Here is a 230,686-nt window from a genome sequence, read left to right as displayed (position 1 = left end):
TGTCCAGCAGAACAGTGTCGATGTCGCGCCACGGCAGCAGTGACATAAAAAACTTCTCCAACGGTAAAAAAATATCCGAGGTCAACAATCAGGATAGGCCGGGTATAGTAACGCGTTCACGCCTAGGAGCTTTTCATGCGCCAGAAACCCACCATCCTCGCCCGCGAGATTGTCGCCACCAGCCGTTTGTTCTGCGTCGAAGAGCTGAAATTGCGCTTTTCCAATGGCGTGGAGCGCACTTATGAGCGACTGGTCGGCAAAGGCGCCGGGTATGGCGCGGTGATGATCGTGGCGATGCTCGATGCGGACCACGCGGTGCTGGTCGAGGAATACTGCGGCGGCACCGATGAATATGAGCTGTCGCTGCCCAAGGGCTTGATCGAACCGGGTGAAGACGTGCTGGCAGCGGCGGGGCGCGAGCTCAAGGAAGAAGCCGGGTATGGCGCGCGACAATTGGAGCATCTGACCGAGTTGTCCTTGTCGCCCGGTTACATGAGTCAGAAGATTCAGATAGTGCTGGCCACCGACCTGTATGAAGAAAGTCTTGAAGGCGACGAGCCCGAGCCAATGGGCGTGGACAAGATCAATCTGCGAGAGTTGTCGGCCCTGGCGCAGAACCCGAAATTCACCGAGGGGCGTGCCTTGGCGGCGTTGTACCTGGCCCGTGATCTGTTGACTCAGCGTGGGGTGTTCCTGCCATGAATTTTCCGCATCCATTGATGGCGCCGGTGGTTGAACTGGCGTTGAAGGCTGGCGACGCGATTCTGCCGTTCTGGCGCACCGGCACTGAAGTAACCGCCAAGGCTGACGATTCACCCGTCACCGCAGCCGACCTGGCGGCTCATCATCTGATTCTGGCCGGGCTGACCGCGCTGGACCCGAGCATTCCGGTGTTGTCCGAGGAAGACGCCAACATCCCGCAGAGCGTGCGTGCCGGCTGGCAGCGTTGGTGGCTGGTCGATCCGCTGGATGGCACCAAGGAGTTCATCTCCGGCAGCGAAGAGTTCACCGTCAACATTGCGTTGATCGAGCAGGGACGAGTGGTGTTTGGCGTGGTGTCGATGCCGACCAACGGGCGTTTCTATGTGGGTGGCGCCGGCTTGGGCGCGTGGCGTGGTGATAAAGACGTCGAGCCGTCGCCGATTCAGGTTCGCACCGTGCCCGCCCCGGGCGAGGCCTTCACGGTCGTCGCCAGTCGTCGGCATTCGAGCCCGGAGCAGGAACGCTTGCTGGCCGGACTGAGTGACAGCCTCGGTGAGCTGCAACTGGCCAATATCGGCAGTTCGCTGAAGTTTTGCCTGCTGGCGGAAGGCGCGGCGGATTGTTATCCGCGTCTGGCGCCGACTTCTCAGTGGGATACGGCTGCTGCGCAAGGTGTGCTGGAAGGGGCGGGCGGTGAAGTGCTGGATCTGAGCGGTGCGCCGTTTTGTTATCCGGCGCGGGAGTCTTTGCTGAACGAGTTTTTCCTGGCGCTGCCGGCTAAGGCTGCGTGGCGTGAAAAGTTGCTGGAACTGGCGCGCTCCTGAGTTTCACACAAATTTGTGGCGAGGGAGCTTGCTCCCGCTGGGTCGCGAAGCGGCCCCAAACCCAGGCACTGCGCAGTACCAGTTAAACCTTGTTGCCTGACTTGCGACTGCTGCGCAGCCGAGCGGGAGCAAGCTCCCTCGCCACAGGTGTTGTGTCGTTACCGATGCAGGACGTACTGCCCGGTAAACGTCACCGCATCCTCTTCACTCCCCACATTCACAATCCGCGAATGCAGCGTCAACCGTGCCCGTCCATAGCGCTGATACATCGCCACAAACCTCTTCCACACCGCCGCACTCGGTGCCTGGCAAATCGCTGTCGCGTCCATGGTCACTGGCAGCGGATAGCTGATCTGCCCTTCGTGAATCACGATATGCCCGTCTTCAATCCCTTCTTCACGCAAACGCAAATGCAGCCAGCCCCAACCTGCCAGCACCGCGCCGCAATACAGGCTGCCGCCGAACATGGTGCTCTTGTGGTTGACGTTGGCCTCCAGCGGCAAGTGCAGGCGCAGTTGCTGGTCGTGCCAGTCGAGCACTTTGACGCCCATGGCCTGCGTCAGGGGAATGTCGCGATGGAGGACTGATTCCAGGTGACGACTGTCGCGGTTCATGCTGGGCCTCTTGTTTGAAGTGATGACTCAATCGAGTTCGTCAGTGTGGCTGCTGGCGCCGCTGTCGGCGAAGTTCAGCCCGTGCTTGCGCAGTTTGTCGTGCAAGGTCTTGCGTGGAATGCCGAGGGCTTCAGCGAGGCTGCGCACCGAGCTGTGAGAGCGCGCCAGTTCGGCGGCAATCAGCGACTTCTCAAAGTTTTCCACCTGCTCGCTCAACCCGCCGCTGACCACTTCAACCATTGTGCTCGCCCCACTCTCCGGCGCGCTATTGTCCAGCGCCAGTTCCAGGCCCAGGGCAAAACGTTCGGCGACGTTCTGCAATTCCCGCACGTTGCCCGGCCAGGTGTGACGCAGCAGCAAGGCCCGTTGTCCCGGTTGCAGTTCGTGGGGCGGCAAGCCATGGCGAGCACTGGCTTCATCGGCGAAATACTGGAATAGCATCAGCGTATCTTCACCCCGTTCGCGCAACGGTGGAATGCGTAGCGGCGCGACGTTGAGACGGTAATACAAGTCGGCGCGGAAGCGCCCCTGATCGGCGGACTGGCGCAGGTCTTCCTTGGTTGCAGCGATGATGCGGATGTCCAGCGGGATCAGCTGATTGCCGCCCAGGCGCTCGACCACCCGCTCTTGCAGCAAACGCAGCAACTTCACCTGCACGTCCAGGCTCATGCTTTCGATTTCATCGAGGAAGACCGTGCCGCCGCTGGCGAATTCGAACTTGCCGATGCGACGCTTTTGCGCGCCGGTAAAGGCGCCCGGCTCGTGACCGAACAATTCGCTTTCCACCACCGATTCCGCCAGCGCCCCGGCGTTGATCGCCACGAACGGGCCGTTACGTCGGCTCGACAGATCATGCAGCGCCCGGGCTACGACCTCTTTACCGGCACCGGTTTCGCCGAGGATCAGCACGTCGGCCTTGGTCGCCGCCAGTGCGCCGATCTGCTCACGCAGGCGCAGCATCGGTGCCGATTGTCCGACCAGTCTTGTGCTCAGTTCATTGCGATCGCTCAGGGCCAGACGCAGGCTGCGGTTGTCCAGCACCAGCCGGCGCAAGGCCAATGCGCGGCGCACGCTGTCGAGCAGGGCGTCGCTGGCGAAGGGTTTTTCCAGAAAGTCATAAGCGCCGGTGCGCATCGCTTGCACCGCCAGCGGCACGTCGCCGTGACCGGTGATCAGCAGCACTGGCAGCTCCGGGTCTTGCGCGTGCAGTTCAGTCAGCAACTCAAGACCGTCCATGCCCGGCATGCGGATGTCGCTGACCACCACTCCCGGCCAGTCGCGCTCCAGTTGCCCGGCCACGCCCTTGGCTTCGGCAAGCGGCAGGATTTTCAGGCCCGCCAGGTCCAGCGTCTGGCTCAGGGCCTGACGCAGATGGGGATCGTCGTCGATCAGCACGACCTGGATGCGGTTGTCGATGGTCATGCACTTCGGTCCTCGGACGGTTGCAGGCTCACGCCCGGTGCGCCTGCGCGCAGTTTCAGGGTAATCAGGGCGCCGCCTTCCTTGTGGTTGGCGAATGACAGTTCACCCCCGAAAGCGCGCATCAGCGTCTCGCAAATCGCCAGCCCCAGACCCAGCCCCTGCGTGCGGGTCTTGGTGGTGTAGAAGGGCTCGCTGGCGCGGCCAAGGGCTTCCATGCAAAAGCCCGGGCCGTTGTCGCGAATGTACAGATTGACGCCATCGGCAGTGGATTGGGCACTCAACCAGAGTTTACGCGGCGGACCTTTTTCCGTCAGCGCGTCCAGCGCGTTGGCCAGCAGGTTGCCGAGCACCTGGCGCAAACGGGTTTCCCCGGCCTCGACCCACAACGTGGCGGCCGGCAAGTCGCGGATCAGCTCGACTTCCATGCTCCGTCGACGCTTGGCCAGCAGCGCCAGTGCGTCATCGAGTGCCGGTTGCAGCGCGACGCTTTCCGGGGCGTGGCGATCACGCCGGGCAAAGGCGCGCAGGTGGGCGATGATCGAGGCCATGCGCCCGGTCAGTTCGCTGATCAGCTTGAGGTTGCCGCGCGCATCGTCGGTGCGCTGATGATCGAGCAGCACTTCGGCGTTTTCCGCGTAGCTGCGGATCGCCGCCAGCGGTTGATTGAGTTCGTGGCTGATGCTCGCCGACATGGTCCCGAGCGCCGACAGCTTGCCGGCCTGCACCAGGTCATCCTGGGCGCGCACCAGTTCCTGCTGCGCGTGTTCGCGTTCCAGCACTTCCTGTTTCAGTCGGCGGTTGAGGCCTTCCAGATCGCTGGTGCGCTCGGCGACGCGGCCTTCCAGTTCCCGGCGGGCCTTGGCTTCGAAAGCGATGCGTTCCAGGTAGTGACGGCGGCGTTGCATCATCAGCCCGAGCAACAGCATCAACACCAGCAGCGTCGCGCCGCCGATGGCAACCACCGTGCGCACCGGGCGGTCGATCAGGGTGCGCGGCGCAAGAATGCTGACGCTCCAGCCGGTTTCGTCGATCTGCCGGGTCTGGGTCAACCACGCGTCCGGATTGAGGGTCAACGGCTTGGGGTCGCGGGTCGGGTAGGGTTGAATCGCGGTGATCGCCTCGCGCTCGGCGTCGCTCAACGGACGGGTCGCACGAAACCGCCATTCAGGCCGCGAGGTGAGAATGACCACGCCGTTGTGGTCGGTCACCAGCAGTTGTTCCGGGGTTTTACCCCAAAGGCTCTCGGTGTGGTCCAAGTCAACTTTGACCACCAGCACACCGATGATTTTTTCGCGATCACGCACCGCTGCCGCGAAGAAGTACCCGCGCTTGCCCGACGTGGTGCCCAGGCCGAAGAAGCGCCCCAGACGCCCGGCCATGGCTTCACTGAAATACGGCCGAAAGGCGAAATTGCGCCCGACGAAACTGTCGTGTTTGTCCCAGTTGGAGGCGGCGAGCGTCTTGCCCGTGGTGTCCATCAGGTACATGACTTCGGCGCCGGTCTGGGCGCTGATGTTCTTCAGCAACCGGTTGGCGTTGCCTTGCGTTACGCCGTCGTCCGGTGCCGACAGGTCTGCGCGCAGGGCCGGCAGGTCGCCAAGAATCTGCGGCAATACTTCATAGCGATGCAGCGTGCCCAGCAGGTTGGCGACGTACAGGTCGAGGGTCTGACGGTTCTGCCCGGCCAGTTCGCTGCGGTAATAGCGCTCGGCCAGATGCTCCAGCGGCCACAGCAAGGGCGCCAGGCACAGCGCGAGCAGGGCCAGGCTGCGCCAGCGGGGTCGGCGGGGGAGGGTCGGGTTCATGAGCATCAGGCGCCTGTGGGTACAGGCGCATTATGCCTAGGCTTGTCCGGCAAGACACTCGCGCAGCGCGGTTTGCCAGTCCGGCTGACGGACGCCCCATTCGCGCAGCAGGCGACTGCAATCCAGTCGTGAGTTCAGCGGTCGAGTGGCGGGTGTCGGGTAGTCGCTGGTGGTAATCGGCAGCAGGTTTGCGCAAGGCTTTCCCTGTTCCCGCAGCGCTTCGCCGATGGCCTGGGCGAAACCGAACCACGAGGTTTCACCCTGCGCGGTCAGGTGATAGGTGCCCCAGGCACCGGTCTCGCCGGCCTGCCAGCGTTCGATCAGGGCGAGTGTGCTGTTGGCAATCGTGCCGGCCCAGGTGGGCGCTCCGAACTGGTCGGCGACGATGCGCAGCTCCGGTTTTTCTTGCAGCAGACGTTGCATGGTCAGCAGGAAATTGTGGCCATGGGTCGAGTAAACCCAACTGGTCCGCAAAATCAGATGCTTGCCCTGTACTGCCGTGATTGCTTGTTCGCCGGCCAGTTTGCTCTGGCCGTAGACGCCCAGCGGATGAGGCGCGTCGGCTTCGTTGTAAGGCTCCGTCTTGCTGCCGTCGAACACATAATCGGTGGAGTAATGGATCAGCGGAATGCCAAGCGCCAAGGCTTCTTCGGCGAGAATGCCGGGGGCCTCCGCGTTGACGGCGAAGGCTGCTGCCGCATCGCCTTCAGCCTTGTCGACCGCGGTATAAGCCGCGGCGTTGATGATCAGATCGGGACGAACGCGCCGGACTTGCTGACGAATCTGCTCCGGTTGAGCCAGGTCTAGCTGATCGCGACCTGGAACCACCAACTCACCGAGTACACCCAGGCGCTTCTGTAACTCACTTGAAACCTGTCCATGCTGACCGCTGATAAGAATTCTCATGGAAACAGATCAATCTCTTGCAAGGTTTTACCTAGTAGGTCTTTGGCCGAAAGCTGGGGGGCTTCATCCAGTTGCCAATCGATGGCGAGCGTCGGATCGTCCCAACGGATGCAACGTTCGGCGGACGGGTTGTAATAGTCCGTGGTCTTGTAGAGGAACTCGGCGAACTCGCTCAAGACAACAAACCCATGGGCGAAACCTTCGGGAACCCAAAGTTGGCGACGGTTTTCTGCGGACAAGCGCACCGCCACCCATTTGCCGAAATTCGCTGAGCTGCGACGAACATCGACGGCGACATCGAGCACTTCACCGACTGTCACCCGCACCAGTTTCCCCTGGGTGTTTTCCAGCTGGTAATGCAGACCACGCAGCACGCCTTTTTGTGAGCGCGAATGGTTGTCCTGAACGAACTGCCTGTTCAGGCCGGTCGCCTCTTCGAATGCCTTGGCATTGAAGCTTTCGTAGAAAAAGCCGCGCTCGTCGCCGAAGACCTTGGGCTCAAGGATCAACACTTCAGGCAGCGCGGTTTCAATCACATTCATTGTCCACCCTCCGCCAGTTTGTAAAGGTACTGACCATAACCGGTCTTGCCAAAATACTTGGCGCGCTCGAGCAAATGCTCGCGGTCGATCCAGCCTTTTTCGTAAGCGATTTCTTCGAGGCAGGCCACTTTCAGCCCTTGGCGATGCTCGATGGTCTGCACGTACTGGGACGCTTCAAGCAGGCTGTCGTGAGTGCCGGTATCCAGCCAGGCGAAGCCGCGACCGAAGCGCTCGACCTGCAGATCGCCACGCTTGAGGTAGGCATTGTTCACGTCGGTGATCTCCAGTTCACCGCGAGGCGAGGGCTTCACGGCTTTGGCGATCTCGATCACGTCGTTGTCGTAGAAGTACAGGCCGGTCACTGCGTAGCTGGATTTCGGTACTTTCGGCTTTTCTTCGATCGACAGGGCGCGGCCTTCGTCGTCGAAATCGATCACGCCGAAGCGCTCCGGGTCCTTGACCCAGTAACCGAACACGGTGGCGCCAGACGAGCGATCAACGGCGTTATTCAACTGTTCGCTGAAGCGCTGACCGTGGAAGATGTTGTCGCCGAGGATCAGGCACACCGGATCCTTGCCAATGAACTCTTCACCAATCAGGAAGGCCTGGGCCAGGCCATCCGGCGACGGCTGTTCGGCGTAGCTGAAATGCACGCCGAACTGACTGCCATCACCCAGCAGGTTGCGGTACTGCGGCAGGTCCTGCGGAGTGGAGATCACCAGGATTTCCTTGATGCCGGCCAGCATCAGGACCGAGATCGGGTAGTAGATCATCGGTTTGTCGTAGATCGGCAACAGCTGTTTGGACACGCCCAGCGTGATCGGGTGCAGACGTGTGCCCGAACCACCGGCCAGAACAATTCCTTTCATCATGCGATCAACTCCTTGGTATTGATGGCGCCCAGTCGTTCACCCTGATAGCTGCCGTCCTGAACCCGGCGGCACCACTCGAGGTTTTCCAGATACCACTGGACGGTTTTGCGCAGGCCGGTCTCGAAGGTTTCTTCGGGCTTCCAGCCGAGTTCGCGCTCAATTTTGCTGGCATCGATCGCGTAGCGCAGGTCATGGCCAGGACGGTCCTGGACGAAAGTAATCAGGTCGGCGAAATGTGCGACGCCTTCAGGCTTGTTCGGCGCCAGATCTTCAAGCAGTGCGCAGATGCCACGTACCACGTCGATGTTCTTCTGCTCGTTGTGACCGCCGATGTTGTAGGTCTCGCCGACGACCCCTTCGGTGACCACTTTGAACAACGCCCGGGCGTGATCCTCGACAAACAGCCAGTCGCGAACCTGCAGGCCGTTACCGTAAACAGGCAGCGGCTTGCCGGCCAGGGCGTTGAGAATCACCAGCGGGATCAGTTTTTCGGGGAAGTGGAACGGTCCGTAATTGTTCGAGCAGTTGGTCAGCAATACCGGCAGGCCGTAAGTGCGTTGCCAGGCACGGACCAGGTGGTCGGAAGCCGCCTTGCTGGCGGAATACGGCGAGCTTGGTGCGTACGGAGTCGTTTCCGTAAACAGATCATCGACGCCATGCAGGTCGCCGTAGACCTCATCGGTGGAGATGTGGTGAAAGCGGAAAGCGCTTTTCTCCGGTTCGGCCAGGGTTTGCCAGTAGGCGCGGGTCGCCTCCAGGAGGCTGTAGGTGCCGACGATATTGGTTTGAATGAAATCCGACGGACCGTCGATGGAACGGTCGACGTGGGATTCTGCCGCCAAGTGCATGATTGCATGAGGCTGGAAACGTGCCAGCACGGCGCTGACGGCGGCCTGATCAACGATATCGGCCTGCACGAATTCGTAGCGTGTGTCGTTGGCAATGCTGGTCAGCGATTCGAGATTGCCGGCGTAGGTCAGTTTGTCCAGATTGAGCACTTCATGCCCGGTGTGCCGAATCAGATGGCGAACCAGGGCAGAGCCAATGAAACCGGCACCGCCGGTGATGAGAATACGCATATTGGCCAGCCTTTATCTGTAAGACGATTGAAGCAAATGAGCATAGCTTGTCGGCACGAGAGGGGTGGCGCAATAGGGTTGTGACGTCTATTTGGGTTTTGACCCGTTAACAGGGGTTGATTATCGACCGATGCGGTGGCGATATAAGCGCCTAATAACATTTCAGGGGTCGTTGTATGCCGCTCGCCACGTTGATTCATCGCGCCAGTTTGCCCAGCCCGCAAGTATCTGCGGAGCAAGCGCTAGAGCTGCTCGAAGGGCATTACGGGCTGAGCGGACGGTTGCAGGCCCTTGGCAGCCAGCAGGATCTCAACTTCCGCGTCGAGAGCACGCAGGGGCGTTTCGTCCTTAAAATCTGCCGGGGCGACTATTCGGCGCTGGAGCTGCAAGCCCAGCACGCGGGGCTCAAGCATCTGGCCGAGCACTCCGGCGTGCCGGTGCCGCGAGTGATTGCGGCGCAAAACGGCGCCGATCTGCTTTCACTTGAAGTCGGCGGACAAGCGGTGCACGTGCGCCTGCTCGAATACATCGAGGGCCAGTCGCTCACGCACCTGGACCATCTGCCCGGTCCAGTGGTGGCCGGTTTCGGTCGGCTCTGCGGTGAAATGGACCAGGCGCTGGCCGATTTCAACCATGCGGGTCTTGAACGCACCCTTCAGTGGGATGCGCGCCACGCCAACACCTTGATCGCGCATTTGCTGCCGGTCATTGAAGAGGACGCGCAACGAGCGTTGATCGCGCAAGTGGCCGAACAGGCCGAGCGGCATTTGCAGCCGCTGGTGGACAAGTTGCCGGTGCAGGCCATCCACATGGACATCACCGATGACAATGTGGTCTGGCAGCGCGATGCGCAACGCCAGTGGCAACTGCAGGGCGTAATCGATTTCGGTGACCTGGTCCGCACTTGGCGCATCACCGACCTCTCGGTGACCTGCGCGGCGCTGCTGCACCATGCCGGTGGCGATCCGTTCTATATCTTGCCGGCGGTTCAGGCCTATCACGCAGTCAATCCGTTGCAACACGAAGAGTTGCTGGCGCTGTGGCCACTGATTGTCGCGCGGGCGGCGGTATTGGTGCTCAGCGGTGAACAGCAGGTCAGCATTGATCCGGGTAACCAATACAGTCGCGACAACCTGACCCACGAATGGGAGATTTTCCGCGTTGCCACCTCGGTGCCGCTGGCGTTGATGGAAGCGGCGATCCTCACCGCTGTCGGCCAGAGCCTGCCAGACATCGGCAGCGAAGGCTTCGTCCCGCTGCTGCCGAGCCTGGTCGGGCGTGAATTCGCCTTGATCGACCTTGGCGTACTGAGCCCGCATTTCGAGGCTGGTAACTGGGAGCAGGAAGGGATCGATCAGCGGTTGTTGAGCGAAGCGGCTGCAGGTCACGGCCTGGCGGCGAGCCGTTATGGACAATACCGTTTGTCCCGCACCCGCCCCGACAGTGCCGGCGAACCGGACACGTGCCCGCTGCATGTCGAGTTGCGGGTGCCCCACGGCACGGCGGTAGAATCGCCATTTGCCGGGGTGGTCCATCAACCGGCGCCGGGTGTGTTGCAACTCGACGGCCCGCAATTGAGCGTGCGGCTGTGGGGCGTGACGCCGTCGCTGCACACCGGTGCGGCACTGGTCAAAGGCCAGGTTTTGGGCGCGGTCAGCGGTCCGTTGCGGGTGCAGTTGTGCCGAGGCGCTTCGTTCGATGCGCCGTTGTTTTGCACGCCGTCTCGTGCGGCGGCCTGGCAAGCGTTGTGTCCGTCGCCGGCGGCGCTGCTGGGGCTGGCGTGCGATGCTGAAGCGGAGCTTGATTCACAGACCTTGCTGGCGCGCCGCGACGCCAGTTTCGCCCGGACCCAGAAACACTATTACGTCGACCCGCCACGCATCGAACGCGGCTGGCGCAACCACTTGATCGACATGCAGGGCCGTTCCTACCTCGACATGCTCAACAACGTCGCGGTGCTCGGTCACGGTCATCCGCGCATGGCCGCGGTGGCCAGCCGTCAGTGGTCGCTGCTCAACACCAACTCGCGATTCAACTACGCGGCGGTCGCCGAGTTTTCCGAGCGGTTGCTGAAGTTGTCGCCGGATGGCATGGACCGGGTGTTCCTGGTCAACAGCGGCAGCGAGGCCAACGACCTGGCGATCCGCCTGGCGTGGGCCTACAGCGGCGGTCGCGACATCGTCAGCGTGCTGGAGGCGTATCACGGCTGGACGGTGGGCGCGGACGCGGTCTCGACGTCGATTGCCGACAATCCCAAGGCCTTGAGCAGCCGCCCGGACTGGGTGCACCCGGTGACGGCACCGAACACTTATCGCGGTGAATTCCGTGGTCCGGACAGTGCGCCGGATTATGTGCGCAGCGTCGAACACAACCTGGCGAAAATCGCCGCGCAAGGGCGCCCGCTGGCCGGTTTCATTTGCGAGCCGGTGTACGGCAATGCCGGCGGCATCTCGCTGCCGCCGGGGTATTTGAAACAGGTCTACGGCTTGGTTCGCGCCCAGGGCGGCGTGTGCATCGCCGACGAAGTGCAGGTGGGATACGGGCGCATGGGCCATTTCTTCTGGGGCTTCGAAGAGCAGGGCGTGGTGCCGGACATCATCACCATGGCCAAAGGCATGGGCAACGGCCAGCCGCTGGGCGCGGTGATCACCCGCCGGGAAATCGCCGAAGCGCTGGAGGCAGAAGGTTATTTCTTCTCGTCGGCGGGTGGTAGCCCGGTCAGTTGCCAGATCGGCATGGCCGTCCTGGATGTGATGGAAGAGGAAAAACTCTGGGAAAACGCCCAGGTCGTGGGCGGGTATTTCAAGGAGCGCCTGGAAGCGCTCGTCGACAGTCATCCGCTGGTGGGCGCGGTGCACGGCTCCGGGTTTTATCTGGGCGTCGAATTGATCCGCAACCGCGAAACCCTGGAACCGGCGACCGAAGAAACCACGGCGCTGTGTGATCGCCTGCGGGAGTTGGGGATTTTCATGCAGCCGACGGGGGATTATCTGAACGTCCTCAAGATCAAACCGCCGATGGTGACCTCGCGCCGGAGTGTGGATTTCTTTGTCGACATGCTGGCGAAGGTGTTCGCCGAGGGTTTGTAAACACATCCCCCCTGTGGGAGCGGGCTTGCTCGCGAATGCGGTGGATCAGCCGACATTTATGTTGATTGACACACCGCATTCGCGAGCAAGCCCGCTCCCACAAGGGATGTGTTTTAGTCGATTCTTATCGGGTTTAAGTGCTGCTGTTTTCGACGGAAGGAAGATTAATCGCTTTTAAAGCCGATTTTTATCGGCTATAAAGTCGCCATTGCCGCGACGTGCCTCATCACGCCCGGCGCTTCCTTTTCTGTCATCGGTCGATGCCAAACTCGACCCACAGCACTTGCCCGGAGATGATTCATGAGCCGTATCGTTACCGTCGCCGCCACCCAGATGGCCTGTTCCTGGGACCTTGAAGCCAACCTCGAAACAGCTGAAAGGCTGGTCCGTGAGGCCGCAGCCAAAGGCGCACAGATCATCCTGATCCAGGAACTGTTCGAGGCGCCGTACTTCTGCCAGAAGCCAAATCCGGATTACCTGCAACTGGCCACGACGGTTGAAGACAACGTCGCCATCAAGCATTTCCAGAAAGTCGCCAAAGAACTGCAAGTGGTGCTGCCGATCAGCTTCTACGAACTGGCTGGCCGCGCGCGTTTCAACAGCATCGCGATCATCGATGCCGACGGCAGCAACCTCGGGATTTATCGTAAAAGCCACATCCCGGACGGCCCTGGCTACCACGAGAAGTACTACTTCAACCCGGGCGACACCGGCTTCAAAGTGTGGAACACCCGTTACGCGAAAATCGGCGTGGGCATCTGCTGGGATCAGTGGTTCCCTGAGTGTGCCCGCAGCATGGCGTTGCTGGGTGCGGAAATCCTGTTCTACCCGACCGCCATCGGCAGCGAGCCGCACGACAAGACCATTTCGTCCCGCGACCACTGGCAGCGTGTACAACAGGGCCATGCCGGCGCCAACCTGATGCCGCTGATCGCCAGCAACCGTATCGGCAATGAAGAGCAGGACGGCTACGACATTACCTTCTACGGCTCGTCGTTCATCGCCAATCAGTTCGGCGAGAAAGTCCAGGAGCTCGATAAAATCGAAGAAGGCGTGCTGGTTCACAGCTTCGACCTCGACGAGCTGGAGCACATTCGCAGCGCATGGGGCTCGTTCCGTGATCGCCGCCCAAACCTATACAATGCGATTAAAACCCTCGACGGTTCTCTGGAGTCCTGACTGCATGACCACTTTAAACAGCACCCCGCGCGCCGACGGCTTCTACATGCCCGCCGAGTGGGCGCCGCAAACCCAAACCTGGATGATCTGGCCCGAGCGTCCGGACAACTGGCGCCTGGGTGGCAAACCGGCGCAAGCCGCACACGTGGCAGTGGCCAAGGCCATCGCACGTTTCGAACCGGTGACGGTGGCCGTGTCCTCCGGCCAATATGAAAACGCTCGCGCCCGTCTCGATGGGCCGAATATTCGTGTGGTCGAAATGTCCAGTGACGACGCCTGGGTCCGTGACACGGGGCCGACGTTCGTCATCAATAACAGCGGCGAAGTCCGCGGTGTGAACTGGGATTTCAACTCGTGGGGCGGCTTTGACGGTGGCCTGTATTCGCCGTGGAACCGTGATTCGCAGGTCGGCGGCAAAATCCTCGAGATCGAACGCAGCCAGCGTTATCGCACCGAGGGCTTCGTGCTTGAAGGCGGTTCGATTCACGTTGATGGCGAAGGCACGCTGATCACCACCGAAGAATGCCTGCTCAACCGCAATCGCAACCCGCACATGAACCGTGCAGAAATCGAAGCGGTGCTCAGCGCCCATCTGGCTGTAGATAAAATCATCTGGCTGCCGGACGGTTTGTTCAACGACGAAACCGACGGCCATGTGGATAACTTCTGCTGTTATGTGCGTCCGGGTGAAGTATTGCTGGCCTGGACCGATGACCCGCAAGACCCGAACTACCCGCGCTGCCAGGCGGCAATGAAAGTGCTGGAAAGCAGCACCGACGCCAAAGGTCGCCCTTTCACGGTGCACAAGATGCCGATTCCGGGGCCGCTGTATGCGACCGAAGAAGAGTGCGCCGGTGTGGACCCGGTAGACGGAACTCAGGAACGAAATCCGACCGTTCGTCTGGCCGGTTCCTACGTGAACTTCCTCATCGTTAACGGCGGCATCATCGCGCCGAGCTTCGACGACCCGATGGATGTTCCCGCCAAAGAGATTTTGCAGAGCCTGTTCCCGCAGCACGAAGTCGTCATGGTGCCGGGCCGGGAACTGTTACTGGGCGGCGGTAACATCCACTGCCTTACCCAACAGCAGCCTGCGCCGCACAAGGAGTGAGTGCCGTTGTAACATCCTGAGTTGATTGGAAAATCCCTCTCAGACAAGAGTTTTCCTTCGACACCTTGCAAAAAGCCCGCAGCCCATCAGGACCGCGGGCTTTTTTGCATCCGCTGGTCGACCGCCGCGACATATTGGCACAGCTCTTGTATCTCTCCAGACTTGAAACAGGGAGGGGGAGAGCTTCGATGTTCTGTCATAAACCTTGGATAAGTTAGCCGCTCAGAAACCAGGAGAGAGCGCGGAAATGAACGCCGAAATGAACGTAGTGAGCGAGCGGGCACTACATCCCCTGGCAGTAAACAGCGAATCGCTCCAGATCCTGGCGCACTGGTTGAAGTCCAATGGAACGCGTCAGATCAGGGAACCTGATCCGCGCCGGATGATGATCGAGCGCTACCCCGCTGGTTTATTCAGCGAAGCGGAGCTGGATGCGTTGTGGGATGTGATGGAAGGATAAAGAAGAACAACAACGGATTGATAAAAGCGCTGCCGGGAAGGCGGCGCTTTTTTTATGGGCGATTGGAAAGAGCTGCGCCAGTTATGACGTCCGGGTCAAAAGATCGCAGCCTGCGGCAGCTCCTACAGGGGCCGGTGTAGGAGCTGCCGCAGGCTGCGATCTTTTGATCTTGCCCTTAAAAACTATAAGTCCCGGTGACTACAAGGCTACGCGGCTCACCCGGTTGAATCTGCGCCGCGCTGGTGGCCGACGAGTAATAGGTTTTATCGCTGATGTTGTTCAGCGCCGCGCGCAAGGTTCCTGGCAGCGGTGGTCTGCGTAAGGTTCGTTGGTCCCGTAGCGGGATGGGCAAACGAGGTGGTACACGTGTCATTTACTACAACACGCTTTCAGAAGGCTCTATCTGGTTGCTGATCGCCTACACCAAGGCGAAATTCGACAATTTACCCGCAGCCTTCCTCAAGCAACTGAAGGAGGAAATCAGCAATGGTCAATGAACTGGAGCAATTCCAGCAGGACTTGCTGGAATCTGTGCGTCAAATGAAAGCCGGCAAAGCGGCTCGCGTGACGGAGGTGCCGCTGTCAGCGGCTGCTGAAGCGCGTGCCAAAGTGGGCATTTCTCAAAGTGCGTTCGCCAAGCTGATAGGAGTCAGTTTGCGGACGTTGCAGGACTGGGAGCAAGGGCGCCGACAACCGACGGGAGCGGCGCAGACGTTGCTGCGTGTTGCGAGTCAACATCCTGAGGCTTTGCGGGACTTACAAGCGGTTTGAGATTAGAAAGGCGCCGATTTGCTCCTACGAAAAGCGATTCCACGATCGTGTAGCCAAAACCCTCTTTCGGTAGCCACGTGTCTCCAACATGTCGTCCGCGGCGACATGTTCTCAAGACGTGTCGCAAAAGGTGAAAATTTGCGACACGTAGGCCTTCGAGGGAAGGTTTTTATTCCTACGGATTAGTCATCGACAGAGGGGGCATCAGCGCTTTTACGCCGGCTAAACCCATTACACCACGTAACTAATGATGTTCCCGCCCCCACCTTTATCCCCTCCAGCCAACCTCATACATTGAGCTCCAACACCTACCCATCATCCCGATGAGCAGGTCACTGGAGATCTTCCTCATGCCTTTCGTAAGCGTACGCATCACCCGCGATGGCGTTACCTCTGAGCAGAAAGCTCAGGTGATCGCTGAAATCACTGAAACCCTGCAACGCGTCCTCAAAAAGGACCCGCACCTGACCCACATCGTGATCGAAGAAGTCGACACCGATAACTGGGGCTACGCCGGCATCACCACCACCCAGTACCGCAAGCGACTGGCTGAAGAGAAGGGCAAGTCGTGACGCCGTCGGTTTCCATCGATTTCATCTCCGACGTGGTCTGCCCGTGGTGCGCCTTGGGCGCGACGGCACTGGAGCAGGCGATAGAGAACGTGGCGGGTGAAGTTTCTGTCGAGCTGACCTACAAGCCGTTTGAGTTGAACCCGAACATGCCGCCGGAAGGCGAGAAAGCCGTCGAGCACTTGATGCGCAAATACGGTCGCACCGCCGAAGACGTCGCCGCCGGTAAGGCGATGCAGATCGCTCGCGGCGAGGCCATCGGTTTCACCTTCGATCTGGAAAAGCGCAGCCACTTCTACAACACGTTTGATGCTCACCGGTTGCTGTTATGGGCGTTGCAAGAAGGGCGGCAGGTCGCACTGAAGAAGATCCTGCTACGCGGTTACTTCACTGACGGCCAGAACCCGAGTGATCGCGAGACGCTGGTTCGACTCGCGGCCGAAGCAGGGCTGGATGCGGCAGCGGCTCAAGAAGTGTTGGCGTCCGCAGCGTTCGCCGAGGAAGTGCGTGAACTTGAGGCGTTTTACCAACAGCGCGGCATCAACTCAGTCCCGGCCATGATCCTCAACGGTCGTCACCTGGTGTCCGGTTCGCAGTCTGTCGAGTACTACGAAGAGATGTTGAGGCAAATGGCGAAGGCTCCTGCCGAAGCCTGATTACTTACTTTTTAAACCATCATTTATTAGTCGAGGTTCATCATGAGCAATTCGAAAAAAGTCATCGTTATCACTGGCGCCTCTCAAGGTCTCGGCGCAGGCATGGTTAAAGCATTCCGTGATCTGGATTACAAAGTCGTCGCCACTTCGCGTTCGATCAAACCGTCCACCGACCCGGACATCCTCACCGTGGCGGGCGACATCGGCAACCCGGAGGTCGCTCAGCAAGTCATCCGTGAAGCCATCACACGTTTCGGCCGCATCGACACCCTGGTCAACAACGCCGGGATCTTCGTCGCCAAACCGTTTACCGCCTACACCGCTGAAGACTACGCCAATGTGCTGTCGGTGAACCTGAACGGCTTCTTCTACATCACCCAACTCGCGATCGCCGAGATGGAAAAACAAGGCAGCGGCCACGTCGTCAACATCACCACCAGTTTGGTAGATCACGCTATCGACGGTGTGCCTTCGGTACTGGCTTCGTTGACTAAAGGTGGTTTGAACGCGGCGACTAAATCGCTGGCTATCGAGTACGCCAAGCGTGGGATTCGGGTGAATGCGGTTTCGCCTGGGATCATCAAGACGCCGATGCATGGCGAGGAAACTCACGCAGCACTGGGCGCTCTGCACCCGGTTGGGCATATGGGCGAGATCAGCGACATTGCGCAGGCGGTTGTGTATCTGGATAGCGCGAACTTTGTTACTGGCGAAATCCTGCATGTGGATGGTGGGCAGAGCGCGGGTCACTAAGACCGGTTTTTCCAAACTGCGGAAACAACAAAGCCCTCGTGCGAGGGCTTTGTCTTGAATAGTCGAACATGAATCCGACGCCGTTCTGTGGTTCTGTTCTGTGCCGCGTTCTACTCAATTGGGTCGAGGCGGTCTAGTGCACGGTTCACCGAGATTTCTATCGAGGACATTATCAGGTGGAAACCTAGCAGGGTGTTGCGACTTGTCCCCGTCTCTCGGTCTGCATGATCCATGATCATCACGCAGGCAGATGCCAGCGCCTCGCTTGAAAAACCCAGCAGTTCTTGAACATCGAGTTCAGGGTTGACGATGAACCTCGTGGAAGGCGTGCGCGGGGTGGCTTTGATGTCGGCGATGGAGGCGCCGTATTCATCCCCGTTGTGGTGGATGTAGTCGGGCTTTTTTGTTTCGGGGTTTTCGTGGGCGGATGTGTTGTTGTCTGCGCCCGGGGGATTAGGAGTTATTTTAGGCATATCAAAGTTCCACATTGGGTGCCAACCCTTTCCACCGCTAAGAGAAAAGGGTGGCAGCTGCACGCAGGTTAGCGGACCGGGGAACTTCGCAAAGCCGGTGCGCCCGAAGGCGCCCTGCGTACAGCCACCATCGAACCGCAGGTCTGGAGAACACCTATGGGATGGATGCACGTGCAAACGAAATACCGCGAGCCGCTAAGCCCGACCACTGATGAGCAGTGGCAGGTCAACGATAGAGTCCAGGCATTAGCCGCACAAGCCGGCGGATTCTGGGGTACCCGTAGGCAATGCCGCAAGGTTTTGTAGCTTTCAGGAAGTGACGCGTAACGCTTTTAAACAAGCATCGCTAGCAAGCCATACATCCGACATACAAGACTTTCAAGGGAGCATTTCTACCGAACAACGAGGAAGTTTCCGACGATATTTAGGTTTGTCGGTCGGATGTTCGGGGTTTCGCTTAGCTGCGCAGACGCGTTATTCGGAATGACGCAAACAGTACCGTCAGGTAAGGGATTGTCCAGATTGGTCGCGCGATCAGAAAATGAAGTGTGGACAGTGTGTGGACGCAGCGACGCGTGCTCTTTTCAAAACCCAGAAACAACAAAGCCCTCGTATTTCTACGAGGGCTTTGTTTTGTATGGTGCCGGCACCAGGAGTCGAACCCGGGACCTACTGATTACAAGTCAGTTGCTCTACCAACTGAGCTATACCGGCGTGTTAGGGCGACGATTATAGCGATTGGATAGCTTCTGTAAACCCCTGAATTCAGACTATTTTTACGCAGCCGTCAGACCAGCCCCGCAGACGCTTCTGCGGAGCTGGCCAGAGAAGCATTACACGCCGTTTTTAACCGCGTTGATCAGGTCCTGACTCAGCACCTGCGCAGGCGCTACTTGCACGCTTTGCGTATAGAACGGCGGCAGGTTCTGGGCCAGTTCCGACAGGGTTTGTGCGGTGGTATTTCCCGGCAGCAATACGTATTGCAGGTTGGACGGATAGCTCTGCGGTACGGGGCCTTCCATGGTTGAACCGTAGGCACCGAAGGTCATCACGGCCTGCGGCGTTGTTGGGTCCGGGGCGTAGAGGAAGACGAAGGTGCCGTACTTCGGATGTGTCAGGTATTGCTCGGCCTGGGCGCGAACCGCCGGATCGGGGTCGTTCATCAGGGTCCAGCGCATGACGGCGTAGCTGCGTGTGGTTTCCATGAACGCTGTACGAATCGGCGACTGGCTCTCAGCGCCGCCCAGGCAAACCAGCAGGTTGCCGAACGGGTCAATGAGCGCCACTGAGTTGAATACCGAGGTGTTTGGGTTGGGTTGTGCAGTTTTCAACAGCGGCGGGGCGAGCTCTGCGCCGGGATCGCGCGGGTTCGCCGATTGCACGGTCAGCGCAAACGGGCTGAGCGCCGTCAGTGCCTGGCGCACTTTGCTGTTGGCCGGCAGGGTGGCCGGGTTTTGTAGTTGATCCGGTGGTAGGCCGCTGTTGTTGCTGGCCTCGCGCACGGTGTTGACGCTGGCGGAGAAGATCGAGCTGCAGAGGAAGTACGCCGCCGAATCGATGGTTTGTCCACCGAACACCGGACTGTTCGAACCCTGATAGGCGCGGCTGACCGGCGCTGCAATCGCGTAATAACCCCACGTATCCTGCGCCTGCTGGCGGATTTTCGGCGGCAGCGACGGAAAGGTGAACTGGCTGTTGTAGTTGATGCCTGCGTAGTCGTCGATCGCACTGACGGCGACGTTGAATCCTGCGGTCAGCAGCGAACCGGCGCACATGGCGCACGGGTCGAGCGTGGTGACGACGGTCAGTTGGCTGGGCGGTGGCAGGTTCAGTGGCGCGACGTTTTCGTAGTACCAGTCCACCAGTTGTCGCTCACCGTGGGCGGTCGGGTCATGGGGTAGAAAGTAGGTCGTGCCGCTGCCAGGGAAAGGCATCAGCACGTTGTTGTGCAATGCGGCGATGATCTCGCCCGTTGCGTTGTTGATGATGGCGCCGCCCACCGCGAAGGTTTGCTGCAACGCAGCGTAAATGGCTTCGTTGGCGACGGTATCGACGGCTTCCTGTGCACTGTTCAATGTGCTCATGTTTTCCCAGCTCCTTGCTGTCCCTCACGTCAGAGAATTCTGACGCTTGGCAAAGATAGTTGAGGATTCCCAGGCCGTTTATGTTCTTTTGGCTTAACGCTTATGCACAACGGGGAGTCCGACGCACGTGATTAAAATCGAAAATGTGGATCCATTCTCACTTTCTCGCAAATGCCTGTTTTTCCGGTTTTTTATTTGGGTGTACGAAAATTGAACAGTTTAGTTTCAGCCCTGAAACAGGCATGGATATTGGATCCACGATATTTCATCAACAGAGTTATCCACAGGCTGCGGCGGTTTAGGCGCGTTCCGCCAGCAGCAGGAAATTACGTGGCGTGAGTGGGGCTTCACAGAAAGTGCCGAGGCGGACGGTATAACCCTGCTCGGCCAGGAAAAGTGCTCGATCAAGTACCAGCCAAAGCTCTAGCGGGCGTCGGAAAAGTCCGCGCAGCAGCTCCAGGTTGCGCACTTCAGCCAGTCGCTGCCAACCGGCGGCTTCGATGGCTGACCAGTCTTGCGACCCGATTGTGGATAACTCTTTAAGTGCGGCCAAATGATGGCAGTAGTCGGCGAAGGACCTGTCCAGCCAGGCGCTGGGCAGGGAAGGCGTGGGCAGGTATTCATCAACGCCGCGCAGTTGCCGTTGCAGCATGTCGAACGCCAGGCGCCGGGCCATGGAGGTGTCGCGCTGACGTCGGACGCGGGCGCCGGCGGTGACGGTTTCGCTCATCGGGAGTGAGAGATCATCGAGTGATAGTTGTAGGTCGGAGCGCATACCGATAGAGGAAACTGGCTGGTACGCAGGAAGACTGATCCGGTTATAGCAACACGGCGCCACAGCCATTTGTTCGCACCCTGCGGCGCTGGCGAGCTGGATCAGTCGCACATGCAGATCGCCACAGGCGTGCAGCGCGACAGGCGTGTGATCGGCGTTCAACAAAGAGACGACGCCAGACGCCAGCACGTCCTGCTCGACATGCAGCGCATGCAGTTGATGACGTTGGCTGAGCGCCTGACCGCTGAGGACCAGTGCCGGATCGTATTCAATACACGTGAGCTGCTGACCGGTTTGCAGCAACCGTCGCCCCAGGTGACCCTTGCCAGAACACCAATCCAGCCAATGTTTCGGAGGCACGGCAAACGACAACCGACTGGCAAACTCCTCGATCTGCTGCCACTTGCGCCCCGGCACATCGACATCCAAGCGATGCCCAGCCGTCTCCAGCGCATGAGCGGGTAGCTCGCCCACAGATCCCAAGTCGAGGGATAACGCCGCCAACGAAGCAAACGGCTCCGGCGCATCCAGCAGACAAGGTTGGTTATGACTGTTTTCCGCGTCCTCCAGCGACCGCCCGCGTAGCCATGCAGCCAACTCCGGGTAGGACGCTTCCCAAGGAAGCCGCAGATGAGTAAACGGTCGAGGCTTCCAAAGCGCCTGATGCTCGATCAGAAAAGCATCCAGCGCCATGAAACGGGCGAGTAAGTCCTCGCCCGTCAGCACGTGGGAAGAATCAACGCCCTTGGCAGGCATCGACGCGCAACCAGCGTTCCAGCAGCTTGAAGCCGCGTACCAGCACATAAGCCATCAGCAGATAGAACATGCCCGCGGCGAAGAAGATCTCCACCGGCAGATAAGTCCGGGCAATGATGGTGCGGGCCATGCCGGTCAGTTCCAGCAGGGTCACGGTACTGGCCAGCGCGCTGGCCTTGAGCATCAGGATCACTTCGTTGCTGTACGCCGGCAGACCGATGCGCGCCGCTCGCGGCAGGATAATGTAGAACAGCGCTTTCGGCCGGGACATGCCCAAGGCGCGCGCCGCTTCGATCTCGCCCGGTGGAATCGCCTGAATCGCGCCACGCAGGATCTCGGCGATATAGGCCGCGGTGTGCAAAGTCATGGTGGCGGTGGCGCACCAGAACGGATCGCGCAAGTACGGCCACATCGAGCTGTTACGGACCGCGTCGAACTGCGCCAGGCCGTAGTAGACCAAAAACAGCTGAACCAGCAACGGCGTGCCACGGAAAAAGAAGATGTAGCCGTAGGGGAATGCCCGAACCCACCACAGGCGTGATGAGCGAGCGATGCCCAGCGGAATTGCCAGCAACAGACCGGCAATCACGGCGATGGCCACCAGCTCCAGGGTCAGTGTTGCGCCCTGCGCCAGTTTCGGTAGCCACTTGATGATGATTTCCCAGTTCATTGGGTGCTCCTCGCGAAGCCGCGAGCGGCGCGTTTTTCCATGAAGTGCATGCCGGTCATGGCAAGAACCGTCAGACCCAGGTACATGAACGCGGCGACCATATAGAAGGTGAATGGCTGCTTGGACACAGTCACGCCGATTTGCGCGTGACGCATGATTTCTTCCAGGCCAATCACCGACACTAGCGCGGTGTCTTTCATCAGGATCATGAACAGGTTGCCCAGACCGGGCAGGGCGATGCGCCACATCTGCGGCATGATCAGTCGGGTGAAGATGCGCAATTTCGACAAGCCCAACGCCACGCCCGCTTCACGGTGACCTTTGGGAATGGCGAGGATCGCACCCCGAAACACTTCCGTGGCGTAGGCGCCAAAGCACAGGCCCAGCGCGATCACGCCAGCGGCGAAGGCATTGAGTTCGAGGTCGGGATTGCCAAAAAACTCGCCGAGGGCACGCATCAGGTTGACCGTGCCGAAGTAGATCAACAGCACCCAGAGCAATTCCGGGATGCCGCGAACCAATGTCGAATACGTGCCGCCAAGCCATTGCAACGGCTTGTACGGGGAAGTCTTGGCCAAGGCGCCGAGCAATCCGAGCACCAGCCCGAGACACAGGGCCGAGAGTGCCAGTTTCACAGTCATCAGCGCGCCAGCGGCGAGCGCCGGGCCGAATCCGTAGAGGTCGATATTCATGGATTTCTTTTCAAATCGCGGCAGGCAACGCCAAAGACTGGCGCCGTCAGCGAACGGCGCCAGTCAGGCAGGTCAGAATCAATAGATGCTGAACGGGAAGTACTTGTCGTTGATCTTTTTATAAGTGCCGTCAGCGACGATTTCTTTCAGCGCGACGTTCAGCTTCTCGCGGATCGGGTCGCCTTTACGCACAGCGATACCGATCTTGTCGCTTTCTTCCACCGGGTCGCCTTTGAATTCGTAAGATTTGCCGGCGTCGCTTTTCAGCCACTCGTAGTTGACGTACTTGTCCGCCAGGATGCCGTCCAGGCGACCGGCAGTCAGGTCGAGGTAGGCGTTTTCCTGGGTGTCATAGAGGCTGGTTTTGACGTCAGGCATGTTGTCTTCAAGCCAGGTGCCGGCCAGTGTCGCGCGTTGGGCGCCGATCACTTTGCCTTGCAGCGCATCCTTGTCGGTCTTGAAGTCGACGTCTTTCTTGGCGATGAACTGCAGCTTGTTTGAGTAGTACGGGTCGGTGAAGTCGACGGCTTGCTTGCGCTCGTCGGTGATCGACATCGAGGAGATCAGGAAGTCGAACTTCTTGGCGTTCAGGGCCGGGATGATGCCGTCCCAGTCGGAGGTGACTACGGTGCATTCGACTTTCATCTTGGCGCACAGGGCGTCGCCGATTTCCTTGTCGAAGCCGACGACATTGCCACTGGCATCTTTGTTGTTGAACGGCGGGTAGGCCGCTTCGATGCCCATCTTCAGGGTTTCGGCCATGGCGCCGGCGCTGAAGGCCAGGGTGACGGCGGCTGCCAGGAAGACCTTTTTGTAGTTCTGCATGCGGGTAGCTCCGTTAGCGGTTGCTGGACATGAATTGTTTGCAGCGCGCCGAAAGCGGGTTTTCGAATACCTGCTGTGGCGATCCTTGCTCTTCTACCAGCCCCTGGTGGAGGAACACCACTTCGCTGGACACCTGACGGGCGAAACCCATTTCGTGGGTGACCAGCAGCATGGTGCGGCCTTCTTCGGCCAAGGCGCGGATGACATTAAGTACTTCCTGGACCATTTCCGGGTCAAGCGCGGAAGTCGGTTCGTCGAACAGGATCACCTTGGGCTGCATCGCCAGCGTGCGGGCGATGGCCGCGCGTTGTTGCTGACCGCCGGACAGTTGCGCGGGGTACGCATGACGCTTGTCGGCGATGCCGACCTTGGCCAGCAGGGCTTCGGCGACTTCGATGGCTTCGGCCTTGCTCTGGCCGAGCACGCGGCGCGGGGCTTCGATGATGTTGTCGAGCACGCTCATGTGCGGCCACAGATTAAAGTTTTGAAACACAAAACCAATCTCGCTGCGCAGGCGGTTGATCTGTTTGCCGTCGGCCGCGACCAGTTCGCCGTTCTTGGCGGCTTTGAGTTTGAGTTCTTCGCCGGCCACCAGTATCTGGCCTTGATGCGGGTTTTCCAGCAGGTTGATGCAACGCAGGAACGTGGACTTGCCGGAACCGGAGGAACCCAGGATCGAGATCACATCGCCGTCGCGGGCGGTCAGCGAGATGCCTTTGAGCACCTCAAGCTGTCCGTAGCGTTTGTGCAAGTTGCGGATTTCAAGCGCGGGCGTGGCCTCAGCCATGTGCGTTCCTCATATATGTTGCGCTCCTGCTATTGGCGGGCCTTCCTGGCGAGGCGGCCAACCTAGCATAGCGTCTGAATGGCAGCCAACAGCGCTACGGGCGGTAAACGGGTGGCATGTGGCAGGTTGTCGCATTGGTACAGCAGACTGTCGCGCTGCTATCAACCGAACAGCCGTTTGAACCAGTTTGGTGCGGCTGTCCCGTAAAAAAGGGCGCGATGTTGCCAGCTTTGACGGGGTGTTGGAAGCGCTAACCGGCCAAACGTTCCTTGTGCGCACCGTTATTGTGCATTGAGCGTTTTTGAGGTGTGTTTCCGGTGCGTAGATTCGTTCCTTAAGTGAGTCGCAGGGTAACGCTCTGGCAAAGTGCCATTGCTTTCAATGACTTGCGATGACTGTCCGGTCAGGTCGAGATCGCCGGACTAGAGGGTTTTGAAACATTTTGGCGCACTTATTGCGTGCAGATTCCGGAACGCCCCGTTGGTTTCTTTTTACAGAAGAGAATTCACGGCGGGATGCACGCATTCGCTTTTCCTTACAAAGGTAGTTTCAATGAGCAATACCCAAAGCTCTAACGGCCTCGAACAGGGGCTCAAACCGCGTCATGTGACCATGCTGTCGATCGCCGGGGTTATCGGCGCCGGCCTGTTCGTTGGCTCGGGTCACGCTATCGCTTCAGCAGGCCCGGCCGTGCTGTTGGCCTACGCCGCCGCCGGTATGCTGGTGGTGTTGGTGATGCGCATGCTGGGTGAAATGGCGGTGGCCTCGCCGGACACCGGCTCCTTCTCGACATACGCCGATCGTGCGATCGGTCACTGGGCCGGTTTTACCATCGGCTGGTTGTACTGGTGGTTCTGGGTGTTGGTAATCCCGTTGGAAGCCAACGCTGCTGCCACCATTCTGCACGCCTGGTTCCCTGGCGTGGACATCTGGGCTTTCGCCCTGGTCATCACGATGCTGCTGACCGTCACTAACCTGTTCAGCGTGAAGAACTACGGCGAGTTCGAGTTCTGGTTCGCTCTGCTCAAGGTTGTGGCGATCATCGGGTTCATCGGCCTTGGCCTTCTGGCAATTTTCGGTTTCCTGCCGAACAGCCAGGTCAGCGGCGTTTCGCACCTGTTCGACACTCAGGGCTTCCTGCCAAACGGCATGGGCGCCGTGTTGGGTGCCATCCTGACCACCATGTTTTCCTTCATGGGCACCGAGATCGTGACCATCGCGGCCGCGGAATCGAAAAACCCTGGCAAGCAAATCTCCAAGGCCACCAACTCGGTGATCTGGCGGATCGGTTTGTTCTACCTCGTTTCGATCTTCATCGTCGTGGCCCTGGTGCCATGGAACGACCCGGTACTGGCCAGCGTCGGCTCCTACCAGACCGTGCTTGAACGCATGGGCATCCCGAACGCCAAGATGATCGTCGACATCGTGGTACTGGTTGCCGTGACCAGCTGCCTGAACTCGGCGCTGTACACCTCGTCGCGCATGATGTTCTCCCTGGGCAAACGCGGTGATGCGCCGGCCGTGTCCACGCGCACCAACAAGAGCGGCACGCCATACTGGGCGGTAATGTTGTCCACGGGCGCAGCGTTCCTGGCAACATTCGCCAACTATGTGGCTCCGACTGCGGTGTTCGAATTCTTGCTGGCCAGCTCCGGCGCCATCGCGTTGCTGGTGTACTTGGTGATCGCGATCTCGCAACTGCGCATGCGCAAACAGCGCGTGGCCCGCGGTGAAAAAATTGCCTTCAGCATGTGGTTGTTCCCGGGCCTGACCTACGCGGTGATCGTATTCATCGTCGCGGCCCTGACCATCATGCTGTTCCAGGACGCCCACCGCGTGGAAATCCTCGCGACCGGTTTGCTCAGCGCTCTGGTGGTTGCTGCCGGCTTGCTGGTTGCCCGCCGTCGTCGCAACGAGAAGGTAGTCGCGGCAGTCGCGCGCTGAGTCTTCTGGCTCAAGCCAACGCGTTGTTGAAGTAAAAAAATGGCCGCTGTCAGTGATGACAAGCGGCCGTTTTTGTTTTCGTGGTCGTCAGAACGTTTCTCGTTGCTGATCGGTGGGCTGCTCTCGGTCGGTCATGAAGTCGGCGCTGACGTTGTCGTCATCGATTTGCGTATCCGGCGACTGACGATAGCTGTCCAGCGCATTGCCGAAGTCGGTGATGAATTGCGGGTCGGTCAGCCATGCCTGGGCGGTGTCGCGATCCATGCCGTCGGCCCACATGCGGTAGTCGATCAACATGTCGGCGGCCAGGTGAGTGGCGGCCATGCCTTCGTCGTCGGCGTTTTCCATGTCCAGCAGTTCTGGATGGTCAATGATGATAAAGGCGAGGTTCGTCAGCAGCACGGAGAGCATTTCACTGCGGCCGACAGCTTCCGCGTCGCGCATCTTGCTGAACATCGCCAAGGTGTATTCCGGGATCGGCTCGCCGATGTCGCCCAGGTCATCGTCCTGCGCGGCGGGTTTCCTGCCGTGGATGTTGATCTGTCTGGCTTTGATCTTGGCGCGTTTGGCGCGTTTCTGTTGCTTGTTCAGGGATGCCATGGGAACTCAGTTCGGTTTCTGTTGGTTTTGGGCTGCGATAGCTTCGGAAGCCGCCACGTAATCAACCTGGAAGGCCGGGGATTCGATCCAGGCCAGGGCGCCGGCTTCGTCGACTTCGGTGGACCATTGGCGATACTCGATCAGCGCGGCAATGATGAAGTCTGTGGCTGTTTCTTCGCCTTCCTGCTCCAGCACCAGCGCGAGCAGCGGGTGTTCAAGAAAGGCTGCGCACATGGCTTGTTGGCTGATCTTTTCGGCGTCGATCATTTCTTTGAACAGTTCGGTGAGGTCAACCGATTCAAAGTCGATGCGATCATCGTTCGGATCCAGCTCGACCGGCGCGGCAGCCCGTTGGGTGCGGTTCTGCTTGGCCTTGGTTTTGGCGCGGGTGGCGCGTTTTTGCTGCTTGTTGGCAGAGGCCATGGGTTTTGATCCGTCGTGCGTTAAAAGGACTCGCTGCGCGGTACTGTCCGCCCGGGGGTATCGGGGGCCAATTCGCCGTTTTGCAGCCAGGACAATGCAATGGGCCATAGTGTGGCTTGGTATGCGCTACGAAAAAAGGCGAAATGTCCGACTTCTGCTTCGCCGATGTCTTCGGGGGCGATTCGCAGGTGAGTTTTCGTGCCGCCGCTGAAGTAGCCCAGCAGGCGTTCGATGGCCGGGATGGTGCCGTAAGGATCGTCGGTGATGCTGATGGCCAGGGTTTTGGCTGTCATCGTTGCGAAGGGTAGCGAGCCGGTTTTTGCAATGCCAATGCGACCGCTGGGGCGCGTTTCGTACCGGGCGGTGGGCGTGCTCCAGTCGCGGACTACACCGGCGGGTGTGTCTTCCAGCCAGCCAAGGCGCTTTCCGGGGAAAAATCCGCAGATCATCGTGATCAGCGGCATCACCACATGCCATTTGCCAAACATCCGCCAGCGGTGAGCAGGCGCATAGTCGCGCCAGTAAGCGAATTGCGCACCGACGGTCACCAGGCGCCGGATCAGATGCCCTGAAGCTCCCAGGCCCGCCGCACAGCCTCCAAAGCTGTGGCCGACGACATCGATGGGGTGACCGGGGAATTCACGCTGAGCGCGCTTGAGCATCGCTTCGAAGTCCATCGCGCCCCAGTCGGACCATGACGCCTCGAATTTTTTCAGCGATTCGGGGCGCGACTCGCCGATGCCGCGGTAGTCATAGGTGATGACGTTGAAGCCGTTGGCGAACAGGTAGTCGGCGAAGCGCGAGTAGTGGCGGCAACGGACTGAGGTGGCGGCGTTGATGATGACGACCGGGCGCGCGATGTCCGGAGAGGCGTGCCGCCAAGTGAAACCGCCGAGGCTGAAGCCGTCTGCGGCGGGCTCCCTGAACGGGGTGCCTTGCAGTGGCGTGGCAGATGAGCCTGTCTCGGGCGCTGACGGTACGCTTTGTAGGTTCATGGGGGCGGAGCCCTAAAGATGACGAGACCAAGAATGAACTTCAAAGGGAAGCTCGTGCAACGTTCTGAATGCAGTGCTGGACTCAGAGCTGATTGGGTTGTCTCGAAATTATTTAATCTGGAACCCGCTGCGTTCCACATTGAAGGTGGATAGAGCTGCTCGCCGATTCGTGACGCAGTGCGTCACATATGTTCATCGCGTAGTCCATTTCGCAGTGAGCCCAAGATCGAATCAATCTAAAACCGGCTTCACCCAGGGAAATCAAAAATAAGGTAACGAATGGGTTCTGCGGAACCCGGGAGTGCCCATCATGAAACACGTCCATGCTTTCATTCTGTCGCTCGCTGCCGTGGGGCTGTTGATGTTTCCCGTGATGTTGCAGGCGGCCAGTCTGGAGCCAATCGACAGTTCAGGCGTGCAAGTTCAGCGGCAAGAGCAAAACGGGATTAGCTATCTTTCCGGTGGTGTCGGCGAGGATGAGGCGAAGGCTATCCAGCAGACCACGGGCTACAACTTGCACATGACCTTCGCCATAGGGCCGGAAAATAAATACGTTCCCGATGTAGAGGTGGCCATTCAGAAGGCCCAAGGGCAAACCGTGCTCACCCTGAGTGAGGCTGGCCCGCTGGTGTACGTTCAATTGCCTCCCGGCAAGTACACCGTTGTCGCAACGCGCAATGGCGAGGAACGACGTGACACGGCTGATGTGGGAAGCGGTGCGGCTCGCAATCTGGTCTTTCATTGGAACAGCGCCGAATAGTGGCGAATGAAAGAGGCAAAAGCATCGCGCGCCTGGTGATGAAAGCCGAGTTCATCAAATCCCAGGCATAAAAAAACCCTGAATCTTGCGATTCAGGGTTTTCGGTATTTGGTGCCCAGAGACGGAATCGAACCGCCGACACGGGGATTTTCAATCCCCTGCTCTACCGACTGAGCTATCTGGGCAACGGGGCGCATTAAACTGGTTTTTCAGGGGGTCGTCAAGCAAGTTTTCAAAAAATATTTAATTATTACCGTCGCTTACGTTCCGACCCTCGAAAATGCGGGATTACTCAGCCGGCGGAACGTAGCCGTCAGCCTTGGCGTATTCCTCGCCGGAGAAGTACTTGTCCATCTCGCCCTGAAGGTATTTGCGGTCTTCGGCGTTCATCATGTTCAGGCGTTTTTCGTTGATCAGCAGGGTCTGGTGTTTCTGCCAGTCAGTCCAGGCCTTGGCCGAGACGTGGTCAAAAATGTCCTGACCTTTGGCGCCCGGGAATGGAGCGCGCTCCAGGGCGGGCAGTTCTTCTTTGTACTTGCGGCACATGATGGTGCGGGTCATGACGACTCTCCTGCGTTCAATACGGCGGCCGCGCGTTCGAGCAAGGTTTTGACCGGGGCGGCAAGGCCCAGGCGCGGCGGGGTGGCGAGGTTATACCAGAGCCAGTCGGCCTCGGCCACGTGATGGCCGGCCTCCTGGACCTGAACCAGCCAGGGTTCGATGGATAACTGAAAATGGCTGAAGGTGTGCACCAGGCTCGGCAGCGCTTGTTGGCTGCCCAGTTCCAGCGAGTGCTGCGAGGCCAGATGTTGCAGATCGTCGAGGTCGTCGAGTTCCGGCAGGCTCCACAGACCGCCCCACAAGCCCGTGGAAGGGCGACGGTAAAGCAGAATCGCGCCTTCGCCGTTGGCGAGCATCGGCATCAGCGTGCGCTTCTGTGGCACGGCTTTGCGCGGTTTGGGAATCGGGTAGCGGGTTTCCAGGCCGAGCATGTGCGCTTCGCAACCCTTTTCCAGCGGGCAGAGCAGGCAGCTCGGTTTGCTGCGGGTGCAGAGCGTGGCGCCCAGGTCCATCATCGCCTGGGTGTAGGCGTTGACCCGATCATGCGGCGTGAAGCGCTCTGCGTTGGCCCACAGCTGTTTGGCGACCTTCGGTTCACCCGGATAACCCTCCTGAGCCGTAAAGCGCGCCAGGACGCGTTTGACGTTGCCATCGAGGATCGGCGCTCGCAGGCCCATGCTAAGGCTGGCGATGGCGCCAGCGGTGGACAGGCCGATCCCCGGCAGCTCAACCAGCTTTTCCACATCCCGCGGAAATTCGCCACCGTACTCGGCGACGACGATCTTCGCGGTCTTCTGCAGATTGCGCGCGCGGGTGTAGTAGCCGAGGCCGGTCCAAAGGTGCAGCACTTCGTCTTCCGGCGCAGCGGCCAACGCTTCGACTGTCGGCAACGAGGCCATGAAGCGGTCGAAGTAATTCAGCACGGTGCTGACCTGGGTCTGCTGCAACATGATTTCCGAGACCCACACCCGATACGGTGTGATGCCTTGTTGCCAAGGCAAATCGTGGCGGCCGTGGTGGTCGTACCAATCCAGTACCGCCGATGAAAACTGCTCGGCTCTCATTGCTTGAACAGCCCCTTCAATGCGTTTTTCAGTTCGGGGCTGACCTTGTCGCCAAGCTTCTCGTCGATCTTTTCGCTGATCTTGTCGCCGGCCAGCTTGGTGGCGACCTGGCCCATGCGTTCGTTGTCGAGGCGGCAAGCCTTGGCGCCGAGTTCCAGCGGGCCGCGGCAGCGCAGCGGCCACTCGATGCCGACGAACTTGTCACCGACCTGACAGGCCGGATCCGGCATGGCACTCGTATCGCCTTCGACGAGGATGCCGACGCGGTAATCCATGCCCAACACACGCAGATCGACGTCGCCGTCACCATTAACGGTCATGCCCGGAATACGAACTTTCAGGTCCGGGTTGCTGGCTACGCCATTGCGGAAAGTCAGGTTGCCCTTGAGTTCCTGGAACGGTGTGTCCTTGCCCCGCGGCTCGCCGCTGAGGGTTTTGCGGTTGAGCGTGGCGATGCCTTTGCACAGTTGCTGTTCGAGGTTGGCATTGAGCAACACGCCGTTGTTGATGATGAAACTGGCATTACCGTTGAGCGTTTCGATCAGCGCTTTCTCGCTGTTGCCATTGCCGGTCAGGTTGCTGTCGAGCGTGACCAGGCCTTTGACCGGCGGATTTTTACCCTGGCTTTCGAGGATTTTTTCCACAGGCACTTTGCTGATGCGCGTCTGCATGTTCAGCGCCGGTGTCTGTTGACGCACGTCGAGGGTGCCCTTGGATTCGAAGGTGCCGTCGTACAGGTTGCCGCGCAGGCTCTCAAGCGTCAGCAGACCTTCCTTGCCATTGGCCTTGAGTGCCGCGTTCTGGATCGGCAGTTTGTCGAGGGTCAACTGGCCAAAAGTCAGGTCAGCGTCCACATCCAGTTTGCTCAGACGTTCCACCGGCAACAGGCGCTCGCTGCTCCACGCGCCTTTTGTGGGTTTGTCCGGCAGCGGCGTGCTACCCGCGCCGGCCATGGCATCGGCTTCGGTGCTGGCCACTTCAGCCTGACGTACTTGTTTCGCGCTGTTGGCTTCAGCGGATTTTGGCGGCAGGTAACGGTCGACATCGAAAGTGTCAGCCTTGAGGACCGCCCGCAGCGATTGCTTGGCGAAGTCCTCGACGGCGATGCGGCCGCTGAAGGTGCTGTCGTCGACTTTCAGGTTGATGCTGTCGAACACTACGCTGGTCGGCGTACCGGCAACGCGGCTGACCAGTTCGACTTTGCTCAGGCTGCCTTCGGCCATGGCCGGGAGTTTCTGGCCGATGCTGTCGACGAACTTCGCCAGGTCGAACTGGGCAATCGAAATGCCGCCGTTGATTTGGGGCGTCTTGTCGAGGTCGTTGACCTTCAGCTCACCCAGTGCGCGCAATTGGTTGGCAGAGATCTTGATGCCGGTCCATTCGGCGACGTTCGCTGCTTTATCCAGCAGCAACTGGCCTTGGGCGGCGAAGGTCACGGTCTTGCCTTGCAGCGGATCGCCGGCGACTTCGCCGGACAGTTTCAGGTCTTCGAACTTGTAGCGTTGCAATGCGCGTTCGAAACGCAGCTCGCCATTGAGCTCGGTGCGCACCCGCAGAACCGGCTGATTGGTGCCGAGGAACGCGGTAAGTTTGACCGGGATGTTGGTTGAATCGTGGACCGGCCCGGTGCTCAGCTGGATGCTTTCTGCGCTGAAATGCTTGCCGGTCTTCTCGTCGCTGTATTCAACGCGGGCGTTGTTGACGGTCAGGCTGTCGATGTCCAGGCGGACCGGCTGCGCCGGTTTTTCCACCTGAACGGTGGTTTCCGGCGCAGGTTCGCCAGGCGTGACGGCAGGTGCGGTCGAGTTGGCAGCCGCCGGCACCTTGCCGATGTCTTCCCAGTTGCCGTGGCCGTCCTTGTCGCGGTTCAGGCGCAGGTTCAGGCCTTCGACACGCACGTCGCTCATCTGTACTTCGCGGCGCAGCAGCGGCAGCACACGCACCGACAGACCCAGCATCTGCAAGTCGGCGAACGGCTCGGTGGGCTTGGCCAGGGTCGCGACGCTGGCTTCGTGCAATTCCAGGCCCAGCCACGGGAACAGGCTCCAGCCAATGTCGCCATTGAGCGTCAGCTCGATGTGGGCCTTGTCGCGGGCAATCTGGCGGATCTCGTCTTTATAGTCGTTGGGATCGAAGAGGTGGGTCAGGGCAAAGCCCAGCGCCACAATGATCAGCAACAGCCCTAGAAGTACCAGACCCAGGATTTTGCCGAACGCTTTCATGGGCGAGTCCTTGTAGTTAGTCGAATTCGAATTTGCCGGGGAGTATAGCGCTCCGAAGTGGACGACCGGTCAGCGATCAGCCCGACAATATATCCAGCGGCACTTTCAGTTTGGCCGCCAGTGCTTGTGCTTCAAGGTGCCCGGCAGGCGCCAGCAGGCGTAATGTCGCGCCCGATTGCGACGCCATTGCCTGGGCTTCGTTCACCAGCCGTTCAGCAACCCCGCGACGTCGGGTGATTTTTCGCACACATAGTTGGGACAAATGCCAGACGTCCTGGTGCCGTTGCAGGCGTGCGGCGCCCAACAGGCGATCGTTGAAACGCCCGCCGATCAGCGAACCTTCCCGCAGACAGTCTTCGATCAACTGCACATCACCGGCAAACGGGGCGAACAGCCAGTCCGGCGCGTCGCGGTAGATTTTTTGCAGATCCTGCTGATCCTGATAGGTGGCTTCGTTCAGCAGCTCGACGATGATGGGCATGGCAATTTCCTTGAGCTTTGAGGAGCTGCCGAAGGCTACGATCTTTTGATCTTCTGACACCTCAATAAAGATCAAAAGATCGCAGCCTTCGGCAGCTCCTACGCTTGGACAGATCGGTTGACAGGGAAAGGGTGATATCAGTTTGGTTTTTCTGTCACCTGCAAATGGTAACCTCTGCCCGTTCGTCCGTCCTTCTGCGACGTGATGTCCTATCAAAATGAAGCTCCACCTCAAAAAAACAGTCATGCGTGCGCATAAGGATGGGGTGGGAAGTGGCTGCATGGCTTACGGCTTCTCGGTGTTCTGGCTGCCGCTGTCCAAAGCTCTGGGCGTGACCAAAGCAGTGGCCTGCGCGCCGGAGATGAGCTTCATCTCGCAAGTTTTCTCGTCTCAATGCGACTGGCCGATTTCGATGCTCGGCGGGATCTGGCTGGTGGTGGGGATTCCGTTGGCGTGGGGTGTTTGGGTGACTCTGCAGAAGACTGCAGTGCTCTTCCACTAAGAAGTTGATGGGTCTGGCCTTACATCTTCAGGCTAATACCAAACCCTGTGGGAGCGGGCTTGCTCGCGAAGGCGGTGTATCAGGCAGCATTTATGTAGCTGACCCACCCTCTTCGCGAGCAAGCCCGCTCCCACATTTGTTTTGTGCTCCATCCAAATGGCTTGTATGGACATGTCTATCCTCGACGCCACGGGTTTCACTCCGTCAGTCATATCACCTCCCGTGTTTCTGTTTCCCGCCCGCGCCCCTATAATGGCTGCCTTTTTCGCCCAATGATTTTGCGGAGCTGGTGATGGCCGAACGTAAGGCGTCAGTCGAGCGCGACACTCTGGAAACCCAGATCAAAGCCTCGATCAACCTGGATGGCACCGGAAAGGCCCGATTCGATATCGGTGTTCCTTTTCTTGAGCACATGCTGGACCAGATCGCCCGTCACGGGCTGATCGACCTGGATATTGTCAGCAAGGGCGACCTGCATATCGACGACCACCACACCGTGGAAGACGTCGGTATCACTTTGGGTCAGGCCTTCGCCAAAGCCATCGGCGACAAGAAAGGCATCCGTCGCTACGGTCACGCCTACGTGCCGCTCGATGAAGCGCTGTCGCGCGTGGTGATCGACTTCTCCGGCCGTCCGGGCCTGCAGATGCATGTTCCCTATACCCGCGCCACCGTTGGCGGCTTCGACGTTGACCTGTTCCAGGAGTTCTTCCAGGGCTTCGTCAACCATGCCCTCGTCAGCCTGCACATCGACAACCTGCGTGGCACCAACACCCACCACCAGATCGAAACCGTGTTCAAGGCGTTCGGTCGCGCGCTGCGCATGGCCGTAGAGCTCGATGACCGCATGGCCGGTCAGATGCCATCGACCAAAGGCGTTCTGTAATGCAGACGGTCGCGGTTATCGATTACGGCATGGGCAACCTGCACTCGGTGGCCAAGGCCCTCGAGCACGTCGGTGCCGGCAAGGTCTTGATCACCAGCGATGCCGACGTGATTCGTGAAGCCGACCGGGTGGTTTTTCCCGGCGTCGGCGCGATTCGCGATTGCATGGCGGAGATCCGTCGCCTGGGCTTCGACTCGCTGGTACGTGAAGTCAGCCAGGACCGTCCGTTCCTCGGCATTTGCGTCGGCATGCAAGCCTTGCTCGACAGCAGCGAAGAGAACGATGGCGTCGACTGCATCGGCCTGTTCCCGGGCGCGGTGAAGTTCTTCGGCAAAGACCTGCATGAAGACGGCGAACACCTGAAAGTCCCGCACATGGGCTGGAACGAAGTGAAGCAGACGGTGAGTCACCCGCTGTGGCACAACATTCCGGACCTGGCGCGTTTCTACTTCGTGCACAGCTACTACATCGCTGCCGGCAACGCGCGGCAGGTGGTGGGTGGCGGTCACTACGGTGTCGATTTCGCCGCGGCGCTGGCCGAGGGCTCGCGTTTCGCCGTGCAGTTCCACCCGGAGAAGAGCCATACCCATGGCCTGCAATTGCTGCAGAACTTCGCTGCGTGGGATGGTCGCTGGTAAATGGCCGTCAAGAAGAAGCCGCCGATCCTGACCCTCACTCCTGAACAGGAGAACGAGGCCAATCACAAGATCAAACGCTTCATGGAAGATCGCTTCGAACTGGACCTGGGTTCGTTCGAAGCGGCCGAAATCCTTGAGCTGTTTACCCGTGAAATTGCGCCGCACTATTACAACAGGGCGATTTTCGATGTGCAGACGCACCTCAAAGAGAGGTTCGAAAGCATTGAAAGCGACTTGTGGGCGCTCGAGAAAAACTGATTTCCGAGCGAAGCTGAACACTCGAATTTGAAGGTTTGCCAGATGCTGATTATTCCCGCTATCGATCTCAAAGACGGTGCCTGTGTTCGTTTGCGCCAGGGCCGCATGGAAGATTCCACGGTGTTCTCCGATGACCCGGTGAGCATGGCTGCCAAGTGGGTGGAAGGCGGTTGCCGTCGTCTGCATCTGGTCGACCTGAACGGCGCCTTCGAAGGCCAGCCGGTCAACGGCGAAGTGGTCACCGCCATCGCCAAGCGCTACCCGAACCTGCCGATCCAGATCGGCGGCGGTATCCGCTCCCTGGAAACCATCGAGCACTATGTGAAAGCGGGCGTGAGCTACGTGATCATCGGCACCAAAGCCGTGAAAGATCCGGCCTTCGTTGCCGAAGCCTGCCGCGCGTTCCCGGGCAAAGTGATTGTCGGCCTCGACGCCAAAGACGGTTTCGTCGCCACCGATGGCTGGGCTGAAATCAGCACCGTTCAGGTCATCGACCTGGCCAAGCAATTCGAAGCCGATGGCGTGTCCGCGATCGTTTATACCGACATCGCCAAAGACGGCATGATGCAGGGCTGCAACGTGCCGTTCACCGCTGCGTTGGCGGCTGCCACGCGCATTCCGGTCATCGCTTCCGGCGGCATTCACAACCTGGGTGACATCAAGTCGCTGCTCGACGCCAAGGCGCCAGGCATCATCGGCGCGATCACCGGCCGGGCGATCTACGAAGGCACCCTCGACGTTGCTGAAGCGCAAGCTTTCTGCGATTCGTACAAAGGCTGAGGACTGACCATGGCGCTGGCCAAACGCATCATCCCTTGCCTGGACGTGGACAACGGCCGGGTGGTCAAGGGCGTCAAGTTCGAGAACATCCGTGATGCCGGCGACCCGGTGGAAATCGCCCGTCGCTACGACGAGCAGGGTGCAGACGAGATTACCTTTCTCGACATCACCGCCAGCGTCGATGGTCGCGACACTACGTTGCACACCGTTGAACGCATGGCCAGCCAGGTATTCATTCCACTGACCGTGGGCGGCGGTGTGCGCACCGTGCAGGACATTCGCAACCTGCTGAATGCCGGCGCGGACAAGGTCTCGATCAACACCGCCGCCGTGTTCAACCCGGAATTCGTGGGCGAAGCGGCGCAGCATTTCGGTTCGCAATGCATCGTTGTTGCCATCGACGCGAAGAAGGTCTCCGGTCCGGGCGAAACCCCGCGCTGGGAAATCTTCACTCACGGCGGTCGCAAACCCACCGGCCTCGACGCCGTTGAGTGGGCGAAGAAAATGGAAGGCCTCGGTGCCGGTGAAATCCTGCTGACCAGCATGGATCAGGACGGCATGAAAAACGGCTTCGACCTGGGCGTCACCCGCGCCATCAGCGATGCGTTGGGCATTCCGGTGATCGCTTCCGGCGGCGTAGGCAACCTGCAGCACTTGGCTGACGGGATTATCGAAGGTCACGCCAGTGCGGTGTTGGCGGCGAGTATTTTCCACTTCGGCGAATACACCGTGCAGGAAGCCAAGGCCTACATGGCGCATCGCGGCATCGTGATGCGTTAAACAAACCGATACAGGCCAGTGGACATCATGGCGGGCTCAAGGCACTCTTGGGTACGCCATGGATCTTGGTAGCCAGACATGCTCAAACGCCTTCTTCTTGTCCTCGCCAGCGCTTCTCTATTGCTCATCAATGGAGTCCACGCTGAAGAAAGTCCCGACGCCGACCTCGTGTTGCTGACGGAAAACTTCCCGCCTTACAACATGGCCAAAAACGGCAAGAACTTCGCTCAGGATGAGAACATCAACGGCATCGCCGTGGACATCGTCCGCGAGATGTTCAAGCGCGCCAACATTACCTACAGCCTGACCCTGCGTTTCCCTTGGGAGCGTATCTACAAGCTCGCCCTCGAGAAACCCGGTTACGGCGTATTCGTGATGGCGCGGCTGCCGGACCGCGAGAAACTCTTCAAGTGGGTCGGCCCGATTGGCCCGGATGACTGGATCATGCTGGCCAAGGCTGACAGCAAGATCAGCCTTGAAACTCTGGATCAGGCGCGCCAGTACAAGATCGGTGCATACAAGGGAGATGCGATTGCCGAGACCCTGACAAAGCAGGGTCTTAAGCCGATCGTCGTACTGCGGGATCAGGACAACGCGAAGAAGCTGGTCAACGGTCAGATCGACCTGTGGGCTACCGGCGACCCCGCCGGGCGCTATCTGGCGCGCCAGGACGGGGTAACCGGGCTCAAGACCGTGCTGCGCTTCAACAGCGCCGAGCTTTATCTGGCACTGAACAAGGACGTGCCGGACGAAACCGTTGCCAAGCTCCAGGCTGCGCTGGATCAGTTGCGCAAGGAAGGCGTGGTCGACGAGATCATGGGGCGGTATCTGTAGGCCCCGGCAAGTCTTCCATCGACTGCGGCGTGACGTTGAGATCACTTGCCTGCTCCGAAGTGCCTTCGCCCGTTGTTGAGTCTGTCGCCAGTGGTGGCGAGAGGGTGACGGCGCAGTTTTCTTCTGATGGATATTCGGTCAGGTGCAGGCTTTCGTCATCGGAATACTCAATGCTGATTGCCACTGGAGTGTTGTCTTCGCGCAGCAACTCATAACTGCTTTGCATTTGATACACCGCCACGGCCTTGTTTTTTGCGGCCATGGCGATGACTTCCTGATTGCGCGTGTTCCACCATCCGTTGGATGAGGTTTCGGTGTGAGTGAATTGTTTGTTCAGGTTTGCCGAAAAACTCAATGCCTGGACATTGCCGGGAGAATTGAATGGCCATGCGGTATCCACTTCGACAGAGGTGAGGCGGTTGAATGTCTGTAATGTCGTCGTGTTTTGCGCCCGCACTGCTGTCCATTTGATAGGTCGAGCCTTGTCGCTGGTGTTGTGGCCATGTCCAATGAGCACGTATTGGTCGGTTCTTTCCAGGCGGTAGACCGGGGACGTACGTAATTGATCAATGGGGGGCATGTTGTCTTTAACGGCGAACCACGGAAGTTTGGCTATCTGAGTGACCTTGGCTGCTTCGACCGCTGAAGGCGCTTCGTATCCGGAGAGTGCCGGAGCCTCTGGCGCTGAGGTTACTTCGAGAGGGATCTGCATCCGTAATGCGTAGACCAGGGGGGATGCCGGTTTCGTATGGCTTTGGACGCCAAAAAAGGTGCCTGGTGCAAAGTAGATCTCGCCCGATTCTGCGGCCGGCGGAGCAATATTCCAGGCGCTGAAATTCTGGTTTGCACCACTGCCCTTGTCGTTCCAGATCAAATCGCCGATGTTTGAAGCGATGACCAGATCTGCTCGCACACAACGTATAGCGTTAAGTGACGGTTTTTCGTGGTCGCTGGAACACACCAGCCCCATTGCGACATAGCCTGCAGGAGGAATCGGGCGCCATATCGACGCGTCTGTTGAGGCGCCAGAGCCTTGATCTGTCCAGACTCGTTCGAAGTCGTCAGGCCGTCTGAGTGCATTTCCTCTGGTGCTATCGACGCTTGGTGAGCCGCTTTCGCAGACAACTGCCGCTACCCTCGCGCCGTTGATGTTGCCCTCTTCTGAAACTGCCAGATCGCCTAGTGGAAAGAAACCCGGTAGTAAATCAGGGTTAGGTGAGGGGCGCCAAAAACCGGCGGCGGCCGAGCTGAGACTTTTAGTGTCCCAAACCCGATTGAGCTCCGTCGTAAAATTGATCAGCAGGTTATCGAGCTTTATGGATTCCATTTGCCTGGTGGGCAATGCGCCATTTTCATTGGTAGTCATAGTCAGTCCTGATAGAAAAAGGCGACTCGGGAGAGTCGCGACCTGTCGGAGGTCTCACTATCGGGAAACGGGCGAGGCGCCTGGTGGTAACTATGTATAGGTCGTTGCGGGGTATTACCGATACACGCCGTTTTGGCCATGCGCGGCTGTTGCGCGATTGCCGCGTACGCTGATCATCTGGCGGATATCGATCCACTCAATCCCTTGAGCCTTAAGCTTCGGCAATTCCCGCTCAAGCACCGCCAATGTTTGAGGGTACGGATGGCCGATCATGACCGCTGAACCCTGGTTACGGGCCAGGCTGATCGCAGTCTGCAACTGAGCAAAAATCGCCGCCTCGGTGCGTTCGTCATCGAGAAACACATCCCGCGAAACACTCGCCAGATCAATCTTTTGCGCCTGCTGAGCCGCAACGGTTTGCGCGCTGGTGCGACTGTCGACGAAGAATTTGTGGCGGCGTTGCAACTCGGCCATCAACCACGCCATCGCCACTGGCTGGGCGGTCATGCGGCTGCCCATGTGGTTATTGATACCAGCGGTGTACGGCACCCTTTTGAATGCTGCGTTCAGCCGTTTTTCAAGTTCTTCGATGGGCAGGTCGGGGTGCCAGGCGAACGGCCCGGTGGCCGGGTCCATCGGCATGTGCAGGATGACGATCTTGCCGGCGCGATGAGCTTCGCGGGCGAATTCGGTGGCGTGGGGCGTGTCGGGCATGATCGCCGTGGTCACCGGACCGGGCAGGGCCAGCACGCGGCGATCCCGGGGCAGGTTCTGCCCCAGGTCATCGATGATCAGAGTGATGTAGGCCTTTTGAGAGGCGGGCGCTGCGTGAGCAACACCCGCCAGACAGCACAACAGAGCGAGGACTAACCGTAGGCGCATCTCAGCGGCCGGAGGTGATGCTCAACCCTTTGAGCAGGCTCAGGGCCTGGGCTAGCTGGTAATCATCATCCTGCGGCATTGCCTTGGCCTTGCCGCTGGAGCCGGTCGGTTTGTCGGCGCCGCCGTTGCCATTGCCCAGGTGACCTTGCAGATCGGCTTCCTTGAAGTACTCGCCGTCCTGCTCGCTGGTGATCTTGGCCTTGCGCACTTCGATGTCCGGAACGATGCCTTGCGCCTGGATCGAGCGGCCGTTCGGCGTGTAATACAGCGCCGTGGTGATCTTCAGTGCGCGATCGTTGTTCAGCGGCAGCACGGTTTGTACCGAGCCTTTGCCGAAACTGGTGGTGCCCATGACCACTGCGCGTTTCTGGTCTTGCAAGGCGCCGGCAACAATTTCCGAAGCCGAGGCGCTGCCACCGTTAATCAGTGCAACCAGTGGCACGGCTTCGCTTTCGTCCTTGCCGGTGGCGGAGAAGCGCAGCTCGGAGTTGGCGATGCGACCCTTGGTGTAAACGATCAGGCCCTTGGTGATGAAGTGGTCAACCACTTCCACCGCAGCCTGCAGCACGCCGCCCGGGTTGTTACGCAGGTCGAGGATGATGCCGTTGAGCTTCTTGCCGTTGTCCTTGCGCAGCTTGGCCAGTGCCTTCGACACTTCTTCGCCGGTCTTGACCTGGAATTGAGTGATGCGGATGTAGCCGTAGCCGGACTCCAGCAACTGGCTTTTCACGCTCTTCACCTGAATGATGGCGCGGGCCAGGGTCACGTCGAACGGCGTACCGCCGTCGCGCACCAGGGTCAGGGTGATTTTCTGGCCGATCTTGCCGCGCATCTTGTCCACGGCTTCGGTCATGCTCTGGCCGCGAGTCGGCTGGCCGTTGATCTTGACGATGAAGTCGCCCGCCTGAATGCCAGCCTTGGAGGCCGGGGTGTCATCAATGGGCGAAACCACTTTGATGAAACCATCTTCGGCACCGACTTCGATGCCCAGGCCGCCGAATTCGCCGCTGGTGCTTTCCTGCAATTCAGCGAAGTCTTCCGGGCCCAGGTAGGCGGAGTGCGGGTCGAGGTTGCTGAGCATGCCCTTGATGGCGTTTTCCAGCAGAGTCTTGTCGTCCACAGGTTCGACATAAGCTGCCTTGATCCGGTCCATGACCTCGGCAAAGGTGCGCAACTCTTCCAGCGGCAATGGCGCCTTGGTAGTCGCAGCAGTGCCCGCAGGCGCGACTGCCGGCGCTGGTTGAGCAGCGAACGCCAGAGGCGCGCCGATCACCAGGGCGATCGTCAAGGCCAGCGAGGTAAGACGGGACAAATGCAGCATGTCGAACGAACTCCTAATGTAGGTGACTCAACGCCTATCCTTGCGCGCGGCACCATTGCGCCGGATCACTCGGGTGACCCTGCTGACGAATAGCGAAATACAGCGCTGGCGTGTCCTGCCCGCCACTGTTGCCGACAGTGGAGATGGACTCACCGGCTTTTACCACGTCACCCGCAGACTTGAGCAGCGTCTGGTTGTGACCGTAAAGACTCAAAAAACCGTTGCCATGGTCGAGAATCACTAGCAGCCCGGCACCGCGCAACCAGTCGGCAAACACCACGCGACCGCCATGCACGGCATGCACCTGGCTGCCGGCGGAGGCACTGATCATCACGCCGTCCCACTTGGTCCGGGCGTCGTCGCCACGGGTTTCGCCAAAGCGTGCCAGCAGTCGACCATCAATCGGCCACGGAAGTTTGCCGCGAGTTGAAGCAAAAGGGCCGCCGAAGGTTTCGCCTGAACTGGAAACCAGCGCGCCAGGTGTCGATTTAACGGGGTTGCGTGGGGCGTCGGAGGCATTTGCCTGAGCCTCGGCCTCACGTAAACGCTTTTTTTCGGCTTCCTGCTGGGCGATCAGCGCTTTTTGCCGCGCTTCTTCTGCCTCACGAGCCTGGCGGGCCAGGGTTTCTTCGATGGTTTTAAGGACTTTAGACAGGTCTGCCTGATCCTGCTCGCGGGCGGCCAGCTTCTGATCGCGCGCCTTTACGTCGTCGCTGAGCTTGGCGAGGACTTGCTGGCGCTCCTGACGGACTTTATCGAGTTCATCGCGCTGGCTGTCGAGGCTGCTCTTCTGCACCAGCAATTGCGCTTGTTGCAGGGCGATGTCTTTTTCGACGTTGGCCAGTTGGCGCAGGGTTTCGTTGAAATTCTTCAGCTGCTCCAGGCGGGCCTGGCTCAGGTAATCGTAATAGGTGAGGGTGCGGGCGAATTTTTCCGGGTTCTGCTGGTTGAGCAACAGCTTCAAGTACTCCTGACGGCCGTTCTGATAGGCCGCGCGGGCCTGGATGGCAATCAGTCGTTGCTGTTCAATGCGCGCGCTCTGGAGTTTTTTTTTCTCACCATCGAGACGCTGCAGCTCGGATTCGCTTTTCTTCAGCTCTTTTTGCAGGGCATCGACCTGCTTTTCGAGCTTGCCCATCTCGGTCTCGGTGCCCTTGAGGTCTTTCTGCACACCGGATTTTTCTTCCTGGAGCTTGCCCAGCAGTTTTTTCAGCTCGGCAATGTCCTGACGCGTGGCGTCCAACTGTTGTTGGGTTTGCGCGCGCTCGTCAGCAAAGGCCGGTTGGAGCAGGCAAGTCAGAGCAAGGGCTATCAGGACGCGGAGCATAGAGGCGGGCGACACCAGGGAAAGGGACGGCCTAGTATGCCCGCCATGCGCCGCAAAAAAAACGCCCAATTGGGGCTGTGTGATAACCGGCCTGTAAAACACCGCAAAACCACTGTGGAATCGTCGCACCGCCGCTCCCACAGTGGTTTTACGGCGTTTGTAATACTGATTACACCAGAATCGAAGTCCCGGTCATTTCAGCCGGTTTTTCCAGGCCCAACAGCTTCAGCATGGTCGGCGCCACATCCGCCAGCACACCGCCCTCACGCACCTTGAGGTCACGCTTGCCGACATAGATGAACGGCACCGGCTCGGTCGTGTGAGCGGTGTGAGCCTGGCCGGTGGACTCGTCGGACATTTGCTCGACGTTGCCATGGTCGGCCGTGATCAGCGCTTCGCCGCCGACTTTTTCCAGCGCATCGACGATACGTCCGACGCACTGGTCCAGGCATTCCACGGCTTTCACCGCAGCTTCGAACACGCCGCTGTGACCAACCATGTCGCCGTTGGCGTAGTTGACCACGATCACGTCGTAACGCTGGTTTTCGATGGCATCGACAATGCGGTCGGTGACTTCCGGCGCGCTCATCTCCGGCTGCAAGTCATAGGTCGCGACTTTCGGCGACGGGATCAGAATGCGTTCTTCGCCCGGGAACGGTTCTTCGCGACCGCCGGAGAAGAAGAATGTCACGTGGGCGTATTTTTCGGTTTCAGCGATACGCAGCTGGGTCTTGCCGTTTTTCGCCAGGTAGTCACCCAGCACGTTGTCCAGGCTGCTGGCGGCAAAGGCCGATGGTGCAGGGATGCTGGCGGCGTATTGGGTCAGCATGACGAAGCCGGCCAGTTTTTGCTGGCGGGCACGTTCGAATTCCTTGAAATCGTCTTCGACGAACACGCGGGTCAGTTCGCGGGCGCGGTCGGCGCGGAAGTTCATGAACACCACGGCGTCGCCGTCTTCGACTTTCACCGGCTCGCCGATGGAAGTGGCTTTGACGAATTCGTCGCTCTCGCCACGGTCGTACGCGGCTTGCAGGCCTTCTTGGGCGGTGGCGGCGTTGAATTCGCCCTTGCCGTCGACGATCAGGTTGTAGGCCTGGGACACGCGGTCCCAACGGTTGTCACGGTCCATGGCGAAGTAACGGCCAATGATGCTGGCGATCCGGCCTTTGCCCAGGGCCTTAAAAGACGCGTCGAGCAATTCGATGGACGACTGTGCGCTTTTCGGCGGTGTATCGCGGCCGTCGAGGAAGGCGTGCAGGTAGATTTTTTCGGCGCCGCGCTTGGCAGCCAGTTCCGCCATGGCAACCAGGTGATCCTGGTGGCTGTGAACGCCGCCATCGGACAGCAGGCCCATGAAGTGCACGGCTTTGCCGGCGGCAACGGCTTTATCCACCGCGGCGCAGATGGTCGGGTTCTCGAAAAACTCACCGTCGCGGATCGATTTGGTCACGCGCGTAAAGTCCTGATACACAACGCGGCCGGCACCGAGGTTCATGTGGCCGACTTCGGAATTGCCCATCTGGCCATCCGGCAGACCGACGTCCATGCCGCTGCCCGAGATCAGACCATTCGGCACAGTGGCCCACAGGCGGTCCAGAACGGGCTTCTTCGCCGCATAGATGGCGTTGGATTCAGGGCTCTCACTGTGACCGAAGCCGTCGAGAATAATCAGGACCAAAGGTTTAGGCGTGGTAGTCATGGATTCCGCTCGTGGCTGAATGAAAAGAGGGGCAATGAAAAAGGGAGTGGCAGTTTAATGCGAAGTTCCGACGGCGTCACCGCCGGACGGGGTTTGGCCCACCATAGTGGCTGTGTATACTGGCCGACATTTTAACGCCCTGGAACCTCCTTCGATGGTTGCTAACCTGATTCAATTCGCCACTAACCACTATCTGCTCGTCGGTATCTTCGTCGTACTGCTGGCGTTGCTGATCGCTTATCAGATGCAAGGCGGCGGCCGCAGCCTGAGCACCGGTGAACTGACCGGGCTGGTCAACAAGGACGCGGGCGTTGTGATCGACATCCGTTCGAACAAGGATTTCGCCGCCGGTCACATTGTTGGTGCGTTGAACATTCCTCACGACAAACTGGCTGCGCGCGTCGCCGAGCTGGAAAAGCACAAGGCCAAGACCATCATTCTGGTCGACGCCATGGGCCAGACCGCCGGCACGCATGCCCGCGAGTTGATGAAGTCCGGCTTCACCGCCGCCAAGCTGTCTGGCGGTATTTCCAGCTGGAAAGGCGACAACCTGCCGCTGGTGAAGTGATATGAGCAACGTCGTCGTCTACTCCAGCGATTACTGCGGTTATTGTTCCCGGGCCAAGCAACTGCTCGAGAACAAAGGCGTGGCCTTCGAAGAGATCAAGGTCGATGGCAAGCCGCAGGTGCGTGCCGCCATGGCTCAGAAGGCCGGGCGCACGTCCGTGCCGCAGATCTGGATCGGTGAGCGCCACGTTGGCGGTTGTGATGATTTGTTTGCCCTTGAGCGCGCCGGCAAGCTCGACGCCATGCTCAAGGCCTGAATGCTTTCCCTATAAGACCCCAAGATCAGAAAGGATCTGAGATGACTGACCAACAGAACACTGCAGCCAGCGAAGAAGAAACCGCACCGCAATTCTCCTTGCAGCGCATCTACGTACGTGACTTGTCCTTCGAAGCCCCGAAAAGCCCGGCGATCTTCCGCCAGCAGTGGGAGCCGAGCGTCGGTCTGGATCTGAACACCCGTCAGAAGGCGCTGGAAGGCGACTTCCACGAAGTCGTGCTGACCCTGTCCGTAACCGTGAAAAACGGTGACGAAGTGGCGTTCATCGCTGAAGTGCAACAGGCCGGGATCTTCCTGATCAAGAACCTGGACGACGCTTCGATGAGCCACACCCTCGGCGCGTTCTGCCCGAACATCCTGTTCCCGTACGCTCGCGAAACCCTGGACAGCCTGGTGACCCGCGGTTCGTTCCCGGCCCTGATGCTGGCTCCGGTGAACTTTGACGCGCTGTACGCACAAGAACTGCAACGCATGCAGGCGGCTGGCGAGACTCCAACCGTTCAATAAAAGCTTCGTTTGCTCCATGAAAAAAGCGCCTTCAAAGGCGCTTTTTTCATGGAGCAAACGAAGCCTTCGGGTAGGAGCTGCCGAAGGCTGCGATCTTTTGATCTTGAAACACAAAGTCAAAAGATCGCAGCCTTCGGCAGCTCCTACATTGGAGTGTGGTGTTACTTGAACCCGAGCTGACGCCAGCCTTCGTAGACGGCAACCGCCACGGTGTTCGACAGGTTCAGGCTGCGACAGCCTTCGCGCATCGGCAAGCGCAGGCGTTGTTCACCAGGCAGGGCATCCAGCACTTCCGCTGGCAAGCCACGGCTTTCCGGACCAAACAGGAACGCGTCGCCCTCGGCGAAACTGGCATCGTGGAACGGCCGCGAACCTTTGGTGGTGAAGGCGAACAACCGCGGATGACCAAGGCTTTCCAGACAGCTGGCGAGGTCTGCATGGCGTTGCAGGGTGGCATACTCGTGGTAATCGAGGCCGGCCCGGCGCAGTCGCTTGTCGTCCATCTCGAAGCCCAGCGGCTCGATCAAATGCAGGTGGCAGCCACTGTTGGCGCACAGCCTGATAACGTTGCCGGTATTCGGCGGAATTTCTGGTTGGAAAAGGATGACGTGAAACATGCACGGCTCCGAAGGTAAAGATGACGGGCATTCTACGCCGCAAGCGGACCCGCGTTCGAAACTATTCCCACGGGTGATGGGTTCGCTGGCGATTGTCGGGGTCATGGTGGGGCTGATGATCGGTCGCCTGACCACGCCCGACCCCAGTGAACTGCAGCAAGTCGACGTGACGAACGACGGGTTGGTGGTGTGGTTCAACAACGCACCCAAGACCCACGGCGAGTTTGTCGACGGTAGCCTTGCGTTGCTGTTCGAAGCTGAAGGCAAGGCGCAGAAAGGTCAGCTCAAGCTCAACGACAAGAGCGTGAACTGGCGGGTGCGTCTGAGTGATGGGGGGTTGTTGCTGTCGGTGGTGGCGGCCCGGCCACTGCAGGGTGAGTGGGCCGGTAGCGAGGTCGATGACCGCTGGCGGCTGGAGATCCATCTCCGAGAGCAATAAAAGAGGGAATCCCCGGCCTGCCTGTACCAAGGTTCCCAAAACGGCAGGGCTCGCGCATTGCGTCGTGAGCCCGGTGTAAAGAAGGAACCCCTGACCTGCCTGTATCAAGGGCCCCAAAACTGTTTGGGCTCGTCGCTTGTGCGGTGTGAGCCCGATGTAAAGAGGGGAATCCCCGGCCTGCCTGTACCAAGGTCCCCGAAACCGGGTAGTGAACTGAATCACTGAATGGACTATTGCAGGGGGCGTGCCAGGTTTTAATAAGTTGAAACAGAAACCCTCTTTGAAACGCTGAAGGCCCCGTAATCCGGGGCTTTCGTGTTTTTTCGATAGGAGTTCGATTGCGAACGCAGGCGGGCTTTCGAAGGGGGGTTCGTGCGCGATTGCGGTTCACGGTGCATTCAGTCGGTGCACAAAGCTCTAAATGTGGGAAGGGCCGGGCGACCTTTGCTTGCTCGCGAAGGCGGTGTGTCAGGCAACAATGATGTTGGATGTGCTGGCCCCTTCGCGAGCAAGCGAACGTCGCCCGGCCCTTCCCACATTGGTTCGGTGTTGACCACAAAATGAGGGTCTTGCACAAAACCTGTGGGAGCGGGCTTGCTCCGGGCGGCGTTCCGACGAATGGATGTAACTGTCAGCGAAGAGTTAGAGGCTACTTAACCCTCTTCCCCCTCATCATCATCCCCACCATCAACCTTCATCCCCAATTCCTTGATCTTGCGCGTCAGGGTATTACGCCCCCAACCCAGCAAAACCGCGGCATCACGACGACGGCCGGCGGTGTGTTTGAGGGCGGTTTCGATCATGATCCGCTCAAACGCCGGCACCGCGGCGTCGAGCAGGCTCGACTGACCGCGAGCCAACGCCTGATCAGCCCACTGGCGCAGCGCTTGCTCCCAATTGGTCACCGGCGCCGAATCCTGCGGCAAGCTCAGCAGCTCTGGCGGCAGGTCGCTGATGTGCACTTCGCGACCCGAAGCCATCACCGTGATCCAGCGGCAGGTGTTCTCCAGCTGACGCACGTTGCCGCCCCACGGCAGGTTCTTCAGGTATTCCTCGGTTTCGCTTTTCAGCAGCTTCGGCTCCACCGCCAATTCTTGCGCGGCGCGACTGAGGAAGTGCTTGGCGAGGGTCGGGATGTCTTCGCGACGGTCCGACAGCCGCGGTATATGAATGCGGATGACGTTGAGGCGGTGGAACAAGTCCTCACGGAATTTCCCGGCGTGCACCAGGGTTTCCAGATTCTGGTGGGTCGCGGCGATGATTCGCACATCAACCTTCACTGGCACATGACCGCCGACGCGGTAGAACTCGCCGTCGGCCAGCACGCGCAGCAAACGGGTTTGCGTGTCCGCCGGCATGTCGCCGATTTCATCTAGGAACAGCGTACCGCCGTCCGCCTGCTCGAAACGTCCGCGACGCAGATTGGCCGCGCCGGTGAACGCACCTTTTTCATGGCCGAACAGTTCGGACTCCATCAGATCCTTCGGAATCGCCGCCATGTTCAGCGCAATGAACGGCGAAGTCGCCCGTGGGCTGTGACGGTGCAGGGCGTGAGCCACCAGCTCTTTACCGGTCCCGGATTCGCCGTTGATCAACACGGTGATGTTGGAGTGGCTCAAGCGCCCGATGGCGCGAAACACTTCCTGCATCGCCGGCGCTTCACCGATGATTTCCGGGGTGCGGGTCAGGGTTGGAGCGACTTCCAGACCTTGCTGTTCTTGAGCGTGCTGGTTCGCGCGCTTGACCAGCGACACGGCTTCGTCAACGTCGAACGGCTTTGGCAGGTATTCAAACGCACCGCCCTGATAGGACGCGACAGCGCTGTCCAGATCGGAGTGCGCGGTCATGATGATCACTGGCAGCCGTGGGTGTTGCTCGCGAATCCGCGCCAGAAGGTCCAGACCGCTGGCGCCCGGCATGCGGATGTCGGAGATGATCACGTCCGGCTGCTGGCGCGCCAGTCGGCTCATGACGCCATCGGCGCTGTCGAAGCTTTGCGTGGTCATGCCTTCTTGCTGCAAGGCTTTTTCCAGGACCCAACGGATAGAACGGTCGTCATCGACGATCCACACAGTTTCACTACGGCTCATGTCGATGTGGCTCCTTGTTCCAGTGGCAGAAAGATCGAGAAGGTGGTGTGGCCTGGATGGCTGTCACATTCGATCAGGCCCTGGTGCTGGCTGATAATGTTCTGGGTAATGGCCAGGCCGAGCCCGGTACCGTCCGGGCGTCCGCTGACCATGGGAAAGAAGATGGTTTCCTGAAGCTCCGCAGGAATGCCGGGACCGTTGTCGATGATTTCGATCTTGGTCACCAGGCGATGGCGCACGTGGCCGATGGTGAACTGGCGCATGGCGCGGGTGCGCAGGCTGATGCGGCCCAGGCGCAGTTCGTTCTGGCTGCTGATGGCCTGCATCGCGTTGCGCACGATGTTCAGGACCGCTTGAATCATTTGTTCGCGGTCGATCAACACATCGGGAATGCTCGGGTCGTAATCGCGCACCAACGTGATACAGCCTTGGCTTTCGGCTTCGACCAGATGAGAGACGCGCTCCAGCACTTCGTGGATGTTGCACATGGCCAGCGACGGCAGCTTATTGGAGCCGAGCATGCGGTCCACCAGGTTTCGCAGGCGGTCGGCTTCTTCAATGATGACGTTGGTGTAATCGCGCAGGCTCTCTTCCGGCAGTTCGCGGGCAAGCAACTGGGCCGCACCGCGAATCCCGCCCAGCGGATTCTTGATCTCGTGAGCGAGGCCGCGCACCAGCATCTTGCTGGTTTCCTGTTTCGACAGCTGCGCCTCTTCCTTGGTGATCCGCAGCAAGCGGTCACGCGGGTGGACTTCCAGCAGCAGCAGGGTGGCGCCGTTCGCCAGGATCGGTGTTACCGCGTAGTCGACGGTCAGCGACTGGCCGGTGAGGGCGGTGAGCATTGCTTCGCGCTTGGTGAACGGATGCGCCTGCTCGACCGCCTGACGCAGGGAATTCAGCGCTTCGGAGGATTCGGTGAACAGCTCACTGATGAACTGCCCATGGCTGCGCTGGCCACTGATGGCCAAAAGCATCTCCGCCGCCGGGTTCATGTACTCGAGGCGCAGTTCGGCATCGAGCAGGATGGTGGCGGTGGTCAGGTTGTCGAGCAGCAAACGATGCAGTGCGTCGCTAATGGTCATCGGGACCTCTTTTGGAGCAGGGCGCGCGCATGAATAAAGCGCTGATGCGGGGGAAAATGCAAAAACCAAACCAAGGCTCCGAAAAGAAGCGTGAAAGGCCTGAAACGGGCGTTTGACACTCGCTTGCGTGGCGTTCTGCCAGCTTTTGCGGGTACTTTCGAACCAAAATGGGGTGGTATGTGGGGGCGGTGCAACCTATCGCACCAATATAGTGCACAAAGCTGAGCGAGGTTAGAAGAAGCGCAGGAAGAGGTTTTTTTCTTCTTCAGGTTTGTCTTTGAGCGGGCATTCCGGCCGCTGGCCGTAGTCGGCGAGGGTGCAGGGTTTGACCTGGCGTTTCTGCGCGAGGGAGATGCGCAGCATGTGGAAGGGTTGATTGGCCGTGCGCTCAACGGTGCGACCGTGCTCATCGAGAATTTCGACGGACAGATTGTGGCTGCCGCGGTCAATGTTGCTCAAAGCGAACACCGGGCTCGGACCGGGTTCAGCGGTGGGCTGCCCGTCCAGCAACAAACGGTAGCGATGACCCCGCTGCAGTCCGGGTTCGCTGGTGATGCTGACGATCAGTTCGCCGGCGCTGCTGCGGACCGTGGCGTCGGGCTCGGGCACCAGCACTCTGAGCATGTCGTAGTGGAACAGGGGTTTGGTTTCGGTTTTTTTCTCGGCAATCACCGGCGCTGCGCCGGTCGGGTTGGCGGACATGCGGTTACTCGTCGCCAGCGGCACGCGCTTGGCGTTGCCGGAGCCGGGCTGGTCGGTGAAGACCCGATTGCCTTGGGCGTCGATGTAGGTGAAGACTTCGGCCGACACGGGCAGCACGAACAGGCAGGTGATCAGCAGCCACAACCTCACGGCTTATGCACCCGCTGGAGGGTGAAGGTCACGGACGGACTCTGCTGGACGATGTCTTGCCCATCGATCACCTGGACCGCGAGGCTGTGGGTGCCGCGATCAATGTTGACCAGTTGCAGGATCGGCACGTTGCTCGGCTGGCCGTAAGGCTGATCGTCCAGCAACAACCTGAATAAATGCGGACCTTGCAGGCGGGGTTTGATCAGCACGTTCACGGTGAAGGTGCCGTTGTTGGCCCGCAGCGCCTCGGTGGTGGGCAAGTTGGTCAGCTCCAATACTTCGTAGGCGCTGCGCGACTGTTCGCGACGGGTGGCTTCGGCAGGTGGGGCGGGAGGTGCCTGGCGCTCGACGCTATTGAGCGGCGGCAACTCGACCGGCTGCGCCTTCACGCCGTCGGGCGGCTGATTGCTGTAGGCGGTGTTGCCGGCGGCGTCGGTGTACTTATAGATCTGCGCTGCGGCGGGCAGGGCGATCAGCAGCAACAGCAATGGAAAACCACGACCCATAAAATCGACCAGAAACGAAAGCGTTGGATTGCAGCATAGGTCAGTGGCGGCGGTTGGCCCAGGTTGTAAACATTTGGGAATGGTTTTCCGGGATCGCCTAAACGCAACAAATCCCTGTGGGAGCGGGCTTGCTCGCGAATGCGGTGTGTCAGTCAACATCATTGCTGAATGACACACCGCATTCGCGAGCAAGCCCGCTCCCACAGGGGATTTTTATCAGTCATAAAATTGCGGGCATAAAAAAGACCTCCCGAAGGAGGCCTCTTTTTGTCACGCCGCTTGCGCAGGCGCTACCGGATCAGCAGCTGTAGTACAGCTCGTATTCCAGTGGGTGTACGAAGGTGCGAACCTTGATTTCTTCTTCGCTTTTCAGAGCGATGTAAGCGTCGATGAAGTCATCGGAGAACACGCCGCCTTTGGTCAGGAACGCGCGACCTTTGTCCAGCTCTTCCAGGGCTTCTTTCAGGCTGCCGCAAACTTGTGGGATCTCTTTCGCCTCTTCAGGCGGCAGGTCGTACAGGTTTTTGTCAGCAGCGTCGCCTGGGTGGATCTTGTTCTGGATGCCGTCCAGGCCAGCCATCAACAGTGCAGCGAAGCCCAGGTACGGGTTGGCTGCCGGATCCGGGAAGCGGGCTTCGATACGGCGAGCGCGAGGGCTGGACACGTAAGGAATACGGATCGAAGCGGAACGGTTGCGAGCCGAGTAGGCCAGCATTACTGGAGCTTCGAAGCCCGGGACCAGACGCTTGTAGGAGTTGGTCGACGGGTTGGTGAAGCCGTTCAGGGCCTTACCGTGCTTGATGATGCCGCCGATGAAGTACAGAGCGGTGTCGGACAGGCCGGCATAGCCTTCGCCAGCGAAGGTGTTCTTGCCATCTTTGGCGATGGACAGGTGAACGTGCATACCCGAACCGTTGTCGCCGTACAGAGGCTTAGGCATGAAGGTCGCGGTGCGGCCGTATGCGTCGGCAACGTTGTGTACGCAGTACTTCAGGGTCTGAACTTCGTCAGCCTTGGCCACCAGGGTGTTGAACTTCACGCCGATTTCGTTCTGGCCAGCAGTTGCCACTTCGTGGTGGTGAACTTCGATGACCAGGCCCATCTCTTCCATGGCGTTGCACATGGAGGTACGGATTTCGTGGTCGTGGTCGAACGGCGGAACCGGGAAGTAGCCGCCTTTGACGCCTGGACGGTGGCCTTTGTTGCCGCCTTCCACGTCCTGGTCGGACATCCACGAACCTTGTTCGGAGAAGATTTTGAACATGGAGCCGGAGATGTCGGACTTGAACTTCACTTCGTCGAAGATGAAGAATTCTGGTTCCGGGCCAACAAATACGGTGTCACCGATACCGGTCGACTTCAGGTATTCCTCGGCACGCTTGGCGATCGCACGTGGGTCGCGATCGTAGCCTTGCATGGTCGAAGGTTCGATCACGTCGCAAACCAGGATCAGGGTCGGCTCTTCGGTGAACGGGTCGAGGACGGCAGTGCTGTCGTCCGGCATCAGGATCATGTCGGAGGCTTCGATGCCTTTCCAGCCAGCGATGGAGGAACCGTCGAACATTTTGCCTTCTTCGAAGAAAGCTTCATCCAGCGCGTCGCGAGCCGGCATGGTCACGTGGTGCTGAGTGCCTTTAGTGTCCGTGAAGCGCAGATCAATCCACTTGACGTCATGATCTTTGATGAGTTGAACCGACTTCGACATAGTGTCCTCCGGGTGGATTAGGGCTGGTAGTGGATGCCCTTAAATGTTTGTGATGCCGGCGCGAATACTCTGCCAAGGCAACCTGCCTCACAAGGGAGCAAATTGCATGCCAGTGCCCCAGCATGGGTTTTTTGCCCCAATAGCACGCTTATAAAGGCACGAAGCGCCTTTGCGTGAAAAATATCGCCCTACAATGTAGCGTTAAAATCCGTAAATGACCCGTTTTGGTGCGCTGAAAACCTTCTGCACATTAACTGGTTAAACCTTGAGCAATTTCCGCTATAATCCGCGCCCCCCTTTTTCGGCTGGTCCAGCGCGCGCTGTTTTCATGAAACTAATCGTAAAAGTCTTCCCCGAGATCACCATCAAGAGCCGCCCGGTACGGATGCGTTTCATCCGCCAGTTGGCCAAAAACATCCGCACCGTGCTCCGCGACCTGGACCCGGCCGTGGTGGTGAACGGTGTGTGGGACAATCTCGAGCTTGAAACCCGCGTCAGCGAGCCCAAAGTACTGAAGGAGATGACCGAGCGCCTGAGCTGCATGCCGGGCATCGCGCATTTCCTGCAGGTCGACGAGTACCCGTTGGGCGACTTCGATGACATCGTCGCCAAGTGCAAGCTGCACTTCGGTGATTCGCTGGCCGGGAAGATTTTTTCGGTTCGCTGCAAACGCGCCGGCAAGCATGAATTCAGTTCGATGGATGTCGAGAAATACGTCGGCAGCCAACTGCGTCGTCAGTGCGGCGCCGCCGGAATCTCGCTAAAAGAGCCGGAAATCGAAGTCCGCATCGAAATTCGCGACAAACGGTTGTTTGTGATCCACAGCCAGCACAACAGCATCGGTGGTTATCCGCTGGGTGCCTTGGAACAGACGCTTGTGCTGATGTCCGGTGGCTTCGATTCCACTGTTGCTGCTTACCAGATCATGCGCCGCGGCCTGATGAGCCATTTCTGCTTCTTCAATCTGGGCGGGCGGGCCCATGAACTGGGCGTCATGGAGGTCGCGCACTTCATCTGGAAGAAGTACGGCAGCTCCCAACGCGTGTTATTTGTCAGTGTGCCGTTCGAGGAAGTACTGGGAGAAATTCTCGGGAAAGTCGATAACAGTCATATGGGTGTAGTTTTGAAGCGTATGATGTTGCGCGCTGCTTCCCGTATTGCCGATCGGCTGGACATCGAAGCGCTGGTGACCGGCGAAGCGATTTCCCAGGTGTCGAGCCAGACATTGCCGAACCTGTCCGTGATCGACTGCGTGACCGACAAGCTGGTCTTGCGTCCGCTGATCGCCAGTCACAAGCAGGACATCATCGACCTGGCCAACGAAATCGGCACTGCCGACTTCGCCAAGCACATGCCGGAGTATTGCGGGGTCATCTCGGTGAACCCCAAGACCCATGCCAAGCGTCCGCGCGTGGAGCATGAAGAGAAAGAGTTCGACATGGCGGTCCTTGAGCGTGCGCTCGAGAACGCCAAACTGGTGCCGATCGATCGTGTGATCGACGAATTGGGCCAGGACCTGCAGATCGAAGAAGTCAGCGAAGCACTGGCGGGCCAGATCATCATCGACATCCGTCACCCGGATGCCGCTGAAGACGAGCCGCTGGAACTCGGTGGCATTGAGGTACAGACGATGCCGTTTTATGCATTGAACGCTCGTTTCAAGGAACTGGACCCTACTCGCCAGTACCTGTTGTATTGCGACAAAGGCGTGATGAGTCGCCTGCATGCCCACCATTTGCTCAGTGAGGGGCATGCCAATGTGCGCGTTTATCGACCGAGCTAAGAGCCCGGGGCTGTTTGCCTGTGGCCTGCGTCATCGGCCCCCCGACTCTGCCGTCAAGCTGTAACGGCAAGGCCTGACTCTACTGTTAATCGCTGCCAAGACTTGTCAGCACACCGAATCCTCTGATCGAGATACACAAGTGATCGAAAATCTACGCAACATCGCCATCATTGCTCACGTTGACCATGGTAAAACCACCCTGGTAGACAAACTCTTGCGTCAATCCGGCACTCTGGAGCGCAACGAGCTCAACGACGAGCGCGTGATGGACTCCAACGACCAGGAGAAAGAGCGCGGTATTACCATTCTGGCGAAAAACACCGCCATCAACTGGAACGGCTTCCACATCAACATCGTGGACACCCCGGGCCACGCCGACTTCGGCGGCGAAGTTGAACGCGTAATGTCGATGGTTGACTCCGTTCTGCTGCTGGTTGACGCTCAAGACGGCCCTATGCCGCAAACCCGTTTCGTGACCAAGAAGGCTTTCGAAGCCGGCCTGCGTCCGATCGTGGTCATCAACAAGGTTGACCGTCCAGGCGCGCGTCCGGACTGGGTTCTGGACCAGATCTTCGACCTTTTCGACAACCTGGGTGCCACCGAAGAACAGCTGGACTTCAAAGTCGTCTACGCCTCGGCCCTGAACGGTATTGCCGGTCTGGACCACACCGACATGGCTGAAGACATGACCCCGCTGTACCAGTCGATCGTCGACAACGTACCTGCGCCGAAAGTCGACCGTGACGGTCCGTTCCAGATGCAAATTTCCGCTCTGGACTACAACAGCTTCCTGGGTGTTATCGGCGTTGGCCGTATCGCTCGTGGTCGCATCAAGCCGAACACTCCGGTTGTCGCTATCGACGCCGACGGCAAGAAGCGCACCGGTCGTATCCTGAAGCTGATGGGTCACCACGGTCTGCACCGTATCGACGTTGAAGAAGCAGCTGCCGGCGACATCGTCTGCATCAGCGGCTTCGAGCAACTGTTCATCTCCGACACTCTGTGCGACCCACTGAACGTTGAAGCGATGAAGCCGTTGACCGTCGACGAGCCAACCGTTTCCATGACCTTCCAGGTAAACGACTCGCCATTCTGCGGTAAAGAAGGCAAGTTCGTGACCAGCCGTAACATCAAGGAACGTCTGGACAAAGAGCTGCTGTACAACGTTGCTCTGCGTGTTGAAGAAGGCGACTCGGCTGACAAGTTCAAAGTTTCCGGCCGTGGTGAGCTGCACCTCTCGGTACTGATCGAAACCATGCGTCGCGAAGGCTTCGAAATGGGTGTTGGTCGTCCGGAAGTGATCATCCGTATGGTTGACGGCGTGAAGCACGAACCGTACGAAAACGTGACCATCGACCTGCCGGAAGAATCCCAGGGTTCGATCATGGAACAGATGGGTATCCGTAAAGGCGACCTGACCAACATGGTTCCGGATGGCAAGGGCCGTGTACGCCTTGAGTACAACATCCCGGCCCGTGGCCTGATCGGTTTCCGTAACGAGTTCCTGACCCTGACCTCCGGTGCAGGCATCCTGACCTCGATCTTCGACCGTTACGACGCCATGAAGTCCGGCGACATGTCCGGCCGTCAGAACGGCGTGCTGGTATCGGTTGCTACCGGTAAGGCGCTGACTTACTCGCTGGAAACCCTGCAGTCCCGTGGCAAGCTGTTCATCGAACACGGCCAGGACATCTATGAAGGTCAAATCGTTGGCTTGAACAGCCGCGACAACGACCTGGGTGTTAACCCGACTAAAGGCAAGAAGCTCGACAACATGCGTGCTTCGGGTAAAGACGAAACCATCGCTCTGGTTCCGCCTGTACGTTTCACTCTGGAGCAAGCTCTGGAATTCGTACAAGAAGACGAGCTGTGTGAAGTCACTCCTAAGTCCATCCGTCTTCGCAAGAAGATCCTGGGCGAAAGCGAGCGTACCCGCGCTGCCAAGAAGTCCGGTAACTAAGTCATTTAGTTAGCTGACAAAAAAACGCCCCCGACTGCAAGGTCGGGGGCGTTTTTGTTTGTCTGGAGCAAAAATCAAAAGATCGCAGCCTTCGGCAGCTCCTACAAAAGCGCGGTATGACGCGGCCCTGTAGGAGCTGCCGAAGGCTGCGATCTTTTCGGGTTTAAAACTTCTCGAGCGTGCGGCGGGAGCTGCTGGTCTCACGCGCCACTTCTTTCGGCTTGTAAGCGCAATACCCCGGCCGCGGCCCGATTTTCGGGTGATTGCGGCAGGTGTCCGGGCGCTTTTCATAAATAGTGCACAGACGGCTCTTACGATCCAGGTACAGGCAATCGTTGTTGCTCATGCGCTGAAGGGTGAAGATCTCGGTCTTCTGGCTGTAACGCTCGACGATCCCTTCCTTCTGCAGTCGCTTGGCGATGTTCTTCGCCGGCTCGCCGCGCTCGAACTCGTCGACGATGCCGATGCGGATCAGATCCTTGATCTTGACCTCGACTGGCAGGGTGCAGCAGCTGGATACACACGAGCCGCACATCGGCGCAGTATATTTGGCCCAGGTATCGAGGCGATCGATCTCGGCGGCGGCGATCAGATTGGGTTTCATCATCGGTTGTTACCAGCGTGTGCATCAGGGCGCGCGATCATACCGGGACTGGTGGATTTTTGAACAACCTTTCGCCAGATTTTTTCTTTGCCGCCCAATTACCACCGTTAATCCGGCACGGGCCCTGCATTGATACAGACACACGACAATGTAATGCCGGCCGATCACGTATTAACAGGAAAAACTGCCGAACCAGAGCCCACGCCGTCTGTCTGACCGTCTAGGCTCAACAACTCCACGCTCGCTCGAGGTCCTATCGATGACTCAAGAACCACTTGTTCGCGAAGCAGAGGTGGCCGCATTTCGCGACGCCGTCTTGACCAAACTCACCTACGCGGTGGGCAAAGACCCGGATCACGCCTTCGACCACGACTGGTTCGAAGCCATTGCGCTGGCCGCGCGCGATCACATGGTCGAGCACTGGATGGATCACACCCGGCAGATCTACCGCAAAGGTCAGAAGCGGGTTTACTACCTCTCCCTGGAATTTCTCATCGGCCGGCTGCTCTACGACAGCCTGAGCAACCTTGGTCTGCTGGACGTCGCCCGCGAAGCGCTGACCGAACTCGGCGTCGACATTGAGCGCATCCGCCTGCTGGAGCCCGATGCGGCCCTGGGTAACGGCGGCCTCGGTCGTCTGGCGGCGTGCTTCATGGAAAGCATGTCGACCCTCGGCATCGCTGGCCACGGCTACGGCATTCGTTATGAACACGGCTTGTTCCGTCAGGCGATTGTCGATGGCTGGCAGCAGGAACAAACCGAGCACTGGCTGGATTTCGGCAACCCGTGGGAATTCGAACGGCCAGAAGTCGTTTACCCGATCGGCTTCGGCGGCAGCGTCGAAACCGTCACCGATGAAAACGGCAAGTCCAAGCAAGTCTGGTCCCCGGCGGAAACCGTGCGCGCCATTGCTTACGACACGCCGGTGGTCGGCTGGCGCGGGGCGAGCGTCAACACGCTGCGCCTGTGGCGTGCTCGCGCGATGGAAGATTTGCACCTTGAGCGCTTCAACGCCGGCGACCACCTCGGCGCGGTCGCTGAAGTGGCCCGGGCGGAAAGTATCTCTCGCGTTCTGTATCCGGCGGACAGCACCGAAGCCGGCCAGGAACTGCGTCTGCGCCAGGAATATTTCTTCGTCGCCGCGTCGCTCCAGGATTTGCTACGTCGCCATCGCAACATGCACACCTCGGTGCTGACCCTGGGCGATCACGCGGCGATTCAGCTCAACGACACTCACCCGTCGATCGCCGTGGCCGAGTTGATGCGTCAGCTGGTCGATGTCTACGACGTGGCGTGGGATGCCGCGTGGCAGGTCACCGTCGACACTCTCTCGTACACCAACCACACGCTGTTGCCGGAAGCACTGGAAACCTGGCCGGTTGGTTTGATGGAGCGGATGCTGCCGCGGCACATGCAGATCATTTACCTGATCAACGCCCAGCACATCGACTCGCTGCGCGCCAAAGGCATTCACGATTTTGACGTGCTGCGCGCGGTATCGCTGATCGAAGAGGACAACGGCCGCCGCGTGCGCATGGGCAACCTCGCATTTCTCGGCTCCCACAGCGTCAACGGCGTGTCCGGGCTGCACACGCAGCTGATGCGCAAAACCGTATTCTCCGAACTGCACAAACTCTACCCGGAGCGGATCAACAACAAGACCAACGGGATTACCTTCCGCCGCTGGTTGTATCAGGCCAACCCGGAATTGACTTCGATGCTGGTCGACGCCCTCAGTACGGACGTGTTGGACAACCCTGAAGAGCGCTTGCTGGATCTGCAACCGTTCGCCGAGAAGCCTGCGTTCCGCAAGGCCTTCGCCGAACAGCGCCTGCACAGTAAAAAAGCCCTCGCGTACATCATTCATGAGCGTCTTGGGGTCGCGGTCAACCCGGCGGCGATGTTCGACGTGCAGGTCAAACGGATCCACGAATACAAACGTCAGTTGCTCAACCTGCTGCACACCGTCGCGCTCTATCAGGCCATTCGCGCCGAACCGGAAATCGACTGGGTGCCTCGGGTGAAGATCTTCGCCGGCAAGGCAGCGGCCAGTTATCACCAGGCCAAACTGATTATCAAACTGACCAACGACATCGCTCGGGTAGTGAACAACGACCCGACCGTGCGCGGCTTGCTCAAAGTGGTGTTCCTGCCCAACTACAACGTCAGCCTGGCGGAGAGCATCATTCCGGCGGCGGATTTGTCGGAGCAGATTTCCACCGCAGGTTTTGAAGCGTCGGGCACCAGCAACATGAAATTCGGCCTCAACGGCGCGCTCACCATTGGCACCCTGGACGGCGCCAACGTGGAAATGTCCGAACGCATCGGTGTCGAGCACATGTTTATTTTCGGACTCAGCGCCCAGCAGGTTGAAGCGCGCAAGCAGAACCACGAGTTCAGCGCGGTGCCGGACATTGCCGCGTCCCATCGACTCAATGACGTGCTGCAAGCGATTCGTGGCGGGGTGTTCTCGCCGGATGATCCGTCCCGTTACGCAGGTTTGATCGATTCGCTGATCGACTATGACCGTTTTCTGGTCTGCGCCGATTTCGATTCCTACTGGGATGCGCAGATGCGCGTTGAAGCCCATTGGCACGATTCGAACGAGTGGTGGCGTTCAGCGGTGTTGAACACGTCCCGGATGGGCTGGTTCTCTTCCGACCGGACTATTCGCGAATACGCCACGGATATCTGGAAAGCGCTGGAGTAAGTCTTCTATCGGCTCGATATACTGGCGCGCCGGAAAGATCGCAGCCTTCGGCAGCTCCTACAGTCGGCGTTCACCTAACATTGGGTAAACGCGGTCGGTGTAGGAGCTGCCGAAGGCTGCGATCTTTGCTGTACGGGCTGCGCTAATCTTCCCGGATTGGCCACTGCGCTTAGGGATATCGACCATGCAATGGATGTTCATGCTGATTGGGCTGGTGCTGGGCTGGATACTCGACGAGTCGTTCAACGACGCGCTGTTGGGCGCGTTGCTCGGGTTGGGTATCGGCCAGGCCATTCGCATTGGTCGTTTGGGGTCACAGGCGGCTGAGCAGCGTGTTCTGCTGGAGCAGGCGCAAGTGGCGTTGAATGCGGTCCAGCAACGGTTGGCCTTGCTGGAGGTGTCTGGCGTCAAGGCGTCTGAAGCCAGCGAGCCGAATGCTGAAGAACCGATTGCCAGCGAGCCTGCCCCTTCTCCTGCATTCATTCTCGAAGAAATCCCTGAATCGACCCCGCAAATGGTCTGGGAGCTTCCGCCCGAACCCGAATCGATCACAGCGACGACGCAAGCCAGCCGTCCACTGCCCGACGATGTCTGGAAAGCCGAGCCAGTCGCCCGCGAGCCCGCCATCCCGCGCAGCCCGAACTTCATTGATCGCGCCATCAGCGGTGCGCGCAACTGGCTGTTCGGTGGCAACACCGTGCTGCGAGTCGGTGTGGTGCTGCTGTTCCTCGGTCTGGCGTTTTTGCTGCGTTATGCCACCGAAGGCATGGTGGTGCCGATCGAACAGCGTTATGCCGGGGTTGCGGCGGCTGCGTTGGGTTTGCTTGGACTCGGTTGGTGGCTGCGCCATCGCAACAACCACTATGCGTTGATGCTGCAAGGCACCGGGATTGCCGTGTTGTACCTGACGGTATTTGCGGCGATGCGTTTGCATCCACTGCTTGATCCGACGGCAGCGCTGGGCCTGCTGGTGGCGGTAACGGTGTTCTCGGCCATTCTGGCTATCACTCAAGACTCGCTGGCACTGGCCTGCGCTGCTGCGCTGGGCGGTTTCGCCGCGCCGATCCTGACGTCCACCGGCGCCGGCAACCACGTCGCACTGTTCAGCTACTTCGCCTTGCTCAACGCCGGAATTCTCGCCATCGCTTGGTTCAAGGCCTGGCGGCTGCTCAACCTGATCGGTTTCGTCGGCACCTTCGGTATCGGTTTCGCCTGGGGCCTGCGCTCCTACACGCCGGAACTGCTGTGGAGCACCGAACCGTTCCTTGTTCTTTTTTTCCTGATGTACCTGGCCATCGGCCTGCTGTTCGCCCGACGCAAGTTGCTGGAAATGAGCGACGCGCCCGAGGACGACAGCCGCGAGGCACTGCTGCGATGGTCGGCGCGTAAAGGTGATTACGTCGACGGCACGATGCTGTTCGGCCCGCCGCTGGTTGGCTTCGGTTTGCAGTTCGCGCTGGTCCAGCACCTGGAATTCGCTGCCGCGTTCAGCGCCCTCGCGCTGGGCATGATCTACATGGGCCTGGCGCGTCTGCTGATGGGCGGACGGGCGCTGCTGTTGGCGGAAACCTGTCTGGCACTGGGCGTGATCTTCGCCAGCCTGGCAATTCCATTGGGCCTTGATGCGCGTTGGACAGCGGCTGCGTGGGCCGTGGAAGGCGCCGGGATTTTCTGGCTCGGACTGCGTCAGCAACGACCACTGGCCCGCGCTTTCGCCTTACTGCTGCAACTCGGGTCGGCGCTGGCGTTTCTCAGCAAGCTGCGGATCGGCGAAAGTAGCCTGCTCGACGGCTCACCGCTGGGCGCGTTGATGCTCGGCGTGGCGTTGCTGTTCAGCTTCTACCAGTTGCGCAAAGCCTTGCCCGAGCAGGCGTCGGAGTGGGAGCGTAAAGGGCTGCCGGTGTTGGCGTGCCTCGGCCTGACCTTTCTCTATCTGCTGGCGCCGCTGTTCTTCTTCACCCATGGCACCGCGATCAGTTGGGCGCTGGCCGGTCTGGCGACGTTGTTTGTCGGCCTGCGCCTGCAATCGCGGACTTTCCTGTTTACCGCGTTTGCCGTGCAACTGCTCGGTGGCGCGTTGTTCCTGTTGCGGCTGCAAGGTTCGAGCGGTGAGTCCGGCGCGGTGTTCAGCGCGGGTTGGAACGGCTTGTTGAGCGCGTCCCTGATCGGTCTGGCGTTGATCGCCGGCATGTTGCTGGCGGCGCGCGATGAAATGGTGCGCAGCGACGTTCGGCTGTTGCGCGGTTTGTCGGTGGTATTGCTGGCCGGTCTGGTGCTGATCAATCTGGCGGTGCTGTTCGTGCTGCCGTGGCAAACCGCGAGCGCGGTGTGGGCGGCCAGTGGTTTGTTCATCATCTGGTTGAGCCTGTATCTGAAGCAGCGCGTGAGTTTTGTCTTCGGTCTGTTGTTGCAGGTGATTGGCGGTGCGGCGTTCCTGTTCGCCGGGCCGGATCTGCTGGGGCCGCTGGCCAGCGAAGGGTTGAAGCCGCTGGCGCACAGCGGATTCTGGACGCCGTTGGTGTTGGGACTGGCGGCGTTGGTCGGCGCCTGGCGCTTGCAGCTCGGCAATCATGCTTCGGCGTTTGATGTGCTGAGCTTGCAGCGTTTGTCCGAAATGCTGCTGGTATGGGGCGCCGGTTGGTGGGCGCTGGCGTGGATCAGTGAAGTACTGCGATTTGCACCGGTGAATGTTCAAGCGACCTTGTTGCTGGCGGTCGCGGCGGTGAGTGTGGCGTTGTGGGCCGTGTTGGCGTTGCGCCTGAAATGGCCGTCGCTGGGCATGCTCTGCACCTTGCTGATACCCGCCACGGGGGTGGTGTTGCTCGCAGCCTGGCACTCGCGTTATCACCCGGCGGCGGATTTCGGTTGGCTCGCCTGGGCGGCGGTGTTCGTCGTGCATTTCATCACGCTGCGGCGTCTGGCGCCGATGCTGCCGGCGCGGGCCCTGAGCAGCGCTCATGTACTCGGTTGCTGGCTGTTGATCGGGGTACTGGCGCTGGAGCTGCGCTATGGCTTGCTGTTGCTGTCCGAGCAATACAACGCCTGGCGCTGGTTGGGTTGGGCAATTCTGCCGAGTCTGTATCTGGTGCTGATGGCTGCACCGCGCAATTGGCCATGGCCGGTGTCGGCTTACGCGCGCGAATACCGGTTGTACGCGGCGGCGCCGCTGGCGTTGCTGATGCTCGGCTGGTTCTGGCTGGCGAACATCGTCAGCGACGGCACCGCCGAACCGTTGCCATACGTGCCACTGATCAATCCGCTGGAACTGGGCCTGCTGTTTGCGCTGTTCGGCGTCTACGTCTGGGCTCGCAGCGCGGTGACGCAACTGGCGATCCGCAAGCATTATTTTGATCACGCCACGCAACTGATCGCCGGCGTTTCGCTGTTCGCGTTCTTTACCGCGTTGGTGAACCGCACGGCTCACCATTGGGGTGGCGTACCGTTCGAGCTGGATTTGCTGCTCGCGTCGATGCAGGTGCAAGCCGGTCTGTCGATCGTCTGGACCTTGATGGCCCTGAGTCTGATGATCGGCGGCCATCTGCGGCATCGTCGCGAAGTCTGGCTGATCGGCGCGGCGTTGATCGGCGTGGTGGTCGCGAAACTGTTCTTTGTCGAATTGAGTAACCGCGGCGGGCTGGCGCGGATCGTCTCGTTTATCGGCGTGGGTGTGTTGCTGTTGGTGGTGGGCTATTTCGCCCCGTTGCCGCCCAAGCGCGCCGACGCTGCGCGCCAAGGCGGAGCCGACCCTGAAAAACCGGCCCCGCAAACCGAAGGAGTGTCGTCTTGAGTCAGAAGCTGAACCTTGTCTGGTTGGGCGCTGTTGCCATGGGGTTGGCGTTGTCGGCCAACGCGCAGGAAAAACCGGCGGATTTCGCCACGCAAGTGCCGTTGACCGTGAGTGGCGAAGGCCCGTGGTATCGCCTCGAATTGCCCTTGGCCGTGCAATTGAATGCGCGGCAAACCGACCTGAGCGACGTGCGCGTGTTCAACGCTGCGGGCGAGGTTCAGGCCTACGCGTTGGCTCGGGAAACCGCGCAAACCAGCGAAAACCGTACCCTGACCGATGTGAAGTGGTTCCCGCTGTACAACTCGGCGGATTCCACCGAGCGCGCGCCGAGTGTGCGGGTGCAATCGAGCGCCGATGGCACGCTGGTCGAGGTGCAGCCGTCGAGTCAGCTGGAGGCGGGCGAAGAAGTGCTGCGCGGCTGGTTGCTCGACGCCAGCGGCATCAAGGCGCCGTTACAGCAATTGATCCTCGACTGGACCAGCGAGCGCGACGGCTTTCAGCGTTTCAGCATTGAAGCCAGCAACGATTTGCAGCATTGGCAGTCGTGGGGTGACGGGCAAGTGGCGCGGCTGACGTTTGCCGACGAGCGGGTCGAGCAGCATGAAGTCGGCTTGCCAGGGCAATCGGCGCGTTATCTGCGTTTGTTGTGGAGCACGCCGCAATCGGCGCCGACGCTGACCTCGGCGCAACTGGAAAGCGCCAGCACGCGCAGCCTGCCGCTGCCGTTGGTCTGGTCGCAACCGTTGGCCGGCAGCAGCGTGAAGGCCGGTGAATACACCTGGCAATTGCCGATGGGGTTGAATGTCGAGCGCTTGCAGGTCGAGCTGAATCAGCCGAACAGCCTGGCGCCGGTAACCTTGTCCGGTCGTCGGGACAGCAGCCTGCCGTGGCAGACGCTGAGCAGCGGCTTGCTCTATCGCCTGATCCAGAGTGGTCAGGACGTGGTGCAGAACGAATTGCAGTTGCCAGGGCAAACCGTGCAGCAGTTGAAGCTGACGGTGGATGAGCGTGGCGGTGGCTTGGGTGCCGATGCGCCGACTGTGAAGTTTGCCGTGCGCTCGACACAACTGGTGTTCCTGGCGCGTGGCGCCGGGCCTTATACGCTGGTGTTGGGCAGTGCGACGGCGAAGGCGGCGAACCTGCCGTTGTCGACACTGATTCCGGATTACACCGCTGCGAAGTGGGCGGCGTTGGGCAGGGCGACGGTGGATAGAGGGGTGGTGGCGACACCGACGTCGACAGACGCGTCGACTGCGCAGGTTGAAACCAACTGGAAGAAGTTCGGGTTGTGGGCGGTGTTGTTGCTGAGCGTTTTGTTCCTGGCGGCGATGGCGTTCAGCTTGTTGCGTAAACCCCCGGCCAATTCTTGAGAATGGCTGGCGCTGCGCGCCATTCGCGGGCAAGCCCGCTCCCACATTCGACCGCGTACTTCTGATAAAACGCGGTCACCTGTGGGAGCGGGCTTGCTCGCGAATGCGATCTACAAGCCAGAGAAAGTCCCGAAACTGTCGCGAATACCCGATCCACATCCGGCCCGTTTCGAACTACGCTAAACCCGGCGCGTGAACTCTATTGGGTGTATCACGTCTGATAGGAGGAAATGCGCCCCGACTCGCGTTAAACTGCGCGGGTTTTTAGCCCCCCATTCCACCGGAGCCTTCCATGTCCCGCGTTACCCTGAGTCGCTATTTGATTGAGCAGACCCGTAGCAACAACACTCCTGCCGATCTGCGCTTCCTGATCGAAGTGGTGGCGCGTGCCTGCAAGGAAATCAGCCACGCCGTGTCCAAAGGCGCCCTGGGTGGTGTTCTGGGCAGCATGGGCACTGAAAACGTCCAAGGTGAAGTGCAGAAGAAACTCGACGTGATCTCCAACGAGATCCTGCTTGAAGCCAACGAATGGGGCGGTCACCTGGCCGGTATGGCGTCCGAAGAAATGGACAATGCCTACCAGATCCCGGGCAAATACCCGAAAGGTGCCTACCTGCTGGTATTCGACCCACTGGACGGTTCGTCGAACATCGATATCAACGCGCCTGTCGGTACTATCTTCTCGGTACTGCGTTGCCCGAGCGAATACCTGAGCCAGAACGAACCTTTGAACGAAAAGGCCTTCCTGCAGCCGGGCACCCAGCAGGTTGCCGCCGGTTACGCGATCTACGGTCCACAGACCATGCTGGTGCTGACCCTGGGTGATGGCGTGAAAGGCTTTACCCTTGACCGTGAAATGGGCAGCTTCGTGCTGACCCATGAAGACATCAAGATCCCGGAGTCCACTCAGGAATTCGCGATCAACATGTCCAACCAGCGTCACTGGGAAGCTCCGGTACAACGCTACGTCGGCGAACTGCTGACTGGCGAAGAAGGCCCGCTGAAAAAGAACTACAACATGCGCTGGGTTGCCGCGATGGTTGCCGACGTGCACCGCATCCTGACCCGTGGTGGCCTGTTCATGTACCCACGCGACAGCCGTGAGCCGTCCAAGCCGGGCAAACTGCGCCTGATGTACGAAGCCAACCCGATGTCGTTCCTGGTGGAACAGGCCGGCGGCGCCTCTACCGATGGCCATCAGCGCATCCTCGACATTCAGCCTGAAGGCCTGCACCAGCGTGTAGCGGTGTTCCTCGGTTCGAAAGAAGAAGTCGAACGCGTCACGGCTTACCATAAGGAATAAACCCATGACCGCGCCCTGGCAGCCGTTGCTCGAATGGTGGTTCGGAAACTCCGAATCACCGAACGAAGTAGCGGCTGAAAAGGGCACGTTATGGTTCGGCAAGCACGACAGCCAGGACCTCGAAGCGCAGACGCGTTTCGGGGACTGGGTCGAGCAGGCACTGGCCGGCGGATTGACCGAGTGGGCGCAACGCCCCGATGGTTGGCTGGCCCTGGTGCTGCTGCTCGATCAACTCCCGCGAATGATCTATCGCGACACTCCCAAATCCTTTGCAGGCGATCTCAGGGCTCAGGCACTGGTGGCGCAAGGCATTGCTGCGGATTTCGATCGGCAATTGCGGCCGATTCAGCGGGTTTTTATCTACCTGGTGTTCGAGCATTGCGAGAATCTGGCGGTGCAGAACGAAGCGGTTTCACGGTACATCGATCTGGTTGCGCAGCAGCCGGAGAGCGACCGGAAACTCTTTACCGATTATCTGAACTACGCCGAGAAGCATCAGCAGGTGATTGCGCGGTTTGGACGGTTTCCGCATCGCAATGCGATGCTGGGAAGGGAAAGTACAGCGGAGGAATTGGAGTTTCTCTCGAAGCCAGGCTCAAGGTTCTAAATCTTCATCGCGGCTGATGCCGCCTTCGTCGGAACGCCGCCCGGACCAAGCCCGCTCCCACAGTGATCTTCGGTGGACACAAATTATGTGTACGACTGAGATCCCTGTGGGAGCGGGCTTGCCCGCGAAGGGGCCCGCAAGAGCGGCTTAAATCCTGAAGCTACCGACCAAATGCTTCAACCGCGCCGCCTGCTGTTCAAGGTCAGAACACGCACGTAACGTCGCCTGCAGGTTCTCCACCCCTTCCTGGTTCAGCGTGTTGATCTCGGTGATGTCGCCGTTGATCGACTCCACCACAGCCGTTTGCTCTTCAGTCGCCGTCGCCACGGACTGGTTCATCCCGTCGATCTCGCCGATCCGCTGCGTCACGCTGCCCAGTCGCTCGCCGGCCTGGTTGGCGATGCCGACGCTGCTTTCGCTCTGACACTGGCTGTCGGTCATGGTGCTCACCGCTTCACGTGCGCCGACTTGCAGTTCTTCGATCATCTTCTGCACTTGTTGCGCCGAATCCTGGGTGCGGTGCGCCAGGTTGCGGACTTCGTCGGCCACCACGGCAAAACCGCGTCCGGCTTCACCGGCCCGGGCCGCTTCGATCGCTGCGTTCAATGCCAGCAAATTGGTCTGCTGCGAGATGCTGGTGATCACTTCCAGAATCTGCCCGATGTTCACCGTGTTGCTGTTGAGCGTCTCGATATTGCCGCAAGAATCGCTGATCTTCGCCGACAGCTGCTGCATGGCTGCGATGGTTTTATCCACCACGTGCTGACCGTCCTCGGCCAATGCACGCGCGTCGCTCGAGTGCTGCGAGGCGAGGGCGGCGTTCTGGGCGATTTCCTGGGCGGCGGCGCCCAGTTCGTTGATGGCGGCGGCCACGCTGCTGGTGCGCGAGGCTTGCTGATCCGAGTTGAACATCGACGAGTTGGACGCGGCGACGACGCGCAGTGCGACTTCGTTGACCTGGCCGGTGGCCGAGGCCACTTCACGGATAGAGGTGTGGATACGTTCCACAAAACGGTTGAACGAGGTGCCCAGCGCACCGAATTCGTCATGGCCGTGAATGGTCAGGCGTTTGGTCAGGTCACCTTCGCCTTCGGCGATGTCATGCATGGCGCGGCCCATGATCAGCAGCGGCTGCATCAGGAAACTGATCAGCATGCCCAGCAACGTGATGATGATGACCACGGCGATGACCATGGCGATGATCGCCGAGGTGCGGAATTCGCTGAGCATCGAGAATGCGGTGTCCTGATCCAGCACCAGCGCCACGTACCAGTTTGCCGACGGAACGCCGTTGACATGGGTGAAGGAGATGAACTGGCGCTTGCCGTCGATCTCGACTTCTTTCATGCCCGGGCTGACTTGCGGAGTGCCGTTCGGGTAGGCGTCGACCAGATTCTTGAGGACCAGTTTGCTGTCCGGGTGAATCAGGATCTTGCCGTCGGCGCTGACGATAAACGCATGGCCGTGACCGCTGAAGTTCAGCGAGTTGATGATTGCACTGACGCTGGACAGGTCGATGTCTGCACCGGCGACACCGATCATCTGGCCCTGGCGCTGCACCGGCGTGGCGACGGTGATCACCAGTTTGCCGGAGGACGCGGCAATGTAGGGCTCGGTGACGATGGTCTGTTGTGCGCTGTTCGCCGCCTTGTACCAGCCACGTGCGCGAGGATCATAGTCCGCGGCGCGACTGCCGGCCGGTATCGAAAACATCACGCCGTCGGTGCCGCCAAAGTAGCTCAGCTGGAAGTTGCTGGCGTAGGCGGGCAAGTCGATGGCGCGCTTGAGGTTTGCCAGGTCACTGCCATCCACCGCTACCTGCTGGGCAAGCGACTGCAGCAACTGCATGCGGCTTTCCAGCCAGGTCTGAATGTTGCTGGTGGTCAAGCTGCCGAGATCCTGCATTATCGATTCGGTACTGCTGCGCAGCGTCTGGCGCTGGCGGTAGTCGTTGAACAGGATGAAACAAGCGAATGCGACGGCCACCACGAGGGCTGCTGCCAACAGGATTTTGTGGCTGAACTTCATGTTTCTGGTCATTAAATGAGCTACCGCAAAGGGTCTGGTCAACAAAGGGGCGCCAATTTGCCACAGGTACGGGCTTCACGCTGCTTTTATGTCGACTGACTGGCGCCAAAGATTAGGCAACTTTTGTCAAAACCGACGAAATATTCAACAGCGAAAGAAAGTGGTCGATTTTTCGGCAAAAGGCAGACGAGCGGCCCCATAAATAGGCGCTTGGTCATGGAACCAGACAGGGGTTTTCTCTTCTAAGCTTCAGCTTGGCAGCCATGCCATTCCCTTCACCCCAGGAGCTACACCATGTCGTTGCGTTCCATCGCCTTGCTTTCGTTCTGCGTATTGTTGGCCGCATGCGGCAAGATCAATCAGGAAAATTATTCGAAGCTGTCGACAGGCATGCCCAAGGCCGAGGTTGAAACCTTGCTGGGCAAACCCTCCGACTGCTCGGGCGCGCTCGGCATGTCCAGTTGCACCTGGGGCGACAAAAACAGCTTTATCAGCGTGCAGTACGCCGGTGACAAAGTGTTGATGTTTTCCGGCCAAGGCCTGAAGTAATCCGGGGCGATGCGCCCGCGGGAGAAAAACAATGAAGCGGCTATTGATCCTCCTTTTTGCCGGCCTGGTATTGGCCGGTTGCGCCACTTCTGGCGAAGATCCGTTGGCGCCGAAAACCGTCAGCAGCGTCAATCTGAAGAAGTACCAGGGAACCTGGTACGAGTTGGCGCGTCTGCCGATGTATTTCCAGCGCAACTGCGCGCAATCCGAAGCCCGTTACACGCTCAATCCGGACGGTAACGTGCTGGTGCTGAATCGCTGCCTGACGGCGGATTGGAAATGGGAGGAGGCCAAGGGCACGGCTTATCCGCAGGTGCCGGGCAAGACCGACAAGCTGTGGGTCGAGTTCGATACCTGGTTTTCGCGGCTGATTCCGGGTGTGGCGAAGGGCGAATACTGGGTGTTGTTCGTCAGCGAAGACTACAAGACCGCCATCGTCGGCGACCCGAGCCGCCGGCATCTGTGGCTGCTGTCGCGAACCCCGACGGTCAATGGTGTGGTGCGTGAAGAACTGCTGAGCAAGGCGCGTCAGCAGGGGTATGACACGACGCGGCTGATCTGGCGCGCGACGGATACGCAGATGGCCAAGACCTCGAACTAGCGTCGCGGCTGAAAAAAAGATCGCAGCCTTCGGCAGCTCCTACAGAATCACACGAACCCTGTAGGAGCTGCCGAAGGCTGCGATCTTTTGCTTTTAGCCCAGAAGATCGTGCAGGACCTGGGTGAACGCCCGGCTGCTTTCCTCTTCCCCGGCATGACGTCCATCCCGCACAACCCACTGGCCATTGACCAGCACATCCCGCACCTGCCGATCGCCACCGGCAAACAACCAACGATTGAGAATCCCGTCCCCAGTGGCTGTCGCCAGGTACGGATCGCTACCGTCCAGCACCAGCCAATCCGCCCGTTTACCCACTTCCAGCGCACCGATCGGTTGACCCAACGCCTGCGCGCCGCCGTCCAGCGCCGCGTCATACAGCGTTCGACCAACCATCGGCTGATCCGCGCCATACAAACGATTACGCCGCTGATCGCGCAAACGCTGGCCGTATTCCAGCCAACGCAATTCTTCCACCACGCTCAATGACACATGACTGTCGGAGCCGATGCCCATGCGCCCGCCCTGGGCGAGGAAATCCACGGCCGGGAAAATCCCGTCGCCGAGGTTGGCTTCGGTGGTCAGGCACAGGCCGGCGATGGCGCGACTCTTGGCCATCAGCGTGACTTCTTCCTGGTTGGCGTGGGTCGCGTGAACCAGGCACCAGCGTTGATCGACTTCGGTGTTTTCGTACAGCCATTGCAGAGGGCGACGGCCGCTCCAGCTCAGGCAGTCATCGACCTCCTTCTGCTGTTCGGCGATGTGAATATGCACCGGGCACTGCTTGTCGCTGGCCGCCAGCACTTCGCTGATCTGCTGTGGTGTTACCGCGCGCAATGAGTGGAAACACAAACCCAGCGACTGCGCCGGTTGCTGCGCCAGGATCGGCTGCAAGCGCGATTGAAGCTTCAGGTAGTTTTCAGTGCTGTTGATAAAGCGACGCTGGCCGTCGTTCGGCGTCTGGCCGCCAAAACCGGAATGGCTATAGAGCACCGGCAGCAGGGTCAAACCAATACCGGCGGAACTGGCCGCCTGGCTGATGCGCAGCGCCAGTTCGGCGGGATCTGCGTAGGGTTGACCGCTCGTGTCGTGGTGCACGTAATGAAATTCTGCAACCGAGGTGTAACCGGCCTTGAGCATTTCGATGTACAGCTGACGGGCGATGACGCCGAGTTGATCCGGGCTGATTTTTCCGACGAGCCGGTACATCAGATCGCGCCAGGTCCAGAAACTGTCATTCGGATTGCCCGCGACTTCCGCCAGCCCGGCCATCGCTCGCTGGAACGCGTGGGAGTGCAGATTCGGCATCCCCGGCAGCAGCGGACCGCTGAGCCGTTCGGCGCCATCTGCCTGGGAGTCGGCCTGGATATGGGTCAAAACGCCGTCGGCGCTGACCTCAAGACGTACATTGTTGGCCCATCCACTAGGCAGCAGCGCGCGTTCGGCAAAGAAGGCGGACATGGTTCAGCACCCCATCGTGTGTTATTTGTATATACATATACAGACGTTTGCCTGCTCGGTAAACTCCGGCAAGCTAGCAACCTTTACTAAACGACCAAGGATTAACCGTGCCGACTCCGCCCCCAGTGTCACCGTTGGCCGCGAACATGGGCGACAGTCCGGCGCCCTTGTATGCCCGCGTCAAACAGATGATCACCCAGCAAATCGACAGTGGAAACTGGCCGCCGCACTACCGCGTTCCGTCGGAAAGCGAGCTGGTCAGCCAACTCGGTTTCAGCCGTATGACCATCAACCGCGCGCTGCGTGAGATGACCGCCGACGGTCTGTTGGTGCGCATGCAGGGCGTCGGCACGTTCGTCGCCGAGCCGAAAAGCCAGTCCGCGTTGTTTGAAGTACACAACATCGCCGACGAAATCGCCTCCCGTGGTCATCGCCATACGTGCCAGGTGATCACGCTTGAAGAAGAAGCCGCCGGTTCCGAGCGCGCCCTGGCCCTGGACATGCGTGAAGGCCAGAAAGTGTTCCACTCGCTGATCGTGCATTTCGAAAATGACATTCCGGTGCAAATCGAAGACCGTTTCGTCAACGCGCTGGTGGCGCCGGATTACCTCAAGCAGGACTTCACCCTGCAAACGCCTTACGCCTATCTGAATCAGGTCGCGCCGTTGACCGAAGGTGAGCACGTGGTCGAGGCGATTCTGGCCGAGGCGACGGAATGCAAGTTGTTGCAGATTGAAAAGGGCGAGCCGTGCCTGCTGATTCGTCGCCGCACCTGGTCCGGCCGTCAGCCGGTGACCGCTGCCCGTTTGATCCACCCCGGTTCCCGTCATCGTTTGGAAGGTCGGTTCCATAAATAGAGAGCCACAAATGAGTCAGATAAAGGTTTTACGCGCCAAAGATTACCCGCGCATGCCGTGGAAAAACGGCGGCGGCAGCACTGAAGAAATCACCCGCGATGCGGGCACTGGCCTTGATGGTTTCGGCTGGCGCCTGTCGATTGCCGATATCGGCGAGTCCGGCGGGTTTTCTACCTTCGCCGGTTACGAGCGGGTCATCACCGTGTTGCAGGGCGACGGCATGACTTTGTCGGTTGATGGCCGGAACACGCGGCCGTTGTTACCGTTGGACCCGTTTGCCTTCAGCGGCGAAAGCCACGTTTCCTGCACCTTGCTTGGTGGTCCGATTCGCGATTTCAACCTGATCTATGCGCCGCAGCGTTACGACGCGAGATTGCAGTGGCTGGATGGCGAGCAGCGGTTTTTCAGTTCGGCTGGCACCGTGCTTGTATTCAGTGTCGCCGATGCGCTTGAAGTGAAGGTCGGTAACAACGCCTCGCAACTCGGTCGTCATGATTGCCTGCAACTTGGCGGTAACGTCGGTTTGCTGGAAGTCTCCATTAACGGCGCGTGCTGTGTGATTGAGCTGACGGCGCGCGGTTAACTGTGGCGAGGGAGCTTGCTCCCGCTCGGCTGGGCAGCAGTCGTCAATCCTTTATCCCGGTTCCATCTGTTACAACGCATCATGCTCCCGGTTTTGGGTCTGCTTCGCAGCCCAGCGGGAGCAAGCTCCCTCGCCACAAAAGCAGTCCTCGTCCCGTTTCCTATTGCGCACCAACTTGTTACCGAACGCCCCAGCGTGGCGCAAAACCACGTTCAAGTAACAAGCCATCGCCCCTTCGCAAAATCCCCCCGAAAAATTTCATCTCTCACAAACCCTTGATCTACAAGCTTTCCATCCCTTCCAAAATTTTTCTTGAATGCCCATCCAACAAGTTGGCCGCTTGATTGCATATGCTTGTATGTACAAGTAAAGACGTATGCGTATGAGTCGACCGAGACTCTCCGCAGCGTCCACTGATTCGCTTGTGGCGCAACGATGCGCACAGGCTGGCTTACCCACCGCCAGGGTTGGTTTGGATTGATCGCTGAGGAGTCTTTTTCGTGACTGACAATACCCAGAAACCTACCAAGTTTCGTGACGTTGAAATTCGTGCCGCTCGCGGTAACAAGCTGACCGCCAAGAGCTGGCTGACTGAAGCGCCGCTGCGCATGCTGATGAACAACCTCGACCCGGAAGTCGCCGAGAACCCTAAAGAACTGGTGGTTTACGGTGGTATCGGTCGTGCGGCGCGTAACTGGGAATGCTACGACAAGATCGTCGAAAGCCTGACCAACCTGAACGACGACGAGACCCTGCTGGTGCAATCCGGCAAGCCGGTCGGCGTGTTCAAGACTCACAGCAACGCCCCGCGCGTGCTGATCGCCAACTCCAACCTGGTGCCACACTGGGCGAGCTGGGAACACTTCAACGAACTCGACGCCAAAGGCCTGGCCATGTACGGCCAGATGACTGCCGGCAGCTGGATCTACATCGGCAGCCAGGGCATCGTCCAGGGCACCTACGAAACCTTCGTCGAAGCCGGTCGCCAGCACTACAACGATGACCTGAAAGGTCGTTGGGTCCTGACCGCAGGCCTGGGCGGCATGGGCGGCGCTCAACCTCTGGCTGCAACATTGGCCGGTGCTTGCTCGCTGAACATCGAATGCCAACAAGTCAGCATCGATTTCCGCCTGAAAAGCCGTTATGTCGACGAGCAAGCCACCGACCTCGACGACGCGCTGGCCCGCATCGCCAAATACACCAAGGAAGGCAAAGCGATTTCCATCGCTCTGCTCGGCAACGCGGCTGAAATTCTGCCGGAACTGGTCAAGCGCGGCGTGCGCCCGGACATGGTCACCGACCAGACCAGCGCCCACGACCCGCTCAACGGTTACCTGCCGGCCGGCTGGACCTGGGAAGAGTATCGCGCTCGCGCCAAGACCGAGCCTGCTGCCGTGGTGAAAGCCGCCAAGCAATCGATGGCCGTGCACGTAAAAGCGATGCTCGAATTCCAGAAAATGGGCATTCCGACCTTCGACTACGGCAACAACATCCGTCAGATGGCGCAAGAAGAAGGCGTTGAAAACGCATTCGACTTCCCAGGCTTCGTACCGGCTTATATCCGTCCACTGTTCTGCCGCGGCATCGGTCCGTTCCGTTGGGCCGCGCTGTCGGGCAACGCCGAAGACATCTACAAAACCGACGCCAAGGTCAAAGAACTGATCCCGGACGACGCCCACCTGCACAACTGGCTGGACATGGCGCGCGAGCGCATCAGCTTCCAGGGGCTGCCGGCCCGTATCTGCTGGGTTGGTCTGGGCCTGCGCGCCAAGCTCGGTCTGGCGTTCAACGAAATGGTTCGCAGCGGTGAATTGTCTGCGCCAATCGTGATCGGTCGCGACCACCTGGACTCCGGTTCCGTATCGAGCCCGAACCGCGAAACCGAATCGATGCAGGACGGTTCCGACGCCGTGTCCGACTGGCCACTGCTCAACGCTCTGCTCAACACCGCGAGCGGCGCGACCTGGGTTTCACTGCACCACGGCGGCGGCGTCGGCATGGGCTTCTCCCAGCACTCGGGCATGGTGATTGTCTGCGACGGTACTGACGAAGCGGCCGAGCGTATCGCTCGCGTACTGCACAACGACCCGGCGACCGGTGTCATGCGTCACGCCGACGCGGGTTACCAGATCGCGATCGACTGCGCCAAGGAGCAAGGGCTGAACCTGCCGATGATTACCGGTAAATAAAAAACGGGCCTTGGCCCACTGCAAACCTGTAGGAGCTGCCGCAGGCTGCGATCTTTTGATCTTGATCTTAATCAAAAAGATCGCAGCCTCGTTTCACTCGACAGCTCCTACCGAAGAAGTGGCACGGCGCAGTACCCGACCGTTTGATCCTGCCAGTCGAGCAGGACGCGATGACCGAACAAAAGCTGAATGTGGGTCGCGCTGCGGCGCAGGCCTGATTGGACGTGGACAGGGCTGGATGCCTCTTGACTGCCGTAAGCCAATTCATGATTAGGAGCGTCAAACAATGAAATCGAACAAGACCCTGCTGACCACATTGCTTTCCATGGGCCTGCTCGCCAGCGCCGGCGCCACTCAGGCCGCCGGTTGGTGCGAATCGGGCAAGCCGGTGAAATTCGCCGGCCTGAACTGGGAAAGCGCCATGTTGCTGACCGACGTGCTGCAAGTCGTGTTGGAGAAAGGCTACGACTGCAAGACCGACAGCCTGCCGGGCAACTCCATCACCATGGAAAACGCCCTGAGCAGCAACGACATTCAAGTGTTTGCCGAAGAGTGGGTCGGCCGCAGCGAAGTCTGGAACAAGGCCGAGAAGGCGGGCAAAGTCGTCGGTGTCGGTGCGCCAGTCGTCGGCGCAGTCGAAGGCTGGTACGTGCCGCGCTATGTGATCGAAGGCGACGCCAAGCGCAAGCTGGAAGCCAAGGCGCCGGACCTGAAAAACATTGCTGACCTGGGTAAGTATGCCGCCGTGTTCAAGGACGCCGAAGAACCCGCCAAGGGCCGTTTCTACAACTGCCCGGCCGGCTGGACCTGTGAGCTGGACAACAGCGAAATGTTGAAAAGCTACGGCCTGGAAAGCAGCTACACCAACTTCCGTCCGGGCACCGGCCCTGCGCTGGATGCCGCGGTGCTGTCGAGCTACAAGCGTGGCGAGCCGATCCTGTTCTACTACTGGTCGCCAACCCCGTTGATGGGCCAGGTTGACCTGGTGAAACTCGAAGAGAAGCCGGGCGTGGACAAACGCGTGACCATCAAGGTCGGCCTGTCCAAGACCTTCCACGAGCAAGCCCCGGAGCTGGTGGCCGTGCTGGAAAAGGTCAACCTGCCGATCGACATCCTCAACCAGAACCTCGGGCGCATGGCCAAAGAGCGGATCGAATCGCCAAAACTGGCCAAGATCTTCCTGAAGGAACATCCTGAAGTCTGGCACGCATGGGTGAGCGAAGACGCAGCCAAAAAGATCGACGCGGCCTTGTAGGTTGAGCTTCTCCGACTGCCGTCAGCGGCAGTCGGATGCTTGATCGCAACCCCTTGATTGAGAGTCTCTTATGTTTCCCGAAAGCTTTACCTTTTCCATCGCCGACTGGGTCAATGGTTGGGTCGATTCGCTGGTCACCAACTACGGCGACGTGTTCCGCAGTATCTCCGACACCCTGTTGTGGGCCATCGTCAATCTTGAAGGGCTGCTGCGTGCGGCGCCCTGGTGGCTGATGCTGGCGATCGTAGCGGGCGTTGCCTGGCACGCGACCCGTAAAGTCGTGACCACCGCTGTCATCGTCGGTTTGCTGTTCCTTGTCGGCGCAGTCGGCCTCTGGGACAAGCTGATGCAGACCCTGGCGCTGATGATGGTGGCCACGGTCATTTCGGTGCTGATCGGCATTCCGCTGGGCATTCTCTCGGCACGCAGCAATCGCCTGCGTTCGGTGCTGATGCCGTTGCTGGACATCATGCAGACCATGCCGAGCTTCGTGTACCTGATCCCGGTGCTGATGCTGTTTGGTCTGGGCAAGGTGCCGGCGATTTTCGCCACTGTCATCTACGCCGCACCACCGCTGATCCGCCTGACCGATCTGGGCATTCGCCAGGTTGACGGCGAAGTGATGGAAGCGATCAACGCCTTCGGTGCCAACCGCTGGCAGCAACTGTTCGGCGTGCAACTGCCGCTGGCCCTGCCGAGCATCATGGCCGGGATCAACCAGACCACCATGATGGCGCTGTCGATGGTAGTCATCGCCTCGATGATCGGTGCCCGTGGCCTCGGCGAAGATGTGTTGGTGGGGATTCAGACCCTCAACGTTGGACGTGGCCTTGAAGCCGGTCTGGCGATCGTGATTCTGGCAGTGGTGATCGACCGCATTACACAGGCGTACGGTCGTGCACGGCATGAGGTGAGCAAATGAACAACGCAGCCATCAGCAAGATCGAAGTCAAAAACGTCTTCAAGATTTTCGGCAACCGTTCCAAGGAAGCGCTGGGCATGATTGGCCAGGGCAAAACCAAGGATCAGGTGCTGGCCGAAACCGGCTGCGTGGTCGGTGTGAACGACCTGTCGTTGAGCATCGGTAGCGGCGAGATCTTCGTGATCATGGGCCTGTCCGGTTCCGGAAAATCGACCCTGGTGCGCCACTTCAATCGCCTGATCGACCCGACCAGCGGCGCGATCCTGGTGGATGGCGTGGACATCCTGCAATACGACATGGAAGCCCTGCGCGAATTTCGTCGTCGCAAGATCAGCATGGTGTTCCAGAGCTTCGGCCTGCTGCCGCACAAAACGGTAGTGGACAACGTCGCCTACGGCCTGAAAGTGCGCGGCGAGACCAAGCAAATGTGTGCCGAGCGCGCGCTGCACTGGATCAACACCGTGGGCCTCAAGGGCTACGAAAACAAATACCCGCATCAGCTCTCGGGCGGTATGCGTCAGCGTGTGGGCCTGGCTCGTGCGTTGGCGGCGGACACCGACATCATTCTGATGGACGAAGCGTTCAGTGCGCTCGATCCGCTGATCCGCGCGGAGATGCAGGACCAGTTGCTGGAACTGCAAAAGACCCTGCACAAGACCATCGTCTTCATCACCCACGACCTCGACGAGGCCGTGCGCATCGGCAACCGCATCGCGATCCTCAAGGATGGCCGCCTGATTCAGGTCGGCACACCGCGAGAGATCCTGCATTCGCCGGCGGATGAGTATGTGGACCGGTTCGTACAGCGACGGGCTGCGGTGGTTTAGGAATGACCGCTTTTGTGGCGAGGGGATTTATCCCCGTTCGGCTGCGTAGCAGTCGTAAAACCATTACACGCGTTATGCCTGAGAAACTGTGGTGGTAGGTTTGGGGCCGCTTCGCTGCCCAACGGGGATAAATCCCCTCGCCACAGGATTTCAGTAGTCAACAGAATTGGTATGAGGCTCCAGATGTCCCAGGCTGAAAGAATCGTTATCGCCGACGCCCCGCTGCGTTGGCAGGATGTAGTCGCAGTCGCCCGTCACGGCGCACAGCTCGATCTGTCGGCTCAGACCTGGGCGCGGATCGAGAACGCTCAGGCGATCGTCCAGCGCATCGTCACCGGCGGCGAACGCGCTTACGGCGTCAACACCGGTCTGGGCGCGTTGTGCAACGTCTCGCTCAAAGATGAACAACTCAGCCAACTGTCGCGCAACACCTTGCTCAGTCACGCCTGTGGCGTTGGCGCGCCACTGGCTGACGAACAGACTCGCGCGATCATGTGCGCCGCGATCCGCAACTACAGCCACGGCAAATCCGGCATTCATCGCCGGGTGGTTGAAGCGTTGCTGGCGCTGCTCAATCGCGGCATCACGCCGCAAGTGCCGTCCCAGGGCTCGGTCGGTTACCTGACCCACATGGCGCACATCGGCATCGCGCTGCTGGGCGTCGGCAATGTCAGCTATCGCGGGCAGATCGTTTCTGCGCAACAGGCCCTGGCCGAAGAAGGTTTGCAACCGGTTCAGCTCGGTGCCAAAGACGGCTTGTGCCTGGTCAACGGCACGCCGTGCATGACCGGCCTCAGCTGCCTGGCGATTGCCGATGCCACGCGCCTGCTGCAATGGGCCGACGTGATCGGCGCCATGAGTTTCGAGGCCCAGCGCGGCCAGATCGCGGCGTTCGATGCCGAGATCATCGCCCTCAAGCCGCACCCGGGCATGCAGCAGGTCGGTATCAACCTGCGGGCGTTGCTCGATGGCAGTGAAGTGATTGCGTCGAGCAAAGGCATCCGCACCCAGGATGCGCTGAGCATCCGTTCGATCCCGCAAGTCCACGGCGCTGCACGGGATCAACTGGCTCACGCGATTCAACAGATCGAAACCGAACTCAACGGCTGCACCGACAACCCGTTGCTGCTGGGCACGCCGGACAATTTCCGCATCATGTCCCAGGCCAACCCGCACGGTCAGTCCGTGGCCATGGCGGCTGATTTGCTGGCCATCGCCATGGCGGAAATCGGTTCCATCGCCGAACGACGTCTCGACCGTTTGATCAACCCGCATGTCAGCGGTTTGCCGGCATTCCTGGTGGCCAATCCGGGGGTGAACTCCGGGATGATGATCGTGCAATATGTCGCCGCTTCGCTGTGTGCGGAAAACCGTCAACTGGCGCAACCGGCGGTGCTCGACAACTACGTCACCTCGGGCTTGCAGGAAGACCATCTGAGCATGGGCACCAACGCCGCGTTGAAGCTGCATCGCGCGTTGGAAAACTGCACGCAGATTCTCGCGATCGAGTTCCTGCTGGCGGCTCAGGCTTTTGAATTCCTCAAAGAGCAACGCTTCGGCGCCGGCACCGATACCGCGTGGCGTCTGCTGCGTGAGCGTGTTCCGGCTTACGACCAGGACCGCTGGCTGGCACCGGACATCGCCGCTGCTGCCGGGGTTTTGAAAGATTCGAATTTGCTGCACAAGGCCTTACCGAACCTCAACTGATTCCTCCATCAAACCAGCGTGCCAAGGCGCCAGCCCCCTACAAGGCGGGAAGCGACGGACAACGGACATTTCCGGAGCGTCTGGTTAGTTAACAAAAAGACTCTCAAAAGGAGAATAAAAGTGACTGCGCTAAATTTGATTCCCGGCCAACTGAGCCTTGCCCAACTGCGTGACATCTATCAGCAACCGGTCAAAATCACCCTCGACAACAGCGCCTCGGCGCAGATCGAAGCCAGCGTTGCCTGCGTGGAACAGATCCTCGCCGAGAACCGCACCGCCTACGGCATCAACACCGGTTTCGGCCTGCTGGCTTCGACCCGCATCGCCAGCGAAGACCTGGAAAACCTGCAACGCTCGCTGGTCCTGTCCCACGCTGCCGGCGTCGGCCAGCCGATCAGTGACGCGCTGGTGCGTCTGGTCATGGTGCTCAAGGTCAACAGCCTGAGCCGTGGTTTCTCCGGCATTCGCCGCGTGGTTATCGACGCGCTGATCGCCCTGATCAACGCCGAGGTTTACCCGCACATTCCATTGAAAGGTTCGGTCGGCGCTTCCGGCGACCTGGCGCCATTGGCCCACATGTCGCTGGTGCTGCTGGGTGAAGGCAAGGCGCGTTACAAAGGCGAATGGCTGGAAGCGACCGAAGCGCTGAAAGTCGCCGGCCTGACCCCGCTGACCTTGGCGGCGAAAGAAGGCCTGGCGTTGCTCAACGGCACTCAGGTGTCCACCGCTTATGCGCTGCGCGGTCTGTTTGAAGGTGAAGATCTGTTCGCGGGCGCCCTGGCCCTGGGCGGCCTGACCGTCGAAGCGGTGCTGGGTTCGCGCTCGCCGTTCGACGCCCGCATCCACGCCGCGCGTGGCCAGAAAGGCCAGATCGACGCCGCTGCCGCTTACCGCGACCTGCTGGGCGAGCGCAGTGAAGTGTCCGATTCGCACGAGAACTGCGAAAAGGTTCAGGACCCGTACTCCCTGCGCTGCCAGCCGCAAGTCATGGGTGCCTGCCTGACCCAGTTCCGTCAGGCCGCCGAAGTGCTCGCTGTCGAAGCCAACGCCGTTTCGGATAACCCGTTGGTGTTCGCTGCTGAAGGTGACGTGATCTCCGGCGGTAACTTCCACGCCGAACCCGTTGCGATGGCTGCCGACAACATGGCCCTGGCCATCGCTGAAATCGGCTCGCTGAGCGAACGCCGCATCTCGCTGATGATGGACAAACACATGTCGCAACTGCCGCCGTTCCTGGTGGCCAATGGCGGCGTGAACTCCGGTTTCATGATCGCTCAAGTGACTGCTGCGGCACTCGCCAGCGAAAACAAGGCGTTGTCCCATCCACACTCGGTGGACAGCCTGCCGACGTCGGCGAACCAGGAAGACCACGTGTCCATGGCCCCGGCGGCGGGCAAGCGTCTGTGGGAAATGGCCGAGAACACTCGCGGGATTCTCGCGGTGGAATGGTTGGCGGCAGTGCAGGGGCTGGACTTGCGTGATGGTCTGAAGACCTCGCCGAAACTGGAGAAGGCTCGCGGGATTCTGCGTAAAGAAGTGCCGTTTTATGAGAAGGACCGGTTCTTTGCGCCGGATATCAATGCGGCCACGGAACTGTTGGCTTCGCGTTGCCTGAATGAGCTGGTCACGGCGAAAATTTTGCCTAGCCTGTGATGGCCTCTTCGCGAGCAAGTCGAATCGTCGCACCGCCGCTCCCACATTGGATTGCGTAACCCCCTGTGGGAGCGGCGGTGCGACGATTCGGCTTGCTCGCGAAACGATTTTGAACAAGACGAGGAACTCGGGATGAAAACTCTCTGGCAACACTGCCACGTCGCAACCATGGCGCAAGGCGTCTACTCGATCATCGAGGATGCGGCCATCGTGACGTCCGGTGCGCGCATTGAGTGGATCGGCCCTCGCGCTGAACTGCCGGCGGGCGAATACCCGACCGTCAACGATTTGAAAGGGGCCTGGGTCACCCCGGGCCTGATCGACTGCCACACCCACACGGTGTTCGGCGGTAACCGCAGCGGTGAATTCGAACAGCGCCTGCAAGGCGTCAGCTACGCGGAAATTGCCGCGGCCGGTGGCGGCATCGCCAGTACCGTACGCGCTACCCGCGCGGCCAGCGAAGACGAACTGTTCGCCAGCGCCGCCAAGCGTCTGAAGAGCCTGATGCGCGATGGCGTCACCACGGTCGAAATGAAATCCGGCTATGGCCTGGACCTGGCCAGCGAACGCAAGATCCTGCGAGTGATTCGTCGTCTCGGCGCCGAACTGCCGATCAGCGTGCGCAGCACCTGCCTGGCGGCCCATGCCTTGCCGCCGGAGTATGTGGACCGCGCTGACGACTACATCGATCACATCTGCGCCGAGATGCTCCCGGCCCTGGCCGCCGAAGGGCTGGTGGATGCAGTGGACGCGTTCTGCGAATACCTGGCGTTTTCGCCGGAGCAGGTCGAGCGCGTGTTCATCACCGCACAAGAACTCGGTTTGCCGGTGAAGCTGCACGCCGAGCAACTGTCCTCGCTGCACGGTTCGAGTCTGGCGGCGCGTTATCACGCACTGTCGGCCGACCACCTGGAGTTCATGACCGAAGAAGACGCCATCGCCATGGCGGCGTCCGGCACCGTTGCCGTGTTGCTGCCCGGCGCGTTCTACTTCCTGCGTGAAACCCAATTGCCGCCAATGGACGCGCTGCGCAAACACGGCGTGAAAATCGCCATCGCCAGCGACCTCAATCCCGGCACCTCGCCAGCATTGTCGCTGCGCCTGATGCTGAACATGGCCTGCACCTGTTTCCGCATGACCCCGGAAGAAGCCCTGGCCGGTGCGACGATTCATGCCGCCACCGCGTTGGGCATGGCCGAGACGTACGGTTCGCTGGAAGCCGGCAAGGTCGCGGATTTTGTGGCCTGGCAAATCGATCGTCCCGCCGACCTGTCGTATTGGCTGGGCGGTGATCTGGAGAAACGCGTCGTGCGTCACGGCGTTGAAACGAGCGTTTAGGAGAGCAGTTGTGGATAAGGTTCTGAACTTCAAACAAGGCCGCGTGCCGCTGCTGATCAGCATGCCCCACGCTGGCCTGCGCCTGACCCCGGCGGTCGAAGCCGGGTTGATCCCCGACGCGAAAAGCCTGCCGGACACTGACTGGCACATTCCGAAACTCTACGAATTCGCCACCGAGCTGGGCGCCAGTACGCTGGCCGCCGAGTACTCGCGGTTTGTTATCGACCTGAACCGGCCTTCTGACGACAAGCCTTTGTATGTCGGCGCCACCACCGGTTTGTATCCCGCGACGCTGTTTGACGGCATTCCGTTGTTCCGTGAGGGCATGGAGCCGTCGGCAGCGGAACGCGCGACCTATCTGGAGCAGATCTGGACGCCGTATCACAGCACGCTGCAGAACGAACTGGCGCGGCTGAAAGCCGAATTTGGCTATGCGCTGCTGTTCGATGCGCACTCGATCCGCTCGATCATCCCGCACCTGTTTGACGGCAAACTGCCGGACTTCAACCTCGGCACCTTCAACGGCGCCAGTTGCGATCCTCAGTTGGCCACTCAGCTGGAAGCGATCTGCGCGCGGCACGGCGACTACAGCCATGTGCTGAACGGTCGTTTCAAGGGCGGGCACATCACCCGACACTACGGCAACCCGGCGGAAAACATCCACGCCGTGCAACTGGAGTTGGGCCAGTGCACGTACATGGAAGAGTTTGAGCCGTTCCGTTATCGCCCGGACCTGGCGGCGCCAACGCAAGTGGTGCTCAAGGAATTGCTGCAAGGGCTGCTGGCCTGGGGCCGGCAGCGCTATAACGCCTGAGATCAAAAGATCGCAGCCTGCGGCAGCTCCTACAATGACCGCGTGAAAACCCGATCCTGTAGGAGCTGCCGCAGGCTGCGATCTTTTCGGGCTGACGCCACCGTACAAGCCAGCCTGAAAAACTGACCGTAACCGCTCCCGCAGGGGATTGGCCCCATCCGCCTGAACGGGCACCAAACTCATGGCTCCTTACCCGCTATCCGCACAAATGACAGCGTTCGTCGCCAGGTCGCCGAGGTCGATGCGCTCTATGAAACGCTGCTCGGCTATTTGGCTGAAAAAACCGGCGGCTGAACTCTGACTCAGCGAGGGCATGCTCATTGACGTAATTCGGGTTTATGATGCCGGACGGCAGAATAATAGTAGTCCCCCCAGGGATGACCTCGACCCCTTACGGAGCGCGCAATGCAGACTTTGTACCCGCAGATCAAACCCCACGCCCGGCACGATCTGGCCGTCGATGAAACCCACACCCTGTATGTCGACGAAAGCGGTTCACCGGAAGGTTTGCCGGTGGTGTTCATCCACGGCGGCCCCGGCGCCGGGTGTGATGCACAGAGTCGCTGTTTTTTTGATCCGAACCTGTATCGCATCGTCACCTTCGACCAGCGCGGTTGCGGTCGCTCCACCCCCCACGCCAGCCTGGAAAACAACACCACCTGGGATCTGGTCGCCGACCTTGAGCGGATTCGCCAGCACCTGGGCATCGACAAATGGGTGCTGTTCGGCGGTTCGTGGGGCTCGACCCTGGCGCTGGCCTACGCGCAAACCCATCCGGAGCGTGTGCACGGTCTGATTCTGCGCGGGATTTTTCTCTGCCGTCCGCAGGAAATCGAATGGTTCTATCAGGCGGGCGCCAGCCGTCTGTTCCCCGATTACTGGCAAGACTACATCGCGCCGATCCCGCAGGATGAGCGCGAAGACCTGCTCAGCGCTTTCCACAAGCGCCTGACCGGTAACGACCAGATTGCGCAGATGCACGCGGCCAAGGCCTGGTCCACCTGGGAAGGCCGGACGGCGACCTTGCGCCCGAACCCGCTGGTGGTCGATCGTTTCTCCGAGCCACAGCGCGCATTGTCGATTGCCCGCATTGAATGTCATTACTTCACCAACAATGCGTTCCTGGAGCCGAACCAGCTGATCCGCGACATGGGCAAGATTGCCCATTTGCCAGGCGTGATCGTCCACGGTCGCTATGACGTGATCTGCCCGCTGGATAACGCCTGGGAATTGCATCAGAACTGGCCGAACAGTGAATTGCAGGTCATCCGTGACGCCGGCCATGCCGCTTCCGAGCCGGGCATTACCGATGCGCTGGTGCGCGCCGCCAATCAGATGGCCCGGCGCTTGCTCGACCTGTCCCCTGAAGAAGCATGAAAGGCCTGTTGCAACGCGTGCGTGGTGCGCGAGTCGAGGTAGCGGGGGAGGTGGTCGGTGCAGTCGATCAGGGGTTGCTGGTTCTGGTCGCGGTCGAGCCCGAGGATACTCGGGCCAGCGCCGACAAACTTCTGCATAAGCTGCTTAACTATCGAGTGTTCAGTGACGTCGAGGGCAAGATGAATCTGTCCCTGGCAGACGTCGGTGGCGGGTTGCTGCTGGTCTCTCAGTTCACCCTGGCCGCCGACACCAGAAGCGGGTTGCGCCCGGGTTTTTCAACGGCCGCACCTCCGGCGCTGGGCGAGGAGCTTTTCGACTATCTATTAGAGAAAGCGAAACAGGTGCATGGCACTGTGGCATCAGGTAGATTCGGCGCGGATATGCAGGTGCACTTGGTCAATGATGGCCCGGTAACCTTCCTGTTACAGACCTGAAAGCGCTTGAAACAAGTTTTTAAGGGCTTTTTCACTGAAAACAGGGGTTTTTCGCGAGAAATACTTTGTTGCGCCTGATGCGTTGTAACGCGGCCTACTAGATAATCGCGCGCTACGGGGATCAGCGTTCGTTGGTCCGTTTTGACTTAGGTAGAGACTTGTCCTGGACCTGTTGGGGAATCATTTGTCCCCATAGGAGTCGGAACAATGCTCGCCAACTTGGCAAGAGTGGTTTGTAGGGACGGGTTTTTCATGCCGTCTTCCTCACAGGCCCTTTAACTGGCCGTTGGTTTTTTGATCTGTTTTCGGCGAGGGTTGCTCGTGATTGTTAGTCCCTGTATTGCACCAAAATTGTCTGCCAAACGGTTACGAAGCGCACTGGTAGCGGGCTCTGCTCTGCTCTGCCTGCTCAGCGCCGGCCAGCTTTGGGCATTCAGTCTGGATGATGTGTCGGCCAAGGCAAAAGAGCTGGCCGGGCAGAAATACGAAGCCCCGCGCAGTAACCTGCCGAACGAATTCCGCGAGATGAAATTCGCGGACTATCAAAAAATTCGCTTCCGCACCGAAAAAGCCGAGTGGGCCGATCAGAAAACCCCGTTCAAGCTGTCGTTCTATCACCAGGGCATGCACTTCGATACGCCGGTGAAAATTAACGAAATCACGGCCAACACCGTCGAAGAGATCAAATACGACGCCAGTCGTTTCGATTTCGGCGATGTGAAGTTCGATCCTAAAGCCACCGAACAGCTGGGTTATGCCGGCTTCCGTGTGCTGTACCCGATCAACAAGGCCGACAAGCAAGACGAAATCATGACCATGCTCGGCGCGAGTTACTTCCGCGTTGTCGGCAAGGGCCACACGTATGGCTTGTCCGCTCGCGGCATGGCCATCGATACCGCGCTGCCGTCCGGTGAAGAATTCCCGCGTTTCACCGAGTTCTGGATTGAACAGCCAAAACCGGGTGACAAGCACCTGGTGATCTTCGCCCTGCTGGATTCGCCACGCGCCACCGGTGCGTATCGCCTGACCCTGCGTCCGGGCAGCGACACCGTTGTCGACGTCAAGGCCCAGATGTTCCTGCGTGACAAGGTCACCAAGCTTGGCGTTGCGCCGCTGACCAGCATGTTCCTGTTCGGCGCCAACCAGCCTTCCAAAGTGTTGAACTATCGTCGCGAACTGCATGACTCCAGCGGTCTGTCGATCCATGCCGGCAACGGCGAGTGGATCTGGCGTCCTCTGAACAACCCGAAACACCTGGCGGTGAGCAACTTCTCGATCGAGAACCCGCGCGGTTTCGGCTTGCTGCAACGTGGCCGTGACTTCAGTCACTACGAAGACCTCGACGACCGCTACGACAAACGTCCAAGTGCCTGGATCGAGCCAAAAGGCGACTGGGGCAAGGGTTCTGTCGACCTGGTTGAAATCCCGACCGCCGACGAAACCAACGACAACATCGTTGCGTTCTGGAGCCCGGAAAAACTGCCGGAGCCTGGCCAGCCGCTGGAATTCGGCTACCGCATGCACTGGACCATCGACGAAGCTTCGATTCATGCGCCGGACAGCGCTTGGGTCCAACAGACCCTGCGTTCCACGGGTGACGTGAAACAGTCCAACCTGATCCGCCAGCCGGACGGCAGCGTTGCCTACCTGGTGGACTTCGAAGGCCCGTCCCTAGCGGCGCTGCCTGAAACTGCGGACGTTCGCAGCCAGGTCAGCGTTGGCGACAACGCCGAGCTGGTCGAGAACAGCGTGCGTTACAATCCGGAAACCAAAGGCTGGCGCCTGACCCTGCGGATGAAGATCAAGGATCCGGGCAAGTCCACCGAGTTGCGTGCTGCACTGGTTCAGAACGTCGTGCCTGCCGATCTCGCCACGTCTTCGGTTCCAGCGTCCAATTCTTCTGTTGCCAAGGCTGACAAGGTTGCTGCAAGGCAAGCGGAGAAAGCGGACAAGGAAGCGAAGGCCGCCGAGGCCAAGCAGGCCGAAGCCAAGCCAGTCGTAGATGCCAAGGACAAGGACAACAAAGACGCCAAGCAGCCTGCTGCTGCGGACGCGGCCCCAGCCACACCGGAATCGGCACCGACTGAAGAAGTCCTGACCGAGACCTGGAGCTATCAGTTGCCTGCCGATGAGTAATTCTCAAGTACAGCCAGAGTCGCTTGCCGAGTATCTGGCGCATTTACCGATGACCGACGAGCAGCGCGCGGAACTCGCGGGCTGCCAGTCCTTCAGCGAGCTGCACCAGCGCCTGTCGTCCTCGACGTTCGACGCTCCGACCGAGGCCGCTCAGGCTTCGGTGGGCCGTCGTTTGACCCTGAACACCGCTGAAGAGCTGGAAGAAGCGGAAATGCTGGTGCTCGACGCCAGCGGTCGGGTTTGCCTCAAGGCAACGCCACCGATCCGCCGGACCAAAGTCGTGCCCGAGCCGTGGCGCACCAACATTTTGGTGCGTGGCTGGCGGCGTCTGACCGGTCGCACCAATCCGCCGGCCCCGCCGAAAGACGAGAACGTATTGCCAGCCGCGCGCTGGCGTACGGTCGGTTCGATCCGCCGTTACATTCTGCTGGTGCTGATGCTCGGTCAGACCATCGTCGCCGGCTGGTACATGAAAGGCATCATGCCGTACCAGGGCTGGTCGTTCGTCGACCTGAACGAAGTCCTGCATCAACCCCTGATGCAAACCGTCACGCAAGTGCTGCCGTATGCGCTGCAGACCAGCATCCTGATCATGTTCGGGATTCTGTTCTGCTGGGTGTCGGCCGGTTTCTGGACGGCGCTGATGGGCTTCCTCGAGTTGCTTACCGGTCACGACAAATACCGCATTTCCGGTAAAAGTGCCGGCAACGAGCCGATCGCCAAGGACGCGCGCACTGCACTGGTGATGCCGATCTGCAACGAAGACGTGCCACGGGTGTTCGCCGGTTTGCGCGCGACGTTCGAGTCGGTTGCGGCCACGGGTGACCTGGATCGCTTCGACTTTTTCGTCCTCAGCGACAGTAACGATGCCGACATCTGCGTCGCCGAGCAGCAGGCCTGGCTGGACGTCTGCCGTGAAGCCAAGGGCTTCGGCAAGATTTTCTATCGCCGCCGTCGCCGCCGCGTTAAACGCAAAAGCGGCAACCTCGACGACTTCTGCCGTCGCTGGGGCGGTGACTACAAGTACATGGTCGTGCTCGACGCTGACTCCGTGATGAGCGGCGAGTGCCTGACCAGTCTGGTGCGCCTGATGGAAGCCACGCCGGACGCCGGCATCATTCAAACCGCGCCGCGTGCGTCGGGCATGGACACGCTGTATGCGCGCATGCAGCAGTTTGCGACCCGGGTGTACGGTCCGCTGTTTACCGCTGGTCTGCACTTCTGGCAGTTGGGCGAATCCCACTACTGGGGTCACAACGCGATCATCCGCATGAAGCCGTTCATCGAGCACTGCGCCCTGGCGCCGTTGCCGGGCAAAGGCGCGTTCGCCGGTGCGATCCTGTCTCACGACTTCGTCGAAGCCGCGCTGATGCGCCGTGCCGGTTGGGGCGTGTGGATTGCCTACGACTTGCCGGGCAGCTACGAAGAACTGCCGCCGAACCTGCTGGACGAACTCAAGCGTGACCGTCGCTGGTGCCACGGTAACCTGATGAACTTCCGCCTGTTCCTGGTCAAGGGCATGCACCCGGTTCACCGTGCGGTGTTCCTCACCGGTGTGATGTCTTACCTGTCGGCACCGTTGTGGTTCTTCTTCCTCGTGCTGTCGACGGCGCTGCTGGCGGTCAACACGCTGATGGAACCGCAGTACTTCCTGGAACCGCGTCAGCTTTATCCGCTGTGGCCTCAATGGCACCCGGACAAGGCGATCGCGTTGTTCTCGACCACCATCGTGCTGCTGTTCCTGCCGAAGTTGTTGAGCATCATCCTGATCTGGGCCAAGGGCGCGAAAGAGTTCGGCGGCAAGTTCAAGGTGACCTTGTCGATGCTGCTGGAGATGCTGTTCTCCATGCTGCTGGCGCCGGTGCGGATGATCTTCCACACCCGTTTCGTCCTCGCTGCGTTCCTCGGCTGGGCCGCGACCTGGAATTCGCCGCAACGTGACGACGACTCCACGCCATGGAGCGAAGCGGTCAAGCGCCACGGTCCGCAAACCCTGCTGGGCTTCTTCTGGGCGCTGCTGGTGATCTGGCTGAACCCGAGCTTCCTCTGGTGGCTGGTGCCGATCGTCGGATCGTTGATGCTGTCAATTCCGGTGTCGGTGATTTCCAGCCGCGTGGGCCTGGGCCTCAAGTCCCGTGACGAAAGCCTGTTCCTGATCCCTGAGGAATACAATCCGCCACAGGCGTTGCTGGCAACGGACCAGTACACCCATGAAAACCGTTACCACGCGCTGAAAGACGGCTTCGTCCGCTCGGTGGTCGATCCTCAGCAGAACGCCCTGGCGTGCTCGCTGGCGACTTCGCGTCACCGTGAGGCCGAGCCGATCGAATGGCTGCGGATCGAGCGTGTTCGCCATGCATTGAAAGTCGGGCCTGACGCGCTGACCAACAATGAGCGCGTGCAACTGCTGAGCGATCCGGTGGCACTGGCTCGTTTGCATGAGCAGGTCTGGAACGAAGGTCATCCCGAGTGGCTGGAAGCCTGGCGCAAATCGGTGAAATCCGATCCCCATGCGCCGTTGCTGCCGCTCAAGCCTCTGAGTGCACAGCCTCAGTTAGCATAAAAAGCCCCGCTTCTGAGAGGAGGCGGGTGTTTTTAAAAGATCGCAGCCTTCGGCAGCTCCTACACGGTGTCAATCTGTAGGAGCTGCCGAAGGCTGCGATCTTTTGCTTTCAGGCCCGTGAAACAACAAATCACGCGCAAACACTTGTGCAAACGAGCGAGTACGTTAGCATCCGTCCCCGAATTGGTGCGCCCGGATAATTTTTGTCCGTAGCGGTGCGTTTCCTGAGGGGAGCCGCCGTTTGCGCGCCTCATAACGCAATGGGTTTGGGGACATGATGATGAAGAAGTATCTCTCGATGCTGCTGGTCGGCGTCACGGCATTGGTTGCAGTCAGCGCGGCGCAGGCCGGTGCCATTGATGATGCGGTCAAGCGCGGCACGCTGAAAGTCGGCATGGACCCGACCTACATGCCGTTCGAGATGACCAACAAGCGCGGCGAGATCATCGGTTTTGAGGTCGACATCCTCAAAGCCATGGCCAAGGCCATGGGTGTCAAACTGGAGATGGTGTCCACCGGCTACGACGGCATTATCCCGGCCCTGCTGACCGACAAGTTCGACATGATCGGCAGCGGCATGACCCTGACCCAGGAACGCAACCTGCGCCTGAACTTCAGCGAACCGTTCATCGTGGTTGGCCAGACCTTGCTGATCCGCAAGGAGCTGGAAGGCACCATCAAGTCCTATAAAGACCTGAACACCGCCGACTACCGCATCACCTCCAAGCTCGGCACCACCGGCGAGATGGTCGCCAAGAAGCTGATCTCCCAAGCCAAGTACCACGGCTACGACAACGAGCAGGAAGCCGTGCTCGACGTGGTCAACGGCAAGGCCGACGCCTTCATCTATGACGCGCCTTACAACGTCGTGGCAGTGAACAAGGTCGGCAACGGCAAACTGGTGTTCCTCGACAAGCCGTTCACCTACGAACCGCTGGCCTTCGGTCTGAAGAAAGGTGACTACGACAGCATCAACTTCATCAACAACTTCCTGCACCAGATCCGCGAAGACGGCACCTACGATCGCATCCATGACAAGTGGTTCAAAGACACCGCTTGGCAAAAGGATATGGAGTAGCACTGTCCTTTGTGGCGAGGGAGCTTGCTCCCGTTCGGCTGCGCAGCAGTCGTAAAACCGGTTTGAACCGTTCTACCCGACGTTGCGCGGTGGCTGATTTCAGGGCTGCTTCGCATCCCAGCGGGAGCAAGCTCCCTCGCCGCAGAGGGAGCGGACGCCCTGATCGTTATGGATTTACCCTTAAATGAAACAGAAAAAAGCCCAATGGCCCTGGCACGTCTTGACCGTGCTGGTGCTGATCGGCCTGGCCGGCGCGTTGTATTACGCCACCTCGCTGATGTCCTACGAATGGCGCTGGAACCGCGTGCCGCAGTACTTCGCCTACCACGCCGAAGAGTCCCAGCGCGCCGCCGACATCTCGACCGTCAGCGAACTGGTGCGCAAAGGCGACAAGGCTGAAGTGACCCTGCGCAACGACGCGGGTAACGAGCAGCATCTGACCGTCGACGACAACAGCCTGCAAGTCGCCCAGGGCGATGATGTGGCCGAAGGCGACGTGATTGGCGTGACTCGTCATTGGGCTGCCGGACCGCTGATGTGGGGTCTTTGGACCACCTTGTGGCTGTCCGTGGTGTCGGGCGTGCTCGGCTTGCTGATCGGTCTGGCCACCGGCCTGTGCCGTCTGTCGAACAACCCGACCCTGCGTGATCTGTCGACGATATACGTCGAACTGGTGCGCGGTACGCCGTTGCTGGTGCAGATTTTCATTTTCTACTTCTTCATCGGCACCGTGATGAACCTGTCACGGGAATTCGCCGGGATCGCCGCGCTGTCGCTGTTCACCGGTGCCTATGTGGCGGAGATCATCCGCTCCGGCGTGCAGTCGATCGCCCGTGGCCAGAACGAAGCCGCGCGTTCCCTGGGCTTGAGCGCGGGGCAGTCGATGCGCCACGTGGTGCTGCCGCAAGCGTTAAAACGCGTGCTGCCGCCGCTCGCCGGGCAATTCATCAGCCTGGTCAAGGACACCTCGCTGGTGTCAGTGATCGCGATTACCGAGCTGCTGAAAAGCGGCCGCGAAGTCATCACCACCTCGTTCTCGCCATTCGAAATCCTGTTCTGCGTGGCCGGTCTGTATTTGTTGATCAACCTGCCGCTGTCGAAAATCGCCAGCCGGCTTGAGCGGAGGCTCGCGCAAAGTGATTGAAGTCCGCGATCTGGTAAAAGTCTTCGACACCCGCGGCCAGGTGGTGCGCGCGGTGGACAACGTCAGCACAACCGTCGCCAAGGGCGAAGTGCTGGTGGTGATCGGCCCGTCCGGTTCCGGCAAGTCGACGTTTCTGCGCTGCCTCAACGGTCTGGAAGAATTCGATTCGGGCTCGGTGAGCATCGACGGTCTGCAACTGGCCGACCCGAAAACCGACGTGAATGCCTACCGCCGCGAAGTCGGCATGGTGTTCCAGCATTTCAACCTGTTCCCGCACATGACCGTGCTGGAAAACCTCTGCCTCGCCCAGAAAGTCGTGCGCAAGCGTGGCAAGAAAGAGCGTGAAGCCAAAGCGTTGGCATTGCTGGAGAAGGTAGGTATCGCGCAGAAGGCCAACGAGTACCCGTCGCGCCTGTCCGGCGGTCAGCAACAGCGCGTGGCGATTGCCCGGGCGCTGGCGATGGAACCCAAGGTCATGCTGTTCGATGAGCCGACCTCGGCCCTCGACCCGGAAATGGTCGGGGAAGTGCTGGACGTGATGAAAACCCTGGCCGTGGAAGGCATGACCATGGTCTGCGTCACTCATGAAATGGGTTTTGCGCGGGAAGTGGCGGATCGGGTGTTGTTCTTCGATCACGGCAAATTGCTGGAAGATGCCTCGCCGGCCGAGTTCTTCGATGCGCCGAAGGATCCGCGGGCTCAGGCGTTTTTGCGCCAGGTTTTGTAGCCGCATCGCTGAAAAAAGATCGCAGCCTTCGGCAGCTCCTACAGGTGTACACATTACCTTGTAGGAGCTGCCGAAGGCTGCGATCTTTTGATTTTACAGCTTCGTCAAACCTTGAACCTGCCCACCAGCATCTGCAAATGCGTCCCCAACCGCGCCAGCTCGACGCTGGAAGCCGCGGTCTCTTCACTGGCGGCCGAGGTCTGCTCGGACACATCGCGCACGTTGAGCACGCTACGGTTGATCTCTTCAGCCACCGCGCTTTGCTGTTCGGCCGCTGAGGCGATCTGCTGGTTCATCGACTGGATGGCCGACACGGTGCGAGTGATGCTTTCCAGCGAGCCACCGGCACGGCGGGTCAGTTCGACGCTGCTGTCGGTCAGGCTGCGGCTATTGTCCATGATGGTTGCGACCTGCTGGGTGCCGCTTTGCAGGCCGACGATCAGCTCTTCGATTTCTTCGGTGGACTGCTGGGTGCGCTGGGCCAGGCTGCGGACTTCATCGGCGACCACCGCAAATCCACGCCCGGCTTCACCGGCACGGGCGGCTTCAATGGCCGCGTTGAGCGCCAGCAGATTGGTTTGCTGGGCGACGGATTTGATCACGTCGAGCACGCTGCCGATCTTGTCGCTTTCGCGTTTCAGGTGACCCATGGCCTCGGTCGAGTTGCCGACTTCCCTGGCCAGGCGTTCGATTTGAGCGATGGCTTCGCCGACAATCTTGTCACCTTCGCGGGCCTGCTGATCGGCGGCGACTGCCGCTTCAGAAGCCTCTTCGGCGTTGCGCGCGACTTCCTGCACGGTGGCGGTCATTTCGTTCATCGCGGTCGCCACCTGATCGGTCTCGACCTTCTGGCTGTTGACCCCGGCGCTGGTCTGCTCGGTCACTGCGGACAGTTCTTCGGCGGCACTGGCGATTTGTGTGACGCCGTCGCTGATGCCGCCGATCAATTCACGCAGGCCCAGGGTCATGCGCTGCATGGCGCGCTGGAGTTGACCGAGTTCGTCCCGGCGCTCGGAATCGAGGTTCTGGGTCAAGTCGCCAGCGGCTATGCGCTCGGCCACTTTTAGCGTCTGGCTCAACGGAATGACGATCTGCCGAGTGATGGCCCACGCCGCGAAGAGGCCGAAGACCAGCGCCAGGGCGGTGGCCAGTAACAGCATGTTCTTGGCGTGTGCGGCGTCGGTGTCACGCACGACGGTTTGCGAGGCGGTGAGTTTTTTGCTGGCGTCGAGCAGGATGTTGCCTTCGGTGGCCATGCGTTTGAGTGCGGCGGCGCTGGCGACCTGAGAGTCTCGGTACTGGCTGACAGCGGCGCGGTAGGCCTTGAGTGAATCGCTGGCCTGTTGCAGGTTGGCGATGTGCTGTTCCGGCAATCTGGACGGCAGGCTTTCGAGGTTTTTCAACGCGTTGTCGATGGCGTCCAGTGCCGGTTGCTCGGCTTCGGTCTTGCCGCTGTAGGTATAGCCGCGCACCTGGAAGCGAGCCTGCTGGATCAGTTTGCTCAGGTCGATGACGCTGTTGAAATCGGCGACGCTCTCGCCTTGCAGCAAGGATTTCTCGACTTCGGTCACGCGTGCCACGGCGTTATCGGCCGTGGCGCCGAGTTTGCTGCGGGCATCTTCGCGGTTGGCGCCGGCTTGGGTCATGGCGGCGAAGGCTTGTTTGTACTCACTGACGGCGGCCAGTTGCTGGTCGATCATCGCTACGTCGGCCGGTTGTTCGATCAGCGTGCGCGCGGTTTTCAGTCCGGTGTCGAGTTGGCCGAGCAGCTCGTTGACGGCGCCCGGTCCCTGTTCGCCACGGCGCATCTCGTAATCCAGGCGGGCCAGGCGCAAGTCCTTGGTCAGCTCATTGAGGCTGGAAATAAACCCCAGCTTGTCGCCGCGACTGACCACGTCACTCAGACCGGCCCAGCCGGTGACGGTGATCGACAATGTCAGCAGCAGCACAAGACCGAAGCCGACACCCAGTTTGCGATTGACGCTGACGTTCCCCAGTTTCCCGGCTAGCCATTGGTACATGCTGCAACCCCCACGGATCACTAGTTGTTTTTATGGGAGATATATCGGCAGAAGGACGGGGTTCTGTAGGTGCAGCACAATGGTCTGGCAGGCAAGTTACCTGTGGCGAGGGAGCTTGCTCCCGCTCGGCGGCGTAGCCGTCGTAAAACCAGTCACTGCGATATCGGGGAATAAAAGCGATGGCCGCTTCGCGACCAAGCGGGAGCAAGCTCCCTCGCCACAGGGTTTGGAATGAAGCTCAGCGGCGGGGTTAGAACAGGCGGGCGAGCAGCGCAGTAACGGCGGTTTCGACGCGCAGGATGCGCTCGCCGAGCTGCACCGGTTGCAGGCCGGACTTGGCCAACAGGTCGATTTCGTAGGGGATCCAGCCGCCTTCCGGGCCGATGGCCAAGGTGACCGGTTCATCCAGGCCACGAGGGCAGGGCGGGTAATTGCCGGGATGACCGACCAGGCCGAGGGTGCCTTCGGCGATCGCTGGCAGTCGATCTTCGACGAACGGTTTGAAGCGCTTCTCAATGACAATTTCAGGCAGCACACTGTCCCGGGCCTGTTCGAGGCCGAGGATCAATTGCTCGCGTATCGCTTCAGGTTCGAGAAACGGCGTTTGCCAGAAACTTTTCTCGACGCGGTAGCTGTTCACCAGCACGATCCGCGGCACACCCATGGCCGCCACGGTCTGAAACACCCGACGCAGCATTTTCGGCCGCGGAAGGGCCAATACCAGGGTCAGCGGCAGCTTGGCGGGTGGCGGCTGGTCGAGGGTGACGCGCAGTTCGGCTTCATCGGCGTCCAGACGCAGCACTTCGGCCGAACCCATCAAGCCGCCGATACGCCCGACGCGCATGTTGTCACCCACTTCACAGCGGTGAACTTCCTGCATGTGCGTCAACCGGCGATCGCGCAGGATCGCCCGGTCGGCCGCAATGAAATCGGCCTCTTCGAGGAGCAGCAGGTTCACGGCTGGGTCGCTGGCGGCTGGTCGTTGTGATCGTCAACCGGCTGGTCGTCCGGGTGCTCGCCACGCTTGCTGATCAGGCCGCCGAACAGGATGCCGATCTCGAACAGCAGCCACATCGGTACGGCTAGCAGCGTCTGCGAAAAGATGTCCGGTGGCGTCAGGATCATGCCGACCACGAAGCAGCCGATGACCACGTACGGGCGGATTTTCTTCAGGTATTTGACGTCGACCACGCCGATCCATACCAGCAGCACCACGGCCACCGGGATTTCAAACGCCACGCCGAAGGCGAAGAACAGCGTCATGACGAAGTCGAGGTAGCTGCTGATGTCGGTCATCATCTCCACACCGGCCGGGGTGGCGGCGGCGAAGAATTTGAAGATCAGCGGGAACACCAGGTAATAGGCGAATGCCATGCCGGCGTAGAACAGCATGATGCTCGATACCAGCAAGGGCACGGCGATGCGTTTTTCATGCTTGTACAAGCCTGGCGCGATAAAGCCCCAGATCTGATGCAGGATGACCGGGATCGCGAGGAACAGCGAGACCATCATGGTCAGCTTCAGTGGCGTCAGGAACGGCGACGACACGTCGGTGGCGATCATCGTCGCGCCGACCGGCAGGTACTGGCGCAGCGGCGTGGAGACGAAGGTGTAGATCTGCTGGGTGAAGGCGAACAACCCGGCGAAGATGATGAAGATCGCCGCTACACAGCGCAGCAGACGGGTACGCAACTCGGTGAGGTGCGAAACCAGCGGCATGTGCTGGTCGTTTTCTGGGAGATCGCTCATGGGGCTCGCGGCGGCAGTGTTGGGTCATGAGGGGCCGGCGCAACAAGCGCAGCCGCAGGCGTAACAGGTTCAACCGGAAGTGCTGCAACAACGGGCGCAGGTTCTGCAGCATGAATCGTCTGCTCCGCCACCGGTTCAACCGGTTGAACCGGCGTGGCTTCCTGCTGAGTCGGCGTGAAGATCTTCCGCGCCTCCTGTTCCAGCGACAGAATGTGCTCGTTGTGCAGTTGCCGACGAATTTCGTCGGCACCGATTTCACGTTCAACTTCCTGCTTGATCGCGTTGAAGCTGCGCTTCAGACGCCCGACCCACAGGCCGGCCGTGCGCGCAGCACCCGGCAGACGCTCGGGACCCAGCACCAGCAGGGCCACGAGGCCGACGAGCAGCAATTCAGAGAAGCTGATACCAAACATTAGTCAGTGCTCACACGTCTTTGCGAATCGGCTCTTCGACTTTTTGCGCTTGCACGTCGATCGTGTGCGGCTGGTTCACGGACTGTGTGGTCTGTGGCTGAACCGGTGGCACCGGTTGGGCCGGGGTCACGGTCGGGTCGACGGTCTTGTCTTCATCATTCATGGCTTTGCGAAAGCCCTTGATCGACTCGCCCACGTCAGTGCCGAGGTTTTTCAGTTTCTTGGTGCCGAACACCAAAACGACAACAACCAGGATGACGATCCAGTGTTTCCAGTCAAAAATGCCCATGTTGCTGCTCCTTTCTAATAATTGTTCAGGCGGACGGGCGCGAGGCTTTCTCGGCGTGTCCGGACAGACCGAAACGACGGTCGAGTTCATCGAGTACAGCCTGTGGATGTTGCCCCAGTTGGGCGAGCATGACCATGCTGTGGAACCACAAATCGGCAGTCTCGTAGATCACATCGCTGCAGTCACCGCTGATGGCGGCATCCTTGGCGGCAATGATGGTTTCGACCGACTCTTCGCCGACTTTTTCCAGAATCTTGTTCAAGCCCTTGTGGTACAGGCTGGCGACATACGAGCTGTCGGCGGCGGCGCCTTTGCGCTCTTCCAGCACTTCGGCCAGTCGGGTGAGAGTGTCACTCATGGGTGTGTCCTGCGGAATAGATGGCGTGCGGGTCTTTCAGGACCGGGTCGACGGTTGTCCAGTCGCCGTTCTCGAAGACGCGGTAGAAGCAGCTCTGACGGCCGGTATGGCAGGCGATGTCGCCGATCTGCTCGACCATCAGGATGATCACGTCGGCGTCACAGTCCAGGCGCATCTCATGCAGGGTCTGCACGTGGCCGGACTCTTCGCCCTTGCGCCACAGCTTGCCGCGGGAGCGCGACCAGTAAATGGCGCGGTTCTCGGCGGCGGTCAGTTCCAGCGCTTCACGGTTCATCCAGGCCATCATCAGGACGCGCCCGGTCTTGTGATCCTGGGCAATCGCCGGCACCAGGCCATCAGCGTCCCACTTGATCTCGTCCAGCCAGTTTTTCATCTTCGACTCCGACAACGGGTTCCACACTTCATGAGCAGAACCCAAGCGTTGAAACAGTGTGCCAGCGCGCAACACAACTGGCTATCGGCGAACGACCAGATACAAACCGACGGCCATCATGATTCCGGCCGGCCAGTAAGCCAGTTCGTTCAGCGGCCCGCCTGCGGCGAGTATCGAACCGCCGGCCAGATGGGCAGTGCCGAGCAAGCGCAGGAACCAGTCGTCCCGGCGTCGATGCCACGGTGGCGGCGGGTCGTAGGCGTGGGGCTGGGACATGCGTTCAAGCAAATCGCGGGCCATATTGGCCAGGTGCGGCAGCTGTTCGAACTGGCTCTGCACGTTGCCAAGCAAGGCTTTGGGGCTGACGCGTTCACGCATCCAGCGTTCGAGGAACGGTTGGGCGGTGTTCCACAAATCGAGGTCCGGGTACAGCTGGCGGCCCAGGCCTTCGATATTCAACAGGGTTTTTTGCAGCAGCACCAACTGCGGCTGCACTTCCATGTTGAAGCGTCGAGCGGTCTGGAACAGGCGCATCAGCACCTGGCCAAAGGAAATATCTTTTAACGGTTTTTCGAAGATCGGCTCGCACACCGTACGGATCGCTGCTTCGAATTCGTTGAGTTTGGTTTCCGCCGGCACCCAGCCCGAATCGATGTGCAATTGCGCCACACGACGGTAGTCACGCTTGAAGAACGCGAACAGGTTGCGCGCCAGGTAATCCTGGTCTTCCGGGGTCAGGCTGCCGACGATGCCGCAGTCGATCGCAATGTACTGTGGGCTCCACGGGTTGACGGTGCTGACAAAGATGTTGCCCGGGTGCATGTCGGCGTGGAAGAAACTGTCGCGGAACACCTGGGTGAAGAAGATCTCCACGCCACGCTCGGCGAGCATCTTCATGTCGGTGCGTTGATCGGCGAGGGTCGCCAGATCGGTCACCTGAATCCCGTAGATGCGCTCCATCACCAGCACTTTCGGCCGGCACCAGTCCCAATAGACTTGTGGCACATACAGCAGCGTCGAACCTTCGAAATTGCGTTTCAACTGGCTGGCGTTGGCCGCCTCGCGCAACAGGTCGAGTTCGTCGTAGATGGTTTTTTCGTAGTCCTGCACCACGTCCACCGGGTGCAGCAGGCGTGCGTCGGCCGAGAGTTTCTCCGCCGCGCGGGCGAGGATGAACAGCCACGCCAGATCCTGCGCGATGATGGGTTTCAGGCCGGGACGGATCACTTTGACCACGACTTCTTCACCGGTTTTCAGCTGCGCGGCATGCACCTGCGCCACCGAAGCAGAAGCCAGCGGTTCGACGTCGAAGCGGCTGAACACTTCGCTGATTTTCTTGCCGAGCTGTTCTTCGATCAGCTTGATCGACACTTGCGAATCGAACGGTGGCACGCGGTCCTGCAACTTCATCAGCTCGTCGGCGATGTCTTCCGGCAGCAGATCGCGGCGGGTGGACAGGATCTGCCCGAACTTGATGAAAATCGGCCCGAGGTCCTGCAGCGCCAGACGCAATCGGGCGCCACGGCTCAGGTCCAGCGTCTTGCGCGGGAACCAGCGCCACGGCAAGGCGTAGCGCAGCGCCAGCAGAAACCACGGCAGCGGCAGGGCGAACAGCAGGTCATCGAGGCGGTAGCGAATCACAACGCGCTGGATGCGCAACAAACGGCGGACGGCAAGCAGCTTCATGCGTTATCGCTTGGGTCGAGGGATCGGGAAAGGCGCTCGAAACGCGCCTCGAGACGTTCCAGATCGAGCTTGATCTGGTCCAGTTCACTGAAACGGGCTTCGGCTTCGCGCTGACCGACGAGGGTGCGCGATTCTTCGGCCAGGTATTCGCCCAGGTTCTGGCCCAGGCTGGCGAACCCTTGCTGATACCAGCGTGCGCGGCTGCGCAAATGACCGCCGACCAGGTGCGTGGCGACCGGGCCTAGCCAGCGCGAGAGTTCGTACTCCCAGTCCAACTCGAGGTCCTGAAGGATCGCCGCCAGTTCCAGCAGCACACCGCTGTCGCCGTAGAACTCGACGTCGGGACCATGCAGGACCGAGGTCTTGTCCTTGCTCATCGCCAGTTTCAACAGGCTTGAGGCCGGTGCACGCAAGGTGCAGTCGGCGCCGGTTTCCCACTGGGAAGCGAGCATCAAGCCTTCGTCGCTGGGCAGGATGAACAGTTGCAGTGCCGGGCTGCGGCAGTCGATGGCAATCACCTTGCCGCTCAAATGTGCCAGCCGTGGCAGCGCCGTGCTGTCGAGACGCAGCACCCGGTTCAGACCGAGTTCAACGCTGGCGAGCAGTCCGGCCAGCAACATCAGGGCTTGATGCCGCGGTGCAGGGCAACGATGCCTGCGGTCATGTTGTGATAGGTCACGCGGTCGAAACCGGCCTCGACCATCATCGACTTCAGGGTTTCCTGATTCGGGTGCATGCGGATCGATTCGGCCAGGTAACGATAGCTTTCCGAGTCGTTGGTGATCAGCTTGCCCATCAGCGGCATGAAGGCGAACGAGTAGGCGTCGTAGGCCTTGGACATCAGCGCGTTGGTCGGCTTGGAGAATTCCAGCACCAGCAAACGGCCGCCCGGTTTCAGCACGCGCAGCATCGAGCGCAAGGCGTCTTCTTTATGCGTCACGTTGCGCAGGCCGAAAGCGATGGTCACGCAATCGAAATGGTTGTCCGGGAACGGCAGCTTTTCAGCGTCGGCCTGAACGAATTCAACGTTGCCGGCCACACCCAGGTCCAGCAGGCGGTCACGACCGACCTTGAGCATGGATTCGTTGATGTCGGCCAACACCACCTGGCCGGTCGGGCCCACGAGGTGCGAAAACTTTTTGGTCAGGTCGCCCGTGCCGCCAGCGATGTCCAGCACGCGGTTGCCGGTGCGCACGCCCGACAGTTCGATCGCGAAACGCTTCCACAGACGGTGCATGCCGCCTGACAGGAGGTCGTTCATCAGGTCGTACTTGGCGGCCACCGAGTGGAAAACCTCAGCGACTTTTTCCGCTTTTTGGCTTTCCGGAACGTTTTTGAAACCGAAGTGAGTGGTGGGTTCGGCATCGCTGCCTTTGCGCTGATCAGTCATATCGCTGTCACCAGAAGAGAATGCGGGACATTCTAATCCCGGTGGCCTGCTTTGTCTTGGCAAGGCTGAAGGTAAGATAGGCAATAGCCGGGACGTTTTGCCGCAGCAGCGGTCAAGATGCTTCAGGAAAGTATCCATAAAGCAGGAGTCATTTGATGGCCCGTATTAGTGTTGAGCGTGCCCACGGCCTGGGCAAGGTAGCGGCCCGCGAGAAGGCCGACAAGCTGGCGCAGAACCTCTGCGTTCAATATGGCCTGGAGCCGCAATGGTCGGGCGATACCCTGAACCTCAGGCGTTCCGGTGTGAAAGGCGCGGTGCATGTGGGGGAGAATTCGATCAAGGTCGAGGTCGAGTTGGGCCTGTTGATGTCGGCCATGAGCGGCACGATCAAATCGGAAATCGAAAAGGGGCTGGAAAAAGCGTTGGCTTAACGGGCATGGATTTGTGAATGCAATTCCTGTGGGAGCGGGCTTGCCCGCGAAGAGGCCGGTACATCCGCAATAAACTCTGTGGCTGATCCATCGTCTTCGCGGGCAAGCCCGCTCCCATATTTTGTTTGTGGTGTGACCTGAGGATTATTTCAGTTGTTAGGGTGTTGTTTCTAATTTTTCTCCCTACTTTGTGCCTGAGCCCGACTCTTTCGCGGGCAGTTCCTCAAACCTTCTGCGCGTGAGGTGCACCATGGCCAAAGTTATTTTGAAGAAAAAAATCGACGCTTCGACAGCGGCTCTTAAGGACGTTAAATCTTACGCCCGCAAGATCTGGCTGGCAGGCCTGGGTGCCTACACCAAGGTTGGCCACGAGGGCAGCGAGTACTTTCAAGAGTTGATCAAGGCTGGTCAAGTTGTTGAAAGCGAAGGTAAAAAGGCAGTTGCCGAGAAACTTGAAGCCGCGAACGCCGAGATCGATGAAGCCAAGAGTGAAGTGAGCACTTTCAAAGGCCGGGTCGAAGTTCAGCTCGACAAGGTCGAGAAGGCTTTTGACTCGCGTGTCGCAAGTGCCTTGAATCGTATCGGCATTCCGTCTAAACATGACGTTGAGACACTGTCTGCTAAGCTCGATGAGCTGACGGCATTGCTCGAACGCGTCGCGCAGAAATCTTAAGGAGAACGGGATGGCTGGTAAAAAGAACACCGAAAAAGAAGGCAGCTCGTGGATTGGGAAAGTCGAAGATTACTCCCGCAAAATCTGGCTGGCTGGTTTAGGCGTGTACTCGAAGATCGACACTGACGGCAGCAAGCTCTTCGATACATTGGTCAAAGACGGCGAGAAAGCCGAGAAGCTCACCAAGAGCGCTGTCGGCAAGAAAGTCGATGACGTCAAGGATTCCGCTTCCTCGGCCAAGTCGCGCATCAGTGGCGTGAAAGATCGTGCGCTGGGCAAGTGGGATGAGCTGGAAGGTGCTTTCGACAAGCGCCTGAACAGCGCCATTTCGCGCCTGGGTGTACCGAGCCGTAACGAAGTGAAAGCGCTGCACAGCAAGGTCGATACCCTGACCAAGCAAATCGAAAAACTCACCGGTGCCAAGGTTGCGCCTGTTGCGGCCAAACCTGCTGCCAAGCCACTGGCAAAAGCGGCCGCTAAACCGGCGGCCAAAACTGCCGCAGCAAAACCTGCAGCAGCCAAGCCAGCGGCCAAACCGGTCGCCGCCAAAGCAGCAGCAAAACCGGCAGTCAAGCCAGCGGCAAAACCTGCCGTAGCGAAGACGCCAGCAGTGAAAAAACCGGCAGCGCCGAAAGCCGCTGCTCCCAAACCAGCAGTGGCGGCCGCCAAACTGGCAACTCCGGTGAGCGCATCGAACTCTGCTACCGCGCCAACCCCTGCTGCAACCCCGACTGCCGCGCCAGCTCCATCGACGCCAACCAGTCAGACCTGATTTCAGGGCTAAAAAAACGCCCGGCCTGCCAAGGTCGGGCGTTTTTGTTTGAGGATTGAGTCGTCGGCGAAAAGATCGCAGCCTTCGGCAGCTCCTACAGATGTACGCGACCCAATGTAGGAGCTGCCGAAGGCTGCGATATTTTGATCTTAATGCTCTTTCAGGTATTGCAGTGCCAACTGCTCGGTCGCGACCTTGATCGGCGGCAGCAGATGCGGCGCCACCAGCATCATGATCTGATACACCACCAACTTCACCTCACCCTCACGATCCAGAATCCGCTGATAGTCCAGCGAGAACAGCAGCGTCAGGGTGATCTGCTCCACCAGTTGCCCCAGCGCCTGTGTTTCGCTGACCAATTGCCCCTGAGCCTTCAGGCGCGCCAGCAATGACGCCAGCGTGCGCTTCAGCGCATTGAGCAGGTTGCGTATCCCTTTGGCCAGTTTCGGCAGGCGCCCGGCGAGGTTCGACAGGTCCTGGAACAGAAACCGGTAATGAGCCAGTCGCTCGACGATCAAATGCAGAAACAGCCAATAGTCTTCAGGTGCAAGTTCCACGTCGGACGGCGGATCGAGCAGCGGCGCGAGCTCCGCCTGGAAGCGCTCGAACAACCCGAGAATCAGCGGTTCCTTGCCGTGGAAGTGATAGTAGAGGTTGCCCGGGCTGATGCCCATTTCGTTGGCAACTTCCATGGTGGAGACGTTTGGTTCGCCCTTCTGGTTAAACAACTGCAGGGCACATTCGAGGATCCGGTCGCGGGTTTTCATCCAGTCTTCTTAATGATCATGCCAGGCCAACCCCGTCCCTGTAGGAGCGAGCTTGCTCGCGAAAAACGTGAACGATAACGCGTGCTGCCTGATTTACTGCGTTGCCGTTTCGTTCTTCGCGAGCAAGCTCGCTCCTACAGTGTATGGGTTGCTGGCCATAGCGTATTGGGTGTCAGCGCACGCGCACGTAAGTACCGGGTGCCGCCTCCATCGGTGGATAATTCTGGTTGCCGAGCGCCATGTGGGTTTCTTTCTGCGCGCCCGAGCGTTCCTGAATCCAGCTCAGCCAATGCGTCCACCAACTGCCGTCGACTTGTTTGGCGTCGTAATACCAGGCCCGTGGATCGCTGCTCAGTTTCGTGCTTTCGACAAAGTTGGCTTTCGGGTTTGAGGGCGGGTTGAGAATGCTCTGCACATGACCGCTGTTGGACAGCACGAAGCGTCGCTCGCCACCCAGCAGCAGCGTCGAGCGATACACCGCATCCCACGGGGTGATGTGGTCGTTGATGCCGGCCACGCTGAAGCTGTCGACGGTGACTTTCTGCAGATCGATCGGCGTGCCGCACACTTCAAGACCGCCCGGATGACTCAGCGGGTTGTGCTTGAAGAAGTCCAGCAGGTCGCCATGAAAGGCTGCCGGCAGACGCGTGTTGTCGCTGTTCCAGTAGAGAATGTCGAACGCCGGCGGCTCCTTTCCCAACAGGTAGTTGTTGACGAAGTAGCCCCAGATCAAATCGTTGGGGCGCATCCAGGCGAAGACCTTGGCCATGTCGCGACCGTCCAGCACACCCTTCTGATAGGACCGACGCTTGGCCGCTTCCAGGGTCTGTTCGTCGGCGAAAAGTGTGGCCGGCGTGTCCATCTGGCTGTCGAGCAGGCTCACCAGGTAGGTCGCGCTGGATACCCGACGCAACTGCCGCTTGGCTTGCAAATGACCTTGCAGCGCGGCAATGGTCAGCCCGCCGGCGCAGGCGCCCATCAGGTTGACCTCGCGCGCACCGGTGATCGCCCGGCACACGTTCATCGCTTCTTCCACGGCTTCGACGTAGGTCGACAGGCCCCATTCGCGATGGCGCACATCCGGGTTGCGCCAACTGATCATGAAGGTTTGCAGGCCGTTCTTCAGGGCGAACTGGACGAAGCTGTTGCCGGGACTCAAGTCGAAAATGTAGTACTTGTTGACCTGTGGCGGCACCACCAGCAGCGGTTTGGAATACTGCTTTTCGCTCATCGGCTTGTACTGGATCAGCTCCAGCAGTTCATTGCGAAACACCACGGAGCCGGTGGTGGTGGCGACCGTTTTGCCGACCTCGAACGCCTGTTTGGTCACTTGCCTTGGCAGGCCGTCGTTGTGCAGGAAATCATCGACCAGATGACTGATGCCGCGCACCAGGCTGCTGCCGCCGGAGTTGAAGATTTCCTTGATCGCCAGCGGATTGAGCAGGGTGTTGGACGGTGACACCGCATCGTTGAGCAAGGAGAACACGAAGTGGGCGCGGGCGCGATCGTCCGCGTTCATGTTGCTATCGTCGATCCAGCTTTTGACCTGCTTCTGCCAACTCAGGTACGCCTGCAGGCTGCGGCGATAAAACGGGTTGAGGCTCCAGGCCGGGTCGGCAAAGCGACTGTCCTGCGGGTTGGTCGGGTGCAGGGTTTCGCCCAGCAACACACGCCCCAATTGACCGCCCAGCTTCAAGGCGTGTCGGGTGCTGTGCACCGGGTTGCGCAAACCATAGGCGGCAACACTGCGCAGGGTCGATATCAGATCCCGACCACGCAGGCCCGTAATCGCACTCTGTGCGTTGATGAACGCGGCGGGAGTGGGCAACAACTCCCTCGCTGGTTTTTCGCGCATGACTCAACACTCCTTCGTCTTCAGGTCAAAAACAAATACACCGAACCAGAACACCATAGACGCTGTAACGGGTTGTTGCGCGGCGCGGCGTCCTGCCGACCCCTTTTTGTAACAAAAGCCGGGGTCGGCTAACCGCCGAATGGCGCCGGATGTGGATGCATCACGGCGCGCTGCCGTTCTTCCTCGAGAAATTTCATGATGATCGGCGCCACGGCCTCCGCGCGGGTAATCAGGAACAGATGCCCGTCATCGATGATGTGCAACTGAGCATTGGGAATCCGCCAGGCCAGCAGTCGCATGTTGATCAACGGGATCAGTGGATCGTCGTCGCCCGCCAGCACCAGCGTCGGCTGATGGATCTTGTGCAGCCAGTGAATGCTGGTCCAGCCGAGACCGGCGAACAACTGCCAGTAGTAACCGAGCTTGCCTGCCGAACGCACTTTTGCCGCATAGCTGGCGGCGAGGGTCGGATCGCGACGGAACGAGCCGCCGTAGATCATCGGCGCAATGCGGATGACGTGAGACGGCTGGATGTAACGCCGTGGGCTGGCCATCATCCACAGCACTTTCGGTTTGCCCGGCACCATCAGCACACCGGCTGCCGTGGCCGCCAGCACCAGTTTCTTGCAACGCTCGGGATAGTCGTAGGCGAACTGCTGGGCGAGGGCGCCGCCCCATGACACGCCAATCACATTGACTTTCCCATAGTCGAGATAGTCGAGCATCCGTGCCGTGAGTTTGGCCAGACTCGGAAAACGGTACGGCCGGTTCGGTGTCGACGAGCCGCCAACACCCGGGACATCGAAAGCGATGACTTCAAGGTCCGGGTCCAGCGCCGCGACGAACGGAAACACTAGCTCCAGGTTGGCGCCGATGCCATTGAAAATCAGCAAGGGGGTCAAGTGAGGCTTGCCGGGGCGTACCGCCGTGCGGAGGGTCTGGCCATCCAGGTCGACGGTACGAAAAATAAACGGTTGCGGCATGCTTCAAGCCCTGTGTGTTAATTCGTCCCAGAATTCCCTGTAGGAGCGAGCTTGCTCGCGAAAAACGTAAGGGCAGCGCGTTAATCAGGTAGTACGCGTTATCGTTGACGTTCATCGCGAGCAAGCTCGCTCCTACAGGTAAAGCGGGGTGTGTCAGTTACCGCTCGTGTACGTAAGTGCCTGGCGCCGCCTCGCCTGCCGGGTAAGCCTTGTTGCCCAGTTTTACCGGAGCTTTTTTCAATTCGCCCGAGCGCTCGGCCTGCCAGGTCTGCCAGTGCAGCCACCAGGAATCGGTGTGCTTGGTGGAGTTTTCCTGCCAGTCCTCGGCCTTGACCGGCATTTCGCTGCTGGTCATATAACGTGACTTAGGGTTGCCCGGCGGGTTCAGGATGCTCTGGATGTGCCCGCTGCTGGACAACACGAACTCGACATTGCCGCCAAACAGTTGCGCCGACTTGTAGCAGGACTTCCACGGCGTGATGTGGTCGTTGGTGCCGGCCAGGGAAAAGATGTCGGCCGTGACCTGCTTCAGGTCGATCGGCGTACCGCACACTTCCAGTGCGTCCTGACGGATCAGCGGGTTGTTTTTGAACAGCTCGATCAGGTCGCCGTGGAACGCGGCGGGCAAGCGTGTGGTGTCGTTGTTCCAGAACAGGATATCGAACACCGGCGGCTCGTTACCGAGCAGGTAGTTGTTGACCCAGTAGTTCCAGATCAAGTCATTGGGGCGCATCCAGGCAAAGACTTTCGCCATGTCGCGGCCTTCCAGCACACCGGCCTGATAGGAATGGCGCTTGGCGGCTTCTAGGGTCTGCTCGTCGACGAACAGGGCCACGTCGCTGTCCAGGGTAGTGTCCAGCACGCTGACCAGCAGCGTCAGGGCGTTGACCTTGTTCTCGCCGATCGCCGCGTAGTGGCCCAGCAGGGCGGTGCAGGTGATGCCGCCGGAGCAGGCGCCGAGCATGTTCACGTCTTTGCTGCCGGTGATCGCGGTGACCACGTCGACTGCTTCCTTGAGCGCTTCGATGTAGGACGACAGGCCCCACTCGCGTTGCTCCTTGGTCGGGTTGCGCCAGCTGACGATGAAGGTCTGCACATTGTTGCGCAGGCAGAAACGCGCCAGGCTTTTGTCCGGGCTCAGGTCGAAAACGTAGAACTTGTTGATTTGCGGCGGCACCACCAGCAATGGGCGCTCGTGCACCTGCTCGGTGGTTGGCCGGTACTGGATCAGCTCCAGCACGTCGTTGCGAAATACCACAGCGCCTTCGGTCACGCCCAGGCTTTTGCCGACTTCGAATGCGCCCATGTTGACCTGGCTCGGCATACCGCCGTTGTGCACCAGATCCTTGGCCAGGTGCGAGAGGCCGTCGAGCAGGCTCTTGCCACCGGTTTCGAAGAAGCGTTTGACCGCCGCCGGGTTGGCCGCACTGTTGGTCGGGGCCATGGCTTCGGTCATGAGGTTGATCACGAAGTGCCCGCGTGCCACATCCTTGGGCGTGAGGTTGCTGTCGTCAATCCAGTCGTGGAGTTCCTTGCGCCACGCCAGGTAAGTTTGCATATAACGTTTGTAGAGCGGGTTCTGGCTCCAGGCCGGATCGTGGAAGCGACGGTCATCGCTGGTGGGTTGCAGCTCGGATTTGCCGAACAGCACATTCTTGAGTTCAAGGCCGAAATGAGCGACATGCCTGACGCTATGCACCGGTTGCCTCATGGCCTGCCTGAGCACCATTCGAGCAGAAGCCAGTAGATCCTTTCCACGCAGCCCAACGACAGGATTCAGTCCCAAGGTGTTTTCCGAGGCCTGATACTTCAAGTCATCGTTATTCAGTTTACTCATCTACGACGCTCCATTGTCCTGAGACGAGTACCAGGTCCAGCTGTGTAGGTACACAGCCAATGCCAGGTACTACTGCTCGGGTGACCGATAATTCTTCATCACTGCTTTTTAGTTCTAAGAGCACTGCAGGGAACTTGCCAGGTCCATTGGTTACCCGAGTTTAATTTTTTTCGCAAGCAGGCTAATGACTGACCTCGGGGCCTAGCATTCAAACATTTCAAATTAGAAAATGCCTTCTAAAGCGCGAAAGGCGCGGGCTAGAGCATCAGCTTGACGACGGACTCGTTCGGATCACGGGTCTTGCCGGCGATTTTCAGTTCGGCAAGATAATCGTTCCAGAGATCCTCCTGACGCACGCCCAGCTGGTACAAATACTCCCAAGTGAACAGGCCGCTGTCGTGGCCATCGTCGAAGGTCAATTTCAGTGCGTACTGACCGGCCGGTTCTACTTTGGTCAGGCCTACGCCGATCTTGCCAAATTGCAGGATAGGTTTGCCGTGGCCCTGGACCTCGGCGGAAGGAGAGTGCACGCGCAGGAACTCGGCGGGCAGGTGATGTTCCTCGCCGGACGCGTATTTCAGCGACAGGGTTTTCGAGGCTTTGTGCAGTTTGATGTCGGTGGGGAGTTGGGTCATGACCTGAAGTCCGTCTGTGGGAGACCGCAGGCCAATGTGGGAGCGGGCTTGCTCGCGAAAGCGGAGTGTCAGTCGACATCAATGCTCAATGACACACCGCATTCGCGAGCAAGCCCGCTCCCACAGGTTCCGCGTTCGCCTGTAAGTATGGCTTACAGGATATAACGGGACAGGTCTTCGTTCTGCGCCAATTCGCCCAGGTGGCTGTTGACGTAGTCGGCGTCGATCAGGATCACCTTGTCGTCGTGGGTGCTGGCCAGATCGCCGGCGCTGAACGACACCTCTTCAAGCAAACGCTCAAGCAACGTGTGCAGACGACGGGCACCGATGTTCTCGGTTTTCTCGTTGACCTGCCAGGCGATCTCGGCGATGCGCTTGATGCCGTCCGGCTGGAACTCGATGGCCAGGCCTTCGGTTTTCAGCAGGGCGCAATATTGCTCGGTGAGCGATGCGTGCGGTTCGCTGAGGATGCGTTCGAAGTCTTCCGGCGTCAGCGCCTTCAGCTCGACACGAATCGGCAGACGCCCTTGCAACTCAGGCACCAGATCGCTCGGCTTGCTCAAGTGGAACGCGCCGGAAGCGATGAACAGGATGTGGTCGGTTTTGACCATGCCCAGTTTGGTGTTGACGGTGCAGCCTTCGATCAGCGGCAGCAAGTCGCGCTGTACGCCTTCACGGGACACGTCGACGCCACCGGAGTTACCGCGCTTGGCAACCTTGTCGATTTCGTCGATGAACACGATGCCGTGCTGCTCGACCGCTTCCAGCGCCCTGGCCTTCAACTCTTCATCGTTGACCAGGCGGCTCGCTTCTTCGTCGCGCACCAGTTTCAGCGCTTCCTTGACCTTGAGCTTGCGGCTCTTGCGTTTGCCCTTGCCCATGTTGGCGAACAGGCTCTGCAACTGATTGGTCATTTCTTCCATGCCCGGTGGCGCGGAGATATCGACGCCGGACACTTCGGCGACTTCGATTTCGATCTCCTTGTCATCCAGCTGACCTTCGCGCAGGCGCTTGCGGAACAGCTGGCGGGTGTTGGAGTCGGCCGACGGGGCGTCATCGTTGTTGAAGCCCATGCGTGCCGGTGGCAACAGGGCGTCGAGGATGCGCTCTTCCGCGGCGTCTTCGGCGCGGTGGCGAACCTTGGTCATTTCCTGTTCGCGCAGCAGCTTGATGGCGGCGTCGGCGAGGTCACGAATGATCGACTCGACGTCGCGGCCGACGTAGCCGACTTCGGTGAACTTGGTCGCTTCGACTTTGATGAACGGCGCGTTGGCCAGTTTGGCCAGGCGACGGGCGATCTCGGTTTTACCGACACCGGTCGGGCCGATCATCAGGATGTTCTTGGGCGTTACTTCAACGCGCAGCTCTTCCGGCAGCTGCATCCGGCGCCAGCGGTTACGCAGCGCGATGGCGACGGCGCGCTTGGCATCGTCCTGGCCGATGATGTGGCGATTGAGTTCGTGGACGATTTCACGGGGAGTCATGGACATAGTAATTGGCGGTCCTCAAGCAAAAGTGAGCCGTGGCGCTAAGGCCGGAACAGGCTTACTCGGCGAGGTCCTGCTCCTCAATGGTGAAGGTGTGGTTGGTGAATACGCAGATGTCGCCGGCGATGCCGAGCGCGGTTTCGACGATTTCGCGGGCCGACAGATCGGTTTTCTTCAGTAGCGCGCTGGCGGCGGCCTGGGCGTAACCACCACCGGAACCCATGGCGATCAGGCCTTCTTCGGGTTCGACCACGTCGCCGTTGCCGGTGATGATCAGGGACGCATCTTTGTTGGCGACCGCGAGCATGGCTTCGAGGCGGCTGAGGGAGCGGTCGGTGCGCCATTCTTTGGCGAGTTCGACGGCGGCACGAACCAAGTGACCCTGGTGTTTCTCGAGCTGGCCTTCGAAGCGCTCGAAGAGGGTGAAGGCGTCAGCGGTGGCCCCGGCAAAACCGGCGATCACCTGGCCGTGGTACAGGCGACGAACTTTCTTCGCGTTGCCTTTCATCACGGTATTGCCGAGAGAAACCTGGCCGTCGCCGCCCATGACGACTTTGCCGTGGCGGCGAACTGAAACGATGGTGGTCAAGGGAGAGTCTCCACGCAGCGGGGCGAAAATGCCTTATGCCAACTCATATGGGGGTGGTGGAGAGGATTTCAACTGTGGGGCGGGAGAGGGGACGAGTGGTGCGAGGCGCGTAGGAGCTGCCGAAGGCTGCGATCTCTTGATCTTGCTCTTGGGCCTTTGTCAGACGAAACACACTGCAACCCTTGAAAAGATCGCAGCCTGCGGCAGCTCCTACAGGGACCTGTGTCTCCTGAGGGAGCTGCGATGGCAGGTGGTCAGCGGTTCTGGCGTTGTTGTAACAACAGGTTGCTGAAACCTGCACCGGCCAGTTGCTTCTGCGCGGTGGTCAGTTGTTCACGGTTGCTGAATGGCCCGACCAATACCCGATACCAGGTCTCGTCCTTCACCGTGCCGGACTCAACCGCCACAGCCTGACCGAGCAAGATGATCTGCGCGCGGACCTTGTCTGCATCGGCTTCCTTGCGGAACGAACCGGCCTGCAGGAAAAATTTGGTCACTGGCGCGGCCTTGGCCACGGGTGGTGGCGGTGGCGGGGTGATGCCGGCCAGTGCGGCTTGAGCGCGCGCGGTGTCAATCTTCGCCGCTTCCGCCGGCGTTACCGGCGTGGTCGGTACAGCCGGTGTTGGCGGAGTTTTTTCCGGCACCGCATCCGGCGGCACGATGACTTCCGATTCTGGCAGCAGAGTGTAGAAGTCGTACTTCGGCTTCACCGGTTGCGTCGGGCTCGGCGGGGTCTTGTTGGCCTCGGCGATCTTGGTGGCTTTCTGCTGCTCGATCTTCTCGCGCTTGACGCTCTCGCTGCCTTTACCCGGTTCCAGCTTCATCAGGAACACAATGAACGCGCCGACCGTCAGGCCGATCGCCATCCACAGCCAGCCCGGAATCGGTTGCTTTGCAGGAGCTTGGTAACGGCTGGCGCCACGCTTGGGTGCAGGTTTTTTCTTGGCAGCCAACTTACATACGCTCCAGAGTTTCCAGACCCAAGAGTTCCAGGCCTTGCTTGAGAGTGCGGCCGGTCAGCGCAGCGAGGCGCAGGCGGCTTTGCATTTGCGCCGGGGTTTCAGCACTGAGGATCGGGCAGTTCTCGTAGAAGCTGGAGAACAGGCCGGCAACGTCGTACAGGTAGGTGCAGAGGATGTGCGGGGTGCCTTTCTCGGAGACGTTGTTCAGTATTTCACCGAATTGCGCGAGTTTGGCTGCCAGCTCATGTTCGTGCGCGGCTTCCAGAACGATCTGCCCTTCGACTTCGCTGAAGTCCTTGCCGAGCTTGCGGAACACACCGGCCACGCGGGTGTAGGCGTACAGCAGGTACGGCGCGGTGTTGCCTTCGAAGTTCAGCATCAGGTCGAAGTTGAAGCTGTAGTCGCTGGTGCGGTGCTTGGACAAGTCGGCGTATTTCACTGCGCCGATGCCCACGACCTTGGCGATGTTGCGCAGCTCGGCCTCGGCCAGCTCAGGGTTCTTGTCCTTGACCAGGGTGTAGGCGCGTTCCCGGGCTTCGGTCAGCAGGTCGATCAGCTTCACGGTGCCGCCGTCACGGGTCTTGAACGGACGGCCATCGGCGCCGTTCATGGTGCCGAAGCCCATGTGTTCCATTTCCATCGGGTGCGTCACGAAACCGGCCAGGCGTGCGACCTGGAACACTTGCTGGAAGTGCAGCGCCTGGCGCTGGTCAACGAAATACAACGCGCGATCAGCCTTGAGCTTGCCGCTGCGATAACGCACGGCCGCCAGGTCGGTGGTGGCGTAGAGGTAGCCGCCATCAGCCTTGACGATGATGACTGGCAGCGGGTCGCCGTCAGCATTCTTGAATTCGTCGAGGAACACGCACTGGGCGCCGTTGCTCTCGACCAGCAGGCCGGCGGTCTTGAGATCGTTGACCACGTTGATCAGGTCGTCGTTGTAGGCGCTTTCGCCCATCACGTCGGCCATGGTCAGTTTGACGTTCAGCAGTTCGTAGATTTTCTGGCAATGGGACAGCGAGATGTCCCTGAACTTGCTCCACAGCGCCAGGCAATCGGCGTCGCCGGCCTGCAGCTTGACCACCAGGCCACGGGCGCGATCGGCAAACTCTTCGGATTCGTCGAAGCGTTGCTTGGCGGCGCGGTAGAAGTTTTCCAGGTCGGATAGCTCGTCGCTGGTGATCGGGTTTTCCTGCAGATACGCCATCAGCATGCCGAACTGGGTGCCCCAGTCGCCAACGTGGTTCTGGCGGATCACTTCGTCGCCGAGGAATTCCAGCACGCGGGCCACACCGTCGCCGATGATGGTCGAGCGCAAGTGACCGACGTGCATCTCTTTGGCCAGGTTCGGTGCGGACAGGTCGACAACCGTGCGCTGCACCGGGCCGGCCTTGCGCACGCCGACGTGCTCGTCAGCCAAAGCGGCGTCGAGGCGAGTGGCCAGGGCCTGGGTGTTCTGGAAGAAGTTCAGGAAGCCAGGGCCGGCGATTTCGGTCTTGGTGACATTTTCGTCGGCCGGCAGCGCGGCGATGATTTTTTCCGCCAGATCGCGCGGCTTCATGCCGGCCGGTTTGGCCAGCATCATGGCGATGTTGCTGGCGAAGTCGCCGTTCTTCTTGTCGCGGGAGTTTTCCACCTGGATCGCCGGCGACAGGCCTTCAGGCAACACACCTTCGTTGACGAGTTGGGTGATGGCTTGTTGGATCAGCTGGCGAATGGTGTCTTTCATGGTCTTCTCTTTCGACCGCAAGCGCGGCGGCGCTTCGATGCGCTGGTGGAAAAACTGGGCATTATCCGTTGCGAAGGCGGGCTTGCCAACTATAGCGGGCAGGTTGTGGATATGTGGTGCCAAAAGCGGCAAAGATCGCAGCCTTCGGCAGCTCCTACAGGGGGGGGCGCTCGACGTAGGAGCTGCCGAAGGCTGCGATCTTTTGATCTTTAATACAAATCGACCGGATCAACATCCAGCGACCACCGCACCGCCCGCCCACTCGGCATCTGTTCCAGCACCAGCAACCAACTGGCCAGCAACCGATGCAGCGGCGCCCGTGCCGTCGCCTGCAACAACAACTGCGCCCGATAGCGCCCGGCCCGACGCTCCATCGGCGCCGGCACCGGCCCGAGCAATTCGATCCCGGTCAGATTCTGTTCGGCCAGCAAGCGCTCGGCCTCACTGCACGCCTCATCCAAAAAGCCTTCAGCCTGCCCCGGTTTATGCGCTTCGGCCCGCAACAGTGCCAGGTGCGCAAACGGCGGCAAACCGGCCGAGCGCCGCTCGCTCAGCGCCTGCTCGGCAAAGGCGAAATAGCCCTGTTCGGTCAGTTGCACCAGCAGCGGATGGTCCGCGAGATGCGTCTGGATAATCACCTTGCCCGGCTCTTCAGCCCGACCCGCACGCCCGGCGACCTGGACGATCAGTTGCGCCATGCGCTCGCTGGCGCGGAAGTCGCCGGAGAACAGTCCGCCGTCGGCATCGAGAATCGACACCAGCGTCACCCGTGGAAAGTGATGCCCTTTGGCGAGCATCTGCGTGCCGACCAGAATGCACGGGTGACCTTTCTGAATGGTCGCGAACAGCTGATTCATCGCGTCCTTGCGCGACGTGCTGTCGCGGTCGACCCGCAGCACCGGAACGTCCGGAAACAGAATGGCCAAGCGCTCTTCGGCACGTTCGGTGCCGGCGCCGACGGGCCGCAAGTCGACTCTGCCGCATTTCGGACAATGCCGGGGCACGCGTTCGACGTAGCCGCAATGGTGGCAGCGCAGTTCGCCGGAGCGCTGGTGCACGGTCATCCGCGCATCGCAGCGCTGGCATTCGGACATCCAGCCACAGTCATGACAAAGCAGGGTTGGGGCGAATCCTCGGCGGTTGAGAAAAACCAATACTTGCTGACCGGCCGCGAGTGTCTGACCGATGGCTTGGTGCATCGGTCCGGAAATACCGCTGTCCAGTGGGCGGCTTTTCACATCCAGGCGCAGGAATCGCGGTTGCTTGGCGCCGCCGGCGCGCTCATTCAGGCGCAGGAGGCCATACCGACCGGTGTAGGCGTTGTGCAGGCTTTCCAGCGAAGGCGTGGCGGAACCGAGCACGATCGGGATGTTTTCCTGCCGTGCGCGCACCAATGCCAGATCACGAGCGTGATAGCGCAGGCCTTCCTGCTGTTTGTAGGAGCCATCGTGCTCTTCGTCGATGATGATCAGGCCAGGGTTCTTCATCGGTGTGAACAGTGCGGAGCGGGTCCCGATAATAATGTCGGCATCGCCATCCCGGGCGGCGAGCCAGGCTTCAAGGCGCTCGCGGTCATTGACCGCCGAGTGGATCAGCGCGATGCGTGCATTGAAGCGTTGCTCGAAGCGCGCCAGGGTTTGCGGGCCGAGGTTGATCTCCGGGATCAGCACCAGCGCTTGCTTGCCGGCTTCGAGGGTTTCGCGGATCAACTGCAAATAGACTTCGGTTTTGCCGCTGCCGGTGACGCCGGCCAGCAGGAACGCATGGTAACTGTCGAACCCGGCGCGAATCGCTTCATACGCAGCGCGCTGCTCGGGGTTGAGGGGCAGCTCCGGTTGCGCCAGCCAGTGCTCGTGACGGGCGACGGGCGCGTGCTTGCGGATTTCGACTTGCACCAGATCCTTGGCCAGCAGCAGGTCGAGGCTGTCCTTGCTCAGCATCAGTTTGCTCAGCAATTGATGAGCGACGCCGTGGGGATGCTGGGCCAGGGTCGCCAGCGCCTCACGCTGACGCGGGGCGCGGGCGATGCGCGGGTCATCGAGGCTGGCGCCGGGCGCAGCGGACCAGAAACGTTCCTGGCGTGCTTCGGCCAGCTCGCCCTGGCGCAGCAAAACAGGCAGCGCCCAACTCAACGTGTCGCCGAGGCTGTGCTGATAGTACTGGGAGGTCCACAGGCACAGTTTGAACAGCGCTGGTGGCAGCGGCGGCGTAGCATCGAGCAGGGCCAGGGCCGGTTTAAGCTTCTCTGCCGGGACTTCACTGGTTTCGGTGACCTCCACCAGAATTCCGATCATCTCCCGCCGGCCGAACGGCACCCGCAGGCGCATGCCAGGCTGCAACTGGGCGCGCAGGACGCCGGCCGGGGCTCGGTAGTCGAACAGGCGGCGCAGGGGCGAAGGCAGGGCGAGGCGCAAAATGGCGTCGGGCACGCGTGGGGGTCTCGATCAGCGGAAAATAATCAGCAAGGGCAATGACCTGTGGGAGCGAGCCTGTGTGGCGAGGGGATTTATCCCCGTTGGGTCGCGAAGCGGCCCTGAACCTGTGTTTACGGTGTTTCAGTAAAACCGTATTCACCGGGTTTGCGACTGCTTCGCAGCCGAACGGGGTGGTGCGGCATTCCGATAAATCCCCTCACCACAGTTCGCTCCCACAGGAGCGGTGCTTTGGGTCGGGAGCCTAGCAGACGGTCGGTCTCAGCGACAGCTTGCGTGATCAGGATTGTCTGGTAGAATCCGCGGCCTAATTACGTGCGGTATTCAACAATAGTGTTGGGTGGCGGCACGCTAGCCCGAGGAAGACACCATGAAAGCTGATATCCATCCAGAATATCCAGTCATTGCTGTTACTTGCAGCTGTGGCAACAAGTTCGAAACTCGTTCGACCTTCGGCAAAGCTCTGCCGATCGACGTTTGCAACGAGTGCCACCCGTTCTACACCGGTAAGCAGAAGACTCTGGATACTGGCGGCCGTGTACAGCGCTTCGCAGACCGTTTCGGCGCTTTCGGCAAGAAAGCACCTGCTGCTGCAGAGTAAGGCAGAAAAGCCCGATGGGCTTTTACTTGCTGATAAAAAAGGCGTCCCTTGCGGGCGCCTTTTTTGTGTCCGCGATTTGGCTCTCGGGTGCCCAGGCTTTCTGCCCGGTGCCGAATGGCCTGACGCCGATCGCGGTGCAGCAGGTGGTGGATGGCGACACCTTGCGCCTGAGCGATGGCCGCAGTGTGCGCATGATCGGCTTGAATACGCCCGAGCTGGGCAAGCAGGGCCGTTCCGACGAGCCGTTCGCCGTGGCGGCGCGCAAACGTCTGGAAGCATTGGTGGCTGCCAGTGACGGGCGGGTCGGTGTGCTCCCGGGTGAAGAGAGCAAGGATCACTACGGTCGCACCCTTGCACATCTCTACGGCACCGATGGCGTCAACTTCGAAGCGCAGATGCTCGCTGAGGGGCTCGGGTTTCAGGTGGCGGTCGCGCCGAATGTCGATCTGGTCACCTGTCAGCAAGCGGCGGAACGCAGTGCGCGGCAGGCCGGTCTCGGCGTGTGGCGTCAGTCACCTGTACTGAAAGCGGAGCAGATCAACGCGTCCGGTTTTGCTGTGGTCAGTGGGCGTGTAAGCAAGGTTCAACGCAATCGCGGTGGCGTTTGGATCGAGTTGCAGGATGCGCTTGTATTGCGTGTTGCACCCAATTTATTGGGGCAGTTCGATGCCGTGGCATTGGAGCGGCTGCAGGGCAAGCAGATCGAGGCGCGTGGCTGGGTCGTGGACCGTTCCCGCCGTGGCGGGTTGAAACCGGGGCAGGCGCGCTGGCTCCTGCCACTGACCGATCCTGCGATGTTGCAAGCAGCGCCTTGATAAAAAATTGTAGACATTTTTTCTGTCGATTGTGAACAGTCTATCCCTTGTGTTCCGTGGCTCTTGGCCCAAAGTCGTAGGGCCGGGCGCTTGTACAGGGGTGACTGGTCAGTCTTGTGGGGACTTTGCGAGGCGCGTATCCTCGCTGACCAGTCTGTCCAACAGTAAAAGCGGAATGCCCCCATGTCTGATCTGAAAACTGCCGCTCTCGAATATCACGCCCATCCTCGTCCAGGTAAGCTGAGTGTCGAGCTCACCAAGGCCACCGCTACCGCCCGCGACCTGTCGCTGGCCTACAGCCCCGGCGTAGCCGAACCAGTACGCGAGATCGCCCGCGATCCTGAGCTGGCCTACAAATACACCGGCAAAGGCAACCTGGTTGCAGTCATTTCCGATGGCACCGCGATTCTGGGCCTGGGTAACCTCGGCCCATTGGCTTCCAAGCCAGTAATGGAAGGTAAAGGCGTGCTGTTCAAGCGCTTCGCCGGCATCGACGTGTTCGACATCGAAGTCGATTCCGAAAGCCCGCAAGCCTTCATCGACACCGTCAAGCGCATCTCCATCACCTTCGGTGGCATCAACCTGGAAGACATCAAGGCACCTGAGTGCTTTGAGATCGAACGCGCTCTGATCGAGCAGTGCGACATTCCGGTATTCCACGATGACCAGCACGGCACCGCGATCGTTACTGCAGCCGGCATGATCAACGCCCTGGAAATCGCTGGCAAAACCCTTGCCGACGCCAAGATCGTTTGCCTGGGCGCCGGTGCTGCCGCCATCTCCTGCATGAAATTGCTGGTGAGCATGGGCGCCAACATCGAAAACATCTACATGGTCGACCGTACCGGCGTGATCCACTCCGGCCGTGACGACCTGAACCAGTACAAGGCTGTCTTCGCTCACGCGACCGACAAGCGCACCCTGGCTGACGCCCTGACCGGTGCAGACGTGTTCGTTGGCCTGTCCGGCCCGAACCTGCTGAGCCCTGAAGGCCTGAAATCCATGGCGGCCAACCCGATCGTGTTCGCGTGCTCGAACCCGGATCCGGAAATCTCCCCGGAACTGGCTCACGCTACCCGTGACGACGTGATCATGGCGACCGGCCGTTCGGACTACCCGAACCAGGTCAACAACGTACTGGGCTTCCCGTTCATCTTCCGTGGTGCCCTGGACGTTCGCGCCAAGCGCATCAACGAAGAAATGAAAGTGGCAGCGGCCAACGCCCTGCGTGAGCTGGCCAAACTGCCGGTTCCTCAGGAAGTGTGCGACGCCTACGGCGGCATCAAGCTGGAATTCGGTCGTGAGTACATCATCCCGAAACCAATGGATGCCCGTCTGATCACCTTGATCTCCGATGCCGTGGCCAAGGCTGCGATCGAGACCGGTGTGGCCACCCTGCCATATCCGAAGAACTACCCGCTGAAAAGCGTGGATGACGTTTTCAACGGCTAAGCCGTTGTAGCGCTTCTACAGAAAGCCCCGGCTCTTGTGAATCGGGGCTTTTTTGTGTCAGAGAGGGTTGAGTTGTTCGTGATGGCCCCTTCGCGGGCAAGCCCGCTCCCACAGGATATTGCGGTGATACACATTTCGTGAGAACACCACAGATCCCTGTGGGAGCGGGCTTGCCCGCGAAGGGGCCGGGTCAGTCAGCACACATACATCAAGCAACAAAAAGCCCCGCACTTCTTTCGAAGGCGGGGCTTTTTGCATTGCGTCACGGGATCAGAACAAATCGATCGGCGCCGCTTCATCCGCTGGCAGCGGGCTGCCCGGCGCGTTGCCGTTACCCAGCTCATTCACCGACGGCGGCGTGTCTTCGGCCTTGAACAGCTCGAAGTACGCTCCTGGCGTGCCAGGGGTGGCTGCCCGGCCACTGACCGGGTCAACCCGCAGGCTCAGAATGCCTTCCGGCTCTGGCTGTGTATGCGGCGGCTTGTCCTTGAGCGCGGCAGCCATGTAATTCATCCAGATCGGCAACGCCACAGTGCCGCCGAACTCACGTTTGCCCAGGCTTTCCGGCTGATCGAAACCGGTCCAGACGGTGGTCACGTAATCGGCGTTGTAGCCCGAAAACCACGCATCCTTGGATTCGTTGGTGGTACCGGTCTTGCCCGCGATGTCGGGGCGACCCATGGCCAGTGCGCGGCGGCCCGTGCCGAGTTTGATCACGTCCTCGAGCATGCTGTTGAGGATGTAAGTGGTACGGCCATCGACAATGCGTTCTGCCACGGCCGGTGCCTGAGGCGCTGGCTGGCCCGAAGCCTCGCCCGGCGTCGCGTTGACCGTAAAGGCCTCGACGGCGGGGGCGGCAATGCCATCCGGGGCGACACCACCTTTCGGCACGCTCGGCGGGTTGGCGACGAACAGCGTGTCGCCGTTTCGGCTTTCGATCTTGTCGATGATGTACGGACTGACCTTGTAGCCGCCGTTGGCAAACGTGCTCCAGCCGGTGGCGATTTCCATTGGCGTCAGGGTCGCGGTGCCCAGGGCCAGCGACAGGTTGCGCGGCAGGTCCTGCTTGTTGAAGCCGAACTTGCTGATGTAGTCGATGGTGCGATCAACGCCCAGGGCCTGCACCAGACGGATCGACACCAGGTTGCGCGACTTGTACAGCCCTTCGCGCAAGCGGATCGGGCCGAGGAAGGTGTTGGTGTCGTTCTTCGGTCGCCAGACCTTGTCCAGGTATTCGTCGACGAACACGATCGGTGCGTCGTTCACCAGGCTGGCGGCGGTGTAGCCGTTATCCAGTGCGGCGCTGTAGACGAACGGTTTGAAGCTCGAGCCCGGCTGACGCTTGGCCTGCAGGGCGCGGTTGTAATTGCTTTGTTCAAAGGCGAAACCGCCGACCAGCGAGCGAATGGCGCCGTTCTGCGGATCAAGGGAAACCAGTGCGCCTTGTGCCTGCGGGATCTGGCTGAACTTCAGCGAATTGTCCGGCTGGCGCTGCACGCGGATCAGGTCGCCGACCTGGGCGACATCCGACGGCTGCTTGGGGTTGGCGCCCATACTGTTGGTGTTCAGGAACGGTCGCGCCCATTTCATGCTGTCCCAGCCGATGTGTTCGTCACCGGTACGGGTCATCACTTGCAGGCCGTTCTTGTCGACCTGGGTGACGATGGCGGGTTCAAGGCCGCTGATCGTGCGTTGCTTGGTCAGTTCGGTGGCCCAGGCTTCCCGCGTCTTGCCCGGCAGGCGCGACTCGGGGCCGCGATAACCATGACGCTGATCGTAAGTCATCAAGCCTTCGTGAAGCGCGGTGTTGGCCATTTCCTGCAGGTTGCTTGGCACGGTGGTCGTGACGCGGAAACCTTCGGTGTAGGCATCGCTGCCATAGCGGCCGACCATTTCGGCGCGAGCCATTTCAGCGATGTAGGGTGCGTTCACTTCCGGGGTCGGCACGTGATAGCTGGCGTTCAGCGGCTCGTTGATCGCGGCGGTGTAATCGGCTTCGGTGATTTTTCCGAGCTTGTACATGCGCCCGAGGATCCAGTCGCGACGCTCCTTGCTACGCGCCGGGTTGGCCAGCGGGTTGAAGCGCGACGGGGCTTTTGGCAGGCCGGCAATCATCGCCATCTGCGCCAGGCTGACGTCACGAATCGACTTGCCATAATACACCTGCGCCGCCGCCTCGATGCCGTAAGCCCGGTTACCCAGGTAGATCTTGTTCACGTACAACTCGAGGATCTCGTCCTTGGTCAGCTGCCGTTCGATCTGCAGGGCCAGGAGGATTTCAGTAGTCTTGCGCGAGAAGCTGCGTTCGCTGGTCAGGAAGAAGTTCTTCGCGACCTGCATGGTGATGGTGCTGCCGCCGGACTGAATGTGACCGCTTTTGACCAGTTGGGTTGCGGCGCGCATCAGGCTGCTGGGATCGACGCCGTAATGGTTGGCGAAATTGTCATCTTCAGCACTTAGTAACGCATTTATGAAGTTGGGGGGAATGTCGGCGAAACGGATCGGAGTGCGGCGCATTTCGCCAAACTCTGCTATCAACTTGTTGTCGCTGCTGTAGACGCGCAGTGGAATCTGCAACTGAATGCTTCTCAGCGCCTCCACAGACGGTAATCCGGGGCTAAGGTAAAGAAAAGCGCCGCTCAGACCGAGGAGCAGTCCGCAGAAAACGGCGACGATGGACCAACCGAAAAACTTCAGCAGACGAATCAAGGCTTTGGGATATCCAGGGCAAAAAATGAATGAGGCATCAGGGTTCAGATTAAAAGGAGAACGACCCGCGCTTGACGTAAAAAGCGGAAAAAAACGCTGGGCATTATAAGCATTTTTCCGTGGAGAGCGTCATTTGCGCTGCTGTCAAGACGGGTGGATTGAACGCAATGGACATTACAGAGTCCGTAACTCACGGAAAGTCATAGGGAATTGGTAGTGCTAGGACTCTTCAATAAAAAGGCCAATACGCTGTTGGGGATCGACATCAGCTCCACGTCGGTAAAGCTTCTTGAACTAAGCCGTCAGGGCGACCGATATCGGGTCGAGGCCTATGCGGTAGAACCGCTGCCCGCCAACGCGGTGGTCGAGAAAAATATCGCCGAGCTCGAAGGCGTGGGTCAGGCACTCACGCGCGTGCTGCTCAAGGCCAGAACCAGTCTCAGGAACGTCGCGGTGGCCGTGGCCGGTTCGGCGGTGATCACCAAGACCATCGAAATGGACGCCGGTCTTTCCGACGACGAGATGGAAAACCAGCTGAAAATCGAAGCGGATCAATACATCCCCTATCCGCTGGACGAAGTGGCCATCGACTTCGAAGTCCAGGGCGCATCGGCGCGCAACCCTGAGCGGGTCACTGTGTTGCTTGCAGCCTGTCGCAAGGAAAATGTCGAAGTCCGTGAAGCGGCGCTCGCGCTGGCCGGTCTGACCGCTCGCGTGGTCGATGTCGAGGCCTACGCGCTGGAGCGATCCTTCGGTTTGCTGACCGGACAGCTGGCAGCCGATCAGGAGCGCCTGACGATTGCCGTGGTCGATATCGGTGCAACCATGACCACGCTCAGCGTCTTGTACAACGGACGCATCATCTACACCCGCGAACAATTGTTCGGCGGTCGCCAGCTGACGGAAGAAATCCAGCGACGTTATGGCCTGACCCTTGAGCAAGCCGGGCTGGCAAAGAAGCAGGGCGGCTTGCCGGACGACTACGTCAGCGAGGTGTTGCAGCCGTTTTGCGATGCGCTGGTGCAGCAGGTGTCGCGGTCATTGCAGTTTTTCTTCGCCTCCGGGCAGTACAACGCTGTTGATCACATCCTGCTGGCCGGTGGCACCGCTTCGGTCCCGGGGCTGGACCGGTTGATCGAGCAGCGTTTGGGCACGCCGACACAGGTGGCCAATCCCTTCACGGACATGACCCTGAGCAGCAAGGTCAACGCCGGTGCCCTGGCCAGCGATGCACCGGCGCTGATGATCGCTTGCGGGCTGGCCCTCAGGAGTTTCGACTGATGGCGCGGATCAACCTTTTACCCTGGCGCGAAGAACTGCGGGAACAGCGGCGCAAACGCTTCTTGCTGACGCTGGTCGGTGTGCTGGTGGGGTCGGTGGGGGCGGTGCTGGTTGCGGATCAGGCCATCAGTGGTGCGATCGACCGACAAATCGCCCGAAACGATTACATCGGTAAACAGATTGTCGTGGTCGACGAGCGGATCAAGCAGATCGGTGATCTGAAAGCCCGCCGCCAACAACTGGTCGAGCGCATGCGCATCATTCAGGACCTGCAAGGCAATCGTCCGATCAGCGGGCGGATCTTCGATCAGCTGGCGCGTACCTTGCCGGACGGGGTGTATTTCACCGAGGTGAAAATGGAAGGCAAAACCCTATCCGTTACCGGCGCGGCAGAATCCAATAACCGCGTGTCAGACCTGATGCGCAATCTTGATGCATCGGACTGGTTCGACGCGCCCACCCTGACGGAAGTCAAGGCGACCACCGCCGGCCAGCTGGATCAGGCCAACGTCTTTCAGTTGACCGTTCGTCAGAGCCAGCCCGCCGCTACGGAGACTGTTCAATGAGGCCGGCCGAATGGATTGAAGGCTTGCGCAAAATCGACATCAACGATCTGGACACCAGCAACATGGGGTCCTGGCCGCCCGCCATCAAGGCGCTGGCGGGTGTGCTGTTGATGATTCTGGTGCTGGCGCTGGGTTACAGCTTTTCCATCAGCGACCTTGAGAGTCACCTGGAACTCAAGCGTGAGGAAGAGTCGACGCTCAAGGAACAATTCGCCACCAAAGCGCACATGGCGGCAAATCTGGAGCTATACATCCAGCAGATGAAGGAAATGGAGAATTCCTTTGGCGTGCTCTTGCGGCAATTGCCCAGCGTCACCGAAGTGCCCGGTCTGCTGGAGGACATCACCCGCACCGGCCTGGGCAGCGGTCTGGAGTTCGAAGAGATCAAACTGCTGCCGGAGGTCACCCAGCAGTTCTACATCGAGCTGCCGATCCAGATCACCGTCACCGGCGCGTATCACGACCTCGCCACGTTCGTCAGTGGCGTGGCCGGGTTGCCGCGAATCGTCACCCTGCATGACTTTGACCTCGCACCGGCCAACCCCGAGGGGGGGCCGAAATTGCGCATGAGCATCCTCGCCAAGACTTACCGCTATAACGACAAAGGGCTGCAAAAATGAGCCCGATTCGTTTTATTCCGATGATCGGAGTATTGGTCCTTCTGGCCGGTTGTGGCGGCGACGCTGGCTTCAGCGACCTGGACGCGTTCATGAACGAAATGCGCCTGCGTGCGCCGGGCAAGATTGAACCAACGCCGACATTCCGGTCTTACCCAGCGTTCACCTACAGCGCCGCTAACCTGCGAAGCCCGTTTTCCCGGCAGCTCAGGGTCAACCTGGCTGGCCAGAAGCATGGCTCGCGCAACGTCAAGCCTGATCTAAATCGGGTCAAGCAGTACCTCGAAGGTTTCAACATCGAGCAGTTTGAAATGGTCGGCACGATCTCCAATGCAGCTGGCTCCTTTGCGCTCATGCGCGGGGCAGGCGGTGTGCATCGGTTGAGGGTCGGCGATTACCTGGGACGTAACGATGGCCGGATCGTCGCCATCAGCGCCTCGCAAGTCGATGTGGTCGAAATCGTTCCTGACGGCGAAGGCGCCTGGCTGGAACGGCCGCGGACCATCCCTTTGAAAGAGCACTCATAGTGGAACTCGAATAATGAACAGGATTTTCGCGACCTTCGGAATGTCGCTATGGATAGCGTTGCTGTCGCCGATGGTACAAGCGGCCAACCTCAAAGCGCTGGATGTCGCCGCGCTGCCAGGGGACCGCGTCGAGTTGAAGTTGTCGTTCGATGGAGCGCCCCCGGCGCCCCACGGTTACACGACGGAGCAGCCTGCGCGGATTGCGCTGGACCTGCCCGGTGTGGTCAACCAGCTGGCGAGCAAGACCCGCGACCTGGGCGGTGGCAATGCACGCAGCGCCATAGTGGTGGAAGCCAAGGATCGCACACGGCTGATTATCAACCTGACTCAATTGACCCCGTACACCGCTCGCGTCGAGGGCAATAATCTGTTTGTGGTGGTCGGGCGCGGAACCAGCGACGCAGCCTCCGCACCTGCACCCGAAGCCGTAACCAAACCGCCACGTGTCGCCACGGCAACTCCGGCGCCAGCCAAGGCCTATACGCCGGTGACCAAGGCGATCCGCGGCGTGGATTTCCAGCGTGGCACCCAGGGTGAAGGCAATGTGGTCATCGATCTGTCGGATCCGTCCATCGCCCCGGACATTCAGGAGCGTGATGGCAGGATCGTCCTCGGTTTCGCCAGAACCCAATTGCCGGAACCGCTGCGGGTCCGTCTGGACGTCAAGGATTTCGCCACGCCCGTGCAATTCGTCAACGCCAGCGCCACGGGAGACCGGGCGACCATCAGCATTGAACCCAGTGGCGCGTTCGATTATTCGACCTATCAGACCGACAACAAACTGACCGTCAGCATTCGCCCGATGACCGTAGACGACTTGCAGAAGCGCAACGCCGAGCGTTTTGCCTACACCGGTGAAAAGCTCTCGCTGAACTTCCAGGACATTGACGTGCGCTCGGTGCTGCAACTGATTGCCGACTTCACCAACCTCAATCTGGTGGCCAGCGACACGGTGCAGGGCGGCATTACCTTGCGCTTGCAGAACGTGCCGTGGGATCAGGCGCTGGACCTGGTGCTGAAAACCAAGGGGCTGGACAAGCGTAAGATCGGCAACGTGCTGCTGGTGGCGCCGGCCGATGAGATTGCCGCCCGCGAGCGCCAGGAACTGGAGTCGCAGAAACAGATCGCCGAACTGGCGCCATTGCGTCGTGAGCTGCTGCAGGTCAATTACGCCAAGGCGGCCGATATCGCCAAGCTGTTCACGTCGGTGACCAGTGCCGAGGCGAAGGTCGACGAGCGGGGTTCGATCACCGTCGATGAACGAACCAATAACATCATTGCGTATCAGACCCAGGACCGCCTCGACGAGCTGCGTCGTATCGTTGCGCAACTGGATATCCCGGTGCGTCAGGTGATGATCGAGGCGCGGATTGTCGAAGCCAACGTCGATTACGACAAAAGTCTCGGCGTGCGCTGGGGCGGGTCGATCCAGAACAAGGGCAACTGGAACACGTCAGGGGTCAGCAACGGTGCCAACGCGTCGTCGACCATCGGCACGCCCGGCAGCACCAGTACCAACTCACCGTTCGTCGACATGGGCGCCGCCGCCAACACCTCGGGGCTCGGCATCGCCTTTATCACCGACAATGTGCTGCTGGATCTTGAGCTGACGGCGATGGAAAAAACCGGTAACGGCGAAATCGTCTCGCAACCCAAAGTCGTCACCTCCGACAAGGAAACCGCGAAAATCCTCAAGGGCACCGAAATTCCGTACCAGGAAGCCAGCTCCAGCGGCGCTACGTCGGTGTCCTTCAAGGAGGCCTCGCTGTCGCTGGAAGTGACGCCGCAGATCACGCCGGACAACCGGATCATCATGGAGGTCAAGGTCACCAAGGACGAACCGGACTACCTGAACAAGGTGCAGGACGTACCGCCAATCAAGAAAAACGAGGTCAACGCCAAGGTCCTGGTCAATGACGGCGAGACCATCGTGATCGGTGGGGTTTTCTCAAATACTCAGAGCAAGGTTGTAGATAAGGTGCCATTTCTCGGTGATGTGCCGTATCTTGGCCGCCTTTTCCGGCGTGACGTGGTTTCGGAGAAAAAATCCGAGCTGCTGGTATTTCTCACTCCGCGTATCATGAACAACCAGGCGATTGCTGTGAGTCATTGATTCTGTGCGAAATTTGATTCTTGTTGGACCGATGGGGGCTGGAAAAAGCACCATCGGCCGGTTGCTGGCCAAAGAGCTGCGCCTGCCATTCAAAGATTCCGATAAGGAAATTGAATTGCGCACGGGCGCTAATATCCCGTGGATTTTCGATAAGGAAGGCGAACCGGGCTTTCGTGACCGCGAGCAGGCGATGATTGCCGAGCTGTGCGGCTGCGATGGCGTGGTGCTGGCGACTGGCGGCGGCGCGGTGATGCGCGAAGCTAATCGTCGAGCACTGCGTGCCGGTGGTCGGGTGGTTTATCTGCATGCTTCTGTCGAGCAGCAGGTTGGCCGCACCGCCCGTGACCGCAATCGACCCCTGTTGCGTACTGCCGATCCGGCCAAGACCCTTCGGGACCTGCTGGAGTTGCGCGATCCGCTGTATCGGGAAATCGCCGACCTGGTGGTGGAAACCGATGAGCGACCGCCGCGAATGGTGGTGCTCGACATTCTTGACCGCCTGCAGCAACTGCCTCCCCGTTAAAGCGCAGCGCGAAATGCGCTATCCTCGGCGTCCTGCCGCGACCGCTCAAGGTTGTGGCGGATGGCTACCGAATGGCGTCACACCAACAGATGCCGTGGACATTCGATAACTCAAGGCAGGACGCCTGATTCCATCTTCACTGTGGGGACACATGCAGACACTCAAGGTCGATCTAGGCGAGCGCAGCTACCCGATTCACATTGGCGAAGGTTTGTTGGATCAGCCTGAGCTGCTGGCCCCGCATATTCGCGGACGGCAAGTGGCGATCATCTCCAACGAAACCGTTGCGCCGCTCTATCTCGAACGTCTGACCCGCAGCCTTGCGCAGTTCTCGGTGATTTCCGTGGTGCTGCCTGACGGCGAAGCCTTCAAGACCTGGGAAACCCTGCAACTGATTTTCGACGGTCTACTGACCGCACGCCATGATCGCCGCACCACCGTGATTGCCCTCGGCGGCGGGGTGATTGGTGACATGGCCGGTTTTGCTGCCGCCTGTTATCAACGCGGTGTCGATTTCATTCAGGTTCCGACCACGCTGCTGTCGCAAGTCGACTCCTCGGTGGGCGGCAAGACCGGAATCAATCATCCGCTGGGCAAAAACATGGTCGGCGCCTTCTATCAGCCGAATGTGGTGCTGATCGATACCGCCTCCCTCAATACCCTGCCGGCCCGCGAGTTGTCCGCCGGGCTTGCTGAAGTCATCAAGTACGGGCTGATTTGCGACGAGCCGTTCCTCACCTGGCTCGAAGAAAACGTCGATCGCCTGCGCGCGCTGGACCAGGTCGCCCTGACGTATGCAATCGAGCGATCCTGCGCAGCCAAGGCGGCGGTGGTGGGTGCCGACGAGAAGGAAACCGGTGTTCGTGCCACCTTGAACCTGGGGCACACCTTCGGCCATGCCATCGAAACTCACATGGGATATGGTGTGTGGCTACATGGTGAAGCGGTAGCTGCCGGCACCGTAATGGCTCTGGAGATGTCCGCGCGCCTGGGCTGGATCAGCGAACAGGAGCGTGATCGCGGCATTCGCTTGTTCCAGCGTGCTGGCCTGCCGGTCATCCCGCCTGAAGAGATGACTGAAGCCGATTTTCTCGAACACATGGCAATTGACAAGAAAGTGATCGACGGTCGTTTACGCCTGGTGCTGCTGCGCCACATGGGCGAAGCGGTGGTGACCGACGATTATCCGAAAGAGGTTCTACAGGCCACGCTGGGAGCGGACTACCGCGCCCTGGCTCAGCTTAAAGGTTAATAAGATCCCGATGACTAGTTTGCACGCCGACGAGGCTTTCCTCGGCCATTACCAGTTAAGCCATGACCCTTTTGCTCCACGGGTGCCTGGCTTCAAATTCTTCCCGGCCCAGCGCAAACCGGTGCTGGGGCAACTGCATCACCTGGCCCGCTACAGTCAGTTGCTGCTGGTGGTTACCGGTCCGCAAGGCAGTGGCAAGACGTTGTTGCGTCAGGCTCTGGTGGCCAGTACCAACAAACAATCCGTTCAGAGCGTGGTGGTTTCCGCTCGTGGCGCTGGCGATGCGGCTGGCGTACTGCGTCAGGTGGCCCAGGCGTTGAACGTCGCTCAGGCGGAGATTGGTCCAATTCTGGCTCAGGTCGTGCAACTCGCGCTGACCGGTCAGGAAGTCTATTTGCTGGTGGACGACGCCGAGCAACTCGACGAGTCCGCACTGGAAGCCTTGATGGAGTTGGCCGCTGGTGCACCGGAAGGTCGCCCGCATGTGTTCCTGTTCGGCGAGTCCTCGCTGATTGCGCAACTTGAGGCGTTGAGCCTTGAAGAAGAGCGCTTCCACGTCATCGAGCTGCAGCCTTACACCGAAGAAGAAACCCGCGAATATCTGGACCAGCGGCTCGAAGGCGCTGGTCGGGGTATCGAACTTTTTACTGCGGATCAGATCTCTGATATTCACCAAAGCTCCGACGGCTGGCCTGGCAACATCAACCAGGTTGCCCGCGATGCAATGATCGAAGCCATGATTGCCAGCCGCTCAGCGGTGAAGCGTCCAAGTATGGGGTTCAATATGCCGAAGAAACACGTATTGGCGATATCCGCCGTCGTCGTGGTCGCGGTAGCCGCCGCCTGGTTGATGCCGGGTCGCAGCAAAGCACCGACCACCGGCGCACCTGCCAACGAACAGGCGCAACTGCCGCTCGGCCAGGGCACGCCACAACCCAACAGCGGCGGCGCACCGGCCGTGGAATTCGCCGGTAACTCGCAACCGATGCCATTGCCGCTGGTCGGCAACTCGCAGCCGGTCATGCGTGGTCCGTTGGCCGAAGCGGCCGGCGGCATCACCGAAGGCGACGATGGCGTGCCGGTCGAAGGTTCCAGCGATACACCGCCGACCGTGACCACCACTGCACCACCTGCGGGCGTTCCGGCCGGCCCTGCGCCAACGCCTGCCGTCAAGCCGGTGCCTGCGCCGACTCAGGTCGCGACTGCCAAACCGGTCCCGACGACGCCTGTCGAGAAGCCGGCGCCAGCACCGGCCAAACCAGCCGCCGTCGCAACCGCCAAGCCTGCCGAGAAACCAGCCACCGCGGCCAAGGCTGCTGGCGGCACCTGGTACGCCGGACAACCTACGAGCAATTACGTGGTGCAGATCCTCGGCACCAGCTCCGAAGCGGCCGCGCAATCCTTCGTGAAGGAGCAGGGCGGCGAGTACCGTTATTTCAAGAAAGTCCTCAACGGCAAGCCGCTTTACGTCATCACTTACGGTAGCTTCGCCAACCGCGATGCAGCTCTTCGCGCCATCGAGACCTTGCCACCGAAGTTTCGGAATGGTAAACCTTGGCCTCGCACTGTCGCCAGCGTCCAACAGGAACTGGCAGCAACTCGCTGACGATTCGGCGGCCTTACCCAGGCCGCCTCTCCAAGCACCTCAAAATCTCTACGAGTGCGCGCCGTCTCTACAGACCGCGTGCCTTGTGGTGTCTGCGTTACAGTAGTCTTTGAGTCGTTGCAGTCAGAATTAAAAAAGTTTTGACTAGCACAGCAGATCGCTTTAAACCTTTCACAAATGCGACATGGATTTGCGACAGTTCGTCGTCAAATTTGTGGGCGTCTGTGTCGCTGTGTACAATGACCACCCTTTTGCCCCCGCTAAGCCGGCGTACGTTCGGCGTGGAACGCAAGTGGTTGAATTGAAAAGAAATTTGCCTCGAAAAGAGGCAGCCTGGTGAGAAAGTGTCTATGAAAGCAGGTCTGTACCAACCAGATGAATTCAAGGATAACTGCGGTTTTGGCCTGATAGCCCATATGCAGGGCGAGCCCAGTCATACCCTTTTGCAAACGGCCATTGAGGCCCTGACCTGCATGACCCACCGCGGTGGGATCAACGCCGACGGCAAGACCGGTGACGGTTGCGGTCTGCTGATTCAAAAACCGGATGTGTTCCTGCGTGCGATCGCCCAGGAAACCTTCGGCGTCGAACTGCCCAAGCAATACGCTGTGGGCATGGTCTTCTTCAACCAGGACCCGGTCAAAGCCGAAGCCGCTCGCGAGAACATGAACCGCGAGATCCTGGCCGAAGGCCTGACCCTGGTCGGCTGGCGCAAAGTGCCGATCGACACCAGCGTTCTCGGCCGCCTGGCCCTCGAGCGCCTGCCGCAGATCGAGCAGGTCTACATCGGCGGTGAAGGCCTGAGCGATCAGGACATGGCGATCAAGCTGTTCAGCGCCCGTCGTCGCTCGTCCGTGGCCAACGCCGCCGACGTCGATCACTACATCTGCAGCTTTTCCCACAAGACCATCATTTATAAAGGCCTGATGATGCCGGCGGATTTGACCGCCTTCTATCCAGACCTCAGTGACCAGCGCCTGCAAACCTCGATTTGCGTGTTTCACCAGCGCTTCTCCACCAACACCCTGCCGAAATGGCCGCTGGCTCAGCCATTCCGCTTCCTCGCCCACAATGGCGAGATCAACACCATCACCGGCAACCGCAACTGGGCCCAGGCCCGTCGCACCAAGTTCACCAACGATCTGATGGATCTGGAAGAACTCGGCCCGCTGGTGAACCGCGTCGGTTCCGACTCCTCCAGCATGGACAACATGCTTGAGCTGATGGTCACCGGTGGCATCGACCTGTTCCGTGGCGTACGGATGATCATTCCGCCTGCGTGGCAGAACGTCGAAACCATGGACCCTGATCTGCGCGCGTTCTACGAATACAACTCGATGCACATGGAACCGTGGGACGGCCCGGCCGGCGTGGTCATGACCGACGGTCGCTACGCGGTGTGCCTGCTCGACCGTAACGGTCTGCGCCCGGCACGTTGGGTCACCACCAAAAACGGTTTCATCACCCTGGCCTCGGAAATCGGTGTCTGGAATTACCAGCCTGAAGACGTGATCGCCAAGGGCCGCGTTGGCCCGGGCCAGATCTTTGCCGTGGACACCGAAACCGGTCAGATCCTCGACACCGACGCCATCGACAATCGCTTGAAGTCCCGTCATCCGTACAAGCAATGGCTGCGCAAGAATGCCCTGCGCATCCAGGCGACCATGGAAGACAACGACCACGGTTCGGCGTTCTACGATGTGGACCAACTCAAGCAGTACATGAAGATGTACCAGGTCACGTTCGAAGAGCGCGACCAGGTGCTGCGTCCGCTCGGCGAGCAAGGCTACGAAGCCGTTGGCTCGATGGGCGACGATACGCCGATGGCCGTGCTGTCCCAGCGCGTGCGCACGCCGTACGACTATTTCCGTCAGCAGTTCGCGCAGGTCACCAACCCGCCGATCGACCCGCTGCGTGAAGCCATCGTCATGTCGCTGGAAATCTGCCTCGGTGCCGAGCGCAACATTTTCCAGGAGTCGCCGGAACACGCCTCGCGCGTGATCCTCAGCTCGCCGGTCATTTCCCCGGCCAAGTGGCGCTCGCTGATGAACCTCGATCGTCCGGGCTTCGAACGCCAGATCATCGACCTCAACTACGACGAAAGCGTCGGCCTTGAAGCCGCGGTGCGTAACGTTGCCGATCAGGCTGAAGAAGCCGTTCGCGCCGGTCGCACCCAGATCGTCCTGAGTGACCGTCACATCGCCCCGGGCAAGTTGCCGATCCATGCGTCCCTGGCCACCGGCGCGGTGCACCACCGCCTGACCGAAAAAGGCCTGCGTTGCGATTCCAACATCCTGGTGGAAACGGCTACCGCACGCGATCCGCACCACTTCGCAGTGTTGATCGGTTTCGGCGCCTCGGCGGTCTATCCGTTCCTGGCCTACGAAGTGCTGGGCGACCTGATCCGTACCGGTGAAGTGCTGGGCGACCTCTATGAGGTGTTCAAGAACTACCGCAAAGGCATCACCAAAGGCTTGCTGAAAATCCTGTCGAAGATGGGCATTTCGACCATCGCTTCGTACCGTGGTGCGCAGCTGTTCGAAGCCATCGGCCTGTCCGAAGAAGTCTGCGACCTGAGCTTCCGTGGTGTGCCAAGCCGCATCAAGGGCGCACGCTTCGTCGACATCGAAGCCGAGCAGAAAGCCTTGGCTGCCGAAGCCTGGAGCCCGCGCAAGCCGATCCAGCAGGGCGGTTTGCTGAAGTTCGTCCACGGTGGCGAATATCACGCGTACAACCCGGACGTGGTCAACACTCTGCAAGCCGCGGTGCAGCAGGGCGATTACAGCAAGTTCAAGGAATACACGGCGCTGGTGGACAACCGTCCGGTGTCGATGATCCGCGACTTGTTCAACGTCAAAACCCTGGACACACCGCTGGACATCAGCGAGATCGAACCGCTGGAATCGGTGCTCAAGCGCTTCGACTCTGCGGGCATCTCCCTTGGCGCACTGTCGCCGGAAGCTCACGAAGCCCTGGCCGAAGCCATGAACCGCCTCGGTGCGCGTTCCAACTCCGGCGAAGGCGGTGAAGACCCGGCGCGCTACGGCACGATCAAGAGCTCGAAAATCAAGCAAGTCGCGACCGGTCGTTTCGGTGTTACGCCGGAATACCTGGTCAACGCTGAAGTGCTGCAGATCAAGGTCGCTCAGGGCGCCAAGCCCGGTGAAGGTGGTCAATTGCCAGGTGGCAAGGTCAACGGTCTGATCGCCAAGCTGCGTTACGCAGTGCCGGGCGTGACCCTGATTTCGCCGCCGCCGCACCACGACATCTACTCGATCGAAGACTTGTCGCAGCTGATTTTCGACCTGAAACAAGTCAACCCGAAAGCGCTGGTCTCGGTGAAGCTGGTGGCAGAAGCGGGCGTCGGCACCATCGCGGCCGGTGTGGCCAAGGCCTACGCGGACTTGATCACCATCTCCGGCTATGACGGCGGCACCGGCGCATCGCCGCTGACCTCGATCAAATACGCGGGCGCGCCGTGGGAACTCGGCCTCGCCGAAACTCACCAGACCCTGCGCGGCAACGACCTGCGCGGCAAAGTCCGGGTGCAGACCGACGGCGGCCTGAAAACCGGCCTCGACGTGATCAAGGCTGCGATCCTCGGCGCTGAAAGCTTCGGCTTCGGCACCGCGCCAATGATCGCGCTGGGCTGTAAATACCTGCGCATCTGCCACCTGAACAACTGCGCCACCGGCGTCGCGACTCAGAACGAGAAGCTGCGCAAGGATCACTACATTGGCACCGTCGACATGGTGGTGAACTTCTTCACCTACGTCGCCGAAGAAACCCGTGAGTGGCTGGCCAAACTGGGTGTGCGCTCCCTCGAAGAGCTGATCGGCCGTACTGATCTGCTGGAAATTCTCGAAGGCCAGACCGCCAAGCAGAACCACCTGGACCTGACTCCGTTGCTCGGCAGCGATCACATCCCGGCAGACAAACCACAGTTCTGCCAGGTCGACCGCAACCCGCCGTTCGACAAAGGCCTGCTGGCCGAGAAAATGATCGACATGGCCACTTCGGCCATCAATGACAAGAGCGGCGCCGAGTTCGCGCTGGATATCTGCAACTGCGACCGTTCCATCGGCGCGCGGATCTCAGGTGAAATCGCGCGCAAGCACGGCAACCAAGGCATGGCGAATGCGCCGATCACCTTCCGCTTCAAAGGGACGGCCGGTCAGAGCTTCGGTGTGTGGAACGCCGGCGGTTTGAACATGTACCTGGAAGGCGATGCCAACGACTACGTCGGCAAAGGCATGACCGGCGGCAAGTTGGTCATTGTTCCGCCGAAGGGCAGCGTCTACAAGACTCAGGACAGTGCCATCATCGGCAACACCTGCCTGTATGGCGCTACCGGTGGCAAGCTGTTCGCCGCCGGCACTGCGGGCGAGCGTTTCGCGGTGCGTAACTCCGGTGCTCACACTGTGGTGGAAGGTACGGGCGATCACTGCTGCGAGTACATGACCGGTGGTTTCGTCTGCGTCTTGGGCAAGACCGGTTACAACTTCGGCTCAGGCATGACCGGCGGTTTCGCCTACGTGCTCGACCAGGACAACAGCTTCGTTGACCGGGTCAACCACGAACTGGTGGAAATCCAGCGGATCAGCGGTGAGGCGATGGAAGCCTATCGCAGCCACCTGCAGCGCGTGCTGGACGAATACGTCGCGGAAACCGACAGCGAATGGGGTCGTAACCTCGCTGAAAACCTCGATGACTATCTGCGTCGTTTCTGGCTGGTCAAGCCCAAGGCTGCAAACCTGAAGTCGTTGCTTTCCAGCACCCGTGCCAACCCGCAGTGATATGCGCCTGAAGAGTTTGATGAGGTTTTAACAATGGCTGAACGTCTGAATAACGACTTCCAGTTCATCGACGTCGGGCGCAAAGATCCGAAGAAGAAACTGTTGCGTCAACGCAAGAAAGAGTTCGTGGAGATCTACGAACCCTTCAAACCCCAGCATTCGGCCGATCAGGCCCACCGCTGCCTGGGTTGCGGTAACCCGTATTGCGAATGGAAGTGCCCGGTGCACAACTTCATTCCGAACTGGCTGAAACTGGTGGCCGAGGGCAACATCCTTCAGGCCGCCGAACTGTCGCACCAGACCAACACCCTGCCGGAAGTCTGCGGCCGGGTGTGCCCGCAGGATCGTCTGTGCGAGGGTGCCTGCACGCTCAACGACGGCTTCGGCGCGGTGACCATCGGTTCGGTCGAGAAGTACATCACCGACACCGCGTTCGCCATGGGCTGGCGTCCGGACATGTCCAAGGTCAAGCCGACCGGCAAACGTGTTGCCATTATCGGCGCAGGCCCGGCCGGCCTGGGTTGTGCCGACGTGCTGGTGCGCGGCGGCGTGACCCCGGTGGTGTTCGACAGGAACCCGGAAATCGGCGGTCTGCTGACCTTCGGCATCCCGGAATTCAAACTGGAAAAGACCGTGCTGAGCAATCGCCGCGAAGTCTTCACCGGCATGGGCATCGAGTTCCGCCTGAACACCGAAGTGGGCAAGGATGTGTCCGTCGAGCAACTGCTCGAAGAATACGATGCCGTGTTCATGGGCATGGGCACTTACACCTACATGAAGGGCGGCTTTGCCGGTGAGGACTTGCCGGGCGTGCATGACGCGCTCGACTTCCTGATCGCCAACGTCAACCGCAACCTGGGCTTTGAAAAGTCGCCGGAAGATTTCGTCGACATGAAAGGCAAGAAGGTCGTGGTACTGGGTGGCGGCGACACGGCGATGGACTGCAACCGTACTTCGATCCGCCAGGGCGCCAAGTCGGTGACCTGCGCCTATCGTCGTGACGAAGCGAACATGCCGGGCTCGCGCAAAGAGGTGAAGAACGCCAAGGAAGAAGGCGTGAAATTCCTCTACAACCGCCAGCCGATCGCCATCGTCGGTGAAGACAAGGTCGAAGGCGTGAAGGTGGTCGAGACCCGTCTCGGCGAACCGGACGCCCGTGGCCGTCGCAGCCCTGAGCCGATTCCGGGTTCTGAAGAGATCATCCCGGCCGACGCCGTGGTCATCGCTTTCGGTTTCCGTCCAAGCCCGGCGCCGTGGTTCGAGCAGTTCAGCATCCAGACCGACAGCCAGGGCCGCGTTGTGGCACCGGAACAGGGTCAGTACAAGCACCAGACCAGCAACCCGAAAATCTTCGCCGGTGGCGACATGGTTCGTGGTTCTGACCTGGTAGTGACTGCGATCTTCGAAGGCCGTAATGCCGCCGAAGGGATCCTCGACTACCTGGGCGTCTGATCACTTCCTCAAGCTGGAATTCGATCAAAAATGTGGGAGCGGGCTTGCTCGCGAAAGCGGTGGATCAGTCAACGAAGATGTTGAATGTGATGCCCTCTTCGCGAGCAAGCCCGCTCCCACAGTTGTTTCTCGGTGTTGCCAAACAGCGCATTCCCCCGCGACAAATTGACTCGATAGACAAAAGGCACGGCTCTTGCCGTGCCTTTTGCGTCGCGCTCTGAGAAAATGCCCGCACTTTTTTTCCGGATGCCGACATGACTGCCCTGAAGAACGACCGTTTCCTCCGCGCCCTGCTCAAGCAACCCGTAGACGTCACGCCTGTCTGGATGATGCGTCAGGCCGGTCGCTACCTGCCTGAATACCGCGCCAGCCGTGCCAAGGCCGGCGACTTCATGAGCCTGTGCATGAACCCGGCGTTCGCTTGCGAAGTCACAATGCAACCGCTCGACCGCTATCCGCAACTGGACGCGGCGATCCTGTTCTCCGATATCCTCACCATCCCCGATGCCATGGGCCAGGGCCTGTACTTCGAAACCGGTGAAGGTCCGCGCTTCAAGAAAGTCGTCAGCACCCTGGCCGATATCGAAGCCCTGCCGATTCCTGATCCGCACAAAGACCTCGGTTACGTGATGGACGCGGTCAGCACCATCCGCCGCGAACTGAACGGCCGCGTGCCGCTGATCGGCTTCTCCGGCAGCCCGTGGACCCTGGCCACCTACATGGTCGAAGGCGGCTCGTCGAAAGACTTCCGCAAGACCAAGGCCATGCTCTACGACAACCCGCAAGCCATGCACCTGCTGCTGGACAAGCTCGCGCAGTCGGTCACTTCCTACCTCAACGGCCAGATCATGGCCGGCGCGCAAGCGGTGCAGATCTTCGACACCTGGGGCGGCAATCTTTCGGCGGCGGCGTACCAGGAATTCTCCCTGGCTTACATGCGCAAAATCGTCAGCGGCCTGATCCGCGAGCACGAAGGTCGCAAAGTGCCGGTGATCCTGTTCACCAAGAACGGCGGCCTGTGGCTGGAAAGCATCGCCGACGCTGGCGCTGATGCACTGGGCCTGGACTGGACCTGCGACATCGGCAACGCTCGCGATCGCGTCGGCAGCAAAGTCGCGTTGCAGGGCAACATGGACCCGACTGTGCTCTACGCAAAGCCGGAAGCCATTCGCACCGAAGTCGGTCGCATCCTCGCCAGTTATGGAAAGGGCAGCGGTCACGTGTTCAACCTCGGTCATGGCATCACCCCGGAGGTCGATCCGGAACATGCGGGTGCGTTCCTGCGCGCGGTGCATGAGTTGTCGGCGCAGTATCACGAGTAGTCTTGTTCACGTTCCAATCAGCCTGTCCTGTTAACGCCGGACAGGCTTTTTTTTGTCACTAAAAAACTCATGCCTGCTTAATGAATGTCTTCTTGTAAGAATGTTTTCTCTCTTTGTCAGAAAAGTGAAGAGAGAGACTAATCCTCATGTGTCCGGCGACTTGTCCTACATAGAAACTTCGTTCATCCCGGTAACGTTTCAGACCTTCGTTCGGTGCCGCACACCGAACGGAATTACGAACAGCGGCGCCACCCAGGCGCCTCAATTTTCGATAAGTAGTCTGGAACATAATCATGAAAAAAACTTTCTACAAAGGAGGTGCGTTAACCGCATGCTCCTCTTCAATGATCCTGTTATCGGCAATGTTGGCGTCTCAAACTGTTTCGGCGCATGGCTACATTGAAGTGCCGCCATCGCGTGCGTTGCTTTGCCAGAAAGGCGTGAATGCCAACTGCGGTGGCGCGGCGTATGAACCGCAAAGCGTGGGCGAAACTTACAAGGGTTTCCCTGCCGGCGAAGGTGGGGCTGTTCTGCAAGGCCCGAAAGACGGTGAGATCGCCAGCGGCAGTAACCCGTTGTTCTCCGCGTTGGACGCTCAGTCTGCCAATCGCTGGCATCTGACTGAAGTCAAGGACCGCAACATTGATTTCCAATGGGAATACAAAGCGGCTCATCCTGCCACCAAACATGAGTACTTCATCACTCGTAACGGCTGGGATCTCAACAAACCCCTTGAGCGCGCTTCGTTCGAAAGTACTCCATTCTGCTTCTTCGACGGAGGCCATCAGTTGCCGGTTTCCGGTACTAAACAAAACTGCACCATCCCCGAGGACAAGTCCGGTCAGCATGTAATCCTGGCGCTCTGGACCGTCGGCGACACCGACATGGCCTTTCACAACATGGCCGATGTAAACATTCTTGCAGAGACGCTTCCCGGTGGCTGGTCTTCCGTTGGCGGCATTGCACCGTCGGCTCAATTGCTGATCGGCGATAAGGTCAAGGCCCGTGCATTCTCTGCCAATGGCGTTAGCCCGGATTACGACGTTGAAATCTCCATCGACACTGCCGAGGAAGGCTCGCCAAATAACTGGTCCTTCAAACTGGCAGAAAAAATCAACAGCACCCACACACTGATCCGCGCCGGTATCCGTAATGGGGACAGCATCGAACCGGTTCGTGGCAGCAACTCCCTGTATGCCCAAAAAGAAAGCGGCGTAACCCGTTACGAAGTTCAGCTGGACATGAAGGAAGACGCCGCTGCACGCATGTCGGTAGCTTCTCAGCAAGCGGAATACGTACTGGAAAAAGGCCTGGCCAAGGTCGACTTCAGCCTGATCTCCAATCGCAAGATGAACGTTGAAGCGACCTTGTTCGATGAGAACAACAAGCCAGTCGGTTCGACCTCGGCTCAGGTCGATAGCGGCACTTCCAGCCTGGTTATCGATGTTCGCAGCAACCCCGGCAAACACACCCTGACCCTGGTCGGCACCACTCTGGATGGTCGTACCACTCGCCAGGACACCCAACCGACCAACATGACCGGCGAAGGTGCCGGTGCCGACTATGACTTCGTGTTCCCCGAAGGCCTCACTGAGTACACCGCCGGCACCAAAGTGCTGCAACCGAAGACCAACGAAGTCTTCGAATGCAAGCCATTCCCCGAGTCCGGTTTCTGCAAGCAATACAACCCGAACGCCAATGGTTATGAACCTGGCGTAGGTGCGCACTGGCACATGGCGTGGAACAAGCTTTAAGCCCGCCGTAACACTTCAGGCGATCCGCGAATGGATCGCCTGAAGGTTCATCCTCTAGTTGAAAAAATCGAGTTGAAAAATGACGGTTTTGGGTTATTCCACCCAACGCGTATGGCTGCACTGGTTATCAGCGGCAGTCATCGTTTGGACCCTGATATCCGGTTTTTATGTCGCCAGCGTCGACGTGTCGCCACGGGTCGCTCAATGGGTCGCTTTTCTCAATGTGTCGCTGACCACGGTGTTCATACCGTTTTTCGTCTGGCGCTTATTTATTTATGTCGCTCATGCCCGACATACGAGCATGAGAGGCCTTGATTTCATGGAAAAACTCGCGCTGCTCGCACACACGCTGATCTATCTCGTTATCAGTGTCGTGCTGGTCACCGGCGTGTTGATGATGGATCGCCCGATCGACGTGTTCGGTCTGGTCGAAATAGCTCAGCCGCTGAGCGATCCTGAGCTGATCTCCCGGTTCCTGATCATTCACGTTTGGGCCTGTGTTGTCCTTTCGTTGCTTGTCGTGCTGCATGTCGGCGCGGTCGTTGTCCATGAGCTGTGCGGCCACCGCGTGCTGCGGCGAATGTCCTTGTGCAGCATTGTTCGAAGTGAACGACTCGAGTGAGCAGACGCCTGAGCACACTCTGCCTGCTGGTTATAGCCGTCGGTTACGGCGCGTTTTTGACGTGGCAGGAGTGGGGCTTTCGCAACAGCCTTGCCTCGCCGTTGTCGTTCGCTGCGACCGTGCCGACGCCACCGCCCCGTGCGCCCCTCGATACCACAGCGGTCGCAACGGTACTCGGTCTGACGGCTGACACCACGTTGCGGCTCAGTGCCGAGCCACTGACCTTGCAGGCCAGTTTTGTCCTCGACACAGGGTTGTCCAGAGCGTTGCTGGCGGACGCTCAAGGTTCGCGGATTTACCAGGTGGGGGATCAGTTGCCGGGCGGCAGCGTTCTGCGTCGCGTCGAAGTGAATCAAGCGGTGTTGTGGAACAAGGGTCGAGAAGAGGTGCTGACGTTGCAGACGTCTTCCGCGAGTTTCCTGCGCCAAGTCGACTCACCATCCCACCCACAGACACCCATCAGTTCGACGCGTTTTCTACGCCCTCTTTCCGGGCAGTCAGAGTGATCACACCCATGAACAGCTTCATCGGCGCGCATACCCTGCGCCCCCTTCTTTTTCTGGCCGCTTTGATGATGGCGCTCTTTCATCAGGCACTGCAGGCCGAGGAAGAAAAATGGCAACTGGCGATGAACAATGCCGAGTTGCGCGACATCGTTGAAGAAATCTCGACCATTCTCGGGACCACGGTGGTGCTTGACCCCAGAGTCTCCGGGCGCATCACCGTCATGTCCCGCCAGGCCCTCGACCGCGAGGGCGTTCGCCGGTTGTTTTATTCGGTGCTCGATGCCCATAACTTTACGGTGATCGACGAAGGTGACCGAATACTGATCACGCCGGTCACCGAAGCGAAAACCCGTGCAGGCCAAGGCACTGCAAAAAACGCCACGGCGTCGCAGTTCGTCACGCAGGTCATCGAATTGAACACCAGCAGCGCCTCCGATATTGCCGGGTTGGTCCGGCCATTGGTGTCGGTCAACGGTTACGTCGGCCCGTCGGTGTCGGCCAATGCGCTGGTCGTCACCGATACGGCTGCCAATGTGGGTCGCATTGCCAAGGTCGTGCATCAGCTGGATTCGGGGCAGAACAACCTGCATGCCGTGGTGCAATTGCGTCACGCCCAGGCTGCGGATGTGGCGACGATCATTGAATCTTCACTGGGCAAGCGCAACGCCGATACGGCGATTCAGGTGCTGGCCGATACCCGGACCAACCGCCTGATCTTCATCGGCCCACCTGCGGTTCGCCAGCGCTTGCTCGATCTGGCGCGTGGCCTGGACACGCCTGCCACCGCGTCCCTCGACAATGCCCGGGTCATTCGTTTGCGCCACAGCGATGCCAAGCAATTGGCCGACATTCTGGAAACGATGGGGCAGGGTCGAAAACAGGCATCGACCCTTGGCGGCGTGAAGGATAACGCGTCCAGCGCTACGTTCATGATCAAGGCCGACGAAAGCCAGAACGCGTTGGTGCTGATCGCCGAGCCCGCGCAAATCCGCACCATCGAAAACATCGTGCGCCAGTTGGACCAGCCTCGGGCCCAAGTGCTGATCCATGCCGCCATCGTCGAAATTTCCGGAGACATCGCCGAAGCCGTAGGCGTCCAGTGGGGCATCAGCAGCGGTGACGCGAAGGGCTTTATCAACTTCCCCGGCACCGACATTCCGATCATTGGCGGGCTGACCTTCGACGAGAAAAAATCCGCCCCGGAAGGCGCGCTCCTGCAATTGGGCAGTGACCGATTCGGCGCACTGATTTCGGCGCTGGCCAGCAACACCCACAGCAATCTGCTCTCCACTCCAAGCCTGCTGACCCTGGACAATCAGGAAGCGGAAATCATCGTCGGTCAAAACGTGCCGTTCAAGACGGGCTCCTACGCCACCAACAGCAGCGGCGCGGACAATCCGTTTACCACCGTCGAGCGCAAGGACGTCGGCATCAGCCTGAAGATCAAGCCGTACATCAACGAAGGTTCGACGTTGCGCCTGGAGGTGGAGCAGGAAGTGTCGGACATTGCAGCGTCGGTGTCCGGTATCGACTCTTCCGACCTGATCACCAACAAACGTGCACTCAAGAGCACCATCCTGGCCGACGATGGCGAGATCATCGTGATCGGCGGTTTGATCCGCGACAGCGTCCGCACCCAGCAAAGCGGTGTGCCGCTGCTGCGCGACATTCCTTACCTGGGCGCGCTGTTTCGCTGGACCCGGGACACGCAAACCAAAAGCAATCTGATGGTCTTTTTGCGGCCCACCATCGTGCGCAGCAAAGAAGACCTGGCCGACGTGAGCCAGCAGCGATACAACGCGCTGCGACAGTTGAGCCAGCCGGGCGCACACGGCAACAACTCGTTGCTGCTGCCGGCAGAATCGCGTCAGTTGTTCGACCCGGTCCCCGATGCACCTGTGTTCGATTTGCGCAAGCAGGTGCCGGTTACGCCATGAGCGGAAAAATCGAACAGCTGCCTTTTGGTTTCGCTCGGCGCTTCGGCGTTCTGCTGGCGTGCGAGGGACCCGATTCGAGCCTTGTGCTGCGAGCCGATACGCCACTGACCGCCCTGTCGGAAGCGCGCCGGGTGTGCGGTCGGAATCTGCCAATCCGGGTGCTGGATGCCGATGTATTCGCCGCGCGTCTGGCCGCCGCTTACCGCGACGGTCAGAGCGCGGCGGAGCAGGTGGCCCAGGGGCTGGACGACGAACTGGACCTGCTCAGCCTGGTCGATCAAGTTCCGCAAACCGCCGACTTGCTGGAGCAGCAGGGCGACGCGCCGATCATCCGGCTGATCAACGCCCTGCTCAGCGAAGCGGTGCGCGAACATGCCTCGGACGTGCACCTGGAAACCTTTGAGCACTCTCTGTCGGTGCGCATGCGGGTCGACGGGCAGTTGCGCGAAATGCTCAGGCCCCGGCGTGAATTGGCGACGCTGCTGGTGTCGCGGATCAAGGTCATGGCGCGTCTGGACATCGCTGAAAAACGTATCCCCCAGGACGGTCGGATGGCCCTGCGACTGGCCGGGCACGAAGTCGATGTGCGGGTCTCGACGTTGCCGTCGGCGCACGGCGAACGGGTCGTGTTGCGGTTGCTCGACAAACAGGCAGGGCGCCTGGAGTTGCAGCGACTCGGTATGCCTGCCGATACCCTCGCAGCATTGCGCCAGTTGCTCGGAAAACCTCACGGCATTCTGCTGGTGACCGGTCCCACCGGCTCCGGCAAAACCACCAGTCTGTACGCCGCGCTGAGCAGCCTGAACGATCAGACGCGGAACATTCTCACGGTCGAAGACCCCATCGAATATCACCTGCCGGGCGTGGGGCAGATGCCGGTCAATCCGAAAGTGGACATGACCTTTGCCCGAGGCTTGCGGGCGATTTTGCGTCAGGATCCGGACGTGGTGATGGTCGGTGAAATCCGCGATCGCGAGACCGCTGAAATCGCCGTTCAGGCCTCGCTGACCGGGCACCTGGTGCTCTCGACGTTGCACACCAACAGCGCGGTGGGTGCGGTGACGCGGCTGGTGGACATGGGGGTTGATGCCTACCTGCTGGCGTCGTCGCTGGTGGGCATTCTGGCTCAACGTTTACTGCGCACGCTGTGCCCGCACTGCAAGGCGTCGTACCGCGCCGATGCGGCCGTGTGTCAGCGTCTGGGGCTCGATGCGGCGGCGCCACCGCAGCTGTTCAGCGCCGTGGGGTGCGATCAGTGCCAGCACGGTTATCGCGGGCGTATCGGCATCTACGAACTGATCAGCGTCACGCCGGCCGTGTCGGCACTGATTCATCAGGGTGCCAGCGAGCAGGCGTTGATCGATGAGACGCGCAAGGTATCCCGCAGCCTGTTTCAGGACGGTCGGCAACGGGTGCTCGACGGCGTGACCAGCCTGGACGAGTTACTGCGCGTGACCCAGGAGGACTAGCGAGTGCCGACATTCGACTACCGCGCTGACGATGCCCAGGGCAGACGCTGCAAGGGCCGACTGGAAGCCGACAGCCCGCGTCATGCCCGACAGCTGATGCGCGAGCGCGGTTTGTGGCCGCGTGAATTGAATGAGGTCAGCACCGGGGGCGCCGCAGGTGCGCAACCCCGCAGCGGGCGTCTGGGCGCGGCTGAACTGGCGCTGTTGACGCTGCAGTTGTCCACGCTCGTTCAGGCCGGTCTGCCCCTGGAAGAAGCGTTGGAAGCGGTGACCAAACAGAGTGCCAGGCGCAAGGTCGCCGGCCTGTTGTCGGCGGTCCGCAGCCGGGTGATGGAAGGTCATGCCCTTTCAACCGCGTTGGGTCTGTTTCCCAAAGCCTTCCCTGAACTGTTTCGCGCCACCGTCGCCGCCGGTGAGCGTTCCGGGCACTTGGGTCATGTGCTGGAGCAACTGGCGGCCTACACCCAGGCGCGTCAGGCATCGCGACAGAAAATCCAGATGGCCCTGGTGTACCCGTTGATCCTGATGCTGGTCAGCGTGGCGATCGTGGGTTTCCTGCTCGGTTACGTGGTGCCGGACGTGGTGAAAATCTTCGTCGACAGCGGCCAGCCGTTGCCTTGGTTGACTCAGGCGCTGATCGGTTTGAGCGACGGTCTGCGCAACCATTTCCTGCCATTGATAGGCGTGCTGGCGACGTTGATCGGTCTTTGCCGCTGGAGTTTGCGCCAACCGCTCTGGCGCCTGCGCTGGCATCGACTGGCGTTGAAGCTGCCGATAGCGGGCGAGGTATTGCGGGCGATGGAAGCCGCACGGTTTGCCAGCACCCTGGCGATCCTCGGCAAAAGTGCCGTGCCGCTGGTGGATGCACTGGAAATCGCCGCCGCCGTCATCGGCAACCTGACCATCCGCGCGCGCATGGTCGATGTCGCCCGCTCCGTACGCGAAGGCGGAACCCTGACCCGTGGCCTGGAACTCAGCGGCGACATCCCGCCGATGATGCTGCACATGATCGCCAGCGGCGAACGCGCCGGCGAACTCGATCACATGCTGGTACGGGCCGCCGAGCAACAGGAAAACAGCCTGGCGGCGCGGATTGCGCTGGTCGTGAGCCTCTTCGAACCGGCCATGCTGGTGCTGATGGGCGGCGTCGTGCTGCTGATCGTCATGGCCATTCTTCTACCGATTCTCAGCCTCAACCAATTGGTGAATTGACCCATGCACTCTCTACGCAGCAATCCTCGTCGCGCCCAGCGCGGTTTTACCCTGATTGAAATCATGGTGGTGGTCGTGATCATCGGCGTGCTGGGGGCCATCGTGGTGCCGCAGTTCATGAGCCGGCCCGATCAGGCCAAGGTCACCGCCGCCAAAATTGATATCCAGGCCATCGCCACCGCCCTGGAAATGTACCGCCTCGACAACTTCCAGTACCCCTCGACGCAGCAAGGGCTGGAAGCCTTGAGCAAACGACCTTCGGGTATGCCGGCGGCGAGGAACTGGAACCCTCAGGGTTACCTGAAAAGCCTGCCGGTCGACCCGTGGGGCACGCCCTATCAGTTTCTCAATCCCGGCGTGCAATCGATCGACGGCAGCTACGACTTGTATTCCCTGGGCTCCGACGGCGTGGTGGGCGGCGAAGGGCATGCGGCCGACATCGGCAACTGGGGCGACTGATTCATGCGCCAACGTTGCCGCGGGTTTACCTTGCTCGAGTTGATGATCGTCATCGTGGTTATCGGCGTGCTGCTGGGCATGGTGAGTTTTGTCGTCGGGCCGAATCCGGTGCGTCAGGCGCGGCACGAAGCGCACGGGATGGCGGGCTTGATTCAACAGCTGCGTGAACGGGCGGTGCTGGATGGCGAGGAATACGGCCTGCGGCTCAGTGATGGCGGTTACCGCGCGATGCGGCTCGGTGCTCAAGGCTGGGAGCCGGTGTCTGCGGTTTACAAGTGGCCTGAAACCTTGCGGCTACACCTTGAGCAGGATGGGCATTCCCTGATGCTGGGAGCCGATGAAGGACCACCGCAATTACTGATGCTCAGCAGCGATGAGACCAGCGTCTTCACGCTGACGTTCGCCACCCGGGACAGCACGCTCCTGAGCCTTTCGAGCGATGGTCTGAGTGAGGCAGTGATTGATGGTTAAGGGCCTGTCGCGGGCGCGCATGCGTGGGTTCACTCTGCTGGAAATCATGGTGGCCCTGGCGGTTTTCTCGACGCTGGCGGCGGCCGTGCTGTCGGCGAGCCAATACGTGTTGAAGCAGACCGGCGCGGTCGAGGAACGACTCTTCGCCGGCTGGTTGGCCGATAACCATTTGAATGAACTGCGCCTGCAACCCGGGTTGACCCTCGGCCAACAGCAGCGCGTGGTGCACATGGATCGCCGCGACTGGCTGCTGCGCCAGCACATCAGCGCATCGACTGACCCGCGACTGCTCAAGGTGGACGTTGACGTCAGCCTTTCCGGTCGCGAGCAAACCCTGCACCGCGCCAGTGGCTGGATACCCGATCGTCATGAATAGGCAAACCGGTTTCACCTTGCTGGAGCTGGTGATCGCCATGGCGATATTCGCTTTGCTCGGCCTGGCCAGTTGGGGCTTGTTCGATGGCGTCGTGCGCGCGCAGCAGGGCGCGACAGCCCACGAGCGTGAGTTCAGAAGCCTGCAACGGGCGGTGGCGGCGATTGAGCGAGACTTGATGCAGGTCACCGAGCAGCCTGTCGTGCTCCGGCAAACAGTGCTGCAGTTGCAGCGCAGCCACTGGCGCAATCCGCTGGACCAGCCCCGCAGCGAGCGTCAGACACTGACGTACCGACTCGATAACGGTGTGCTGTGGCGTGAAAGCCAGGGTGAAGGCACGCCCATCATGCAGCGGCAAAAACTTCTCGACGATGTTCGGGACTTGAGCTGGCGCTTGTTCGATCGCCAAACCGGATGGCGCAACGAGTGGCCGTCCGGGCGAGACGCGAAGGCGCCGCTGGCAGTGGAACTGCAAGTGTCGGTGGGCCGTTTCGAGGCGATCCGTCGGGTGCTGCTGTTGCCGGGCGCGTTGCCATGAGCGGGCGTCAACGGGGCATCGCGCTGATCAGTGTGCTGCTGGTCATGAGTCTGGCGTTGTTGATCACCAGCGGCATGCTGCGCAGTCATCGTTTGTCGTTGCAAAGCAGCGGGCAAGCGGTGCATCACGTGTACTTGCGGCAACTGGCGGGTGCCGGGGAAACCTGGGCGCTTTTGCAGCTACAGGATGCCGCGCGGGCTTCGCAAAAAACAGTCGACCTGACTCAGGACTGGGCGCGGATGATGCCCGAGTTCGACATCGAGGACGCGCAACTGCGCGTCGATATCGAAGACCTCGCCGGGCGCTTCAATCTCAATGCATTGTTGACCCAGGGTCAGGTAGATCAGGTCACCCTTAATCGTTGGGGACGCTTGCTCGAGCTGCTCGATCTTGCGCCACTGCAACTGAGTCAGGTCGGCGCATTAAAAGAACTGAGCCAGCTGCGCCTGCTTCCAGGTGTCGACGGTCAGCTATTGCGTCAACTGGAACCCTGGGTCGCGTTGCTTCCCGCAGACGCCGCTCTGAACATCAACACCGCGCCGGCGCTGTTATTGAGGGCGCTCGATGGCGTGGAGGCGACGACAGCCGACGCGTTGGTCCGTCAGCGGTCGGCGACTGCATGGGCGAGCGTTCAGGCCTTTACTCAGGACCCGCTGCTCTCCAGTGCAGGCCTGAGCAGTCATGGGCTGGGCACCGGCAGCCGCTGGTTCCGGATCACGGTGCAGGTCATTCAGGGGCAGAGTCGTTTGCGGCTGGCCACTGATGTCGAGCGAGACCCCGACACGCACCAATTCAAGATCCTGCAACGACGCCTTCTTCCTTCGAGTACCCATGAGATGCTGCGATGAACACCTGGCTTTACCTGACCGCCGAGGGCCTGGCCGAACCGTCGACCGACTGGCCGTGCTGCCTGTGGTCTTCGACCGGCCAACGCCAGCTCATGCCATTGAGCCAAGCTGCGCAGGCACTGAACGGGCAAACGGTCGATCTGCTGTTGCCCATGGAGTTGTGCAGTTGGGTCCGCAGCGACCCGTGGCCTTCCAGGCGCCAACCCGGCGCACAGGCCATCGCGTTTGCCGTAGAAGATCAACTGAGTGACGCGCTGGAGAAACTGCATCTGGGCATTGGCGCTCGCGACCGGGAAGGGCGCTACCCGGTGATGGTGATCGGTCGAGAGCGATTTGCCGCTGTGCTCGCACTGCTGGCCGAGTCGAGCGTTGGAGTCCGTTCGGTCTTTGTCGATGCCGATGTGTTGCCCGGGGCTCAGGCGGTCGTCGTCCGGTGGTTCGGTCGATGGCTGATCGGCGGCGGGATGCCGGCCCGCGTGGCGGTGTCGGATGACGGGCTGACCTCGCTCAGACCGGCCTTGCCCCCGGATATCCGGTGGATCGACGAGCGTCACGACGCGGTCGATGTCGACCAGTGCCTGACACTTCGCCACACCCAGGCCATCAACCTGCTGCAAGGCGCATTCGCCCCGCGCGGCAAACGTCTGCCCTGGCATTTCGGTGGATTGGCGCTACTGATGCTGTTGCTGCTGACCTGGGGCGCCAGCGCCACGCGAATCCATTTTATCGAGGGTGAAACCCGTCGGCTCTACAGCCAGAACGAGCAGCGGTTCAAGGCGCTTTACCCTGACCAGAGCCGCATCGTAGACCTGGCGACGCAGCTCAAGGTGCTGCAAAGCCAGACCGCTGAGCCGGAGAAAACACGTATTGCCGGTTTGGTGAATCTGGTCGAGCAGGTCATTGGCGCGAGTCATGTCGAGGTCCGGCGTATCGAATTTCGTGCGGGTGACGGTTGGAAAGTCCAGCTGACCGCCAACAGTTTTGCCGAGCTTGAGCAACTGCGTGAACGCGGACGGCAGCAAGGTGTGCCGGTCAGGCTCGACAGTGCGAGCAAAGAGCGCAATCGCGTGCAGGCGACACTGGTTGTGGAGGACAACACATGAAAGCCGTCTGGCAACGCCTGTCCATTCGTGAGCAACGACTGTTGCTGGCCGTGGGTGTGTTTTTACTGGTTGTCGCAGCGTTCAGCCTGATCTGGCAACCGGGCCGTCAGCGTCTGGAAGCCGTCGAGCGCCGGCATCAACAGCAACTGGCTCTGGCTGCGCAGCTGCAACGGGCGCAACCTCGAAGCTCCGTTGCGGTCGTCACTGATCAGCCCTTGTCGCTGCGTATCAGCGAAAGCGCCGCAGCGGCGGGGCTTGAACTGCATCAGATGGAGGCTGACAACGACCTGTTGCGTTTGACTCTCAGCGGTGAGGCAAAGACGCTGTTGCAGTGGCTGGACCGTGCCGAGCGTGATGGGGCTGTGGTGCAATCGATGACGCTGGAAAAGCGGGATTTGGTGCTTGAGGCGCGGGTGGTGCTCAGGTAATGGAAAAAAACGCCCGTCTTGTGTCGGGCGTTTTTTGTTTCAGAGTCCGAGAAGTTGTTCGGCATAGCGGGCTATGACGTGATCGAAAGGTTTTTGATCAGGTACACCAGTGAGTCGAATTGCATCTACGAGACGAGTAAGGTCCTCATTGCTGGCCAGTGCAATGAAATCCTTATCGAACACTTGGAGGATTACTCGCTCACGGCGATTGTTGAGGTAGGCGATGTCTAGCGCCAGCACGTCAATCATCTTGCTTGCTGGTGTATCGTCCGACTCGGCTGGTTGAATTTCGCCCGTTTGCAGATAGCGGAAACGCAGTTCGCTGCGCTCATCCATAGGTGAGATGTGCTGCGCTTCATCGAACCAGTTACCTTTGCGGTGACCACAGTGCAGTGGATTGCCAGGCTTGGTTTCGCGCAGGCAGGAGGTATGAAGGTTGTGATACTCCAACGCCAGTTCCTCGTAATGCTCCTGAGGCCTGAAGTGTTCGATATGGCTGTTGGTGGCTTCTATTTCTCTACCGCAGTAGCAGCAGAAGAAGCCTTGTTCCTGCAAGAGGCTATCGTGCAAGTCCCGCTTTTGCGGGTTTTGCAGCGTTGAATAAGTCGGAGTCCACTCATCGTTTGCCGAGTTTTTCCATTCTGTAAATGAAGCGGGTTCAGTTCCTTTGAGCACTCGCTTCATTTTCCGAGGATCTCCTTGCGCCTGATCAACGCCTCGGCTCCGGCAAACTCCGGAAGGTCAGGAGCTTTTTTCTTCAGCGCCTGAAGTTGCGATTGCGCCTTTTTGAGGTCGTTGTCTTCCAGTGTTGAGAACAGCTCTGAAAGCAGTCTTTCAATTTCGGGTTCGCGCTGAGTAACACCCATGACTTCCTCAAGCACACTGCTGGAGTCCAGGCCGTAGGTAACGCGTGGGTGGGATGCATCGCCGTTGTTCAGAACGATGACTTCTTCAGGCTTCAGGCTGCCGATGATTTGAGGTGAGTGGCTGGCGGCGATGAACTGAATTTTCGGGAACGCTGTCTTCAATGCTGGAACGATGTTGCGTTGCCAGGCTGGATGAAGATGAATATCCAGTTCGTCGATGATGACGACACCTGAAGTGTTTTTCAGTACATCCTTGCCCATGTGGGGGTTGAGGATGCACATGCGTCGGGCGATATCGGTGAACAAGGCAACCATGCCACGTTGCCCATCGCTAAGATCGTTAAACGGAAACGTTTTGTCATCGATCATATCTACCATCAAGCTTTGAAGCCTGAGGTCATAGCGAATACCAACGGCGCCAGCGATACCGTGCTTAATAGCAGCGTTAACCCACGTTAGCTCGGTCTCTTTACCCGAGATTGGCGAGCCCGCCTCGAGAAGCCACTGCATACGCTCAAGCGTTTTTCCAATGATCCAGCTTTCGAAGTCCTTCAGATTGGCGGCGGCATCATTCCAGTCGTTGTAACCATCGAGACGAGATAAGCGTTGGCTCGCTGCGAATTCAGATGAAACTGCTGCACCTTTCCAGCGTCGGTCACTGCGATAGAACGCTAGGACTGGTAGGTCAACAGATTCACCTTTATCGATGCGAGAAATTTTTTCCGTTACTTCTACGTCCAGCAAAATATCCGACAGGTGAGGTAGGTCCTGCCTATCTATATGGATACCCCACTGAGACCTATCGAAAATACCTCCAGAAGCAGCAAGTTGAACTGGGTAGCGACGCTCGAATCTGCTGCGACCTTCAAATTTATCTATTACAAATCGAATGTCTTCTTCGGACAGAAATGTTTGGCTCTTTCCTGTTGTTGCTGCTGCGAAGTCTACAAAAGCAGTTGCCACCGCCTGCAACAACGAAGTCTTCCCACTCCCATTAACCCCCACCACCAGATTGAAACCCGGCTGAAAGTCGAAAGTGGCATCTTCGTAGCAACGAAAATTCTGAATGTGGAGACGGTCCAGGCGCATTCTGGCTTCCCTTTACCAAGACTGACGGAATGTCGTCAGTGTACCTTGGCTCGCGATTACCGCTAGGGCGCAGTTGTGGCTAAACCTGTGCAGCCCCCGGCAACAGCGGCAACTTCGCCAGTTTCAACGCAATCAGTAACGCCACCACCAGCAACGCGCCAATAAACAGCCCGATCCCGTTCCACCCACCCAGGTGCCAGAACACCCCTCCCGCCGTGCCGGCAATGCTCGACCCGGCGTAGTAGCTGAACAAATACAGTGACGATGCCTGCCCCTTGGCTTTGGTGGCACGGCGGCCGATCCAGCTGCTCGCCACCGAGTGCGCGCCGAAGAAACCGAAGGTGAAAATCAGCATGCCGATGATCACCACCGGCAGTGGTGTGAGCATGGTCAGGGCGAGGCCGGCGAGCATCAGTACGATGGTGGCCCAAAGCACCTGGCGTCGGCCCAGTTTGTCCGCCAGTGCACCGATCTTCGCCGAGCTGTAGATGCCCGACAGGTACACCACCGAGAGCAGCCCGACGAAGGCCTGGTCCATGTCATACGGGTCGGCCAGCAGGCGATAACCGATGTAGTTGAACAGCGTGACGAACGCGCCCATCAGCACGAAGGCCTCGAGGAACAACAGCGGCAGGCCGGCATCGCGAAAGTGCATGGTGAAGCCGTCGAGCAAGCTGCGCGGGTGCAGCGAGCGAGCGCGGAAGTTGCGCGATTCGGGAAGGATTTTCCAGAACACCGCCGCCGCGATCAGCGCCAGGCCGCCGATCACCAGCATCGCCGTGTGCCAGCTGACGAAGTCGATCAACACCCCGGTAATCAAGCGTCCACACATTCCGCCGATAGCGTTGCCGCCGATGTACAGACCCATCGCCAGGCCGATGTGCTGAGGATGAATCTCTTCGCTCAGGTACGTCATGGCGACCGCCGCCAGGCCGCTCAACGACAAGCCGATCAGCGCGCGCATCACCAACACGCCGTGCCAGCTCGGCATAATCGAACTGGCGATGGTGCACAACGCTGCGGCAAACAGCGCCGTCACCATCACCGGTTTGCGCCCGACACGGTCGGAGATCGGGCCAGTGATCAGCAAACCGATGGCAAGCATGCCGGTGGCCACCGAAAGAATCAGGCTGCTCTGCGCCGCGTTGATGGAGTATTCGTGGGACAGCAGCGGCATCATCGGTTGCACGCAGTACAGCAGTGCAAAAGTCGCGAAGCCGCCGGAGAACAAGGCCAACACCGTGCGCATGAACATAGGCGTGCCTTTTTCGATGTAGATTTCCTTGAACTCGAGCGCGGCGGGCGGAACTTCATGGGCGATTGGAGCGACAGCAGTTTTCACTTCAGACCTCGGGGCAGGCAGCCGGTCAGGCAATGAAAAAAGCATATAGCTGCCTAATGATTCAATCCAATATATTGTTCGACCTGTTTAAGAGGTTTTACGACCTAATGGGGTTTTCATGGAACTGCGTCATTTGCGCTACTTCATCGCCGTCGCCGAAGAACTGCACTTCGGCCGTGCCGCTCAGGTGCTGGGCATCTCGCAACCGCCGTTGAGTCAGCAGATTCAGGCGTTGGAACAGGAGGTCGGCGCGCGATTGTTCGAACGGACCAATCGTCGGGTCGAGCTGAGTGAGGCCGGTCGGCTGTTTCTGGAAGAGGCGCGATTGGTGCTGGCGCAGGTCGATAAAGCGGCTGATGTTGCGCGACGGGCGCAGTTGGGTGAGCTGGGTGAATTGAAGATTGGCTTCACCTCGTCGGCACCGTTCAACTCGACCATTCCTCAGGCGATTTTTTCGTTTCGCCAGCGCTTTCCAGCGGTGCATTTGAGCCTGCGGGAAATGAGCAGCACCCAAGTGGCCGATGCGCTGGTGGACGAGTCGATCGAGGTCGGGATCATGCGGCCGTTGGGGTTGCCGGACTCGCTCAGCGTGGTGGAACTGATGCGAGAGCCGCTGGTAGCCGTGCTCAGTTCCAAGCATCCGTTGGTGCAGGGCAGTGAAGCGGGATTGTTTCTGTCGGCATTGGCGCTCGAACCGTTCGTGTTTTTCCCACGCAGTTATGGCAGTGGTTTGTACGCGCAGTTGATCAGCCTGGCGCGGGATGTCGGTTTCAGCCCGCACTTTGCGCAAGAGGCGGGTGAGGCGATGACGATCATCGGTCTGGTGGCGGCGGGGTTGGGAGTGTCGGTGCTGCCGGCGTCTTATCAGCGGATGCGGATTGATGGCGTGGTTTATCGGCCGTTGCTTGATCCCGACGCGGTTTCGGCTGTGTGGCTGGTGCAGCGCAAGGATCAGAAATCGCCGATGGCGAAGGCGTTTGTGGAGTTGTTGATGCGTAAGGTTGATCCATTGAAATCCTGACGGCTTTGCCGTCAATCGCGGGCAAGCCCGCTCCCACAGTTTCTGCGGTGTGAGCACGATTGTTACGACACTGCCGAACCCTGTGGGAGCGGGCGTGCCCGCGAAAGCGTCCGCAAGAACACTCTAGAAATGGCAGTTGTTGGTGGCTAGGAGGTATTGATCCATCGGAGGTTTCACTCATCACCGTGGGACATTTCCGAACTACCTTGAACAGGCCACAGCGCCTTGCGGCATTGCCTACAACTAATCCAGAATCCGCCGGCTTGTGCGCTTTGGGGGCCATCGGTAACTTGATTCGCATCACTGATTTCCAGTGATCGGGTTTAGTAGCTCGGTGTTTTGCGAAGCGTATTTGCGTTCCATTCAGTCAGGTATTTCTATACCTGCGCTTGATGGCAGCAGTGCGCAGGGCGCCTTCGGGCGCGCCGGCTTCGCGCTTCCCCGGTCTACTAACCTGCGCACAGCTGCCACCCTTTTGATTAGTAGCAACTCGGTGGCCGCATTTTGTAGGAAGCCGAATTATGACTAACACAACAGCAAATCCACCCGACACCGATCCGGACACTCGACGTCAGCCGAGCACAATCTTCTTCGTCTCCCCCGATATCGACAACCTGGCCTTGTTGACATACGCCTGTGAATCCCTGGCATCAGCGAATGTCATGGCGAGCGATTTCGTGAGATATCTGGAGGGATCGCACTGCAACACACTATTGGGCATTCAACAGTCGATCATGCTGGGCGAACTGGCGGTGAACCGGGTGCTGGATAACCTCGATCCACCCTGAGCTATGCAACCGATTGCTCCCGCGCATCCGCGTGGGATCGATCAACAATCCGGTTGAATTATTTGCCCGCTTGTTGCGCAGAATTGATTTATTTCTATGAGTGCCACGGATGCCACTTCTCTATCAGCCCAAAGAAGGCAGCGTACTGATTTGCGATTTCAGGGGGTATGAAGCCCCGGAGATGATCAAGGTCAGGCCTGTTGTCGTGATACGTAAACACAGGACCAACAGTTTATTGGTTACGGTCGTTCCGCTGAGCACCACCGCTCCGGATCGTTTACTCGATCACCATCTGGAACTACACAGTCACCTTCAAGGGGCGAGTCCGACCTGCTGGGCAAAATGCGACATGATTGCGACAGTAAGCCTTTCCAGACTTGACCGAATCAAAAGCCGAGATCGGCATGGCAAACGTATTTTTGTCGTTTCACAACTTGAAACAGATGAGTTCCACGCAATCAAAGTTGCAGTACGTAGCGCCCTTGGCGTGTGATGGCATGAGACACGGCGCTGTTGGGCGAACTGCCAGCCGTTGCTCCCGGCACGGTTTCAAGTGATACTGCCCGCGTTCCCGAAAGGGGCTTGTGAGACTCTGAGGATCCTGGGCAACCAGCCATCGCAGAGCCAGGCAGGTAGATGGCGATGACAAGCCGACCTGTCTGTGAAGGGGCGCCGAAAGGCGCCCTTGTCGTTTCTGGCGTTACGACCAGCGCTTAAAAATCAGCGAAGTATTCACCCCACCAAACGCAAAATTATTGTTCATCACATACTGATTACTCATCTGCCGAAACTCGCCACGCAGGTAATCAAGCTTCCCACAATGCGGATCAACCTCATCAAGGTTGAAGGTGTGCGTGTACAAATCGCTGTTCATCATTTCAATGCTGAACCAGGACTCCAGTGCACCGCACGCTCCCAGTGTGTGGCCGAGAAAACTCTTCTGCGAACTGATCGGCATGTGTTCGCCGAACAGGCTGCTGGTCGCCAGTGTTTCGGCGATGTCGCCCTGTTCGGTCGCGGTGCCGTGACCGTTGACGTAGCCGATGTCCGAAGGCTGCAAACCGGCGTCTTCGAGGGCCAGTTCCATGGCCCGGCGCATGGTGGCCTGCTCCGGACGCGTAGTGTGCTGGCCGTCGGCGTTGCTGCCGAAACCGACGAGTTCAGCGTGAATGTGCGCGCCACGCGCCAGCGCGTGTTCCAGTTCTTCAAGCACCAGCATGCCGCCGCCTTCACCGATCACCAGGCCATCGCGACCGCTGTCGTAGGGACGCGGGGACGTCTGTGGCGCATCGTTTTTCAGGCTGGTGGCGTAGAGCGCATCGAAGACCATCGCTTCGGTGGGGCACAGTTCTTCGGCGCCGCCGGCGAGCATCAAGGGCAGGCGGCCGAACTTGATCGATTCGTAGGCGTAACCAATGCCCTGACTGCCGCTGGTGCAAGCGCTGGAGGTCGGGATCAGCCGGCCGGTGAGACCGAAGAAGATGCTGATGTTCGCCGCCGTGGTGTGCGGCATCATGCGCACGTAGGAGTTGGCGTTCAGGCCTTCGGCCACGGAGTTGAGCAGCATGTTGCCGAACGCCTTGATCTCGTCGGTGCTGCCCGTGGATGAGCCGCACGCGACGCCCATGCGGCCGTCCTTGATCGACGCGTCACCCAGCAAACCCGCATCGGCCAACGCCTTCTCCGCTGCGCCGACAGCCAGGCGCGAAACCCGACCCATGCTGCGCAGCTGCTTGCGCGTCCAGTGGCTCGGCACCTTGAAGTCATCGATGGGCCCGGCCAGGCGCGTGTTGAGTTCAGTGAAACGATCCCACTCGTCCATCCGTCGGATGCCGCTGCGGTTGGCCGCGAAGTTGGCGACGATGGTTTTCCAGTCGCTGCCCAGTGAGGTGATGCCGGCCATGCCGGTGACGACGACGCGCTTCATCAGCACAGGCCTCCGTTGACGGCCAGAACCTGCCGGGTGATGTACGACGCTTCCGCCGACATCAGGAAATTCACCGCGCCGGCCACCTCTTCCGGGGTGCCCATGCGCTGTGCGGGAATCATTTTCATCAGTTCGTCCACCGGCACGTTTTCGTCGAGCATGGCTGTGTCGATCAGGCCGGGTGCGACACAGTTGACGGTGATTTTGCGCTTGCCCAGTTCAATCGCCAACGCTTTTGCCGCGCCGATCAAACCGGCCTTGGAGGCGCTGTAGTTGACCTGTCCGCGATTGCCGATCAACCCCGAAACCGAAGTGATACAGACAATCCGCCCGGCGGCGCGACGACGAATCATCGGCATCATCACCGGGTGCAGCACATTGTAGAAACCGTCGAGGTTGGTGCGCATCACCACATCCCAATCATCCTCGCTCAGCGCCGGAAAAGCACCGTCACGCGTCAGGCCGGCGTTGAGCACCACGCCGTAATAGGCGCCGTGGCTTTCCACGTCGGCTTCGAGAATGGCTTTGCAGCTGGCGCGGTCGGATACATCGAATTGCAGGATGCGCGCGTTGCGGCCCAAGGCTTCGACTTTGATCTTCACGGCCTCAGCGTCTGCAAGCCCGCTGCGGCAATGCAGCACGATGTCATGCCCGGCCTGGGCAAGACGCAACGCAATTGCGCGGCCGATGCCACGGCTGGAACCGGTGACCAGTACGGATTCAGTCATGGCTGCGTCCCTTGTGAAGAGCTTTGTGGGGTTTCATGAAGATATTGAGCGGCCTGAGGCGGGCGAAACACGTTCAGACGAGCGGTGGCGTGAATGCCGGGGGCGTTGATGTGGCATTCGAACACGCCCATGCCGTTGTCGTCCTCCAGCGAGCGAATCCCGTGGATGGTCAGCTCGGTGCCGGCGGGAAAATGTTCGACGTTGCATTCGAATTTTCGGGTGCCGAGCAAAAAGCCCAGCTCCACCGCATCGCCCCGCTGGCGCGCATGGCAACCGGCGTAGGCGGCCACGCTTTGGGCCATCAATTCGATGCCGACCCACGCCGGCAGGCTGCCGTCGGGACGACTGAACAGACCCTCGGGTTTGACGGTAAGGCGGGTGTGGATCTGCTCGTCATCGAACGCGAGGATCTGATCGATGAGGATCATGTCGCCAGCGTGAGGCAGCAGTTCGGCGAGCGGCCAGTCAATCATGGGGCGTCTCCGATAATCAGGCTGACGTTATTGCCACCGAAGGCAAAGGAATTGCTCATCAGGTAGCGAGGTGCAATGGACGCCAGGCGATTGGCCGGGGTCACCCACTTCAGGGCCGGCAGTTCAGGGTCGGGCTGGCCGTCCCAGACATGCGGCGGCAACGCATGTTTTTGATTGTCAGCGCTCAGGCTCAACCAGCAGAACGCCGCTTCCAGTGCGCCGGCCGCTCCGAGGGTGTGGCCGGTCATCGGTTTGGTCGACGAACACGGTACTCCGGTCGGAAACAGCGCCGTCACCGCCAGGCTTTCCATGGCGTCGTTGTGCTGGGTGGCGGTGCCGTGCAGGTTCAGGTAACCGATCTGTTCAGGTTGCAGGTTCGCCCGGCTCAAGGCTTTGCGCATCGCTTGCAGGGCGCCACGGCCGGTCGGTTCCGGCGCGGAAATGTGGTGCGCATCGGAGCTGGCGCCACTGCCCAACAGGGCAATCGATTGTTTGTCGCCAGCCACTTTGGTCATCAGGAACAGCACCGCCGCTTCGCCGATGTTGATGCCGTTGCGGTTGACCGAGAACGGGTTGCAGCGTTGTTCGGACACCGCTTCCAACGCCGAGAACCCGTTGAGGGTCAGTTTGCACAAAGTGTCGACGCCGCCGCACAGCACCGCGTCGCACAGGCCCAGGTCCAGCAGGCGCTGGGCACTCATCAGCGCCCGGGCGCTGGAGGTGCAGGCCGTGGAAATCACATAGGCCGGGCCGCTGAGTTGCAGCCAGTCGGCAAGGAAATTCGCTGGCGCGCCGAGTTCCTGTTGCTGATAGTCGTAATCGGCCGGGAACTGATGCTCGCGGATGTAATGAGCCAACCCGTGACTGGCTTCATCAATGCCGGAAGTGCTGGTGCCGAGGATCACGCCGATGCGGTCGCGGCCGTAAGTCTGGATTGCTTGATCGATGTCGTCGCGGATTTGCAGCGCGGCTTCCAGCAACAACTGATTGTTGCGGCTGCTTTGCTTCGCCAGTTCCGCCGGGATCGGCGCCAGTTCGCCGCGCACTGCGGCCACCGGCAACGAGCGCTCCGGCACCCAGCCGGCCTCGCTGCGCATGCCGGAACAGTCACCGGCAAACAGATTGCGCGCGACTTCCTGTTTGTCGCGGCCCAGGGCGCAGATCACCCCGAGGGCGTTGAGGTAGGCGGTCATGGCATCTCACCGCTCAGGGGTGAGACTAGATACTTCGGACCTTTGGGCAGGTTCAATTCAAAGCTCAACGGTTGTGAGTAACGGACTTCCCAGTGCGACGGCAGGGAGCGTTGTGCGCCATGCTGCCAGGCGCCGGGGTAGTTGCCAGGCAGTTCATCTTTGGGCGTCAGCGCAAACAGCAAAGCGGCGAACAATTCCCGTGCTTCCGGATTGGGCGGCAGCAAGCCGTCAGCCTGCCATTGGCCGTCGATCAGTTTCTGACGTGCCTGTGGAATGCCCAGCAAGTCCATCATCGACCAGCGAATGCTGGGGCCTTCACGGGCAATCACCAGCACCCAATCCTGACGCTGGCCGTCCAGCAGACGCTGGATGTGCAATTGTTGTGGCAACGGCACGTTCGGGGTTTGCTCGGGCAGCGGCGCCTGGCTGGCGCAGGCGCACAGCAACAACGCGCACCCTGTAGGAGCGAGCTTGCTCGCGATGGACATCAACGATAATGCGTACTGTCTGAATAAACGCGTTGTCCAGACGTTTTTCGCGAGCAAGCTCGCTCCTACAGTAAACATCACACATCACCTTCAAGCGGTTTACGCGCCACCACGTTGACCAGGGTTTCTACCCGTTGGCCAAAGGGTTTTGGCTGGCGCAGACCAAAGCGTTCAAACAGGCCGAAATCCTTGGCGCGACTCCACCACAAGTACGGATAAGACACGTTTTGCGGGCCGAATTCGAAACCCTGGCGACGAATCATTTCAAGGTACTCGGCAGCGCTCTTTTGCACGTGCATCGGATGGCGGAACAACCAGCGAATCACCCACGTATCAATGTAAGCCTCGGTGGATTCGGCGAACAGCAGATAACCGCCGGGCTTGAGCACGCGGTAGAACTCGGCCAGTGCCTTTTCCTGTTCCACCAGATGGTGGAAGGTCTGGTGACAGAACAGCAGATCGACACTGGCATCCGGCACGGCAAGCGTGGCGCAGTCGCTGCCGATCAACTCCACGTCCATGCTCTGACGGACGGCTTCTTCGCGGCTCAGGTCAAGGCTGTGCGGGTCGGCGTCCACACCGATCAGGCGTTGTGGCGCAAAGGTCTGGCGCAGGTACTGGAACGACTTGCCCTGGCCGCATCCGGCATCCAGCAACACCGGGTTGCCTGGCAACGGCCCGCTGAACAGGCTGCGCAGGTCATTGATCGCGACGCGCAACACATGATGCTGCCAGGTGTGGCTGCGCAGGAACCAGAAACCGAACCGGGTTTCTTCGACGTAGTTTTCGCTCAAGTAGCTCAAGAGGCATCACTCGCGCAAATGTCCGACAGCATGCGTAACCGGCGCTTGGCTTCGCTGACGAACGGATTACGCTCGTCCCACGCATAACCGGCCAGGATCGAGCTGATCATGCGGCGAATATCCGCAGAGCCGCCCTCGTGATAAATCACGTCCTGGAACGTCCCGGCGTACCAGCCTTCGACATAGCAACGGAAAGTGTCTACGCCGCGCTTGAGCGGTTCGGCGAACTCGGTCTTCCAGTCGACGCTTTCTCCTTGCAACTGGCGGTGCAGGACGCCAGCAGCCATGCTCGCCGAGCGCATGGCGATGGTCACGCCGGAGGAGAACACCGGGTCGAGGAATTCCGCCGCATTGCCCAGCAACGCAAAGCCAGGACCGTGCAGGGTTTTGACGTTGGCCGAATACCCGCCGATGGTGCGCGCCGGCGTATCCCACACGGCGTTGTTCAGCACGCCGGAGAGGCTTGGGGTTTCAGCGATGAACCCGCGCAGGCAGTCGTCCAGATTTTCCGCGCGGCCCTCGAAATGTTCTGCCGCCGCGACCACGCCCACCGAGCAGCGGCCGTTGCTGAACGGGATGGTCCAGAACCAGACATCGCGTTGGGTCGGGTGAGTGGTGACGAGGATTTTCGTGCGGTCGAAATTCGGGTGGTCGATGTGGTCTTCGACGTGGGTGAACACCGCTTGGCGCACCGGAAAGTTCGACGGTGCTTCGAGGTCGAGCAAGCGCGGCAGGACGCGACCATAGCCGCTGGCATCGAGCATGAAATCAGCCTCGATGCGGTATTCGCTGCCGTCCTCGCGTTGCACGCCGAGCAGCGGTTTTTGCCGCTCTATATCTACACTGGCGATTGTTTCGCCGTAACGGATTTCCACGCCTTGCAACGCGGCCTGATCGGCCAGCAGCTTATCGAAATCGGCGCGCTGGACTTGGAAGGTGGTGGGCTTGCCGTTGCTGAACGTGTCGCCGAAATCGAAGGTACTGTAGTGCTCGCCCCAGGCGAATGCCGCGCCGGTTTTCAATTGGAATCCGGCGGCGTTCACCGCCTCGAGCATGCCGGCTTCTTCGACGAAATCCAGGCAGTGCGACAGCAGGCTTTCGCCGATGGAGAACCTTGGGAAATGCTGGCGCTCGATCACCAGAACGTCATGCCCTTTGCGCTTGAGCAGCGCGGCGGCAATGGCGCCCGATGGGCCGGCGCCGATGATCACGACCTGACGACGTTCCATTTCAACGGTTGGCATGGGGGCTCCTTGCCGGGACGGCAGCTTTCAAAGGGATTCGGTGCATGCCGACCAATGCCGGCAGCAATGTCGCGATCAGGCCCATCAGCATCAGCGCAAAGTACAGCGGCGGGCTGATGAGTTGTTGTTGCAGCAGCAGGTTGAGAAAGACGATCTCGCTCAAGCCGCGAATATTCAGCAGCACACTTTCGCGCCAGCGACTGGCGCCGGCAAACGAGGCGCCGGCCCAGCCAAGTCCCAGCCAGTTGCCCAGCAGTTTGCTGACAATCGGCAACAGCAACAGTGCGGCCAGTTGCAGCCAGCCAAGGCTGTCCATGGCGCTGTGGACGTTGATCTGCACGATGCCGAACGTGAGGATCAGCGGGATCGCGATCCAGGTCTGCAAGCGGTTCATCCAGATCGCCGGCACTGGCAACACCAGCGGCACCTTCAACGCGGCCATGCACAGCAGATAGCCGATGCCGACCATCAGCGCATTGAGTTTGTAGTGCTCGGCCACCACCAGCAGCGCGAAGAAACATCCGCTGTACAGCCGTGGTTGGCGCAGGCCGAGTACGCGCAACAGCAAGGGCACGCACGCGCAGGCCAAGGGCAGCAGCAGGCTGCTCAGGTGCAGGCTGCCCTGGGCGATGGCGAACAGCGTCCAGCAGGTGAGGTCGATCAGGATCGCAGTCTGCACCAGGCGCCGGGTGGCGGTGGTCGGGTAACCGATATGCCGCAAGTACAGATACAACACTGGGATCGCGGTGATGGCGAACAGCAGACCGACCGCCAGCGAACTGATCCACGGCTGTGGCGGTAGCAACCAAATCGCGGTGGCCAGGCCGCAGGCAAACGGCACGCAGAAACTCGGCAGGGCGACTTTCAGGCTCTGGCGATCGAGTCGCAGATCGATCACGTCGCTGAGGATGTAGCCCAGCAACAGCGCGAAACTCAGGCTGTAGAGGTTTTTCAGCCAGATCGGCGCGACCAGCGTCGCGCCGCTCAATTGCCAGTGGGGTTCGATCCAGAAATACATCAGCAACGGCAGACCGACGGTGGCCAGCAACAACTGGCTGACAATCGGGATCAGGCCGAAGTGACGACCGACCCGCGTGGCCACGGCGAACAACGCCAGGGCCATCGCCCAGAACAGGACGACCATCACGCTGCTGACTCCGCGACGCTGGTCGCATGCACGTGTCGCCCGGCCCACGGTGCAAGCAGGAAGCTGAAGGCCAGACCCAGGCTCACCGACAGTCCGAAGTTACTCACCGCCGGTGTACTGGACACCGCCAGCAAACCGAACGACAGCCAGGTGGTCAGCGCCGCCAGCAAGGTGCCCAGCAGGCTCACGGCGGCACCGCCGACCTGTTCGCGCATGAGGATCGCGTAATCGACGCTGATCGCTGTCACCAGCAGCAGACCGAACAGGCTGAACAACGTCAGCGGCTGACCGAGCCAGCCGAGACTGGCAAGGCTGCACAGCGCCGCCAGCAGCGGCAGCGAGACAATTCGCAGCGCGCCGCCGAGGCCGAACGGCAAAATCAGCACCAGCACGATCAGCACGCAGGAGGCGAGTTTCAGTTCGGCGGCGCTGATCTGGGTTTTGGCAAACACGTTGTTCAACTCACCCAGGCGATCCACCAGTTCCACGCCCGGCAGATCCAGCGCCTGAACCCGCAGCAGCGCGGGGTTGTTCAGTCCTTGCAGGCTGACCATCGCCGCGACGCCGTCTTCGGTCGGGCCCAGCCACAGTGTGCGATAGGGTTCGGCCAATGGGCCGGCCAGCGCGCTGTCGATGTCTTCAACAGGCAACGCTTGCAGCTTCGCCAGCTCGGCTTTCAGCGCTTCAAGCGGCACGCCGACGTCAAGCAGTGGTTGCCAGAATTGCGGTAACTTGTTCAGCGCTTCGCGTATCTGGTGTTGCTCGCGGGGCTGGCTGACCAGTTGATTGAGCGACAGATAGCCCTGGAGTTTGTCCAGGTTGACCAACTGATCCAGGCGCTCGCTCAACGCGGTTTGGCGTTCGAGCAATTCTTGCTGATTGGCGGCCCGCACCAGGAAGAACTGGCTGGTGGGTTGGTAGCCGGTGATGTGCGCGATGGTCCGGGCTTCGTCCGTCAATTGCTGCGGTGCGCCGACCCATTGGCGAATGTCGTTTTTGCTGTCGAGCTGCAACAGGCCGCCGACGCAGAAGGCGATCAGCAGCGCCAGCAGCACCGGCGTTTTCGCGATCCTGAGTAGCGCTTCACGACGATCCAGCAAATATTCGGACACCCGCAGCGGCCACTGCGCGGGGCGCAAATCCGTACCCTTGAGCAACGCGGGCAGCAGGCACACCGCTGACAGGTAAGCACCGAGCAGCCCAGCGGCGGAGAACACGGCGATCTGGGTCAGGGCCGGGAAAGGCGTCCAGGCCAGCGCGAGGTAGCCGATGCAACTGGTGATCAAACTCAGCGTCAGGCCTGGCAAGGTCAGGCGCAACGCCGGCCAGCTGTGCCAGGGTTTCAGGCTCCAGCTCTTGGACAGATAGTGCAGCGGGTAATCGACCGCGACGCCGATCAGGCTGGAGCCGAGCACCAGCGTCATCACATGCATATGACCGAACAGCGCCACACACGCCACCGCGCCGAACAGCATGCCCACCAGCACCGGGACAAACGCCAGCAACACCCGCAAACGGCGGAAGGCCAGCAACAACAGCAACAGAATGCCGACGGTGGCGCCGCCGCCGACCCAGGTGATTTCCCGGGTGGCTTGTTGTTGACCGGCTGCTGCGTATAGCAAACCGCTGGCGGCCAGCAGTTGCACATCGGTCTGAGCCGCTTCTTCGCGGCTGTGCTTGAGCAGATCGGCCACTTGCAGCGGCAGGTTCATGTCAAAGGCGTTGCCGGTGGTGCGCGCCCGCAACAACACCCAGCTCTTGCCGTCGGCCTCGGCGACCAGTGCGCCGCTGCCGATGTCCAGTTGCACCGAACCGTGTTGCGGCTGGCTGTTCTGGATGCGTCCGGTCAGGCCCAGCCAGTCATCCTGGCTCGGCACCAGGCTGAAACCGGTAAACGGGTCGAACAGCGCCTGCACCCGTTGCTGGATAAAAGCGTCGGGGTGCTCGATCAGTTGCTGCCGATCCGTTGCCGAAAGCATCGCCAACCGGCCTTGCAGCAACTGCGTGCGCAGTGCCGGCAAGTCGGCTTGCAGGGTCCACTGGACCTTTTCGAATACGCCGCTGGCCTGCCATTGCTCGCCCAGTTTCTGCGCCATGGCGACGGCTTGCTGGCGATCCTTGTGACCGACCAGCACCAGCATTTCGCGGTTCAGCGGTTCCTGCATGCGTTGTTCGGCACGCAGTTCCAGCGCGTCCGGCGCCGTACCGGGCACCAGTTCCATCAGGTTGGCCGACAGCGGTGCGCCGTCCCGCCATTGCCAACCGGCGAGCGCGAGCACTGCCAGCAGCAGGATCAGAAACAGGCGTGGAAGCGTGCGTTCACTCGGCAAAGTCATGTTGCTCCGCGTCGCTCAACGGTTGGGCGCTGGTGCTGTCCTGCATGCGCAACAAGGTGCTGTCGCCCTGGGTTTCCAGCAGTTCGATGGTGCTCACCAATTCGCCACCGGTGATGTTGATCTGATTGAACACCTGCTTGAGCAGCAGCGAGCGCGGAATAAGGGTCAGTGTCCAGTTCTGCGCATCGCCGCTCAGGGACAGTTCGAAGTCCCGTTGCAGCCCGCTGCTGTCGCCTTGCAGCACGGCGAGGAACAAGCGGTTCTGCTCGGCACCGGCACTTTTACTTGGCAGCATCTGCCAACCGCTGGCGTCTCGTCGCGCGATGCCCTTGGCGGTGATGCGGTAATCCTGTTGCAGCGGAGTTTTCAGCAGCCAGAGCAGGCCGTGGTTTTTCGCGAGGACGAAGGTGCCCTTGCTGGTCAGCGGCTGAGGCAGGGCGCGCAGGTGTTTTTCCTGGATGAAATTGCCGTGGATCACGTCAGGCTTGGCCAGTTGATCGCTGAGTTGTTGCAGATCGAAGGCGTGAGCAAGCGATGACAACCCGAGTAGCACCAAAGCACCGAGCCATTTGAGCCCTTGCTCGCGCTGGGCAGCGTAGCGGCCCCAAAATTGGCGGGTTTGTGAGTGCTGCGCACTCAAGCGCGAGCAAGCTCGCTCGCCACAAGGAATTGGCCTGGTATCAAAAGGGGTGTCGATTCCTGGAGTCATGCCAGCATCCTTTCTACGGCATCGGTGAAGATTTTGGGCGAGGCCAATTGCATTTCCCGGCTGCTCATGTCGACGGCCACCTGCACGGAGCTGGCACGGGTCAAACGTTCACCGGTTTCCAGATCGCTGATCAGGTAATTGATCTTCAACCGATTCTCCCACTCCACCAGATTCGCCCGCACATTCAGCTTCTGACCAAACACCGCGCCGCGCACGTAGCGCAATTGCAGATCGATCACCGGCCAGGCGTAACCTGACTCGACCATGGCGGTGTAGTTGTGGCCGATCCTGTCCAGCAACGCGCAGCGGGCGATTTCCAGATATTTGACGTAATGGCCGTGCCAGACGACGTTCATGGTGTCGACGTCAAAGAACGGCACGAGGATTTCCGTATCGGTGTGAAGCACTCCCTTGCTACGCATGCAGCCTCCAGTGTTGCTCGGCAATCCGTTTCAGGCACAGGCGCAATTCACCTTCCAGTGCGCGGTCTTCGATGACTGGCGGGAAGTCCTTGGCCAGTTCTTCGTGCATGGCAGCGAGGGCGGGTGGCAACGGCCGGGCGTCCTTGGCCTTACTGCGCAGCCACACGCCTTGATTGGCGGCGAGCAGAGTAGCGGCGGCGACCTGTTCGGTCAGTTCCAGCACGCGAATCGCATCGCGGGCGGCGATGGTGCCCATGCTCACCTTGTCCTGGTTGTGGCATTCGGTAGAGCGCGAGAACACGCTGGCCGGCATGGTGTTTTTCAGGGCTTCGGCGGTCCAGGCGCTGGTGCCGATCTGCACGGCCTTGAAGCCGTGATTGAGCATCGCGCGATCCGCTGTGGCGCCGGACAAATTGCTCGGCAAGCCATGGTTGTAACGCTCGTCCACCAGTAGTGCGAGTTGACGGTCGAGCAAGTCGGCAACGTTGGCCACCAGGTTTTTCAGGCTGTCCATGGCGAACGCGATGTGGCCGCCGTAGAAGTGCCCACCGTGCAGTACGCGCTCGGCTTCGGCGTCGATGATCGGGTTGTCGTTGGCGCTGTTGAGTTCGATCTCGATGAACGAGCGCAGCCAGTTCAGGCTGTCGGCCAATACGCCCAGCACGTGGGGCGCGCAACGCAGGGAATAGCGGTCTTGCAGACGATGCAGCGGTGCGGTCGGCGCGTCGATCGCCAGATCCTTGCGCAGCCACGCGGCGACTTGCATCTGCCCCGGATGCGGTTTGGCGGCGAACAGGCGCTCGTCGAAATGTTCCGGATTGCCTTGCAGCGCGACCACGTTCAGCGCGGTGATGCGGGTGGCCAGTTGCAGCAGGTAATCGGCGCGGGCGTAGGCCAGGCAGGCGAGGCCAGTCATCACGGCAGTGCCGTTCATCAGTGCCAGCGCTTCTTTCGGACGCAGCACCAGCGGCTCCCAGCCGAGTTCGCGATGCACGTCCGCGGCTTGACGGCGTTCGCCACGGAACATCACTTCGCGCTCGCCGGACAAGGTCGCGGCGACATAGGACAGTGGCGTCAAATCACCGCTGGCGCCCACCGAACCCTCTTCCGGGATCAGCGGCAGGATGTCGTGTTCGAGGAACGCTTGCAGGCGTTCCAGCAGTTCCACGCGCACCCCGGACACGCCGTGGCACAGTGACTGCAAACGCGCCGCGAGCACCGCGCGGGTGGCCTGGGCGTCGAGCAGTTTGCCCAGCCCGCAGCCGTGGAACGTGTACAGATGACGGGGCAACGCCTCGACGTGATGCAACGGCACCGCGACCACGCAGGAATCGCCGTAACCGGTGGTCACGCCGTAAATCACGCCTTCCTTGTCCAGCAGGGAATCGAGGAATCGCGCGCCCTTGGCGATACGCTCGCGGTACGCAGGATCGTCCTGCAACTGCGTCGGCACCTGACGGTTGGCCAGGGCCAGCACGTCTTCGATGCGCAAAGGGAGTTCGCCGAAGGTTACCGGCTCAAGCGTTGGCGTCGTCATCGGTCTTCCAGAAAGGGTAAAAGTTGAACCATTGTTGAGGCGCTTCAAGGCAATAGTGACCCAGGCGCTCGGCGTAGCGGGAGGCCCACTGATGAATGACCTGTTCGCGATCGCTGCGCTTCCAGGTGATCGCGTCGGCGAAGGGCTCGAGGGTCAGCCGGTAATCGCCGTCGGGTTTCTTCAGGCACAGCAGCAGGTTGACCGGGCATTTCAACAGCCCGGCCAGCAGCCACGGGCCTTGTGGAAATTTTGCCGGGTGGCCGAGGAAGTCCACGGTCACGCTGCGCCCGCCGTGCAACGGCACGCGATCACCGGCAATCGCCAGCCACTCGCCGCGTTCCAAGCGCTCGTGCAGTTGCAGCATGATCACCGGGTCGAGCTCGCTGACCTGGATCAGGCGCAGATTGGTCGCGCCGGCTTCGCCCAGCAAACGGTTGAACTGCTCGGCGTGCTTGGTGTGCACCAGCACGTTCATCGTGACCTTTTCGCCGATCTCCGCCAACGCACGGCACACTTCGAGATTGCCCAAATGGGCACCCACCAGCAATTGCCCGCGGCTGCCACGCAACTGATTGCGCAGCAGCGCCGGGTCGATGATTTCGATCTGCTCGATGCTCAGCTTGCCGTTCCACACGTCGAGCTTGTCGAGCATCGAATCGGCGAAGGCCATGAACTGACCGAAAACGCGCCAGTGAGTCGGGCGCAATTCGTCGCGACCGCTCCAGTCGGTGAGGCGTTGCTGGTATTGCCAGGCGCTGTGGCGGGCACTGCGACCGAACAGGAAAAAGTACAGCACGATGCCGTACAACAGCGGGCTCAACAGTCGGCGGCCGAGTACCTTGGCGCCGAACGCGGTGAGTTTCATCAGCCAGAAACTGCCGCGCTCCTGGCGGTCGGCCCAATGCTCTTTGCCTACGTTGCTGCTCATGCTCGCCACCGTCGCCAGAGGATCACCGGCGCCCGCAGCAACATGCCGAAGAACAGCCGGGTGTGCATGCTCGAAATCAGCACATTGTCGTGGAACATACGGAAATGCGAGACGCCGTCCAGCGGGTAATGCACCTTGGTGGGCAGCCACTGCATCGGCTGATTGCGCCAGGCCAGGCGCACCAGAATGTCCGAGTCGAAGTCCATGCGCTTGCCGATCCTCGCCGCGTCGATCAGCGCCAGGGTCGGCGGCAATGGATAGACGCGGAAGCCGCACATGGAATCGCGAATCTGCAGCGACAGCGTGTTGATCCAGACCATCACGTGCGTCAGGTAACGGGCGTACAGGCGACCTTTCGGCACGCTGGCGTCGTATTGCGGATAGCCGCAGATCACTGCGCGCGGATGGGCGCGTGAGTGTTCGAGGAAAGTCGCGACGTCTTGCAGGTCGTGCTGACCGTCGGCGTCCACCTGCAAGGCATGGCTGAAGCCCAGACGCGAGGCTTCGCGCAGGCCGGTCATGACCGCGCCGCCCTTGCCCTGATTGTCGGCGAGGCGGATCAGGTAAACCATCTCGCGCCGGGCCAGTTGATCGAGCACCGCCGCGCAGGACGGGTCGCTGGCGTCGTCTACCAGAATGCACGGCAGGCCGTGGGCGATCAGCGCATCGACCACGGTGGTGATGGCGGTTTCGTGGTTGTAGACGGGCACTATGGCGCAGGGGTTATGCATGAGCTGAAACCTCCGCAAAACCCTTGTGGCGAGGGAGCTCGCTCCCGTTCGAGTGCGAAGCACTCGCCATGAAATCGGCGCCGAATCGTTTTGGGTCTGCTTCGCAGCCCAGCGGGAGCAAGCTCCCTCGCCACAGTGTGTTCCCACTCCACAGGTCACGCATCACCCAAAGCCTCCAGCAAAATCCGCCCGCTGGAACACGTAGCGGTCTCGTTGCGATAGGCGAAATACAGCTTGCTGCGTACCGGATCGAAACGCAGGTGCAACTGGACTTCATCGCCCGGGCGCACCAGTTGCTGGAACTTCAGCACTTCCATGCCGGCGAATTTTTCCGGCAGGTTCATCAATTGCTGGCCGAGGCTCAGCGCCCACTCCACCTGCACCACGCCGGGTAATACCGGTGCCTGGGGGAAATGGCCGCTGAAGTAAGCGAGGTCGGGTGGCACCGCCAGTTGCAGGCTCCACTCGCCATCGACTTCCACTTGCTCCAGCACTTGCGGTGCTTTCGGGCGCGGCGCCAGCAGCAAGGCTTCCACGTCGGCCTGAGGCAGTTTGCCTTGAGTGTTGAGTGGCAATTGTCGCAGCAGTCGCCAGCGTCGTGGCAGGGCGAGGGCTTCGCAATGCTGGCTGAGGTGTTGGCGCAGCTCCTGAGTGAGGGTGCGTCGACCCTGATTGCGCAAGGCATGCAAACCCGATTCGCTGAGAACCAGCAACGCGCCCAGCGAGGCGCGATTTTCCTGGACTACGCCGAGGCGCGCGTCGCAGACCCATTCGTGGGCCATCAGCGCCTGCTCCAGCATCGGCAGCGAGATACGTTTTTCTTCCAGTTTGACGATCCGGTCCAGCCGCCCGAGCAATTCGAAGCGGCCGTCGGTGGCGATTCGCGCCGCATCCGCAGTGTGTTCGATGTGACCGGGAGGCAGATACGGCGACGCAATGAGCAGTGCGCCGTCGCTGTCCTGGCTCAATTCGATGCCGGCAAAGGCTTGCCAGAGATCGCTGCCCTGACGCCAGGCGATGCCACCGGTTTCCGAGCTACCGAGGATTTCCGTCGGCCACTGTTGCAGCCGTTGTTGCAGACTTAGCGCCGCCTCGGCCGGCAACGCACCGCCAGAGGAAAACACCCGGCGAACCGCGCTCAGCGCCGGCCAGTCAAGGTTGTCGCCCATGCGTTTGAGCAGCGCCGGGCTGGCGACCCACGCAAAGGCCGGGTGTTCGCGGCTGGCGCGTTGCAGGTCTTCCGGAAAAGCCAGTTGCTTGCGCACGAACGAACGCCCGGCACACAGCGGCCACAACACCCGAAACAGCAAACCGTAGATGTGCTGGGTGGCGACGCTGCCGATGAGGCACGCCTCACCCAGATCGGCACCCCAGAGCTGCTCCAGCGCTTCGACTTCATTGGCCAGTTGGCGCAGGGTTTTGTCGATGCGCTTGGGTTCGCCGCTGGAGCCGGAGGTGCACAGGCTCAGCGTGTAGCGATCCAGGTCCAGGGCAGCGGCGCTCAGTGGCGCATGGCGATAGTCGCTCAGGTGCGCATCATCGGCCTGATCCGTCAGCCATAGATCGACTTCGCTCGACCAGCGCTGGCGCGTCTGGGGTTGCAGGTCGGCAGGCAGCAGCACGCTGACCCCGGCACGCCAGGCGCCGAGCAGGGCAATCGCGAGGTCGGCGGCGTCTTCGAGGTGCACGGCGATGCGTCGCACACCCTGCGCTTGCAGGCCAGCGGCCAGGCTCAGGGCCTGTTCGCACAGTTGTGCGTGATTCAGCACCGGCTCGGCCGTCACAGCGCGTTCCGGTTGAGCCTTGAGCAACAGTTGCTCAAGTTTTATCCAATTCATGGGTGGCCTCGTACCCGTTGTCGTATGAGCCATTCAATGGCAAACATCAGGCCGATCAATCCATAGGAGATCAGGCCGGTGTACAACATCCACCAACTCAGCGGCGCCCAGAGGGTCAGGGCGGCGGCGCACAAACCGTTGCAGAGAAAAAACACACACCAGGCGACCGTGACCTGGCGGGTATAGCGAATCGCCTTGGCCGGCAAGCGTGGCTCACGCAGGCGGGCCAGGCGTTCGATCATCGGTGGGCCGTATTTCAGGCTCAGCCCGAACAGCACCAGCATGAAGCCGCTGATCAGCACGGGATACCAGCGCAGCATGGCGGGGCTGTCGAACAGGGCGAGCAACAGGCAAAACACGATGGCGACGGTGGCCATCCACAGGCTTCCTGGCCGGCGCAAGCCCGTCAGCGCTCGCGCCAGCCACAGGCTGCCCAGCATCAGACCGAACTGCCACGGGGCAAAATGTTCCATGCCGAAATACACCGCGAAGGGGTACAGCAAGCCCGCCAGCAGCAGGCCAAGGCCGATCAGTCGGCTCATGCGGCGGGTTGAACCAGACGGTAGACCGCCTCGACGACGTCGCTGACGGTACGCACCGTTTTGAATTCTTCGGCGGCGATTTTCTTGCCGGTCTGACGCTTGATGTGGTCGATCAGGTCAACCGCGTCGATGCTGTCGATTTCCAGGTCCTGATACAGGTTGGAGTCGAGGCTCACACGTTCGGGGTCCAGCTCGAAGAGTTCGACCAAGGCATCGCGCAGGGTGTTGAAAATGTCGTTACGAGTTTGCATGGTCCGGTCTCAAGCTGCCTGTTTTGCGGTGACGAACGCCGCAAGGCTCGCCACGTTACTGAAGTGATTGCGGGTGTCCTTGGCGTCGGCGTCGATTTTGATGCCGTACTTTTTCTGGATCGCCAGGCCGAGCTCCAGGGCGTCGACGGAGTCCAGGCCCAGGCCTTCGCCGAACAGCGTCTGGTCGTCGCCGATGTCTTGCGTACTGATATCTTCCAGGCCCAGGGCTTCGATGATCAGTTCTTTGATTTCACGGTACAGATCGCTCATCTTCGGCGAGCTCCTTAATAAAGTAGTGGTGCAAGTAATCATTGAGCTTGCGCGAGGCTTGAGGCGCCGGGCCTTGTGCGGCGAAGGCCTGTGGGTCTATATCGGCCCCGACCCGGAAACTGAAGTGAACGCGCCGCTTGGGGATCCGATACCAGGGTTCGGCCTTGGTCAAGGTAGTCGGGCTGACCTTGATGACCACCGGGGTGAGGATTTTCGCACCGCGCAGTGCGATCGACGCTGCACCCCGATGAAAGGAGGGCGTTTCGCCGGGCTGGGTGCGCGTGCCCTCGGGGAAAATGATCAGGGTCTGGCCGCTTTTCAGCGCGTCGGCAGCGGCGTCGAGCATGTCCATGCTGCCGTCGTTGCTGATGTATTCGGTGCAGCGTAGCGGGCCGCGGGTAAAGGGGTTTTCCCAGAGGCTGCTTTTGACCACGCAGTTGGAATGGCGCACCAGGCCGATCAGGAACACCACGTCGATCAGCGACGGGTGATTGGCGATGATCATCTGCCCGGGTCGGCCGAGCTTTTCTGCGCCCTCAATGTGGTAGGTCAGCACGCCGGTACGGGCCATGAACCGGACAAAAAACCAAAAACAGCGACTAACGGTTTGCCGTGCCCGCAGGCGATGCGTCTGCGCATTGCCGGGCAGGCAGTTCAGCAGCGGGAAAACCACCAGGCGCAGGCACAGCCCACCCAGTCCGAAGAGGGTGAAGCTTGCGGCGGTGGCCAGCAAACGCCAGTAATAGGCGTCGCGGTTTTTTTCGGTTACAGGTTGCGTTGCCAGGTCCATACACGATTTTTCCAGGCATGTTGGCAGGTGGTTTGCTGGCCGAGCAGGGTACGCAAGAGATTCAGGGCATGGGGCCAGTGGGCTTTGGACAACTCATCCGAAGCGCTGTTCAAGGACAGCTGCCAGTCGTTGCCGGGCGTCAGCAGCAAACCCACCGCGTAAGGGAATGGCACATCGTCGATCCAGGCTGAATACGCCTCAGGTGGCTGTTCTTCGGTCACCACCAGCAGGACCGCGGGAGCCCCTTCGGCAAGCAACGCCGCCGCCTCTAGCATGCCGTGTTCAAGGCCGTCGCCGGCCGCGGCCAGGGCGGTCATTTCGCTGGTTTCGCCGCGCATGATCGACCACAGGCCGATGACTGCGTTATGCACAGACAGGCTGAACTGGGTCGGCGACAGTGGCTGGTCGGCGGCCAGATCGCTGAGGATATCGAAGGTGCGCGGGGTTTCGCCGTGGCGGGAAATAAAGACCAACGGTAGGTCAGGGCGACCATCGGCCAACGGCCAGCCGACACTGAACGCCATCCGCGCAAGACGGCTGAGCCGCCGCCGCTGCATGGCCGGCAGAAACGAGACGTCGGGGGCGGCATCGCAGCTTGGCAGCGCGACCGGTTGTCGGCTCCAGGCTTGCCAATCGTCCACGCTTTCGAGCCCAGGGGCCCACGCGCGCCATTGGGCGATGTTGAAGTTGATCACAGGCATTCATCCCGCCCCTGCGGGCTTTCTTGACGCGGCGAGTCGAAAAAAAACAGCGGTTCACCTGACGTGACGCTGAGCGCCGAGTGGCCCGCATTATCCCGGTGCGACGAGCGCGTAGCAAATGCTGGTTACATTTTGCTCAACGAAATGCCGACTGGATCGTGAGTAGGTGTCGTTTGGCCATTATCCACATCGAGTCGAGTATGTCTGTCGGCTCCGTGAGCATTTTTCCGGACGAGAAGGCGGCTTTTTCAGTGAGCGTTCGCACCTGACTGTGTAGTCCTTGTGCCGACAAGGTAGCTAAGCGACGCCGTGGACCACTACACTCGGTCATTCTTTGATACACGGAGGTTTTGACATGCGGCGCGTGGTATTCAATCAGAAAGGCGGCGTAGGCAAATCCAGCATTGCCTGCAATCTGGCGGCGGTCAGTGCCAGCGAGGGCTATCGCACCCTGCTGGTGGATCTCGACGCTCAGGCCAATTCCACTCAGTACCTCACCGGACTCACCGGTAATGACATTCCGATGGGTATTGCCGATTTCTTCAAGCAGACGCTGTCTTCGGGGCCGTTCGCGAAGAAAAACCAGGTCGATATCTACGAAACCCCGTTCGATAACCTCCATGTCGTCACCGCCACCGCCGAGCTGGCCGATTTGCAGCCCAAGCTTGAGGCGAAACACAAGATCAACAAGCTGCGCAAACTGCTCGACGAGCTGGCCGAAGATTACGACCGGATCTACCTCGATACCCCACCAGCCCTGAATTTTTATGCGGTGTCGGCGTTGATTGCCGCTGATCGGGTGCTGATTCCCTTCGACTGCGACAGCTTCTCGCGTCAGGCGCTGTACGGCCTGCTGGCGGAAATCGAAGAATTGAAGGAAGACCACAACGAAGGGCTGGAGGTTGAGGGCATTGTCGTCAACCAGTTCCAGGCCCGTGCCAGCCTGCCGCAGCAAATCCTCGATGAACTGATCGCCGAAGGTTTGCCGGTGTTGCCGGTATACCTGGGCACCTCGGTGCGCATGCGCGAATCCCATCAGGCCAACACACCGCTGATCCATCTCGACCCACGGCACAAACTGACCCAGCAGTTCGTCGAACTGCACAACCTTCTCGAAAGCGCCTGAAAATCAAAAGATCGCAGCCTCCGGCAGCTCCTACATGGGATTTTTGTTCGATCCGCTCAATGTAGGAGCCGCCGGAGGCTGCGATCTTTTAGGCCATTAGCCAATTCCTTGGCTACGCAACCAGCTCATCAACTGCGGTAGCGGGAAGGCCCCGCTCTGGCGTGCCACTTCCCGGCCGTTCTTGAACAGAATCAGGCTTGGAATCGAGCGAATCCCCAACTGCGCCGACAACTGCTGATTAGCCTCGCTGTCCAGTTTCGCCAGCCGACACTTGCCCGCCAACTGCCCGGCCGCCTGTTCAAACACCGGCGCAAACGACTTGCACGGCCCGCACCAGTCCGCCCAGACGTCCACCAGCAACGGCAGATCGCCCTTGATCTGACTGGCGTAATCGCCTTGCTTCAATTCGAACGGTTTGCTCAGCAGGACATCGGTCTTGCAGCGACCGCATTTTGGGTGATCGCTTAGGCGCTCGGCGGGAATGCGGTTGAGGCCGTTGCAATGGGGGCAGGGGATGTGGAGTGGGTCGGACATAATCGGACTCTGCATGAGTGGGCAATCTTTGAACTGATCTGGAGTCGGATACAGCTTTTATCAAGTCAGTAAAGTTCCTGGTCAGAGGCTGCGATGTCGCAAATGCTCACATATCTCGGGCTTTCGGCTTGGGAACGGTGGCTAAGCTGGAAGCAGCTACACCACTTCAGATCCCTTAATAAGGAGTTCGCTTTTGCCTTTTGCCTCGTGCTACTTTTGTTGCACTCATCGAGAAATCGATTTCTTTCAATTGCCGGATAGGAGTGATTCCATGTCCGTGACATCCAAAATCCGCCGTCAAGGTGGTGCTGCTGTGATTACTCTCCCGCCCACATTACTGAAGCTCTTGCACTTGGAGGTAGGGGCGCAGTTGGAACTGAATGTAATTGATGGGGAGTTGATCGCTCGCCCGGTTGTACACCCCCCTCGCAAACGCTACAGCCTCGCCGAGTTGCTTGAAGGTTCCGAAGCAGTAGCCGAGTTGAACGCGCAGACGGCGTTCGCACGTGAAGGTGATCCAGTGGGGCGGGAGCTAGGTTGATGGTTCGTCGGCAGGCCCCGCAGCGGGGCGACGTCTATTGGATTGATCCGAATCCGGTTGCGGGGCGAGAGATGATGAACAAGCATCGGTTCGTGGTGATAACGCCAAGGGAAATCAACGCCCTGGGCGTCAGCATGACGGTCCCTGTAACCAGTGGCGGGAGCTTTAGCCGAAACTCCGGATTGGCAGTCATAATCTCTGGCCACGAAACGAACGGCGTCGCAGTGTGTAACCAAGTCCGCAGTTTTGACATTGAACAACGTATCCGTGACGGCTCGGCCAGGTTCATCGAGCGACTGGATGACGTCACGATGGCAGACATCGTCGCTCGAGTTGTCAGCGTCATAGATCCTCTGGATTGATCCGCCTCAAGACGAACAACTGATCTCCAAATGCTTCCCCCACTCCGGCGGCCGCTCGGCGTAGCTCTCCATCCCCGGCTGCTCCTCAAACGGCTTGCTCAGCACCGTGTGCAGTCGGCGAACCTCTGAATAGTCACCGCTTTCTGCTGCATCGATGGCTTTCTGCGCCAGATAGTTGCGCAGGATGTAGAGAGGATTGACCGCATGCATCCGTTGGCGGCGCTGCGCCTGATCCCGCTCGCCATCACGCCCAACCCGGGCGACGTAGAGTTCGGCCCAGGCATCGAAGCCCTTGATGTCGACGAAGTCATCGCGCAATCGGGCAGCGGCCAGTTCCGGGGATTCATCGCCAAGACGGCGAAAGAACAGGCTGTAGTCGACGCCGCTGTTCTGCATCAGTTGCAGCAGCTGTTCCAGCAGTTTCTGGTCATCGTCTTCAGCGGTGGTGAAGCCGAGGCGGCGGCGCATCAGGTCCAGGTAATGAGCCTGGAACAGCGGCAGGTACAGGCCAAGGGCTTCGCGCAGGGCTTCGACGCTGATGAACGGCGTCAGGGCCTGGGCCAGGGCGCTGAGGTTCCACTGACCGATCGGCACCTGATTGCTGAAGGAGTAGCGGCCCTGGTCATCGGAGTGGTTGCAGATGAAGTTGGCGTCGAAATCATCGAGGAAGGCGAACGGGCCGAAATCGAAAGTGATGCCGAGGATCGACATGTTGTCGGTGTTCATCACGCCATGGCAGAAGCCATAAGCCTGCCATTTGGCGATGAGCTCAGCGTTGCGTTCGACGATTTCGCGGAACATCGCCAGATAGGGTTCGGGCTGCTCGAGGCACTCGGGGAAGTGCATGGCCAGCACGTGTTCGCCGAGTTCTTTCTGCTTTTCGGGGCGTTTGGTGTAGTAGAAATACTCGAAATGCCCGAAGCGCACATGGCTCGGCGCCAGGCGCAGGACCATGGCTGCGCGTTCCTGTTTTTCGCGCCACACCGGCGTATCGGAGCCGATCACGCAAAGCGCGCGGGTGGTCGGGATGTTCAGCGCATATAACGCTTCGGACGCAAGAAACTCGCGGATCGACGAACGCAGCACCGCGCGTCCATCGCCCATGCGCGAGAAAGGCGTCTGGCCGGCACCTTTGAGGTGCAGGTCCCAGTGCTCTCCGGCCTCGTTGTAGACCTCGCCCAGCAATAGGCCGCGACCGTCGCCCAGTTGTGGGTTGTAGGAACCGAACTGATGACCGGAATAGACCATTGCCCGAGGCACCGCATCGGCCCAGAGCTTGTGGCCGCTGAACAGCTCGGCGAACTCCGGGGTTTCGGCCACGGCCGGATCAAGGTCGAGCAACGCCATGGCGGCAGCGCTCGCGACCACGAGGCGCGGATTGTCGATGGGCTCGGGCAGCACGTGGGCGGAAAACGTATCGCCCAGGCGATCGAAGCGATTATCGAAGGTCAGTTCGTCGAGGGCTTTCACCGGCCATCTCCAGCAGAATGTCCGAGCATTCTGCTAGGGACAGGGCGGTTAGTCGAGCTTGGCGGGCGGCGGCTCTTGCGCTGGTTTGCCATCAACCCGCGGCACGATGGTTTTGGTTTCCGACTCGATCGGCACGATCTTGTATTCCTCGCCGTGAAGGTTCTTGAGGTAAACCTCCATCTGCCGGAACGAGATGTTGATGTGCTGCTTCTTGAACTCGCGGTTGATGAAGCGGTTGACCTCATCGAGCACCGGATTACGGTCGCCAAGGTCGCGCACATGCATGCGCAACTCGTGGTCGAGGGTGCTTTCGCCGAAGTTCAGGAAGTAAACGAGCGGCTCGGGTTCCTTGAGCACCCGAGGGTTCTCCCGCGCGGCTTTCAACAGCAGTTCTTTCACCAGGTCCAGGTCCGAGCCGTAATCGACCCCGAGTTTGAGCGTCACCCGGGTGATGGTGTCGGTCAGGGACCAGTTGATCAGTTGCCCGGTAATGAACGTCTTGTTCGGGACGATGATGTCCTTGCGGTCGAAGTCGGTGATGGTCGTGGCGCGGATGCGGATCTTGCTCACCGTGCCCGACAGGTTGCCGATGGTGATGGTGTCGCCGATCCGCACCGGGCGTTCGAACAGGATCATGATGCCGGAAATGAAGTTCGCAAAAATCTCCTGCATGCCGAAACCGAGCCCGACCGAGAGCGCCGCCACCAGCCATTGCAACTTGTCCCAACTCACGCCGAGGGTCGACAGGGTGGAGACGAAACCGACGCCGGCGATCACGTAGGACAGCAGCGTGGTGGTGGCGTAGGCGCTGCCCTGGGCCAGGTTCAGCTTTGACAGCACAAACACTTCCAGCAACCCCGGCAAGTTGCGCGCGAGGGCGAAGGTGATGCCGATGATGATCAGCGCACCGAGCATGTCGCCGATGCTGATCGGCACCATGCTCATGTTGGCGCCGGTGCCGCTGGTGTATTCGTAGAGGGTGATGTTGTCCAGATACGAGAACACCGAGATCAGGTCCGACCAGACCCAGTACAACGCGGCCATGAACCCGCCCAGCAGCGCCAGACGAATCAGGCGCAGGGACTGTTCGTTGACCTTTTCGATGTCCAGGGTCGGCTCTTCGATCACCGTTTCGCCGTCGCCGGCCTCTTTGGCGGCCTGACGTTTGGCCAGCGCTCGCTGATAGGCCAGGCGCCGTGCCGCAACGCTGAGGCCACGGACGAAGGTGGCTTCGATCACCAGCCAGAACATCAGCAGGTAAAGGGTGTTGATCAACCGGTCGCTGAGTTTCAGTGCGGTGTAGTAATAGCCAAAGCACACGGCGACGAACAACGCGATCGGCAACGCGGTGAACATGATTGCCACGGCCTTGCGGAACAGCGACGCGTTCTGGTGGGTCGGGCTACTGATCAGCAGGCGACTGAGCAACCAGGCCATCAGCGCGTAGCAGGTCAGTACCACCGGCATGCCGAGCACGTCATCGGACAGTGCCGCCGGTTGCAGTTCGGCGACCGCCACTACCGCAACCAGAGCCATCACCACCAGTCCAAGTCGACGGACCCAGCCCTGGAGGAATTCGACCTGGGGTTTTTCCCAGCGGAAATGCAATTCGGCCACGCCGCCCGGCGCGAGAATCCGGTACGCGGTGTAGAACACCAGCCAGGCCTGAGCCATTTGCAGCAGTGCCGCGCCCATGTTGGCGTTTTGGCCACGGGCGTCGATTTGCAGGGCCAGGCCGCACAAGGCCAGGCCCAGCGCAACCGGCAATGCCAGCAGAATATTGATCAGAATCGCCTGCGGCGTGTGCAACTGGCTGTCACGCTTGAAGTGGCCGATGTCCTGGTGAACCTTGATCAGGCGGGCATACAGGCTTTTGCGCCGCCACAGCAGGGCGCCGATCAGCAGTACCAGCGGCAGAAACAGCAGCGGTCGCTGAGTCAGGCCGTCAGTCAATTCACTTACGCTCGACGCCAGCGGCAGGGTCGCCACCTGGCGTTGCAGGCGTTCCGGTACGCCGCGCATCCATTCAGGATCGAGCGGCTTGTTGCTTGGAATCCAGAACATCTGCTCGTCGAGCGTCGCCCGCAGGCTTTGCGCGGTGCTGAGCAGTTGCTTTTGGTTAAGTTGCAGGGTGATGGATTGGTTGAGCACCGCACTCAGTTCGCGGTTCAGGCGTTCCAGCAGGTCTGCGCGGGTGGTAGCAAGCTCCAGCAAGTTCTTGCGCAGCTGCGGATTGACTTGCTCCGGCGGTTGGGTCGCCAACAGATTATCGACGTAGGTCGCCGGGTTGTTGAGCAGTTCCCGTTGCTGGCTGACTTCGAATTGAAACAGGCGAATGTCAGCGATCTGGTCGGCCAGGTCGCGGTCAAGCTTGAGGCGCGGCAGGGCCTGCTTCTGTTTGTAGAGAATCTTGGAGAGCAGCAGGCTGCCTTTGAGTACGTTGATCTGCTCGTCCAGGGCCGAATCGCTTTGGGTCACGCTGTCCAGTTGCTGCTTGGTTTGCAGGTTCTGCTGGGTGATTGCGTTGAGGCGGTCGGTGTTTTTGAGCAGGTAGTCAGAGAGTTTCAGGTTCGCCGCGCTTTCGGTGGCCAGCAAGCTGCTGCCGCCGGATTTTTGCGCTTCGATGGATTGTTGGGTCACCGCCTCTTGGGAATGGGCCAGGCGCTTCTGGTTGATCAGGGTTTGCAGTTCCTGGATTTCCTGATCCAGACGATCGGATTTTTCCGTCAGCAAGTCATGCTGGCTGTTGCCCAGATCCTGCAACTGGCTGTTGCCGGCCAGTTCCTGGCGGCGCAGCGGGATCAGCGCGTTCAGCGCCGCCAGCTCGGCATTGAGCAGGTCACGCTGTTCGCCGCTCAGGGTCTTGCCGTTGTCCTTGCCCGCCTTGAGGATGTTATTGATCTGCTGGATGCGCGTCTGGCTGGTGGAGATTTCAGCCTGAGCGCGCTCGGGCCGGGTCTGGGCGGTAATGACCAGGCTGTTCGCTTCGGCAAGGGCCTTTTGCATGTCGCTTTGCTGGGTCGAGCGCTCGGTGAGCATCTGCTCCAGCTGCTGAATGGACTCTTTGGTATAGCGCTGCGCCACCGGCGTCACGCTGCTGGCCTTGAGGCGAGTCAGTTCGCGCTGGTTCTCGATGTTCTGCTTGGGTGCGGTGGCGAGCTGCTGCTTGAGAGCGGCCAGCTTCTGCTCGTATTCACGCTGGTTGTTGAGCTGGGTCAGCGTGTTTTGCAGAAGCGTCTGCAGGGCTTTTTGATCGGCTTCCGGCAGTTTGCGCTCGGCGATCTTGTCGAGGTTTGCCTGCACGGTTTCTCTGGACGGCGGTTCGGCCGCTTGCAAGGTACCGACAGAAAGGCTCAAGCCCAGCAGGGCCATGATGAAAAAGGTGCGCAGGGTTGACATAGAGACCGATCGAAAACGAGACGAAGAATGGAGTTTAGAGGAAGAGTCCCGGACCTGGGCGACTTCCTTCGGGGAATCTGACGCCCACTTTGCCGATCTTGTTCCCCTCCATGACCGCGACGGTCCAGATGGTGTTGTTCCACTCCACCTGGTCACCGACGACGGGTGCACCGCCTACTTTGTGGGCAATGAAACTGGCCAGAGTCATGTCCGGATCGATGTCTTCGACTTTCAACCCGTACAGGGCAGCAACCGCCGCCAGCTGGGCATCTCCTTCGAGTACGAAGTCGCCGAAGAAGCGCAAATCCAGACCCCGTTGTGGTGCCTGGCTGAAGAGCTTTCCGAGGGCTGGCAGGTTGTGTTCGTGGCCGATGACACACAGCAAATCATCGACTTCGAGCACCGTACTACCCGACGGATGGAGCAGTTGCTGGCCACGAAACAGGGCCGCGATGCGAGTGCCTTCGGGCATTTTCAGTTCGCGAAGGGGCGAACCGATGCACCATTTTTCGGCGCCGAGGCGATAAACGAACAGCTCCCACTCGCTGGTGACGTGTACTTCCAGCGCGGCGCGGGAGATCGGTGCCGGTTCCGGGGGAACGGTCACCTTCAACAGCTTCGCCACCCACGGCAGGCTCGTGCCTTGCACCAGCAGCGAGACCAGCACGATAAAGAACGCAAGGTTGAAGTACAGCTGAGCGTTGGGCAGCCCGGCCATCAACGGGAACACCGCCAGAATGATCGGGACCGCGCCCCGCAGGCCAACCCAGGAAATGAAGGCTTTCTCTCGGCCATGGAAGGCCTTGAACGGCAGCAGGCCGACCATCACCGACAGCGGCCGTGCAAACAGGATCATCCACAGCGCCAGGCCCAGTGCGGGCAGGGCAATCGGCAGCAAGTCATGCGGCGTGACCAGCAGGCCCAGCACCAGGAACATGCCGATCTGTGCAAGCCAGGCCATACCGTCGAGCATGTGCAGAATGCCGTGGCGGCTACGCACCGGGCGGTTGCCGATCACCAGGCCGCACAGGTAAACCGCGAGGAAGCCGCTGCCGTGCAGGGCGTTGGTCAGAGCGAACACCGCCAGACCGCCGGCAATCACCAGAATCGGGTAGAGGCCGTTGGCCAGGTTGATTCGGTTGACCAGTTGCAGCATCAGCCAGCCGCCACCCAGGCCGATCACACTACCGATGCCGAACTCGCGCACCAGATGCACCAGCAGGTTCCAGTGCAGACCGGTCTGGCCGCTGGCGAGCATGTCGATCAAGGTGACGGTGAGGAACACCGCCATCGGGTCGTTGCTGCCGGATTCGATCTCGAGGCTGGCGGTGACCCGTTCGTTCAAGCCTTTGCCGCCGAGCAGCGAGAACACTGCCGCGGCATCCGTGGAGCCGACGATGGCACCGATCAGCAGTCCCTGAATCATGTTCAGGTTGAACAACCACGCCGCGGCCATGCCGGTCAGCCCGGTGGTGATCAGCACGCCGACCGTGGCCAGCGACAGCGCCGGCCATAACGCCACGCGAAAACTCGACACCCTGGTGCGCAAGCCGCCGTCGAGCAGGATCACCGCCAATGCGAGGTTGCCGACCAGATACGCCGTTGGGTAGTTATCGAAAATAATACCGGCGCCATCGACGCCGGCCGCCATGCCCACGGCCAGGATAATCACCAGAATCGGGATGCCGAGGCGGGACGAAAGTGAGCTCACCAGAATGCTCGCACCTACCAGCAACGCGCCGATCAAGAACAGGCTGTTGATGGTCGTCGCATTCAAAGGCAGTACTCCAGAAAGCTGAAAGGCGGGCACAAACTGACCATGCAGTCTGCGTGCCAGCGATTCTAACCTGTTGAAATGTGATGCTGTCAAAAAGCTTTTTGAAGGAGCGAACTACATCGCCAAGTCGAGCGCAGTCACTGTGGCGAGGGAGCTTGCTCCCGCTCGGCTGCGAAGCAGTCGCAAACCCTGTATCCGCGTTCTTTCTGAAGGAACGCGGATGCTGATTTTGGGGTCGCTACGCAACCCAGCGGGAGCAAGCTCCCTCGCCACAGAGGCGGTGTTGACCGTTAGAGACTAAACCGCCCAACCATATTGTTCAGGTCCAGCGCCAACCGCGACAACTCATTGCTCGCCGCGCTCGTCTGATTGGCCCCGGTCGCCGATTGCACCGACAAATCCCGAATGTTCACCAGGTTGCGATCCACTTCCCGAGCCACCTGCGCCTGCTCTTCGGCCGCGCTGGCGATGACCAGGTTGCGTTCGTTGATTTCGACGATGGCGCTGTTGATGGTGTCCAGCGACAGGCCGGCACCACGGGCGATGTTCAGGGTCGACTCGGCACGCTCGGTGCTGTTGCGCATCGAATCCACAGCGTGTTCGGTGCCGGTCTGTATGCTGCCGATCATGCGTTCGATTTCGCTGGTCGACTGCTGGGTGCGATGTGCCAGGGCGCGAACCTCATCCGCCACCACCGCAAAACCACGCCCGGCTTCACCCGCACGAGCGGCTTCGATCGCTGCGTTCAACGCCAGCAGGTTGGTCTGGTCCGCCAAACCACGGATCACATCCAGCACCTTGCCGATGTCACGGGATTCATTCGCCAGGTCGCCAATCAGCGTGGCAGTGCTCTGCACATCGGCGCTCATGCGTTCGATGGCGCTGACGGTTTCCTGAACCAGATCACGGCCGTCGCCGGCAGATGTAGTGGCGTTCTTCGAGGCTTCGGAGGTGCTCACCGCGTTGCGTGCAACTTCTTCCACGGCGCTGGTCATTTCGTTGACGGCGGTGGCGGCCTGTTCGATCTCGTTGTTCTGCTGGGTCAGGCCACGGGCGCTTTCGTCGGTGACACTGTTGAGCTCTTCAGCGGCGGAGGCCAGTTGCGTGGCCGAGCCGGAAATCCGCAGCAGCGTGTCGCGCAGCTTGTCCTGCATCTTCGCCATCGCTCCCAGCAGGCGGCCGGCTTCGTCTTCACCATCAACGGTGATCGGGCGAGTCAGGTTGCCTTCGGCGATTTCTTCGGCAGCGCTCAAGGCATTGGCGATCGGTTGGGTGATGCTGTTGGTCAGCAACCAGGCAAACAGCACAGTCAGGCCGGTGGAGATGACCAGCAAGGTGATCACCAGGTTGAAGGCCGAAGCGTACTGATCGGCGGCGCGCTGATGGGTGTCGAGGGTCTGCTGGGTGTTGATCTCCAGCAAGCGATTGAGCACCGCGTTGACGGCTTCGGAGTTGGTCAGCAGATCAGTGTTGAGCAAGGTGCGCAGTTCATCGATCTGATTGTTGCGCGACAGGGTTTTCATCCGGTCTTCGATCTGGCGGTACTGCCCCAGCAACTGCACGTACTGATCGTAGGCAGCACGTTCCTGCGGGCTGGCGATCAGCTTTTCGTAGGTGGCCTGAGCCGCACGAATCTGATGGTTGCGCGTCTCCAGCAGGTCCATGGTTTTCTGCTGAACGTCGGGTTCGCGGTTCACCAGCAAACGGTAGGACAGCACCCGCAGGCGCAAGGTGAGTTGAGTGAACTCGTCGAGGCTTTTGATGCTCGGCACGCTGCTCAAGGTGATTTCCTCGGCGGCACCGCGAATCTTGCTCATCTGGTTCAAGGCAAACACCCCCAGAATCAGCATCAAACCGCCGATCAGGGCGAAGCCGAGGAACGCCCGCGGCGCGATATTCATATTACGAAGGGACATGGTGTTTACCGAAATGAGCGCATCCGTGCGGCGCTGAGACTGACGTATGAGTGACTTATCGGTCATACGACTAAAGTCTTGAGGGGCTGCGCGTATTTGTCGTAGATCTGTAGGAGCGAGCTTGCTCGCGAAGGACGTTAACGATAACGCGTGCTGTCTGGATGAACGCGTTGACTGGACGTCTTTCGCGAGCAAGCTCGCTCCTACAGGGGGGGCGACGAAGTGCAGGAACCAGATCCGCCAATCACAGTCTCTAAAGTTCGCGAGGAAGGTCGTCCGCCAGGAAAATCAAGGCCTTGCGCCCCAATATCCCTGGCATCCGTGGTGACTTTTCTTTATCGTACGCGCCCTTTGAAAATGCCTGGAAAATCAAAATGTTGGAAGCATCCCTAAGCCAATTGGAACAGCTGGTCAGCGACCTTGTTCAACAGAACCAGAGCCTGCTCGGCACCAACCAGACCCTGAGTGCAGAATTGGCCCAGGCCAAGGATGAAAACGAAAGTCTGCAACTGAGCCTGATGGAACAGGAAGAGAAACAAGGCGCAACCGCCGCTCGCATTCAGGCCCTGGTTGAACGCGTCAGCGCCGGCCCGGTTAACGCATGAGTGTCGGCGCCGCAGGGGTAAAAGTCGTCTCGATCCTGGGGGAGGACTATTCGATCAAGGCGCCGGCCGGGGAAGAGCAAACCCTGCTGGACGCCGCAATGATGTTGAAAGCCGCTTTGGCCGACACCAAACGAAAGTACCCGACGCTGATCGGTGACCGCCTGTTGGTGCTGGCCGCGATGAATCTGTGTTCCCGGCAGATCGAAATGCAAAAGCAGCACAAGCTCGAACTCGACCGTTACCAAGAGCAAGTCAGCGCCACGGTTGAAGTGATCTCCAAAACGATCAATCAGGCCTGATCGGCTTTGCGCACAACCAAAGAATAAATTGTCGTTTGTGTTGTATACAATCGGCATGGCTGTTGCAGTGTTTCAGCCTCTTATTCTTTGGGGGTGCGCCATGCAGTTCTGGCGACGCAGTATTCAATGGCAGTTGATCCTCAGTATGGGCACCGCCCTGCTGGTCAGTATTCTGATCGTGGTTGGCATTTATACCCTCGTGGTCAACCGTCTCGCCCAGCGCTATCTGGTCGAGCAAGCGCTGCCGTCGAGCATCGAAGCGATGCGCAACGACATCGAGCGCATCCTCGTTCAGCCCCTCACCGCCGCCAAGGACATCGCCAGTAACAGCATGGTGCGCGACTGGCTCGCCGGGGGTGAAAACAGTGTCCAGACCGCTGCGTTCGTGGAGTATCTGGAAGGCATCCGCGCCGAACACGACGCCTTTACCGCGCTGATTGTCGGCACTGCTTCAAACCACTACTTCACTGAAAAAGGCCTGGACCGTACCCTCAGTCGCTCCAACCCCAAAGACGCCTGGTTCTACTCGTTCCTCGACAGCAACCAGCCGCGCACCCTCAATATCGACAATGACACCGCGACCGGAGAATTGGCGCTGTTCATCGACCTCAAGGTCGAACAGGCCGGCAAAGTCGTGGGCGTTGCCGGGCTTGGGTTGAGCATGAAAGAGCTGTCAGAGCTGATCCACAACTTCAACTTCGGCGAGCGTGGCAAGGTCTATCTCGTGCGTTCCGACGGTTTGATCCAGGTTCATCCCGAAGCGCAATTCAGCGGTAAACGCACTTTGGCCGAGCAGATCGGTGCGTCGGCAGCGCAGGCCGTCATGGGTCAAACAAACGCCAGCAGCTTCGCGCGCGATGGCGAAGATTATCTGGCGCTTAGCCTGCCGCTGCGGGATCTGGGCTGGACCCTGGTGGCCGAAGTGCCACAGTCGCAGATCTACGCCGAAGCCCGCCGCGCCCTGTGGATGAGCAGCGGCATTGGTCTTGCGGTGGCGCTGGTGTGCCTGTTGCTGGTGGTGCTGCTGGCCCGTGGATTGGTGCGTCCGATTCGTCAGGTAACAGCGGCGCTGGTAGCCATCGGTAGCGGTGGTGGAGATTTGACCCACAGGTTAGATTCCAGCCGCGCCGATGAACTGGGTGACCTGGCGCGCGGCTTCAATCGGTTTCTGGACAGTCAGCGCGAGATGATCGGTGAAGTGCTGACCACCAGCGAGCGCTTGCGTACGGCCGTCGGCCAAGTGGCGCGGGTAGTGGACAACACCGCCGAACGTTCCGGCCGTCAGCAGGAAATGACCGACATGGTCGCCACCGCTGTCCACGAAATGGGCCTGACCGTGCAGGAAATCGCTCAGAACGCCGGCAACGCGGCGGTTGCTTCGCAGAATGCTCGGGATGAGGCGATGCAGGCGCGGGAAGTAGTGGGCGGTTCGATTCGGCATATTGAAAGCATGTCCGATGAAATTGGCCTCGCGGCGGGTGCCGTTGGCGAGTTGGCCAATCAGGTGGCGTCGATTGATCAGGTGTTGGCGGTGATTCGCGGGATATCCGAGCAGACCAACCTTTTGGCGCTGAACGCGGCGATTGAAGCGGCGCGGGCTGGAGACATGGGCCGTGGATTTGCGGTGGTGGCCGATGAAGTGCGGACGTTGGCTCGACGCACGCAGTCGTCCACCGATGAAATTCAACAGATGATCGGCAGCCTCAAGCAAGGCGCGGAGAATGCGGTGTCGTCGATGCACACCGGACAAGCGGCGACCGGCACGGGTGTCGAGTCGAGTCAGCGCACCGGGGCGTCGTTGACGGCGATCACTGGGCAGGTCGAACGTATCAGCGACATGAACCACCAGGTGGCGACGGCGACGGAAGAGCAGTCGGCGGTGACGGAGGAGATCAATCGCAATGTGCAAGGGATCTCCGATCTGGCCCGGGCGACGGCGGGGGAGGTCAGGGCTTGCCGTGAGGATTGTCAGACTTTGCAGCGGTTGGCGGATGATTTGGCACGGCAGATGGGTGGATTTCGGTTGAGTTAAAACATCAGGATCAAAAGATCGCAGCCTGCGGCAGCTCCTACATTGGGATGCGTTCCCCTGTAGGAGCTGCCGAAGGCTGCGATCTTTTTGGTAGCCGTTACACCGTTTTCTGTCAGGTCAGAACCACTCATCCTGCATCCCAAGGCACACATCATCCCGCGCCTCAAGAATCGCCAGCTCATGGTGGCAACCCGGCACTTCCCACGTCAGGAAATACCGTGCAGCCTGCAGCTTGCCCTTATAGAAGCTCACATCCGCCGCATTCCCTTTGGCCAACCCTTCCTCGGCTCGAATCGCCTGCTCCAGCCAGCGCCAGCCAATCACCGTGTGTCCGAACACTTTCAGATACAGCGCCGAGTTCGCCAGGCTGCTGTTGACCTTGCCTTGCCCCAGATCCGTCAGCAAACCAATAGTCACCGTTTGCAGGCGCGCCACCAGTTTCTCCAATGGTTCACGCAACGGGGTTAACGATTCGTATGCATGAGCGCGCTCGGCCGTGTCGGCAATCAGGCGGATCAATTGCTTGAGCCCCGCGCCGCCGTTCTGCGCCAGTTTGCGGCCCAGCAAGTCCAGCGACTGTATGCCGTGGGTGCCTTCATGAATCGGGTTCAGACGGTTGTCGCGGTAATACTGTTCAACCGGGTATTCGCGGGTATACCCGTGACCACCGAGAATCTGGATCGCCAGTTCATTGGCCTTCAGGCAAAACTCCGACGGCCAGGATTTGACGATCGGTGTCAGCAAGTCCAGCAGCTCATGCGCCTGTTTGCGCTCGGTTTCGGTCTCAAGGGTGGTGGTGTCGTCGAACAGTCGTGCAGCGTACAACCCCAGGTCGAACGAGCCTTCGACGTAGGCCTTCTGCGTCAGCAACATGCGTTTCACGTCAGCGTGCTGAATGATCGCCACTGGCGCGGTGTTCGGATCTTTGCTGTCCGGCACGCGACCCTGCGGGCGCTCGCGGGCGTACTCCAGTGAATACAGATAACCGGCATAGCCGAGCATCACTGCGCCCATGCCGACGCCGATCCGCGCCTCGTTCATCATTTGGAACATGTAGCTCAAACCATGGTGCGGCTTGCCCACCAGATAGCCGACACACTCGCCGTTATCGCCGAAGTTCAGCGCGGTCGACGTGGTCCCGCGCCAGCCCATCTTGTGAAACAGCCCGGCCAGCAACACGTCATTGCGCTTGCCGAGGCTGCCGTCATCGTTGACCAGAAACTTGGGCACGATGAACAGCGAAATCCCCTTCACCCCGGCCGGCGCATCCGGCAACTTGGCCAGCACCATGTGCACGATGTTTTCCGACAACGGGTGATCGCCGCCGGAGATGAAGATCTTGTTGCCCTTGAGTCGATAAGTGCCGTCAGACGCCGGCTCCGCGCGCGTACGAATATCCGACAGCGACGAACCGGCATGGGGTTCGGTCAGCGCCATGGTGCCGAAGAAGCGGCCGTCGATCATCGGTTGCAGGAAGCGTTGCTTCTGCTCCTCAGTGCCGAAGCTTTCGATCAGGTTCGCCGCGCCCATGGTCAGGAACGGGTAGGAAGTAGACGCCGCGTTGGCTGACTGAAAGTGCGCGAAGCAGGCCTGGGACAACAGCGTAGGAAGTTGCATGCCGCCGGCGTCGAAACTGCGCGCAGCGTTGAGGAAGCCGGCTTCGAGGAAGGCATCCACCGCCGGTTTCACTTCCGGAATCAGAATCGCCTGGCCGTTCTCGTAGCGCGGCTCGTTCTCGTCACCCTTGCGGTTGTGCGGGGCGAAGAACTTCTCGGCAATGCTACGAGCGGTGCCGATGGCGGCATCGAAGGTCTCGCGATTGTGCTCGGCGAAACGCTCACGCTGAGTCAGGCCCTCGGCATCGAGGACTTCATACAGCTCGAAAGCCAGATTGCGGGAACTGAGCAACGTCTCGGACATGGCGGCCTACCTTTTTTTGGAATGGACCGAGTCTAGGCGTGGGGAGGGCGAGCTGAACAGGATGATTGATTTCGGTGATGGAGAAGCAAAAGATCGCAGCCTTCGGCAGCTCCTACAGAGAAACACGATCCTCTGTAGGAGCTGCCGAAGGCTGCGATCTTTTGATCTTGCTTCAAAAAAACCGGATACCCATTGCAGATGCCCGGCCTATTACTGTTAGCCGATCGTCATCAGGCTGGCATTACCACCCGCCGCAGCGGTGTTAACGCTCAACGCCCGCTCGATCACCAAGCGCTCCAGCGCAATATTGGTCTCGCCCTGGGACAAGCCATGAACCCCGACAATCGCCCCGGCACGCTTGGCAACCTGCTGGCACACCGCACGCAACTGATCGGAATGGCCATGATGCAGAACGGCATCAAACACCACTTCATCCTTGTTCCAGTCGGAAACCAGCTTGATGCGCGCCTGAACTTCCTTCGGCAGACGTGCGAACAATGCCTTGGTCAAGTCAGTTTCCGGCCACACCGCCGAACCACCCACCGCCAACACCGCGGCCAGTTGCGTCAGCAGATCGCCTTCGACCTCCGCCAGGCACAGCACGTGCTCACGCGGCAGAATCGCGTAGCTGTTGCGCTCGCCCGTCGGTCCCGCCAAAACGCGGGTGATCCCGCTTTGCGATTGCGCGGCGAACTGCACGCACAGGGCGCTCAGGTCGGCAAACTTGTTGCTGTCGGCCCAGGTTTGCAGGGCGGTCAGCGGTTTGCTCATCGCGTCACGCAGACGAACATCCGGTGCAGTGGCTGCGTCGCCGCGAGCGAAGGATTGTTCGATCGCGTCGGTAGGACGCGTCGACAGCAGACGGTACAGGTACAGCGGACCACCGGCTTTCGGGCCAGTCCCCGACAGACCTTCGCCACCGAACGGTTGCACACCAACCACAGCGCCGACGATGTTGCGGTTCACATAGACGTTACCGGCGTTGACGTTGTCGATCACCTTGGCGATGGTCTCGTCGATGCGAGTGTGCACGCCCAGTGTCAGGCCGTAGCCGGAAGCGTTGATCTGACCGATCAGTTGGTCGATGTCTTTGCGCTTGTAGCGAACCACGTGCAGCACCGGACCGAAGATCTCGCGTTGCAGTTCATCGAAGCTTTCCAGCTCGATCAGCGTTGGCATCACGAAGGTGCCGCGTTTGACTTCTTCGGTGTTGGCGATTGCCACCTGATACACGCTGCGACCTTTGTCGCGCATGGCCTGGATGTGCTTCTCGATGCCCGCCTTGGCTTCGGCGTCGATCACCGGCCCGATGTCCACGGACAGGCGTTCCGGGTTGCCGAGACGGCATTCAGCCATGGCGCCCTTGAGCATTTCGATGACACGGTCAGCGGAATCTTCCTGCAAGCACAGCACTCGCAGTGCCGAGCAACGTTGACCGGCGCTGTCGAAGGCCGACGACACCACGTCGATCACAACCTGTTCGGTCAGTGCCGAGGAGTCGACGATCATCGCGTTCTGGCCGCCAGTCTCAGCGATCAATGGAATCGGACGACCCTGTGCATCCAGACGACCGGCGACGTTGCGTTGCAGCAAACGAGCGACTTCGGTGGAGCCGGTGAACATCACGCCTTTGACCCGATCGTCACCGACCAGGCGGGCGCCAACGGTTTCGCCACGGCCCGGCAACAGTTGCAGCACGCCTTCCGGAATCCCGGCTTCGAGCAACAGGCGCACGGCTTGAGCGGCCACCAGCGGGGTTTGTTCTGCAGGCTTGGCCAGTACCGGGTTACCGGCGGCCAGTGCAGCGGCAATCTGGCCACTGAAGATCGCCAGGGGGAAGTTCCACGGGCTGATGCACACCACCGGACCCAGTGGGCGGTGGGCGACGTTGGTGAAATCGTTGCGCGCCTGCACTGCGTAATAACGCAGGAAGTCCACGGCTTCACGCACTTCGGCGATGGCGTTGGCGAAGGTCTTGCCGGCTTCGCGAGCCAGCAGGCCCATCAGCGGCTGGATCTCGCCTTCCATCAAGTCGGCGGCACGTTCCAGAATCGCGGCGCGTTCGGCCGGCGGAGTGGCCTGCCAGATCGGCGCAGCGTTCAGGGCGCACTGGATCGCGTTGTCGACGTCTCCGACGGTCGCTTCCTGTACATGGCCGACCACGTCGCGCAGATCCGACGGGTTCAACACCGGCGCAGGGGTTTCAGTGCTGGACACGCAACCGAGCATCGGCGCGGCTTTCCAGTTGTTGTGAGCGGTGGCCAGCAAAGCGCAGGACAGCGAAGCCAGACGATGTTCGTTGGCCATGTCGATGCCGCTGGAGTTGGCGCGCTCGGCGCCATAAAGATCACGCGGCAGCGGGATACGCGGGTGCGGCAGGCCGAAGCCGCCTTCCAGCGTCGCCATCTGCTCGATGCTGGCCACTGGATCGGCCACCAGCTCCTGAATCGAGATGGACTGGTCGGCGATGCGGTTCACGAACGAGGTGTTCGCGCCGTTTTCCAGCAGACGACGCACCAGGTACGCCAGCAGTGTTTCGTGAGTACCGACCGGTGCGTACACGCGGCACGGACGGTTCAGCTTGCCTTCGGAAACTTTACCTACAACCTGCTCGTACAACGGTTCACCCATGCCGTGCAGGCACTGGAACTCGTACTGACCGGGGTAATAGTTCTGACCAGCGATGTGATAAATGGCCGACAGGGTGTGGGCGTTGTGCGTGGCGAACTGCGGATAGATGACTTCCGGCACCGACAGCAGTTTGCGTGCGCAAGCGATGTAGGAAACGTCGGTGTACACCTTGCGGGTATAGACCGGATAGCCTTCCAGGCCTTCGACCTGGGCACGCTTGATTTCGCTGTCCCAGTACGCGCCTTTTACCAGGCGGATCATCAGGCGATGACGGCTGCGGCGAGCCAGGTCGATCACGTAGTCGATCACATACGGGCAACGCTTCTGATAAGCCTGGATCACGAAACCGATGCCGTTCCAGCCGGTCAGTTGCGGTTCGAAGCACAGACGTTCCAGCAGATCCAGCGACAGTTCGAGGCGGTCCGCTTCTTCGGCGTCAATGTTCAGGCCGATGTCGTATTGCTTGGCCAGCAGGGTCAGCGACAACAGACGTGGGTACAACTCGTCCATCACGCGCTCGTACTGCGCGCGGCTGTAACGCGGGTGCAGGGCCGACAGCTTGATGGAAATGCCCGGACCTTCATAAATCCCACGACCGTGGGACGCTTTGCCGATCGAGTGAATGGCTTGTTCGTACGAGGCCAGGTACTTCTGGGCGTCGTGCTCGGTGAGGGCGGCTTCACCCAGCATGTCGTAGGAATAGCGGAAGCCCTTGGCTTCGAACTTGCTCGCGTTGGCCAGGGCTTCGGCGATGGTTTCGCCGGTGACGAACTGCTCGCCCATCAGGCGCATGGCCATGTCGACGCCCTTGCGGATCATCGGCTCGCCGCTCTTGCCGATGATGCGGCTCAGGGACGACGTCAGGCCGGCTTCGTTGTGGGTGGCGACCAGTTTGCCGGTCAGCAATAAGCCCCAAGTAGCGGCGTTGACGAACAGCGACGGGCTGTTGCCCAGGTGCGGCTGCCAGTTGCCGGTGCTGATCTTGTCGCGAATCAGTGCGTCGCGAGTGCCTTTGTCCGGGATGCGCAGCAGCGCTTCGGCCAGGCACATCAGTGCCACGCCTTCCTGGGACGACAAGGAAAATTCCTGCAACAAGCCCTGAACAATCCCGGCACGGCCGCCGGCGCTCTTCTGATTGCGCAGTTTTTCGGCAATCGAGGCGGCGAGCTTGTTGGTAGCTTCAGCCGTGGCAACCGGCAGGCGAGCCTGTTCGATCAGCATCGGCACCACTTCCGGCTCAGGGCGACGGTAAGCGGCGGTGATCGACGCGCGCAGCACCGATTGCGGCAGGATGCTTTCGGCGAACTCGAGGAAGCATTGATGCGCGTGGTCGACGTGGGCTTCGCCACTGTCATCGGCTTCTTTGGCGGTCAGGCCATTCAGCTCGGTCAGGGTTGCACCACCCTCGAGTTTTTCCAGGTAATTGAAAATTGCCTGCTTGATCAGCCAGTGCGGCGTGCGATCAATCGAAGTCGCGGCGGCCTTGAGGCGCTCGCGGGTCGGGTCATCAAGTTTGACCCCAAGGGTGGTGGTAGCCATATTTTTATCCTCATGTTTGCCACGACCGCGTGGCATCAGCTGGCCGCAAGATTAGCTGCGCGCTCTCCGAGGTGCAACCGGGTGCAACCCTTTTTTGTCGGAAAAACAGGCAACTCGTCAGGAATTAAATTCCGGTACGAACGTATCGGTCCTGCTTGGTGCTTTTACTTCTAGGAAAAGTCGTTCACTGCGCTAAAAGGGAGCAAAAACCGCCTGTTTTGATGTAAAACCGACTAGGTGCAACTTATTCTCAAGAAATGGGTTGCACCTTATTTGCGATGTTGAATAGGATTCGCGCCCAAGGTGCAACCCGTCAAAAAAGACAGGTTCACCGGCTGATGGCTTTCCTGGGGAAACATCAGTCCTAAATGCGCGGAACCGGAAATCGTCTGATCAAACATTGTCGTTTGTCGGCGTTGCACACTCTGCCGCTACATAAAAACAAAGCCAGGGCATCACTTAATGAGCGTAAGCAATCCAACCCTGATCACGTTCGTGATCTACATCGCAGCAATGGTGCTGATCGGCTTCATGGCCTATCGCTCCACCAACAACCTTTCTGACTACATTCTGGGCGGTCGCAGCCTGGGCAGCGTCGTGACTGCATTGTCCGCCGGCGCCTCCGACATGAGCGGCTGGTTGTTGATGGGCCTGCCGGGCGCTATCTACATGTCCGGTCTGTCCGAAAGCTGGATCGCCATCGGCCTGATCGTTGGTGCTTACCTGAACTGGCTGTTCGTTGCCGGCCGTCTGCGCGTGCAGACCGAGCACAACGGCGATGCACTGACCCTGCCGGATTACTTCTCCAGCCGTTTCGAAGACAAAAGCGGCCTGCTGCGGATCATCTCCGCGGTCGTGATCCTGGTGTTCTTCACCATCTATTGCGCATCCGGCATCGTGGCCGGCGCCCGTCTGTTCGAAAGCACCTTCGGCATGTCCTACGAGACAGCGCTGTGGGCCGGTGCTGCGGCGACGATTGCCTACACCTTCGTCGGCGGTTTCCTGGCCGTCAGCTGGACTGACACCGTACAAGCCACGCTGATGATCTTCGCCCTGTTGCTGACGCCGATCATCGTGCTGCTGGCCACCGGCGGCGTCGACACCACGTTCCTGGCCATCGAAGCACAAGACGCCAGCAACTTCGACATGCTGAAAAACACCACCTTCATCGGCATCATCTCGCTGATGGGCTGGGGCCTGGGTTACTTCGGCCAGCCGCACATCCTGGCGCGTTTCATGGCCGCGGATTCGGTCAAGTCGATCGCCAACGCTCGCCGTATCTCCATGACCTGGATGATCCTGTGCCTGGGCGGCACCGTTGCTGTTGGTTTCTTCGGTATCGCTTACTTCTCGGCGCACCCTGATGTGGCCGCTCCAGTGACCGAAAACCACGAGCGCGTGTTCATCGAACTGGCCAAAATCCTCTTCAATCCGTGGATCGCCGGTGTATTGCTGTCGGCCATTCTGGCTGCTGTCATGAGCACCCTGAGCTGCCAGTTGCTGGTGTGCTCGAGCGCGCTGACCGAAGACTTCTACAAAACCTTCCTGCGTAAATCCGCTTCCCAGGTTGAGCTGGTCTGGGTCGGTCGCGCCATGGTGTTGCTGGTTGCCCTGATCGCTATCGCGATGGCCGCCAACCCGGAAAACCGTGTATTGGGTCTGGTGAGCTACGCCTGGGCCGGTTTCGGTGCTGCGTTCGGTCCGGTGGTCCTGATCTCTGTGATCTGGAAAGACATGACCCGCAACGGCGCACTGGCCGGCATTCTGGTCGGCGCGATCACCGTGATCGTGTGGAAACACTTTGAACTGATGGGGCTGTACGAAATCATCCCTGGTTTCATCTTCGCCAGCCTGGCGATCTACATCGTCAGCAAACTGGGCACCCCGACTCACGGCATGCTTCAGCGTTTCGCTGCTGCCGAGGCTGATTTCCGCCTGAACAAGTGATCGGGATGAGCTGAGGCTCTGACCTTTCGCGGAACATGAGAACGGCCCGCTTCCTTTGGAGGCGGGCCGTTTTTTTTGGTTTTCCAAATGGGGGATGAAGAGTCGCAGATCCCCTGTGGGAGCGGGCTTGCTCGCGAAAGCGGATCAACATTCAACGTTGATGCAAGCTGGTTCACCGCATTCGCGAGCAAGCCCGCTCCCACAGGGAAGTCGGTGTTGCATCTGAAAGGTATGTCTGTAGTTTTTCGTCCCGATTTTTGAAGGAAAATTCTCTAAAAAAACACGACAAATCTGAGTTTCCTGTCCCTCCCTCAACACCCCTTGTCGCTCATGCAGAATCGCCCGCCTTCATTCTGCAGAGACACATCGGATGTCCGCTCTCGCTAATCAACCGCGCTTCACGCTGACCATCGACGGCAACCAGAATGAGCTCAAGGTGCTTGAGTTCACAGGCAAGGAAGCCATCAGCCAGCCCTACCGTTTTGATCTGCAACTGGTCAGCGAGCAACCGGACATCGAACTCGAAAGCCTCCTGCATCGTCAGGCTTTTCTGAGTTTTGATGCGCAAGGTTCCGGTGTTCACGGTCAGATATTTCGGGTTGGCCAAGGCGATTCCGGCCAGCGTCTGACGCATTACCAGGTCAGCCTTGTCCCGCGTCTGACTTACCTCGATCAGCGCATAAACCAGCGAATCTTCCAACACAAAAGCGTGCCGGCGATCATTGCGCAAATCCTCCAGGACCACGGCATTCAGGGCGACGCGTTCAGGTTTCAGCTCGGCAGCGAGTACTTGGAGCGCGAGTACTGCGTGCAGTACGCGGAAAGCGATCTGACGTTCATCCAGCGCTTGTGCGCCGAGATTGGCATTCACTACCACTTTCAACACAGCCCCGAGGGCCATCTGCTGGTGTTCGGTGATGACCAGACGTTTTTTCCTCTGATCGCCAAACCGACGCTTTTCTTGCCTGACACCGGAATGGTGGCAGATACGCCAGCGATCAATCGCTTCAACGTACGACTGGAAACTCGCACCACGGCGGTAGCCCGTCGCGACTACGACTTCCACAAACCGCGATTGCAACTTGAAAGCCGAATCGACAACGGGCAACTGCCGGCGCTTGAGGATTACCGCTTTCCCGGCCAGTTCACGGATCGTGAATACGGTAAGGAACTGGCTCAGCGAACGCTTGAACGCCACAACGCGGATTACCGTCAGGCTGAAGGTCGGGGCGATGAATCTGCTTTGGTTAGCGGGCATTTCCTACACCTGGCCGCGCATCCGCGTCAGGCATGGAATGATTTGTGGTTGGTCACAGAGATCGAACACCGTGGCCGTCAGCCGCAAGTGCTGGAAGAGACGGCCAGCAGCGATGGGGAGGATGATTTCCAGGGCTATCGCAATACCTTTCTGGCAACGCCGTGGGATGTTTCGTTTCGTCCGCCTCTGATCGGGAAGCCCTCTCTCACCGGTTATCAAACGGCTGTAGTCACGGGCCCGATTGGCAGCGAGATTCACTGTGACGAGTACGGCCGCGTCAAGGTTCAGCTCGCCTGGGATCGTGACGGAAAGCGTAACGAACATTCCAGTTGCTGGCTGCGCGTCGCCACGGGCTGGGCGCATGACGGCTATGGCATCGGGCTGATCCCTCGGGTCGGCATGGAAGTGCTGGTGGGATTCGTTGATGCCGATGTGGACAAACCGCTTGTCATGGGCTGCCTGCCCAATGGTGCCAACTCGGCGCCGTTGGATCTGCCTGCCGACAACACCCGTAGTATTTTCCGCAGCCAAAGTAGTCCGGGTGGCGGTGGTTACAACGAATTGCGCGTTGAAGATCGCAAAGGTGCCGAGGAAATCTACCTGCGGGCACAGAGAAACTGGACACAGCACGTGCTGAACGACATGCACGTTCAGATCGAAAGCCAGCGCAGTGCTGTCATTGGGGCAAACGATAACCTGCATGTTCACGGCGACCGACACATCCGCGTTCACAGCCAGGTCCTCAAGGCCAGCGGGCAATTTCATGCGAGCGCCGGCCAGCAAATCGTCATCGACGGTGGAGCGAACGCCACCATTCAGGCAGGCGGGCACTGGATCAACATCGGCCCCGCCGGGATCTTCAGCAGCGTGCCGATCCAGCTCGGTGGTGCACCCATGCCGGCAATGGGCGCGCCGAGCACTCAAAGAAAACTGCTGGCACTCAGCGCAGCACAGATTCTGAGCCTTAAAAGCGACGCGCCGTTCTGCGAAGAATGCGAGCGCTGCAAGGACGGTGTCTGTGCAGCTTGATTGCCTGTCGCCTCGCGAATGGCTGGAACGCCAACCGCTGAATCCATCCGAGCAGCTTATCGCGATATTCAGCAATGCCAGTTCCGCTGCGCCGTTTAAAGCCTGGCAAAGCTCCAATCCTCTGCATGCGCCAAGCCCGATCTGGGCGGATACCGCGTATGCCGAGTGGGAACCGGTCATGCCCTATGTCGGAATCGTCGCAGCTGGCAGTGAATTTCTGGAATGGGTCGCCAAGACCGAGTCTCGCGACTGGGGTTGGCTCGCGGTGTCTGCCTCGGCTCAGGAAGTATTGGTCGAACACCTGCGAAGCCTCACCCAAGTTCTTTTGCCCGATGGCAGTTCGGTGTTTTTCCGCTTTTGGGACGGGCGTTATTTGTTGCCGATTCTTCAGGCTGCCGAGGTGGATGTCGCTCAACTCCTGCCGGTGATCGGACGTTGCCTGATCAACGGCCACGCGGTCGAAATCGGCGGTGAAGCGCTGAAAACCTCGCGGGTTTTTCCATGGTGGGAAGTCTCCGTTGCGCTGCTGGATCAACTTGCCGAGCAGTCAAATACCACTCGGGTGAACAACTTGCTCAAGTGGCTGAGCGAGGATCGTCCTGATCTTTTCGAGGCGTTTTCCGAAAGTGTTTTGCGGCACAAGGTTGTGGTCTTTCTTGGGACGCCGGACCTGCCTCCAGCACCGAAATCAGCGTTGGTGGACTACCTGATAGAGGAGCTGGACTGATGGATCAGATTGTACGGATTGAGCAGGAGCTCGATGGTTTCAAGGGCACGTTGGATTTGTATCGCGAGCAGCTTCGGGGGTTTTTGAGTCGCAATGCGGACAAGGTCAGTCGGGCACTAGACATGCCCTCGCTGTTGGACATGGATCGGCAGGTCAAGCTGGGCAATACCACCACTTCAGTGAGTAAAAGTGATGACAACTTTTTCTCCAGTGTTGCGCAGTGTCCAGCCAATCGGATTCTGGAGATCGAGAGCAAGTTCGAGTCGGTTTATGACATTCCGTTGGGGAACATTGATGTTGATGTGATTGCTGTTGATGGGGGCGAAAAGACGACGGTCACGCTGGATGTAAACGGCAAAGGACAGTTCAAAGGTAAGCCCGGAAAGTTCTACCGCGTTCATGTCCAGAGTGAAGTGGCCCCTGAGCAAGTTAATGAGCTCTTCGCCTCTTACGACGGCCTGACCGAACAGTTGGAAGCCTGGCTGCGCAGTGAGTGGAAGGCGTTCAAGCTGCAATGGTCGCAGTCGGCTTTTGCCGCTGCGGGTAACGGCATGCTCGCTGGAAGTTGGGCTGCGATCATTGGTGTTTGGGACAGCATCAGCCTGCTCTCGGACATTCTTCAGGATCCCGGCAGATTTGTTGGTCGTTTAGGCAGCAGTGCTGACGAGCTGGTCAAACTCGCAAAATCAGCGCCAGACATGATGGCAAAAATCCAGCTGCTGGCCAGTGATGAAGCGGCGCTGTGTTTGTTGCTGCGCACCGCCAGCCTCTGGTTGGAAATGCTGCCGCCCAGCGAGATCGCCGGCAAAACCGCCGAAGCCATTTCCACGGTGGTGGTGCAACTGCTCCTCGACATGCTGATCGGCATTGTCCTGACGTTCGCCGGTGCGGGGGCGGGCATTGCCTACTTGAGCATGCGGCTTGCCCACTACGGCGCTCGCTTCATCAGCGCCGTGCAGGGTTTCGTCAAAGCCATCTTCACCCTCATCAACGGCTTCATGGACTATGTCGACCGGTACAAAAAGGTCGCCGCCCGCGGCATTGTTGCCGGTGTTAAAAAAGGGCACATGCAGCTGAGTTGGGACGCCAAACGCAACACCACACTCAAACAAAACGAACACCGCGACGACGCCCCGACCCAAGCGAAAAACCCCAACGGCGACAGCACCGACTCCGCCGATAACACCGCCACCCACCAATGCCCGGTGTCGATGGTCACCGGCGAAGAACTGCTGACCCTCACCGACGGTTCGCTGGACGGCATCCTGGCGTTCGACTTCACCCGGCTCTATCGCACCAGCGCCGTCGAGATCGACTGCGGCCTCGGTTTCGGCTGGAGTCACAGCCTCGCGCATCGACTGGAAATCGACGGCGAGAGCGTGATCTGGATCGACCACGAAAACCGCCGCACCACCTTCCCATTACCGACTGTTGAACGGCCGGCGATCCACAACAGCCTCTCACGCGCGGCGATTTTTCTGGGTGACGAACCCGACGAACTGATCCTCGCCAAGGCGGGCGATGACACGCGTTTTTATCACTTCATCAACGGCCGATTGACCGCGATCAGTGACGGTTACGACAACCGCCTCCGCATCACCCGCGATCGCCAGGAGCGCATCAAACGTCTCGACAATGGCGCCGGTCGTGCCTTGCTGTTGCGCTATGAACGCAGTCATTTGGTCGCCGTTGACTATCAGGTTTTTGTCCCGGCGGACACGTTGGACGAGGCTTGGGTCACCGAGCAGACACTGGTCCGCTACGGCTACGACGAACGCGCTCGACTGATCGCAGCCACCAACGCCGCCGACGAAAGCGAGCGCTACGACTACGACGATCAGCACGTGATCCTGCAGCGACAACTGGCCGGTGGCGCGAGTTTCTTCTGGGAGTGGGAAAGGTCCGGCAAGGCTGCGCGATGCATCCGACATTGGGCGTCGTTTGCGCAGATGGAAGCGCGGTATGTCTGGGATGACGAGGGCAGCGTCACCGTCCACAACATCGACGGCAGCGAAGAGGTTTACCAGCACGACGACCGCGCGCGGTTGGTGCGCAAGGTCAGTCTCGATGGTGGAGAAGCGCTCAAGGCCTACGACGACAAAGGCCGGTTGATTGCCGAGCAGGATCCGCTCGGCGCCGTCACCGAATACCACTACGACGACGTCGGACGGCTGGTCGCGCTGATTCCGCCGGAAGACGAACCGACGTCCTACGAGTATCGCAACGGTTTCCTGCACGCGCAGTACCGCGGCAAGGCCGTCTGGAAATATCAGCGCAATGCCCAGGGCGATATCACTGAGGCGACCGATCCTGACGGCCATGTCACCCACTCTCACTACGACGAAAAAGGTCGGCTGCTGTCGATCCGTTATCCGGACAACAGCCGGCATGCGTTTGTCTGGAATGCCTTGGGTCAGTTGCTCGAAGAGACGTTGCCGGACGGCGGCCAACGACGGTTCTCCTATGATGCGTTGGGTCGGCAGATTACCCGTCAGGACGAACACGGTGCGGTCACCCGGTACGCGTGGGACGCCGTCGGACGACTGCTCCAGACGACGCTTCCCACCGGCGCCACTCGCGCCTTCAGCTACAACGCCTACGGAAAAATCACCGCCGAACGCGACGAACTCGGTCACGTCACGCGTTACGAATACCTCGATGATTTGCACCTGGTCAGCCGTCGCCTGAATGCCGACGGCACGCAGCTACGTTATCGCTACGACAACGCACAGTTGTTACTCACGGAAATCGAAAACGAATCCGGCGAAAAATATCGCCTGGACTACACGCCGAATGGATTGATCCGACAGGAAAGCGGATTCGATGGCCAACGTACCGCATATGCCTACGACCTCAACGGCCATCTCTTGGAGAAAACCGAGTTCGGTGCTGACGGTTCGCAGTGGGTTACCGCTTATGAACGAGACTCGGCAGGGCGGTTGCTGCTCAAGACGCTGCCGGATGGCATCAAGGTCGAATATCGCTACGACAGCCTCGGCCGACTGACCAGCGTCGATGACGGTCACGACCACCCACTGGAATTCGAGTACGACCAACAAGATCGGTTGATCACCGAACACCAAGGTTGGGGCACGTTGCGCTACCGCTACGACGCCTGCGGCCAGCTCAACCGCCTGCGCCTGCCGGACGGCAGCAAACTCGACTACCACCACGAAAAGGGCGGCGCGCTGACCGCCATCGACCTCAACGGCGCGCGGCTTACGTCTCACCAATTTACCTTCGGTCGCGAGCAACAACGCCAGCAAGGCCAGCTCACCAGCCAGTACCACTACGACGAACAGGGTCGGTTGCAAGCCCACGCGATCAGCCAGCAAACCCGACCGCTATACCTGCGTAACTACAGCTACGGGGTCAACGGCAACCTGGCCACCATCGCCGACAGCCGACACGGCCAGCGCAACTATTACTACGACCCGCTCAACCGCCTGACCCGCGTGCGTCACACCCGCGACGCCCCGCCGGAAACCTTCGCTCACGACCCGGCCGGCAACCTGCTGACGCAGGATCGCCCCGGCGTGGCTGCCGTTAAAGGCAACCGCCTGCTCATGCAAGGCGACCGCCATTACGACCACGACGCCTTCGGCAACCTGATCCGCGAACGCCGCGGCATCGGGCAAACACTCGTCACCGAATACGCCTACGACTGCCAACACCGGTTGACCGGCGTCACGACGCCGGACGGCCGCTGCGCCAGCTACCGCTACGACGCCTTCGGCCGCCGCATCGCCAAAACCGTCGACGGAAAAACCACCGAATTCTTCTGGCAGGGCGACAACCTCGTTGCGGAAAGCAGCCGCGAGCACTACCGCAGCTACGTCTACGAACCCGGCACCTTTCGCCCATTGGCCCTGCTCGACGGCAAAGGCCCACGGAAGGCTTGCCCGTTTTACTACCAGCTCGATCACCTGGGTACACCGCAGGAACTGACGGATTACAGCGGCGAAATCGTCTGGTCGGCGAAGTACAACGCCTACGGAAAAGTCACGTATCTGGCATTTGGCGGGGGAGAACAGCTCGAACAGCCGTTGCGGTTTCAGGGGCAATACTTCGATGCCGAGAGCGGCCTGCACTACAACCGGCATCGGTACTATGATCCGAAGGTGGGGCGGTATCTGACTCCTGATCCGGTGAAGTTGGCGGGTGGGCTGAACCAGTACCGATACGCGCTGAATCCGACGGGGTGGGTTGATCCGTTGGGGTTGAGCGGGAATTGTCCACCACCGAACAAGCCTGGATGTAAGGCGCCGGATGATGCTTCTGGCGCTAAGGTTGATGAGGGTGAGCCTGCGTTACCGACCCCCAAGTTAAGCAACGAGGAAATTGCCAAGGAAAAGCTTAAAAAGCTGAATGATGATCAGGGTATGCATATGGTTGGAAAGCATGATCCAGAGGTTCCGGATGAAGCTTTCAAGCAAAGGGCAATTGATGGTACGAACCCTATTACAGGTAAGAGACCTCGGAATAGGAAAGGTAATCCCAGCTCCAGATTTCATAGTTGGGAAATTATGCTCAAAGCCTACAATCTTGGAACAACACGGACGGAACAAGGGCTAACACGTTTTACGGGAAAAGATTCTAAGAGGGCCGATATTGTGAGGATGAGACTTCCTGGCGCGGGAGAGGGTTATATACCTAATCCAAAGTCGGAAAAAAATCCGAAATTGATTGAAATGGATGGGTTTGAAATGAAGTTTGATCCTGTAACTGGCGTGCCGTTTACGCTATATCCAATTAAATAGGTGAGAAATGTTTATTGATCCTGATGATGGGCAACCATACCTCCCGACACCCGCATTTTTTTTGGGGGGAGTTGATATTTATGATCGTGAAGAAACGTTAGGGGAAGCTCTTGAAAAACTTGATCCTAATGACCCGGCTGATAGAGAAGAGATAATACTTAAATACTGCTTGCCTACAAGAAAGTCATACCGGCACAAATTTTTGATTTTTAAGAGTTTGGAGGAAGCTCTTCAGGACGAAAAATATGATTTTCAGTCGCTGCTGGCATATGACCCTGAAGAATATTCGTCTTTTCCTTGTGGTTGGGATGAAATGGAAAACACCAGAGTTTTTTTTGAAGATATTTTTCGGTTGGCAACTGTTGAGTGGAAAGAAGATCTTCAAAAAGCCAGTCTTGAAGATCAATCAACTTGGTGAGACTTGAAAAAGCATAGCGATTATGTCGAGTGACGAGTTTATGAAAATTAGCATTTTTAGTAACTGAGAAAAAGGATAGTTATAGTGAGAACTCCTGATAAGGATGGAGCGGAAAATTCGGGTTCTGCTGTTGAGCAACAAGCCATTAGTCGCGAAGTTCATGGTGAAAGCAAGAAGTGGAGAGCCGTTAAAAGCTCTCAATTTTTAAGCTATAGAGCGCAGTTGAATGCATATAATGAAGCGATGACAAGGGAGGCCAGAAAAATGTCGCGTTTTACAGGAGAGGATATTAAAGGGAATTTGGTAGTGCGAATGGAGGCTGAAAATATAGGTCGTGGATATGAACCTAATCCTTTAGATCCCGCCAACCCGCGTTACATTCCTAAGATGAATGCGTTTGAGATGAAATTCGACTTTGAGACGTTGCAGCCTATAGCGCTTTACCCGATAGAGAAAATTTAATGTTGATGCATCCTTTTCTTAATGTTCCATATAACCCACGCTTAGAGCACTTTCTCGGTGGGTTCGATATATATGATCGCGAGGGGAGCCTTGGTGTTGAATTGTCGGCGTACGATCCTGGCTGTCCTTCAGATAGAGAGTTTTTAATATCTCGGTTTGTTATCAAGCGCTTCGCTGGGTTGAGTTATCGGCACAAATTTATTTTGTTTTTTGTGTTGAGAGAGGCTCTTGATGGTGATTCGAGTGTTTTTTCTGAAATTTTGGAACATGATCCGATGTCTCATTCTTTGCTTCCTCTTGGATGGAATGAAATGAAAGATCCGAGGGCGTTTTTTGAAGATGTTTACGTTAAGTTATCCGAGGCGTGGGTTGATGATCTGTATAAAGCGAGTCAGGAGGACTTCTCAGAGTGGTGAGTTCGGTATTGAAGTTGGTTGAAAAAGAAAAAACTGCATCATTGCGTGAGCGCATGAATGATGCTGGATGTGTTTTTAAGTTTTTGGTGCTCGCACCTGAATCTACTGTTGATGTTAATGAAGGCATTCATCGGCAGGCGTTAAATGTACTTTATGAGATGCTACTAAGTGAGAGGTTAGAGTGGCACGAAAATCTGATCAAGGATCCAGAGTATCAGAACACTCCAAAACCACTTATTAGTTGGAATCTAGAAAGCGCCGTCGCTATCCCATTAAGTCGGGATGAAGTGCGAAGTCTTATCCAGACTGATCGAACCAATATTTTTGAACGGCTAGCGCTTTACGCTTCCTTTCTAAATCCACCGTATCGTGCCCACTTTAGAAGAGGGGAGTCGGAGGCTCAATCCGTTTTTTACGAGTGGTGTGAACTCCTTGGGTTGAACGATCCTGAGGATATCGTAGTAGTGAACTGGGTAGATGCGCTCAATTCGGATTTGCATTCCTGTGGCGACGAAATTTCCGGTGTAGTGCCTTGGAGCGATTATTTTGATGCAGGCTTGGAATGGTGGGGTGTGTGGTGTCTCACGATTTGGAATCCCAAGCGTCGAACTGTTAGCGCGTTGATTGCAAGCACCACAGACTGATTTGGCTGTTTAGAATTCTCTCTACAATCGCGAAATTTCTGGGCAAAGTCGTCGGAAGTTTCCTTCAATTTCTATCGGTTTCCATGAACTGGTGCGAAACGTGTTCCATGGATAGTCTCTGGTGGTCGCTGAAAATTCAGTGGCAGGGTGTAGGAACCCTTCAAGACTAGAGAGGACGCTTTGGCGTCGTCACTGTATTTGCGGCCGTCAGCGTGCGTCCGTAAGATCAGTTGCGGCGGCTGTGCGCGGGCACGCTTCGGTGTGGTCGAGTTCTCTGGTCTCGATATTCCTACCCCGCGTATAGCTGCCACCCAAGCCTGTAGGAAGGCCGATGGTAGCTTCCCTTCTTACCAGAGGTTTAAAAATGACAAATCTTCACCCCGATCCACCCTACGAAAAACCAACTCATCCACCCAAAAGCCGTTTCATGGCACTGACCAGCAACTGCGACGACATGCCCACCTTGTTCGTCGATACCCTCGCACCACTCGACGTTTTATACGACGCGGCCAGCTATCGAATCCGCGCCGTCACCCAAGTAATGGAAAACCTGTCGATGCGTGGCTCGATCGAATGTCAGTCTTTCATCCTTAGTGACTTTGCATTGCTCTGCGCCATTCCGTTGCGGGATGGGTGTGATGTGCTGGATGTGCTGGGGCGGCGGTTGAAAGCGCGGCGTTCGGAGTAGCGCCGGACGCTGTTGTGGCGAGGGAGCTTGCTCCCGTTGGGTTGCGAAGCGGCCCCAATACCTGCGATCCGGTTTTGTCAGGGGCATCGCGGGGCGACTGCTTCGCAGTCGAGCGGGAGCAAGCTCCCTCGCCACGGGGTTTGTGTGGTGTCACTGGCCGCTCGGCTGTGAGGCCCTGACGTTCGCCGCCGTACAAGGTAAACTTCCCGGCCTTCGCAGGAGCAATCATGAATTATCGTCACGCCTTCCATGCCGGCAATCACGCCGATGTGTTCAAACACCTGACTTTGACCCGCCTCATCGCCCTGATGTCGCGCAAGGAGCAGCCGTTTGCCTATCTCGACACTCACGCCGGCATTGGTCTGTATGACCTGCAGGGTGATCAGGCGAGCCGCACCGGGGAGTACCTGGAAGGCATCGCGCGGTTGTGGGATCAACCGGATCTGCCGGCGTTGACTGCCGATTACATGAAGGTACTGCACGACATGAACCCGGATGGCCAGTTGCGCTATTACCCGGGTTCGCCGGAGCTGGCGCGGCGGCTGACGCGGCCGCAGGATCGGGTGATGCTCAACGAGAAGCACCCGGAAGACGGTGTGTTGCTCAAGGACAACATGGCGGGCGACCGTCGGGTGAAGGTGCACTTGGGTGAAGGCTGGCATGTACCGCGTGCGATGTTGCCGGTGCAGGAGAAGCGGGCGGTGATGTTGATTGATCCGCCGTTTGAGCAGCTGGATGAAATGCAGCGCTGTGCGGCGGCGTTGAAAGAGGCGGTTGGCCGGATGCGCCAAACGGTGGCGGCGATCTGGTACCCGGTGAAGGACCAGCGCATGTTGCGGCGTTTCTATCAGGATCTCGCGGGGTCGGGCGCGCCGAAGTTGTTGCGGGTGGAGTTGCTGGTGCATCCGCTGGACACGCCGAACAGTCTGAACGGGTCGGGGTTGGCGATTGCGAATCCGCCGTGGGGGCTGGAAGAGGAATTGCGTGAGTTGTTGCCGTGGTTGTCCAAGAAGTTGGGGCAGACCCAGGGTGGGTGGCAGATGGATTGGTTGATTGCCGAACAGGCGGGCTGACAAGCAAGATCAAAAGATCGCAGCCTTCGGCAGCTCCTACGGGTGTACACAAAACCCTGTAGGAGCTGCCGAAGGCTGCGATCTTTTGCTTTGAGGGGTTAGATCGGGCAGGTCACGCCGGTACCGCCAATCCCGCAATACCCTTCTGGGTTCTTGGCCAGGTACTGCTGGTGATACGCCTCGGCGAAGTAGAACGTCGGCGCTTCTTCGATTTCGGTGGTAATCGTACCTTTGCCCGCCTTGGTCAGTTCCGCCTGGAACACTTTCTCGCTGTTCTTGGCCGCTTCCAGTTGGGCTGGGTTGGTGGCGTAGACCACCGAGCGATACTGAGTGCCGATGTCGTTGCCCTGACGCATGCCTTGGGTCGGGTTGTGCAGTTCCCAAAACATTTTCAGCAGCTCTTCATAGCTGACTTTCGCTGGCTCGTAGACCACCAGTACCACTTCGCTGTGGCCAGTCAGGCCAGAGCAGACTTCTTCATACGTCGGGTTCGGCGTGAAGCCGCCGGCATAACCCACCGCCGTACTGACCACGCCTTCACGCTGCCAGAACTTGCGCTCCGCACCCCAAAAGCAGCCGAGGCCGAAGATCGCGAAATCCACGTCCATGGCGAACGGGCCCAGCAGCGGGGCGTCGTGGACGAAGTGTTTTTCCGGCACGGTCATCGGGGATTCGCGGCCAGGCAGAGCTTGTTCTTTCGTAGGGAGCACGTTTTTGTTCACCAGAATTTCCGAGCGCAGAACCATGATCAGTCCTCTCAGTCAGGTTGAAATGTAGGTAGTCAGACCGCCAGTTTGCCCAATGCCGCCGAGTTACGCACTACCCAGTGTGGGAGCGGGCTTGCTCGCGAAAGCGGTGGGTCAGGCACCAAAAGTGTCATCTGACACACCGCTTTCGTCGGAGCGCCGCCCGGAGCAAGCCCGCTCCCACAGAATCGAGTGTGGTGTGATGTCAGACGATCGGGCCACGCGGGTAGCGCTTGAGCTTTTCGATCAGCTCGGAGCCTGGGATCGGTCGGTCGAACAGGTAGCCCTGGCCGACGTCGCAGCGGTGGCGGCGCAGGAAAGCCAATTGCTCGGCCGTCTCGATGCCTTCAGCCACGACCTTGATTTTCAGGTTGTGGGCCATGGCGATCACCGCGGAGGTGATTTCCATGTCGTCCTGGTTGTCCGGGATTTCGTGAATGAAGCTTCGATCAATCTTAATGATGTCGATCGGGAATTTTTTCAAGTAACTAAGCGACGAGTAACCGGTACCGAAGTCGTCCATGGCCAGGGTCAGGCCCAGACGCTTGAGCTGGTCGAGCTGCAAGTGGGTGTCTTCGGTGGCTTCCAGCAGCAGGCCTTCGGTCAGTTCCAGCTCCAGCAGGTTCGCCGGCAGCGCTTCTTCCTTGAGGATGTTGGCGATCGACGACACCAGGTCCGGGTCGGAGAACTGCTTGGGTGACAGGTTGATCGCCACTTGCAGGTTGCCCAGGCCCGCAGCCGTCAGGTCTTTGCTCATGCGGCACGCCTGGCGCGCGATCCATTTGCCGATCGGAATGATCAGCCCGGTTTCTTCGGCGACGCTGATGAACTGGTCCGGGCGGATCATGCCTTTTTCCGGATGGTTCCAGCGCAGCAACGCTTCCATGCCCAGCAGGCGACCGCTGCGCAGGCAAAGCTTGGGCTGATAGAAGACGTCCAGCTCGTTTTGGGTCAGGGCGCGTCGCAGGTTGTTCTCGACGAACAGTTTGTAGCTGGCTTCAGCGTTCAGCGCTTCGGTGAACACCTGAACCTGGTGTTTACCGTTGGCCTTGGCCTTGTGCAGCGCGAGCCCGGCGTTACGCATCAGGGTTTGTGGGTCGCGGCCGTGCAGTGGCGCGCAGGCCAGGCCGACGGAACCGGTGACGCTGATCAGTTGATTGTCGACGAACATCGGTTTGTCGAGGGTTGCCAGCAGTTGATTGGCGACTTGCTGGCCCATCGCGAGGTCGGTGTTGTCCAGCAGCACGGCGAATTCGTTACTGGCGAAACGCGCCAGGCTGCCGCTCGGGATCAGGCTGTTGCGCAGGCGGCGGGCCAGGCTGATCAGCAGTTTGTCGCCGGTCTGGTGGCCGAGGCTGTCGTTGATCCGCTTGAAGTTGTCGATGTCCACCAGCAGCAGGCTGATCGGGGTATCGCTGTCTCGGGCGAAGCGTTCATCGAGGTTGCGGATGAATGAGGGGCGGTTGCCTAGGTTGGTCAGGTTGTCGGTGTAGGCCAGGCGCTCGATGCGCTGCTGGGCGAGTTTGGTCTGGGTGATGTCTTCGTAGATGCCGATGTAATGCGTCAGCTCGCGGTTGTCGCCATAGACCTTGGAGATCGACAACTGGCCCCAGTAGGGTTCGAGGTTTTTGCGCCGGCTCTTGAATTCGCCCTGCCAGCTGTTGCTCTTGGCCAGCGACGAGGGCGCGTCGAACAGCAGTTCGCTGAGGTTTTCCAGGGCCGGCAGTTCCGCCAGCCGCTGGCCGTGGACTTCTTCGGTGCTGTACTGGGTGATCGCGGTGAAGCTCGGGTTGACGTATTCCACCACGCCGTCGCAGTTGACCAGCAAAAAGGCGTTGGCACTTTGCTCGACCGCGCGCTGGAACAGGTGCAGGGCGCTGGTGGCGGTGCGGCGCTTGTGGTTGTTGATGACCTGGGCGAACTGGTCGGCCAGCTCGCCGGCGAAGGCGATTTCGTCGGACTGCCAGGCGCGGGTCGCACCCGTTTGTTCCAGGCAGAGCACGCCGACCACCTGGCCATCGACGCGAATGCTGGCGTCGAGCATTGCGTTGACGTCGCGCGCGCGCAGGCTTTCTGCCATTTCCCGGGTGCGTGGATCACGAATCGCATTGTGGGCATCAATTGCACGACTGCCGTGCAGCGCATCCATGTAGTCAGGGAAGCCACTGACGTCGATCGCCTCCGGCAGCTGGTAATCGCCGGAAGCGCGGTGATAGGCCGAGACCGGCACCAACATCGAACCTTCGAGGTTCCACAGGCTGACGCAGTCGATTTCGTAGATATCACAGGCACTGCGGGTGATCAGTTCGGCGGCTTCTTGCAGGGAATTGCCCGTGCTGTAGCGCTGACGGGTCAGCAGCAGGATCAGGTCTTGCTGGGCGCGCACGCGACCCAGGTGCAGGAGTTGCTCCTGTTGGGCGCGCTGATTGAGTTCAAGGGCAATCTGCAGGCGCGAGTTCTGGGTTTCCAGGTCCAGCGCCGGGAGCAGCGGTTCGCCCTCGAACAGACCGTCGACCACCAGCAGGTAACCGCGCAGAAGATGCCGATTGTGTTGTTTGTAGGCTTCGCCCATTTCCAGCAGGGTCAAGGTGCCTGCGGCGGTGTGCAGGGTGTAGCGAATCAGGTAATGCGGGCTATCGGTGAGTTGCTGCTGGACAGCATCGTGCAGCTGATAGCGCGCTTCGGGCTCCATCAAGCTGGCGTAGGGCGAGCCGACCAGGGCACAGAGCTCCACCGCCGGCAGGCCGAACTGTCGCTCGCAATTGGGATCGAGAAACAGCAGTGCCCAGCTTGGTTCATTCAGCCGTTCGAAACGCAGCATGCCGAGCCGCGAGGGCACAGGCAACTGCGTCACTACCTCGGCCACCATACGGCTGGCGGCATCGGGTTGGCTTTTCATTGAGAGAAACTCGCTTCGAATATGCTGAATTCGCCGGGCTCTCGCCCTCTTTACTGTTGCCTGCGGCAAGGTTGCATCATTGCGACACCGACTGACAAGAGACATGAAGGCCAAGTGCTATAAGAATGTGTCGGCCGAGGCGAAGTTTTCTTCAGCGTGGGGCCGAAAGTAATGTTTTTACCCAAAAAGATCGCAGCCTGCGGCAGCTCCTACAGGGGAATGCGATCTTATGTAGGAGCTGCCGCAGGCTGCGATCTTTTCGGGATTAACGCAATTTGATGTTTGTCGAATGCAACGGCTCGCCATCCCGATCGTGATAATTGACGCGAATCCGCTCTCCGTCGACAACCAGATGGGCAAAGTTGTCCTGGCTGATCACCTCGCTAGTCAGTTCATGCCGATAATCTCCCGCGGCAGTCCGCTCCAGTGGCTGATCGAGGATGAAGGTGGAGGCCTTGGCGTAGGGCAGCAGTTTGCTGTTGCACAGCGGCGAAGAGACGATGGTGTGAACCTCGAAGTCCGGGTCTTCGCTGTGGGTCAGTCGGCTGGTGAGGGAGCCGTGCACATCGCCGGACACGAAGAAGACGTTCTTGATGCGATGTGTGCGAATAGTCTCCAGCAACCGTAGGCGTTGTTCCGGAAAGGCTTTCCAGGCGTCATCGCCCAGGCGTTTGCGGTCGGGGTAGAACATCACACTGGTGACCACGAATTTGACCCGGGCCGGGCTGTGGATCAGCCAGTTGCACAAGGCTGTTTCCTGCTCTTCGTCGAGGATGCGCCGGTCGCCGGCCGACAGATTGCGCCGGGTACGGCTGTCGGTGACAAACCACTCGATATCACCGTGGGTGAATTGATACCAGTAGCGCGCCAGGTGTTGATTGATGTTTCCATCTTCAAACAACTCATGGGCCGGGCTGTGGCTGGCTTGATATAACTCATAAGCGGCGATGGCATTGTTATATAAATGGTCGTCGTTTTTGTTTTTATTGGCGGGCCAGTTGTCTTCGATTTCATGGTCGTCGAGGATCATGTAAGTCGGCGTGCCGGACATCAACTTTGCAATATGAGGCTGGGAAAAAGCGGTGCGGTACTTACTGAGTATTTCCTTGTATTCCCGATCAGGCGCGATGATGTTCAAGTCATCGATATAGACTTGGTCGCCAGTCATCAACAGGGCGCTGATGGGCGTTTCGGCGCGCTGCGCCAGGTTCGTGATCGAGGCGAAGATCCGGTCGCCCCGATGCGGGAGCGCCGGCGCGCCAGCCGTCATCCGCAGGTAACGGCATGATCCGACGATGTACGCCCGGGGCGCCTCGGGATTACTGGCCTGGGTGCTGAAACGGTAGACATCCCGAGGCCATTGCAGCGGCAGTTCCTGAATCGTCTCCACGGTGTGCACCGGGCTCATGGGGCTGAACCAGCCTGCCTGGTATTCATACACGGTATCGGCGGCGAGGTCGTTGAGGGCAATGACGTCGCACATGTCGCGCTCGATTGTCAGTTGGGCGAAAACGCCTTTGGACCAGTGCGCGTCACCGCTGCGTCGATAACGAATTCCACCAAATACCAAAGTGTCTTTTTGTAATTCGCCACGCAAAAAGATGCGTGCATGATGAGTTGTAGTGTGGCCAATGATCGGGCCGACTGTAGGTTTAAACATATTCGAATCCATTCGAAGTGGTACTAACTAAGCAAGTAAGATGACTGAACTTTGCGTCAGTCATTTGTGTAGCTGAGCCTAGTGGGTGGCAGGCAAAAAATATCGTGCCGAAGTGGACTCGAGTTGTGGGCGAACTCAGCCGCGAACGTAGGAAAGAGACTTTCTTCAAGGCAAAAAAAGCCCCGCCAAATTGGCGGGGTTGAGGTACGAGCGTGGCGCTCGGAAAACATGGAACGCGACAGGCCCTCCGGTGAAGGAGGGCCGGGTCGGTGTTACAGCAGGATGGTGCGGATGTCCGCCAGCAAGTCGCTCAGACGCTTGGTGAAGCGTGCAGCGGCAGCGCCGTTGATCACACGGTGATCGTAGGACAGCGACAGTGGCAGCATCAGTTTCGGCTGGAAGGCTTTGCCGTCCCAGACAGGCTGGATGGTTGCCTTGGAAACACCGAGGATCGCCACTTCCGGCGCGTTGACGATCGGCGTGAAGCCGGTGCCGCCAATGTGGCCGAGGCTGGAAATGGTGAAGCAGGCGCCTTGCATGTCGTCAGCGGTGAGCTTCTTGTCGCGAGCCTTGGCGGCCAGCACAGCGGCTTCGGCTGCCAGTTGCAACAGGCTCTTTTGATCGACGTTCTTGATGACCGGTACCAGCAGGCCTTCAGGGGTGTCCACCGCGAAGCCGATGTTCACGTACTTCTTGCGGATGATCGCCTTGCCGCTTGGTGCCAGCGAACTGTTGAAGTCCGGCAGTTCCTTGAGCAGGTGCGCGCAGGATTTGAGCAGCAGCGGCAGGATGGTCAGCTTGACGCCGGCCTTCTCTGCAACGGCTTTCTGAGCGATACGGAACGCTTCCAGCTCGGTGATATCCGCCGAATCGAACTGAGTCACGTGCGGAATGTTCAGCCAGCTGCGGTGCAGGCTCGACGCGCCGATCTGCATCAGGCGAGTCATCGGCACTTCTTCGGTTTCGCCGAAGCGGCTGAAGTCCACGACCGGAATCGGCGGGATGCCCGCGCCACCGGTTGCACCCGCTGCAGCGGCCGGTGCTTCCTTGGCTTTCTGCATCATGGCTTTGACGTAAACCTGCACGTCTTCTTTCAGCACACGACCGTGCGGGCCGCTTGGGCTGACCGCGCTCAGCTCGACGCCGAATTCGCGGGCCAGTTGGCGTACTGCCGGGCCGGCGTGAACCTTGGCGCCAGGCTTGGCTGGCGCAGCAGCCGGTGCAGCCGGAGCCGAAGCAACAGGCGCAGCGGCGGCTGGGGCAGGAGCGCTCGGTGCAGCAGCGGCCGGAGCCGGGGCAGCAGCAGGCGCAGCGCCTTTGACTTTCAGCTTCAGGATCAGGTCGCCAGTACCGACTTCGTCATCCAGCTTGACGGAAACGCTTTCCACCACGCCAGCGGCAGGCGATGGAATTTCCATGCTCGCCTTGTCGGATTCCAGGGTGATCAGCGACTGGTCGGCAGTGACGGTGTCGCCTGCCTTGACCAGCACTTCGATGATCTTGGCCTTGCCCGCCGAACCGATGTCCGGCACGTGAATGTCCTGAACGCTGTCGGCAACCGGTGCAGCCGGGGCGGCAGCGGCAGGCGCCGGAGCAGCGGCCGCAGGTGCAGCCGCCTGAACTGGCGCGGCAGCAGGAGCCGCAGCACCCGCCACTTCCAGATCCAGGATCAGGTCGCCCGTACCGACTTCGTCGTTGAGCTTGACGCTGATGCTCTTGACCACGCCAGCGGCAGGCGATGGAATTTCCATGCTCGCCTTGTCGGATTCCAGGGTGATCAGCGATTGATCAGCCTGGACGGTGTCGCCGACCTTGACCTGGATTTCGATGATCTGGGCCTTGCCCGCAGAACCGATGTCCGGCACGTGCACTTGCTGAACCGAAGCGGCAGCAGGAGCGGCCGGCGCTGGGGCAGCAGCCGGTTTCTCCGCAGCTTGGGCAGCCGGCGCAGCGGCAGCCGCAGGGGTCGCAGCAGTGGCACCTTCGACTTCCAGCTCCAGCAGTTCGTCGCCTTCTTTCAGGCGATCGCCCAGCTTCACTTTCAGGCTCTTGACGATGCCGGCCTTCGGCGCGGGCACTTCCATGCTCGCCTTGTCCGATTCCAGCGTCAGGATGCTCTGGTCGGCTTCGATACGGTCGCCGACCTTCACAAACAGTTCAATTACTTCACCTTCACCGCTGCCGATGTCAGGTACGCGAATGAGTTCGCTCACAGAATCTCTCCTCAGCAGTCCAGTGGGTTGCGTTTTTCCGGGTTGATACCGAACTTGGCGATGGCTTCAGCCACCACTTTAGGTTCGATGTCACCACGGTCAGCCAGTGCTTCCAGGGCTGCCAACACCACGAAATGACGATCGACTTCGAAGAAGTGACGCAGCTTCTTGCGGCTGTCACTGCGGCCGAAACCGTCGGTGCCCAGGACTTTGAATTCCTTGGACGGGACCCACTGACGAATTTGCTCAGCGAACAGCTTCATGTAGTCGGTAGACGCGATGACCGGACCTTGACGGCCGTTCAGGCACTCTTCGACGTAGCTCAGTTTAGGCTTCTGGCCCGGGTGCAGACGGTTGGTGCGCTCGACGGCCAGGCCATCGCGACGCAGTTCGTTGAAGCTGGTTACGCTCCAGACGTCGGCGCCAACGTTGAACTGCTCACGCAGGATCTTCGCCGCTTCACGGACTTCACGCAGGATGGTGCCGGAGCCCATCAGCTGAACGTGGTGCGCCGCTTCGCGGGTGTCTTCTTCGAGCAGGTACATGCCCTTGATGATGCCTTCCTCGACACCGGCCGGCATGGCTGGCTGCTGGTAGGACTCGTTCATCACGGTGATGTAGTAGAAAACGTCCTGCTGCTCTTCGGTCATCTTCTTCATGCCGTCCTGAATGATCACCGCCAGCTCGTAGCCGTAGGTTGGATCATAGGTGCGGCAGTTCGGGATGGTGGCAGCCAGGATGTGGCTGTGACCGTCTTCGTGTTGCAGGCCTTCGCCGTTCAGCGTGGTCCGGCCGGCGGTGCCGCCGATCAGGAAGCCACGGGTACGGCTGTCGCCGGCAGCCCAGGCCAGGTCACCGATACGCTGGAAGCCGAACATCGAATAGAAGATGTAGAACGGCAGCATTGGCTGGTTGTGGCTGGAATACGAAGTACCGGCAGCGATGAAGGAGCTCATGGCGCCCGCTTCGTTGATGCCTTCTTCGAGGATCTGGCCCTTCTTGTCTTCCTTGTAGAACATCACCTGGTCTTTATCGACTGGCTCGTAGAGCTGGCCGACGGAGGAGTAGATGCCCAACTGACGGAACATGCCTTCCATACCGAAGGTACGGGCTTCGTCCGGGATGATCGGAACGATGCGCGGGCCGATTTCCTTGTCCTTGACCAACTGCGCGAGGATCCGCACGAACGCCATGGTGGTGGAGATTTCACGGTCGCCCGAACCGTCGAGGATAGCCTTGAGCGTATCCAGCGATGGAGTCGGTACGCTGAAGCTGTGCGCGCGGCGCTGTGGTACGAAACCGCCCAGTGCAGTGCGGCGTTCGCTCAGGTAGCGGGCTTCGGCGCTGTTCGGCTCAGGTTTGAAGAACGGCAGGTTTTCCAGCTCATCATCCTTGACCGGGATGTCGAAGCGGTCACGGAACAACTTCAGGCTGTCGACGTCGACTTTCTTGGTGTTGTGCGCAGTGTTTTTCGCTTCGCCGGCACCGGTGCCATAACCCTTGATGGTCTTGGCCAGGATGACGGTCGGTTGTTCTTTATGGTTGACCGCTTCGTGGTACGCCGCGTAGACCTTGTACGGGTCGTGGCCGCCACGGTTGAGTTTCCAGATCTCGTCGTCGGACAAGTCTGCAACCATCGCCTTGAGTTCTGGCGTGTTGAAGAAGTGTTCGCGCACGAACGCGCCATCTTTGGCTTTGTAGTTCTGGTACTCGCCGTCGATGACTTCGTCCATGCGACGTTGCAGGATGCCGTCGACGTCTTTGGCCAGCAGTGGGTCCCAGAAACGGCCCCAGATGACTTTGGTCACGTTCCACTGAGCACCGCGGAACACGCCTTCGAGTTCCTGGATGATCTTGCCGTTGCCGCGAACCGGGCCGTCGAGGCGCTGCAGGTTGCAGTTGATGACGAAGATCAGGTTATCGAGCTTCTCGCGGCCAGCCAGCGAGATCGCGCCCAGGGATTCCGGCTCGTCGCACTCGCCGTCGCCCAGGAAGCACCAGACTTTCTGCTTGCCTTCCGGGATGAAACCACGGGCTTCCAGGTACTTCATGAAGCGTGCCTGGTAGATCGCCTGGATCGGGCCCAGACCCATGGATACGGTCGGGAACTGCCAGAAATCAGGCATCAGCCAAGGGTGCGGGTAGGACGACAGGCCCTGACCGTCCACTTCCTGGCGGAAGTTGTTCATCTGGTCTTCGGTGATGCGGCCTTCCATGAACGCACGGGCGTAAACGCCTGGCGAGGTGTGACCCTGGAAGTAGATCAGGTCGCCGCCGTGTTCGTCGGTCGGGGCCTGGAAGAAATAGTTGAAGCCGATGTCGTACAGGGTTGCGCTGGAGGCGAAGCTGGAGATGTGACCGCCCAGGTCAGAATCTTTCAGGTTCGTACGCATCACCATGGCCATCGCGTTCCAGCGTACCAGCGAGCGAATGCGGCGTTCCATGAACAGGTCGCCAGGCATGCGTGCTTCGTGGGTAACGGGAATGGTGTTGCGGTATGGCGTGGTGATGGCGTAAGGCAATTGCGAACCGCTGCGGGTTGCGAGTTCGCCCATACGGGTCATCAGATAGTGAGCACGGTCTTCGCCTTCTTTTTCGAGAACCGATTCCAGGGCGTCCAGCCATTCCTGGGTTTCGACGGGATCGAGGTCTTGCATGGCTTGCTCCAGGGCGGAAAGGCTTCCAGAATCGGTTGCCTGAGTTTGCGACTGGCCTTGTGGGCAGACGATATAAATTCTTGGATTGCCGAGAGGTTGTTCCGGCGGCGTGTAGTTTTACTACAAATCATCGGGCATTTCAGCCTTTCGAATGTATAGACGAGTAGTAAAACTACAGATGAGCGGCTTGTGGCCTCCGGCTGCGTTGTGAGAATAATCGTTAAGGTTGTTCTTTTACCAACCAAAAAAGGTGAAGACTGGATGGTCGCTGCTAAAAATAAACAAATTTCAGCTATTTCTAACCTTTGTTTGACAGTCGATCACGTAGTGCCTTTTGCCGAATCACTACATGCAGCCCTCTACACGCCGATCAAGGATAGACCATGAGCCTCCCTTCGCTTGCCGAGCTGCCCCGCATTCTCCTGCCGTTTGTCACCCGTGCCGAGCAGTCGTTCCGTGCGGCCGTCGAGGCGCTCGATGATGATCATGGCCTGTCCGGCTGGACGCCTGAACGCTGGGCGCAATTCGCCCGCGTCACCGCCGCCAGCGACTTCGTGATTGAGCAGAGCGTACGTGACCCTTTGATGTTGCTGGCGCTGGTGCAGTCCGGCGAACTGGATCGCGGCTTTGCACCCGGCGAGTTGTGCGCGCAGATAGCGGCGGCGGTCAATGCGGCTGAAACCGAAGACGAACTCGGTCGCGCCCTGCGTCGCCAGCGCACCCGCCAGCAAGTGCGCATCATCTGGCGAGACCTGACCCGTCAGGCCGATCTGGTCCAGACCTGCCGCGACCTCTCGGACATGGCCGATGCCAGCATCGATCAGGCCTATCAATGGTTGTACTCGCGCCATTGCCAGCAGTTCGGCGTGCCGACCGGTCGGCGCAGCGGCGAGCCGCAGCAGATGGTCATTCTCGGTATGGGCAAGCTCGGCGCGGTGGAGCTCAACCTGTCGTCGGACATTGACCTGATCTTCGCCTACCCCGAGGGCGGCGAAACCGTCGGCGTGAAACGTTCGCTGGATAATCAGGAGTTCTTCATCCGTCTCGGCCAGCGCCTGATCAAGGCGCTGGACCCGATGACCGTCGACGGTTTCGTGTTCCGCGTCGACATGCGCCTGCGGCCCTACGGTTCGGCCGGTGCGCTGGTGCTGAGCTTCAATGCGCTGGAGCAGTATTACCAGGATCAGGGCCGCGACTGGGAACGCTACGCGATGATCAAGTCGCGGGTGGTGGCCGGCGATCAGGTAGCTGGCGCGCAACTGCAAGAGATGCTGCGCCCGTTCGTCTACCGGCGTTATCTGGACTTCTCCGCCATCGAAGCGCTGCGCACCATGAAGCAGCTGATCCAGCAGGAAGTCCGGCGCAAGGGCATGGCCGACAACATCAAGCTTGGTTCCGGCGGCATCCGCGAAGTCGAGTTTATCGCCCAGGCGTTTCAGCTGATCCACGGCGGCCGCGACCTGAGCCTTCAGCAACGACCTCTATTAAAAGTACTGAGCACCCTCGAAGGTCAGGGTTACCTGCCGCCGGCGGTGATCAGCGAATTGCGCGAAGGCTACGAATTCCTGCGTTACACGGAACACGCCATTCAGGCGATTGCCGACCGCCAGACCCAGATGTTGCCGGAAGGCGCACAGGATCAGGCGCGCATTGCCTTTATATTGGGTTTTGCCGATTGGGACGCCTTTCTTGAGCGACTTATGTATTGGCGCGGTCGTGTGGCGTGGCACTTTGGCCAGGTGATCGCCGATCCCGACGAAGAGGAAGGCACCGAGAGCGAAGTGGTGGTCGGCGGTGAATGGCTGCCATTGTGGGAGGAAGCGCAGGACGAAGAGGCCGCTTGTCGTCAGTTGGAGGAGGGCGGGTTTGTCGACGCCACCAAAGCGCTGAAAGCCTTGTCCAGCCTGCGCAGCAGTCCGCAATTGCGCGCGATGCAGCGTTTGGGGCGCGAGCGTCTCGATGCCTTTATTCCACGGTTGCTGGCACAGGCGGTCGAACACGCCAATCCGGATCTGGTGCTGGAGCGCGTGCTGCCGCTGGTTGAAGCGGTGGCCCGGCGTTCCGCGTATCTGGTGCTGCTGACCGAAAACCCCGGCGCGCTGCGACGTTTGCTGACCTTGTGCGCCGCGAGTCCGTGGATCGCCGAACAAATCACTCGCTTCCCGCTATTGCTCGACGAATTGCTCAACGAAGGCCGGCTGTTCAAGCCGCCGTTGGCGCCGGAACTGGCCGCCGAGTTGCGCGAGCGCCTGACGCGAATTCCCGAGGACGACCTCGAACAACAAATGGAAGCCCTGCGCCATTTCAAACTGGCGCACCGCTTGCGCGTCGCCGCGTCGGAAATCGCCGGCAGCCTGCCGCTGATGAAAGTCAGCGATTACCTGACCTGGCTCGCCGAAGCGATTCTCGAGCAAGTGCTGGCCCTGGCCTGGCGCCAGACCGTGGCCAAATACGGCACGCCGCTGCGCAGTGACGGTACGCTGTGCGATCCGGGCTTCATCATTGTCGGTTACGGGAAAGTCGGCGGGCTGGAACTGGGGCATGGTTCGGACCTGGACCTGGTGTTCATTCACGACGGCGATCCGCAGGCCGAAACCGACGGCCCGAAACCCATCGACGGCGCGCAATTTTTCACCCGGCTCGGGCAGCGGATCATTCACTTGCTCACGGCCCAGACCAACTCCGGTCAGCTGTATGAAGTGGACATGCGCCTGCGACCGTCCGGTGCTTCCGGTCTTTTGGTGAGTTCGCTCGGGGCGTTTGCGCGTTATCAGGAAAACGAAGCCTGGACCTGGGAACATCAGGCGCTGGTGCGGGCGCGGGTGCTGGTGGGCAGTCAGGACGTCGGCCAGGCGTTCGAGAAGGTTCGAGCGGCGATTTTGGGCAAGGCCCGGGATTTACCGACCTTGCGCCAGGAGGTCAGCGAAATGCGCGCCAAGATGCGCGACAACCTCGGCAGCAAGAGCACCGCGGCCGGCACCGGGGCGAATGCCTTCGAGGCCACGGCGCCGTTCGATCTCAAGCAGGACGCCGGTGGTATCGTCGATATCGAATTTATGGTGCAATACGCGGCCTTGGCGTGGTCCGAAACACACCCGCCATTGCTGCGCTGGACGGACAATATCCGCATTCTGGAAGAGCTGGAACACGAAGGGCTGATGCCCGCCGAAGACGCCAGCCTGTTGCGCGAGGCCTATAAAGCCTATCGCTCCGCCGCGCACCGGCAGGCCTTGCAGAAGGACGCCGGGGTGATACCAGGTGACCAGTTTGTGGACGAGCGACGGCAGGTATTGCGGATCTGGCACGAGCTGGGGCTAAGCTGATTTGGAATGTGGCGGGCTTTTGTGGCGAGGGAGCTTGCTCCCGCTGGAGTGCGAAGCGCTCCCAAATCAGATTGTGCGGTCTGTCAGATTAAGCACGTAGCGGCAGGTTTTGGGTCTGCTTCGCAGCCCAGCGGGAGCAAGGGTTTATGCTGATTGACACAGTTGTGCATTAAATTGATCCGACGAGCCCCAACCCGCTCGTCCAAATGACCTGCCAGCCAAGGCTGCAGGTGCTGGATTCTCGAGGCGGGGAGGCGTATGCCTCCCCGGTTCGTTTTTGGAAACCACATGAAAATTCTGATCGTTGGGCCCAGTTGGGTCGGTGACATGGTGATGGCGCAGACACTGTTTCAGTGTCTCAAGCAACGCCACCCGCAATGCGAAATCGACGTCCTGGCTCCGGAGTGGAGCCGGCCGATTCTTGAGCGCATGCCCGAAGTTCGCCAGGCCTTGAGCTTTCCGCTCGGCCACGGCGCCCTGGAGCTGGCGACGCGTCGGCGCATCGGCAAATCCCTGGCCGGCCAGTACGACCAGGCGATCCTGTTGCCCAATTCCCTGAAGTCGGCATTGGTGCCGTTTTTCGCCGGCATCCCGAAACGCACTGGCTGGCGTGGCGAATTCCGCTACGGTCTGCTCAATGACGTGCGCACGCTGGACAAAGAACGTTATCCGCTGATGATCGAGCGCTTCATGGCCCTGGCTTACGAGCCCGGCCTTGAACTGCCGAAACCGTATCCGCGCCCGACCTTGCAGATCGATCCAGTGACCCGCGAAGCGGCGCTGGCCAAATTCGGTCTGGCCCTTGATCGTCCGGTATTGGCGCTGTGCCCTGGCGCCGAGTTTGGCGAGTCCAAACGCTGGCCGTCCGAGCATTACGCCAAGGTCGCCGAAGTGAAGATTCGCGAAGGCTGGCAAGTCTGGTTGTTCGGTTCGAAAAACGATCACGCGGTGGGCGAAGACATCCGCGCGCGGTTGATTCCCGGCCTGCGTGAAGAGTCGGTGAACCTCAGCGGCGGCACGTCCCTGGCCGAGGCCATCGACCTGATGTCCTGCGCGGACTCGGTGGTGTCCAACGATTCCGGCCTGATGCACGTCGCCGCGGCGCTGAACCGCCCGTTGGTGGCGGTGTACGGCTCGACGTCGCCGGGCTTCACGCCGCCGCTGGCCGAGCACGTCGAGATCGTGCGCCTGGGCATCGAATGCAGCCCGTGCTTCGATCGCACGTGCCGTTTCGGTCATTACAACTGCCTGCGCCAGCTGATGCCGCAAGCGGTGAACGAAGCCTTGCAGCGGTTGCAGGGCACTGTGGTCGAGGTCAAATAGTTTGCGGGTTCTGCTGATCAAGACTTCTTCGCTGGGCGACGTGATTCATGCGTTACCGGCGCTGACCGACGCGGCCCGGGCGATCCCCGGCATTACGTTCGACTGGGTGGTGGAAGAAGGTTTCGCCGAAATCCCGACCTGGCACCCGGCCGTGGGCAAAGTGATTCCGGTGGCGATCCGTCGCTGGCGCAAAAACATCTGGCAGACCATCAAGAGTGGCGAGTGGAAGCGCTTCAAGCAAAGCGTTCGCGCCACGAAATATGATCTGGTGATTGACGCGCAGGGCCTGTTGAAAAGCGCCTTGCTGACCCGCTACGTCAAGGCGCCGGTGGCGGGCCTCGATAAAGGTTCGGCACGGGAGCCGATCGCCGCGCGTTTCTATGATCGGCGGCTGGCGGTTGCCCGTGGTCAACACGCGGTTGAACGAGTGCGACAGTTGTTCGCCATCGCCCTGGGCTACGACCTGCCCAAAGGGCTGGGCGACTACGGCCTGAACGTCGAGCGTCTGGTGGAACTGCCGCGCAAGAATCCTTACGTGGTGTTCCTGCACGGCACCACGTGGGACACCAAACACTGGCCCGAAGCCTACTGGCGCGAGCTGGCCGAGCGCGTCGGCTATCTCGGCGTCGGCGTGAAGCTGGCGTGGGGCAATCCGGCGGAGAAAGCCCGGGCCGAGCGCATCGCCAAGGACATGCGACACGTCGAAGTGCTGCCCAAACTGAATCTGGCGGGCGTCGGCAAAGTGCTGGCCGGCGCGCAGGCGTGCGTGGCGGTGGACACCGGTCTCGGTCACCTCGCCGCTGCACTGGACGTGCCGACGCTGTCGCTGTTCGGTCCGACCAACCCGGGTCTGACCGGCGCGTATGGCAAGGCGCAGATTCACATTGCCAGCGATTTCCCCTGCGCACCGTGCCTGCAAAAGAAATGCACCTATCAACCGACGGCCGAAGATGCCCGTCAGTTTGACCTGAAACGCGAGTCGCCGCTGTGCTTCACGCGTTTGAATCCCGAGCGTGTCGCGACCCGACTGAGCACGTTGTTACTGGCTGAGGAGCTGCGCTGATGCAATTGGCATTCGTCTTGTACAAGTACTTTCCATTCGGCGGCTTGCAGCGCGATTTCATGCGCATTGCCCTGGAGTGCCAGCAGCGTGGTCATCAGATTCGTGTCTACACGCTGATCTGGGAGGGCGATATTCCTCCGGGTTTCGAAGTGCTGGTGGCGCCAGTCAAGGCGTTCTTCAATCATCGACGCAACGAGAAGCTCAGCGAGTGGATGGAAGCCGATCTGGCCAAGCGTCCGGTGGACCGGCTGATCGGCTTCAACAAGATGCCGGGGCTGGACGTCTACTACGCCGCCGACGGCTGTTTCGAAGACAAGGCGCAAACCCTGCGCAACTCGCTGTACCGTCGTTGGGGCCGCTACCGGCACTTCGCCGAGTACGAGCGCGCGGTGTTCGCCAAAGACGCCAAGACTGAAGTGTTGATGATCTCCGAAGTCCAGCAGCCGCTGTTCATCAAGCATTACGACACGCCGCTGGAACGCTTCCATTTGCTGCCGCCGGGCATTTCTCAGGACCGGCGCGCGCCGGCCAATGCCGCCGAGATCCGTGCCGAATTCCGACGTGAGTTCAACCTGAAAGACGATGACCTGTTGCTGGTGCAGATCGGCTCCGGGTTCAAGACCAAAGGCGTGGATCGCAGCCTCAAGGCGCTGGCCGCGTTGCCCGCTGATCTGAAGAAACGCACCCGGCTGTTTGTAATTGGCCAGGACGACCCCAAATTGTTCCAGATGCAGAGCGCAACTTTGGGGCTCGGCGACAACGTGACGTTCCTCAAGGGCCGCAGCGATATCCCGCGTTTCCTGCTCGGGGCCGATCTGTTGATTCACCCGGCGTACAACGAAAACACCGGGACCGTGTTGCTCGAAGCGCTGGTGGCCGGGTTGCCGGTGCTGGTGAGCGCGGTCTGTGGTTATGCCCATTACATCGCCGAGGCCGACGCGGGCCTGGTGCTGGATGAACCCTTCGATCAGGCGCAGCTCACGCAATACCTGACCGGCATGTTGAACGACGCCAAGGCACGAGCGGCCTGGAGCCGCAACGGTCTGGCCTTCGCCGAGACGGCCGACCTCTACAGCATGCCGCAACACGCGGCCGATGTGATTCTGGCGGAGCACGCTTAATGAAGTTGATGCTGGCTGAACCGTTCAAGAGCCTTTGGGCCGGACGCGATCCGTTCGCCGAGGTCGAAGGGCTTCAGGGTGAGGTGTACCGCGAGCTGGAAGCTCGCCGTACGTTGCGCACCGAGGTGAACGGCAACGGGTTTTTCGTGAAGATCCACCGTGGCATCGGCTGGGGCGAGATCTTCAAGAACCTGCTGACCGCCAAGTTGCCGGTACTCGGCGCGGGTCAGGAATGGAAAGCCATTCAGCGTCTGCAAGAAGTCGGTGTGCCGACCATGACCGCCGTCGCTTATGGCGAGAAAGGCAGCAACCCGGCGGATCAGCATTCGTTCATCGTCACCGAAGAACTGGCGCCGACCGTCAGCCTCGAAGACTTCAGCATCGACTGGATCAAGAACCCGCCCGAGCCAAAGCTCAAGCGTGCGCTGATCGCCGAAGTCGCGCGCATGACCGGCATGATGCACCGCGCCGGGGTCAACCACCGCGACTGCTACATCTGCCACTTCCTGCTGCACACCGACAAACCGGTGACGGCTGACGACTTCAAACTCTCGGTGATCGACCTGCACCGCGCCCATACCCGCCCGACGATCACCCAGCGCTGGCGCAACAAGGATCTGGCGGCGCTGTACTTTTCGGCCCTAGACATCGGCCTGACCCGGCGCGACAAGCTGCGTTTCCTCAAGGGTTATTTCCAGCGGCCCCTGCGCCAGATCCTCGGCGAAGAAGCCGGGTTGCTCACCTGGCTCGAAGGCAAGGCCAACAAACTCTACGACCGTAAACAGCGATACGGGGATGCGCTCTGATGTCGGGCTGGAGACTGGAACCTGCTTACAGCGACCTGGCCGACGACTTCGGCAGCCTTGAGGCAGTGTTTGCCCTTCAGGGCGAGCAGGTGACCCTCGACCCGTTGTCCGAGGTCGTCCGCGTCAAGCGCAATGGCGTCAACTATTACGTCAAGCGCTACGTGGGCGCTGGCAAGGGCTTGCGCCGCTACCTCGGCAAGCCGCGAGTGAAAATGGAATGGCAAAACCTCAAGCGCTTTGCCAAGTGGGGCATTCCCACTGCCGAAGTGGTGGCCTGGGGGCTTGAGCGGCACGGTGCAGCCTACGCTCGCGGGGCGATGATCACCCGCGAACTGCCAAATACCGAAGACCTGAATGCCTTGGCTGAGCGGCGTGACCCAAAACTGAAGGATCGCGCCTGGGTCGACCACATCAGTCGACAACTGGCCGGTTACACCCGGACCATGCACGACAATCGCTTCACCCATAACGATTTGAAGTGGCGCAATCTGCTGGTCGACGATCAGGCGCGACTGTTCCTGATCGACTGCCCCAACGGTGATTTCTGGAGCGGCTTCTGGCTCAAGTACCGCATCACCAAGGATCTGGCGTGTCTGGACAAGGTCGCCAAATATCACCTGTCGGCCACCCAGCGCCTGCGCTTTTACCTGCAATACCGCCAACGGACGCGGCTCAATGCTGCCGATAAAAAACGGATCCGGCACGTGGTGAGATTTTTCGAGGGACGCGAATGACTGATTTTCTGGCCGCTGAAGACCGTGCGCTACTGGAGCGTCACGGCCTCGGCACTTTCGATGCACTGTGGGCCAGACAGCTTGAGGCTGTGGATGAGCCCAACACCGCGCGCGGTGGCTGGAGCAGTGTGTTTAGGCTGGATCTTGAAGGTCACGGCTTCTACCTCAAGCGTCAAAGCAATTACCAGATGCGCACCCTGCATGCGCCGTTCGGCGAACCGAGTTTTGCCCGGGAATTTCGCAACATCAGCCGTTATGAACGGCTTGGCATTCCGGCGCTGAAAGCGGCGTTCTTCGGTGAGCGCAAGGTCGATGGCGAAGTCCGGGCGATTTTGCTGACTCGTGCGCTGGACGGCTGGGATGACCTGGATTCGCTGTTGGAACGCTGGTCGGATCTGGGGCCGGCGCAGCACTCGGCCATTTTGCAGGCGTGTGGACAACTGGCTCGTCGGCTGCACGGCGCGCGTCAGGTTCACGGCTGCTTCTACCCCAAACACATTTTTCTCCAGGCCACCGGCGACGGTTACATGGCCCAGCTCATCGACCTGGAAAAGACCCGGCCGCTGCTGTTCGGTCAGCGAGACCGGGTCAAGGATCTGGAGCCGCTGACGCGGCGGTCGCCCCAGTGGAGCGACGCGCAGTTGCGCGAATTGTTGGCCGTCTACCTGGATCAACCGCAGGACAGTTCACTGATCGACCGCTGGCTGACGCGATTGACCGCGCGGCGCAGTTACAAGGGGGCGAACTGATGCGTTTATCCGAACTGAAAGAGGCGGGTCGCCATCCGGATCTGCCGCTGAGCATTTCGCTGGCCGATGCCGCCGGGCCTGCCGAGTTGCAGTTGTTGAGCCTGTTGCGGGTGTTGCCAGGCCAGCGCTACGTTGGCGCCGGTGTCTGGCGTGGCCGGCCGGTGTTGGCCAAGTTGCTGGTCGGCAGTAAAGCGGCGCGGCATTTTCAGCGTGAGCTGGGCGGCGTGCGTTTGCTCGCCGCCCAAGGGCTGACCACGCCGCAGCTGTTGGCCGATGGCCTGAAGGATGGCGAGGGTGGCTGGCTGCTGTTCGATTTCCTCGAGGGCGCCGAGAGCCTCGGTGATACCTGGAAGCAGGTCGAGCATTTGCCGGTGCTCGCGGATGGGCAAGGGGCAGTGTTGGCCGAGGCGTTGGGCGCTATCGGCCAAATGCACCGCAAAGGGCTATGGCAGGAAGACCTGCACCTGGATAACCTGCTGCGTCAGGGCGGTCGACTGTATTTGATCGACGGCGCCGGGATCTGCACCGAAACCCCTGGCCAACCGCTGTCGCGGCAGAAAGTCCTGGAAAACCTCGGGGTGTTTTTCGCCCAGTTGCCCAAGTCGCTGGAGCCGTTCACTGAAGAATTGCTGGTGTATTACCTCCTGAGCAATGGCGAACATGCCTTGCCGATGGAAGCGTTGCAGAAGCAGATCGACAAGGTGCGCAGTTGGCGCCTCAAGGATTTTCTGATCAAGGTCGGCCGCGAATGCACGCTGTTCAGCGTGCAGCGCGGAGCGTTCGGTTTGCGGGCGATTCGCCGCGAAGAAGAAACGGCGATGCTTCCGGTGCTGGAGCAGGCCGATGCGTTGCTCGATCAGGGGCATCTGTACAAGACCGGCGGCGCGGCGAGTGTCGGAAAAGTCGAGGTGGCCGGTCGTACGCTGGTGATCAAGCGCTACAACATCAAAGGGTTTGCCCACTGGCTCAAACGCTTCTGGCGCCCGAGCCGTGCCTGGCATTCCTGGCGCGAAGGCAATCGATTGGCGTTCCTCGGCATCGCCACGCCGAAACCGTTGGCGGTACTGGAAAAGCGTTTCCTCTGGTTGCGCAGCCGGGCTTATCTGGTGACCGAGCACTTGCCGGGGCCGGACATCATCGAACGGTTCGCGCCGTACGTTGACAGCGGTGAAGCGCCCGACGCCGAGCTGGTGGCGCTGGATCATCTGTTTGCGGAGCTGATTCGCGAGCGGATCAGTCACGGCGACTTCAAGGGCCATAACCTGTTCTGGCACGAGGATCGCTGGGCGCTGATCGATCTGGATGCGATGTGTCAGCACGGCTCGCTCGGCAGCTTCGCCCCGGCGTATGCGCGGGACCGGGCGCGGTTCATGCGCAACTGGCCTGAGAGTAGTGCGCTGTATCAGGTCATTGATCAGCGGCTTCCCAAAGATATCTCTGGCGCTGCCTAAGTCCCCTTCGTCGGAACGCCGCCCGGAGCAAGCCCGCTCCCACATTTGATCGCATGCTAATCCAGCAACTCGGTCTAATGTGGGAGCGGGCTTGCTCCGGGCGGCGTTCCGACGAAGGGGCCAGAACAGCTACCCGAGATTTAGGGACAAGTTCTTATGAAATGTCCTACATGATCTCCAGAACCCATGAACTGTGCCCTGAATAGTCACGATGCTAGTTTGCCTGACGAACCCGGAGGGCAAATCTTGACTATAAAAACAGCTGTCATGCTCGGTGCATGCTCATTGGCGTTATCCGGTTGCGGGACTGTTGCGACGGTCCTGCAGAATGACGAAGACGCCGCTCGTGGTCTCAGAAAGCAAAAAACCTACTGCCAATCCATCCCTCGTGTCTACAGCGGCCTGGCCTACGATTTTTGTATGCTGAACGCGCCGCCGGACCCCACTGGCGTTCTCGTACCGTTTGTCCTGCTGGATCTGGCGTTGTCTGGTGCGCTGGACACCGTTTCCTTGCCGTACACGATTTACCGTCAGGCTACCGACGGAAATCTCACTATTTATTGGCGTGCAGGCCGCGGGTAACTCTTTTGTATTCATGTGCGCCAGTGCTACACCTAGTGCACCAGGCTCGAAAGCAAAGGATGAATAGCGTCGTGTCGACCCCGATATTACCCTCTCAACAGTTCTTTCTTTTTGAAAACGAAAGTGAATCCGAAGCCAGCATCGATGCGAAAAAACTTTTACCTCCGACCGGGAAGTACAGCGACTTCGTCATTTACGTCGATGAGAGCGGCGATCACGGGATGCAAACACTAGATCCAAACTATCCAATGTTTGTGCTCGCGTTTTGTGTTTTTCAGAAAAGACACTATTGCGAAAAGGTTATTCCTGCCCTTCAGAAATTTAAATTCAATCATACGGGGCACGACCGATCGGTCTGCATGAGCTGGAAATTCGAAAAGAGAAGGGAGCCTTTTCTAGTCTGTTCACCTCCAGAGAGCACAAACATGCCTTTCTCGATGAGTTGACGGGCATCATTGAAGCAAGCAATTTCGTCCTGATCAGTTGTGTGATCGACAAAGCCTCTCTTCGCGAAAAGCAAGGTCCCGTTCACAACCCTTACCGCGTTGCCCTGGGCTTCTGTCTGGAAACGCTTTATGAGTTTTTACAGGAAAAAAATCAGCAAAGTGCATTGACTCATGTGATTTTCGAGCGCCGAGGGAAACGGGAGGATAACGAGCTTGAACTGGAGTTTCGTCGCATGTGCGATGGCGCGAACCGATTGGGCATTCAGCTGCCGTTCGATATCGTCTTTGCCACTAAACAAGTGAATTCCACGGGGTTACAGCTAGCGGATCTTGTTGCAAGACCCATTGGTATGAGCGTTTTGAGGGCTGGGCAAGAGAATCGTGCCTTTGACGTGCTCAAGCGTAAGTTCTATTGCAGTGGTGGTCGAAATAATGTGGGAGAGGGGTTCGAAAACTGGGGTTTAAAAATTTTCCCGCTTTCAGAAAGCGAAAAGCCCCGGTGAAACTCACCGAGGCCGCAACGCCGACCGGGATCCCCCAGTCCATTTGCGCAGGAGTCTATGTCGAGGATCTTCTACTGTCAACGCGCGAGCCGGCTGTTTCCCGCTAGAGGTTTGCCGCTGCTTT

Annotated in this window: 197 protein-coding genes, 2 tRNA genes and 9 pseudogenes (1 of these 208 cut by a window edge); 111 read left to right on the top strand and 97 right to left on the bottom strand. The window is 59.8% G+C overall.

What is annotated here, in order from left to right; translation table 11 throughout:
• Window positions 1-46, bottom strand: partial view of a GMP/IMP nucleotidase gene (gene yrfG / locus ACYZTL_RS14200; protein WP_461952317.1) — the 5' end (the start) only. The gene continues 617 nt to the left of window position 1, outside the view; 46 of the gene's 663 nt are visible here — the first part of the coding sequence; the start codon lies at window positions 44-46; its stop codon lies off the left edge, out of view.
• Window positions 47-135: 89 nt separating this feature from the next.
• Here yrfG and nudE point away from each other — a divergent pair, with 89 nt between their 5' ends.
• Both nudE and cysQ read left to right on the top strand, forming a co-directional pair.
• Window positions 136-702 carry an ADP compounds hydrolase NudE gene (gene nudE / locus ACYZTL_RS14195; protein WP_461952316.1) on the top strand — a complete coding sequence of 189 codons (567 nt, stop codon included), beginning with the start codon at window positions 136-138 and terminating at the stop codon, window positions 700-702.
• Window positions 699-1,526, top strand: a complete 828-nt coding sequence (gene cysQ / locus ACYZTL_RS14190) for a 3'(2'),5'-bisphosphate nucleotidase CysQ (protein ID WP_461952315.1) — start codon at window positions 699-701, stop codon at window positions 1,524-1,526. The genes nudE and cysQ overlap by 4 nt, the downstream gene beginning before the upstream one ends.
• A gap of 158 nt (window positions 1,527-1,684) precedes the next feature.
• On the opposite strand, the gene ACYZTL_RS14185 is transcribed toward cysQ, so the two are convergent.
• Genes ACYZTL_RS14185 through rfbB form a run of 7 tightly spaced genes read right to left on the bottom strand, consistent with a single transcriptional unit; the run spans window position 1,685 to window position 8,766 of the window.
• Window positions 1,685-2,140 (bottom strand): thioesterase domain-containing protein, encoded by a 456-nt coding sequence (locus ACYZTL_RS14185; RefSeq protein WP_461952314.1) that lies wholly within the window; start codon window positions 2,138-2,140, stop codon window positions 1,685-1,687.
• Between the two features lie 27 nt (window positions 2,141-2,167).
• A complete protein-coding gene (locus tag ACYZTL_RS14180) occupies window positions 2,168-3,562 on the bottom strand; it encodes a sigma-54-dependent transcriptional regulator (RefSeq protein WP_461952313.1) in 1,395 nt (464 codons plus the stop codon).
• Complete coding sequence (locus tag ACYZTL_RS14175) at window positions 3,559-5,367, bottom strand: sensor histidine kinase (protein WP_461952312.1); 1,809 nt, start codon at window positions 5,365-5,367, stop codon at window positions 3,559-3,561. The genes ACYZTL_RS14180 and ACYZTL_RS14175 overlap by 4 nt, the downstream gene beginning before the upstream one ends.
• 36 nt (window positions 5,368-5,403) lie before the next feature.
• Complete coding sequence (gene rfbD / locus ACYZTL_RS14170) at window positions 5,404-6,273, bottom strand: dTDP-4-dehydrorhamnose reductase (RefSeq protein WP_461952311.1); 870 nt, start codon at window positions 6,271-6,273, stop codon at window positions 5,404-5,406.
• On the bottom strand, window positions 6,270-6,815 hold the full coding sequence (rfbC, locus tag ACYZTL_RS14165; protein ID WP_461952310.1) for a dTDP-4-dehydrorhamnose 3,5-epimerase: 546 nt from the start codon (window positions 6,813-6,815) through the stop codon (window positions 6,270-6,272). Before rfbC ends, rfbD begins: the two co-directional genes overlap by 4 nt.
• Window positions 6,812-7,687 carry a glucose-1-phosphate thymidylyltransferase RfbA gene (gene rfbA, locus ACYZTL_RS14160; RefSeq protein ID WP_461952309.1) on the bottom strand — a complete coding sequence of 292 codons (876 nt, stop codon included), beginning with the start codon at window positions 7,685-7,687 and terminating at the stop codon, window positions 6,812-6,814. The genes rfbC and rfbA overlap by 4 nt, the downstream gene beginning before the upstream one ends.
• Window positions 7,684-8,766 carry a dTDP-glucose 4,6-dehydratase gene (gene rfbB / locus ACYZTL_RS14155; RefSeq protein WP_461952308.1) on the bottom strand — a complete coding sequence of 361 codons (1,083 nt, stop codon included), beginning with the start codon at window positions 8,764-8,766 and terminating at the stop codon, window positions 7,684-7,686. The genes rfbA and rfbB overlap by 4 nt, the downstream gene beginning before the upstream one ends.
• A gap of 176 nt (window positions 8,767-8,942) precedes the next feature.
• Between rfbB and ACYZTL_RS14150 the strand changes: the two genes are divergently transcribed.
• The 9 genes and pseudogenes from ACYZTL_RS14150 to ACYZTL_RS14110 all read left to right on the top strand — a co-directional run bounded on the left by ACYZTL_RS14150 (window position 8,943) and on the right by ACYZTL_RS14110 (window position 17,354).
• A complete protein-coding gene (locus ACYZTL_RS14150) occupies window positions 8,943-11,855 on the top strand; it encodes an aminotransferase (RefSeq protein ID WP_461952307.1) in 2,913 nt (970 codons plus the stop codon).
• A gap of 300 nt (window positions 11,856-12,155) precedes the next feature.
• Window positions 12,156-13,034, top strand: coding sequence for an N-carbamoylputrescine amidase (gene aguB, locus ACYZTL_RS14145; RefSeq protein WP_461952306.1), 879 nt, complete (start codon window positions 12,156-12,158; stop codon window positions 13,032-13,034).
• Window positions 13,035-13,038: 4 nt separating this feature from the next.
• Complete coding sequence (gene aguA / locus ACYZTL_RS14140) at window positions 13,039-14,145, top strand: agmatine deiminase (protein ID WP_461952305.1); 1,107 nt, start codon at window positions 13,039-13,041, stop codon at window positions 14,143-14,145.
• 247 nt (window positions 14,146-14,392) lie between these two features.
• Entirely contained in the window at window positions 14,393-14,605 is a 213-nt protein-coding gene (locus ACYZTL_RS14135; RefSeq protein ID WP_084318254.1) for a hypothetical protein, read from the top strand.
• A 296-nt stretch (window positions 14,606-14,901) separates the two neighbouring features.
• Window positions 14,902-15,102: pseudogene (locus tag ACYZTL_RS14130) on the top strand (transcriptional regulator); the annotation flags it as partial.
• Window positions 15,092-15,376 (top strand): helix-turn-helix domain-containing protein, encoded by a 285-nt coding sequence (locus ACYZTL_RS14125; protein ID WP_461952304.1) that lies wholly within the window; start codon window positions 15,092-15,094, stop codon window positions 15,374-15,376. The pseudogene ACYZTL_RS14130 and the gene ACYZTL_RS14125, both read left to right, overlap by 11 nt.
• Before the next feature lie 350 nt (window positions 15,377-15,726).
• A complete protein-coding gene (locus ACYZTL_RS14120; protein ID WP_461952303.1) occupies window positions 15,727-15,948 on the top strand; it encodes a tautomerase family protein in 222 nt (73 codons plus the stop codon).
• Window positions 15,945-16,601 (top strand): DsbA family oxidoreductase, encoded by a 657-nt coding sequence (locus ACYZTL_RS14115; RefSeq protein WP_461952302.1) that lies wholly within the window; start codon window positions 15,945-15,947, stop codon window positions 16,599-16,601. The genes ACYZTL_RS14120 and ACYZTL_RS14115 overlap by 4 nt, the downstream gene beginning before the upstream one ends.
• A gap of 42 nt (window positions 16,602-16,643) precedes the next feature.
• Window positions 16,644-17,354 (top strand): SDR family NAD(P)-dependent oxidoreductase, encoded by a 711-nt coding sequence (locus ACYZTL_RS14110; protein ID WP_461952301.1) that lies wholly within the window; start codon window positions 16,644-16,646, stop codon window positions 17,352-17,354.
• A gap of 110 nt (window positions 17,355-17,464) precedes the next feature.
• On the opposite strand, the gene ACYZTL_RS14105 is transcribed toward ACYZTL_RS14110, so the two are convergent.
• The 8 genes from ACYZTL_RS14105 to ACYZTL_RS14070 all read right to left on the bottom strand — a co-directional run bounded on the left by ACYZTL_RS14105 (window position 17,465) and on the right by ACYZTL_RS14070 (window position 24,416).
• Window positions 17,465-17,827, bottom strand: a complete 363-nt coding sequence (locus ACYZTL_RS14105) for a DUF6124 family protein (protein WP_461952300.1) — start codon at window positions 17,825-17,827, stop codon at window positions 17,465-17,467.
• Window positions 17,828-18,465: 638 nt separating this feature from the next.
• Window positions 18,466-18,541, bottom strand: a tRNA-Thr gene (locus tag ACYZTL_RS14100).
• Between the two features lie 119 nt (window positions 18,542-18,660).
• Window positions 18,661-19,911, bottom strand: a complete 1,251-nt coding sequence (locus tag ACYZTL_RS14095; protein WP_461952299.1) for a nucleoside deaminase — start codon at window positions 19,909-19,911, stop codon at window positions 18,661-18,663.
• 298 nt (window positions 19,912-20,209) lie between these two features.
• On the bottom strand, window positions 20,210-21,442 hold the full coding sequence (locus tag ACYZTL_RS14090; protein ID WP_461952298.1) for a methyltransferase: 1,233 nt from the start codon (window positions 21,440-21,442) through the stop codon (window positions 20,210-20,212).
• Window positions 21,423-22,112 (bottom strand): ABC transporter permease, encoded by a 690-nt coding sequence (locus ACYZTL_RS14085; RefSeq protein WP_461952297.1) that lies wholly within the window; start codon window positions 22,110-22,112, stop codon window positions 21,423-21,425. Before ACYZTL_RS14085 ends, ACYZTL_RS14090 begins: the two co-directional genes overlap by 20 nt.
• Entirely contained in the window at window positions 22,109-22,804 is a 696-nt protein-coding gene (locus tag ACYZTL_RS14080; protein ID WP_461952296.1) for an ABC transporter permease, read from the bottom strand. Before ACYZTL_RS14080 ends, ACYZTL_RS14085 begins: the two co-directional genes overlap by 4 nt.
• A gap of 78 nt (window positions 22,805-22,882) precedes the next feature.
• Window positions 22,883-23,629 (bottom strand): ABC transporter substrate-binding protein, encoded by a 747-nt coding sequence (locus ACYZTL_RS14075; RefSeq protein WP_461952295.1) that lies wholly within the window; start codon window positions 23,627-23,629, stop codon window positions 22,883-22,885.
• Between the two features lie 13 nt (window positions 23,630-23,642).
• Window positions 23,643-24,416 carry an ABC transporter ATP-binding protein gene (locus tag ACYZTL_RS14070; RefSeq protein ID WP_007897462.1) on the bottom strand — a complete coding sequence of 258 codons (774 nt, stop codon included), beginning with the start codon at window positions 24,414-24,416 and terminating at the stop codon, window positions 23,643-23,645.
• Window positions 24,417-24,968: 552 nt separating this feature from the next.
• Between ACYZTL_RS14070 and gabP the strand changes: the two genes are divergently transcribed.
• Entirely contained in the window at window positions 24,969-26,360 is a 1,392-nt protein-coding gene (gene gabP, locus ACYZTL_RS14065) for a GABA permease (protein WP_461952294.1), read from the top strand.
• Window positions 26,361-26,525: 165 nt separating this feature from the next.
• On the opposite strand, the pseudogene ACYZTL_RS14060 reads toward gabP, so the two are convergent.
• The 3 genes and pseudogenes from ACYZTL_RS14060 to ACYZTL_RS14050 all read right to left on the bottom strand — a co-directional run.
• Window positions 26,526-26,960: pseudogene (locus ACYZTL_RS14060) on the bottom strand (hypothetical protein); the annotation flags it as partial.
• A 6-nt stretch (window positions 26,961-26,966) separates the two neighbouring features.
• Complete coding sequence (locus ACYZTL_RS14055; protein ID WP_461952293.1) at window positions 26,967-27,383, bottom strand: hypothetical protein; 417 nt, start codon at window positions 27,381-27,383, stop codon at window positions 26,967-26,969.
• Window positions 27,384-27,403: 20 nt separating this feature from the next.
• On the bottom strand, window positions 27,404-28,378 hold the full coding sequence (locus tag ACYZTL_RS14050; protein ID WP_461952292.1) for an alpha/beta hydrolase family protein: 975 nt from the start codon (window positions 28,376-28,378) through the stop codon (window positions 27,404-27,406).
• Window positions 28,379-28,688: 310 nt separating this feature from the next.
• Between ACYZTL_RS14050 and ACYZTL_RS14045 the strand changes: the two genes are divergently transcribed.
• The gene (locus ACYZTL_RS14045; protein ID WP_461952291.1) at window positions 28,689-29,138 is read left to right on the top strand and encodes a carboxypeptidase regulatory-like domain-containing protein; all 450 of its coding nucleotides are present in this window, start codon (window positions 28,689-28,691) and stop codon (window positions 29,136-29,138) included.
• 109 nt (window positions 29,139-29,247) lie between these two features.
• Here the strand turns inward: ACYZTL_RS14045 and ACYZTL_RS14040 are convergent.
• The 5 genes from ACYZTL_RS14040 to ACYZTL_RS14020 form a co-directional block, all read right to left on the bottom strand.
• Window positions 29,248-29,323, bottom strand: a tRNA-Phe gene (locus ACYZTL_RS14040).
• Between the two features lie 103 nt (window positions 29,324-29,426).
• Complete coding sequence (locus ACYZTL_RS14035; protein ID WP_288115271.1) at window positions 29,427-29,699, bottom strand: oxidative damage protection protein; 273 nt, start codon at window positions 29,697-29,699, stop codon at window positions 29,427-29,429.
• A complete protein-coding gene (mutY, locus tag ACYZTL_RS14030) occupies window positions 29,696-30,763 on the bottom strand; it encodes an A/G-specific adenine glycosylase (protein ID WP_461952290.1) in 1,068 nt (355 codons plus the stop codon). The genes ACYZTL_RS14035 and mutY overlap by 4 nt, the downstream gene beginning before the upstream one ends.
• A complete protein-coding gene (locus tag ACYZTL_RS14025) occupies window positions 30,760-32,985 on the bottom strand; it encodes an AsmA family protein (protein WP_461952289.1) in 2,226 nt (741 codons plus the stop codon). The genes mutY and ACYZTL_RS14025 overlap by 4 nt, the downstream gene beginning before the upstream one ends.
• 76 nt (window positions 32,986-33,061) lie before the next feature.
• Window positions 33,062-33,466 carry an acetyl-CoA sensor PanZ family protein gene (locus ACYZTL_RS14020; RefSeq protein WP_461952288.1) on the bottom strand — a complete coding sequence of 135 codons (405 nt, stop codon included), beginning with the start codon at window positions 33,464-33,466 and terminating at the stop codon, window positions 33,062-33,064.
• Window positions 33,467-33,746: 280 nt separating this feature from the next.
• Between ACYZTL_RS14020 and ACYZTL_RS14015 the strand changes: the two are divergent.
• From ACYZTL_RS14015 to ACYZTL_RS13985, 7 genes and pseudogenes are all read left to right on the top strand, one after another.
• Window positions 33,747-33,968, top strand: a pseudogene (locus tag ACYZTL_RS14015) (MFS transporter small subunit); the annotation flags it as partial.
• Window positions 33,969-34,260: 292 nt separating this feature from the next.
• On the top strand, window positions 34,261-34,854 hold the full coding sequence (gene hisB / locus ACYZTL_RS14010; protein ID WP_003218037.1) for an imidazoleglycerol-phosphate dehydratase HisB: 594 nt from the start codon (window positions 34,261-34,263) through the stop codon (window positions 34,852-34,854).
• Window positions 34,854-35,492, top strand: a complete 639-nt coding sequence (hisH, locus tag ACYZTL_RS14005) for an imidazole glycerol phosphate synthase subunit HisH (RefSeq protein WP_461952287.1) — start codon at window positions 34,854-34,856, stop codon at window positions 35,490-35,492. Before hisB ends, hisH begins: the two co-directional genes overlap by 1 nt.
• Entirely contained in the window at window positions 35,493-35,750 is a 258-nt protein-coding gene (locus ACYZTL_RS14000; protein ID WP_008024930.1) for a DUF2164 domain-containing protein, read from the top strand.
• Window positions 35,751-35,792: 42 nt separating this feature from the next.
• The gene (gene hisA, locus ACYZTL_RS13995) at window positions 35,793-36,530 is read left to right on the top strand and encodes a 1-(5-phosphoribosyl)-5-[(5-phosphoribosylamino)methylideneamino]imidazole-4-carboxamide isomerase (protein WP_017336056.1); all 738 of its coding nucleotides are present in this window, start codon (window positions 35,793-35,795) and stop codon (window positions 36,528-36,530) included.
• Window positions 36,531-36,539: 9 nt separating this feature from the next.
• Entirely contained in the window at window positions 36,540-37,310 is a 771-nt protein-coding gene (gene hisF / locus ACYZTL_RS13990; RefSeq protein ID WP_007972752.1) for an imidazole glycerol phosphate synthase subunit HisF, read from the top strand.
• Window positions 37,311-37,388: 78 nt separating this feature from the next.
• Entirely contained in the window at window positions 37,389-38,144 is a 756-nt protein-coding gene (locus tag ACYZTL_RS13985) for a substrate-binding periplasmic protein (RefSeq protein ID WP_461952286.1), read from the top strand.
• On the opposite strand, the gene ACYZTL_RS13980 is transcribed toward ACYZTL_RS13985, so the two are convergent.
• The 5 genes from ACYZTL_RS13980 to gpmI all read right to left on the bottom strand — a co-directional run bounded on the left by ACYZTL_RS13980 (window position 38,125) and on the right by gpmI (window position 44,739).
• Entirely contained in the window at window positions 38,125-39,510 is a 1,386-nt protein-coding gene (locus ACYZTL_RS13980) for a Vps62-related protein (protein ID WP_461952285.1), read from the bottom strand. The genes ACYZTL_RS13985 and ACYZTL_RS13980 overlap by 20 nt on opposite strands.
• Before the next feature lie 114 nt (window positions 39,511-39,624).
• On the bottom strand, window positions 39,625-40,392 hold the full coding sequence (locus tag ACYZTL_RS13975; RefSeq protein ID WP_461952284.1) for a divergent polysaccharide deacetylase family protein: 768 nt from the start codon (window positions 40,390-40,392) through the stop codon (window positions 39,625-39,627).
• Window position 40,393: 1 nt separating this feature from the next.
• A complete protein-coding gene (locus ACYZTL_RS13970; RefSeq protein ID WP_461952283.1) occupies window positions 40,394-41,713 on the bottom strand; it encodes a S41 family peptidase in 1,320 nt (439 codons plus the stop codon).
• A gap of 34 nt (window positions 41,714-41,747) precedes the next feature.
• Complete coding sequence (locus ACYZTL_RS13965) at window positions 41,748-43,040, bottom strand: murein hydrolase activator EnvC family protein (protein ID WP_461952282.1); 1,293 nt, start codon at window positions 43,038-43,040, stop codon at window positions 41,748-41,750.
• Between the two features lie 169 nt (window positions 43,041-43,209).
• Window positions 43,210-44,739 carry a 2,3-bisphosphoglycerate-independent phosphoglycerate mutase gene (gene gpmI / locus ACYZTL_RS13960; protein WP_461952281.1) on the bottom strand — a complete coding sequence of 510 codons (1,530 nt, stop codon included), beginning with the start codon at window positions 44,737-44,739 and terminating at the stop codon, window positions 43,210-43,212.
• Between the two features lie 154 nt (window positions 44,740-44,893).
• Here gpmI and ACYZTL_RS13955 point away from each other — a divergent pair, with 154 nt between their 5' ends.
• Genes ACYZTL_RS13955 through secB form a run of 3 tightly spaced genes read left to right on the top strand, consistent with a single transcriptional unit; the run spans window position 44,894 to window position 46,090 of the window.
• Window positions 44,894-45,307, top strand: a complete 414-nt coding sequence (locus ACYZTL_RS13955; RefSeq protein WP_461952280.1) for a rhodanese-like domain-containing protein — start codon at window positions 44,894-44,896, stop codon at window positions 45,305-45,307.
• A 1-nt stretch (window position 45,308) separates the two neighbouring features.
• Complete coding sequence (gene grxC, locus ACYZTL_RS13950) at window positions 45,309-45,563, top strand: glutaredoxin 3 (RefSeq protein ID WP_461952279.1); 255 nt, start codon at window positions 45,309-45,311, stop codon at window positions 45,561-45,563.
• A gap of 41 nt (window positions 45,564-45,604) precedes the next feature.
• Window positions 45,605-46,090: a protein-export chaperone SecB gene (secB, locus tag ACYZTL_RS13945; protein ID WP_007949026.1), complete on the top strand. Its 486-nt coding sequence runs from the start codon at window positions 45,605-45,607 to the stop codon at window positions 46,088-46,090.
• 161 nt (window positions 46,091-46,251) lie between these two features.
• Here the strand turns inward: secB and ACYZTL_RS13940 are convergent, their stop codons facing one another.
• The gene (locus tag ACYZTL_RS13940) at window positions 46,252-46,707 is read right to left on the bottom strand and encodes a tRNA (cytidine(34)-2'-O)-methyltransferase (protein WP_007949025.1); all 456 of its coding nucleotides are present in this window, start codon (window positions 46,705-46,707) and stop codon (window positions 46,252-46,254) included.
• Here ACYZTL_RS13940 and ACYZTL_RS13935 point away from each other — a divergent pair.
• Window positions 46,706-47,146 carry a hypothetical protein gene (locus ACYZTL_RS13935; RefSeq protein WP_461952278.1) on the top strand — a complete coding sequence of 147 codons (441 nt, stop codon included), beginning with the start codon at window positions 46,706-46,708 and terminating at the stop codon, window positions 47,144-47,146. The two genes, ACYZTL_RS13940 and ACYZTL_RS13935, sit on opposite strands and share 2 nt — an antisense overlap.
• Before the next feature lie 653 nt (window positions 47,147-47,799).
• Here ACYZTL_RS13935 and ntrC read toward each other — a convergent pair.
• The 5 genes from ntrC to glnA form a co-directional block, all read right to left on the bottom strand.
• Complete coding sequence (gene ntrC / locus ACYZTL_RS13930; RefSeq protein ID WP_461952277.1) at window positions 47,800-49,236, bottom strand: nitrogen regulation protein NR(I); 1,437 nt, start codon at window positions 49,234-49,236, stop codon at window positions 47,800-47,802.
• Complete coding sequence (gene glnL / locus ACYZTL_RS13925) at window positions 49,233-50,318, bottom strand: nitrogen regulation protein NR(II) (protein WP_461952276.1); 1,086 nt, start codon at window positions 50,316-50,318, stop codon at window positions 49,233-49,235. Before glnL ends, ntrC begins: the two co-directional genes overlap by 4 nt.
• Window positions 50,319-50,549: 231 nt before the next feature.
• The gene (locus tag ACYZTL_RS13920; protein ID WP_461952275.1) at window positions 50,550-51,170 is read right to left on the bottom strand and encodes a DUF4124 domain-containing protein; all 621 of its coding nucleotides are present in this window, start codon (window positions 51,168-51,170) and stop codon (window positions 50,550-50,552) included.
• The gene (locus tag ACYZTL_RS13915) at window positions 51,167-51,676 is read right to left on the bottom strand and encodes a DUF4124 domain-containing protein (RefSeq protein WP_461952274.1); all 510 of its coding nucleotides are present in this window, start codon (window positions 51,674-51,676) and stop codon (window positions 51,167-51,169) included. The genes ACYZTL_RS13920 and ACYZTL_RS13915 overlap by 4 nt, the downstream gene beginning before the upstream one ends.
• Before the next feature lie 298 nt (window positions 51,677-51,974).
• Complete coding sequence (glnA, locus tag ACYZTL_RS13910; RefSeq protein ID WP_258619145.1) at window positions 51,975-53,381, bottom strand: glutamate--ammonia ligase; 1,407 nt, start codon at window positions 53,379-53,381, stop codon at window positions 51,975-51,977.
• 328 nt (window positions 53,382-53,709) lie between these two features.
• Here glnA and thiI point away from each other — a divergent pair, with 328 nt between their 5' ends.
• Both thiI and typA read left to right on the top strand, forming a co-directional pair.
• Window positions 53,710-55,164, top strand: a complete 1,455-nt coding sequence (thiI, locus tag ACYZTL_RS13905) for a tRNA uracil 4-sulfurtransferase ThiI (RefSeq protein WP_461952273.1) — start codon at window positions 53,710-53,712, stop codon at window positions 55,162-55,164.
• Between the two features lie 139 nt (window positions 55,165-55,303).
• Window positions 55,304-57,124: a translational GTPase TypA gene (typA, locus tag ACYZTL_RS13900; RefSeq protein WP_461952272.1), complete on the top strand. Its 1,821-nt coding sequence runs from the start codon at window positions 55,304-55,306 to the stop codon at window positions 57,122-57,124.
• Between the two features lie 163 nt (window positions 57,125-57,287).
• On the opposite strand, the gene ACYZTL_RS13895 is transcribed toward typA, so the two are convergent.
• Entirely contained in the window at window positions 57,288-57,728 is a 441-nt protein-coding gene (locus ACYZTL_RS13895; RefSeq protein ID WP_461954308.1) for a YkgJ family cysteine cluster protein, read from the bottom strand.
• Window positions 57,729-57,987: 259 nt separating this feature from the next.
• Here ACYZTL_RS13895 and ACYZTL_RS13890 point away from each other — a divergent pair, with 259 nt between their 5' ends.
• The 5 genes from ACYZTL_RS13890 (at window position 57,988) to ACYZTL_RS13870 (ending at window position 67,505) form a co-directional block, all read left to right on the top strand.
• Window positions 57,988-60,438, top strand: a complete 2,451-nt coding sequence (locus tag ACYZTL_RS13890) for a glycogen/starch/alpha-glucan phosphorylase (RefSeq protein ID WP_461952271.1) — start codon at window positions 57,988-57,990, stop codon at window positions 60,436-60,438.
• Between the two features lie 184 nt (window positions 60,439-60,622).
• Window positions 60,623-64,225, top strand: a complete 3,603-nt coding sequence (locus ACYZTL_RS13885) for a DUF2339 domain-containing protein (RefSeq protein WP_461952270.1) — start codon at window positions 60,623-60,625, stop codon at window positions 64,223-64,225.
• Window positions 64,222-65,595: a DUF3999 domain-containing protein gene (locus tag ACYZTL_RS13880; protein ID WP_461952269.1), complete on the top strand. Its 1,374-nt coding sequence runs from the start codon at window positions 64,222-64,224 to the stop codon at window positions 65,593-65,595. The genes ACYZTL_RS13885 and ACYZTL_RS13880 overlap by 4 nt, the downstream gene beginning before the upstream one ends.
• A gap of 292 nt (window positions 65,596-65,887) precedes the next feature.
• Window positions 65,888-66,898, top strand: coding sequence for a class 1 fructose-bisphosphatase (locus ACYZTL_RS13875; protein ID WP_461952268.1), 1,011 nt, complete (start codon window positions 65,888-65,890; stop codon window positions 66,896-66,898).
• 4 nt (window positions 66,899-66,902) lie between these two features.
• Window positions 66,903-67,505, top strand: a complete 603-nt coding sequence (locus tag ACYZTL_RS13870; protein WP_461952267.1) for a DUF924 family protein — start codon at window positions 66,903-66,905, stop codon at window positions 67,503-67,505.
• 147 nt (window positions 67,506-67,652) lie between these two features.
• Here ACYZTL_RS13870 and ACYZTL_RS13865 read toward each other — a convergent pair whose 3' ends face one another.
• Window positions 67,653-68,417: a methyl-accepting chemotaxis protein gene (locus ACYZTL_RS13865; protein WP_461954307.1), complete on the bottom strand. Its 765-nt coding sequence runs from the start codon at window positions 68,415-68,417 to the stop codon at window positions 67,653-67,655.
• A 93-nt stretch (window positions 68,418-68,510) separates the two neighbouring features.
• Window positions 68,511-69,533 (bottom strand): annotated as a pseudogene (locus ACYZTL_RS13860) (HAMP domain-containing protein); the annotation flags it as partial.
• Between the two features lie 294 nt (window positions 69,534-69,827).
• On the opposite strand from ACYZTL_RS13860, the gene ACYZTL_RS13855 reads away from it, so the two are divergent.
• Together ACYZTL_RS13855 and ACYZTL_RS13850 are read left to right on the top strand one after the other, a co-directional pair.
• A complete protein-coding gene (locus tag ACYZTL_RS13855; protein ID WP_461952266.1) occupies window positions 69,828-70,082 on the top strand; it encodes a hypothetical protein in 255 nt (84 codons plus the stop codon).
• Between the two features lie 31 nt (window positions 70,083-70,113).
• Window positions 70,114-70,683: a lipocalin family protein gene (locus ACYZTL_RS13850; RefSeq protein ID WP_461952265.1), complete on the top strand. Its 570-nt coding sequence runs from the start codon at window positions 70,114-70,116 to the stop codon at window positions 70,681-70,683.
• A 93-nt stretch (window positions 70,684-70,776) separates the two neighbouring features.
• Here the strand turns inward: ACYZTL_RS13850 and ACYZTL_RS13845 are convergent, their stop codons facing one another.
• Entirely contained in the window at window positions 70,777-72,141 is a 1,365-nt protein-coding gene (locus tag ACYZTL_RS13845) for a formimidoylglutamate deiminase (RefSeq protein WP_461952264.1), read from the bottom strand.
• Window positions 72,142-72,287: 146 nt separating this feature from the next.
• On the opposite strand from ACYZTL_RS13845, the gene hutC reads away from it, so the two are divergent.
• The 17 genes from hutC (at window position 72,288) to ACYZTL_RS13760 (ending at window position 93,745) form a co-directional block, all read left to right on the top strand.
• Complete coding sequence (gene hutC, locus ACYZTL_RS13840) at window positions 72,288-72,998, top strand: histidine utilization repressor (protein ID WP_461954306.1); 711 nt, start codon at window positions 72,288-72,290, stop codon at window positions 72,996-72,998.
• 10 nt (window positions 72,999-73,008) lie between these two features.
• Window positions 73,009-73,581, top strand: coding sequence for a HutD/Ves family protein (locus ACYZTL_RS13835; protein WP_461952263.1), 573 nt, complete (start codon window positions 73,009-73,011; stop codon window positions 73,579-73,581).
• Between the two features lie 500 nt (window positions 73,582-74,081).
• Window positions 74,082-75,770, top strand: a complete 1,689-nt coding sequence (gene hutU, locus ACYZTL_RS13830; protein ID WP_461952262.1) for a urocanate hydratase — start codon at window positions 74,082-74,084, stop codon at window positions 75,768-75,770.
• 286 nt (window positions 75,771-76,056) lie between these two features.
• Window positions 76,057-77,025, top strand: coding sequence for an ABC transporter substrate-binding protein (locus ACYZTL_RS13825; RefSeq protein ID WP_461952261.1), 969 nt, complete (start codon window positions 76,057-76,059; stop codon window positions 77,023-77,025).
• Between the two features lie 70 nt (window positions 77,026-77,095).
• Window positions 77,096-77,947 (top strand): ABC transporter permease, encoded by an 852-nt coding sequence (locus ACYZTL_RS13820; protein ID WP_008058061.1) that lies wholly within the window; start codon window positions 77,096-77,098, stop codon window positions 77,945-77,947.
• On the top strand, window positions 77,944-78,774 hold the full coding sequence (locus tag ACYZTL_RS13815; RefSeq protein ID WP_461952260.1) for a quaternary amine ABC transporter ATP-binding protein: 831 nt from the start codon (window positions 77,944-77,946) through the stop codon (window positions 78,772-78,774). Before ACYZTL_RS13820 ends, ACYZTL_RS13815 begins: the two co-directional genes overlap by 4 nt.
• 183 nt (window positions 78,775-78,957) lie before the next feature.
• Window positions 78,958-80,481, top strand: coding sequence for a histidine ammonia-lyase (hutH, locus tag ACYZTL_RS13810; protein WP_461952259.1), 1,524 nt, complete (start codon window positions 78,958-78,960; stop codon window positions 80,479-80,481).
• Window positions 80,482-80,601: 120 nt separating this feature from the next.
• Window positions 80,602-82,134: a histidine ammonia-lyase gene (gene hutH, locus ACYZTL_RS13805; protein ID WP_461952258.1), complete on the top strand. Its 1,533-nt coding sequence runs from the start codon at window positions 80,602-80,604 to the stop codon at window positions 82,132-82,134.
• Between the two features lie 132 nt (window positions 82,135-82,266).
• Window positions 82,267-83,472 (top strand): imidazolonepropionase, encoded by a 1,206-nt coding sequence (gene hutI / locus ACYZTL_RS13800; protein WP_461952257.1) that lies wholly within the window; start codon window positions 82,267-82,269, stop codon window positions 83,470-83,472.
• 10 nt (window positions 83,473-83,482) lie between these two features.
• A complete protein-coding gene (gene hutG / locus ACYZTL_RS13795; RefSeq protein WP_461952256.1) occupies window positions 83,483-84,286 on the top strand; it encodes an N-formylglutamate deformylase in 804 nt (267 codons plus the stop codon).
• Window positions 84,287-84,691: 405 nt separating this feature from the next.
• Window positions 84,692-85,663, top strand: coding sequence for a prolyl aminopeptidase (gene pip / locus ACYZTL_RS13790; RefSeq protein WP_461952255.1), 972 nt, complete (start codon window positions 84,692-84,694; stop codon window positions 85,661-85,663).
• Entirely contained in the window at window positions 85,660-86,097 is a 438-nt protein-coding gene (gene dtd / locus ACYZTL_RS13785) for a D-aminoacyl-tRNA deacylase (RefSeq protein WP_461952254.1), read from the top strand. Before pip ends, dtd begins: the two co-directional genes overlap by 4 nt.
• Before the next feature lie 321 nt (window positions 86,098-86,418).
• Window positions 86,419-88,233 carry a glucan biosynthesis protein G gene (locus ACYZTL_RS13780; protein WP_461952253.1) on the top strand — a complete coding sequence of 605 codons (1,815 nt, stop codon included), beginning with the start codon at window positions 86,419-86,421 and terminating at the stop codon, window positions 88,231-88,233.
• Window positions 88,226-90,796, top strand: coding sequence for a glucans biosynthesis glucosyltransferase MdoH (gene mdoH / locus ACYZTL_RS13775; RefSeq protein ID WP_461952252.1), 2,571 nt, complete (start codon window positions 88,226-88,228; stop codon window positions 90,794-90,796). Before ACYZTL_RS13780 ends, mdoH begins: the two co-directional genes overlap by 8 nt.
• 280 nt (window positions 90,797-91,076) lie before the next feature.
• On the top strand, window positions 91,077-91,874 hold the full coding sequence (locus tag ACYZTL_RS13770) for a transporter substrate-binding domain-containing protein (RefSeq protein ID WP_461952251.1): 798 nt from the start codon (window positions 91,077-91,079) through the stop codon (window positions 91,872-91,874).
• Window positions 91,875-92,058: 184 nt separating this feature from the next.
• The gene (locus tag ACYZTL_RS13765) at window positions 92,059-93,018 is read left to right on the top strand and encodes an amino acid ABC transporter permease (protein WP_461952250.1); all 960 of its coding nucleotides are present in this window, start codon (window positions 92,059-92,061) and stop codon (window positions 93,016-93,018) included.
• Window positions 93,011-93,745: an amino acid ABC transporter ATP-binding protein gene (locus tag ACYZTL_RS13760; protein ID WP_461952249.1), complete on the top strand. Its 735-nt coding sequence runs from the start codon at window positions 93,011-93,013 to the stop codon at window positions 93,743-93,745. The genes ACYZTL_RS13765 and ACYZTL_RS13760 overlap by 8 nt, the downstream gene beginning before the upstream one ends.
• A gap of 104 nt (window positions 93,746-93,849) precedes the next feature.
• On the opposite strand, the gene ACYZTL_RS13755 is transcribed toward ACYZTL_RS13760, so the two are convergent.
• The 11 genes and pseudogenes from ACYZTL_RS13755 to ubiE all read right to left on the bottom strand — a co-directional run bounded on the left by ACYZTL_RS13755 (window position 93,850) and on the right by ubiE (window position 102,045).
• Complete coding sequence (locus ACYZTL_RS13755; RefSeq protein ID WP_461954305.1) at window positions 93,850-94,563, bottom strand: methyl-accepting chemotaxis protein; 714 nt, start codon at window positions 94,561-94,563, stop codon at window positions 93,850-93,852.
• 144 nt (window positions 94,564-94,707) lie between these two features.
• Window positions 94,708-95,766: pseudogene (locus tag ACYZTL_RS13750) on the bottom strand (methyl-accepting chemotaxis protein); the annotation flags it as partial.
• A gap of 250 nt (window positions 95,767-96,016) precedes the next feature.
• Window positions 96,017-96,724 (bottom strand): 16S rRNA (uracil(1498)-N(3))-methyltransferase, encoded by a 708-nt coding sequence (locus ACYZTL_RS13745; protein ID WP_461952248.1) that lies wholly within the window; start codon window positions 96,722-96,724, stop codon window positions 96,017-96,019.
• Window positions 96,721-97,515, bottom strand: a complete 795-nt coding sequence (gene tatC / locus ACYZTL_RS13740) for a twin-arginine translocase subunit TatC (RefSeq protein WP_461952247.1) — start codon at window positions 97,513-97,515, stop codon at window positions 96,721-96,723. Before tatC ends, ACYZTL_RS13745 begins: the two co-directional genes overlap by 4 nt.
• Window positions 97,512-97,928 carry a Sec-independent protein translocase protein TatB gene (gene tatB, locus ACYZTL_RS13735; RefSeq protein ID WP_461952246.1) on the bottom strand — a complete coding sequence of 139 codons (417 nt, stop codon included), beginning with the start codon at window positions 97,926-97,928 and terminating at the stop codon, window positions 97,512-97,514. The genes tatC and tatB overlap by 4 nt, the downstream gene beginning before the upstream one ends.
• Before the next feature lie 10 nt (window positions 97,929-97,938).
• Window positions 97,939-98,217 (bottom strand): twin-arginine translocase TatA/TatE family subunit, encoded by a 279-nt coding sequence (locus tag ACYZTL_RS13730; protein WP_461952245.1) that lies wholly within the window; start codon window positions 98,215-98,217, stop codon window positions 97,939-97,941.
• Between the two features lie 25 nt (window positions 98,218-98,242).
• Window positions 98,243-98,575: a phosphoribosyl-ATP diphosphatase gene (locus tag ACYZTL_RS13725; RefSeq protein ID WP_008047820.1), complete on the bottom strand. Its 333-nt coding sequence runs from the start codon at window positions 98,573-98,575 to the stop codon at window positions 98,243-98,245.
• The gene (hisI, locus tag ACYZTL_RS13720) at window positions 98,568-98,969 is read right to left on the bottom strand and encodes a phosphoribosyl-AMP cyclohydrolase (protein ID WP_150796910.1); all 402 of its coding nucleotides are present in this window, start codon (window positions 98,967-98,969) and stop codon (window positions 98,568-98,570) included. The genes ACYZTL_RS13725 and hisI overlap by 8 nt, the downstream gene beginning before the upstream one ends.
• An 81-nt stretch (window positions 98,970-99,050) precedes the next feature.
• The gene (gene ubiB, locus ACYZTL_RS13715; protein ID WP_461952244.1) at window positions 99,051-100,655 is read right to left on the bottom strand and encodes a ubiquinone biosynthesis regulatory protein kinase UbiB; all 1,605 of its coding nucleotides are present in this window, start codon (window positions 100,653-100,655) and stop codon (window positions 99,051-99,053) included.
• Window positions 100,652-101,275 (bottom strand): ubiquinone biosynthesis accessory factor UbiJ, encoded by a 624-nt coding sequence (locus ACYZTL_RS13710; protein ID WP_461952243.1) that lies wholly within the window; start codon window positions 101,273-101,275, stop codon window positions 100,652-100,654. The genes ubiB and ACYZTL_RS13710 overlap by 4 nt, the downstream gene beginning before the upstream one ends.
• Window positions 101,275-102,045 (bottom strand): bifunctional demethylmenaquinone methyltransferase/2-methoxy-6-polyprenyl-1,4-benzoquinol methylase UbiE, encoded by a 771-nt coding sequence (gene ubiE / locus ACYZTL_RS13705; protein WP_007948968.1) that lies wholly within the window; start codon window positions 102,043-102,045, stop codon window positions 101,275-101,277. Before ubiE ends, ACYZTL_RS13710 begins: the two co-directional genes overlap by 1 nt.
• Window positions 102,046-102,200: 155 nt before the next feature.
• Between ubiE and ACYZTL_RS13700 the strand changes: the two genes are divergently transcribed.
• The 3 genes from ACYZTL_RS13700 (at window position 102,201) to ACYZTL_RS13690 (ending at window position 103,921) form a co-directional block, all read left to right on the top strand.
• Window positions 102,201-102,476 (top strand): polyhydroxyalkanoic acid system family protein, encoded by a 276-nt coding sequence (locus tag ACYZTL_RS13700; protein WP_461952242.1) that lies wholly within the window; start codon window positions 102,201-102,203, stop codon window positions 102,474-102,476.
• Window positions 102,477-102,726: 250 nt separating this feature from the next.
• Window positions 102,727-103,149 carry a phasin family protein gene (locus ACYZTL_RS13695; protein WP_461952241.1) on the top strand — a complete coding sequence of 141 codons (423 nt, stop codon included), beginning with the start codon at window positions 102,727-102,729 and terminating at the stop codon, window positions 103,147-103,149.
• Window positions 103,150-103,159: 10 nt separating this feature from the next.
• Window positions 103,160-103,921 carry a phasin family protein gene (locus ACYZTL_RS13690; RefSeq protein WP_461952240.1) on the top strand — a complete coding sequence of 254 codons (762 nt, stop codon included), beginning with the start codon at window positions 103,160-103,162 and terminating at the stop codon, window positions 103,919-103,921.
• Between the two features lie 149 nt (window positions 103,922-104,070).
• Here the strand turns inward: ACYZTL_RS13690 and ACYZTL_RS13685 are convergent, their stop codons facing one another.
• The 5 genes from ACYZTL_RS13685 to ACYZTL_RS13665 all read right to left on the bottom strand — a co-directional run bounded on the left by ACYZTL_RS13685 (window position 104,071) and on the right by ACYZTL_RS13665 (window position 109,998).
• The gene (locus ACYZTL_RS13685) at window positions 104,071-104,688 is read right to left on the bottom strand and encodes a TetR/AcrR family transcriptional regulator (RefSeq protein WP_461952239.1); all 618 of its coding nucleotides are present in this window, start codon (window positions 104,686-104,688) and stop codon (window positions 104,071-104,073) included.
• A gap of 172 nt (window positions 104,689-104,860) precedes the next feature.
• Complete coding sequence (phaC, locus tag ACYZTL_RS13680) at window positions 104,861-106,543, bottom strand: class II poly(R)-hydroxyalkanoic acid synthase (protein ID WP_461952238.1); 1,683 nt, start codon at window positions 106,541-106,543, stop codon at window positions 104,861-104,863.
• 128 nt (window positions 106,544-106,671) lie between these two features.
• Complete coding sequence (gene phaZ, locus ACYZTL_RS13675) at window positions 106,672-107,526, bottom strand: poly(3-hydroxyalkanoate) depolymerase (protein ID WP_461952237.1); 855 nt, start codon at window positions 107,524-107,526, stop codon at window positions 106,672-106,674.
• A 157-nt stretch (window positions 107,527-107,683) separates the two neighbouring features.
• Window positions 107,684-109,363, bottom strand: a complete 1,680-nt coding sequence (gene phaC, locus ACYZTL_RS13670; RefSeq protein ID WP_461952236.1) for a class II poly(R)-hydroxyalkanoic acid synthase — start codon at window positions 109,361-109,363, stop codon at window positions 107,684-107,686.
• A gap of 257 nt (window positions 109,364-109,620) precedes the next feature.
• A complete protein-coding gene (locus ACYZTL_RS13665) occupies window positions 109,621-109,998 on the bottom strand; it encodes a gamma-butyrobetaine hydroxylase family protein (protein ID WP_461952235.1) in 378 nt (125 codons plus the stop codon).
• A gap of 3 nt (window positions 109,999-110,001) precedes the next feature.
• Here ACYZTL_RS13665 and ACYZTL_RS13660 point away from each other — a divergent pair.
• Window positions 110,002-110,127 (top strand): annotated as a pseudogene (locus tag ACYZTL_RS13660) (metal ABC transporter ATP-binding protein); the annotation flags it as partial.
• Between the two features lie 23 nt (window positions 110,128-110,150).
• Here the strand turns inward: ACYZTL_RS13660 and hslU are convergent.
• From hslU to ACYZTL_RS13635, 5 genes are all read right to left on the bottom strand, one after another.
• The gene (hslU, locus tag ACYZTL_RS13655) at window positions 110,151-111,488 is read right to left on the bottom strand and encodes an ATP-dependent protease ATPase subunit HslU (RefSeq protein ID WP_461952234.1); all 1,338 of its coding nucleotides are present in this window, start codon (window positions 111,486-111,488) and stop codon (window positions 110,151-110,153) included.
• A gap of 55 nt (window positions 111,489-111,543) precedes the next feature.
• A complete protein-coding gene (hslV, locus tag ACYZTL_RS13650; RefSeq protein WP_007899242.1) occupies window positions 111,544-112,074 on the bottom strand; it encodes an ATP-dependent protease subunit HslV in 531 nt (176 codons plus the stop codon).
• Window positions 112,075-112,328: 254 nt separating this feature from the next.
• On the bottom strand, window positions 112,329-113,027 hold the full coding sequence (locus ACYZTL_RS13645; RefSeq protein WP_253435216.1) for an SPOR domain-containing protein: 699 nt from the start codon (window positions 113,025-113,027) through the stop codon (window positions 112,329-112,331).
• A 1-nt stretch (window position 113,028) separates the two neighbouring features.
• Window positions 113,029-114,765, bottom strand: a complete 1,737-nt coding sequence (gene argS, locus ACYZTL_RS13640; protein ID WP_461952233.1) for an arginine--tRNA ligase — start codon at window positions 114,763-114,765, stop codon at window positions 113,029-113,031.
• 209 nt (window positions 114,766-114,974) lie between these two features.
• On the bottom strand, window positions 114,975-117,194 hold the full coding sequence (locus tag ACYZTL_RS13635; RefSeq protein WP_461952232.1) for a primosomal protein N': 2,220 nt from the start codon (window positions 117,192-117,194) through the stop codon (window positions 114,975-114,977).
• Between the two features lie 373 nt (window positions 117,195-117,567).
• Here ACYZTL_RS13635 and rpmE point away from each other — a divergent pair, with 373 nt between their 5' ends.
• From rpmE to ACYZTL_RS13620, 3 genes are all read left to right on the top strand, one after another.
• A complete protein-coding gene (gene rpmE / locus ACYZTL_RS13630) occupies window positions 117,568-117,798 on the top strand; it encodes a 50S ribosomal protein L31 (protein WP_461952231.1) in 231 nt (76 codons plus the stop codon).
• Window positions 117,799-117,812: 14 nt separating this feature from the next.
• Entirely contained in the window at window positions 117,813-118,613 is an 801-nt protein-coding gene (locus ACYZTL_RS13625; RefSeq protein ID WP_461952230.1) for a thermonuclease family protein, read from the top strand.
• Between the two features lie 183 nt (window positions 118,614-118,796).
• Window positions 118,797-120,065, top strand: coding sequence for a malic enzyme-like NAD(P)-binding protein (locus tag ACYZTL_RS13620; protein ID WP_461952229.1), 1,269 nt, complete (start codon window positions 118,797-118,799; stop codon window positions 120,063-120,065).
• 270 nt (window positions 120,066-120,335) lie between these two features.
• Here ACYZTL_RS13620 and ACYZTL_RS13615 read toward each other — a convergent pair whose 3' ends face one another.
• Complete coding sequence (locus ACYZTL_RS13615; protein ID WP_461952228.1) at window positions 120,336-122,774, bottom strand: penicillin-binding protein 1A; 2,439 nt, start codon at window positions 122,772-122,774, stop codon at window positions 120,336-120,338.
• A gap of 216 nt (window positions 122,775-122,990) precedes the next feature.
• Between ACYZTL_RS13615 and ACYZTL_RS13610 the strand changes: the two genes are divergently transcribed.
• The 24 genes from ACYZTL_RS13610 to gspM all read left to right on the top strand — a co-directional run bounded on the left by ACYZTL_RS13610 (window position 122,991) and on the right by gspM (window position 150,549).
• Window positions 122,991-124,055 (top strand): pilus assembly protein PilM, encoded by a 1,065-nt coding sequence (locus ACYZTL_RS13610; RefSeq protein ID WP_461952227.1) that lies wholly within the window; start codon window positions 122,991-122,993, stop codon window positions 124,053-124,055.
• On the top strand, window positions 124,055-124,621 hold the full coding sequence (locus tag ACYZTL_RS13605) for a PilN domain-containing protein (RefSeq protein WP_461952226.1): 567 nt from the start codon (window positions 124,055-124,057) through the stop codon (window positions 124,619-124,621). The genes ACYZTL_RS13610 and ACYZTL_RS13605 overlap by 1 nt, the downstream gene beginning before the upstream one ends.
• On the top strand, window positions 124,618-125,241 hold the full coding sequence (gene pilO, locus ACYZTL_RS13600) for a type 4a pilus biogenesis protein PilO (protein WP_461952225.1): 624 nt from the start codon (window positions 124,618-124,620) through the stop codon (window positions 125,239-125,241). Before ACYZTL_RS13605 ends, pilO begins: the two co-directional genes overlap by 4 nt.
• A complete protein-coding gene (locus tag ACYZTL_RS13595; RefSeq protein ID WP_461952224.1) occupies window positions 125,238-125,765 on the top strand; it encodes a pilus assembly protein PilP in 528 nt (175 codons plus the stop codon). Before pilO ends, ACYZTL_RS13595 begins: the two co-directional genes overlap by 4 nt.
• Window positions 125,766-125,778: 13 nt before the next feature.
• Window positions 125,779-127,878 carry a type IV pilus secretin PilQ gene (gene pilQ / locus ACYZTL_RS13590; protein WP_461952223.1) on the top strand — a complete coding sequence of 700 codons (2,100 nt, stop codon included), beginning with the start codon at window positions 125,779-125,781 and terminating at the stop codon, window positions 127,876-127,878.
• Between the two features lie 4 nt (window positions 127,879-127,882).
• Window positions 127,883-128,401: a shikimate kinase AroK gene (gene aroK, locus ACYZTL_RS13585; RefSeq protein WP_017336125.1), complete on the top strand. Its 519-nt coding sequence runs from the start codon at window positions 127,883-127,885 to the stop codon at window positions 128,399-128,401.
• Window positions 128,402-128,552: 151 nt separating this feature from the next.
• On the top strand, window positions 128,553-129,653 hold the full coding sequence (gene aroB / locus ACYZTL_RS13580) for a 3-dehydroquinate synthase (protein ID WP_017336126.1): 1,101 nt from the start codon (window positions 128,553-128,555) through the stop codon (window positions 129,651-129,653).
• Window positions 129,654-129,663: 10 nt separating this feature from the next.
• Complete coding sequence (locus tag ACYZTL_RS13575; RefSeq protein ID WP_461952222.1) at window positions 129,664-131,259, top strand: AAA family ATPase; 1,596 nt, start codon at window positions 129,664-129,666, stop codon at window positions 131,257-131,259.
• Between the two features lie 350 nt (window positions 131,260-131,609).
• Window positions 131,610-136,055, top strand: coding sequence for a glutamate synthase large subunit (gene gltB / locus ACYZTL_RS13570; RefSeq protein WP_461952221.1), 4,446 nt, complete (start codon window positions 131,610-131,612; stop codon window positions 136,053-136,055).
• A 33-nt stretch (window positions 136,056-136,088) separates the two neighbouring features.
• The gene (locus ACYZTL_RS13565) at window positions 136,089-137,507 is read left to right on the top strand and encodes an FAD-dependent oxidoreductase (protein ID WP_017336129.1); all 1,419 of its coding nucleotides are present in this window, start codon (window positions 136,089-136,091) and stop codon (window positions 137,505-137,507) included.
• A 254-nt stretch (window positions 137,508-137,761) separates the two neighbouring features.
• Window positions 137,762-138,829, top strand: a complete 1,068-nt coding sequence (hemE, locus tag ACYZTL_RS13560; protein ID WP_461952220.1) for a uroporphyrinogen decarboxylase — start codon at window positions 137,762-137,764, stop codon at window positions 138,827-138,829.
• Window positions 138,830-139,122: 293 nt separating this feature from the next.
• A complete protein-coding gene (gbpA, locus tag ACYZTL_RS13555; protein ID WP_461952219.1) occupies window positions 139,123-140,583 on the top strand; it encodes an N-acetylglucosamine-binding protein GbpA in 1,461 nt (486 codons plus the stop codon).
• A gap of 79 nt (window positions 140,584-140,662) precedes the next feature.
• Complete coding sequence (locus ACYZTL_RS13550) at window positions 140,663-141,205, top strand: cytochrome b (protein WP_461952218.1); 543 nt, start codon at window positions 140,663-140,665, stop codon at window positions 141,203-141,205.
• On the top strand, window positions 141,202-141,711 hold the full coding sequence (locus tag ACYZTL_RS13545) for a hypothetical protein (RefSeq protein ID WP_461952217.1): 510 nt from the start codon (window positions 141,202-141,204) through the stop codon (window positions 141,709-141,711). Before ACYZTL_RS13550 ends, ACYZTL_RS13545 begins: the two co-directional genes overlap by 4 nt.
• Before the next feature lie 8 nt (window positions 141,712-141,719).
• On the top strand, window positions 141,720-143,648 hold the full coding sequence (gspD, locus tag ACYZTL_RS13540; RefSeq protein ID WP_461952216.1) for a type II secretion system secretin GspD: 1,929 nt from the start codon (window positions 141,720-141,722) through the stop codon (window positions 143,646-143,648).
• Window positions 143,645-145,117 (top strand): type II secretion system ATPase GspE, encoded by a 1,473-nt coding sequence (gene gspE, locus ACYZTL_RS13535; protein ID WP_461952215.1) that lies wholly within the window; start codon window positions 143,645-143,647, stop codon window positions 145,115-145,117. Before gspD ends, gspE begins: the two co-directional genes overlap by 4 nt.
• A gap of 3 nt (window positions 145,118-145,120) precedes the next feature.
• Entirely contained in the window at window positions 145,121-146,329 is a 1,209-nt protein-coding gene (gene gspF / locus ACYZTL_RS13530) for a type II secretion system inner membrane protein GspF (RefSeq protein WP_461952214.1), read from the top strand.
• Window positions 146,330-146,332: 3 nt separating this feature from the next.
• A complete protein-coding gene (gene gspG, locus ACYZTL_RS13525) occupies window positions 146,333-146,788 on the top strand; it encodes a type II secretion system major pseudopilin GspG (protein WP_461952213.1) in 456 nt (151 codons plus the stop codon).
• A 3-nt stretch (window positions 146,789-146,791) separates the two neighbouring features.
• A complete protein-coding gene (gene gspH / locus ACYZTL_RS13520; protein ID WP_461952212.1) occupies window positions 146,792-147,259 on the top strand; it encodes a type II secretion system minor pseudopilin GspH in 468 nt (155 codons plus the stop codon).
• Window positions 147,252-147,635, top strand: a complete 384-nt coding sequence (gspI, locus tag ACYZTL_RS13515; protein WP_461952211.1) for a type II secretion system minor pseudopilin GspI — start codon at window positions 147,252-147,254, stop codon at window positions 147,633-147,635. The genes gspH and gspI overlap by 8 nt, the downstream gene beginning before the upstream one ends.
• Entirely contained in the window at window positions 147,628-148,170 is a 543-nt protein-coding gene (locus ACYZTL_RS13510) for a type II secretion system protein GspJ (protein ID WP_461952210.1), read from the top strand. Before gspI ends, ACYZTL_RS13510 begins: the two co-directional genes overlap by 8 nt.
• A complete protein-coding gene (locus ACYZTL_RS13505) occupies window positions 148,167-149,018 on the top strand; it encodes a type II secretion system protein GspK (protein WP_461952209.1) in 852 nt (283 codons plus the stop codon). The genes ACYZTL_RS13510 and ACYZTL_RS13505 overlap by 4 nt, the downstream gene beginning before the upstream one ends.
• Window positions 149,015-150,121, top strand: a complete 1,107-nt coding sequence (gene gspL / locus ACYZTL_RS13500; protein WP_461952208.1) for a type II secretion system protein GspL — start codon at window positions 149,015-149,017, stop codon at window positions 150,119-150,121. The genes ACYZTL_RS13505 and gspL overlap by 4 nt, the downstream gene beginning before the upstream one ends.
• Window positions 150,118-150,549 (top strand): type II secretion system protein GspM, encoded by a 432-nt coding sequence (gene gspM / locus ACYZTL_RS13495; RefSeq protein ID WP_461952207.1) that lies wholly within the window; start codon window positions 150,118-150,120, stop codon window positions 150,547-150,549. The genes gspL and gspM overlap by 4 nt, the downstream gene beginning before the upstream one ends.
• Before the next feature lie 39 nt (window positions 150,550-150,588).
• Here the strand turns inward: gspM and ACYZTL_RS13490 are convergent, their stop codons facing one another.
• The 3 genes from ACYZTL_RS13490 to ACYZTL_RS13480 all read right to left on the bottom strand — a co-directional run bounded on the left by ACYZTL_RS13490 (window position 150,589) and on the right by ACYZTL_RS13480 (window position 153,846).
• The gene (locus tag ACYZTL_RS13490) at window positions 150,589-151,233 is read right to left on the bottom strand and encodes a retron system putative HNH endonuclease (protein WP_461952206.1); all 645 of its coding nucleotides are present in this window, start codon (window positions 151,231-151,233) and stop codon (window positions 150,589-150,591) included.
• Window positions 151,230-152,504, bottom strand: coding sequence for an AAA family ATPase (locus ACYZTL_RS13485; RefSeq protein ID WP_461952205.1), 1,275 nt, complete (start codon window positions 152,502-152,504; stop codon window positions 151,230-151,232). The genes ACYZTL_RS13490 and ACYZTL_RS13485 overlap by 4 nt, the downstream gene beginning before the upstream one ends.
• A gap of 79 nt (window positions 152,505-152,583) precedes the next feature.
• Complete coding sequence (locus tag ACYZTL_RS13480) at window positions 152,584-153,846, bottom strand: MFS transporter (RefSeq protein WP_461952204.1); 1,263 nt, start codon at window positions 153,844-153,846, stop codon at window positions 152,584-152,586.
• A gap of 118 nt (window positions 153,847-153,964) precedes the next feature.
• Between ACYZTL_RS13480 and ACYZTL_RS13475 the strand changes: the two genes are divergently transcribed.
• The 3 genes from ACYZTL_RS13475 to ACYZTL_RS13465 all read left to right on the top strand — a co-directional run bounded on the left by ACYZTL_RS13475 (window position 153,965) and on the right by ACYZTL_RS13465 (window position 156,148).
• Window positions 153,965-154,867, top strand: coding sequence for a LysR family transcriptional regulator (locus ACYZTL_RS13475; RefSeq protein ID WP_461952203.1), 903 nt, complete (start codon window positions 153,965-153,967; stop codon window positions 154,865-154,867).
• Between the two features lie 521 nt (window positions 154,868-155,388).
• Complete coding sequence (locus ACYZTL_RS13470) at window positions 155,389-155,655, top strand: DUF6124 family protein (RefSeq protein ID WP_461952202.1); 267 nt, start codon at window positions 155,389-155,391, stop codon at window positions 155,653-155,655.
• Between the two features lie 109 nt (window positions 155,656-155,764).
• Window positions 155,765-156,148, top strand: a complete 384-nt coding sequence (locus ACYZTL_RS13465) for a type II toxin-antitoxin system PemK/MazF family toxin (RefSeq protein ID WP_461952201.1) — start codon at window positions 155,765-155,767, stop codon at window positions 156,146-156,148.
• A 207-nt stretch (window positions 156,149-156,355) separates the two neighbouring features.
• On the opposite strand, the gene ACYZTL_RS13460 is transcribed toward ACYZTL_RS13465, so the two are convergent.
• The 20 genes from ACYZTL_RS13460 to ACYZTL_RS13365 all read right to left on the bottom strand — a co-directional run bounded on the left by ACYZTL_RS13460 (window position 156,356) and on the right by ACYZTL_RS13365 (window position 174,713).
• The gene (locus ACYZTL_RS13460; protein ID WP_461952200.1) at window positions 156,356-157,582 is read right to left on the bottom strand and encodes a beta-ketoacyl-ACP synthase; all 1,227 of its coding nucleotides are present in this window, start codon (window positions 157,580-157,582) and stop codon (window positions 156,356-156,358) included.
• Window positions 157,582-158,310 (bottom strand): 3-oxoacyl-ACP reductase FabG, encoded by a 729-nt coding sequence (fabG, locus tag ACYZTL_RS13455; RefSeq protein WP_461952199.1) that lies wholly within the window; start codon window positions 158,308-158,310, stop codon window positions 157,582-157,584. The genes ACYZTL_RS13460 and fabG overlap by 1 nt, the downstream gene beginning before the upstream one ends.
• Complete coding sequence (locus tag ACYZTL_RS13450; RefSeq protein WP_461952198.1) at window positions 158,307-158,783, bottom strand: hotdog family protein; 477 nt, start codon at window positions 158,781-158,783, stop codon at window positions 158,307-158,309. The genes fabG and ACYZTL_RS13450 overlap by 4 nt, the downstream gene beginning before the upstream one ends.
• Window positions 158,780-159,976, bottom strand: a complete 1,197-nt coding sequence (locus tag ACYZTL_RS13445; RefSeq protein ID WP_461952197.1) for a beta-ketoacyl-[acyl-carrier-protein] synthase family protein — start codon at window positions 159,974-159,976, stop codon at window positions 158,780-158,782. Before ACYZTL_RS13445 ends, ACYZTL_RS13450 begins: the two co-directional genes overlap by 4 nt.
• Window positions 159,973-160,464, bottom strand: coding sequence for a hypothetical protein (locus ACYZTL_RS13440; RefSeq protein WP_461952196.1), 492 nt, complete (start codon window positions 160,462-160,464; stop codon window positions 159,973-159,975). The genes ACYZTL_RS13445 and ACYZTL_RS13440 overlap by 4 nt, the downstream gene beginning before the upstream one ends.
• 77 nt (window positions 160,465-160,541) lie before the next feature.
• Complete coding sequence (locus ACYZTL_RS13435) at window positions 160,542-161,267, bottom strand: class I SAM-dependent methyltransferase (protein ID WP_461952195.1); 726 nt, start codon at window positions 161,265-161,267, stop codon at window positions 160,542-160,544.
• Window positions 161,264-162,511, bottom strand: a complete 1,248-nt coding sequence (locus ACYZTL_RS13430; protein ID WP_461952194.1) for an NAD(P)/FAD-dependent oxidoreductase — start codon at window positions 162,509-162,511, stop codon at window positions 161,264-161,266. The genes ACYZTL_RS13435 and ACYZTL_RS13430 overlap by 4 nt, the downstream gene beginning before the upstream one ends.
• A complete protein-coding gene (locus ACYZTL_RS13425; protein ID WP_461954304.1) occupies window positions 162,498-163,655 on the bottom strand; it encodes a cation:proton antiporter in 1,158 nt (385 codons plus the stop codon). The genes ACYZTL_RS13430 and ACYZTL_RS13425 overlap by 14 nt, the downstream gene beginning before the upstream one ends.
• Window positions 163,655-165,994: an MMPL family transporter gene (locus tag ACYZTL_RS13420; protein WP_461952193.1), complete on the bottom strand. Its 2,340-nt coding sequence runs from the start codon at window positions 165,992-165,994 to the stop codon at window positions 163,655-163,657. Before ACYZTL_RS13420 ends, ACYZTL_RS13425 begins: the two co-directional genes overlap by 1 nt.
• On the bottom strand, window positions 165,978-166,703 hold the full coding sequence (locus tag ACYZTL_RS13415) for an outer membrane lipoprotein carrier protein LolA (RefSeq protein WP_461952192.1): 726 nt from the start codon (window positions 166,701-166,703) through the stop codon (window positions 165,978-165,980). The genes ACYZTL_RS13420 and ACYZTL_RS13415 overlap by 17 nt, the downstream gene beginning before the upstream one ends.
• On the bottom strand, window positions 166,700-167,125 hold the full coding sequence (locus ACYZTL_RS13410) for an acyl-CoA thioesterase (RefSeq protein ID WP_461952191.1): 426 nt from the start codon (window positions 167,123-167,125) through the stop codon (window positions 166,700-166,702). Before ACYZTL_RS13410 ends, ACYZTL_RS13415 begins: the two co-directional genes overlap by 4 nt.
• Window positions 167,118-168,662, bottom strand: coding sequence for an HAL/PAL/TAL family ammonia-lyase (locus ACYZTL_RS13405; protein WP_461952190.1), 1,545 nt, complete (start codon window positions 168,660-168,662; stop codon window positions 167,118-167,120). Before ACYZTL_RS13405 ends, ACYZTL_RS13410 begins: the two co-directional genes overlap by 8 nt.
• Window positions 168,643-169,590, bottom strand: coding sequence for an LpxL/LpxP family acyltransferase (locus ACYZTL_RS13400; protein WP_461952189.1), 948 nt, complete (start codon window positions 169,588-169,590; stop codon window positions 168,643-168,645). The genes ACYZTL_RS13405 and ACYZTL_RS13400 overlap by 20 nt, the downstream gene beginning before the upstream one ends.
• Entirely contained in the window at window positions 169,587-170,321 is a 735-nt protein-coding gene (locus ACYZTL_RS13395) for a glycosyltransferase family 2 protein (protein WP_461952188.1), read from the bottom strand. Before ACYZTL_RS13395 ends, ACYZTL_RS13400 begins: the two co-directional genes overlap by 4 nt.
• A 155-nt stretch (window positions 170,322-170,476) precedes the next feature.
• Window positions 170,477-172,159, bottom strand: a complete 1,683-nt coding sequence (locus tag ACYZTL_RS13390; RefSeq protein WP_461952187.1) for an AMP-binding protein — start codon at window positions 172,157-172,159, stop codon at window positions 170,477-170,479.
• Window positions 172,156-172,701, bottom strand: a complete 546-nt coding sequence (locus ACYZTL_RS13385) for a COG4648 family protein (RefSeq protein WP_461952186.1) — start codon at window positions 172,699-172,701, stop codon at window positions 172,156-172,158. The genes ACYZTL_RS13390 and ACYZTL_RS13385 overlap by 4 nt, the downstream gene beginning before the upstream one ends.
• Entirely contained in the window at window positions 172,698-172,952 is a 255-nt protein-coding gene (locus ACYZTL_RS13380) for an acyl carrier protein (protein WP_461952185.1), read from the bottom strand. Before ACYZTL_RS13380 ends, ACYZTL_RS13385 begins: the two co-directional genes overlap by 4 nt.
• A gap of 9 nt (window positions 172,953-172,961) precedes the next feature.
• Window positions 172,962-173,222: a phosphopantetheine-binding protein gene (locus ACYZTL_RS13375; protein ID WP_461952184.1), complete on the bottom strand. Its 261-nt coding sequence runs from the start codon at window positions 173,220-173,222 to the stop codon at window positions 172,962-172,964.
• Window positions 173,203-174,012, bottom strand: coding sequence for a lysophospholipid acyltransferase family protein (locus ACYZTL_RS13370; RefSeq protein WP_461952183.1), 810 nt, complete (start codon window positions 174,010-174,012; stop codon window positions 173,203-173,205). The genes ACYZTL_RS13375 and ACYZTL_RS13370 overlap by 20 nt, the downstream gene beginning before the upstream one ends.
• Complete coding sequence (locus ACYZTL_RS13365) at window positions 173,988-174,713, bottom strand: beta-ketoacyl synthase chain length factor (RefSeq protein ID WP_461952182.1); 726 nt, start codon at window positions 174,711-174,713, stop codon at window positions 173,988-173,990. The genes ACYZTL_RS13370 and ACYZTL_RS13365 overlap by 25 nt, the downstream gene beginning before the upstream one ends.
• Before the next feature lie 355 nt (window positions 174,714-175,068).
• On the opposite strand from ACYZTL_RS13365, the gene ACYZTL_RS13360 reads away from it, so the two are divergent.
• Window positions 175,069-175,839 carry a ParA family protein gene (locus ACYZTL_RS13360; RefSeq protein WP_461952181.1) on the top strand — a complete coding sequence of 257 codons (771 nt, stop codon included), beginning with the start codon at window positions 175,069-175,071 and terminating at the stop codon, window positions 175,837-175,839.
• Between the two features lie 96 nt (window positions 175,840-175,935).
• Here the strand turns inward: ACYZTL_RS13360 and trxC are convergent, their stop codons facing one another.
• Window positions 175,936-176,373 carry a thioredoxin TrxC gene (gene trxC / locus ACYZTL_RS13355; protein WP_461952180.1) on the bottom strand — a complete coding sequence of 146 codons (438 nt, stop codon included), beginning with the start codon at window positions 176,371-176,373 and terminating at the stop codon, window positions 175,936-175,938.
• Between the two features lie 271 nt (window positions 176,374-176,644).
• On the opposite strand from trxC, the gene mazE reads away from it, so the two are divergent.
• Together mazE and mazF are read left to right on the top strand one after the other, a co-directional pair.
• Window positions 176,645-176,914 carry a type II toxin-antitoxin system antitoxin MazE gene (gene mazE, locus ACYZTL_RS13350; protein WP_461952179.1) on the top strand — a complete coding sequence of 90 codons (270 nt, stop codon included), beginning with the start codon at window positions 176,645-176,647 and terminating at the stop codon, window positions 176,912-176,914.
• Window positions 176,914-177,276, top strand: a complete 363-nt coding sequence (mazF, locus tag ACYZTL_RS13345; RefSeq protein WP_461952178.1) for a type II toxin-antitoxin system toxin MazF — start codon at window positions 176,914-176,916, stop codon at window positions 177,274-177,276. Before mazE ends, mazF begins: the two co-directional genes overlap by 1 nt.
• Window positions 177,277-177,282: 6 nt before the next feature.
• On the opposite strand, the gene selO is transcribed toward mazF, so the two are convergent.
• The 5 genes and pseudogenes from selO to ACYZTL_RS13320 all read right to left on the bottom strand — a co-directional run.
• On the bottom strand, window positions 177,283-178,746 hold the full coding sequence (selO, locus tag ACYZTL_RS13340; protein WP_461952177.1) for a protein adenylyltransferase SelO: 1,464 nt from the start codon (window positions 178,744-178,746) through the stop codon (window positions 177,283-177,285).
• 48 nt (window positions 178,747-178,794) lie between these two features.
• Complete coding sequence (mscK, locus tag ACYZTL_RS13335) at window positions 178,795-182,145, bottom strand: mechanosensitive channel MscK (RefSeq protein WP_461952176.1); 3,351 nt, start codon at window positions 182,143-182,145, stop codon at window positions 178,795-178,797.
• A gap of 34 nt (window positions 182,146-182,179) precedes the next feature.
• On the bottom strand, window positions 182,180-183,922 hold the full coding sequence (locus tag ACYZTL_RS13330; protein WP_461952175.1) for a potassium/proton antiporter: 1,743 nt from the start codon (window positions 183,920-183,922) through the stop codon (window positions 182,180-182,182).
• Window positions 183,923-184,212: 290 nt separating this feature from the next.
• On the bottom strand, window positions 184,213-185,076 hold the full coding sequence (locus tag ACYZTL_RS13325; protein WP_461954303.1) for a methyl-accepting chemotaxis protein: 864 nt from the start codon (window positions 185,074-185,076) through the stop codon (window positions 184,213-184,215).
• Window positions 185,068-185,823, bottom strand: a pseudogene (locus ACYZTL_RS13320) (MCP four helix bundle domain-containing protein); the annotation flags it as partial. The pseudogene ACYZTL_RS13320 and the gene ACYZTL_RS13325, both read right to left, overlap by 9 nt.
• 389 nt (window positions 185,824-186,212) lie before the next feature.
• Between ACYZTL_RS13320 and ACYZTL_RS13315 the strand changes: the two are divergent.
• The 4 genes and pseudogenes from ACYZTL_RS13315 (at window position 186,213) to ACYZTL_RS13300 (ending at window position 188,774) form a co-directional block, all read left to right on the top strand.
• A complete protein-coding gene (locus tag ACYZTL_RS13315) occupies window positions 186,213-186,443 on the top strand; it encodes a hypothetical protein (RefSeq protein WP_123402506.1) in 231 nt (76 codons plus the stop codon).
• The gene (locus ACYZTL_RS13310) at window positions 186,440-186,742 is read left to right on the top strand and encodes a cell division protein ZapA (protein ID WP_461952174.1); all 303 of its coding nucleotides are present in this window, start codon (window positions 186,440-186,442) and stop codon (window positions 186,740-186,742) included. The genes ACYZTL_RS13315 and ACYZTL_RS13310 overlap by 4 nt, the downstream gene beginning before the upstream one ends.
• Before the next feature lie 55 nt (window positions 186,743-186,797).
• Window positions 186,798-187,910: pseudogene (locus ACYZTL_RS13305) on the top strand (HAMP domain-containing protein); the annotation flags it as partial.
• Between the two features lie 18 nt (window positions 187,911-187,928).
• Window positions 187,929-188,774 (top strand): methyl-accepting chemotaxis protein, encoded by an 846-nt coding sequence (locus tag ACYZTL_RS13300; protein WP_461954302.1) that lies wholly within the window; start codon window positions 187,929-187,931, stop codon window positions 188,772-188,774.
• 117 nt (window positions 188,775-188,891) lie between these two features.
• Here ACYZTL_RS13300 and ACYZTL_RS13295 read toward each other — a convergent pair whose 3' ends face one another.
• Both ACYZTL_RS13295 and putA read right to left on the bottom strand, forming a co-directional pair.
• Complete coding sequence (locus ACYZTL_RS13295; protein WP_461952173.1) at window positions 188,892-190,694, bottom strand: acyl-CoA dehydrogenase; 1,803 nt, start codon at window positions 190,692-190,694, stop codon at window positions 188,892-188,894.
• A 216-nt stretch (window positions 190,695-190,910) separates the two neighbouring features.
• Window positions 190,911-194,864 carry a trifunctional transcriptional regulator/proline dehydrogenase/L-glutamate gamma-semialdehyde dehydrogenase gene (putA, locus tag ACYZTL_RS13290; protein ID WP_461952172.1) on the bottom strand — a complete coding sequence of 1,318 codons (3,954 nt, stop codon included), beginning with the start codon at window positions 194,862-194,864 and terminating at the stop codon, window positions 190,911-190,913.
• A 462-nt stretch (window positions 194,865-195,326) separates the two neighbouring features.
• Between putA and putP the strand changes: the two genes are divergently transcribed.
• From putP to ACYZTL_RS13240, 10 genes are all read left to right on the top strand, one after another.
• On the top strand, window positions 195,327-196,811 hold the full coding sequence (putP, locus tag ACYZTL_RS13285) for a sodium/proline symporter PutP (RefSeq protein WP_461952171.1): 1,485 nt from the start codon (window positions 195,327-195,329) through the stop codon (window positions 196,809-196,811).
• A 370-nt stretch (window positions 196,812-197,181) separates the two neighbouring features.
• Window positions 197,182-199,098, top strand: a complete 1,917-nt coding sequence (locus ACYZTL_RS13280) for a type VI secretion system Vgr family protein (RefSeq protein ID WP_461952170.1) — start codon at window positions 197,182-197,184, stop codon at window positions 199,096-199,098.
• Window positions 199,088-199,825 (top strand): DUF4123 domain-containing protein, encoded by a 738-nt coding sequence (locus ACYZTL_RS13275; protein WP_461952169.1) that lies wholly within the window; start codon window positions 199,088-199,090, stop codon window positions 199,823-199,825. The genes ACYZTL_RS13280 and ACYZTL_RS13275 overlap by 11 nt, the downstream gene beginning before the upstream one ends.
• Window positions 199,825-204,585, top strand: a complete 4,761-nt coding sequence (locus ACYZTL_RS13270) for an RHS repeat-associated core domain-containing protein (protein WP_461952168.1) — start codon at window positions 199,825-199,827, stop codon at window positions 204,583-204,585. Before ACYZTL_RS13275 ends, ACYZTL_RS13270 begins: the two co-directional genes overlap by 1 nt.
• Before the next feature lie 7 nt (window positions 204,586-204,592).
• Window positions 204,593-205,003: a hypothetical protein gene (locus ACYZTL_RS13265; protein ID WP_461952167.1), complete on the top strand. Its 411-nt coding sequence runs from the start codon at window positions 204,593-204,595 to the stop codon at window positions 205,001-205,003.
• Between the two features lie 84 nt (window positions 205,004-205,087).
• Window positions 205,088-205,465, top strand: coding sequence for a hypothetical protein (locus ACYZTL_RS13260; RefSeq protein ID WP_461952166.1), 378 nt, complete (start codon window positions 205,088-205,090; stop codon window positions 205,463-205,465).
• Complete coding sequence (locus ACYZTL_RS13255; protein ID WP_461952165.1) at window positions 205,465-205,881, top strand: hypothetical protein; 417 nt, start codon at window positions 205,465-205,467, stop codon at window positions 205,879-205,881. The genes ACYZTL_RS13260 and ACYZTL_RS13255 overlap by 1 nt, the downstream gene beginning before the upstream one ends.
• Window positions 205,878-206,525, top strand: a complete 648-nt coding sequence (locus ACYZTL_RS13250) for a hypothetical protein (RefSeq protein WP_461952164.1) — start codon at window positions 205,878-205,880, stop codon at window positions 206,523-206,525. The genes ACYZTL_RS13255 and ACYZTL_RS13250 overlap by 4 nt, the downstream gene beginning before the upstream one ends.
• 364 nt (window positions 206,526-206,889) lie before the next feature.
• Window positions 206,890-207,213, top strand: coding sequence for a hypothetical protein (locus tag ACYZTL_RS13245; protein ID WP_461952163.1), 324 nt, complete (start codon window positions 206,890-206,892; stop codon window positions 207,211-207,213).
• Between the two features lie 227 nt (window positions 207,214-207,440).
• Entirely contained in the window at window positions 207,441-208,286 is an 846-nt protein-coding gene (locus ACYZTL_RS13240) for a 23S rRNA (adenine(2030)-N(6))-methyltransferase RlmJ (RefSeq protein ID WP_461952162.1), read from the top strand.
• Between the two features lie 98 nt (window positions 208,287-208,384).
• Here the strand turns inward: ACYZTL_RS13240 and msrA are convergent, their stop codons facing one another.
• From msrA to aceE, 5 genes are all read right to left on the bottom strand, one after another.
• Window positions 208,385-209,032 (bottom strand): peptide-methionine (S)-S-oxide reductase MsrA, encoded by a 648-nt coding sequence (gene msrA / locus ACYZTL_RS13235; RefSeq protein WP_461952161.1) that lies wholly within the window; start codon window positions 209,030-209,032, stop codon window positions 208,385-208,387.
• Window positions 209,033-209,237: 205 nt separating this feature from the next.
• Window positions 209,238-211,931 carry a putative bifunctional diguanylate cyclase/phosphodiesterase gene (locus ACYZTL_RS13230; RefSeq protein ID WP_461952160.1) on the bottom strand — a complete coding sequence of 898 codons (2,694 nt, stop codon included), beginning with the start codon at window positions 211,929-211,931 and terminating at the stop codon, window positions 209,238-209,240.
• A 265-nt stretch (window positions 211,932-212,196) separates the two neighbouring features.
• Window positions 212,197-213,591: an alkaline phosphatase D family protein gene (locus tag ACYZTL_RS13225; RefSeq protein WP_461952159.1), complete on the bottom strand. Its 1,395-nt coding sequence runs from the start codon at window positions 213,589-213,591 to the stop codon at window positions 212,197-212,199.
• Window positions 213,592-213,863: 272 nt separating this feature from the next.
• Window positions 213,864-215,804, bottom strand: a complete 1,941-nt coding sequence (gene aceF / locus ACYZTL_RS13220; protein WP_461952158.1) for a dihydrolipoyllysine-residue acetyltransferase — start codon at window positions 215,802-215,804, stop codon at window positions 213,864-213,866.
• Window positions 215,805-215,815: 11 nt separating this feature from the next.
• The gene (gene aceE / locus ACYZTL_RS13215; RefSeq protein WP_461952157.1) at window positions 215,816-218,461 is read right to left on the bottom strand and encodes a pyruvate dehydrogenase (acetyl-transferring), homodimeric type; all 2,646 of its coding nucleotides are present in this window, start codon (window positions 218,459-218,461) and stop codon (window positions 215,816-215,818) included.
• A 383-nt stretch (window positions 218,462-218,844) separates the two neighbouring features.
• On the opposite strand from aceE, the gene glnE reads away from it, so the two are divergent.
• The 10 genes and pseudogenes from glnE to ACYZTL_RS13165 all read left to right on the top strand — a co-directional run bounded on the left by glnE (window position 218,845) and on the right by ACYZTL_RS13165 (window position 230,562).
• Window positions 218,845-221,784 carry a bifunctional [glutamate--ammonia ligase]-adenylyl-L-tyrosine phosphorylase/[glutamate--ammonia-ligase] adenylyltransferase gene (glnE, locus tag ACYZTL_RS13210; protein ID WP_461952156.1) on the top strand — a complete coding sequence of 980 codons (2,940 nt, stop codon included), beginning with the start codon at window positions 218,845-218,847 and terminating at the stop codon, window positions 221,782-221,784.
• 288 nt (window positions 221,785-222,072) lie between these two features.
• Window positions 222,073-223,107 (top strand): lipopolysaccharide heptosyltransferase II, encoded by a 1,035-nt coding sequence (gene waaF, locus ACYZTL_RS13205; protein ID WP_461952155.1) that lies wholly within the window; start codon window positions 222,073-222,075, stop codon window positions 223,105-223,107.
• 1 nt (window position 223,108) lies between these two features.
• Entirely contained in the window at window positions 223,109-224,170 is a 1,062-nt protein-coding gene (gene waaC, locus ACYZTL_RS13200) for a lipopolysaccharide heptosyltransferase I (RefSeq protein ID WP_461952154.1), read from the top strand.
• Window positions 224,170-225,291: a glycosyltransferase family 4 protein gene (locus ACYZTL_RS13195; protein WP_461952153.1), complete on the top strand. Its 1,122-nt coding sequence runs from the start codon at window positions 224,170-224,172 to the stop codon at window positions 225,289-225,291. Before waaC ends, ACYZTL_RS13195 begins: the two co-directional genes overlap by 1 nt.
• Complete coding sequence (gene rfaP, locus ACYZTL_RS13190; protein WP_461952152.1) at window positions 225,291-226,097, top strand: lipopolysaccharide core heptose(I) kinase RfaP; 807 nt, start codon at window positions 225,291-225,293, stop codon at window positions 226,095-226,097. Before ACYZTL_RS13195 ends, rfaP begins: the two co-directional genes overlap by 1 nt.
• Window positions 226,097-226,831, top strand: a complete 735-nt coding sequence (locus ACYZTL_RS13185; RefSeq protein ID WP_461952151.1) for a lipopolysaccharide kinase InaA family protein — start codon at window positions 226,097-226,099, stop codon at window positions 226,829-226,831. Before rfaP ends, ACYZTL_RS13185 begins: the two co-directional genes overlap by 1 nt.
• Window positions 226,828-227,580, top strand: coding sequence for a lipopolysaccharide kinase InaA family protein (locus tag ACYZTL_RS13180; RefSeq protein WP_461952150.1), 753 nt, complete (start codon window positions 226,828-226,830; stop codon window positions 227,578-227,580). Before ACYZTL_RS13185 ends, ACYZTL_RS13180 begins: the two co-directional genes overlap by 4 nt.
• Window positions 227,580-229,031 (top strand): lipopolysaccharide kinase InaA family protein, encoded by a 1,452-nt coding sequence (locus ACYZTL_RS13175; protein ID WP_461952149.1) that lies wholly within the window; start codon window positions 227,580-227,582, stop codon window positions 229,029-229,031. The genes ACYZTL_RS13180 and ACYZTL_RS13175 overlap by 1 nt, the downstream gene beginning before the upstream one ends.
• 246 nt (window positions 229,032-229,277) lie before the next feature.
• Window positions 229,278-229,613 (top strand): YceK/YidQ family lipoprotein, encoded by a 336-nt coding sequence (locus tag ACYZTL_RS13170; protein ID WP_461952148.1) that lies wholly within the window; start codon window positions 229,278-229,280, stop codon window positions 229,611-229,613.
• Window positions 229,614-229,684: 71 nt separating this feature from the next.
• Window positions 229,685-230,562, top strand: a pseudogene (locus tag ACYZTL_RS13165) (DUF3800 domain-containing protein).
• The last annotated feature ends 124 nt before the right edge of the window (window positions 230,563-230,686 follow it).

The organism is Pseudomonas sp. LB3P81, assembly GCF_054897965.1.
The sequence above is the reverse complement of the archived record's forward strand: the minus strand, read 5'-3'. Positions and strand labels throughout refer to the sequence as shown.

Coding starts and splice junctions, on each gene's coding strand:
- ACYZTL_RS13430 (WP_461952194.1), bottom strand. CDS start 162,511: ATGCCAACCGTTGAAATGGAACGTCGTCAGGTCGTGATCATCGGCGCC.
- ACYZTL_RS13885 (WP_461952270.1), top strand. CDS start 60,623: ATGCAATGGATGTTCATGCTGATTGGGCTGGTGCTGGGCTGGATACTC.
- tatB (WP_461952246.1), bottom strand. CDS start 97,928: ATGTTTGGTATCAGCTTCTCTGAATTGCTGCTCGTCGGCCTCGTGGCC.
- ACYZTL_RS13405 (WP_461952190.1), bottom strand. CDS start 168,662: ATGACGACGCCAACGCTTGAGCCGGTAACCTTCGGCGAACTCCCTTTG.
- ACYZTL_RS13595 (WP_461952224.1), top strand. CDS start 125,238: ATGAGCCCGATTCGTTTTATTCCGATGATCGGAGTATTGGTCCTTCTG.
- ACYZTL_RS13865 (WP_461954307.1), bottom strand. CDS start 68,417: ATGTTCAACTCGGATCAGCAAGCCTCGCGCACCAGCAGCGTGGCCGCC.
- ACYZTL_RS14185 (WP_461952314.1), bottom strand. CDS start 2,140: ATGAACCGCGACAGTCGTCACCTGGAATCAGTCCTCCATCGCGACATT.
- ACYZTL_RS13625 (WP_461952230.1), top strand. CDS start 117,813: ATGGGCTTTTACTTGCTGATAAAAAAGGCGTCCCTTGCGGGCGCCTTT.
- ACYZTL_RS13420 (WP_461952193.1), bottom strand. CDS start 165,994: ATGACTTTGCCGAGTGAACGCACGCTTCCACGCCTGTTTCTGATCCTG.
- ACYZTL_RS13755 (WP_461954305.1), bottom strand. CDS start 94,563: ATGAACGAAATGACCGCCACCGTGCAGGAAGTCGCGCGCAACGCCGAA.
- cysQ (WP_461952315.1), top strand. CDS start 699: ATGAATTTTCCGCATCCATTGATGGCGCCGGTGGTTGAACTGGCGTTG.
- ACYZTL_RS13295 (WP_461952173.1), bottom strand. CDS start 190,694: ATGTCCGAGACGTTGCTCAGTTCCCGCAATCTGGCTTTCGAGCTGTAT.
- ACYZTL_RS13895 (WP_461954308.1), bottom strand. CDS start 57,728: ATGAAACCCAATCTGATCGCCGCCGCCGAGATCGATCGCCTCGATACC.
- ACYZTL_RS14175 (WP_461952312.1), bottom strand. CDS start 5,367: ATGAACCCGACCCTCCCCCGCCGACCCCGCTGGCGCAGCCTGGCCCTG.
- ACYZTL_RS13765 (WP_461952250.1), top strand. CDS start 92,059: ATGAAACAGAAAAAAGCCCAATGGCCCTGGCACGTCTTGACCGTGCTG.
- mscK (WP_461952176.1), bottom strand. CDS start 182,145: ATGTCAACCCTGCGCACCTTTTTCATCATGGCCCTGCTGGGCTTGAGC.
- rpmE (WP_461952231.1), top strand. CDS start 117,568: ATGAAAGCTGATATCCATCCAGAATATCCAGTCATTGCTGTTACTTGC.
- ACYZTL_RS13390 (WP_461952187.1), bottom strand. CDS start 172,159: ATGAATTGGATAAAACTTGAGCAACTGTTGCTCAAGGCTCAACCGGAA.
- hisI (WP_150796910.1), bottom strand. CDS start 98,969: ATGAAAAACTGGCTGGACGAGATCAAGTGGGACGCTGATGGCCTGGTG.
- trxC (WP_461952180.1), bottom strand. CDS start 176,373: ATGTCCGACCCACTCCACATCCCCTGCCCCCATTGCAACGGCCTCAAC.
- ACYZTL_RS13565 (WP_017336129.1), top strand. CDS start 136,089: ATGGCTGAACGTCTGAATAACGACTTCCAGTTCATCGACGTCGGGCGC.
- ACYZTL_RS13365 (WP_461952182.1), bottom strand. CDS start 174,713: ATGCCTGTGATCAACTTCAACATCGCCCAATGGCGCGCGTGGGCCCCT.
- ACYZTL_RS14070 (WP_007897462.1), bottom strand. CDS start 24,416: ATGGCTGAGGCCACGCCCGCGCTTGAAATCCGCAACTTGCACAAACGC.
- ACYZTL_RS13575 (WP_461952222.1), top strand. CDS start 129,664: ATGACTAGTTTGCACGCCGACGAGGCTTTCCTCGGCCATTACCAGTTA.
- ACYZTL_RS13475 (WP_461952203.1), top strand. CDS start 153,965: ATGGAACTGCGTCATTTGCGCTACTTCATCGCCGTCGCCGAAGAACTG.
- ACYZTL_RS14080 (WP_461952296.1), bottom strand. CDS start 22,804: ATGAATATCGACCTCTACGGATTCGGCCCGGCGCTCGCCGCTGGCGCG.
- gspI (WP_461952211.1), top strand. CDS start 147,252: ATGGTTAAGGGCCTGTCGCGGGCGCGCATGCGTGGGTTCACTCTGCTG.
- ACYZTL_RS13375 (WP_461952184.1), bottom strand. CDS start 173,222: ATGAGCGATCTGTACCGTGAAATCAAAGAACTGATCATCGAAGCCCTG.
- mdoH (WP_461952252.1), top strand. CDS start 88,226: ATGAGTAATTCTCAAGTACAGCCAGAGTCGCTTGCCGAGTATCTGGCG.
- tatC (WP_461952247.1), bottom strand. CDS start 97,515: ATGAGCGATCTCCCAGAAAACGACCAGCACATGCCGCTGGTTTCGCAC.
- ACYZTL_RS13450 (WP_461952198.1), bottom strand. CDS start 158,783: ATGATTGACTGGCCGCTCGCCGAACTGCTGCCTCACGCTGGCGACATG.
- ACYZTL_RS13325 (WP_461954303.1), bottom strand. CDS start 185,076: ATGCAGGACAAGCTGCGCGACACGCTGCTGCGGATTTCCGGCTCGGCC.
- ACYZTL_RS14090 (WP_461952298.1), bottom strand. CDS start 21,442: ATGCCTGCCAAGGGCGTTGATTCTTCCCACGTGCTGACGGGCGAGGAC.
- gspL (WP_461952208.1), top strand. CDS start 149,015: ATGAACACCTGGCTTTACCTGACCGCCGAGGGCCTGGCCGAACCGTCG.
- ACYZTL_RS14120 (WP_461952303.1), top strand. CDS start 15,727: ATGCCTTTCGTAAGCGTACGCATCACCCGCGATGGCGTTACCTCTGAG.
- ACYZTL_RS13700 (WP_461952242.1), top strand. CDS start 102,201: ATGGCCCGTATTAGTGTTGAGCGTGCCCACGGCCTGGGCAAGGTAGCG.
- ACYZTL_RS13195 (WP_461952153.1), top strand. CDS start 224,170: ATGCAATTGGCATTCGTCTTGTACAAGTACTTTCCATTCGGCGGCTTG.
- ACYZTL_RS14150 (WP_461952307.1), top strand. CDS start 8,943: ATGCCGCTCGCCACGTTGATTCATCGCGCCAGTTTGCCCAGCCCGCAA.
- ACYZTL_RS13280 (WP_461952170.1), top strand. CDS start 197,182: ATGTCCGCTCTCGCTAATCAACCGCGCTTCACGCTGACCATCGACGGC.
- ACYZTL_RS13550 (WP_461952218.1), top strand. CDS start 140,663: ATGACGGTTTTGGGTTATTCCACCCAACGCGTATGGCTGCACTGGTTA.
- gabP (WP_461952294.1), top strand. CDS start 24,969: ATGAGCAATACCCAAAGCTCTAACGGCCTCGAACAGGGGCTCAAACCG.
- ACYZTL_RS14035 (WP_288115271.1), bottom strand. CDS start 29,699: ATGACCCGCACCATCATGTGCCGCAAGTACAAAGAAGAACTGCCCGCC.
- phaC (WP_461952236.1), bottom strand. CDS start 109,363: ATGAGTAAACTGAATAACGATGACTTGAAGTATCAGGCCTCGGAAAAC.
- gspM (WP_461952207.1), top strand. CDS start 150,118: ATGAAAGCCGTCTGGCAACGCCTGTCCATTCGTGAGCAACGACTGTTG.
- ACYZTL_RS13940 (WP_007949025.1), bottom strand. CDS start 46,707: ATGTTTCACGTCATCCTTTTCCAACCAGAAATTCCGCCGAATACCGGC.
- argS (WP_461952233.1), bottom strand. CDS start 114,765: ATGAAAGACACCATTCGCCAGCTGATCCAACAAGCCATCACCCAACTC.
- ntrC (WP_461952277.1), bottom strand. CDS start 49,236: ATGAGCCGTAGTGAAACTGTGTGGATCGTCGATGACGACCGTTCTATC.
- glnE (WP_461952156.1), top strand. CDS start 218,845: ATGAGCCTCCCTTCGCTTGCCGAGCTGCCCCGCATTCTCCTGCCGTTT.
- ACYZTL_RS13440 (WP_461952196.1), bottom strand. CDS start 160,464: ATGTCCATCGCGAGCAAGCTCGCTCCTACAGGGTGCGCGTTGTTGCTG.
- ACYZTL_RS14045 (WP_461952291.1), top strand. CDS start 28,689: ATGAAACACGTCCATGCTTTCATTCTGTCGCTCGCTGCCGTGGGGCTG.
- putP (WP_461952171.1), top strand. CDS start 195,327: ATGAGCGTAAGCAATCCAACCCTGATCACGTTCGTGATCTACATCGCA.
- ACYZTL_RS13400 (WP_461952189.1), bottom strand. CDS start 169,590: ATGAGCAGCAACGTAGGCAAAGAGCATTGGGCCGACCGCCAGGAGCGC.
- fabG (WP_461952199.1), bottom strand. CDS start 158,310: ATGACTGAATCCGTACTGGTCACCGGTTCCAGCCGTGGCATCGGCCGC.
- hutI (WP_461952257.1), top strand. CDS start 82,267: ATGAAAACTCTCTGGCAACACTGCCACGTCGCAACCATGGCGCAAGGC.
- ACYZTL_RS14110 (WP_461952301.1), top strand. CDS start 16,644: ATGAGCAATTCGAAAAAAGTCATCGTTATCACTGGCGCCTCTCAAGGT.
- ACYZTL_RS14075 (WP_461952295.1), bottom strand. CDS start 23,629: ATGCAGAACTACAAAAAGGTCTTCCTGGCAGCCGCCGTCACCCTGGCC.
- ACYZTL_RS13855 (WP_461952266.1), top strand. CDS start 69,828: ATGTCGTTGCGTTCCATCGCCTTGCTTTCGTTCTGCGTATTGTTGGCC.
- gpmI (WP_461952281.1), bottom strand. CDS start 44,739: ATGACTACCACGCCTAAACCTTTGGTCCTGATTATTCTCGACGGCTTC.
- aceE (WP_461952157.1), bottom strand. CDS start 218,461: ATGCAAGACCTCGATCCCGTCGAAACCCAGGAATGGCTGGACGCCCTG.
- ACYZTL_RS13825 (WP_461952261.1), top strand. CDS start 76,057: ATGAAATCGAACAAGACCCTGCTGACCACATTGCTTTCCATGGGCCTG.
- ACYZTL_RS13465 (WP_461952201.1), top strand. CDS start 155,765: ATGCCACTTCTCTATCAGCCCAAAGAAGGCAGCGTACTGATTTGCGAT.
- ACYZTL_RS13270 (WP_461952168.1), top strand. CDS start 199,825: ATGGATCAGATTGTACGGATTGAGCAGGAGCTCGATGGTTTCAAGGGC.
- hutC (WP_461954306.1), top strand. CDS start 72,288: ATGGGCGACAGTCCGGCGCCCTTGTATGCCCGCGTCAAACAGATGATC.
- ACYZTL_RS13815 (WP_461952260.1), top strand. CDS start 77,944: ATGAACAACGCAGCCATCAGCAAGATCGAAGTCAAAAACGTCTTCAAG.
- pilQ (WP_461952223.1), top strand. CDS start 125,779: ATGAACAGGATTTTCGCGACCTTCGGAATGTCGCTATGGATAGCGTTG.
- secB (WP_007949026.1), top strand. CDS start 45,605: ATGACTGACCAACAGAACACTGCAGCCAGCGAAGAAGAAACCGCACCG.
- ACYZTL_RS13230 (WP_461952160.1), bottom strand. CDS start 211,931: ATGAAAAGCCAACCCGATGCCGCCAGCCGTATGGTGGCCGAGGTAGTG.
- rfbC (WP_461952310.1), bottom strand. CDS start 6,815: ATGAATGTGATTGAAACCGCGCTGCCTGAAGTGTTGATCCTTGAGCCC.
- ACYZTL_RS13685 (WP_461952239.1), bottom strand. CDS start 104,688: ATGAAAACCCGCGACCGGATCCTCGAATGTGCCCTGCAGTTGTTTAAC.
- ACYZTL_RS13445 (WP_461952197.1), bottom strand. CDS start 159,976: ATGACCGCCTACCTCAACGCCCTCGGGGTGATCTGCGCCCTGGGCCGC.
- ACYZTL_RS14055 (WP_461952293.1), bottom strand. CDS start 27,383: ATGGCCTCTGCCAACAAGCAGCAAAAACGCGCCACCCGCGCCAAAACC.
- ACYZTL_RS14000 (WP_008024930.1), top strand. CDS start 35,493: ATGGCCGTCAAGAAGAAGCCGCCGATCCTGACCCTCACTCCTGAACAG.
- ACYZTL_RS13410 (WP_461952191.1), bottom strand. CDS start 167,125: ATGCGTAGCAAGGGAGTGCTTCACACCGATACGGAAATCCTCGTGCCG.
- msrA (WP_461952161.1), bottom strand. CDS start 209,032: ATGGTTCTGCGCTCGGAAATTCTGGTGAACAAAAACGTGCTCCCTACG.
- gbpA (WP_461952219.1), top strand. CDS start 139,123: ATGAAAAAAACTTTCTACAAAGGAGGTGCGTTAACCGCATGCTCCTCT.
- ACYZTL_RS13730 (WP_461952245.1), bottom strand. CDS start 98,217: ATGGGCATTTTTGACTGGAAACACTGGATCGTCATCCTGGTTGTTGTC.
- aguA (WP_461952305.1), top strand. CDS start 13,039: ATGACCACTTTAAACAGCACCCCGCGCGCCGACGGCTTCTACATGCCC.
- pilO (WP_461952225.1), top strand. CDS start 124,618: ATGAGGCCGGCCGAATGGATTGAAGGCTTGCGCAAAATCGACATCAAC.
- ACYZTL_RS13415 (WP_461952192.1), bottom strand. CDS start 166,703: ATGACTCCAGGAATCGACACCCCTTTTGATACCAGGCCAATTCCTTGT.
- ACYZTL_RS14020 (WP_461952288.1), bottom strand. CDS start 33,466: ATGCCCATCATCGTCGAGCTGCTGAACGAAGCCACCTATCAGGATCAG.
- ACYZTL_RS14105 (WP_461952300.1), bottom strand. CDS start 17,827: ATGCCTAAAATAACTCCTAATCCCCCGGGCGCAGACAACAACACATCC.
- ACYZTL_RS13955 (WP_461952280.1), top strand. CDS start 44,894: ATGGTTGCTAACCTGATTCAATTCGCCACTAACCACTATCTGCTCGTC.
- ACYZTL_RS13820 (WP_008058061.1), top strand. CDS start 77,096: ATGTTTCCCGAAAGCTTTACCTTTTCCATCGCCGACTGGGTCAATGGT.
- ACYZTL_RS13265 (WP_461952167.1), top strand. CDS start 204,593: ATGTTTATTGATCCTGATGATGGGCAACCATACCTCCCGACACCCGCA.
- hisA (WP_017336056.1), top strand. CDS start 35,793: ATGCTGATTATTCCCGCTATCGATCTCAAAGACGGTGCCTGTGTTCGT.
- ACYZTL_RS13850 (WP_461952265.1), top strand. CDS start 70,114: ATGAAGCGGCTATTGATCCTCCTTTTTGCCGGCCTGGTATTGGCCGGT.
- ACYZTL_RS13710 (WP_461952243.1), bottom strand. CDS start 101,275: ATGTTGCTGGCCGGACTGCTCGCCAGCGTTGAACTCGGTCTGAACCGG.
- phaC (WP_461952238.1), bottom strand. CDS start 106,543: ATGCGCGAAAAACCAGCGAGGGAGTTGTTGCCCACTCCCGCCGCGTTC.
- gspD (WP_461952216.1), top strand. CDS start 141,720: ATGAACAGCTTCATCGGCGCGCATACCCTGCGCCCCCTTCTTTTTCTG.
- ACYZTL_RS14180 (WP_461952313.1), bottom strand. CDS start 3,562: ATGACCATCGACAACCGCATCCAGGTCGTGCTGATCGACGACGATCCC.
- hisF (WP_007972752.1), top strand. CDS start 36,540: ATGGCGCTGGCCAAACGCATCATCCCTTGCCTGGACGTGGACAACGGC.
- ACYZTL_RS13695 (WP_461952241.1), top strand. CDS start 102,727: ATGGCCAAAGTTATTTTGAAGAAAAAAATCGACGCTTCGACAGCGGCT.
- ACYZTL_RS13380 (WP_461952185.1), bottom strand. CDS start 172,952: ATGCAAACTCGTAACGACATTTTCAACACCCTGCGCGATGCCTTGGTC.
- ACYZTL_RS13315 (WP_123402506.1), top strand. CDS start 186,213: ATGTTGGAAGCATCCCTAAGCCAATTGGAACAGCTGGTCAGCGACCTT.
- thiI (WP_461952273.1), top strand. CDS start 53,710: ATGAAACTAATCGTAAAAGTCTTCCCCGAGATCACCATCAAGAGCCGC.
- rfbA (WP_461952309.1), bottom strand. CDS start 7,687: ATGATGAAAGGAATTGTTCTGGCCGGTGGTTCGGGCACACGTCTGCAC.
- ACYZTL_RS13385 (WP_461952186.1), bottom strand. CDS start 172,701: ATGAGCCGACTGATCGGCCTTGGCCTGCTGCTGGCGGGCTTGCTGTAC.
- glnL (WP_461952276.1), bottom strand. CDS start 50,318: ATGACCATTAGCGACGCACTGCATCGTTTGCTGCTCGACAACCTGACC.
- gspE (WP_461952215.1), top strand. CDS start 143,645: ATGAGCGGAAAAATCGAACAGCTGCCTTTTGGTTTCGCTCGGCGCTTC.
- mutY (WP_461952290.1), bottom strand. CDS start 30,763: ATGAGAGCCGAGCAGTTTTCATCGGCGGTACTGGATTGGTACGACCAC.
- pip (WP_461952255.1), top strand. CDS start 84,692: ATGCAGACTTTGTACCCGCAGATCAAACCCCACGCCCGGCACGATCTG.
- ubiE (WP_007948968.1), bottom strand. CDS start 102,045: ATGACTGATCAGCGCAAAGGCAGCGATGCCGAACCCACCACTCACTTC.
- mazF (WP_461952178.1), top strand. CDS start 176,914: ATGGTTCGTCGGCAGGCCCCGCAGCGGGGCGACGTCTATTGGATTGAT.
- rfaP (WP_461952152.1), top strand. CDS start 225,291: ATGAAGTTGATGCTGGCTGAACCGTTCAAGAGCCTTTGGGCCGGACGC.
- gltB (WP_461952221.1), top strand. CDS start 131,610: ATGAAAGCAGGTCTGTACCAACCAGATGAATTCAAGGATAACTGCGGT.
- ACYZTL_RS13620 (WP_461952229.1), top strand. CDS start 118,797: ATGTCTGATCTGAAAACTGCCGCTCTCGAATATCACGCCCATCCTCGT.
- grxC (WP_461952279.1), top strand. CDS start 45,309: ATGAGCAACGTCGTCGTCTACTCCAGCGATTACTGCGGTTATTGTTCC.
- ACYZTL_RS13980 (WP_461952285.1), bottom strand. CDS start 39,510: ATGACTACCAATGAAAATGGCGCATTGCCCACCAGGCAAATGGAATCC.
- ACYZTL_RS13370 (WP_461952183.1), bottom strand. CDS start 174,012: ATGGACCTGGCAACGCAACCTGTAACCGAAAAAAACCGCGACGCCTAT.
- ACYZTL_RS13770 (WP_461952251.1), top strand. CDS start 91,077: ATGAAGAAGTATCTCTCGATGCTGCTGGTCGGCGTCACGGCATTGGTT.
- dtd (WP_461952254.1), top strand. CDS start 85,660: ATGAAAGGCCTGTTGCAACGCGTGCGTGGTGCGCGAGTCGAGGTAGCG.
- ACYZTL_RS13180 (WP_461952150.1), top strand. CDS start 226,828: ATGACTGATTTTCTGGCCGCTGAAGACCGTGCGCTACTGGAGCGTCAC.
- aguB (WP_461952306.1), top strand. CDS start 12,156: ATGAGCCGTATCGTTACCGTCGCCGCCACCCAGATGGCCTGTTCCTGG.
- rfbD (WP_461952311.1), bottom strand. CDS start 6,273: ATGAGAATTCTTATCAGCGGTCAGCATGGACAGGTTTCAAGTGAGTTA.
- ACYZTL_RS13890 (WP_461952271.1), top strand. CDS start 57,988: ATGACTCAAGAACCACTTGTTCGCGAAGCAGAGGTGGCCGCATTTCGC.
- ACYZTL_RS14085 (WP_461952297.1), bottom strand. CDS start 22,112: ATGAACTGGGAAATCATCATCAAGTGGCTACCGAAACTGGCGCAGGGC.
- ACYZTL_RS13360 (WP_461952181.1), top strand. CDS start 175,069: ATGCGGCGCGTGGTATTCAATCAGAAAGGCGGCGTAGGCAAATCCAGC.
- ACYZTL_RS13510 (WP_461952210.1), top strand. CDS start 147,628: ATGAATAGGCAAACCGGTTTCACCTTGCTGGAGCTGGTGATCGCCATG.
- ACYZTL_RS14095 (WP_461952299.1), bottom strand. CDS start 19,911: ATGAGCACATTGAACAGTGCACAGGAAGCCGTCGATACCGTCGCCAAC.
- hisH (WP_461952287.1), top strand. CDS start 34,854: ATGCAGACGGTCGCGGTTATCGATTACGGCATGGGCAACCTGCACTCG.
- ACYZTL_RS13975 (WP_461952284.1), bottom strand. CDS start 40,392: ATGCGCCTACGGTTAGTCCTCGCTCTGTTGTGCTGTCTGGCGGGTGTT.
- ACYZTL_RS13310 (WP_461952174.1), top strand. CDS start 186,440: ATGAGTGTCGGCGCCGCAGGGGTAAAAGTCGTCTCGATCCTGGGGGAG.
- ACYZTL_RS13725 (WP_008047820.1), bottom strand. CDS start 98,575: ATGAGTGACACTCTCACCCGACTGGCCGAAGTGCTGGAAGAGCGCAAA.
- ACYZTL_RS13255 (WP_461952165.1), top strand. CDS start 205,465: ATGTTGATGCATCCTTTTCTTAATGTTCCATATAACCCACGCTTAGAG.
- ACYZTL_RS13915 (WP_461952274.1), bottom strand. CDS start 51,676: ATGGGTCGTGGTTTTCCATTGCTGTTGCTGCTGATCGCCCTGCCCGCC.
- gspG (WP_461952213.1), top strand. CDS start 146,333: ATGCACTCTCTACGCAGCAATCCTCGTCGCGCCCAGCGCGGTTTTACC.
- putA (WP_461952172.1), bottom strand. CDS start 194,864: ATGGCTACCACCACCCTTGGGGTCAAACTTGATGACCCGACCCGCGAG.
- glnA (WP_258619145.1), bottom strand. CDS start 53,381: ATGTCGAAGTCGGTTCAACTCATCAAAGATCATGACGTCAAGTGGATT.
- ACYZTL_RS13225 (WP_461952159.1), bottom strand. CDS start 213,591: ATGTTTAAACCTACAGTCGGCCCGATCATTGGCCACACTACAACTCAT.
- gspH (WP_461952212.1), top strand. CDS start 146,792: ATGCGCCAACGTTGCCGCGGGTTTACCTTGCTCGAGTTGATGATCGTC.
- ACYZTL_RS13605 (WP_461952226.1), top strand. CDS start 124,055: ATGGCGCGGATCAACCTTTTACCCTGGCGCGAAGAACTGCGGGAACAG.
- ACYZTL_RS14135 (WP_084318254.1), top strand. CDS start 14,393: ATGAACGCCGAAATGAACGTAGTGAGCGAGCGGGCACTACATCCCCTG.
- ACYZTL_RS13490 (WP_461952206.1), bottom strand. CDS start 151,233: ATGAAGCGAGTGCTCAAAGGAACTGAACCCGCTTCATTTACAGAATGG.
- ACYZTL_RS14125 (WP_461952304.1), top strand. CDS start 15,092: ATGGTCAATGAACTGGAGCAATTCCAGCAGGACTTGCTGGAATCTGTG.
- ACYZTL_RS13245 (WP_461952163.1), top strand. CDS start 206,890: ATGACAAATCTTCACCCCGATCCACCCTACGAAAAACCAACTCATCCA.
- hemE (WP_461952220.1), top strand. CDS start 137,762: ATGACTGCCCTGAAGAACGACCGTTTCCTCCGCGCCCTGCTCAAGCAA.
- ACYZTL_RS13175 (WP_461952149.1), top strand. CDS start 227,580: ATGCGTTTATCCGAACTGAAAGAGGCGGGTCGCCATCCGGATCTGCCG.
- hisB (WP_003218037.1), top strand. CDS start 34,261: ATGGCCGAACGTAAGGCGTCAGTCGAGCGCGACACTCTGGAAACCCAG.
- phaZ (WP_461952237.1), bottom strand. CDS start 107,526: ATGCCGCAACCGTTTATTTTTCGTACCGTCGACCTGGATGGCCAGACC.
- ACYZTL_RS13505 (WP_461952209.1), top strand. CDS start 148,167: ATGAGCGGGCGTCAACGGGGCATCGCGCTGATCAGTGTGCTGCTGGTC.
- ACYZTL_RS13870 (WP_461952267.1), top strand. CDS start 66,903: ATGACCGCGCCCTGGCAGCCGTTGCTCGAATGGTGGTTCGGAAACTCC.
- waaF (WP_461952155.1), top strand. CDS start 222,073: ATGAAAATTCTGATCGTTGGGCCCAGTTGGGTCGGTGACATGGTGATG.
- ubiB (WP_461952244.1), bottom strand. CDS start 100,655: ATGAAGCTGCTTGCCGTCCGCCGTTTGTTGCGCATCCAGCGCGTTGTG.
- ACYZTL_RS13485 (WP_461952205.1), bottom strand. CDS start 152,504: ATGCGCCTGGACCGTCTCCACATTCAGAATTTTCGTTGCTACGAAGAT.
- ACYZTL_RS13875 (WP_461952268.1), top strand. CDS start 65,888: ATGTCCCGCGTTACCCTGAGTCGCTATTTGATTGAGCAGACCCGTAGC.
- ACYZTL_RS13185 (WP_461952151.1), top strand. CDS start 226,097: ATGTCGGGCTGGAGACTGGAACCTGCTTACAGCGACCTGGCCGACGAC.
- rfbB (WP_461952308.1), bottom strand. CDS start 8,766: ATGCGTATTCTCATCACCGGCGGTGCCGGTTTCATTGGCTCTGCCCTG.
- ACYZTL_RS13935 (WP_461952278.1), top strand. CDS start 46,706: ATGCACGGCTCCGAAGGTAAAGATGACGGGCATTCTACGCCGCAAGCG.
- ACYZTL_RS14050 (WP_461952292.1), bottom strand. CDS start 28,378: ATGAACCTACAAAGCGTACCGTCAGCGCCCGAGACAGGCTCATCTGCC.
- aroB (WP_017336126.1), top strand. CDS start 128,553: ATGCAGACACTCAAGGTCGATCTAGGCGAGCGCAGCTACCCGATTCAC.
- ACYZTL_RS13985 (WP_461952286.1), top strand. CDS start 37,389: ATGCTCAAACGCCTTCTTCTTGTCCTCGCCAGCGCTTCTCTATTGCTC.
- hutH (WP_461952259.1), top strand. CDS start 78,958: ATGTCCCAGGCTGAAAGAATCGTTATCGCCGACGCCCCGCTGCGTTGG.
- ACYZTL_RS13470 (WP_461952202.1), top strand. CDS start 155,389: ATGACTAACACAACAGCAAATCCACCCGACACCGATCCGGACACTCGA.
- nudE (WP_461952316.1), top strand. CDS start 136: ATGCGCCAGAAACCCACCATCCTCGCCCGCGAGATTGTCGCCACCAGC.
- ACYZTL_RS13460 (WP_461952200.1), bottom strand. CDS start 157,582: ATGAAGCGCGTCGTCGTCACCGGCATGGCCGGCATCACCTCACTGGGC.
- mazE (WP_461952179.1), top strand. CDS start 176,645: ATGTCCGTGACATCCAAAATCCGCCGTCAAGGTGGTGCTGCTGTGATT.
- ACYZTL_RS13965 (WP_461952282.1), bottom strand. CDS start 43,040: ATGCTCCGCGTCCTGATAGCCCTTGCTCTGACTTGCCTGCTCCAACCG.
- ACYZTL_RS13970 (WP_461952283.1), bottom strand. CDS start 41,713: ATGCTGCATTTGTCCCGTCTTACCTCGCTGGCCTTGACGATCGCCCTG.
- ACYZTL_RS13425 (WP_461954304.1), bottom strand. CDS start 163,655: ATGGTCGTCCTGTTCTGGGCGATGGCCCTGGCGTTGTTCGCCGTGGCC.
- ACYZTL_RS13300 (WP_461954302.1), top strand. CDS start 187,929: ATGATCGGTGAAGTGCTGACCACCAGCGAGCGCTTGCGTACGGCCGTC.
- ACYZTL_RS14025 (WP_461952289.1), bottom strand. CDS start 32,985: ATGAAAGCGTTCGGCAAAATCCTGGGTCTGGTACTTCTAGGGCTGTTG.
- ACYZTL_RS13240 (WP_461952162.1), top strand. CDS start 207,441: ATGAATTATCGTCACGCCTTCCATGCCGGCAATCACGCCGATGTGTTC.
- hslU (WP_461952234.1), bottom strand. CDS start 111,488: ATGTCCATGACTCCCCGTGAAATCGTCCACGAACTCAATCGCCACATC.
- ACYZTL_RS13395 (WP_461952188.1), bottom strand. CDS start 170,321: ATGCATAACCCCTGCGCCATAGTGCCCGTCTACAACCACGAAACCGCC.
- ACYZTL_RS13845 (WP_461952264.1), bottom strand. CDS start 72,141: ATGTCCGCCTTCTTTGCCGAACGCGCGCTGCTGCCTAGTGGATGGGCC.
- ACYZTL_RS13690 (WP_461952240.1), top strand. CDS start 103,160: ATGGCTGGTAAAAAGAACACCGAAAAAGAAGGCAGCTCGTGGATTGGG.
- ACYZTL_RS13665 (WP_461952235.1), bottom strand. CDS start 109,998: ATGACCCAACTCCCCACCGACATCAAACTGCACAAAGCCTCGAAAACC.
- ACYZTL_RS13835 (WP_461952263.1), top strand. CDS start 73,009: ATGAGTCAGATAAAGGTTTTACGCGCCAAAGATTACCCGCGCATGCCG.